Here is a 230,686-nt window from a genome sequence, read left to right on the forward strand (position 1 = left end):
GCTATCGACAAACCTGTTTGACTGACCAAATCGACAAGATCGTATCGCTCTAAATCTTTTATAAATTCTTCATAACCTAGGGTTTGTTTTTGAATAAACTCAGCGTCAAAAACCGTCCCTGGATGTAATTTTTCTTTTTGATGTAGCAAAATCAGAATCGCTTTCAATAGAGCGACATCTCCGTTGATTTTGACTTGCAGGAACAAATCGGTCAAATCCATTCCGCTTCCCAACCATTTGAGCGGGTTTTGGGGATCGATAAAGTTTTTTAAACCCACTTCAGGCAACGGATTGACACTAATTATCTTTCCACCATGCTGTTTGGTTTCGCCCAAAGCGGTCAACATTCGAGGATGATTGGTCCCTGGATTTTGCCCCATGACAATTACCAAATCGGTATGTTTAAAATCATCCAAAGTCACTGAACCTTTCCCGATTCCTAAAGTCTCCACTAGCGCAGAACCACTGGATTCGTGGCACATATTGGAACAGTCTGGCAAGTTATTAGTTCCGTATTGACGTACAAACAATTGGTACAAATAAGCCGCTTCGTTACTGGTACGACCCGAGGTATAAAAAATCGCTTCATCAGGCGAACTCAATCCATTCAAGGTTTTTCCAATCTTTTGAAAAGCTTCGTCCCATTCAATCGGCTCATAATGCGTAGCGCCTTCCCGTAAATACATGGGCTGGGTTACACGTCCTTTTTTACCCAATTCATAATCCGATAATAATCCTAATTCATGAATGCTATGAGTCGCGAAAAACAAAGGCGAGACACGGTTTTTGGTAGCTTCTTCGGCTATGGCTTTGGCACCGTTTTCACAATATTCAGCCAAAAAAGCACGTTTTTCATCAGGGTCAGGCCACGCACAACCAGGGCAATCATAACCGTCTTTTTGGTTTAGTTTTGCCAATAAACCGATACTTTTCATAATCCCAACCTCATCTTTCATATGCGTCAAAGCCGACTTGACTGCTTTGAATCCTACGGCAGAATGCGGAATATCCGTTTCTTTAATTCCAGTGAATTTTTCAGGTGGTTGTGCGATTGTTTTTTTAGTCATGATTATTTACTGTTTTTTTTAGTCTGTGCGATAAAAGTTAGCCACGAATTCACGAATTATTTCGTTTAATGCTAAATTTCAATTCGTGAATTCGTGGCAGAACACAATTAAACTAACCTTAAATGCTTTAATTATTTGAATAAATCGTCGCTTTGTTATCTCTCGAAAAACCTATCAGACAAATTCCAAATTCCTTGGCATAATCTACCGCCAAGGATGAGCAAGCCGAAACCGCTACAATGGTGCTGATTTTAGCAAAAAAAGCTTTGGTGATAATCTCATAGGAAACCCTCCCGCTCACTAGCATAAAAGCCGCTGATTTGAGTTGATTCGTTTGTATCAATTTCCCGATACATTTATCCACCGCATTATGACGCCCTATGTCTTCTTTCAAAGTCAAAAACGCATAGTTTTCATCAAAAATAACGGCTGCATGTGACCCACCAGTCAAACTAAAAACTTGTTGATGTTCGCTCATTACAGCAAACATTTCAGGTAATTTATCCAGATTGATTTGAGGGTGATTTTTTAATTTGGTTTTAGGAATTTCGAAATCGTCCAATTGTTGCTTGCCACATATTCCACAAGAAGAAACAGATAATAAGGAGCGCTTATTCATATAGCCATTACCCAACAGGTTTTCAGGAATGGTCACTTCAATTTTAGTAAAGGCATTTGGAGTATCGGATACCACTTCCATTTTAGGATTCACTTCCGAACGATAAATATCTTCGGCATGAAGCAAACCTCGTATCAGTTCGAAATCATTTCCCGGTGTACGCATCACCACTGTAAACGAACTTTGGTTGATACTAATTTCCAAAGGAGCTTCGACTACCAAAAAATCATTGATTTTTTCAGTAGCACAATCCCCCTTTTTGATTCCTTCGTAAAGAAGTGTCTGCATTTCATTCCTTTCCATATAGTAAAAGTAGAAAAAAAGAAAACCAATGCATTTAACTATCTGATTAAATCAATAACTGATTATATCAATTTTAATCTTATGAAGCTAAAATCGCTAAACATTCATCAACCAACGCTTACCATTCCATAAAACAGAAGGATCAATCAAGACAATGCAAAAAACGCCTGAAACAATCAAGAACTTAAGTAAATTGTGCAATAGTAAGTAATGTTCTTTAGAGTTTGATTTCCACAAATAACTCAAAAAGAAGATTAAACCTATCAAGGCCACATAGAAATAAATATCCATATACCCCACATCATAAACATCAATAAGGATATAAACCGGAAATATGGTCAAGATTGTCAAAACTGTTATGATTTGCTTAGAAACATTTTCTCCAAAACGAACAGGAATTGTTTGATATTCACTAACCAAATCTCCTTTGATATTTTCTAAATCCTTAATCATTTCGCGAATTAAGATGAGTAACGATAAAAAAGCAGCATGAGCAAAAATGACTGCAAAATGAGATCTATTATTAATAATCTCCTCAAATGTCAAACTGTAATAATAATGTAATGTAATCGCAAAAAACGGAATTACCGCCATTAAAGTGGCTGTTAAATTCCCAATCACAGTATACTTTTTAATCTTATGTGAATAAAACCAAATCAGGAATATATAAGCCGAAAAAAACAAAAAGACTTTAAAAGAAACCAACAGTGCCAATAATGCAGCGATAAAATTCAATACAAAATAGACTTTCAACTTGGTCGATTGACTCACTAATCGATCCAACATCGATTTATTAGGACGATTGATTAAATCCTTTTGGCTGTCATAAAAATTATTGATGATATAACCCGAAGCTATCGTAATCGCCGAAGCAAAAACTAATAAAAACAAATCGACATCTAACAAAACAGACAAGGCTCCTTTATCTGGTGCTAAAATAAAAACAGCTGAAAGATATTGTGCCAAAATTATAATCGGAATATTATATCCTCTAATTACAGAGAATAAACTCACAATTTTCTTTAATAATAGCCTTTGTTTTCTATTTAGCATTGTAAAAAAAGGAAAACGTTTATACTCTAAAGAATACAAACGTTATTTTGAAATTTATAGTTGAAAAACGAAATTAAAACTGATAGACTACTTCTAGTTTGTAATCTTTCAAAGAAGCTTTGGCTCTTTCTAAATCCTCAGTAAATCCAAGAATGTAACCTCCACCACCTGAACCACACAATTTTAAATAATAATCATTGGTATCAATTCCTTGTTGCCAAAGTGCGTGAAACTGTTCTGGAATCATTGGTTTAAAATGATTCAAAACTACTTTAGAAAGTTTTTTAGTATTGGTAAACAACGATTTTATATCACCTCCTAAAAAGTCATCTACACAAGCATCGGTATATTTTACAAATTGGTTTTTAAGCATGGCTCTAAACCCTTTATCTTTTAAGTTTTCCATGAAGATATTAACCATAGGTGCTGTTTCACCCACAATTCCTGAGTCTAACAAAAAGACAGCGCCTTTACCATCAAAACTTTGATTTGGGATTCCAGTCGCTTCAATATTATCTTGTGAGTTAATCAAAATAGGAATACTCAAATAACTATTTAATGGATCTAAACCTGAACTTTTCCCATGGAAAAAACTTTCCATTTGAGAAAAAATAGTTTTTAGTTGTAATAATTTTTCACGAGTTAAATTCTCTAAAACCGTGATTTTATCTTGCGCATATTTATCATAAATAGCCGCTACCAAAGCACCACTACTCCCTACGCCATACCCCTGTGGAATACTTGAATCAAAATACATCCCTGTAGCCACATCGCTTTTTAAGGCTTCTAAATTAAAAGTAACTAAATCTGGTTGTTCAAGATGTAGTTTTTCAAGGTAGTCTGCAAATCGTTTCAAACTTTCATTCGATGCGATTGCTTCAGCAGAAGGATTTTCATTTCTTTTCAAAGCTCCGTTATAAAAATTATACGGAATCGAAAGCCCTTTAGAGTCACGAATAATTCCGTATTCTCCAAAGAGTAATATTTTTGAGTAAAATAAAGGTCCTTTCATATAATTTTAAATTAGCAATTTGGGGTTGTTAATTATTTTATTTTGTTAATCTTATTTGGGTCTTGTCTGGTGTCGAAAAGAGATAAAATAACAATATGTTTATCGTTAAATTTGTAAAACAAAATTGATTGTTTGCTTATTACACATTTTCTAATCCTTCTAGACTTATTAGATACTGGAAACATTTCAGGATCGTCAGCAATCAAATTAATAATGTCGTTTAACTTATTTGAAAATTTTGTTTTTACTTTATGATTCCATTTTAAAACTAAAAATTCAAATAAATTTTCGATTTCATAAAAAGCTAATGGAGTAATTACCACTTCCCTTTTCATCTTTACAAATGTGGCTTAATAAATTTATCAAAAGAAACATACTCTCCTCTTTCATATTGCGCCTCTGATTCATTAATTATATGTTGCTGTTCCTCCGTCAATTCATCCCAGAAATCTTTCTTTTCTTTTTTAAAAATGGATTTGATAGACGCAATAATTGACTCGTCATTGGTTTCTGCCAATAATTTCATCAATTCTTTTTTTTCTAATTCAATATTCATAATCTTATCCTTAAAGCATAAAGATACAAAAATTACAATAGCATTGCACCAATTCCAATTTGGTCACAAATGTACTGACCATTTTGACAATAGCCAACTAATTCGTCCTGAATAAATTGCAATACTTTTTCTTTAACGTTTTTTGGATAGAGCACATGTACATTTGCTCCTGCATCTAATGTAAAACAAACCGGAATCTGCGTCTCCGAACGGAATTTCCAGATGGCATTGATAATTTGCAAGGTATTCGGCTTCATCAAAATGAAATAAGGCATCGAAGTCATCATCATAGCATGTAAAGTCAGCGCTTCGCTTTCTACTACTTTAATAAATTCGTCTAAATTTCCGTTTTCAAAAATCAGTTTTAACTTATCTAAATTTTCATGTGCCTGCGCAAAACGCTGTTCTGCAAAAGGATGACCATGCATTAAATCATGTCCTAACGTACTTGACACTTGTTTTTCGCCTTTGTCAACTAACAGGATTGTATCTTGAAAATCCTTGAAATTATCGTGAATTGCGTATGGATACTCAACACCATACAAATCAGTACTTCCTGTAATATTGGCTTGATGCCCCCAAACTACTACTTCTCCTTTTACACTTCGGCAAGCGCTACCTGAACCCAATCGCGCTAAAAAAGACGCTTTTTGATAAAAATAATCCTCGGTCATTTCAGGACGTAAGGCTTTTTCCAAACTCATCAAATTCATCGCCAAAGCTGCCATTCCTGATGCCGAAGATGCTATCCCTGAACTATGCGGAAAGGTGTTTTGTGTATCAATCGTAAAATGATATTCTTTCAAAAAAGGCAAATAGACTTCTATTCGCTCAAAAAACTTTTGAATTTTAGGTTTAAAATCTTCTTTTGGTTTTCCTTCAAAAAGTAAATCGAAAGAAAAACTTTCTTCTGTCACATTGAGCGGAGTCGAACTGTCTTTTTTATCGAAAGACAATTTGGTAATGGTCTTACAATTGTTCAACGTAAAACTTACCGAAGGATTCGCTGGAATTTGCTTTTCTTTTTTTCCCCAATATTTCACAAGGGCAATATTACTAGGTGCTGTCCACTGGAACTCACCATTTTTGACAGAATTTGTGTATTTTGAAGGAATAAAATCAGTATCTAAAAACATGAAAATCAATTTTTAGGCAAAGATACTTTTTTTGACGTATCTCTATAATTCAAGGATTGATTTATTACCAGAATAAAATTGATTAAATTTGGCCTGCCCATTAACAAATAACTCATGAATAAAATCTCTAAAATACTTTGTATAGTTGTCACTTGTTTAGCAGTTGGCTATTTTTCTGGAATTGTAACTCAATCTGCAATTACAACTTGGTACCCTACATTGGTCAAACCAAGTTTTAATCCACCCAATTGGATTTTTGCTCCTGTCTGGAGTATGTTATACATTATGATGGGAATTGCGGCAGGATTGGTTTGGGATCGAATGGATTTTGAGCCAGAAATAGTCAAAAAAGCTTTAATTGCCTTTGCTATTCAATTGGCTTTAAATGCCTTGTGGTCTTATTTATTTTTCGGACTTCACAATCCATTATTGGCTGGAATTGAAATCATCGTACTCTGGTTATTCATCTATGAAACTTATGTACAATTTTCCAAAATCAACAAATTATCAGGCTACTTATTCCTTCCTTATCTGGCTTGGGTGAGTTTTGCAATGGTTCTGAATTGGAATATTTGGTGGCTTAACAGATAGTCATCAGTGATCAGATTTTTAGTGAACAGACTCAAAAATAGTGCTCAGTCAATAAATATGACAGTAGCATAACGCCCAGACTGATTACTAAAAAAAACGGAACACGGAACACTAATATTAAATTGCATTGGCCACAATAAACCCAGCCGTCCAAGCATTTTGGAAATTAAAACCTCCTGTAATCGCATCGATATTTACAATTTCACCAGCAAAATAAAGATTCTCATGTAGCTTGCTTTCCATGGTTTTGAAGTTGATTTCTTTTAAATCTATTCCTCCCGCGGTTACAAACTCTTCTTTAAAAGTACTTTTCCCATTCACCTGAAAAGTTCCTTTTGTCAATTGGCTTGCTAAGGCTTGCAATTGAACCTTAGACAAATCAGCCCACTTGGTTTCTGCCTGAATTCCTGATGCCAAAACCAAACTTTCCCACAAACGATTCGTTAGGTCAAATGGCGATTTTTTAGACACCATTTTCTTAGCTTGGTCTTGTTTTAGTTTTTTCAATTGCTGTTCGGCCTCCTCGATATCGGTATCATTTAACCAATTGACATAAATAATAAACTGATAGTTTTTATCGTGTAAAATACGTGCTCCCCAAGCGGATAATTTCAAAATAGCAGGACCACTCATTCCCCAATGGGTAATTAACAAAGGCCCTGTTGAAGTTAACTTAGTATCCTTTACCATGACTGTTGCTTGAGTAGCAACACCTGGCAATTCTTTGATTCGGCTGTCTTTGATATTAAAAGTAAACAAAGACGGCACTGGATTCACGATGGCGTGTCCGTAGGTTTGTAGCATTTCCCAAATTTTAGGATTGCTTCCTGTAGCTAAGATTAATTTTGGGGCAATATAATTTTCATTTTGAGTATCTACTTTCCAAAAATTTTCTTTTTTGTAAATAGATTGTACACTTTGCCCTGTAAGCACGGTTATGCCTAGTTTTTGTGTAGCATCCATAAAACAATCAATGATAGTTTGAGAAGAATCGGTAACAGGGAACATACGACCGTCATCCTCAATTTTGAGTTCTACGCCGTGTTTTTCAAACCATTCGATAGTATCGCCTGAGCAAAACTGATGAAAAGGTCCTCGCAATTCTTTTTCGCCACGAGGATAAAACTTCACTAATTCATTAGGTTCAAAACATGCATGCGTCACATTACAACGTCCACCGCCAGAAACACGAACTTTAGATAGAACTTCCTTACCACGTTCAAGAATTGCAATTTTGGTTTTTGGGTTTTTCTCTGCAATATTGATTGCGGTAAAAAAACCTGCTGCACCACCACCGACTATTATAATGTCAAAATTTTGATTCATATCTATTACTACAAACACCAATTACAACCGATCAGGAAAATCAGAAATAATTCCATTTACTTTAAATGATTTTATTCTTTTAATATCTTCTATTTCATTAACTGTCCAAGGATAAACCTCAAATCCAGCTTCTTGAATCTCTTTCGTTTTTTCAGCAGTCAATAAGTGGAAATAAGGATGTATAGAAACCGCCTGAATCGCGTTTGCAAATGCTAAAGCCAAATCAATATCTGTTTCGGTCAACACTCCTATTCGAATATCCGAATTGAGATTTTTTACTTCTTGCAAGGCACACCAATCAAAACTAGAAACAATAAACTGTTTGTAGTGCCATTTTTTTTCTTCGACAAATTTTTCAATTAAATCCACAACTTTATCCGCAGATTCAAAACTTTTCAACTCAATATTAACCTCACATCTTTGATTAATTCTATTTAAGACTTGTGTCAAAGTCGGAATCTGATACTTTTTTGCAATACGCAATCGCTTTAATTGTGGCAAAGTATAATCCCGCACAAAACCCGAACCGTTGGTAAGTCGATCCAAGGTTTCATCATGAAAAACAATAATTTCTTGGTCTGCACTTAAATGTACATCAAGTTCAATGCGGTCCACATGCAAATCAATTGCCTTTTGAAAACTAATCAAAGTATTTTCGGGCTCGTGACCTTTAGCTCCTCGATGGCCTATTTTTAACATGCTACTGATTTTAAGGCAAAGGTAAGGAAAGAAAACACAGAATTACTATTTCACAGAGATACGCGAATACAAGACCGAGATTCACTGAGCATTTTTTTTTCAGCACAACTCCAGTATCAAAAACGACTTTCCTCCAACAGTTATAGCTGTTTTTACATCTATTGTTTCATTAGTAAAAACACAAGTTCCATTAGAGTAAAATTCTAGATTTTCTGTAAAACGCTTAGTAAACATGGTTCTTTGCTCTGGATTGTTATTAATGACTACCATCACTGACTCTTTTTCATTATATCTAAAATACACATAGATATTGTCCTCAGGTATGTAATGTGTGGTTTTTCCAAAATGAATTACCGACTTGGTTTTACGCCATTGGAACAGTTTAGAAGTAAAATTAAAATAAGCTTTTTGTCCTTCTGTCCTTCCTTCATCATGAAAGGCATTGATAGGATCATTTAACCAACCTCCTGGGAAATCCTGACGAATATCAGCATCGCCTTTATACTGATCGCCTGCCATTCCTATTTCAGAACCATAATACAACTGCGGTATGCCACGAACGGTTGCCAAAACAACCATTGCCAACTTATATTTTTGCAAATCGTTGTTGTAACAATAATTCAATCTTTTGGAATCATGATTTTCTGCAAAAATCATGAGATTATTAGCATTGGGATACAAAAAATCAAAAGTCAACGAATCATACACCCTTGTCATTCCTCTATCCCAACTTCCATCATCTTCATTGAACACCATTTGTAAAGTATCGCATAACGAAAAATCCATCACTGATGGTAAATTAGAATTGTAATTATGAATCTGCCCTGTTTTGCTGTCTTTTTGCCAATAGGCCAAAATTCCGTGATTGCGTTGCGTAATTTCGCCTACCATATTAAAGTTAGGATATTCATTCATAATAGCTTTAGTCCATTTTGCCATTTGCAGGGGTTCCGCATAATTAAAAGTATCCACTCTTAATCCATCAAGATCAGCGTACTCAACCCACCAAATTGCATTTTGAGTCAGATATTTCAACATCATAGGATTCGTACTATTCAAATCAGGCATCGTAGGGACAAACCAACCTTCAATACACTGTTTCCTATCTACTTTAGCCGCATTGACATCTAATACCGTTGTGCGTTTGTGATTGGTTTCTGTGTAGGTTTCAAAAGTATTAATCCAATCTTTGGAGGGAGGATCTTGCACCATCCAGTGGTGGAGTCCCCAATGATTGGTTACATAATCATGAATTAATTTCATACCTCGTAGATGCAATTCGGCAGATAAGCGCACATAATCTTCATTTGTCCCAAAACGAGGATCTATTTTATACACATCTGACTGTGCGTAGGAATGATAGGAATATTCAACTTCGTTATCTTCACACAAGGGAGTACTCCACAATGCTGTTGCTCCAATGGATTTAATATAATCTAGATTTTTAGTGATCCCGTTGATGTCACCACCATGACGACCTCCAGGCAACGCCCGATTGTATTTCTCATTAGTGGTTGCATCATTATTGTTATCTCCATTTCCGTTAGCAAAACGGTCTGGCATCAGTAAATAAATAACATCCGAAGAATCAAAGCCTTTTCGATCAGCTGAATTCTCACGGCGTTGCTTGATATAGTATTTTTGAGTAAAAACTGCTTTTGTATTGCGTTTAAAAATAAATACAAGTTCCTTGGCATAATCCCATTTTACATTGATTGTAACAAATAAGTAATTAGGGCTTTCTGTTTTAGTAACTTTAGTTATAATTCCAAATTCAGAAGTAGAAACAAAATACTTCGATATGTCTTTGCCATAAAAGAGTATTTGTAATTCTTTGTTATGCATACTGGCATACCAAAACGGCGGTTCAATTCTTAGTAGTGGTAATTGTATTTTAGAATTCATTGTTTTTAACTGCCGTTCATTAGGGTATTAATTTCAAAAATACGACTTTATAAAAGACGAATTGATTTTAAAAATTGATTTTAGAATATTTAACTGGCCAACAGCAATTGTTTCTTATAATCACTGGGAGATACTCCTTCGGATTTTTTAAAGAATTTACTAAACGCCTGAATATCTTCATAGCCTATTTCATAAGCGATTTCTTTGATACTTTTATCAGAATAGCGTAAAAGTCGACGAGCCTCTAACATAATTCTTTCTTGAATAATTTGTAAAGGAGGCTTTTCATTATACTTCTTAAAATAATTTGACAATGTTTTTGGACTTTTATTGAGTAATTCCGCATATTCAGCAACCTGATGCTTGGTCTTAAAATGACATTCAACTAAGTAGTTATAGTCTCTTATTATATCCAATTGATTTTTATCAAAATTTATTAATTCAGTTTGCTCCTTAAAAATTCTAGTGCATAAGATTAGCAAACGTTTCAACATCATTTGCAACATTTCATTTTGTAAATCATCCTTTGATTCCATCTCGATAGCAAACATTTTCCAAAGAATATCAAATTTTTCAATTTCGTTCTGAGGAATCATAATCTTTGGAAATTGAGAGGCTCCAAAAAACAAAATACCTTTACAACCTACTTCAATATCGTGATTTGAAATACAATAAAAAGCGCGATTAAACCTTACCATTCGAGCTTTGACTACCTTAATCACATTCACTTTATGGTATTCTGTCAAAAAAACAATAGTATGTTTAGGAAATAAATAATCCGTTCCATCTACATTTATCTCTAATACCTCTTGACACCAAATCACACTTAAACTTTCACTGATTTTTTCTTTCAGTAAATCACAATTGGTTTTATCAATCTCTGCTAATCGTACAAATTCGTTAAGTTCACCCGTGTAAAGCATTTTTTTTAGTTATATATTAAAATACAATGTAGCTAATTTTATCTAATAGTCGCACCTCATTAGAAATCCTTACAAAATTATTGACATTAACCGCTTTTAAGTATCTTTGAAACCAATCGAAATTTTAGCAATACCACCATGAACTGGGAACAACTTTTATCACTGAGACGCCAAGGAGACAAAGGCAAACGACTACGCATAGAACAAGACGACACCCGATTGGGATTTGAAGTCGATTATGATCGTATCATTTTCTCGGCAGCCTTCCGTAGTTTACAAGATAAAACACAGGTGATTCCGCTTTCGAAAACTGATTTTGTACACACACGTTTGACACATAGTTTGGAGGTTTCGGTTGTGGGACGTTCTCTTGGAAGATTAGTAGGCAAAAAAGTCATTGAAAAACATCCCTATCTTAAGGACGTACATGGTTTTCACATGAATGATTTTGGAGCCATCGTAGCTGCGGCATCCTTAGCACATGATATTGGGAATCCTCCTTTTGGCCATTCTGGTGAAAAAGCCATCGGAGAATATTTTTCTATTGGCAAAGGGCAACAATACAAAGCACAATTGACAGCAAAACAATGGCAAGATTTAATTGACTTTGAAGGAAATGCTAACGGATTTTCAGTACTCACTGGCAGCCGTCCTGGAATTGAAGGCGGACTGCGTATTTCCTATGCAACCCTTGGTGCTTTTACCAAATATCCCAAAGAAAGTTTACCTAAAAAACCAACAAAAAATATAGCCGACAAAAAATACGGTTTCTTTCAAACAGATAAAGATTTTTTCAAAGAAGTAGCAACCGATTTGGGTATGATTCCCAACAAATCAGCTGACGATTTGGGATTTGAGAGACACCCACTCGCCTATTTAGTCGAAGCCGCTGATGATATTTGCTATACCATAATTGACTTTGAAGACGGAATCAATCTTGGATTGGTTTCTGAAGATTTTGCTTTAGAATACCTTATCAAATTAGTCAAAGACAGCATTGACAGTGCTAAATATAAAACACTAGAAACCAAAGAAGACCGCATCAGTTATTTGCGCGCCTTGGCTATTGGGAGCCTGATAAATGACGCTGTAAAAGTTTTTATCGACAACGAACAAGCTATTCTTGCAGGAAAATTTCCTTTTGCCTTAATGGATAAAAGCAAGTACAAAGCTCAAATGACAGACATCATCAATTTGAGTATTGATAAAATTTACCAAAGCCGTGAAGTCATTGAAAAAGAAATTGTAGGCTATCAAATTATACAAACGTTATTGGACAAATTCATTACCGCTTTCAACAATCATTTCAACGGAACAGCGTCAAATTATGACAATTTACTCTTGAAATTACTACCTGAAAAACACCATCTTGACAAAGACAATCTCTATGAGCGTCTGTTGCATATTTGCCATTATATTTCGTTGCTTACAGATGGAAATGCTTTGGAATTATTTAATACTATTAATGGTAAAAAAGGTGTTTAATATTTTTTTTAGGAGCGCTACACTGGTTTCCAATTCACAAGTTGTCCCGCACTTCGCAGTATCTTTTTATTTGTCTTACTCCAACAAGTTCCGTATGACAAATAAAAAGGATACTTTGCTACGGTCGGGGCTAATCAATACTGTTTTTAGGTTTTAATGAATTCCCCCTAAAAAGTATACGTCATCCCAACACCCAAAACTTGTTTCAATTGCGCCTTTGGCCCTACAGTCACTTGCGTTCCAGCAACATCTTCTTTGGCCTTAATATCATCATCATAAATGACATGTAAACCAATATTCGTTCGTACATATTGATTCACAACCAAGGCAATGACCAAATCATAATCGATATCTACATTCCCGTATTTATTAATATAATCAGAATACAAACTCAATCGATTCTCAAAATTAATATTCTTAGCTATCTTTTTTTTGTAAAAAGCTGTAATTAAAGTACCTAATTCCGATTTTATTTTTGAGCTATGTTCTATTACATTTCCCTCAGTATCATAAATCGCTTTAGGCACACCAAAAGCTCCTTTATCGGCCAATCTTTGATTCCCAACATAAGTAACCTTGGAGGTAAATGGTGAAAAATAAAATAATTTATTTTTTTTCTCCGATGCGTATTCAGCACCAACACCTAAAAAAGAATAAGCAGGGGCAAAAGGGCCTGAAACAGAAACTTCTGTATTAGGGTATTTATATCCATTGGTAAATTGTGTATTGAAATTGAATTTCGCACTATGGTACCAATTTGATTTTTCATTATCACGATAACCAAAAGTGGAACTAAATTGAAACGCATCTTCTGTTTTTCGCACTTCGGCACCATCCTGTTTGTTCAATCCGTAGCGCATGATAAGCTCATTTGCCCACCGAATATTATCGGTTGTATAATTTCTATTAAACTGTGTACGCAACAAACCTGAAATAGAATTAGTTCCTCCCGCATTCCAATTCACAAATAAAATTTCAGAAATTGAAAAGTCAATTTTATTTTTATTGTCCCAATGTGAAACACTATCAGAAGGTTGTGGTTCAGGTATCAACGTAGTGATAATTTTCTGCGAGTAGGCCGAAGTACTTATAATTAAACAGAGAAGAACAAAATGGAATAGTTTCATTATGAGTTTATATTTTTTTTTATTTATTTGCTATTTAGCTATTTCTAAAAAAATCTTGGTCAAACTACTAACGTCAATTTTACACAATTGTTGCAATTCTTCCACCGTTCCTTGTTCTACAAACTGATCCGGAATTCCTAAATTCTGCACAGTAACAACATAATGATGCCGCGAACCAAAGTCCAAAATAGCCGCCCCAAACCCACCAATTATTGTGCCATCTTCAATAGTTATAATTTTTTTATAGGTTTTAAAAATTTCGTGTAAGTTTTTTTCGTCCAAAGGTTTTACAAAAGGAAAATCATAATGTGCTATGGCGGTAGAATTCTCTATTCTATCAATTGCTATACTAACATTTTTCCCAATAGCACCATTGGACAATACAGCCACCTTTGTACCTTTTTTTAAGCATTTTGATTGGCCAATTTTTATGGGTGCATAGTGACAAAAATGGTCCGATTGCCAATTAACCGTCACCCCACGTCCTCGAGGATACCGAATGGCAATTGGAAAATCAATTCCTAATTGCACCGTATATAAAATATTTTGCAAATCAATCTCATTCAATGGAGAATGGATTACCATATTAGGAATACAACGCAAATAAGCTATATCAAATACTCCATGATGCGTAGACCCATCTTCACCCACTAATCCAGCTCTATCTAAACAAAATATAACGGGCAAGTTTTGCAAAGCCACATCGTGAATCAATTGATCGTAAGCCCTTTGTAAAAAAGTAGAATAGATATTACAATAAACAATCATGCCTTGTGTCGCCATTCCTGCTGCCAAAGTCACGGCATGCTGTTCCGCAATTCCTACGTCAAAAGCACGTTCGGGTAAAGCCTCCATCATGAATTTTAGCGAACTACCCGAAGGCATTGCAGGTGTGATTCCAATTATTTTTTTATTTTTTTGTGCCAAATCCAAAAGGGTCAACCCAAAAACATCTTGGTATTTTGGTGGTAAATCATCCTCTGATTTTAAATAGATTTCGCCTGATTTAGCATCAAATTTACCAGGCGCATGGTATTTCACTTGATCTTCTTCGGCTTGCTTGAGTCCTTTTCCTTTGGTGGTGATAATATGAAGAAACTTAGGCCCTTTAATTTTTTGTAATCGTTTTAATTCTTTGACAACAGCAAAAATATCATTGCCATCAATAGGTCCTGAATAATCAAAATTCAAGGATTTGATAATATTATTTTGACGGTGGTTTTTTCCTGTTTTTACAGCGGTCAAATATTCTTTTAATGCCCCTACACTCGGATCAATCCCAATGGCGTTGTCATTTAGTATCACCAATAAATTAGCATCTGTAACACCAGCATGATTCAATCCTTCAAAAGCCATTCCTGAAGCAATAGAAGCATCACCAATCACTGCAATGTGTTGTTTATCGACTTCACCTTTCAAATTGGAAGCAATTGCCATACCCAAAGCCGCCGAAATTGAAGTAGAGGAATGACCTACGCCAAAAGCATCATAGACACTCTCACTTCTTTTTGGGAATCCTGAAATTCCTCCTAATTGTCTGTTGGTGTGAAAAATATCTTTTCGTTCGGTAAGGATTTTGTGTCCGTAAGCTTGATGACCTACATCCCAAATTAACAAATCTTCGGGCGTATTGAATACATAATGCAAAGCCACGGTCAACTCGACCACACCCAAACTAGCACCCAAATGCCCTTCCTTAACCGCCACAATCCCAATGATGAAATCACGCAGTTCTTGCGCTAATTGCGGGAGTTGCGATTCGTCGAGTAAGCGCAAATCTTTTGGAGAGGAAATATGTTCGAGTAAGTTGGTTTTCATTAGGATTTCAAAAACGCAAATTTACGGTTTTAAATCTAATTTCTGATTTGAACTTTTTTATTAATAACTACCATGAAGATTCGCTAAGCAGACACCGTATCACAAAAAATGTATCGCACATCTTCATGTGTTTCTTTTCAACTTCATGTCCTATAGAAAAACACTATCACAATAGCATTAGCAAAAGCTTTAATCAATTATAATCGCCCTTAACAAAAACAAATACGAAATCCGTATTTTTGCTCCATGATAAATCCATTCACCGACGAATATTTTATGAAGAAGGCTTTGAATGAAGCCGAAATCGCTTTTGAAAAAGGTGAAATCCCCGTGGGTGCACTAGTCGTTATCAACGACCGAATTATAGCCCGTTCCCACAACCTAACCGAATTACTCAATGACGTAACCGCTCATGCCGAAATGCAAGCCATTACAGCGGCAGCGAATTTCCTTGGTGGCAAATATTTAAAAGATTGCACACTTTATGTCACCTTAGAACCTTGCCAAATGTGCGCGGGTGCTTTGTATTGGAGTCAGGTTTCGAAAATTGTTTTTGGTGCTAGTGATACGCATCGCGGTTTTGAAAAAATGGGCGGAAGACTACATCCCAAAACTTCCGTAGTTCGAGGCATTCTTGCCGATGAAGCTGCCGACTTGATGAAACGCTTCTTTACCGAAAGACGAAAATAGTAGGACGCGGATAAAACAGATTCGCTATCACGAAAACACAGATCTAAAACGGATTTTCTCTACCTCTCTTCTTTCATTTTTTTCCCTGTTTGAACAAAAAATTATCATATACGGGATTTCATGGAAGAATAGTCCCTAAGCATCCAAATTATGGAAAGGCAGGACTAGTAACTGACCCCAAATTTTAAAAAAACATCCCCTTTTTACTAAAAAAACAGTTCGAAAGGAAAAAAAGGTAACTCTTGAGGAAGTCCTGACTAACTATGAGCTGTTGTTTTGGCGCAACTTTGTACCATCAAATTATAACAACAGTAATCATGAAAACAATTAACAGACTTATAGAAACTTTTAGAGCATTAACTGGACCAACAAAAAAAACGCCACCGTTAATCGCTATTTCACAAGAGTGTTTCTGTGCTAATCTAGCAATTCAAGATTACTACTGTGATGAAATCAACTTATTTATTTAATAACAATTTAAAATTTTAAAATCATGTCAAAATTTTCAGTACCAACAAGAGAAGAAGTATCTGCAAACAATCAAGCTATATTTGATAACCTACAAAAAGGTTTAGGTTTTGTACCTAATTTATATGCTTACTATGCTAAAAACCAAACAGCACTTGGTGATTATTTAGCATTGCAAAACAGAAAAAGTACATTAAAAGCTAAAGAAAGAGAAGTTGTAAACTTGATCACGAGCCAAATAAATGGTTGTGAGTATTGCCAATCAGCACACACGGTTCTTGGAAAAATGAATGGTTTTACAGACGAACAAGTTCTTGAACTAAGAAGAGGTTCGGCAGCATTTGACACTAAACTGGATGCTTTGGTAAAATTCACTGCATCGGTTGTTGAAAACAAAGGAAAAGCAACCGACGCCATAAAAACAGCTTTTTTTGAAGCTGGATATACCGAAGAAAACATGATCGATGTCGTGATTGTAGTGGGTGACAAAGTGATAAGCAACTACATTCATAATCTTGCTGGTTTTGCCATTGATTTTCCGTTAGCTCCAAAGCTTTAATTTATTTTCCCAATTTTAAAACCTAATAAGATGATACAACATTTAGATAAAACCAATTTTGAACAAACAATTGCTGACAACCAAGTCGTACTAGTAGACTTTTTTGCTGATTGGTGTGGCCCTTGTAAAGCATTACATCCTGCACTTGAAGAGTTAGCAAATGATTTTGATGGCAAAGCGGTAATTTCAAAAATTAACGTAGATCAAAATCCAGAACTAGCAGCTCAATTCAAAGTAAGAAGCATTCCGGCTTTATTTTACTTTAAAAACGGTGAGATTGTAGGAACTCAAAATGGAGTACACAGTAAATCCGTAATCTCTAGTCACTTAAACAACATCTTAAAAAATTAATATCATGGGAAAGAAAATAAATATCAAAAATTTGCCATCAGGCTACCAATCTTTCATTACAAACGGGAGACATTCTGTAACAGGAGACGAACCTTTGACTAGCAAAGGAACGGATTTAGGTTTTTCGCCAGAGGATTTTATCCTTTCTAGTTTAGCGATGTGTAAGGTGGCCACTGTACGCTATATTGCTCGCAAAAACAACTGGCCTATCGAAGATGTAGATGGCGAATTTGAACTCAACGTAAAACGTGGCGTGGACGGAAAGCTATCAACTACCGTTACTGGAAAAATTAAAATTGAAGGTAACCTTACCGAGGAACAAAAAACCGAATTACTCAGACAAGCAGACGCCTGTTATGTACATCGCATGATTGAAGGCGAATGGAATATTGAACAGGTTCAAGAGTTAACAGAAGAAGAACTGACAGTATAAAATAATTTAAACAACAATAATCCTTAATTTAAAACAAATGAAAAATTTAAAATCAATTCTTGCTGTAGCGTTTATCGCTTTATTTTCAAACGGTATATTTGCACAAGTAGAGGCTGTAGACAAATCAGGTTTAGCCATTGGTGGTTACGACGTCGTATCTTATTTTAAAGACCACAAAGCCACGAAAGGAAATGCAGCTAATGCTGAGAAAATTGGAAAAACAACCTATTATTTTGCTTCTAAAGCCAATGCAAAAGCATTCAAAGCAAATCCTCAAAAATATGCACCACAATGTAACGGATACTGCGCTTGGGGTGTAGCTGAAAAAGATTCGAAATTCTCTATCAATCCTGAAACTTTCAAAATTGTCGATAACAAATTATACTTATTCTTTAACGGTGATTTCAACGGACAACAAGTAAACACTTTAGATATTTGGAACAAAGACGAAGCTAAATACCTTAAAGCTATTGATAAAAAATGGGCAACTATTAAATAAAAACACCTTTTTTATTTTTTCCGAAAATTCATATCCCTAAACAATTGTACGTTGTTTTAGTTATGGATTTTCGGTTTGTTATTTTATAGAATTTTCTAAAAATGCAAAGCCGTACTATTCTTGATTTCCCCCATTACAAAAATGGTTTGGGTATTCCCAATATTCTCAATAGTTGATAATTTATTCATGACAAAATCTTGATAACTCGCAACGTCTTCGACTAGAATTTTCAGCATAAAATCATAATCTCCTGCTATATTATAGCATTCGATAATTTCAGGCAAGGCAACAATATCTTTTACAAAATTAGCTCCTACATTTCGAGCATGTTCTTTTAGCCGCACATTACAAAAAACCGTCATCCCTAGTTTCAGTTTCTTTTTATCTAACAAAGCCACATATTTCATAATATATCCTTCGCGTTCGAGTCTTTTGATGCGTTCATAAACAGGAGTTGTAGTCAAGAATAATTCGGCAGCTAGCTCTTTTATGTTGATATTCGAGTCGGCTTGTAGTCGTTTTAGGATTTGAATGTCGGTAGCATCTAGATTTTCCATAGGATAATTTACGGCAAAAGTTAGTTTATGAGAGAGGTTTTAGTTTTAAAAACTTCAAAAATACACTTTTACAGTTTAATTTACTTAATAAACCTCATTAATTCAGTATTAATTACCAAGACAATACATTTGTAAAGTAAAAAATACTAAGATATGAAAACAAATAATTTAGGCTATCCCAGAATTGGAAACCAAAGAGAATTAAAAAAAGCAAACGAATTGTATTGGTCAGGAAAAATTCCTGCTGATGAACTTTTGAAAGTAGGTAAAAACATTCGTGAAGCCAACTGGAAATTACAATCAGAAACAGGAATTGATTACATTCCTTCCAATGATTTTTCGTTTTACGACCAAGTTTTGGATTTGAGTTTAACTGTGGGTGCCATTCCAAAACGCTACCATGAATTTGCCGAAACCAACACTTTCTTAGACCTGTATTTTGCCATGGCTCGTGGCGCACAAAAAAACAATCAAGACGTAGTTGCGATGGAAATGACCAAATGGTTTGACACCAACTACCACTATATTGTTCCTGAATTCACCAAAGACCAAGAATTTTATTTGTTTTCGGAAAAAATTATTGAAGAGTTTAAAGAAGCCAAAGCCATCGGAATTGTTACCAAACCCGTATTGATTGGTCCCGTTTCTTATTTGCTTTTAGGAAAAGAAAAAGAAGCGGGTTTCCACAGAATTGACTTACTAGAGAAACTTCTTCCTGTTTACTTCGAAATCCTAACCAAATTAGAAAATGAAGGTGCGACTTTCATTCAATTTGACGAACCCTTTTTAGCCCTAAACCTTACCGACAAAGAACGCCAAGCATTGGTTTACACCTACAACCAAATCCATGCGCAATTCCCTAATATCAAAATCAATCTAGCGAATTATTTTGATTGTTTTGGCGAAAATTTGGCGACAGCCTTATCCTTGCCCATTGATACTTTTCATTTGGATTTAGTGCGTTGTCCATTGCAATTGGACGATATTTTAGATTCGAAATTATTAGCGCCTACTGCTAAACTTTCGTTAGGAGTGATTGACGGTAGAAACATTTGGAAAAATGATTTCAAAAAATCCTTAGCCTTGATTCAAAAAGCGATTGATGCTTTAGGAACCGACCGCGTTTTGATAGCCCCTTCTTGTTCATTGATTCATTCTCCTTGCGATTTGGATTTGGAAACCAATAAAGAAAATCTAAGTGCAGAAGTAAAACAATGGTTGGCTTTCGCCAAACAAAAAATTGAAGAGGTCGTGGTACTTCGCAATTTGGCTTCAGGCGAAATCACAGAGCATGACCAAGCACAATTTGAAGCCAATTCTTTGGCGAATACCAAACGAAAAACAGCGACCATCATTCACAATGAAGCGGTTAAAAACAGAGTAGCTTCTATTGAAGAAAATGACTCTAAAAGAAACAGCATCTTTGCTATTCGAAGAGAAAAACAAGCCAAAGCTTTGCAATTGCCGTTGTTCCCAACGACAACTATTGGTTCGTTCCCACAAACGCCAGAAGTGCGTAGCTGGAGAGCCAAATTCAAAAAAGGAGATTTAACTGAAAAAGAATACGATGCTTTATTAAAAAAGGAAACCGAAGAAACGATTCGTTTTCAAGAAAAATCAGGAATTGATGTTTTAGTTCACGGTGAATTTGAACGCAATGATATGGTGGAATATTTTGGTGAACAACTGGACGGATTTGCGTTTACCAAAAACGGTTGGGTACAAAGTTATGGTAGCCGTTGTGTGAAACCACCCGTTATTTATGGTGATGTTTCTCGTCCTGCTCCAATGACAGTTAAATGGGCTGAATATGCACAATCATTGACTCCTAAATGGGTCAAAGGAATGCTAACGGGACCTGTTACCATCCTACAATGGTCGTTTGTACGTGATGACCAACCAAGGTCGGAAACTTGTACGCAAATCGCTTTGGCCATTCGAGATGAAGTAGTGGATTTAGAAGCTGCTGGCATCAAAATTATTCAGATTGACGAACCTGCTATCCGTGAAGGATTGCCTTTACGTAAAGAAGAATGGACAAAGTATCTAGACTGGGCAATCAAAGCTTTTAGAATCTCTGCTAGTGGTGTTGCTGACGACACCCAAATCCACACGCATATGTGCTATAGTGAGTTTAACGACATCATTCAAAACATTGCCGATATGGATGCCGATGTGATTACGATTGAATGTTCGCGTTCGCAAATGGAATTACTAGATGCTTTTGCTGATTTTAACTATCCTAACGAAATTGGACCAGGCGTTTATGACATTCACTCGCCACGTGTGCCTTCTCATGAAGAAATGGTTCATTTGCTAGAAAAAGCGGCAGCGGTGATTCCAGCCAACCAACTTTGGGTAAATCCAGATTGCGGTTTAAAAACACGTCATTGGGATGAAACTAAAAAAGCCTTAATCGAAATGGTAAACGCTGCTAAAAAAATGCGTTTGGCTGTGGAGAAATTGGAGACGGTGTAAAAAAGGAAAAACACAGATTTCACAGATTATCACAGATGTTTTCTGTTACTAATTAGAATCTGAACCAATCCTATTACTACTCTTACATAAAATCTGCCTCATCTGCAAAAATCTGCATGAAAAATAAGCACGCAGATTTTGCAGATTTTTGCAGATAATATAAGCTCTACATAAAAATAACATCCATCTGTTGATTGAAAGGAAAAACGAGATTAACTCCAAAAAAAAACAGCTACCCAAAATTGGATAGCTGTTTTCTATATACTCTACTCTTTATTCTATTTTATAAAAATATTTAAGAACCACACATTTCACAATCTTCTGGTCCGCCTGCTTGGGCTTGTAGAATCATCTTTTTGTATTCATTAATATCAATAGAGTCCGTTTTCACTTCTTCGGCAACGGGTTGTTGTTTTTTATCGTTGTTTAAGGTAAACTTGATAGCGTCAACTGCTGCTTTTGTTCTCAAATAATACATTCCTGTTTTCAATCCTGATTGCCAAGCGTAGAAATGCATCGAAGTCAATTTAGAGTAATTAGCATTTTGCATGAACAAGTTCAATGATTGTGATTGATCTACAAAATACCCACGTTGACGCGACATATCAATAATATCTTTCATTGACATTTCCCAAACTGTTTTATACAAATCTTTCAAATCTTGCGGAATCACATCGATATTTTGAACAGAACCATTATGACGCATGATTTCTTGTTTCAAACTTTCGTTCCACAATCCACGTTCCACTAAATCGTGCAATAAGTGTTTGTTTACAACGATAAATTCTCCTGAAAGTACTCTACGAGTATAAATATTAGAAGTATATGGTTCGAATGCTTCATTGTTTCCTAAAATTTGAGAAGTAGAAGCGGTAGGCATAGGCGCTACTAACAATGAGTTACGAACTCCGTGTTGCAATACTTCTTTTCTTAACCCTGCCCAATCCCAACGACCTGATAATTCTTCGTCTTGAATTCCCCATAAATTATGCTGGAACTCTCCTTGAGACATCGGTGAACCTTGGTAAGTTGAATAAGGACCTTCTTCTTTAGCCATTTCCATCGAAGCTGTAACGGCTGCGAAATATAGTGTTTCGAAAATTTCTTGATTTAATTTTTTAGCTTCGTCTGACGTAAACGGCATGCGCAACATAATGAAAGCATCAGCCAAACCTTGCACTCCAAGACCAATAGGACGGTGACGTAAATTAGAATTCTCTGCCTCTACAACTGGATAGTAGTTTCTATCGATTACTTTATTTAAGTTTCTTGTTACACGTTTGGTTACGTTAAACAACGCTTGGTGATCAAATTCCCCGTTTTCAACAAACATTGGTAACGAAAGTGAAGCTAAGTTACATACCGCCACCTCATCAGCAGAAGTATATTCCATAATCTCTGTACATAGGTTAGACGAACGAATCGTTCCTAAGTTCTTTTGGTTTGATTTACGGTTAACAGCATCTTTGTACAACATATATGGCGTTCCAGTTTCGATTTGCGATTCTAGAATTTTCTCCCATAATTCGTGTGCTTTAATGGTTTTTCTACCTTTACCAGCTTGCTCGTAACTTGTATATAAAGCCTCAAACTCTTCTCCATAAACATCATACAATCCTGGACATTCGTTAGGACACATTAAAGTCCAGTTTCCGTTTTCTTGTACACGCTTCATGAATAAATCCGAAGTCCACATCGCGAAGAATAAATCTCTAGCACGCATTTCTTCTTTTCCTGTATTCTTTTTCAAGTCCAAGAAGTCAAAGATATCGGCATGCCAAGTTTCAATATAAACAGCAAAACTTCCTTTACGTTTTCCTCCACCTTGATCTACATAACGAGCCGTGTCGTTAAACACACGCAACATCGGAACAATTCCGTTCGAAGTTCCGTTCGTTCCACGAATATAAGAACCCGTAGCACGTACATTGTGAATAGAAAGTCCTACACCACCAGCAGATTGCGAGATTTTGGCCGTGTTTTTCAACGTATCATAAATACCATCAATACTATCTTCTTTCATTGCTAGAAGGAAGCAAGAAGACATTTGAGGTTTTGGTGTTCCAGAGTTAAACAATGTAGGCGTTGCATGGGTAAAGAACTTTTTAGACATCAAGTCATAAGTCTCTAAAACCGACTCTAAATCATCTAAGTGAATCCCCACAGACACACGCATCAACATATGTTGCGGACGCTCTACGATTTTACCATTGATTTTCAATAAATACGAACGCTCTAGTGTTTTAAAACCAAAGTAATCGTAGTTAAAATCTCTATTATATATAATATGCGAATTTAAGAATTCTGCATTTTCTTGTATTACTCTATGTACTTCTTCAGATAATAAAGGCGCTTTTTGACCATTTCTTGGATTTACATAATGATACATTTCGTCCATCGTTTCTGAGAACGATTTGTTTGTATTTGAATGTAAATTTGAAATAGCAATACGAGCTGCCAGTTGTGCATAATCAGGATGCGCGATAGTCATTGACGCCGCTGTTTCTGCCGCTAAATTATCCAATTCTGATGTCGAAACTCCATCGTAAAGCCCTTCAATAACACGCATTGCCACTTTCACAGCATCCACTAAATCATTCAAACCATAGCATAGTTTTTTAATCCTATCTGTGATTTTGTCAAACATTACTGGTTCTTTCCTACCATCTCTTTTAATTACATACATAAGCTCGATTGTTTTTAAAAAACAGAAAATCCCTTTTCTATTTTTCGGGTATTTGTTAATTGGTTTTTGGGAAACTAATCCCGGGTATTACTTGTGATTTTACACCGCGAAGGCGCAAAGGCACAATGTGTTTTATATTTGTTCTACTACTAATCACTTGAAAACGTCAAAGCTTCTCTTCTTTGCGCCCTAGCGTCTTAGCGGTAAATCAATTAAAAATCAGCGTCGAAACTAATTTTTTGACCATCTTCATCGGTGTTCATCACACCTGATTTTTGATATTCAGCTACTTTCTTTTCAAAGAAATTTGTTTTTCCTTGCAACGAAATCATATCCATAAAATCAAATGGATTTGAAGTGTTGTATTCTCTATCACAACCTAATTCCACCAAAAGTCTGTCAGCAACAAACTCTAAATATTGCGTCATCAAAGTAGCATTCATACCAATCAAACTTACTGGCAATGACTCTGTAATAAACTCTCTTTCGATATTTAAAGCATCAACAATGATAGTTCTGATTCTTTCTTTAGACACTTTATTTACTAAATGGTTGTTGTGTAAATGCACCGCAAAATCGCAGTGAACTCCCTCGTCACGAGAAATCAATTCGTTAGAGAAAGTTAAACCTGGCATCAAACCACGTTTTTTCAACCAATAGATAGAACAAAATGCTCCTGAGAAGAAAATCCCTTCTACTGCTGCAAAAGCAATTAAACGTTCTGCGAATGAATCGGACTCAATCCATTTTAAAGCCCAATCCGCTTTTTTCTTAATCGCTGGAAAAACTTCTAAAGCGTTGAACAACTCATCTTTCTCAGCCTCATCTTTAACATAGGTATCAATCAACAATGAATAGGTTTCACTATGAATGTTTTCCATCATAATTTGGAAACCATAAAAGAATTTTGCCTCAGCATATTGTACCTCATTCACAAAATTTTCCGCTAAATTTTCATTTACAATTCCGTCAGAAGCTGCAAAAAAAGCTAAAATATGTTTAATAAAATACCTCTCATCATCACTCAACTTATTATTCCAGTCATTTAAATCTTGTGACAAATCGATTTCTTCAGCTGTCCAAAAACTAGCCTCCATTGACTTATAAAACTCCCAAATATCATGGTGTTTGATAGGAAAAATTACGAAACGATTTTTATTCTCTTGTAAAATAGGTTCTACTTGCGACATTACTATTGTGTGTTTTTTATTAAATTTTTAACTAAAATAAAAGATTTCTGTGAACTACAAAGATTGAAAAATAATGCGATTATAAAAAGCCAAACTTATCCACAAAACGCCCTAGTTTTTAACAAAGAACAAAATAAGCAACGCTTTTCATACAATTTGCAACTTTCTATTTATCAACTAATTAAAAATAGACAAACGAAGAATTTGACTTTAAAACATACTGTTTTATAAGCTACAAACAAAGGTTTTTACGGTTTTTTTGAGCCTTGTTTTTTCCATTCCTGAGCCACTAAATCTAGCTCAGCATACCAGTCTTCTCCAAATCTACGCACTAAGGCTTCTTTGACAAACTTATACACTGGAACCTCCAGCTCCTTACCTAACGAACAGGCGTCATCACAGATATCCCATTTGTCATAATTCACAGCTGCAAACTCGGTAAAATCCTTAATCCGGATCGGGTACAAATGGCAGGACACTGGTTTTTTCCAATCTACTAATCCTTGATTGTAGGCTTGCTCTATTCCGCACAAAGCTGTTTTACCATCAAAAATCACATAGGCACAATCTTTATTATCGATTAACGGTGTTTCTAAATCCCCATCGGTTCCTTTTGTCCATGTACCTTGCGCCTCAATAGCTGCAATCCCTTCTTTGCGAAGAAATGGTTTTACCTTAGGATAAATGGTCTCCAAAATTTTAGTTTCCTCCTCGCTTAAGGGCGCTCCTGCATCTCCATCAACACAACAGGCTCCTTTGCAGGCAGACAAATTACAAACAAATTCTTTTTCTAAAATATCTTCAGAAACAATGGTTTTTCCTAATTGAAACATGGACTCTACTAACTGTATTTATAAAGTGCAAAGGTAATCAAACAAATACAAATCGGAAGTGGAAATCGGTGCTATTAACATATTGCAAAGAGAAAACAACATTTTATAAGTCATGGATGACAGCCATTGCGACTTTTTCGAAGTTCCGCTTCACACTGTCTTTAAACACCAATCAAAGATACGAACCCTCATTGTTTTTCAATTATAGCAAGAACTAAAACCATGTCTATTCTACCTAGCTTTACAGTTAAGATTTTATTTTTAAAATAGTATTCTGATCCTTTTGTACTGAAATCATCTCAGATAACAAAAATCGTTAGCATAAAATAGCATCAGACTAATCCAGTAAATTTTTAAAAATTTCTTCTTGGCTATAGCTGTTAAATTATCTACTGCTTATGTTAAAGGTTTATCCATTTAAACATTTTTTTTATAATTTTACCCCCTAAAATCGTATGTAAAGGCATTTACAAGCTACAATACAAAACGGAATACCCTAACAAAAACAAGCCTTTACCTAAAACAAAAAATATTTTTATGAAAATCTTTATCAACATATTAGTGTTTTTAGCTGTTGCACTAATAATCTTCAACATCTCAATGTTAGATTTTAAAGATCCTTTTCAAGGTGATAGCGCTGTGGCGTTTATCGGAATTGCAGCTTCCTTTTGTGCCGTTTTGATTCTTTTGATTTTTAAAATGTCAAAAAAAATTGAAGAGAAAACGAACGACAAATAACAATGAAATATAACGTTTTAATTATTGGCGGTGGTGTATCCGGCATTTCTTGCGCACTTGTATTAGGCTCTGCTCAACACAAAACTTTTGCAAAGGACAAAACAATTGGCATTATCACTCACCAAAAAGCCTCTGCGCTTCAAGATGCCATTTTCAATAATGCATACGGAATCGCGCCTGGGACTTTAGGAACTGAATTACTTAGCAGCTCCACCACTCATTTATCGGAAATATATCCGCATATTATTCAAATCCCTAACGAAAAAGTGCTTAAAATAGCAGGTGAATACCCTAACTTAACCATTACCACCAACAAAGGCAGTTACAAAACTGAAATAGTAGTAATTGGAATTGGCTCAGCAAACACTTTTGCGATTGACGGCCTAATGGACTATGTAGAACCTCACCAAAAGGCACTCCCAATAAAAAACCGAATTCAATTACACAATACGGATCATAAAGTAACGGAAGGCATTTATGTTATAGGAACATTAGCGGGTTGGAGAAGCCAACTTACTATAGCGGCTGGAAGCGGAGCTGCTGTAGCAACTGACATACTCACTTTGTGGAACAAAGGAGAGCAAACACATTCACATGATAGTATTCGAGAAAAATAAAAAAGCTTATTTATTTCAATACTTTTTGAATCATCCTATCCTCTTTTAAAAGCAATTCATAATACTTATCATCGCCGTATAGTTGCCTTGCAAACTCAGCATTTAAAAACCGTTTTACAACATCTTTATTTTTTACAAGGTTAAGTGCAATTCTATTTTTGTACACATAACGCTGAAATGCATTGTAATACTTGTCTTCTTTCTTCATTTTTAACCTAAAGGCATCTAAAGAGATTTGCTTAAATTCTGCCCGATGCAAGTCTAATTGTTCGAAAACAAAATTCCCGACCATTCCTGATCGCATCAAGTAATTGACATTAGGGTCTTCAATCTCAATGGGCACAAATACATCTGGCACAATACCTCCACCTCCATAAACAATTCGCCCTTTAGGTGTTTTAAATTTTAAACTATCGGCAATTTTAATACTGTCTTTGGCATACAATTCTCCAGACAAAAATCGAGCTTCGGATTCATTAAAATAAGACTCGTTCCCTTTTTTATATGATTTTTGAATAGAACGACCTGTAGGCGTGTAATACCTTGCCACAGTCAATCTTACAGCGGAACCGTCTTCAAAATTCATTTCGCGCTGTACCAATCCTTTTCCAAAAGAGCGTCTTCCCGCTACAATTCCACGGTCATTATCCTGAATAGCTCCTGCCAAAATCTCACTAGCCGAAGCGCTATTTTCATTAATTAAAACAACCACTTTACCGTTTTCAAAAATACCATTATCGGTAGCGAAGGTCTTCTGAATTACCCCTTTCTTATTTTTTGTAAAAACAATAAGCTGGTCTTTTTTTAGAAAATCATCTGCTACAGCAATGGCTTCTTCCATATAGCCCCCACCATTATTTCTGAGATCAAGGATTACACTATTCACACCTAAGCTTTTCAATTTTAGCAGACTAGCCTTGAATTCGCGATAAGTTGTTTCAGAAAAACGATTGATTTTAATATAGCCTGTTTTAGCTTCTAGCAACATCCCAACATCAACACTTTTTAACGGAATCACATCTCTTTTCAAGTTAATAGAAAACTTTTTTTGCTGTGATTTTCGGTAAACTATTAATTGAACCGCTGAACCACGAGTTCCTTTTAAGATTGAAAACAAACTATCTGAAGATAAATTGCGACCAAAAAGTTTGGTCTTATTAGCATAGAGAATACGGTCCCCTGCTTTAATTCCAGCTTTAGCTGAAGGCCCGTTTTCTATAGGTCGAATCACTGCCAAGGTATCTCTATACATATAAAAACTAACCCCTATCCCTACAAAATCTCCTCTCATGGTTTCTTCTACACGAACTTGCTCATTGGGCGGCACATAGACCGAATGAGGGTCTAACTGTTCCATGATTCTATCCACGGTTAGATTTACTATCGAATCGGTATTAACGTCATCAACATAGTCATTTTCGATAAAATCTATTAATTTATTAAGTTTGCTTTTGGAAGTGCTTTTGGCTAAAAAATGATTTTCACCAGTAGATTGAATCCATTCTCCTAGCAGCACGCCTAAAGCCAAAGCCAAAGTAGCTCCTAAAATTAAAGGAAGATATTTCGAACTGAATTTCATTTATTCTTCTAAATCGACAATTTGGTCAACGATGACACCCGCTTTCTTTAAAAATTGAATTCCAGAGTCATCGCGGTAACCGTTTTGATACACCACTCTTTTTATTCCGGACTGATGAATTAATTTACTACACTCCTTACAAGGGGAAAGTGTAATATACAAGGTAGCTCCTTCACAAGATTGGGTAGAACGAGCTACTTTTAAAATAGCATTTGCTTCAGCATGTAAAACATCCCAACGCGTTAAACCGGTTTCGTCTTCGCAACAATTATCAAAACCTGAAGGCGTACCGTTGTATCCGTCTGAGATTATCATTCTATCTTTGACAATAATAGCACCTACTTTTTTGCGTTTGCAATAGGACAAAAGCCCCCATTCCGTTGCAATTCTCAAATAAGCTTTATCATATTTATTTAGTTTATGTTTTTCCATTTTTATCTAATCCAAATTTTACTTTCCAATATCATTGGTAAAACTACCCCAATTATAAATGCTGACATGACCAATGTCCAATCTCTCTTAGAAAACCGAAAGAATGTTTGCACAATATAAGACAAAATCAAGGTCACAATTACCACTACCAATTGACCCGCTTCAATCCCTAATGAAAATTCCAAAAGAGGCAACAACCGAGTGGACTCATTCCCCAACACTGACTTAAAATAACTTGAAAATCCCAATCCATGTATAATTCCAAAAAACAACGTTATAAAAGCAATCAAGTTGACACTTTCTTTTTTGTTGGTTTTCCCAGCTGTAAAAAGATTAAAAAGCGCCGTTATTAGTATTGTTATTGGAATCAACATTTCCACCACGCTCACTTTGATAGCGACAATCTCAAATACTACTAATAACAATGACATTGTATGTCCTAATGTAAATAGTGTTACCAATAACAATATACGCTTCCAATCTTTAAAACTAAAAGGAACTGACAAAGCAATCAAGAACAAAACATGATCATAAGAATAAATATCTAAGATATGTTTTAAGCCTAATTGAAAATATATTAAAAATTGCGACATAGGTTTTGTTTATTAACTCGGTATGGGACTGTAAACATACAATTTATTTTGAAAATCGACGATTGTCATAAAAAAATGACTCAACCGAGGCAGATGGAGTGCATACATATTAAACGTTTGCTATTATTACTTATTATATACTCTTATCAATTCACAAACCCCTATATTTAAAAGGTCTAAAAAGAAATCCAACATACGATCAAACTCCAAACAATAACGGCTTTATCCCGAATTTCAGTATCTAAATTAAACTTTTAAGCATCGATAGGTATTTCTATATTAAAATTTTAACAATTAGAATTTAAAAAAATAAAAATTGAATTATCTTTGCCCAATATAAAAACAATAATTATGTCATTTTCAGATTTATTTGATAGCGAATTCAAACAAAGAAATAAAGGTCACTTTTCTGCAATTGTTCGTGTTGCTCTAGCCGACGGTACTGTAGCGCCTGAGGAAAAAAACTTTTTGGACAAATTAGCTACGAAACTTGAAATTTCAGCTTCTGAATACGAAGAAATTTTAGAAAACCCAGCAATTTACCCAATAAACCCACCTTACTTATACACTCAAAGACTAGAGCGTTTGTATGATTTAGTAAGAATGGTTCGTGTTGATCATCAATTAGGAGACAAGCAAGAGCTTGTTTTAAAGAAAATTGCAGTTGGTTTAGGATTCACTCCAAGCAACGTAAACTATATTGTTGCCAAAGCACTTTCTTTGGTTGACAAAAATGTAGATTTTGACACTTTTGCTTATGAAATGCAAAACATGTATAAATAATACAATATCTCTATATACTAAAAAAAGCTCTTGAAATTCAAGAGCTTTTTTAGTATTAGTTGCCTAGCATACCTATTCTTTACTCGCTTTTAGCATAAATTCTTCTGCTTTTTCAACCATGTTATAACTTCCACAGAAGAAAGGCACTCTTTCATGCAATTCCTTCGGTTTGATTTCCATGATACGACCAAAACCATCAGAAGCTTTACCACCCGCTTGCTCTGCAATAAAAGCCATTGGATTGCATTCATACAACAAACGTAATTTACCATTTGGTGCTTTAGAACTTGTTGGATAAATATAAATCCCTCCTTTTATCATGTTTCTATGAATATCTGAAACCAAACTTCCAATATAACGTGAAGTATAAGGGCGGTCTCCTTCTTCCGATTGGCAGTATTTAATATAGTCTTTTACTCCTTGCGGAAACTGTATATAATTCCCTTCATTGATAGAATAGATGTTTCCGTCTTTTGAAAATTGCATATTAGGATGCGATAGATAAAATGTTCCAATTGCAGGATTCAGTGTAAAACCGTTTACACCATGACCTGTTGTGTATACCAACATAGTTGATGTACCATAAATCACATAACCTGCTGCTACTTGACAAGTTCCTGGTTGCAAGAAATCATCTATAGTAACAGGAGTTCCAATTGGAGTAATCCTTCTGTAAACTGAAAATACAGTTCCTACTGAAACATTTACATCAATATTTGACGAGCCATCAAGTGGATCCATCAATACAATGTACTTATTAGCATGCTTGTTGTCATTACCTCTTACCGTTATAAAATCATCATTTTCCTCTGATGCGATTCCGCATACAATCTCACGATTGATTAAGGTTTGAATGAAAATTTCATTGGCGTAGACGTCTAATTTTTGTTGGTCCTCACCCTGAATGTTTTGTTCCCCAGCAGCTCCGGTAATATCAACTAAACCTGCTTTGTTCACTTTATAACTCACCACTTTGGCAGCCAAGCGAATGGAATTGATAATTCGGGATAATTCTCCAGATGAATATTGAAAAGCATTTTGGTTCTCAATAATAAATTCTCCGAGTGTTCTGTTGCGTTCTTCCATTTAAGAAATCGTTGTAGTTAGTTTGAAGTCACAAATATCGCTTTTTTTGTGAAAAGGAAAATAATAAATCAAACCTAATTTGTTAGTATTGTATATTTGCTGAAATAATAATTTAACAGATTGTTATAAAAATACAAAACCAATCCAAAATGATCATTAGAAAAGGAACTCCTCAAGACATGAATGCTGTTCTAGAATTGATTCAAGAACTCGCTCATTTTGAAAAAGAGCCTGAGGCAGTAGAAATTACAGCCGAGGATTTAATTCAAGATGGCTTTGGAGAGCATCCTTTATTTGGTGTTTTTGTTGCCGAAAACAACAATACAATCGTTGGAATGGCTTTGTATTATTTCAAATATTCTACATGGAAGGGGAAAAGTATCCACCTAGAAGATTTGATCGTAACAGCATCAGAAAGAGGAAATGGAATAGGTCAAAAGCTTTTGGAACAAATGGTGCTTTTAGCCCAACAAGAACAAGTGAAACGCCTAGAATGGAACGTTTTAGACTGGAACACAGCCGCCATTGACTTTTATGTACAATCAGGAGCTGAAATTCTAAAAGAATGGCAACTGGTTAGACTAGATGAATCGAGAATTATTAATTTTGCCAAAAAAAAAATTAAATTAAAATAAAAAAACCAATTAAGAACATGAGAGTATTTAAGTTTGGTGGCGCCTCTGTAAAAGACGCTGAAGGAATCAAGAATGTTTACGATGTTTTACAAAAAGTAGGTTATGAAGATGTGTTGCTTGTAGTTTCAGCTATGGGAAAAACTACGAATGCATTAGAGTTAGTTATCAAAGATTATTTTGATAAATCACCTTCATTACAATCATCTGTTCAAGAAGTAAAAAAATACCACAACCAAATCCTTTTGGATTTGTTTGAAGACGAAAACCATGAAGTCTTCCAAGCCGTAAATGCTCAGTTTACTGACTTAGAATACTTTTTGTCTCACAACAAATCTCCTAACTACAACTTTGTTTACGATCAGGTAGTAAGTTTTGGAGAATTGATTTCTACAACGGTCTTAAGTCACTATATGTCTTTCATGGGAATTCAAACCCAATGGATTGATGTTAGAAACTTTGTAAAAACAGATGCTAACTACCGAGATGCCGAAGTAGACTGGGAATTGACACAAAAGAACATTGCCAATAATGTAAAAAGAAAAACCTTAAACATTACCCAAGGTTTCTTAGGTTCTGACGAAAATGGATTTACAACTACCTTAGGCCGTGAAGGGTCAGATTATACTGCTGCTATTTTTGCATATTGCTTGAATGCAGAAAGTGTAACCATCTGGAAAGATGTACCTGGAGTCATGAATGCTGATCCAAGATATTTTGAAAATGCAAGTTTGCTAAACCAAATATCCTATAGAGAAGCAATTGAATTAGCATTTTACGGAGCAACTGTAATTCACCCAAAAACATTACAACCGCTACAAAAAAAGGAAATTCCTTTGTATGTAAAATCTTTTATCAATCCGTTGTTAAAAGGAACTGTTGTTACTAAAGGCGCTGCATTAGAACCTTATTTACCATGTTTTATTGTAAAAAGAGATCAAACTTTGATTTCGCTTTCATCAATTGATTTCTCTTTCATCATGGAAGAGCATATCAGTGAAATCTTTGCTTTATTCCATGAATATAAAATTAAGGTCAACTTAATTCAGAACTCTGCGATTAGTTTCTCTGTTTGTGTGGAAGATAAATTCGGGAATTTCCAAGATGTAAATGCTTTACTATCAAAGAGATTCAAGGTAGATTATAACGAGCATGTGACTTTATACACCATCAGACACTTTAACGACCAAGCAGCAGAAATGGTAGAAAAAGATAAAATTGTGATCTTGAAACAAGTGAGTACAGAGACGATGCAAATTATCACTAGCGAAAAACAATAATTTTTACGTCATACCCAAAATTAATTGGGGAACAAATAAAAAGGGGCTACTATCTTTACGATTTTAGCCCCTTTCTATTTACTTTAATTCTGCAGAATACACTACTTTTGAACTATTGACGTTATACACGCTATGTGGAGAAAGATTCTTTTTTTTACCCTATTGATTTCATTTTCTTGGACTTACGCACAAGAGAATCAATCTTTGTATAAAACTAAGAAAGTCCTCGTTACTAAAGACACAATAGTCATCGAAACCATTAGCATCAATTCTTCCTATTTCCGATTGACAAATAACAAAAGTCAATTAATTGATAGTTCTCAATATTTGGTTGATTTTGAAAGAGGAATTCTCCTTCTTAAGGAAGATTTTTTGGATTCTAAACAGGACTCCATCAGCATTCAGTATTTAAACTACCCTGATTTTTTAACCAAAAAATATCAAATTTATGATCCAAGCAGTGTGGTAGAAAATGACATCTCTAACCAACCCCTGTACAAAATAGGCAGCAAATCCAATAATAAAAACGCTCCTTTTGACGGATTAAACACCTCCGGAAGCATTACTAGAGGCGTAACCATAGGCAGCAATCAAAATGCGGTTTTAAATTCCAATTTAGACCTTCAAATCACAGGAAAGATATCTGACAGAGTAAGCCTTAGAGCCTCATTACAAGACAGCAACATTCCTATACAAAATGGAGGCTACTCCCAAAAACTAGATCAGTTTGACAACATATTCATGGAGCTATTTAGCGACAAATGGAACATTCGGGCGGGAGACATTTTCCTAGAAAACCATCAATCGCAATTTCTTACTTTCAATAAAAAGGTACAAGGATTGGCCGCTCATTTTGACTTTGGAACAGATGAGAATAAAACCAATGTTTTTGCATCTGCTGCTTTGGTTCGAGGACAATATGCCAAAAGCAATTTTAATGGTATCGAAGGCAATCAAGGACCTTATAAATTGAAAGGACAAAGTGGAGAATTGTATGTGCTAGTCATTTCGGGATCAGAGCGTGTGTATGTCAACGGTCGCCAACTAAAAAGAGGTGAAAACAATGATTACACTATTGACTATAATGCTGGAGAAATTACATTCACGCCTCTATTTACGATTACTTCTGAAATGAGAATCGCCATAGAATACCAATATACAGATCGAAACTACACAAGATTTGTTACTTACGCAGGTGCTTCACACGAAAATAAAAAATGGAGTCTTGCTGGTTATTTGTATTCTGAAAATGATGTAAAAAACCAACCGGTTCAACAAAGTCTTTCTAAGGAACAAGTCCAGATTTTAGCAACTGCTGGTGATGACCCTTTATTAATGACAGCTCCCTCTGCCTATTCTGATACTTATTCTGAAAACAAAATTTTGTACGCTCTAAGAACCGCTAATAATATTACTTACTATGAATACTCAAACAATCCTGATGAAGAACTCTTCAATGTTCGTTTCAGTTTAGTTGGAAACAATAATGGAAATTATATTTTACAAAACAGTTCCGGTATCTCCAAAATCTACAGCTTTGTAGCACCTATTAATAATATCCCACAAGGAAATTACGAACCAGTCATTCAACTTGTCCCTCCTACCAAAGTACAGGTAGCAACTTTTTTAGGCAAATACAATCCATCTGAGAAGACAGCCATTGATTTTGAAATAGGAATGAGCAACAATGATAAAAATCTATTCTCTACTCTTGATGACACCAACAACCAAGGTTTGAGTGGAAAAATCAATACCAAACAACGTTTGTATTCTAACAAATGGAATATTGATGCCTTTGGAAAATACCAATTCATCCAAAAAGAGTTTAGCTCTGTAGAACGAGTTTATACCATCGAGTTTGATAGAGATTGGAATATTGAAACCGCTTTGTTTGGAGACCAGAGTCTTTTAACCTCTGGAATGAATTTTACTTTGAATCCCAAAAACAATAGTGAGAACAACGCCACTTTTACCTATCAATTTGAAAAGCTAGATTTTTCAGGGAACTTTTCTGGAAACAGACATCTTTTGAATGGTATGCTACAAATGAAAAATTGGACTTTTAACACCTATGGAAGTTATCTTAACAGTGATGCCACTGCAAATAAATCAACTTTTATCCGAAATCAATCACAGCTGCGTTATCATTTTGGTAAAAACTGGGCAGGCGTGAGTAACCGTCTAGAAGACAATCAATCCAAAAACAAAGTCACCAATGCATTTGCCACTTTAAGCCAACGATTTAATGAATACGGTTTTTTAATAGGGCGAGGTGACAGCACCAAGGTTTTTGTTGAACTAGGCCTTCTAAAAAGAAGTAATGACAGTATTCAAAATGCTATTTTACAAAGAGTCAACCATTCCAATTCATACTTTTTGAAATCAAAATTAATTCAAACCAACACCAGTGATTTGACCGTTTATGCAAATTACAGAGTACTCAACTACGATAACTCAACCAAAAGAAAAGAATCTACCTTAAACTCCAGAGTCGTTTTTAACGACCGCTTTTTTAATCAATTGATTCAAACGACCTCAGCGTATGAAACTAACTCAGGCTCACTACCACAACAAGAATACACTTTCTTAGAAGTAGAAGCCGGACAAGGTATTTATATGTGGAATGATTATAACAATAACGGCATTCAAGAACTACAAGAATTTGAAATCGCTCCTTTCCTAGACCAAGCAAAATACATTCAGGTCTTTTTGCCCAATTTGGTTTATGTAAAAACGCATCAAACAAAGTTTTCACAATCCTTAATTTTCAATCCAATGCAATGGCAAAACAAAACAGGGTTTCAAAAATTAGCCTCTTATTTTTACAACCAAACCAATTTTCTAATCAATAGAAAAACAAAAAATAACGGCGATAATTTCGAACTAAATCCATTTAACAATTCGACTGAAAATGTTTTAGGATTGACGTCCAGTTTCAGAAATAGTTTGTTTTACAATCGTGGCAAACAAGACCATTCTGTAACCTATACCTATCTAGACAACAAAGCTAAAAACCTGCTCTCGAACGGAACCCAAGAGACCACTAACAGTTCCCATCAATTGCAATACAATCACCTGTACCGCAAGAGTTGGCTCTTTGGGCTGTTCACTAAAACAATCGCCACAACTGTAAATTCAGAAAATTATCCCCTTAAGAATTATATCGTTCAGGGCTATCAACTGGCGCCTAAAATCAGTTATATCTTTTCCAAAAACACCAGTTGGGAACTTTTTTATGAGTTGCAAAACAAAAAAAATCAAATTGGAGAATTAGAAACCCTAGTACAAAATAGGTTTGGAACCGCAATTTCCTATTCAGGTGCAAAAAACATTACTTTAAACGGTGAAGTTTCTTTTTATCAAAACAATTACGACGGCAACGAATTTTCTTCTGTAGGTTTCCAAATGTTGGAAGGCTTACAAACAGGTCAAAATATTGTTTGGAAATTACTATTGCAAAAAAACATCACCCAATTTCTAGACATCAACTTCAATTACTTGGGCAGGAAAAGTGAGACTAGTAAAACCATCCACACGGGCAATATACAATTGAGGGCTTATTTTTAATATTCTAAATAAAAATGGAGCGTCACTTGTAGTAACACTCCATTTTACCCACAATCAATAAAAACTTAACTTATTTCATTGAAACAATTACAAATTCACTACGTCTATTAGCTTGATGCTCTTCTTCGGTACATTCTACACCGTCAGCACATCTATTTACTAATTGAGATTCGCCATACCCTTTAGCTGTCAAACGAGATTTATCAATTCCGTTTTGAATTAACCAATTTTTGGTTGACTCGGCTCGATTTTCAGATAATTTCTTGTTATAAGCATCAGTTTGACGACTATCTGTATGCGATCTGATATCAATTTTTATTGTTGGATTTTGCATCATAACATCTAAAATCTTGGACAATTCCAAAGCAGCATCCGTACGAATATCAGACTTATTCAAATCAAAATAAATAATTTTAATTCCAAAGGCTTTGGCCAAATCATCACCGACTGTTACTTTCTTAAGTGTTTTTTCAATTGAAATAGGCACCACTGTTTTTCCTGTATTGTCAGCAGTTGAAACTGTGATTTCATCTGTATTGTATTCGGTCTTTTCCGTTTTAATATAATATTTAGTATCACAATCTACTTCGCCAAAATCAAATTTACCCTCCTGATTACTAGAAACTGTTTTTAATACTTTGAAGCTGCTATCGTGTAAACTTACCTTTGCACCTGCAACAACTTCCTTAGTTTCAAGATCAGTAACCGTACCATTCATAGACTGTTCGCATGGGTACTCAATAGGTTTCAATTCTTTAATTTTATAAATATCATCACCTCCAGCTCCTCCGTCTCTATTGGAAGTTACATAACCCATTTTTGTCTTAAAATCAATTACCAATCCAAAATCATCTTTGGAACTATTCAACGGTTCTCCAACATTCAATACCTCTTTAAAACTACCATCTTGCTTTGCTTTGACTACAAAAACATCTAATCCACCTAAACCTGGATGACCATCAGAGGCAAAATACAATTCGTTTTTTTCAGTTACGAAGGGAAATGTTTCCCTTCCTTCAGTATTGATACTGTTTCCTAAGTTTTCAGGAGTCCCAAAGCTTCCATCTTCATTAATTGCAACTTTGAAAATATCAGACTGCCCTAAAGTACCTGGCATATCAGAAGCAAAGTACAGGGTCTTTTCATCATTACTCAATGCTGGATGTGCTGCGCTGTAATTATCACTATTAAAAGGTAATGCTGTAATATTCTTCCATTTATCTCCGTCTAATTCTGCTTTGTAAATTTTTAATAGAGTGGTCTCTTTTTCATCTTTACCTCTCTTTCCATCAACATAATTATTTCGGGTAAAATAAACGGTTTTACCATCTTTTGTAAATACAGGAGTTGATTCGTGAAACTTACTATTTAATTTCCTAGAAAGTTGTTTTGCTAACCCAAGAGAACCATCTGCGTTGACACTTGATTCATACAAATTAGTAAAACCTTCCCCTGTCCAAGGGTCCATACGCTTTACAAAACCACTAGTATCTCTAGCTGTTGCAAAAACAATTTTATCGTTATAATAGGCTGTTCCGTAGTCAGAATATTGCGAATTAACACCTGCATCAGCGATTTCGTATCTACCAGAATTTTTCTTAATTACAGCTAAATAATCTTTTTGGCTTAGGGCTAATTTCGCTCTATTATCATTCCCGTTTTCTTTATTAAATCTCACCATCATTTCATCAGCCTTAGCATATTCTTTAATTGATTTTAAAGATTGTGCAAAACGGTAATAACATTCAGGAGTTACTACTGGATTGGTAGCAAAAAACTCTTTATAGTACTTAGCTGCATTTTCTAAATCTCCATTAAAATAATAAGCATTGGCTAATTTTAAAAGCATGTCTTGAGATTTATAACCTTTTTCATACATGCGCTCGTATGTTTTTATAGCATCAATATAGGCATATCGATTATAATCTTTATCAGCTTTATCATCTTTGTTTTGTGCTGAAAGTTGCAATACTAAGCAACTGAACAATATGATTAAAATATAATTCTTTTTCATAAGCTTTTTCTTTAGAAGAATCTAGGAGTTATTACTTTCTTTTGAATTTTAAACAATTCAAATCTTAAAAATATTTCGTGAGATCCCGAATTATAATTGGCCAATTTAGTAGTTTCAAAATCATAGCTATACCCAATAAACAAACCGTTACTCACTTGAAAACCTGCCATAGCAGTCGCAGCAGCATCCCATCGCCATGCCAATCCTAGGGTCACTTTTTCTTGCAACAAAACATTCGCAGAAACATCCACTTGTAAGGGTGCTCCAGAAACCATTTTGGTTAAAAAAGCAGGTTTTAATTTCAAATTCGGATTCAAATCAAATACATACCCTCCAATTAAATAATAATGCAAACGTTCTACAATAGCATCTGAAATATTGTCATCAAAATGTTTCACACTAAAGAAATTAGGAACCGAAAGACCCACATACATTTTATCTGAATGAAGGTAAACTCCTGCTCCAACATTTGGAGAAAAAACATTATCTATATTGTTTTGAAACTTTGGATCATTTAAATTATACCGATCCAATTTTGTATAATCCACGTTTAACAAATCGGCCGTTGCTTTAATCCCAAATGATAAATCAAAAGTCTCTGAAGTAGGAATCGTATAGGACACATCAGCTGAAATACTGCTCTGGTCTGAGGCTCCAATTTTATCATTAACAAATGACAATCCAACTCCAACTCTTGAATTTTGAATAGGTGAATGAATTGAGACCGCATTAGTAACTGGAGCTCCGTCTAAACCTACCCACTGTGTTCTGTGTAAACCAAAAATACTTGTAACACCTCGACTTCCAGCATATGCAGGGTTAATGGTTAACGTGTTGTACATATAATGTGTGTACTGCGAATCTTGTTGCGCAAAACCAGACACCATTACTAACAACAGAAGAATTATTATTGAATTTGCTTTCATACTATTTTTTTTAAATTATTCTAATAGAATCTTTTTTTAAATCAACTCCTTTTTTACTCATTGATTAACTGTAGGTAGCCTGATTTATTAAATCCATTATTATTCTTATCTACATATTTAATAGCGTAAAAATAGGTTCCACTTGGCAATCCATTTGACTGACCTATCGTCACCCTTCCATCTGATTTTCCACGGAATGCTTTTGTGTCATTATCATAACCCTTGACTTCAAAAACTTTAACACCCCATCTGTCAAATATTTGAACTTTGTTATCTGGATAACAGTCTATACCTTCAATTCTGAAATAATCATTTAATCCATCTCCATCTGGTGAAACTGCATTAAATACTTTAAGGTCACATCCCACAACACCTATAACTGTTGGGTCATCTTCAAATGGACTTGTATCATCGGACAAGTCTTGAACAATTACTCCCAAGGGACTTGTACCAAATACTTTTGATTGGTTCATGGAAAATCCTTTAATAATATCATTTTGAGTAATATAATACACACTTGTGAACGAAGTATTATCAGTTGCTCCAACAGGAAGGTCTATAACTCCTTCACCAATACCGTGGTCTAATACTGTATCTTCAACCCATACATTAGTAAGCGGTACATTTCCTAAATTCATGACCGTATATGTATATCTAATTGTTTCACCTATTTGAGCCTGACCATCACCGTTAGTGTCTTCAAACACACCTGTCATCATTAAAGCAATTCTTGGTGATTGAGGTATTGCTGTTATTGTACAAGTTGGACAACTAATATCTATTGGGAAAGCACTATTAATAGTTGGATCTATAGAAGTATTCGTAATTGGATCACCATTTGGTGCTTTCGCATCAACATGAGCCAAATTATATACAAAGCCTTTATTAATATCTTCTTGAGTAATAAAGTACTCTGCTTTAAATGTCGTACTATTTGAAATACCAACTCCTAAAGATGGAATCATTGTTCCTTGAACGGCAGCTTTAGCATCAGTTACCATCACATCATTAACTATTGTATTTCCAGTATTTTTCACTTCAAAAACATACAGTACTTTATCTCCAATACTTGCTTTACCATCGGCGTTTGTATCTTCATAAACCCCGTCTTTAGTTAACACAATAGAAGGTGATTGCACTAATTTTGTAATTGTAGGATCGTCAGTAGAAACTGTAGTCCCCGAAATATCACTTACATCATTCCCTTCAGAATTTTTTCCAACTGCTAAAGCTGAATTTACCACTTCACCAGCATTAATATCTAATTGTTTAATTGGATAGGTTCCTGTAACAGAATTATTAGTCTGACCAGGGGCAAGAATAGCTATTTCGTTAATTGGAAGAATCAAGCCAGTTAAAGGATCTGTTATTTTGATATCTTTAATAGTTGTATTTCCAGTATTAGTAACCGAAAAAGTATACACAATATTTTGTCCTACCGCTATATTAGCTGGAGCTATTACTGTCTTGACTAATGCAATACTTGAATTTTGTGGCAAAGTCGTTTCTGTACTATCATCATTATCAACCGCCGTTCCCGAAATATCTTGAACATCATTACCCTGTGGGTCTTTTCCTTTGGCAATTGCTGTATTAGTTACTTTTCCTGAATCGATATCCTCTTGAGTAATTGTGTATTCCTGAGTTGCTACACCTACACCTAATGGAGCTAGATTACTTGGTACAATAGCTAAAGAAGCTGTTCCCAATTTAGCATCATTAACAACGATATTACTAACGGTTACATTTCCTGTATTGGTAACGGTGAAAGTATACGTAATTTTATCACCTACTTTTGCTTTAGTAGCATCACCATTGAAAACTCCTGTTTTAACAAAAGCTATAGCTCCTGATTGTGGTATATTAGTTATGGTACTATCATCATTATCAACCGCTGTTCCTGAAGTATCTTGAACATCATTACCCTGTGGATCTTGTCCTTTGGCAATTGCCGTATTGGTTACTTCTCCTGAATCGATATCCTCTTGAGTAATTGTGTATTCTTGAGTTGCTATACCTACACCTAATGGAGCTAAAGTACTTGGTACAATAGCTAAAGAAGCGGTTCCCAATTTAGCATCATTAACAATGATATTACTAACGGTTACATTTCCTGTATTGGTAACGGTGAAAGTATACGTAATTTTATCACCTACTTTTGCTTTAGTAGGGTCTCCATTGTAAACTGCCGTTTTAACAAAGGCTAAACTACCCACAGTTGGCAAATTAGTTTCTGTACTATTATCATTGTCAACTGCTGTCCCAGAAATATCTTGAACATCATTACCCTGTGGATCTTGTCCTAAAGCAATAGCTGTATTGGTTACTTTTCGAGCATCAATATCTGCTTGAGTAATGGTGTAATCTTGAGTTACTACACCCACTCCTAATGGACTCAAACTGTTTGGAACCAATGGTAAATTCGTTACTCCTAATTTTGCATCATTAATAACAATATTGTTAACTGTTAAGTTTCCTGTATTTGTTACCGTGAAAGTATAGGTGATTTTATCTCCCGCTTTTGCTTTTGTAGGATCTCCATTGTAAACTGCTGTTTTTACAAAAACTATTTTCCCCGCTGTAGGCAAATCCGTTACTGTGCTATCATCATTATTGATGGCAGTTCCTGAAGTATCTTGAACATTATTTCCGTCTGGATCTTGTCCTAATGCAATAGCTGTATTGGTTACTTTTCCAGCATCAATATCTGCCTGAGTAATGGTATAATCTTGAGTTGCAATACCCACTTCTAATGGGCTCAAACTGTTTGGAACCAATGGTAAATTTGTTACTCCTAATTTGGTGTCATTAATAAGAAGATTATTTACTGTTACGTTGCCTGTATTGGTTACAGTAAAGGTATAGGTAATTTTATCTCCCGCTTTTGCTTTAGTAGGATCTCCATTGTAAACTCCCGTTTTAACAAAAACTATTTTTCCATCAGTTGGCAAATCGGTAACTGTACTAACATCGTTGTTAACCGTTGTTCCCGAAATATCTTGTACATCATTTCCACTAGGATCTTGACCTTTGGCAATAGCTGAATTGGTTACTTTTCCTGAATCGATATCCCCTTGAGTAACTGTGTATTCCTGAGTTGCTACACCTACACCTAATGGAGTTAGAGTACTTGGAACCAAAGGCAAATTAACAACTCCTAATTTAGGATCATTAATCACTATATTATTTACTGTTAGATTTCCAATATTTGTCACCGTAAAAGTATAGGTGATTTTATCACCCACTTTTGCTTTTGTAGGATCTCCATTGTAAACTGCCGTTTTAACAAAGGCTAAACCACCTACTGTTGGCAAATTAGTTACGGTACTATCATCATTATCAATTGCTGTTCCAGAAGTATCTTGAACATCATTACCCTGTGGGTCTTGTCCTAAAGCAATAGCTGTATTGGTTACTTGTCCTGTATCAATATCTACCTGAGTAATGGTGTAATCTTGAGTTACTACACCCACTCCTAATGGACTCAAACTGTTTGGAACCAATGGTAAATTCGTTACTCCTAATTTCGCATCATTAATAACAATATTGTTTACTGTTAGATTTCCAGTATTTGTCACTGTAAAGGTATAGGTGATTTTATCTCCCGCTTTTGCTTTTGTAGGATCTCCATTGTAAACTGCCGTTTTAACAAAGGCTAAACCACCTACTGTTGGCAAATTAGTTTCCGTACTATTATCATTATCAATTGCTGTCCCGGAAATATCTTGAACATCATTACCCTGTGGATCTTGTCCTAATGCAATAGCTGTATTGGTTACTTTTCCAGCATCAATATCTGCTTGAGTAATGGTGTAATCTTGAGTTACTACACCCACTCCTAATGGACTCAAACTGTTTGGAACCAATGGTAAATTCGTTACTCCTAATTTCGCATCATTAATAACAATATTGTTTACTGTTAGATTTCCAGTATTTGTTACCGTGAAAGTATAGGTGATTTTATCTCCCGCTTTTGCTTTTGTAGGATCTCCATTGTAAACTGCCGTTTTAACAAAGGCTAAACCACCTACTGTTGGCAAATTAGTTTCCGTACTATTATCATTATCAATTGCTGTCCCGGAAATATCTTGAACATCATTACCCTGTGGGTCTTGTCCTAAAGCAATAGCTGTATTGGTTACTTGTCCTGTATCAATATCTGCCTGAGTAATGGTGTAATCTTGAGTTACTACACCCACTCTTAATGGACTCAAACTGCTTGGAACCAATGGTAAATTCGTTACTCCTAATTTCGCATCATTAATAACAATATTGTTAACAGTTAAATTTCCAGTATTTGTTACCGTGAAAGTATAGGTGATTTTATCTCCCGCTTTTGCTTTTGTAGGATCTCCATTGTAAACTGCCGTTTTAACAAAGGCTAAACCACCTACTGTTGGCAAATTAGTTTCCGTACTATTATCATTATCAATTGCTGTCCCGGAAATATCTTGAACATCATTACCACTTGGATCTTGCCCTAATGCAATAGCTGTATTGGTTACTTTTCCAGCATCAATATCTGCTTGAGTAATGGTGTAATCTTGAGTTACTACACCCACTCCTAATGGACTCAAACTGTTTGGAACCAATGGTAAATTCGTTACTCCTAATTTCGCATCATTAATAACAATATTGTTAACGGTTAAGTTTCCAGTATTTGTTACCCTGAAAGTATAGGTGATTTTATCTCCCGCTTTTGCTTTTGTAGGATCTCCATTGTAAACTGCCGTTTTAACAAAGGCTAAACCACCTACTGTTGGCAAATTAGTTTCCGTACTATTATCATTATCAATTGCTGTCCCGGAAATATCTTGAACATCATTACCCTGTGGGTCTTGTCCTAAAGCAATAGCTGTATTGGTTACTTGTCCTGTATCAATATCTGCCTGAGTAATGGTGTAATCTTGAGTTACTACACCCACTCTTAATGGACTCAAACTGCTTGGAACCAATGGTAAATTCGTTACTCCTAATTTCGCATCATTAATAACAATATTGTTAACAGTTAAATTTCCAGTATTTGTTACCGTGAAAGTATAGGTGATTTTATCTCCCGCTTTTGCTTTTGTAGGATCTCCATTGTAAACTGCCGTTTTAACAAAGGCTAAACCACCTACTGTTGGCAAATTAGTTTCCGTACTATTATCATTATCAATTGCTGTCCCGGAAATATCTTGAACATCATTACCACTTGGATCTTGCCCTAATGCAATAGCTGTATTGGTTACTTTTCCAGCATCAATATCTGCTTGAGTAATGGTGTAATCTTGAGTTACTACACCCACTCCTAATGGACTCAAACTGTTTGGAACCAATGGTAAATTCGTTACTCCTAATTTCGCATCATTAATAACAATATTGTTAACGGTTAAGTTTCCAGTATTTGTTACCCTGAAAGTATAGGTGATTTTATCTCCCGCTTTTGCTTTTGTAGGATCTCCATTGTAAACTGCCGTTTTAACAAAGGCTAAACTACCTACTGTTGGCAAATTAGTTATGGTGCTATCATCATTAGCAATAGTAGTTCCTGAAATATCTTGTACATTATTACCATCAGGATCTTTTCCTAATGCAATAGCCGAATTAGTTACTTGTCCTGTATCAATATCTGCCTGAGTAATGGTATAATCTTGAGTAGCAACACCAACTCCTAGAGGGTTCAAACTAGTTGGAACTAATGGTAAATCAGTAATTCCTAGTTTAGTATCATTGATTAGAAGATTGTCCACCGTTACATTTCCTGTATTGGTTACAGTAAAAGTGTACGTAATCTTATCTCCTACCTTAGCTTTTGTCGGATCTCCATTATACACTCCTGTTTTTACAAAAACAATTTTTCCCGCTGTAGGCAAATCAGTAACGGTACTATCGTCGGTATTAATTGAAGTACCTGAAATATCTTGAACCTCATTTCCTTTTGGATCTAGACCTTTGGCAATAGCACTATTGGTTACTTTTCCTGAGTCGATATCTCCTTGAGTAACAACATAATTTTGTATAACTACTCCAACTCCATTTGGAGCCAAAGTACTAGGCACTATCGCTAAATCAGTCACTCCTAATTTGGTATCATTAACCACAACATTATCAATGGTAACGTTTCCTGTATTTGTCACTGTAAAGGTATAGGTAATGATATCTCCCGCAACTGCTTTTGTAGGATCACCATTGTAAATACCCGACTTTACAAATCCTAATTTAGGTGTTTGATCTAATGGAGTTGCAGTACAAGTAGCACATGTTGGGTTTACGGGACAAGGTGCACAAGGTGTAGGATCAGTAGAGGTTGCAGTAACCGTTGTTCCAAAAGGAGTATCTCCTGTTACTGTAGCCAAATTATAAACTACACCAGCATCCACATCTGCCTGAGTAATTGTATAAGTTCCTGTATAAGCTGTTGTATTATTCTCACCAGCTGTCAATGTAGGTATTGGACTTCCTATAACTGTGGCATTATCGTCTGTTAGAGTCACATTTGTTAAAGTCTCAAATCCAGTATTTTTTATATCAAAAGTATAATTAATTTGATCCCCTGGATTTACAATACCATCTAAATTAGTATCTACATAATTACCATCTTTAGCTACTGTGATTGCGGATGAATTACATTGTAAACTACCACTGCCTCCATCATCACTATTAGAGGTGTTTACAAATGCTCCGTATACATTAATGGTATTTATTACACTCGCAATAGAGCTTACTGTCAGTTTTATTTCATCAAAAGGTAAACTAGCACTTAACCCAACATTATAACCCCCTGGGCCAGAACCCAAAATAGTACCGCCAAGCAATCCTAAATCTATTAAACTTCCTCCCGATTTAGCTTCTTGCAAAACGCCGTTATTATAGGTAGAAATAGTTAGAGACTGGAATAAATTTAATTGCAACAGGGTGTTATTATCAAAAATCTTAAACCCAGCAAATGTGCCTTTTGGATAAGTAAACAATTGATCCTTTACCGATACTGAACCAGAAGCTAAAACTCCTGCCGTCAAACTTATTTGAGCAAAATCTGTGGTGCTTGCCGTCAAAAGATTATCCGTATCATTTACAGCACAAGCTACACAAGCTACTCCATCAACTCCTGTGTTGTCACCATTTACAACTACTGGAAAAGCAGGATTAGTCCAATCATATGTTTTATTACATTCTACAACTGGATCACACAATTTTTGAAATACGGCATTAAAGACCTTAACAGTTCCTAAATTTACTGATGCCAAATTTTCAAATGTAATTTGAACTTCATCAAAAGCTAATGTGGATGTAAAACCAATTGTTTGTTTACTTGTGCCTACTAACAAATCCGTTCCAACAGAAACCAAAGCACCATTCCCTGATTTTGTTTCTTGCTGAACACCATTAAGATAAGTAGTTATTCGAATAGCATCAAAAGCATTTACATTTAACAAAGAAGGATTCTCAATGCTATAACCTGCAAATGTACCCGCAGGATAATCAGTAATTTGATCCTTTACTGATAAGCTACCACTGGTTCCAACACCAACTGATAAATTGACTGCTGCAAAATTTGCTGGATCCGTATCTATTAAATTATCTTGATTTGTGATACTACACAAAACACAAGCTATTCCATCAATTCCAGTATTTTCACCATTTACATATACAGGATATGTTGGTGTAGCTAAAGCGGTTTTTGTATTACAAACTAAATCAGGACCCGCACAAAATTTTTGAAAAACAGCACCATAAACTCTAGTAGTTCCTAAATTAAGACCTAAGGTTTGATTAACCGTTAATTTCACTTCATCAAATGATTTGGTAGTTACAAAACCCAACTTGTAACGACCCGTTGAATTTATGACAGAACCATTAACTAACAAATTACTTCCTGAAAACTGTTCTTGATAAATTCCATTTCGATAAGTAGATACAACCACATTCCCAATCGCAGACAAACTCACCAAATTCGTGTTTTCTATCTCAAAACCAGCATAAGTTCCTACTGGATAATCCGTAATTTGATCCTTGATCGCTATACTTCCAGAAGCTAATACTCCAACTGTTAAATTAATAGTTGCATAATCTGTTGTACTCGAACTAATCGCATTTTCTGTATTTGCTATACTTCCTACTGAAACTCCTGAAAGACCCGTATTCGCCTGATCAATTATTACAGGATAGCTTGGCAAACTCATTGCTGTACTGGTATTACAATCCAAAGGTATTCCAGCACAGTACTCTCTTATCACTGCATGAAAAATATTGGTTGTAGTGGCAACCCCAACAATAGATTGGATTTCAATGCTAATTTTATTAAAAGGTAAAGTTGTATTACCTCCTAATATATAATTGCCACCATCTAAAAGAGACAATAAGCCAGAACTTGTAAAAGTATTTGCTAATGTGTTCCCGTTATAGGTTTTAACAGTTATACCACCAAGTAAATCTAATAACTTTGAACTTTGAACTTTAAATCCAGCAAAACTACCCGCTTGATAAACTGTGTTATTATCTGTTACTGTAAATGTTTGTGTATTAAATGCACTGAGGAGACCTACTTGAGCTGTGGCAAAGTTTGACGTGTTATTATCAACTAGATTTTCGGGATTGGTAGTAGAACAACCTATACAGATAAGTGCTGAATTACTAGCAGTAGCTGTTAAATCATCAAAATTAGGGCCTGTGAGAGGAATAGGGATTTCAGAATTACATTGTCCATACGAATTAAAAGACAATAAAAGAATACTTAAAAATGTCAACAACTTACTAATTCTACTTCTTAGCCTAATTGTTTCAACACAATTTTTAATCGATAAAACAGGGTAATTTTTTCTCATAATCCAAATCTTTAATTTCAATCTTCAACCAATGTATCAGTGTTCCCATTCCTTTTAAATACTTAATAGTACCATCAACTTTAGAACATTAAACAAAAATAATTTATCAATCAGCTTTATACCGTTTAAAACTATAAACAAAAACCTACATTGTATTGAAAATAAACTGATGTATTGATAGAAAATAGTCAACCTACAAATGGACATATTCTTACAAATTAATCAGGATTATCTTTGGTATATTTGATAAAATATGAAACTAGTTTAGAATTGTTGTTTTATCAATCAATCTAATAACCTATATTTCTAATCTTATATCATTAATTTTGAAAAACAAAACAAAAACATCCTTCTCTCAAAAACTTAAAACCACCAATCCTAGAGCACTCGTTATTACAATAATGGTATCTTGTTCCATGTTAACACTGATTAACTTCTACACCATTAAGTCTTTATCTGCAACAAGAGCCTATATTAATGGTGAATCACATTATTCCAAGGGGCATAATAAAGCTGCACGAAATTTGATTACGTATTTATTTACATCAAATGAAATCTATTGGTCAAAATTCAAAAAAAACCTAAGGATTCCTCAAGGTGATGAATCGGCAAGAATTGCACTTCAAAAAAATCTAGACATAGAAATTGCTAAAGCTGGTTTTAGAGTAGGACAAAATGACGAAGATGATTTGGATGATATGATTTGGTTATTCAAAAACTTTCAATCCGTACCTTTTTTCAAAAAAGCAGTAAATGAATGGGAAAAAGGCGATCAATTGAATCGTGAACTAGATAGAATCGGTGAAGACGTCTATCAATTAAAGAAAGGAAAACTTTTAGACAATAAGAGTAAACTTGAAATTCTTGACCATATTAACGTATTAAATACGAAAATAACAATCAACCAAGATGCTTTTTCAAAATCATTTGGTGATGGTACACGTAGTCTAAAAAAATATCTTTTTATCATCAATGTTCTATTTATATTGATAATTGTAAGTACCCTCGCCTTTTACTACAATCGTATGATTGCAAACCTCGTGTATTCTAAAGAACAATTAAGTAAACAAAAACAAAAATTGGAATATACAATTAATGACTTAGAAAAAACGAAAGAGAGTCTGTCCAGAGAAATTATTCAACATAAAAAAATCATTGGAACAATTAGCCATGATATTAGAAGCCCCCTTAAGTACATACAGCTAATATCCAAACACTTAAGCACAAACACCAAGAAAGAAGAAAACGCAACCAGTCATAAATATGCTACTTCTATTTATAAATCGTCCTCACAATTATATGATTTTACTAAAACATTAATTCAATATTCAAAAATTTACATCGAAGAAAGAGATTACGATCAAAAACCTTATTCAATACATCATATAATTGAAAATAAAAAAACTTTATTTGAGGAAATTGCAAAAAGCAATGGCACCAAGATTGTCAATCTGACAAATAAAAACTTAACTTCATCAGTAAATATTAGAATAATTTCAATAATACTTCATAACTTAATTGATAATGCTGTAAAATATACCAATAAAGGAACGATAGAAATTGGAGCTAAATTAGACCAACAAAAAATCATATATTGGGTTAAAGATACAGGTATTGGAATGAATCAGGACATTATAGATTATTATACAAATTTGTTCGAAAAGCGAGATCCAGAAAAATTAATCTTAAGCACATACGGTATAGGATTACATCTAGTTCTCGAATTATTAATCATACTTAAAGGTAATATTTCCTTCTCAAGCAAAGAGAATGAAGGTACTACCGTAACCATAGAATTAAATCATATATGAAAAAGATGTTAATCAAAACTTAAAGAGATGCAAAAAGAAGTACTAATTGTAGATGACCATTTAGTAGTCAGAACAGGAGTTTCGATAATTTTAGAGGAAAGATTTAATAGTTTAAACATTTTTACTTCTGAAAATTACGAAAACACAATAAAACTACTCAAAGAAAGAAAAATAGATCTCATTATTTTAGACATCAATATTCCAGGCGGAAAAAACACAGGAATGATTAAAGAAATAAGAGATATCCAACCAGATGTTAAAATTTTAATTTTTTCTGTTTATGATGAAGATTCACATGCCTGTCCTTATATCATTGCAGGTGCTAATGGATATTTAAATAAATTGAGTGATAAAAAGAAAATTACTAATGCTGTAGATTTGGTTTTAAAAACGGGGAATTATATAACTTCTAAAAACTTAGGTGACTTAATAAAATCAACTATTAACAAAGAGAGCACAAATCCATTAGATAAATTATCAAAAAGAGAAAAAGAAATAAGTGAACTACTTGTAAAAGGAGATGGAAATATTGAGATAGCAAACAAACTAAACATTCAACTCACCACTGTAAGCACTCACAAAAACAAAATTTTCAACAAACTTAGTATAAAAAATATTGTTGAACTTATCAATCTCTTTAACAAACCTGTTGGCCTAAATAAATAATTTTCGTTTTTCAAAACACTAAAAATCAAAAAAACATCTTCTAAATACCACTGTTTTTTTGATTCAAATAAAACAAACTTGTAAACTTCGTTTTTAATAAAAACCAATTATTAGAAATCTCTTTTATAAAAAGTCCTCGTCTGGATTTTAAAATTTACTATCAATTATCTCAAATTGATTCTTCACTAAATCAAATATTGAGGTTTTAACTTAAATAAAAAGCCTACTGAGTCGGATACCAATTCATACAATTAGTATCTTTCCAAAAAGTTTATTAAAAATGGAAACTAGAGTTTCTAGACAAACAATCTTAATCACAGTTTTGAACTGGGGTCTCGGTCATGCAACACGCTGCATCCCAATTATCAACCAACTCCAAGAACACCATTTCACTCCTATCATTGCCTCGGACGGTGCTGCATTAGCATTACTGAAAAAAGAATTCCCAGAACTAAGGCATCTAGAATTACCATCCTATAAAATACAATACCCTAAAAAGAGTCGATTCTTTAAATGGAAACTTATTCAAAATACGCCCCAAATGGTAAAGGCAATATTTGAAGAAAACAAAATCGTAAACAAATGGATAGATCAATTTCAAATTAATGGCCTAATATCCGATAACCGACTGGGTTGCTATTCCTCTAAAGTTCCTTCTGTGTATATCACACATCAAATTAATGTTCTAACAGGAAATACGACTTGGATAAGCACTAAACTTCATCATTTTTTTATCCAAAAATATTTAGAATGTTGGATTCCAGATCAGGCTGTAGAACCAAGTCTAGCTGGAATTTTAAGTCATAATAAAAGTAACAATCTAAACCTAAAACACCTAGGACTTTTAAGTCGATTCACAAAAAAAGAATCTCCTATAAAGTACCAACTTTTGATTATTTTGTCTGGACCTGAGCCACAACGCAGTATTTTAGAAACTAAATTAATTACTGAAATTGGAAAATTTAATGGCAATATCTTATTTGTAAAGGGAATAATTGAAAAGGACCAAAATATAACGCAAATAGGAAAGACTACCTATTATAACTTCATGACTACATCGGAACTTGAACTGGCAATTAATAGTAGCGAACTCATCCTTTGTCGTTCAGGGTATACTTCGATTATGGACTTGGCAAAATTGGAAAAAAAAGCCTTCTTCATCCCAACTCCTGGACAATTTGAGCAAGAATATTTAGCGCAACATTTAGAAATAAATAAAATTGCCCCCTTCACCACACAAGATGGGTTTTCCATCGAAGCCCTAAACTTGGTAAGCTCATATCAAGGATTCACCAAAATGGAAACTACAGTTGACTGGAAAAAGCTATTTCATATTTTTAACAAAAAAACCGATAATTAATGCCTCTTCAGATTAATTTATCGGTTTCACTAGATAGTCGTTGTAAGAGCAACTATTTCTTATCAGAGTACTTTTCGTGTTTAATCATTTTAGCATTAATCATAAAATAAATAGATTCTGCCACGTTTGAATTATGATCTGCCACACGCTCCATATGTTTCAAAGCAATGATTAAGTTTGTTCCTGAAACTACCGTTTTAGAGTTGCTTTTCATCTCACCAATAATGTTTTCGATAGCAGTAATACTTTTACTTTTAATGCTATTATTTAAAGCAAAAATCACATCCACTTTTGAACCATCTAAATCTTTAAAACACTTATTGGTTTCTGAGGTAATTAATTCAATTTCCTTGGTAATATCTGCGATATGAAATTTTGAAATTAACTCGTGTTTCTCTTTGATACTTTTAGACAATTTCATGATACTCATGGATAAATCGCCAATTCTTTCGATCTCATTACTAATTTGCATAGCCGACATGATAAACCTCAAATCAGAAGCCACAGGTTGTTGCAATGCAAAAACAGTTTGACAAATATCATCAATCTTTACATCTAGTTTGTCAATTTTATTCTCTGTTTTTTTCACCTCTTTCACCTCTGCAAAAGGTTCTGAAAGGATCGATTTAACTGCTTCAGAAATTTGACTTTCAGCCAAACTTCCAATTTTTATTATAATACTTCTAAGTTTCCCTAGTTCTGTTTCTAAATATGATGCCATTGTTTTTTGTTTAAGAGTTTAAATGTTTAGGATTTAAAGTTCAATTGACGAACATTTAAAATTAAATAAAAATAAACCTATTATCCAAATCTTCCTGTTATATAATCTTCTGTTTGTTTCTTTGCTGGTTTGGTAAAAATCGTCTTGGTTTTATCATATTCGATCAATTCACCCATATAGAAAAAAGCGGTATTATCACTAATACGACCAGCTTGTTGCATATTATGTGTTACAATTACAATGGTATATTTTTGCTTTAACTCATAAATAAGCTCCTCTACTTTTGAAGTAGAAATAGGATCTAATGCTGAAGTAGGCTCATCCATCAATAAAATAGAAGGTTGAATAGCCAAAGCTCTAGCGATACACAAACGTTGTTGTTGTCCTCCCGAAAGTTCAAAAGCCGATTTATGTAATTTATCTTTTACTTCCTCCCAAAGCGCCACTTGTTCGATTGAAGTAATCACGCGTTCATCGATTATTTTTTTATCGGTGATACCGTTTACTCTCAAACCGTAAGCCACATTTTCATAAATTGACTTCGGAAAAGGATTTGGTTTTTGAAAAACCATCCCAACATTTTTTCTTAAATCATCAACATTGGTTTGTTTATCATAAATATCATTTCCGTCAATAGTAATAGTACCCGTCATTTGAGTATTATCTATCAAGTCATTCATACGATTCAATAAACGCAAATAAGTTGATTTTCCACAACCTGAAGGACCAATTAAAGCTGTTACCGTGTTTTCTTTCATTGACAATGAAATATCATGTAAAGCTTGAGATTCTCCGTAATAAAAATTTACGTTCTGTGATACTATTTTATGCATGTTATGTTTTATTAGGTTTTAAGTTATATAGCTACAAAGTGAAGCCCAAGTAGCCTTTTGAGAAATAAAACCAGTGTTAATTCATTTTTACTTTTTTACCAAAATATTTACGAAGCTTATTAGCTAGTAAATTAGAAATTAAAACGATGAAAATTAAAATTAATGCCGTTCCGTATGCCATTGCTCTGGACGCTTCAATATTTGTACCACTTGTTGAAATCACATATAAATGATAAGGCAAGGCCATGGGCTTGGTCAAAAATAGACGTTGGTAATTTAGGTAAAAAATAGGCCGCAACAGTAAATAAAATAGGCGCTGTTTCACCAGACACACGACCAATGGACAAAATCAAACCTGTAATAATATTTGGAAATGCAATGGGAAAGACCACATTGCGAGTCGTTTGCCATTTACTGGCTCCTAATCCTAAACTAGCCTGTCTAAAAGTATCATCAACTGCTTTTAATGACTCCTCAGTAGTTCTAATCACTACAGGCAACACTAACAATCCAAGTGTCAATCCCCCAGCTAAAATTGAGTCACCAAAACCTAATTTATTCACAAACAAAGACATTCCAAAAAGACCAAAAACAATCGATGGAACCCCAGCAAGATTGTTCGTCATTTGTTTAATAATCTTTTTTACCCAACCTTCTTTTACATATTCATTCATATATAAGGCTGCCAATACACCTACTGGAAAAGCAAATAGCATACTCACCAAAACCAAACATAATGTTCCAACAATAGCCGGAAAAACACCTCCGCTAGTCATCCCATCTTTAGGCATCTCTGTGATAAACTCCCAGCTGATTACTCCTATTCCTTTTACAACTATAAAAGCTAAAATCACAAATAAAAGCGCTACAATACTGTAACTAACCGCACTAAATATCCCAAAAGCAATATTCTGATTTCTTCTTTTTTTCTTAACTAATTTATTTTCAGTGCTCATATTAGTGTTTTTTATGTGATTTTCTATTAGTCACCACTTCAACTAACATATTAATCCCAAATGTAATGATAAACAAAATACAACCTAAGGCAAACAATGCTTCGTAATGCAAACCTCCATTTGGTGCTTCTCCTAATTCGGCAGCGATGGTTGCGGGAATCGTTCTTACAGGTGCTAAAAAGGAATTTGGAATTACAGCCGCATTTCCCGTCACCATTAAAACTGCCATGGTTTCCCCAATGGCTCTACCAATACCTAGAATCGCTCCAGCCGTTATTCCTGATGCAGAATATGGAATCACCACTTTATAAATCGTTTGCCAATGGCTAGCCCCTAAGGCTAAACTCGCTTCTTTCATTGCTCGAGGAGTGTTACGCATAGCATCCTCTGAGATGGTAATAATTGTAGGCAATGCCATAATTGCTAATACCACACTTCCCGCTAAAGCAGTCTCTCCAACTGGCAAGCCAAAGGTACTTTGAATCAACGGTACTATAATTACCAACCCGAAGAAACCATAAACTACAGAAGGAATCCCCGCTAATAATTCTATTAAAGGTTTTAATAAATTACGTGTTTTTTTCTTGGCGATTTCACTTAAATAAATTGCTGCCGCTAAACCAATGGGTAAGGCAATAAGAATTGCCCCAAAACTAACCCAAAGTGTACCATATATTAATGGTTTTACTCCCATTTGAGCGATAGGCTGTGCTGTTGGAAACCATTCTTCCCCAGATAAAAATTTAGAAACCGTAATTTTGTCAATATCTAATTCTCTACCTGCAAAATTATCGGCTTTGTATTTTTCTAAGAAAAAAGCAATTACACCTGGATTTTTGGAAATGAGTTCATTTATCTTTTGAGGAAAATATTCAAAATTTTCACCTAATTCTTCCTCAGTGTAATAATCTGTAATATCTGAAGTTCTAAACAGAACAATAGGTAAATCTGGTCCTCCTAATTCATTCCAATTTTTGATCTTTTGATCAAAAACATCTTTTACTTGAGCAGGTGAAAGTTTTTTTACTGGATTAGAGGCTGCTACTGCTAATAAAAACCCATCATCTATAGGCTTTCTATTGAACACTCCCGCCCCTTCAATAAATAAAAAAAAGACAATCAAAATCACTGTAATACTGGTAGTTACACTACTTAGCATCAAAATAGATTCAATTACCTTCTCTTTGATCTGTTTTAAATTTGTTTTCAAATCAGTACTTTTAATTTTTGGACAAAATTACGCTAGACATCAGCCTCTAATGTTTGTAGATCATTAACCTTATGTTAACTTAATGTTAAGTATCTTACTTTTGTAAAGTAAATAGTGCAGATATAAAAAAGGCTGCCTAAAATAGACAGCCTTTACCTTTTATAGTAAACCTCTGGATTTTAGTTCAATGGAACGTATCCAATTTCAGAAACACTTTTTTGTCCTTCCGCTGATAAAGCATAATCAACAATTGGTTTCACCTTAGCTTCATTTGTTTTGTTGTACATATAAAACAAAGGTCTTGATATTGGGTACGTTTTATCTTTTGCACTTGCTACAGATGGAGCAATAAAGTTTTTACCTTGGTCATAAGAAACAGCTATTTGTTTCACCTCTTTAGTTTCATACGCTAATCCAACGTATCCTATAGCTCCTTTAGTTTGTCCTACCGCTTGAACAATAGCTCCTGTTGCAGGTAAACTTAAGATATCTGTTGCATAGTTTTTCTTGTCCATTACTTCTTCTTTAAAAAACTCATAAGTTCCTGAAGAAGACTCTCTTGAATAAGCAACAATTTTTTCGTCAGCACCACCTACTTCTTTCCAGTTTTTAATTTCTCCAATATAGATTTTCTCTAATTGCTCACGAGTCAATTGCGAAACTTTATTTGCTGGATTAACAATTACTGCCAATGCATCAAAAGCAATAATTACTTTTTCAATTTCTACTTTAGTCTCAGAAAACTTCAATTTTTCTTCTGTTTTCAAATCTCTTGAAGCCATTGCAATATCAGTAGTTCCGTCTATCAAAGCAGTCAATCCAACACCTGAACCACCACCTACAACAGTAATACTTACATTAGAATCTTTTTTCATTAATTCCTCAGCTTCTTTTTGAGCTAATGGCAATACAGTATCACTACCTTTGATTGTTACCGAAACTGTGGCATCAGCATTACCCTCTGCATTGTTCTCAGTCTTTGCTTTACCACAACTTAACATACCAATCAATGGTAATATTAAAAATAATTTAAATTTATTCATTTTTTAATTTTTTGTTTATTTTAAGGCAAAAATATATCGCCAATATTAATTCTATGTTAAGCCAATATTATTCAATCTTTATACTTTACTACTGAAAAATCAGTTGAATATTACAAACCAATCTCTATTTGAAAACGAGCATACCAATTATTAGTGGCACTAGATCCAAATTTATCTATATTATCATAAGTCAATTCAGTCTGTACTTTCATTTTATGTCCGAACAAATATTTGGACACCCCTATTGTATATTCATCTACATTAGGACTTTTAGTCCTAATATCATCATGTACTTTCTGTGTTGAAAAACGTCCAATAATTTGATAGTCAGACGGAAAAATATAACTCAATTGCGCATCATATCCATGACCTACAAATACGGCCTGTGTTTTAGTAATATCTGAAGCATCAACAGTAATAGGATCATGAGTAGCTCTTGACATATAGGCACCAGTTGCTGACCAACCATTATATTTCAAAATAGCATCTATAAATACTGATTTTAATGTTCTAGACTCATAAAGAAGATTTCCTAATTCTCCTTGCGACCTTGTACTATTATTATTTTGACAAAAAGCTCCTGAAAGCATTAGTTTTGGGCGTTTCTCTCTCATTAAATCGCCTTCAAATTCACTTCCGTTTTTAGTAAAAGCTCCTAATGGGAACAACTCTACTTTACCTGTTAAAGCCACACCATCATCGGATGTTTTAATCCAGTTTCGCCCTTCTCCTTTAGATACAGATCCTTTTAATCCATAATAAAAGTTGTCCTTTTTTGTTTTAGCATATTCGACAAATATCCCTAAGTCACGATCAATATTAAACTTAGAATTATTAATACTTCGATCTGTCAGTTCTAAGGACCCTGAAGAAACTACACGTTGGTGATTACCTGCTAATTTAGTTTGACCAAAACCAAATGTTAAGTCATTATTTGGCTTATAAAAAAACACCCCATCCAAAATCACGTTTCCGCTATTTCCTACTATTACAGTTCCAATATCTCTAGCTGAGAAACCTAGCTCAACTTTGTAACCAAACTTTGGACTAACAACAAATCCATCAAGTTTCAAACGCATTCTTCTAATTTCACCTTCTACTACTCCCGACTTACCCTCTGCTTGTCCATACCCTATTCTACTCTGAACTCTAAAACCAATATTCATTTGAAATAAACTATCTATAGCCGTGAAGCCTAATTTCTTTCCTGAAGTATAATAACCTGCCAAAGCAGAATTTGTAGTTGTTTTTTTTACGTCTTGTGCCATTATAATCATCGAAAACAATAGCGAAATACTCAATATAATTTTTCTCATTTTAACAATTAGTTATCATTGTGTTATTGCGATGCAAAACTAATGTTAATAAAAATGACTGATATTAAATTAATGTTACGATAAGGGAAACAAAAGGTAACCTAGCGATTAATAAGCCTGAAACAAACCATTTAACATATTGTTTTTCAGGCTTTTACAAGACCACAGACAAAAGAACGCAAAACTCAAAAACAGCACCAAAATTATTAATTTTATAGGTTTTTTTCTCTACAAATAAAACGAAACTATCACAATACATAGCTAAGAGCATTAGCATCATCACCCACACAAAGTAGCTACAAAACACAAAAAAACCTCTTATGTTTTTACACTTAAGAGGTTCTAAATTACAAATACCAATTTCTATCTAGAAATTAATTTGAAGTTGTAGACGTAACAAATTTCCTTGTTGAACATTAATTGGTTTTACCGCATCCTCATATCTTCTGCTTGAGATGGTATAATCCGCAACTATTTCAAGATTTTTGAATGGCTGCCACTCTAATCCAATCTCCAAATCATTTACAGAATAACTTCTAGCATCCAATTCATGTTTCTTACCTCCACGATACATTTGATACTTAACAAATGGCAACACCACTTGTTGATCTACTTTTATATTATAAAAAGCCTGCATATACCCACCATGCAATTTTTTTTGCTCAATGGTATTATTGGCTGGATTATACTCAGGACCTGTACCTATATTGTATTCCGCTTGTAAACCAAAAGGCTTTGGATACAAAACGAAACTGGCAGCAGCACGTTGGTCCAGATATTCACCATTAGGCTTTACAATCACATTTTTAGATGTACTAATGCTTTGAACAACATACTTCCCAGTATACCCCTGAATACCTGCTTCCAAAACTTGCCCGTTCTTAAACTCAAATGGATAAGACACACGACCTACAATATGTTGATTATTATTTGCCTCTACCCTATTAGCCGTCTGCCCATTATAAATACCAAGTCCTACAACTCCATAATCACCTGAACCTTTCAAACCATCTCTAATTAAGTTTGAAAACAACTCTCTCTTTTCTTTTGGAGCCCAATAAAACATCACACCCAAATCACGCTCATTTGCAACGGCACTATTTAAAGCGTCATTACGATCAAGCGTTAATCTGTTTTGACTCGATTGCATATTTTCAAATCCATAAGGAACCTTACTTTGACCTATTCTGAATCTAAATTCTTTTTTTGCATCCAAAGAGATATCTGCATAAGCATCTCTAATTTGTAAAAAGTTATTACTTGTAGTTGAAGCTGAAGAGGCAAAATCAGGCTGAATATAAATGTAAACACGATCATGAACATTTCCAGAAAAAACCAAACGACCACGTCTTACAAAGAAACTATTATTTCCTCCCCAAGATTTATCACATTGCTCACAACCTAAATCAGAATTTGTTTCTAATAATTTGTTATATCTCACCTGCATATACCCTCTTAAACTAATAGTCTCAAACCATTTTTTTGAAGAAACAGCAGAAGTTTTTGGCGTTTCAGTAACCGATTGGGACTGAGCTGTGATTGCCATAAACAGTAACATCACAAGTGAAAAAATAATTTTTTTCATAACGATTAAATTTTTGTTAATTTTTCGGCAAATCTATAACAAGAGAAGGTTACCAATGTTAAGGAATCTTTAACAAAATGCAAATAAAAAAACCTAAGAAAAAACCCCTAAATACCACTCAATAAGTCACAAAAAAAGGAACCGCTTTGCGATTCCTTCATTTCATTATCCCGATGTATAATTCAACTCAATTTCTTCTTTACCACTGGTCTTTCAAGAGTAAATGAAAACTCCGAGCCCACTCCTACTTCACTCTCTACATAAATTTTTTCTTTATGAGCCTCTACTATATGTTTTACAATGGCCAGACCTAAACCTGAACCCCCTTCTTCTCTAGACCCACTTTTATTAACACGATAAAAACGCTCAAAGAGCCTAGGCAGATGTTGTTTTGCTATCCCACCACCATTGTCACTGATACGTACCAAGACTTTTTTCTTAGTCAAATTCACAACAGAAACCTCTGTGGTTCCATTTTCCTTTCCATACTTAATAGAATTTACAATTAAATTCTCTATCACTTGTTGAATTCTATCACGATCACCTCTCACATAATTAGGCAAGGCAGTACTATTATCAAAAGCCAAAGTGATATTTTTTTTCTCTGCTTTCATCTCTAACAAATCAAAAACATTTTGAATCAATTCATAAATATCAAATTCAGAATATTCTAAATTCAAATCACCAGCTTCTAATTTGGTTATCATATCCAAATCCTCAACAATATATATCAACCGCTCCACTCCTTTTTCAGCACGTTTCAAATATTTCTTTCGGATTACCTTATCCTCCATCGCCCCATCTAATAAAGTTGAAATATATCCTTGAACCGTAAACAAAGGTGTTTTCAGCTCATGAGAAACATTTCCCAAAAAATCTCTTCGATATTCTTCACGAACCTGTAGTAATTCGATTTCCAATTTTTTATCAGTAGCGAATTTTTTGACCTCTCTCGTCAAAGTTTCCATATCAGTTGTAATAGGCTGATTAATTAATGTGCTGGATTCCAACAAAGAAACATCATCATAGATTTTCTTGACACGTCTGTATATAAAACGCTCTACCCTATATTGGATAACCAAAAAGGAAAAAACAAAGAGGATTACACTAAAAATAACTCCAAACCAAAGCAACCGATTATCGAATGAAGAAAACATCAAGGCAACTAACAAAACTACAAAACCGGTTGAAAACAGACTGATATAAAAGGATGATTTTATAGCAAATTTGTATGTTTTCTTAAAATTGATCTTCATTTATAAACGAATTAAATTTAAAAATGGGCCTAAAGCCCATTCTATACTAACCTGTAAAGTTAAAAAAATAAGATGATTATTTAATTACACTTCAAACTTATAGCCCACACCTTTTATGGTCTTAAACAATTCCTCTCCAATTTTTTCACGTAATTTTCGAATATGAACATCAATAGTTCTTCCGCCTACTACGACTTCATTACCCCAAACTTTATCGAGAATTTCATCACGTTTAAAAACTTTTCCGGGTTTTGAAGCTAATAAATAAAACAATTCGAATTCTTTTCTTGGCAAAGCTATTTCTTGCCCTTCCATGACAATTTTATATTCTTCACGGTTGATTTCGATACCACCTACATTTAAAGTCTCACTGTCTTGGTCAGATTCTACCAATCGTCTCAACAATGCTTTTACTTTACTTACTAATAATTTTGGTTTGATAGGCTTTGTAATATAATCATCTGCCCCTACATCAAATCCAGCTACTTGAGAGTAATCTTCACTTCTTGCTGTTAAGAAAGTGATAATCACATTACTTAACTCAGGAATTTTTCTAATGTTTTCACAAGCCTCCATCCCATCCATTTCTGGCATCATCACATCCATGATAATCAAATCTGGAATTTCTTTTTTAGCTTTAGAAATCGCCTCTTTACCATTAGATGCAGTGAAAATTTGATAACCTTCTTGCGATAGGTTGTAGCCTACAATTTCTAGAATATCCGGCTCGTCATCTACAAGTAAAATCTTTGTGTTCTTGTTTTTCATAAAAATAGCAAAATTAGGTTTCAATCATTAGTAATACTGTTGTTTTTAAACTAATGATTACAATTGCGATTGTAAATATAACAATAAAATAATCGTGAAAAAGTAGGGTTTACACTAATTTAATATGGTAACATTTTAATAATATTCAGTAAACAGATTCATAACAACTGATTAACTTGGACTTTACAGTTGCGCCTTTACTTTGCAAAAAATTTTAGAAGACTATGAAACTTAAATTATTGATTTTTACACTTTTCATCTGTACACTTACATTTGCACAAACAAAAGGTACTATTACTGGAGTGTTAACAGACAAAGAATTAAACAATGAAACTTTACCGTTTGCTAACGTAATTTTAAAAGGAACAAAGGCAAATACAACAACCGATATAGACGGGAAATACACCCTTAGTGCATTACCTGGGACTTATGTTATCCAATTTAGCTTTGTAGGATACGAGCCTATTGAAGTGCCTGTAACAGTAGAAAGCGGAAAAACGGTAACAATCAGCAAAGCACTCGCTCCAGGAGGATACATGCTTAAAGATGTAATTATAACAGCACCCCCTGTTAGTAGAGAAAAAGAAACTGCTTTATTATTAGATCAAAAAAATGCCGTTGAAATTAAACAATCAATTGGAGCGCAAGAATTATCTCGAAAAGGTGTTGGGGATGTAGCAGCTGCAGTTGCGAAAACATCGGGTGTATCAAAACAAGAAGGAAGTAACAACGTGTATGTTAGAGGACTTGGTGACCGATATAATTCTACTTCGATGAATGGATTACCAATTCCATCAAACGATCCACAAAAAAAGAACATTGCCCTTGATCTTTTTTCAACCGACATTGTTGAGTACATTTCAATAGACAAAGTTTATGGTTCAAGAATGTACGGTGATTTTGCAGGAGGAAATGTAGATATTGCATCTAAAGATTATCGTGGAGAAGGAATGTTTGAAATTGCATTTGGATCAACAATAAATACCAATGCAGTACAAAAAAATAATTTTTTAATGCAACAAGGCCCAAGTAAATCAGGCTTTATATCTTATGGAGTTCCAAAAAACCCTTTAACAGGATACAATTTTGAAAACAGTTTAAATCCTGAAAAACAAACTCCTTTTGGAGGAAACTTTAACCTAAAAGCAGGAAAAAGTTTCAACATTGGAGAAGAAGGAAAACTAAGTTTTTTTGCTACGGCTAGTTTTAACAATGGTTACGAATTTAGAGAAGGACTAACTCAAAGTATAAATGCTCAGGGAGCATCGTTAAAATCTTTCGAACAAGAAAAATTCTCTTACAACACCAACACTACAGGGATGTTTAATTCCAATTATCGTTTTAATAACGACCATAAAATTGGATACAACTTTTTGTTTGTGAATTCATCTGAACAAACAAGAGACACTTATTTTGGTAGTGATCGTGATTTTGATAATGCTGACGCTAGCCTTCAAGTTCAAAGAGGAACCTTTACTCAAAATTCAGTAATTATCAATCAGCTTTTAGGAAACGACAAAATAACTGATAATATCAATCTGGATTGGGGGCTTTCATATAATACCGTAAAAGGTGATATGCCAGACAGAACTCAAAATAAAATGTTCTACAATCCTACAACTAACAATTACACAATTGCTCAAAGAACAACTACTGACAACCAAAGGTACTTCCAAAACCTTACAGAAGACGAAATAGCAGCTAATATTGCTCTTACTTACAAATTAGGAGATAATAAAGATGGGGACTCAAGAGGAAAGATAGTTGCAGGTTACAATGGTAGATTCAAAAAACGTGAGTTTGAAGCCATTCAATTTAATTTCAACATAAGTCAAACTGGACAAAACACAAGTGTAAATCCAAACAATTTAGATGATTTTTTTAATCAACAAAATTACAATAATGGTTTATTCTCGATTGCCGCTTTTGCAGGAATGACTCCTCAAACTTATGGTGGAAATCAAGATATACACGCAGGATTTGGTAATATAGAATACAAATTATCCGAAAAACTAAGCTCTATGTTAGGTTTAAGAGTTGAAAAAATCAATCAAACAGTGAACTGGAGAACACAACTTGATGCAAGCGGAGGAAAAAACACATTTGAAAGAAACGAATTTTTACCAAGCCTTGTGTTGAAATACGAATTGAACGAAAAACAAAATCTTCGTATAGCATCCAGTAAAACCTATACACTACCACAATTTAAAGAACGTGCTTTATTTATTTATGAAGACGTAATGCAATCTGAAATTGGTAATCCATTTTTGTATCCTTCTCAAAATTACAACTTTGATTTAAAATGGGAAATATTCCCTAAAAGTGATGAACTATTCTCTGTAACTGCTTTTGGAAAATACATCATAGACCCAATTAACCAAATTGTTGTTGCTTCTTCTTCAAATGATATTTCTTTTGTTAATATTGGAGATAGTGGTTATGCTTACGGTGTTGAGTTAGAGACTAGAAAGAATATTTTTGAAATAGAAGGAGAATTTACTAACAAACTTTCTTTAGGTGTAAATGCTTCCTTAATGAAAACATATCAAGATATTGATGCTGAAAAAGTTAGAAAAGAAACAGATGGCAGACTAAATATTAATACAACGGATGACAACTCTGGTTTCACAGGAGCTTCTGATTTAATTTTGAATGCTGATTTATCATATACTAAAAACTTTAAAAAGGACTCAGGAATCATGGCAACACTAGCTTACAACCATTATTCCGACAAACTTTTCGCTATTGGAAACGAACAAAAAGGGAATTTAGTAGACAAAGCTATGGGGTCGCTAGACCTTGTTTTTAAAACAAAACTTAACAAAAGTTTTGGGATTAACTTTGGAGCAAAAAATCTTTTGAATCCAGAATTTAAAAGAGTTCAAGAAAATGCTGGCGGAGATGTTTTGGTTTTCGACTATAAAAAAGGACTCTCTTTTGGATTAGGAATGAGTTACCAGTTCTAAAAAGAACCAAAATCACAAAGTTATAATTCCTTAACATTTAGATAAAAATCATATAACAAACACATCACGACAACTTAACATCCAATCAATTATAAGTTCTAATATTTGCATAAAATAAAACAAAAAAATAAAAAACGTAATGAAAAAAACAATTTCAACAATTTTAGGTTTAGCAGCTTTATCGCTTGTAACACTTACTACTTCTTGTACAAACGATGACAACAATAACAACGAATCAAAATCAGATTTTGTTGTAGTTAGAGAAAATCTACAAGGAGAAATCAACAGTGGAGAGGTTATCTTAGAATCTGGAACTTACAAACTAACAGGAAAATTGATTGTTAAAAACACTGCAACACTTACAATCAAACCTGGAGTAATTATCGAAGCTACTGCATTAGGAGCGAATCAATTTGAAGCTGTAAGATATATTGCAGTAGCCCAAGGAGGAAAAATTGATATTAAAGGAACAGCTACAAACCCAGTTATCATGACGGCTGAAGTAAAAAAACCAGCTGCTTGGGGAGGTTTAGTTATTTGTGGAAAAGCACCTATCAACAAAGGAAATACAGCTACTGCTGAAGTTTCTGAGTTAGCATACGGTGGAGCTGAAACCAATGACAACTCTGGATCAATCAAATATTTAAGAATTGAATATTCTGGTTACTCATACAACTCTGACAAAGAATTCAACGGAGTTTCACTATTTGGTGTTGGAAAAGGTACAATTATAGATTATGTTCAAGTTTATGAAGGTTCTGATGACGGATTTGAGTGGTTTGGTGGTACTGTTGATGCAAAACACTTAGTAGTTTCTAACAAAGATGCAACATCAGTTGGGGATGATTTATTTGACTGGACTGAAGGTTGGAATGGAAATGGTGAAAACTGGTACGGAATTAGAACAAACGCTGGTAACAGAGGTATCGAAGCAGACAACAACTCTAACAATCACCTAGCTTCTCCAATCTCTTTCCCTACTATCAAAAACATGACACTAATTGGAGCTGGAACAAATGATACAAGTTCAGAATCTCAAGCTTTCAAATTAAGAGTTGGTACAAAAGGTAAATTTGATAATGTTGTTTTAAAAGGCTGGAAAACTGGTTTTGATGTACAACATGACGAAAGCGTTGGATATGTTGGAACTGATTTATTAGCAACGAATGTAAAATTTGAAGAGGTAACAACTAAATCAAAAGGAACAAGCACAGCTGGAATATCAGTGGGTATTACTAACGTTTTCACAGAATCTTCTACTGCTACTGGCGCAGGAAATGGTTCAGGAGTTCCAACTTGGACTCAAGGATGGACAAAAGGTTTGTAATAAAAAACTAAAACTTAAAAAAATGCCTTTCAATCAATTTGAAAGGCATTTTTTTGCTTATTAATTATTTTATTTATACTTTTACTTATTGTAAACAGATGCGATGGCAAAAAACTACTTTTATATTATTCTCTTATTGGCGTTTCTTGGTTCCTTTAGCGTAAAAGCTCAGGATTCAAAGCAATTGCCAAAAACTCAAGAAAGCTCCACTATTGAGGGCTTAAACTTGTACCCAAACCCCGTGAATAGTGGTAAAGTATCTATTTCAACTAAAAATGACTCTAATAAAGAAATCATCATTTTTGATTTACTTGGAAAAAAAATACTCCAAACTCAACTTAGCGGAAGAGAGCTAAATGTTTCCAATTTATCACCTGGAGTTTACATTATCAAAATAACAGAGGATAATGCATCCGCTACAAGAAAACTAATCGTACGATAAAAATTACCAATAAAATATTAAAAAAAGCTCCAATACAATTTTGGAGCTTTTTTATTTAAGTTTACTACTTTTGTCAAAAAAAATTGATCTCAACTTCTGATATATTCACCATTTCCAATCAAAAGCAATTTGAAAAAATCGCCTTAAAGACTTTTCGTTATCAATACGAAAACAATAAAGCATATCAAGAGTTTTGTAATCACCTAAAAACGGAGGTGCAAAAAGTAAAATCTTTAGAACAAATTCCATTTTTGCCTATTCAGTTTTTCAAAAGTCACGAAGTGGTAAGCAATATTAACCCTATTGAAACTACTTTCACTAGTAGCGGAACCACTGGAATGATAACCAGTAAGCATCTTGTTACTGATGTATCCATTTACGAAGAAAGTTACCAAAAAGCATTTTCAGAATTTTACGGAAATATCGAAGACTATGTTATACTAGCATTACTACCTTCTTACTTAGAACGCGAAGGCTCGTCATTAATACACATGGTTGATGATTTGATTCAGCGCAGCAATCGTCCTGAAAGCGGTTTTTACCTGCACAACCACGAAGAATTAATCAAAAACCTAATAGCACTTGACGAATCAGGACAAAATGTAATTTTGATTGGAGTAACCTATGCCCTACTCGATTTAATCGAAAAACACCAATTCAAACTTCAAAACACCATCATCATGGAAACTGGAGGCATGAAAGGCAAACGCAAAGAAATGATTCGTGAAGAATTACACCAAACCCTATGCACTGGCTTTGGAGTTTCAGCCATTCATTCAGAATATGGCATGACCGAATTACTCTCACAAGCCTATTCTCTTGGAAATGGCATCTTTGAATGTCCAGCATGGATGCAAATCCTAGTTCGTGATACCGAAGACGCCCTTACCTATGTTAACAACGGAAAAACAGGAGGTATCAACGTAATCGACTTAGCCAACATCAATTCCTGCTCTTTTATCGCCACCCAAGATTTAGGCAAAAAAAATCCCAACAACTCTTTCGAGGTATTGGGACGTTTTGACAATTCAGATATTCGTGGTTGTAATTTGATGGTACTTTAAAGAAGGTAATTGGTTAACACCCCTCTTTATGAAGCATAAATCTCGCTCCCAAGCGGTTAATCAATTAACCCTTTAACCGATTAATCAAATTACACTACTCTTACTACGAAATAATTTTTCTTACCACTTTGCAACAATACAAATTGGTCGTTTATTAAATCATTGTTAGAAAGCACCAAATCTTCTTTTACTTTTTCTCTATTCACTGAGATTGAATTGGCTGTCAAGGCTCTTCTTGCCTCTCCGTTTGATTTGAAAAATCCTGTTTTATCATTCAAAACAGTAATAATTTCTATTCCGTTTTCAAGATCGCTTTTAGCAATTTCTGCTTGCGGCACACCGTCAAAAACTTCTAAAAAAGTAGCTGCGTCCAATTGTTTCAAATCCTCGGCATTTGAATTTCCAAAAAGAATCCCAGAGGCTTTGATAGCATTCTCTAAATCGGCTGCAGAATGTACCATTACGGTGATTTCCTCAGCCAAACGTTTTTGCAACAAACGCAAATGTGGTGCTTCTCTATGTTTTACCGTTAAATCTTCAATTTCTTCTTTTGATAAAAAAGTAAAAATCTTGATGTATTTTTCAGCATCAATGTCAGAGGTGTTCAGCCAATATTGGTAAAATTTATATGGTGATGTTCTTGCCGCGTCTAGCCAGATATTTCCACCTTCAGATTTACCAAATTTAGTTCCATCGGCTTTTGTGATTAATGGACAAGTTAAAGCGTAAGCTTTTCCGCTCGCTATTCTTCGTACCAATTCGGTTCCCGTGGTAATATTTCCCCATTGGTCACTTCCTCCCATTTGCAAAGTACAAGCTTTGTCTCTGTACAAATGTAAAAAATCATATCCTTGGACTAATTGATAAGTAAACTCCGTAAAAGACATGCCTTCTGCTGCTTCAGATGACAAACGTTTCTTTACAGAATCTTTTGCCATCATATAGTTTACGGTAATATGTTTACCCACATCACGAATGAATTCCAAGAATGAAAAATTCTTCATCCAGTCATAATTATTCACCAGTTCAGCTGCATTAGCCGCATCTGAAGTAAAATCTAAAAAGCGTGACAACTGCCCTTTTATCGCCTCTTGATTGTGACGCAAAGTAGCTTCATCCAACAAATTTCTTTCATTCGATTTCCCCGATGGATCACCAATCATTCCTGTTGCCCCACCTACTAAAGCTAGTGGTTTGTGTCCTGCCAATTGAAAATGCTTCAACAACATTACTCCAACCAAATGCCCTATATGTAATGAATCTGCAGTTGGGTCAATCCCCACATATGCCACCCGCATTTGCTCCATCAAATGTTCCTCAGTGCCTGGCATAACGTCGTGGAGCATTCCTCTCCAAGTTACTTCTTCAATAAAATTTTTCATCTTTTTTCTTCAATTTGTGCAAATATAACAATTCAATAATCAAAAATCAATTTCAAAAAGCAAATGACATAATTGAATGTTAGCCCCAAAGAAAATAACAATTTCAAAAAGAAACCAGGATTCAAAAGGAAACGAATATTAATCAAAAAATAATAACTAGATTAAAAATTAATTTCACAGCTTTATCATTAATTTTTTTGAAATTGAAATTTGACATGATTTTTACCATTTGCCTTTTGATTTCCTTACATTTGTAAATATGATTTTAGTAACGGGAGGAACAGGCTTAGTGGGCGCACATTTATTACTTCATTTAACAGAAAATGAGGACAGCGTCCGTGCCATTTACCGAAACGCTAAAAGTATCGAAAAAACCAAGTCCCTATTTACCTCAAACCAAAAAAGTGCTCTTTTCAAAAAAATTGAATGGATTCAGGGAGATGTAACGGAGATTCCATCCCTTGAAAACGCATTTGTTGGCATTAAATATGTTTATCATTGTGCCGGCTTCATTTCATTCGACCCCAAGGACGAACATCTTTTGCGTAAAATTAATATCGAAGGAACAGCAAACATTGTTAACTTTTGTATAGTAAACAACGTTAAAAAATTATGCCACGTTAGCTCTGTTGCCGCTTTAGGAGACTTAGCTGATCACGAAACCATCGTAACCGAAGAAACAGAGTGGAACCCAGAGAAACATCATTCTGATTATGCTATTTCAAAATATGGAGCCGAAATGGAAATTTGGCGTGGCCAACAAGAAGGACTCAACACTATAATCATCAACCCAAGTATCATCCTTGGCCCAGGTTTCAACAACCAAGGAAGCGGATTGTTATTCACAAAAGTATCCAAAGGAATCCCTTTTTACACCAAAGGAATTACAGGATATATCGCAGTAGATGATGTTGTGAAAACCGCTATCCAGCTTTTAAACAGTGACATCTGCAACCAACGTTACATTTTGAATACAGCCAATTACAGCTATCAAGAAATCATAAACATGATGTGTGATGCTTTGAAGGTCAAAAAACCTACCAAAGCTATTCAGCCATGGCTTTTAGAAATAGCATGGAGATTGGATGGAGTATTATCATTCTTTTCAATTAAAAAAAGGACACTAACCAAAGACATTGCCAAAGCCGCTTGCAGAAAAACTTTGTTTTCCAATCAAAAAATAAAAGCGGATTTACAAATCCGCTTTTTAGAAATTCCACAATATATAACAAGGCTTGCAACTTTTAAAAATTAGTCCAATACCCCTTCAGCATCTTCCTTAGCTCCTTTTTCTAATCTTTCTTGCAATGTTTCTTTCTTAGCCAAAGAGTCTTTTTTAGCTACGCCAGGCTTTTTTTTCAACGCCTTTAGCTTTTTATTTTCATCCATTTTCACCAAAGAATCATACAACTTTGAATTCTCTTCGACTTTTAAGGCTATGGCATCATACATTTTTTTATACCCTTTATAGTCAGCCGCATAATAACTATTACTTTGAACAAATTGAGCACTGTCTATCTTGTATTTTTTATAAACATACTCCAAGTCGCCTTTTTCATATTGCTCCAGAGTACCTGGATATTGATACTTAATTACATTCAACAGCGCCAAATCATACATTATATTAATCATATCCGATTTCTCAATAAGACGGTCTGGTTTTTCTAAAGGCTCTTTTTTACAACCTATAGACAAAAACAAAATAATTATGATGGCAATATGTCTCATTGTATTAATAATTTCTATCAAATAACAAACGTTTTCCTGCTTTGATATTTTTCACTTTAAAAGCGGTGTAAACCAATTGTCCATTGACAAAAGTATGTGTAATTCTTGACTTAAAAGTAAATCCTTCAAATGGAGACCAACCACATTTTGCTAAAATATTCTCTTTTTTAACACTCCATGGCAATCCTGCATTTACGATTACCAAATCAGCATAATAACCTTCTTTGACAAATCCACGCTTCTCGATTTGAAAAAGCTTAGCTGGATTGTGACACATTTTTTCTACAATCTTTTCGATACTGATTTTTCCTTGATGATAAGCTTCAAACATAGCTACCACAGCGTGTTGTACTAAAGGCCCACCAGAAGGCGCCTTCAAGTAGGGCTGTTTTTTCTCTTCTAATGTATGCGGAGCATGATCAGTTGCAATTACATCAATTCGGTCATCAAGCAAAGCCTTCCATAATGCATCTCTATCAGCAGCGGTTTTAACAGCTGGATTCCACTTAATCATATTGCCTTTAGTAGCATAATCATCATTTGTAAACCATAAATGGTGAATACAAACCTCAGCAGTAATCTTTTTTTCTTCCAATGGAATTTTATTGGTAAATAAATCCATTTCTTTAGCCGTAGAAAGGTGAAAAATATGCAAACGCGCACCTGTTTTCTTAGCCAATTCAATTGCTTTTGAAGAAGAAATATAACATGCTTCTTCAGAACGAATCAGATGGTGTGCTGTTACTGGAACATCATCACCGTATTCTGCAATATATTTTGCTGTATTTTCTTTAATCGTCGTTTCGTCTTCACAGTGAACTGCAATCAACAAAGGTGTGCTAGAAAATATTTTTTCTAAAGTAGCCTCGTTATCTACCAACATATTTCCAGTTGAAGAGCCTAGGAAAATTTTAATTCCCGCAACATTCTTAGGATTTGTTTTTAGAACTTCTTCCAAGTTGTCATTCGTTGCTCCCATCATGAAAGAATAGTTGGCATACGACTTTTGAGCAGCAACTTGATATTTCTCTTCCAGAATTTCTTGAGTCACTGCATTAGGCACAGTATTGGGTTGTTCTATAAAAGAAGTAATCCCACCCGCAATTGCCGCCTTAGATTCTGATTCAATATCACCTTTATGCGTCAAACCAGGCTCTCTAAAATGCACTTGATCGTCAATAGCTCCAGGCATCAAATAATTCCCTTCAGCGTCAATAATTTTGTATTCAGATGATTTGGCACTGATGCTTTCTGAAATCTCAACAATTAAGTCATTTTCAATTAAAACATCGCCTTCAAAAATCACCCCTTCATTTACAATTTTGGCATTCTTAATTAAAATCTTATTCATTGTGTTTATGCTTATAGTGTATTAAATATTTTTTTCATTCGTAAAGATATCACCCCAAAAACAGCTTCAACAATAATCGAATTACTCATTTTAGACTGACCTTTAGTTCTATCGGTGAAAATGATTGGCACTTCAGTGATTTGAAACTTTCGACAATAAGTTCGATACTTCATTTCAATTTGAAAAGCGTAACCAACAAACTTAATTTTATCTAGTTTTATTGATTCTAGCACTTGTCTTTTGTAACACACAAAGCCTGCAGTTGCATCATGTATTTGCATTCCAGTAATCATACGAACATAGACAGATGCGAAATAAGACATCAAAACTCTGTTCAGCGGCCAATTCACCACATTTACACCTGTTACATAACGAGAACCAATTGCTAAGTCTGCGTCTCCGAAATGACAAGCGTTGTAAAGTTTCTCCAAATCATGTGGGTTATGCGAAAAATCGGCGTCCATCTCAAATATAAAATCATATTTTCTATCAATGGCCCATTTAAAACCATGGACATAAGCGGTTCCTAAACCTGCTTTCTTGGCTCTTTTTTCTAAAAACAAACGCCCTTCATATTCAGACTGCAATAAAACGACTTTATCAGCAGTATGATCAGGTGAATTATCATCAATAATGAGAACGTGAAAACTTTTGTGCTGTGACAACACAGAACGAATAATACTTTCAACATTTTCGATTTCGTTATAGGTAGGAATTATAACAATGCTATCACTCATTTTTCAAATAATTTCACCGCAAAAGTAAACTTTTTAAAGCATTTGTATGATAATAAATTTATAATAAAAAGTTTGAACCAAAAAATTACTAATTTTGCTACACTATGACAGAGCACCTACTTCACCCTAGAATAATTGAAAACAAGGATTGGGCAACAATTTTATTTGTATTGTCATTTATAATAATAGCCCTAACCAAGTCAACTAACGAAAATCGATTTGCAGATTTTATCAATCTCATTTTCTCTGACAAATATTCTAAGGTATACCGAGACGCTAGTCACCTTAAGAGTGGCTTTACCTTATCATTATTTACAGTTCAAGCCATTTCATTTTCATTTTTAATTCAGCTAACCTTAAACATTTTTGGCCTAGCCTCTAAGTCGGATTACATTCTATATATCCAAATTTTCACATTCGTCACTTTCTTTATATTATCCAAATATCTGATCGAAAAAATAATCGCAACCGCATTCAATATCGAAGAATTCGTAGAACAATTTAACCTTCAAAAAGTTACATATCGAACATATATTGGATTATTGATCTTACCATTTAACATTATTCTGTTTTATCAAGAAGGTATTTCTACTATAATCCCACAAACAATTATAGCAATAATACTGATTGCCAATGCATTAACATACTTGATGTCAATAAAAAATTATCAAAATTTAATATTCAGTAAGTTGTTTTATTTTATTTTATATCTTTGCACTCTCGAAATAGCACCCTATTTTTTTATGTATTATTTGTACACAAAAGGTAGCGCTTAGAAAATGTTAAAATATGAAAGTGAAAACTATTTTGGTGTCACAACCTGAGCCTAAAGTTGAGAATTCTCCTTACTTTGAATTGCAACAAAAGCATAAAATAAAAATTGATTTCAGACCTTTTATCCACATAGAAGGAGTAAGTGCAAAAGAGATTCGACTACAAAAAATCGATCTTAACAATTATACTGCAATTATTTTAACAAGCCGAAATGCAGTTGATCATTTTTTCAGAGTAGCTGAAGAAATGCGTTTTAAAGTCCCTGAAACCTTAAAATATTTCTGCCAATCGGAAGCCGTAGCTTTCTATTTGCAAAAATATGTCGTTTACAGAAAACGTAAAATTTATGTTGGAGCCAAAGATTTTGCAGATTTATCTCCACTGATCAAAAAATATAAAGACGAAAAATTCTTATTACCCGCTTCTGATCAATTGAATGCTGATGCGCCTACTACTTTAAACAATTTGAAAGTAGACTGGACTCAAGCTACTTTTTACAGAACAGTCATGAGCGACCTTTCAGATCTTGCAGATGTTTATTATGATGTTTTGGCTTTTTTCAGCCCTACTGGAATCAAATCATTATTTAAAAACTTCCCTGATTTCAAACAAAACAATACTAGAATTGCAGTTTTTGGAAGCACAACCCAAAAAGAAGCTTTGGACAATGGATTAAGAGTTGACATTCTTGCCCCAACGCCAAACACACCTTCAATGACAATGGCTTTAGAAAAATACATTGTTGAAGCAAACAAAGTAAAATAACTACTTGCCCCTTAAAAAGCCACTATTTGAATCGAAAGTTTAAATAGTGGCTTTTTAATGAATAATTAATTCGGTGCACGAAAAAAATTCCTACCCCACAATATAAGGCTTCAGATGTTGATATTTGAAACCCTTATGATTTCAGATTCACTAACGCATACAAGACAGTTTTGTCCATATAATACCCTGTATTAGTTTCTGCAATATCTAACAAACAATAAGCCTTTACCTTCTCTTGCCAGGAGGTTTATTTGACAGGCTTAACTTTTGTTAAAATTTCATTGAATAACAAAACAAAAGATTTGCCTCACTCAATCCCCTTCCCAATAAATGCTGTTTGTAACTATATTAAATTTCTTTTCTTCAAGTAGTTAATTGCATGATCAAAGTTTTCAAATATTTGATCCGCTTCATTTAATCTTTTTTGAAGATCAGCATTGGCTTGAATGGCAAAGCATTTCAAGTTTGCTGATTTTGCAGACAGAATACCATTCTTTGTATCTTCAAAAACTAATATATTTTCTTGACTAAAACCACAATTGACAATAGCTGTTAAATAGGGCTCTGGATCTGGTTTGCTTTTTTCAACATCACTACTTGTTATTGAAAACTTAAAATATCCCTTAATATTTGCTCTATCTAAAATACAATCGACTTCAGTTCTTGGACTACCCGTAACTAAAAACATTGGCATATTTTCTTTCCGAAAGTATTCCAGAACCTCTAAGGCATTTGGCATAAAATTGATTGTCTCTGTTTTTAATAGATTTTTAGTGTTTTCATCTTTTAAATCAGCTAAATCTTTGACAGAAATAGGTAATCCGTATTCCTCTATAATCGTTTCGGCATTTAAAATGGAAGGAACACCAGCAAGATGATTTAAATAATAATCGTATTCTAATTTAACATTAAAAGTACTTAGCGATTTATTCCAGCAATTAAAATGGAATTTATCCGTGTCAACTAATGTACCATCAAAATCAAATATAATCGCTTTTATTTTTTTCATTTAAAACAGTAATTTAGTCTTTAAGCTTAAAGAAGCCTTCAGAGGTAGAAGTTTAAAAAAAACGCTGTAAAAGCATGTTTTACAGCGTTTTAAAATTAGCAAGTATAACTATATTTGTTTTAGCGGATTAGCGCTCAATATTTAGGATTTGAATCAGTATTATTCTTTAAGAAGTCTTCTTGAATAGGAATTTCCATTTTCATCAATCATTTTCACAATATACAATCCCGAAGACAAATCACTAATATCGTATTCATTAGGACTTAGTTGGGTTAAACTTTCAGTGATTTTTTCACCTATAATGTTGTATAAAGATACATGAGCAATACTTACATCATTTTTCAATTCTAACTTAAAACTAGATTGCGCAGGGTTGGGGTATAATGAGATTCCATTCTCTAATTCAAAACTATTAGTGCCTAAAGAAGGATTAGAATTTAAAATCTTAACTTCATCTATATAAAGAAATGAATCTGTGTTATTAAGTATTCTCCCCCCTGGTACATTAACACCTATATCTGCATGAAATATAAGACTATAAAGGGTCGTTTTACTAAAATTAGTAGCTGTTTGCGAATCTACTATTGGTATAATTATTTGTTCCCATCCACTAGCACCTGAGTGAAGCGTACTAGGCCTAACAACATTAGTACCGTTATTTGTATCAGAAGTGGCATCAAATCTACAACCAATATCAGTTTTGGGGCCATAAACCATCACACTTAGGAATTTAGTATCGGAAGTTGAAATGGCTAAATCTGGATTTACATCAATTCTAACTAACTCATACCAATTTGTAGATGTTCTCCCAATTTTAAGACAATTCGCAGATGTATTTAACCCTGATTGATCTGGATTTGCTACCACAGCCACCGAAGCTCCAAAGACTCCCGCAGGAGTTGTCGAACCAGTTTCAAAGTCATTAACTATAGTTTGTCCGTAAATAAATGTTGAACAATAAATTAAAAAAGATAATGTTAAAGTAATTTTTTGTTTCATAATAGTAAAGTTGAATTGTTAATTAATAGTTATGTAAATTTATCAGGATTCACTGTCGTAAAAATGGACTATGATTCTGAATATATAGACATTACTATTCTACTGCACTACTATTTCATTTTCCACACTCTAATATAATCTACTTTTGATTCTGTAAATGACCCTATAGCTCTTGAAGTAAAATCTGCGACACCTCCAAAACTAGCTCCTGTAGATAACCACAAAAATTCCTCAACTTGAGGCACCCAGATACCTTCATAACGTGTCATGAATTTACCATCGTAATAAATTTCAAGTTTATCTTCATTCCACAATAAACCATATGTATGGTAACCATTGTGTATGCCTGGGGTATCATACCTTTTGGTATTCGCTTTTTTTGCGGCTCCATAACCATCTATATGAACCACACTTTTAGTAAAATCACCAATCCACGCCGATTCAAAAACATCTATTTCAGCCCCATCAGCCCCAGTTCCATTTACATTACCCATATTGTCACCTTGAAGCCAAAGTGCTGTATGTGTACCAAACATAGTTTCGGCAATTTCAATCCTAGCTTCAATGTATCCGTATTTGAATTCAAATAAATTATTGCTATAAATGGATCCACAATGTAATGTATTAGCATTAACCTTAATGCTCTTGAGTACTAAATTTCCATTTTTATAACTAACGTTCTCTGGTTTCCAAAACCATTGAGAAATTCCTATTTCAGCTCTAGGTGCCCGACTTTGTTGAGAATTATTTTTCTCCCATTTACTAGCATCAAAGTAATCAAAGTCATCTTTAAATATTAACTGCCAATTACTCGTATTTACAGTGTTTAACAATGGCTTTACGCCAACTGAAGGGTTGCTGCCCGAATTTATTACCTCATCATCTGGTGAACTTCTATTATTTTCACTACAAGAGCCAAAAATAAAAGCTACCAATAGATACGTGATGAATAACATTTTGTTTACAAAAGAATTTTTCATTTTTATCTTGATTTAGGAATTAATAGGCGAGTCAACCCTAACTGAATTAGATTTTGACGATATTTTTTTGTTCTGTCAAGCTTTAATTTTGGAAAAACGACCAATAAAAATCATGTTTCTTACACTAGGCTGATGAAGAATTTTAATTTAAAACGTCATTGGAAGAGCGGAACAAAACGAGCAGCTTTTATCATTGTATTGCACAAAAGACTTCCAATGACGTTTCAATAATTATATTTAACAGGTATTTAGGAGATGATAATCAATTGAAACAGCATTAATTTTCCTTGTAAATATCTTTAGCTGAAAAATTCCCTTGTTTTTTATCTGCTTTTATTTTTTTTAAATCCTCTATTGAAATTGTTTTTGTAGGATTAAATGAAGTACCACTCATATACTGCAACAAACTATATCGCAATTGTCTTGCTACAGGTCTATCATCTAATTTTGAAGTCAAATCCATAGAAGAAAAAATTAGTTTCCCATTCCCAACTTTTGCTTCAAAAACGGTTGCTAAATGATGATTGGTCACAAAATTGTCAATAACACGAACGATTGGAGTAACATCTAATGAATCAGTGATGACCGATTTTGATTGAATACACAAATCCCACCATTGCCAATCAGTATGTGTATCAGTTGGAAAATCATGTAAAGCTGGATGTTTTTCATCCACTAACAATCCCATGGTAGCGGGTTGATTAGGAAAATGTACTGGACTCCAAAATACAGGTACAAATCGACCATCAATTCCTTTTAGAGTTTTATAATCAGGATTCAACAACACTTTTTTGCCTTGATTGAGAGCCACTGAAGCCTCTTCAATTGATGAGGTAACAACCACATCATTAGCAGTTGTAGCAACAACATTAGGATACACCCAAATAGACCAATTGTTTTTATATTTTGTTCCTTTTAGACTGACTGTCAATGTTAATCTTTTTGCAGTAGTTGTTGCTATCGGATACTCAATAGTACCTATATTTATATTATTTCCAATCGTCAAACTAACACCGTCCACATTCCCTTTTTTTACAACTGTACCTGCATCATCAGTTAGTATCCAATCAATAGTTTGATTTTTTTTCTCTTCAAAAAAGTTAGCCACTTCTATTGAAGCTGTAAATTTTTCTCCAGATTTATAAACCGCTTTTTCAAAACGAACAAGAGGTACAAGCTCGCTATTGAATTGTCTAAACTCTTCCGCTGAAATGATTCCTTTTGATTCCCAAAATGCGTTTAATAAACCAACTAATGCGGTTCCTTGTCCAGGAAAATCTTGAAGTTGTAACAACTGAAAACCATCAAAACTCGGTGTTTTCAAAGCGCGTTCTATTTCCTCTTTATATAATAACGCTGCTAGTTTTCCCGAATTATACGTAAAATCTTTAGCTGAACCAATCAAGCCTTTCTTTTCTAATTCTCTCTTCACGGCAATAAAATTAAGAGGTTCTAAAACACCCTTGTATTTTGAAATTTCACTCATATCAGGGTAAACAGAATATTGTCCTATTTCATGTGATACCAAAGGGATTTTTACATGCTCACTTGTTGCTGTGTAATCAGCATTGAAATGAGGCGATTTATCATTAAAAATACCTTGTCCTCTAACCCAACCTTTGTCTGTCCATTGTGTAATAAAGAACTCATCCTGAGGTTCAGGACGTGTTCCCATAGGTTTTTGAAATGAAAAAGAAGTAGTCGCATACATATGTCGGTTGTCTTGTTTTTTTAAATCTTCAACCATGGTATTTAATACTGCTGCATCGCCTTCTAATTCATTTCCCATTGTCATAAAAAGGAAAGAGGGGTGATTTCCATAATCACGAATTATTTTATTAGCTTCTGCTTTTAAATACTGCGTTGTTTTATCCTCTTGACCAACTTTCAAACTCCACTGAGGCAGTTCTACTTGACAATAAATTCCGGCTTCATCTGCTGCTTCAAATGCTGCTTTTGGAGGACACCAAGAATGAAAACGCAAATGATTCAAACCATAAGCTTTTGCTTGAGAAATTAACTTTGCCCACTCTTTTTTCTCCATTGGCGGATGTCCCGTTAATGGAAAAATCACACATTCTAAATTACCTCGAAGAAAAATTCGTTTTCCGTTTAATGTCAAATCTCCATTTTTATTACTGACTTCCTTATAGCCAAATCGAGCTTTAGAACTTCCTGTATTTGAAACAATTTCGACATCATAAAGAGCAGGATTAAACTCATCCCAAAACGCAAGGTTTTTTGGCCTATCAATTTCAACACTAATTGAGTTGTTGTTTTCTATTAAGGCTTGTATTTTTTCATTAAATATAACTTCACCTTTTATGTCTCTAATGATACAATTCACTTTGTTATCACTAAATTTAGATTGACTAAAAGTAATTTTTAACTTATTATCCTTTACATTAGGATAAACCTGTATATTGTTAGGCGTATTTTTATCTGAAACATTTATAGATAAATCACCTAGAATACCATTCCATTTTATTTGAGTATGATTCGTATAAGCATGTGCCATATCTTGATTTACAGGATCTGGGTATTTTGTTCCAGCTACATTTATCAATGGGAATTGGTTCGAGTTATCAATACAAACAGTCAATAGATGCTTTCCTGGAGTTAAATGCGTTGTTAAATCATACACATGATTCCCAATTAGACTATTAGCTTTACCTACAAGTTTACCATCAATATATACAGCAGACTCCCAAATAATTCTTTCTAGATTCAATTTCACAACATTCCCTTTCCATGAGGTTGGAATATCAATCTCTCTCTGATACCATGCTTTCCCTATATATTGATGCTTTCTAGCCAAGTTAGACATCACATAATTATTGATAGCTGGCTCTAAATTGTTTGGCTTTCCAATACCTGCATCATCCAAAGTTCCCGGTAAATTTATTTTAGTCCCCATAAACTTTTTAGCAGCCCAATTACTGCTCTCTCCCGTATTTGTAGAATCTAATTTGACCTGCCACTTTCCAGACAAATCTATTTGATCTATATTAATAGTTGAACAGGCACTTGTTAAGACCAGTACAAAGAATACAACTGCAGGTTGAAAAAATTTCATCATTTTTATGTTAGTTTAATACTGTTGATTTTATATTTCTTTTCTAATTTTTTGACTTTCCAAAAAATCATCACACGCACTCTTAATGTGATAATTAAGATTTGGTGTTTCTAACAATTTGGAAACAGTAGTCTCAAATGGTGTCCTATCTTTAAAATAAAGTGCGTAATTTATACTCATTAAAGACAGAGTCCAGTCTTCATTTTTGCAAAATTTGTTTAATATCTTTGCAGCATTTTTTTTATTAAACTTTTCATATAAAATAGCTGCGACAGTTATAGATACTGGGGGATAATCATCATGAAGCGCTTTATTCAAATCTTTTTTATAGGCTTGTAAAAGTGCTTTATCTTGTGACATTAAACCTATACTTGCCCAATAGCGAACGATTTTATCTTGATGTTGAAGGTATTTAATTTGAGTTTTTACAAATTCTTCTCCTTTTTTACCTGAAAGGGTTGCTACTTTATATATTTCGTCAAAACTATAATTGGTTTCATCCATACGATATTCGTAGGGTGTTTGTGTTTTTGAAATTTTCACTATTTCATATTCTGGCATGAACAAGATGTCTTTGGCTTTTATAAGCTCACTATCCATATAGTGCCTCATGTTTTCTAAAACAGATTTGTATTTTGGGTTCTCCGCTAAGTTCTTGGTTTCCCAAACATCATTTTCTATATCATACAACACCTCTAAAGGACGTTCATTAAAAATACGCGATTGCAATGCGTTAAGTTTATTATGTTTTAAGTCGTTACGCATATGCTTTGTGATATCAGCAATTTCTAGATAATTAATGTATCGTACTTCTGGAATGAATGGCATAAAATTCCTAGAATACACATATTTCCCGTCGGTTACACTTCTTACCAAATCTAATCCATTATCTACCCTATCAGTAGAAAGCAAACGATATTTCTTTTTGTTTCCCCTCGATTGACCTAAAAACGGTGTGCCTTTCATATAATCTGGTACTTTCCCACCCAATAAATTTATGATGGTTGGTCCCAAATCTTCAAAAGTTATTAACTCATCAGACACACTAGCGGTTCCCCAAGGAGAAAGGTGCTTCCATTTTTCTGGAAACCAAATTATAAAAGGAACGCGATATCCTAAACTAATCCCATTAGTCTTAGCTCTAGGAATACCTTCCCCGTGATCTGCATAAAAGAAAATAATGGTATTGTCTCGTAACTTATCCTCTTCAAGCTTTGTTAGTAATTTACCAATTTTATTATCAGTAAGTTTTATCGAATTATAGACTCTCGCAAATTGTTTTCGCATTTCGGGAGTGTCATTATAAAAAGGTGGCATTTCAAAAGCGTCATCTGCTATTCTGTCTTCTTTTGGAAGCTGATTCCAAACATATTTTTCATACTGCTCAAAAGTCCAAGACATAGTTCTTGATTGATGAGAATCATCAAAATTAAATACTGAAAAAAATGGTTGTTTTTCCCCTCGTCCGTCCCAACTCGCTTTTTTAGAACACTCATCCCAAGCTTCTTTTATAAAATCTTTTTCGTTAGCAATATTATAGTCTGTTTTGGGATTATTAGAAGTATAATAACCTAGTTTTTTTAAATAATAGGGAAAACCTTTTATATAATTAGGTATTGGATATTGACTTCTTTGATGGCCAGTACCCATTGTGTAAGTTTTTGCCCCAGTAATAATAGTAGACCTACTTGCTGCACATACCGTTCCAGTTGAAAAAGCATTGGTAAAACGTATACCTTCTTTTGCGAGTTTATCAATAATAGGTGTGCTGGCTTTTTTATTACCGTAACAACCTATAAATTGTGGCGAAGTATCTTCAATTGTTATCCATAGAATGTTAGGTCTGTCTTGTGCAGAAACTAAATTTAATGAAAACAAAATGTAAAATAAACAGATATAACGCTTCATAAAATTGTACTTTATTTTTTTAAAATTTTAATCATTTCCTTTTCCATTTTTGCAACTATCTCAGGGAATTCTTTATAAACATTCAGGCTTTCAGATGGGTCATTATCTAAATTGAATAATTGCACTTCTTTTCTAAACCCAGGATCAACAAATTTATCGCTGATCCATTTGGGAACTTGTTGGTCTTTTGGTTGTACATACTTCCAATTACCCATTCTTAATCCAAATGTATAAGACTCTTCCAGTAAAAAATCACGTCCTTTTTCTGTTTTACCTAACCATGTATTAATAAGATTTTTACTGTCGGGAGCCGCTCCTTTTACTGGTTTTTGATTTACTAAATCGGCTAATGAAGCATACAAATCAATTTGTGAAATTAACGCTGAACTTGTTCCTGGCTTTACCTTTTTTGGCCAATGCACTATAGTAGGCATGCGTGTACCTGCTTCATAAACGGAATATTTAGTCCCTCTATATGGTCCACCAGGCTTATGAGTCCCCAATAACTCTGTAGCATAATCTAAATAACCATCGTCTAATATAGGGCCGTTATCACTCGTAAATACGATTAAAGTATTATGGAGAAGATTTACTTTCTTTAATTGTTCTGTAATTTGACCTACACACCAGTCCATTTGTGCAATGACATCTCCTCGAGGTCCCATCGTACTACTTTCAACAAATTTTACATTAGCAACCCTTGGTTGATGTATATCATGTAGTGAAAAATATAAAAAGAATTTATCTTCTTTATTTTCTTCAATAAACGCATTTGCTTTTTTGGTAAGTACAAAAGGGAAATCCTCATCTACCCATAAAGCTTTTTTACCACCATCCATAAAACCTATACGGCTAATTCCATTGATAATAGCTCCTTGATGATAGGGGTCTGTATGCATTTTTAATAACTCAGGATGTTCTCTACCTATTGGGTAGCCATCAATTCTTGTCCCGTAACTAACCGTAATGGGATCCGATAAATCCAAGCCAACCACTTCTTGATTTTCTAAAAAAATACAAGGCGTTCTATCTCCTGTTGCTGGAATTAAAAAACTATAATCAAACCCCACTTCTTTAGGTCCAGGACTCACTCTTTTGTTCCAATCAATTTTTCCTCTGCCAAGTCCTAAATGCCATTTTCCTACAACGCCCGTTGTATAACCCGCTTTTTGTAACAAAGCAGGAAGTGTTTCTTTGTTGGTATCAATGATTAAAGGGGCATCACCTTCTAATATAGCTGCATTATTTTTAAAGGCATATTCACCTGTTAAAAGCGAATAACGTGATGGCGTACAAGTTGAGGCACTACTATGAGCATCGGTAAAATTCAAACCATTCTTCGCTAAATAGTCAACATTTGGAGTTTTAACTCCAATCGCCCCATTGACACCTATATCTCCATAACCTAAATCATCGACATAAATGATAATTATATTGGGATCGCCTTTTTGAGCAATCCCAATATAATGAGCCGTAAGTGTTAGTACTAACAACAGAAATTTTGCTATTTTATTTATCATTATCATCTGTTTTTAAGCTTTCTATCAAATTAATCCAAACAGCTTATTGTTCTTTGTTTAACTATTAATTAAACTTTCTTCAAAATTAGCATGGATATGTGCCGGTAAATGAAAACACATACTTGTAACCGTATTGAAAGTTCTAACAGCTTCCTCTTGTTTCCCCAATCCAAGTTGTCCCAATCCTATCAAATAATTACAATGTATTTGATTGATTACGTTCAAATCTTCTTCCCAAATTAATAAATCTGGAAGCGAAATCGCAAAATAATCAAGCTTCACCTCATCATTCATGTGCGATTGACCGTAGTTCAAAAGGTTTTCAAAACGCGTATTTGCTTCTTCGGTTCTACCTAATTTTTGCAATGCTAATCCTTGATAAAATATCTTATCGGGTTGTTGATCATTGTAAAAAATAGCTGGGCTTGGATCGCTAAGACCTTCAGATGCTTTTTCAAAATAACCCTTTGCTATTTCTTCATTTCCTAAACCTTGATAAGCACAACCCAACCAATAATGGATGTCATTTTCTTGAGTACCATATAATTTACCTTCGCCTAAATTATGAGGGTAAACTTGTGCTTGCTCTAAGTAGTCAATGGCCTTTTGATAGTTTCCTTCACCAATATATTTTTTAGCTAATTCTACCTGAATAGTTAAATATTGGAAAGGTACTTTGCCTTCACCACCTTCCCAAGGGTGAAATTGACGTTGTTCTAATAACGATTTAGCTTTTTCAAAATCACCTTTTATGTTATACAATGCAATACGCTCCAGGTATAAATCATCTCTTTGAATCGTTAGGTCGATGTTTTTTTCTAAAAGTGTCAGACGTTCATCAGCAGAAACATTTATTTTTTTGTACAACTGGTCTAGTTCCATTAACAAACGTGCATCAGTTGCATCCAGTTCAAAAGCTTTTTCTAAATGCTTTCTTGCCAAGTCTTTTTGATTGGTTTTATTATAATACAGTAAAGCCAAATTACGATGTACAATTGCAAAAGAATCATCTAGTGCAACAGACATTTCCATACACTCTTGTGCTTCCTTGTATTGTTTTGAGGCGTACCAAAAGTTTCCTAAATAGTAGAACGCTTTGGCATCTGTTGGATTGGCTTTGCAAGCTGCTTGCAGTGCTAATACTTCTTCAATTTTATTTGGAAAACAATACGTATCTGGCATTTGAGATGCTTTTTTGTAGCACTCCAGAGCTTGTGCTGCCTCTCCTTTTTGGTCAAAATACCAACCCATAAAATAATTTACCATTGGATATACCTGAGATTTTCCGTCAGTATGCACTTTTAATATTGAAATTGCTTCCTCATATTGTCCAGCCATAGCATAATCTAAAGAAAATTCGATATAATTATGAGCGTAATCTCTAATTAATTCTTTGAAGGAATCTAAATCTTCTTGTTTATTAGATATTATAAAACGCTCATATAGAACACCAAAATTAAATTTATCAATAGCCAAAGATTCCTCAATAAGTTTATTAGCTTCTTCTAATTTTCCAAGTTTTCTAAGGATAATCACTTTTAAATGTCTTCCTTTATGATTATGCCAGTTTTTAATTAAGGCACGGTCTATCAAATCTAAGGCTTTTGTTAAATCACCTCTTAGACAATCAATTTGTGCTAAGTTAAAATAACCTGCGTCTTGCCATTGTGCATTCCAACAAGCTTTAAAAATACTAGCATAAGCTTCGTCTTTTTTACCTAAAAAACTCAATGCTAATCCTTTATTAAAATAAGGCTCGCCATCATAAGGGTTAGGATTATGTCTGGTAAGTGTGTCAATAGCTTTATCAAAATATTCCACTGCTGTTTCCAGTTGTGCTTTTCTTAAGTTTAACAATCCCATAGCATTATTGCATCTTACATCACCAGGTGCTCTACGCAATCCTTCTTCATAATAATCAATAGGACTAAAAGTAGCGTGCCTGTATTGTTCTAAGTGCAAACCTTGTAAATACAACGCCTCAACAGAATCAATAGTCTTTGGTTCTTTGGCTGCTTTTGCAGCTTCCGGAATTTCAGCATCTGCTTTTGTATCAGGTGCCCATGCAACCAATACATTTCCTGATTTATCCGTAACAGATACTTTTAAATCTTCAAATTCAGAGCCATTTAATTCAACCGATTTTTCAAAGCCGTGTTCTGGTGATAAATTGACAACTTCTTCCAATAGCACACCATTTTTGCCTTTCAAAGAAACAATAGCGCTATTATATTCGGATGTAACATACACTTTTACCAAAGCTTTGCCGTCAATAATTTCTAAATTTACTAAAGCTTCCTTAGTTGCATTTTTCACCACGCCTACATTATAGTATGGCATGAAATATTGTTTAAAGCTTTTTTCTTCATAAGGATGCATCCAAGAAAAATCAGGTTGATTATCTGTATAAACACCACACATCAGCTCAATGTATGGCCCGTCTTCATCCGTTAAGTTTCTATCCCAAGCTTGTCCAAAATCTCCATTCCCCCAAGTCCATTGTTTTTTTCCAGGCGATACATTATGATCGGCAATATGAAGCAAACCTCCTTTAGAATCATTTTCATATCCACCAACAAAATCATATTCTGACGTAATAGCCATATAACTCGTAGGTACTGGAATATTTTTATAATTCGAAATATCCGTTCCTGGCGAGTAATCCACTTTATAGTACTCTCCCTTAGCTATTGGAAACTCAGATACATCACGTTTCCCATGATCGAAAACGGCATGTACATCGGGAGGAAACACTGATTGGTAATGATCGTTTACGGCTACCGCAGGATTTGCCCACCAAAGAAAAGTTTGTGGATGTGGTGTTCTATTATACAATTGTGCTTTAATTTCTAAATAAGCTTTATCTGGATATAATGTAAATCCAGCCATTCCTTTGGTACGGAACATACGCTCTACTTCACTCACCCAAACAGTTACGCTACCATCTTCGTTTTCTTCAATAGTGAAATCTGTTGGATCATAGGTGCTTGGTCTGTGATGTTGTGGCCAGTTAAATTCAATTCCACCTGAAATCCAAGGTCCTGTCAAACCTACCAAAGCTGGTTTTATAACTTGATTATAGTAAACAAAATGACGTTCTCTGATTTTGTCGTAAGCCATTTGGATTCTGCCTCCTAATGCTGGTAAAACCATAATTTTGATATAATCATTTTCGATAAAAATTGCATCCCATTCTTTATCTACTTTGGTATCACTCATGGTTTCAATTACAGGATGTGGATAAACAGCTCCACAACTTGCTTGATAAACACGTTTATCTAAAAAAACAGGATACTTTTCAGGTTTCCCAACTTCATAAGTAGGAATAATTACTTTCTCTTTCCAAGCTTTTACAGTCTTCATATTCATATTTTTAAATCTGTTTTCAACAACAGATAATTATTTTTCACTTACTATTTTTGTTTTCTTAAGAGCGCTCTTTATTAGATTATAATTTATAAATCAATATTTGAAATATTCATAAATTGAATTGGCAACAAATTGATGTCCTTTTTGATTAATGTGATTATTCTGTGCCATAAAGGCTGGTAGTGGTTGTGTTTTAGCTAAAGATTTGAAATACGAATAACTATCCACTAATCCCAGATTATATTTTTTAGCTAAAGATCTAATTTGCTGACTATGCTTTTCTAACGGAGCATCATCAGAGGTTATATCTTCTTTTAAATCGGGTGTTGGTGTCAGTAAAATGACTTTTGTACCGTATTCTAAAGCCTCTTGGATCATTTGTTCCCAAGCAATCAAAGCACGTTCTAAGCCGATACTTCGATCATTAAGCGCATAATCTATAAAAAGTACATCTGGTTTATAAATTAACACCTCTTTTTTGAATCGTTTAGCACCTTGCTCCGACTGTTCCCCGCCAATTGAAGTTGTTATTATATTAACCACAGAATAAGGATAATTGTCATTTAATAACTTCAATGTCAAAAAAGGGTAGGCATTCAAACGGTCTGTTACTCCATTAGTTAAATAACCAGTAGGTACTGAATGACCATGAAAAACTAAATTCTTAGTACTGTTTTTGGGCCATTTTACTTTTAACTCTTGTTTTAAAGAATCTAGATAGCTTTCAGGATTAGCAATTTGTTGGGCACTAGCATAACTAAAACCAATCAATAACAACAAATAACTAAACATTCTTATTTTTAATAAATTGAATACCATATTACTTTGTATTTATGTCAATTAACTCCCTCTCGATTTCTTCTAAGCTTTTACCTTTAGTTTCTGGTAATTTTCTTTTTATGAAAAGATAACCTAAGACACAGATGAAGCTGTACACCCAAAATGTCCCAGAAGCTCCTAATAAATCATTTAAAATTGGGAATGTAAAGGTGAGTATAAAAGAAGCAATCCATAATGAAAATGTAGCTATAGACATCGCTACACCACGCAATCTATTAGGAAATATTTCAGATAAAACAACCCAAGTGATGGGAGCCAATGACATGGCATAGATGCTAATTGCAATGATAACTAGGAGTAGGACAGGCCAACCTGTAAATTCAAAATAATACGCTCCTCCTAAAATCGAATATACAAGAGCCAATCCCATTGAACCAAATAGCATTAACTTTCTTCGCCCCCAACTATCAACCGTACGCATGGCAACAAAAGTGAATATTAGATTAACACTTCCTGTAATCACGATATTAAATAACATATCACCTACATTATACCCAGCAGCTGTAAATATTTCTTCGGCATAATTAAAAATGATGTTAATTCCGCACCATTGTTGAAAAATGGCTAATACAATTCCAATAAAAAGTATGGGTTTAACTTTTGGACTTTTGAAATCTGAGTAACTAATTTTTTGATTAACATTTTCATTAAGTGTCAATTTGATGTTCTTCAATTCAGTTTCTGCATAAGCTTTTCCTCCAATTTTAGACAAAACTTTATAAGCCGCTTCATCATTATTAATTTTCATCAAAAACCTTGGACTCTTAGGCACAACAAACATCAAGAAGAAAAAGGCCAAAGCAGGCACTAATTCAGCCCAAAACATCCATCTCCACCCCATTTGTCCGTTCCAAGAGCTCAACATCATCTCAGCCGTGCTGGAAGCAGGAATAGCTTCTGCTATATAATAGTTTGCTATTTGAGCTGCTAAAATTCCAATAACAATGGTAAGCTGATTGATGGCAACAAACTGACCTCTATATTTAGCGGGAGCAATTTCGGCAATATACATTGGTGATAATGTTGATGCTAACCCAATTCCTAAACCACCAATTAATCTATAAATAATAAAGGGCGTGAAAGTGTCAACATAGCCAGTTCCAAAAGCCGAAAGAGAAAAGAATACGGCAGCTAAAATCAAAGGGTTTTTTCTACCAAAACGGTCCGATACAAAACCGGAAATCACAGCTCCAAAAATACAACCTACTAGAGCACTACTCATTGCCCATCCTTGTAAAGCAGGAAGGCTACTGATTCCAAAGAAAAGTTCATAGAATGGCTTAGCTCCTCCTATAACAACCCAATCGTATCCGAATAAAAATCCTCCCATAGCAGAAACCAGTGCTAAAAAGAGTAGGTAAGTGAAATTAAATTTAGTAGTATCCATATGGTTTTTAGGTTAGTGTATTTATTTGAAAAAATATTAATCTTTGGTTGTTTTACTATCCCACCAATTAGCATTGGGTTGGAAATCTTTACTTAAAAAATCTTTGCGTTGTTTCTCTAAATCAGAACGCATTTTTGTTTTCCTGTTTTCATATTGTTTTTTTGATAAAGCATCATCATATTTAGAATTCTGGACAGGGATTTTTGCTTTTGTTTCAGTTAAAAAATCATCTAACTCTTTTCTAAGTTGTGTAGCAACAGTCACATTACTTTTGGAAACTTCATTTTTTTCGCCCATATCTTTATGCAAATTATAAAGCTCGTCGTGTCCATCCTCCCAATAATGAATTAATTTCCACTCCCCTCTTCTAATAATACTTACAGGTTCGCCACCTTGATTTCCATAATGTGGATAATGCCAAAACAAAGCTCTTTCATTTACCGATTTTCCTTTTAATAAAGGTGCTAAACTTATACCATCAATTTTCTGTGTTGGTTTGATTTTTACCCCTGTTAGGTCTAATAATGTTGGATAAAAATCCACCCCTGATACAGGATATTCAATCTTTTTGGGACCATTTTTTAACTGAGGTACTTTCATTAGATATGGTTCTCTAATTCCGCCTTCCCATTGATATCCCTTACCACCTCTTAAAGGTAAGTTTGAAGTTGAAAAAGCATCACCACTGGCAACACCACCATTGTCAGAAGTAAATACAATGATGGTATTTTCATCTAAATGAAGTTCTTTTAATTTATCCAAAACCAAACCTACCGCATCATCCATACTTTCTACTAGCCCAGCATAAACAGGATTATCTTGTACCACTCTAATAGGTAAAACACGTTCCATTTCAAAACCTGAATTAGGGATGCCTTGCGCTTCGGCTTTATTTCTATACTTATTCCATTTTTGCTCGGTTGTTTCAATTGGACCGTGAACTGCATAAAATGATAAATAGGCAAAAAATGGCTTGTCTTTATTTTCTGTTATGAAATCAACTGTTTCTTGAGCTAATCTCATTGTTAAGTTTTCACCTTCATATTTATATTTTAATTTCGGATTATCCCAAGGTGCATAATAGCCTCCTTTAGGACTGCCTACTTCCCATCCTCCAATGTTAATATCAAAACCATTATTTTCAGGTGTAGAAGGTTCATCACCTAAATGCCATTTACCAGCAAAAAAAGTCTTGTAACCACCCGCTTTCATTGCTTCAGCGATAGTAATGTCTTCAGTTGGAATTGTGTGAACATATTCTGAGGGCAGAATTTTAGTATTGTTTCTTTTAGCCCATTTTTCCCCAGTCTCTGCGCCAATCCAGTCTGTAATACCATGATTTACTGTAAACTGACCTGTTAATATACTTGCTCTAGATGGACTACACACCTGGCATGCGGCATAGCCTTGAGTAAATTCTACGCCTTCATTTGCTATACGGTCTATATTAGGAGTTTCATAATATTTACTACCTGCATAACTTAAGTCATTCACTCCTAAATCATCAGCCAAAATAAAAATGACATTTGGCTTTTTACTTTTTTCAGTTTTAACTATTGCTTCTTTGTTTTTACAACCATTTATAAAAACAGTTGTAAAACAAAGACAACAAACTAAACTAACCACTCTATTTATTCTCATTTTATATTTTATTTTATTATACGTCCTATTAATGTGCTAATCGACCTTGCTTCAATGCTGATATTATTTTTACTTATACTAGTTGCTTCTAGATTCTTGTCTTTTGAAGTAACAAATAGTTTATCTAATGTAACACCTGGAATTTCTAGCTCTTTATTTTCATCACTATAATTAATGGCTACTATTGAAACTTCTGAAGTTTTAGTATTCAGATAGGCTGAAAGCATCAGATCCTTATATTGGCTTTTGAGTTCTTTATTACTACTAGACTTTATGTCTATACGAACCATATTAGGTTGTACAAATCTTGAAAAATTCCCCAAAGCCCATAACAATTTTGAATCGTGAAAATTTCCATCTTTCTTAAGCGATTCTTTGTTATACATATCGTTCTCGATTCCAGTATCTAAATAAATCAAACCATCTTTAAAATCAGCATCAGATATTGCCGTCCACCATTGCCAGGAACTTGCATTTGCCAGTGTTAAATCTGCGTGAATTACCCTAGCGACATACAGAGCAGTATCCATTCCTAAATCTCTTTTACCACCTCCGCCGATATCATCTGATTTCTCTAGAATACAAAATTCACTTTGCCAATATTCTAACTTAGGATGTTTTGCTAATTTATCATTTAGCTTTTGCCTAATAGCGATTAAACTGTCTACAGGCCAAGTAGTAAAATAACTATGCCCGGAAATTTTATTTTCTACATTTTTAAAAGACTTTTTTTGACTAAAAAAATAATCAATTTGATTCCCTCGTTCCGGTTTGTTGAAATTTGAATACAACCAACGCAAATCAGCTGCCTCGGCTAAAACTATTTTTGTATCAAGATTATTTTTTTCAATATGAGTATCCAACAATTGTGTGAGTTTTAGAATATTGTCATTGGTTGCAGGCGTACCTTCTTGTGTTTTTGTTTCCCAATCCCACTGTGGTTCATTTATAGGACTCAAATAGTCAAAAGACAATCCTTTAGATTTAAAATGCTTTAAAAACGCGACCATAAATGCAGCATAATCATCAAAATGTTCATCTTTTAGATTGATTTCTCCATCTTTATTCCCTACACCAAAGCCTTTACCGTTTTTTGACCATTGAACAGGAGCTGCAATTGAGAATGCTAAAAACTTTTCTACTCCATAGGATTTTGCTTTGTTTAAGAACCATTGTTGGCCTTGTTGTTTATTCCAATCATAATTACCAGTAGCATCTATAAAAGAATCTGCACGCCTCCATTCATTTTTAATCTCTGAACTATCTCCTTGTTCTGCAGTGCCAGCTCCAATATAAAAACGCCATAATGAAAGACCAATACCTTGAGGGTTTCCGTTTTTGTCAAGTTCTTTGCTAAATAATAATTCGGCTATCTTCTCTTTTTTACTATCTGGCCAATTTTTACCCACAAATTGGCATCGCCACGCATCTGAAGCACCAAAACCATCTATTGTTTGAAAAACCTTATTCCTGTTTATTTCAACTTTTAATTGTTGTGCATATACATTTGCACCTATTAATAGAGACATAATAAGAATACTGAAAACATAAACGATATTGGTATTGGATTTTTTCATTTTTGTTGTGCTCAGATAAGCTATAATTAGCTTGCTGTTATTATACAAATTTAGAGTTATGATGTCTTTTAAAAATAGACATAAAAATCATAAATATGGACAATAATACTTTTCGGGTATTTACTTGGCTTTTAATACTATTTTATAGATTTGATATTTACCTTCTTTATTTACATTAAAAACAACCTCATTATTCTTGTTTAATTTAGCCGTCACCTCTTCTGTAATGTAGGAAGCTGCTTTATTCGTTTCATTGTAATCTGCTGGCACATATCTTTCAATCTTTTCAATTGAACCGATAGTGAAGTTTGCTACTTTAACAGCTGTTAGAGCCGCAGTTTCCTTTCCTCCTGTAACAAAAACCACCATTGTCTGTGCATCATTCAAAGCCGCTGCAATATGAAATTTATTTGAAATCGTTTTCAGTGCGAATCCTTTGTAGGATTTTGATAATTCTCCCATAATTTGCCCAACTGGAAACACAGTTGAAAAATTCCAATTAGTCAACCCTAAACCTGGAATAGAGGTATTAACTGGAGGCCAATATGCCGCTGCATTAGCATTAGATCTAGCATAAATCTGAATCATATCTGGAATAATATTAGCTGCTTCCATATATAATGCACGATCATTATAATCTCTAGAAGGCATCCACTCAGACAAATAGATAAATTTTTTATTTGGATTAAAATTAGTAGCACAGGCTTTTATCCTTGACTCTAACTCGGACATATTGTGCGTATCAGTCTGATAACCCGCATAAGTGTGAAGTGCAACACCATCAATAACGTCATAAGCCGTAGTAAACTGTTGCTTCATTGTGGTAAATTCTTCAGGTTTAGTATAATCGCCATTTACCAATAACTTAAACTTATGGTTGGGATATTTTATATTTAGATGTGCTGCCAATGCCATGGCTATATTTGTATATTTAGTTAACTTTTCAGCTCTACTAACACCTCCAGCCCATTGCAACCACCACTCATTTCCAATTTCAATTATTCCTGATTGTTCTAAACCAGCTTTTGTAATTGCTTTTTCAGCTTTTACTTTTAAAGTTTCCACAGCAGTATTAAACTGTGCAGATCCTACAGCCTTATCCATTGCTAAAGTGGTAGGAATCACAATCGAATAACTGTTAATATTAGATTTGAGTGTTTCAATAGATGCTCCTGCCACAGATGGTGCAGAATTCCAAGTTGGAGTAGTATTAGTATCCCAATCATAGTACTCAGACTCCCATCCCCCTGGATACCTTACTACCGTATAATTGATACTTTTTAACATATTCGCAAAACCTGTAAAAGTTGAATTAGGAATTTGTTTCCAATCATTATTAACCCCAAAAATTTCAGGATTAATGGCTATTTTATCTGAAGCATCTACAGTTAAAACTACATCTGCAGTTGGTCCATTATCATTATTATCGAGATCATTATATTTAGGATCGTTAGGATCAGTCGGATCATTGTTAGTACATGACACAATTGAAAGTCCTATAATCATTAAAAAAACAATTTTTATTTTATTGATTTTCATTTTATAAATATTTTATTATTAAACAAACTATATGTAATAATTTTAAAAGCTTTAATCAATAGTTAAATGAAGGATTAGCGCAATGTAATCTTTAGGATTTTGTCCAGATTGCAATAATCAAATTCAACAAATCCAAGCTCTTTCTTAATTAGTTTCATAACTAAAAAACTAAAGACTATTAATGGAATTAATAGTCTTTAATTCATTATCCTTACCTAAAAGACATACTAATAGCCTGGATTTTGTACAATATTACCTCTAGATAACTGAATTTCTTTTGGAGGTATTGGCCACAAAAGATGCTTACTAACGTCAAAAAAGATTCCTTTTTCTTGAGACTCATTTAAATTAGTTGTTTCATAAGGATCTGTACTAATTTGGGTATTATATTTCACAAAAGATCCATTTGGCCCCATAATCAAAGCCATTCTAGGAATACCATCAATTTTTTGTCTTCTTAAGTCATAAAATCTTTGGTGTTCAAGTGCCAACTCTAATCTTCTTTCTTTCCAGATTGCATCTCTCAATGCTATACCTGTTAGCGACATATCGGTTGGTAATTGCACTCTGTCTCGAACTTTTTTCAATGATAATTTTGCCGATGTAGGGTCGTTATTAAAATAGGCTGCTTCAGCATGAATTAACAGTACATCTGCTAATCTTAAATGAATATATGGCAAAGCAATTTGTCCTCTTGCATAAGGCACTGGTCTCTTGGCCACAGGGACATAGTATTTTCTATTGGTACGTCCTGATTTATTCTCAGATGGCAAAGCGTTAAATGATGTCACATCAGGATCTCCATACACAGGGTCTCCATGCTTAATGATAGTTGAACGCAAACGGATATTGTCACCTTCACTTAAAAATACATTTTCCAAATCACTAGTTGGACTACCCCAACCCCAACCTTGATCACCACGGCTTCCATTGGTAATTGGCAATTGTGCTCCAATTTCTTGAAAAACAGGGTTATTAATGTAGTCAATTTCGAAAATAGATTCTACTCCATGATGATTATCAACACTATAAATATTTGCAAAATCGGGTTCTAATTGATATTCTCCAGATACAATTACATCGTTAGCATTAGTTTGAGCTAAAGCCCATTTTTCCTCGGTCAAATATACTTTTGCTAGTAATGATTGCGCTGCTCCTTTAGTAGCTCTACCTAAATCTTTTGCCGGGTATTCACTTCTTAACGGTAAATTATTTATGGCTATTTGTAAATCTTCTTCTATCAATTTGTAAACATCGGCAACGGAAGAACGTGTTTTATCATTTATCGCAGGTTCTAATAACTCTGTGTATGTTGTTACGATAGGAACACCGCCAAAATTACGCACCAAGTCAAAGTAAAAGAATGCTCTTAGAAAATGAGCTTCACCCAACATTCTCCTTTTAATGCTCTCTTCTATTTCTATGGCTGGAATTCTATCTATTGAAATATTTGCTCTAGTAATTCCTATATAGTGATTTTCCCAAAACGAATTAAAATATTGTGATCCTGGAAAAACATTATAGGCAGATATCCCCGTAATATCTGGTCGTGGTTGCGCAGTGTTTCCAGACCAGTTATCATCAGTAGCCATATCATTAATTTGTCGTTGAAAATTGGCCTGCCACCAACTTTCACCATTTACTTTCTTATAAATTCCATTTATAAAAGCTTCCGCATTTTGGGGAGTAGAAAAATAATCATCTAACTGTTGTCTCCCCTTTAAGGGTTGATCTAAAAAATCTTCATTATTACAGCTTACAGCCAGAAAAGCTGTGCAAATAATACATAATAAAACAATCTTTTTCATAATTTTTATAGTGTTAAATTAAGTCCTAATAAATATGTTTTTGTTACCGGATTTCTAGCATAGTCTATTCCAAAATCATTGATAACATTTCCTCCTGCAGCTACTTCAGGGTCAAATCCAGAATATTTCGTTAGCGTAAACAAGTTTTGACCCGAAACATATAATCTACATTTTTGAAATCCTTTAATATTAAAATTATAACCCAATTGTACATTACGCAATCTCAAATAAGAACCATCTTCAATAAATAAATCCGAAGGTCTTTGATAGTTTCCGTTACGATCCAATTGTGTTAATCTTGGATATTTAGCTCCCGTGTTCTCAGGTGTCCAAACTTTATTCAAGGCTCCCTCAGCAACATTCACGTCCTGTACACCAGAATACAAAAATGTGGAAGGGTAGTTAAAAACATCGTTCCCAAAAGTTCCATACCATTGCATTGAAAAATCTATGTTTTTATACTGAAGATTTGCTGTAAGTCCTCCATAAAAATCGGCAAATGGATTTCCAATTACTTGTAAGTCATCATCATTTAATAGACCATCTTTATTTTTATCAACAAACCTTAAATCACCTACTTTTGCATTAGGTTGAATGGCAGTACCATCATTAGAGGTATGGGAATTTAATTCTGTTTGATTTTGAAAAATCCCATCAGTTTTAAATCCGTAAAACAATCCAACTGTCTGACCTAATTCACTTATTTTGATAAATCTACCTCCTAAGTCTGGACGGTTTTGTCCAAATATTTGTTCATTACCTGGAGCAAGGGCAACTGCCTTACTTTTGTTTGTAGAAATGTTAAAATTCAACCCTAAAGTAAAATCCCCCATTTTTTTGTTATAACCCAATTGTGCATCGAATCCTTCAGATTCAAAACTTCCTACGTTTTGTGCAACCAAACCTGGTATTCCTGTATAATTTGGCAACTCAACATTAAACAATAAGTCTTTGGATGTCTTTTTATAATATTCAAAAGAAAAATCTAATGCGCTATCAAAAAGACTAGTTTCAATACCTATGTTTTTATCACTTACGGTTTCCCATTTAAGATTGGTGTTTCCAAATTGAGACAAGAAGCTACTAACAACTCGCTCTCCATTAAAAACATAACTATCTGATCCTACAGAGAAAAACTGACCAGTTCTGCTAATGTTTTGATTCCCAACTTCACCTACTCCTACTTTTAAACGTAAGTTATTTATAACAGAACTTTTGAAGAATTTCTCAGAATCAATATCCCAAGCAAATGAAGCACTTGAGAACACACCTGTTCTATTGTTTTTAGGGAATCTTGAAGATTGATCTACCCTTACTGAACCTGTAAAATAATATTTGTTATCATAGCTGTATATCGTTCTGAAAATTCCTGACAATATATTGTCCTGAGCTTCGTTTCCATTTACCGTTATTCCCTCACCTAAAGCAGCATCAAGATATCTCAAATCTGGATTTTCATTATCTGGAACACCATCCCTAGAGGCATTTAAATAGTTGTAATTTTGGGCATCATATAATATACCACCTAAAAAGTTCATAAAATGTTTTTCCTTAATGGTCTTTTTGAAATTAATGGTGTTATTCAATACATAATCAAAATTTCTATTCGTATTTCTAGCTATGTTATTGATTTCATTTTGCTGATTTGGAGTAGTAAAATATTGTGGTGTAAAAACATCAGTTTGTGCATTTGTCACATTAAGCCCTAATTGACTACTAAAAGTTAATTCAGGTGTGATTTTATAATCCAATTGTGTATTTGAGAAAAATCCAAAAAAGAAAGTTTCGTTAAATTGGCGTGCAATATTACCTACAGGGTTAGGTACATTATTTTTACTTGGCGCATATATACTATAACTATTTCGTCCAATTCTTTCACTTTGAGGAAGGTACACTTCAGTCAATGGATCGATACGTAATAAGTTATACAAAGCCCCAGGCGTATTTTCATAACGTTCAATTCTAGGACTTAAGTCTTGTTTTAATTTCACTTTATCAGATATTTTAAAATCAACATTGAAACGTCCAGTTACTTTTTGGTACCAGCCTTTATCATAATTGGATTGTTGATCAAAAAAACTAACACTTGCAGCGTAATTGATTTTTTCTGACCCACCTGATGCTCTAACATTAGCATTAGTTATTGGCGCATAATTTTCTATTACTTCATTCCACCAGTCAGTATCTGTATTAAAATTAGCCGGATCATATAAAGGTTGTGCGCCATCATTAGTTCTTCTTAAATTCACAACTTTAATATATTCGTCAGCACCAGCCATATTAATTTTTTGCATATGCTGCATTCCATAAGAAAGATCAACATTTACAATTGACTTTCCTTCTTTCCCTCTTTTAGTGCTAATTAACACCACTCCATTTGACGCTCTAGAACCATAAATAGCGGAGGCCGAAGCATCTTTTAAAATTTGAAAATTTTCAATATCAGCCGGATTTAAAAAGTTAAGCGAAGTCCCGTCAGGCAACATAACTCCATCTAATACAATAAGTGGCTGACTCCCATTATTTGTTGTTATACCTCTAACTAATATCTGAGGTGAAGCACCTGGACTACCACCAGAAGAAAGTACCTGAACACCGGCTGCTTTACCTTGTAAAGCTTCCGCTGGATTACTCGCTGTTGTCTTAGCGATATCCTCTCCTTTTACTGTAACTATTGAACTCGTAATTTCATCTCTTCGTACCGAGCCATACCCAATGACAACTACTTCTTCTAATTGCGCACTATCTTCAATTAATCTAACTGGAATCATTTGTCTTCCATTGACAACAACTTCTTGTGTCTTAAAACCAATATAGCTAAATACCAAAGTAGCTTTGTTACCCACTTTAATCAAATAGTTTCCATCTAAATCAGAGGCAGCACTGTTTGTTGTATTCTTTTCTAAAATATTTACCCCGGGAATAGGTTGTCCATTTTCGTCTTTTATAGTCCCTTTTACTGTATGTTGGGCTACTGCTGAAAAACCTACCAGTAGAAATCCCATTATAATTAAAATTGCACGTTTCATATAATTTCTTTTGATTGTTTATTTTATCGTCTTATTGCTGATAATCTATTTAAGTGGCTGTCAAAAATGATAGTATAATTTTTACCATAGGCCTCTGTCGGGAAAACAAATGATGACCCCCCACCTGGAATTGCTATTGAAGGATCAGTTGCATCCATTCTCCAAAAAGGAGCCCAAGCACTAGTATTTGCGTTTATAATAAATTGATTTAAAGAAGTTGAATTAGGTTCGTCATCAATCTTGACATCAATAGTCCATAAATAGGAATTGTTAGCATCTTTAACAAATGGTTTCCCTGAATTAAAATGAAAACACTGCAAACCTCCTGTAACATTTGATACACAGGTAGAGGTATTCCCTACAAACACACCGGTTCCAAGAATGTAAATTTGATTATAAGGTGTGTCAGTTGGTGTATATGGCGTAACGGTATAGGTTTGATTTTTTAAATCCATTTTAACTTCGTAATAGCCTCTTTGAGGTAGTGTAATTGGATTGACACTTATATCGGTTCCCACCATAAGTTTTCCTGGAGTAACAGGATCTGCACCAAAAGAATAGGGACCGAAAGAACTTTTCTGAGGTACAAATCGCACCTTTGAATTTGCTTTAGACGAATAATATTTAGCTGTAAACACATACCCTTTTTCACCTGCTTGGGTACTGGCTATTGTATTATAAGGAACTCCAAACATATCCGAAGTTAACAAATCCTCATTGTCTACATCTGTAATATACATCACATCAAATAACAATTCATTTAAAACATTTACTGTAATAACCTTAGTTGTTGTATTGCCTGATGAATCCTTAACTGTTATTACAAAAGAATATTTATTCGGAGCATCAATATCTAATGCTTTAGTATAAGTGTATGTTGTTCCTGAAATAGGAATAGTTTCATTTAAAACGGAGCTTTCAATTTTAAACTCTGCTAATTTTGTATCTGTAACTGTAACTTCCAACTCAACCTCTTTTCCGCTACCTATTAATACAGTGACACCGTCTATTGGTTTTGCAACATTTATAACTGGTGAAATAATGTCTTGATCTAAAGTAACTTTAACTTCTTTGGTTAATGTAACCCCACCTGCATTAGTAATAGTAATAAGAATGGTATGAGTACTATTTACCTCTGCGGTTGCAGGTACTTTAAACTTGTAATTCAAATCATATGTTTTAGGAAGAGAATCAAAAGCGATTGTTTTATCTAAAAACCATGACTCATACTTCATATTTATAGATTTAATACCAGCAGGATCTGATACAGTACCTGTAAAAGTAAATGTGCGATCTGGAAGTGAAGAAACTTCTTGAACTAAAGATTGAAATTCTGGAATAGAATCCACTTTTGATGCATTATCATCACTACAGCCTATTACAATAGTAACAATGCTAAAAATGAGCAATAAAATTGTTTTGGTTGTTTTCATTTTAAAAATTTTATTAGTTAGTTGGTTAATGAATTGTTTGAAAAAAATAGTGCAAATACAGCTGTCATTACAAAAAGATCAAAAAAGATAGATTATTTCACTAAATAAAGTTATTCTTGATTTCTTCTTAAAAACTGACAAAAAAAACCATATCAATAAAAAAAAATTCTAAATTTTACATTATAAAAAAAATAACATATCATTTAATACAAATATACAATTGACTTTAAGATCTAAAAATAGACGCAAAAACTGAAAATATGGATAATACTATTTAAAAACTAAATCATAAAATAATTTTCCGACACAAAACCATATTACAATATCTTTTATTTAAAATATTGTTAATTAAAACGTTTAAGGCTCTCAAAGGATCTTTTGTTTTTTAACTATTAAAAAAGCATCGACTTAATATCGAAATATATGAGTTGTGATTTAAGCAATCTTAAACAGATATTGCATTTTGACTTTGTCCATGAATTATACAGATAATAAAATGACACATCTGAAAAATATTGCTTATTTATTGTTTTTGCTTTCCGCAACCTTAAATAGCACCATCTAATCATAGACGATTCCACACGGAATAACCAATAACACCTAAACACCAAAAACAACATTAAATACGTTATTTTAATAAAATAACCATATATTTACTAAATTATAACTGTAAATCCTCATTGATAAGCCTAAAATATATAGATTTTCAACTTAATACAAATAGACATTAAATCTTAAATAATGGACAATAACACTCTAAAAGAAGGTTTTCTAGGTCAAAAAATGATTGCCCTTCCTAGAACAGTAATCAGTATTGTGAAAACAAATCCAATAACACAAAAGTTCTATGTAAGTGATTTAGGATACTATCCTATGGCAAATCATCATCATCGAATTAGAAAAAATGGAGCAAATCAATATATTTTTATTTATTGTGTCAAAGGAAAAGGTGAAATTTACATCAATAACAGTAAAATTATAATTACACCTAATCAATTTTTTATAATTCCAAAAAATATCAAACATGAGTACAAGGCCGATGAAAATGACCCATGGAGTATTTATTGGTTTCATTTCAAAGGCACGCTTGCTCCAGAACTTTATGACAGATACGCATCAACACACTCAAACATTTACAAAAACGTCCCCTTTTCAATTGATAAAATTGAGCTTTTTGAAAAAATATTTAACCTATTCAATAGTAATTATTCTGAAAACTACATCGAATATGCTAATCTTTTAAGTTTAAATTTTATTAGTTCGTTTATTTATCATGATTTTGAAACCAATCTAGAAACACAACAAACCGACACGTTAATTGACTTAATTAAAGATTTTCTTCTTAATAATTTAAATCAGAATTTCACATTAGATGAGATTGCTGAAAAATTCAACTATTCTAAATCCTATTTACACACAAAATTTAAAGTCAAAACCGGCTATCCCTTAATTGTTTTTTTTAATCTAAAAAAAATTCAGAAAGCTTGTGAATATTTAAATTACACGGATTTAAGCATAAAAGAAATAAGCTATAAAGTTGGCTTTGACGATCCTTTGTATTTTTCAAGAATTTTTAAAAATTTTATGGGGAAATCACCACGGAACTACAAGCAAAGTTTAAAATAATAAATACCCTATTGTTGACTTAAGTCTAGATTTCACTAAATCCAGATGGCTATTTATCTCAATAACTCTGTCTGAATTACCTTTGATTCTGCATGTTTCAGCTGAACATCTGGCCTCCTCAACATATTGTCCCTTACTTATATCATAGGGAATTCTACATGGAGAAACCCTAAATAAGATCTATTTTTAAGGTCTCGATTGTGAACCTTGAATTTTAAAAAAGAATGGATAGTTTGAAGTTTTACAAAAATAACCTAAAAACATACGTTTTTAGAGGTTTTGTCTTATTTCGCATACTTTTTAGCAGAGAGAAAGGGATTTGCATCTCTCTGTATAACCCAGTATTTACAATGCTTTACAGATTCTTCAATCAAAATGCACTATTAATTTTGGTTCAACTTGCAAGTTGAATTGAACACTACTAAAAAAAGATTGTTTAGCAATAGTCCCTAATATTACTTATTCAAATTTTAACTAGATTACTATAATTTTCTTAACCAATACAAGGTTTGACATGTTCATGTATCAAACCATTATAATCACAGAACTCCTCCATGCTTACAAGACTGTTTTTATCCTTAATTACAGTCCTGTTTTAGTTTCTGCAATAATCTAGTACTTTGATAATAACTTTTTCCTGTTATGCGCTGTACGTCTTTGGGGTAAATACACAACCTTTCACATTCTATTTTCATACTCTATCTTAGACTTTGATAACTCACTTGTATATTTGTAATACAGTCGAACTTTCTATCCAAATTTAGGATTAGCAGAATACAATTATTAGTCACTTTTAGTCTTTTCTTAAATCATCATAAACTTTCTAATCTCTGTATCACTTATCTTAGGATTAGCTCCTTCCTGACTTGCCACTAAAGCACCTACTGCACAAGCATAATTCAATGCTTTTTGAGGTGATTTACCTTTTAGTAATTTCATTGTTAATGAGGCTAAAAAAGAATCTCCAGCACCTACGGTATCAACTACTTTTATAAAGTAACCGCTATTATAAAAGAACTTCCCATCATAATACAGTACAGCACCAAATTCTCCTTTGGTTACACAAATGTGCTTAGCTTTTGTTTTCTTAGCAATAAACTTAATGTTTTGTTCGAAAGAATTATATGGAGAATCCAATTCACGACTTATTTCTCTTAATTCTTCATCATTCAGTTTTATGAAATCAGCTTTAGACATTAGCTCAATAAGTACCTCAGTAGTATAATAAGGCGCGCGAAGATTAGCATCCAACACTTTATATTTTGCAACATCTAATAAAGCCATCAAAGTTGTTCTAGATACTTCGTCTCTACAAATCAAACTGCCAAAAACAAATGCATCTGCATTTGAAACCAATTCTTTCATTTCGCTGGTCAGTTGAATTTTATCCCATGCAGAAGGATACATAATATCGTAAGAGGCATTCCCTTTTTCATTAATCATGACATTAACCACACCTGTTTTGTAATCGGCTCCTTCTTGTATAAAATAAGTATCGCTTTTCTGGTCTCCAATAAATTCTTTGATATCGGAACCATTTTCATCTAATCCTACCCGACTTATCATCGTGGTTTGAATTCCAAATGAATTCAACCTAAGCGCAACATTCAAAGGTGCTCCTCCTATCTTTTTGTGAGTGGGAAAAACATCCCATAAAACCTCTCCAAAACAAACCGCTTTTAATTCTTTTTTGTTTTTCATAATCTTTAAATTAAGAACATTATAAATATTCTATAAACAATTCAAATCACAATCAATTACTTAATCAATAATGATCTCTTTTAATTTCTGCAATAATTAGTTTTTATAAAAAGTTAAAGGCAAGCCTAAACTTGCCCTTAACATCAATCAAACTTTAATCAAACATCAATAACCAAATTGAATCATAAATATCCTGGATTTTGTTTGTATAACCCAGCTGTAAAATTAATTTCTCTCTGAGGTATTGGATAATATTCATCTCTACCTGCTGTAAACTTAGCATTAGAAAGGAAATCTCTTTTTGTTTTCTCTTTAGTAAGATACGCATTTAAAACTGGTTCAGCAATACCCCATCTTACAAGGTCAAAGAAACGAGGACCTTCCATACCAAACTCTAATCTTCTTTCAAACATCAAGGCTTTCATCGCATATTCTTTTGATGGAAAAGCAACATCGTATGTAGAAATTTTATAAACATTAGATGCTCCAGCTGCTAATGGCATAGCAGCACTAGCCGCTGCTCTTGCTCTAATACGATTGATAATAGGTCTTGCCTCTTCTTGACGATTTAACTGGATTAAGGCTTCTGCTTTGAATAACAATACGTCAGCATATCTAATAAAATCAACATTTTTTGAAGTCCCAATAAATGGTCCGTTTTTCACATAACAAGCGCAATCTGGTGATTGTTGCTCTTTCATGTTTCCAAAATACCCGTAAACACCTGGATCTCTGGCCCAACTAAATTTGTAAATCATATCTCCAGCGTCTTTCAATGTGTTTTTGTACTTAAAAGGTCTTCCTGGAATCCCTACAGTATGGTCAATTCTTGGATCAAGAGTTACACCCGAAGCTAGTGGAGCATTACCATTACTATCCACACTATTATAGATATCAGAATTATTAAAAGTATCAAACATTGGCAATCCAGCAGCATCTGTTTTAAAGGCATTCACCATATTTTGGCTTGCTAAGTGAAAACCACAACATCCATAAAGAGGTGTTCCGTGAGGAGAGTTTAATCCCGTTACATAACTTACTCTTCCTACATTCGTTCCATCATTGATAGAAAACTGCACTGCCCAGATAGACTCTTGTCCATTATCATTACCGTCTAAAAAGTTTTTACCAAAATCCGTTTCTAAGTCACCTATAACAGCATCAGCATAATCTATTACTTCTTGCAATCTCGATTGATTGATATTAATTACTTTATGCTTCTCATCTTGCTCATATGCCTGATACAATCTTAATTTTGCTAAATAAGCCGCTGCTGCATTTTTATCAGCTCTACCAACCTGCTCTTGAGCTTGCTCTAAATTATTGAATGCAAAAAGGAAATCCTCAGCAATTTTATCCCATAATTGATCACTTGTCAAATCATTAGATGTTTTTAAAATTTGCTCTTTCGTTAAATCCTCAGTAATGAAAGGAACTTTATTAAATAGTAATTTTAACATAAAATGAGAATGTGCTCTTAAAAAACGCAATTCTGCTTGTCTTGTTTTCTTCTTTGGAAATTCAGCTTCAGACAATCCGTTTACAACTGACAAGGCAAAGTTAGCTCTTGAAATCGCTTTATAGTGATTGGTCCAAGTTCTTGGCAACATCCAATCGCCAAAATCTGCAATAGTAGTATTGTATTGTTCGTAACGATCAATTACATCAACATCGCCACGTCCTCCACCGCCTTTGTAAGCGTCATCAGAACGCACACTTCCGTAAACCCATTGGTTGGTAATTGGCCCAACCATTTCGTCATTTCCAATTGCTGCATAGGCAGCAGTTACAAGTGCTTCAGCATTTTCAGCTGTTGCAACACTTTCAGAAGTCAAGACTCCTGTTGGTTCATAATCTAAAAAATCGGAGCTACATGCTGCCAAGAATAAAATTGACAAGCAGCTTAAAACTATTTTATTATATTTCTTCATGATAATTGCTTAAAAATTAATGTTTAGACCTAATGAAAATGTAGTTGGTACAGGAATTCTATTCACATCCGTACGCTCAGGGTCCTGACCTATATATCCTTTTGGTGTGAACCAAAATAAGTTTTCACCTTGTGCATAGATTCTACAGTTTGTGATAAACCCTGTTTTTTCTACTAATTTTTCAGAAAGTGTATATCCCAATTGCATGTTTCTAACTTTGAAATAAGAGTTGTTTCTGAAAAAATAATCAGACACTTGGTTGTCATTGTTAGCCAATGAAAGTGCTGGCACATCTGTATTCGTATTTGTTGGTGTCCATGCATTTAAAGTCCCAGGACCTGCATTTTCTCTACCTTGAACAAAGTTGTTCCAATAGATATAAGGATCTTGTCCGATACGTCCTGTTACACCAGAACCAAAAACAGAAAAATCAAAATCTTTATACGCTAAACTAATATTAATACCGTATTCTAGTTTTGGCAATGTACTTCCGATAAAAGTTCTATCATCAGAGTTAATGACACCATTCCCATCAAGATCAACATATTTAATTCCACCTAATCTAGCAGCAACTTGAGTAGCATGCGAATCTATCTCCGCTTGACTTTGGAACAATCCAGCAGTTTTATATCCAAAAACTTCAAATTGAGAATGTCCTACGATTGAATTAGCAGCAGTTCCTGGATAAGCAGCTCTTACCTCTTCTGGTAATTCTGTAATTTTATTTTTGGTTGCACCAAAGTTAGTCGTTACATTAAAAGTCAAACCGTTATCCAAAGTTTCCCCATAACCTACACTAAGTTCCCATCCTCTGTTTGCAGTCGAAGCACCATTTACAGAACGTTGTTGACCTTCACCAACAGCAGATGCTACCGGTGGTACGATTAAGATACCCTCTGTTTTTCTAGAAAAGTAATCAAAGGATCCTGACAATTTATTACCAAAGAAACCAAAATCTAAACCAACATTGTATTCCTTTGTGGTTTCCCACTTAAGACCTGGATTTACACCTTGTGTAGATACAAAACCAGAAGGTAAATTTCCTGTATTAGTACCATTCAAATCGTATGCAGTACCTACATTATAGTAAATATTGAAAAAATCTGGAGCATAAACATTTTGATTAGGACCATATCTCGTCTCGAACAAACCAAAACGAGCATTGTCTCCAATATTTTGATTTCCTACTTCACCATAACCAGCACGTAATTTAAGATTTGAAACAGCCGTAATGTCTTTAAAAAACTCTTCATTATTAATTCTCCAACCTCCAGATACTGATGGGAAAATTCCAAATCTATTATCACTACCAAATCTTGATGAACCATCTCTACGAATTGTAGCTGAAAGCAAATAGCGATCAGAAAAAGCATAATTAAATTTACCAAACTGAGATACTAATCTACTACCAGTTGTTATTCCATTATTGGTTCTAGCTCCAGTGGCTGCAGCCAATGTAAAATAAGATTCAGTTTCTACTGCAAATCCTTCAGCACGTGCAAATAAAGAGTGAAAATCTATTTTAACAGATTCTATTCCTACCATAACTCCAAACTTATGATCAGAAAGTTTTAAATCATAATTCAAAGTATTCGAAATCGTTAAACTTGAATATTTATTAGTATCTAATGCCAAACTGTTTACATTTCTAGTAATAAATCCATTATTTACCCTTGGCTCAATATCTTTACGTTTAAAGTCATTGTAATCAATACCAATACTGTTTCTAAAAGTCAATCCTGTAAGGATATCAATTTCAGTATAAATATTTCCATATAGGGCCATTTTTCTTGTATTATCCCATCTGTTTAAATACTGCATTAACAATGGATTATTTCTATCAGAATAACCTGAGCCCAGTGGACCTGCATATTCTCCTGTCTTAGTAAAAACTGGAATAGTCGGGGCTAAAGATATAGCCAAACCAGGTATAGCTGCGCTTCCAACATCAGTAGCAGCACTTGTTTCGTCAGACTGAGTAAATTGAGAATTAATTCCAAATTTTACTTTGTCATTGAATAATTTAAAATTAGCATTCAATCGTGCAGTATACCTGTCGTAGTTTGTATACTTCAACATTCCAGTGTTATCCAAATAACCAAGATTTAAAACTGCATTTGCTTTGTCCGAACCACCAGAAATTGACAAGTCATTATTAAAAACAAACCCTGTCTTATAAACTTCATTTTGCCAGTTAGTATCACCTACCGGCACATTAGTGTCCCCACCTACGAAAGGTTTTACGGTTACACTATTCAAAACAGGATTATTGAAGTCATTATTCCAATCAAAATTATAGATTTCTCCATATCCTCCTGCTGGATCTGCACCGTCATTTACCGATGCTTGCCATAACACTCTACCTCTATCTACAGCATTAAGCATATCATATCTTTGCTTTTTTTCTGATTGTACTGAGATATTACTACTATAAGAGACCGAAATAACATCTCCTTTTCCTTTGTTTTTAGTCGTTACAATAATAACTCCATTTGCTGCTCTAGAACCGTAAATAGAAGAAGCCGATGCATCCTTCAATACCTGTACTGATTCAATTGCACTAGGGTTAATACTTGCAAAAACTTCAGGTCTTACCGTAGGAACTCCATCAATAACATACAACGGATCTGTATTTCCTAAGGTACTTACCCCTCTAATTAATATTTTACTACTGGCGCCACTTGGGTCTCCTGATTTTTCAACTGCCAAACCTGCAACCCTTCCTTGTAAAGCCTGCATTGCGTTACCAGAACTCATACTTTGTCCTTCAATTGGTTTCATTTCGACAACAGTAATCGCACCAGTCAAATCGGCTTTTTTCTCTCTAGAATATCCCGTTACAACCACATCTTCTAACATCATTGAGGTTTCTTTCAATACAATATTAATGGTCGTTTGTCCATTAATTTTAACGATTTGTGTTTCGTATCCAGTATAGCTAAATTGCAAACTAGCATTTTTATCTACTTTGCCTATTGCATATTGTCCGTCCATATCAGTTGTCGTTCCAATATTTGTACCTACCACCATTACAGAGGCACTTGGTAAAGTCATGCCATCACTAGAGGATTTCACAACCCCCTTTACAGTGATATTTTGAGCTGTTAATGAGAAAAAGGATCCCATTAAGATTAAGTAAAGAATAATTTTGTTTTTCATAATCGAGATAGTTTAGTTAAAATTTAATTGGTTAATTATTAATTTATCAACAACAAATTCAGTTTTGGCTTTTGAAACTGAAAATGTTTCCATTGGTTTTTCAGGAAAAAATGTTTCCGTCATTACTGTTTTTCCATTATTGTAAAATATTTCTATTGAAGTTTTATCTACTATAACACGCACATCAATTGAATTAAAATCTTCAGTAATTGGAGCTTTTGAAATTACGTTGGCAAACAAATCAGAAAAACCAAGATTTCCTGACTTAGTCCTATCAATAAAAAAGTATTTATCCTTTTTATTAATCCCAAACTTTATGGTATTCTTCGAATCATTTGAAAGTGAGAAAGTATACGTATCATCCTTTAAATTTTTCAACGTAAATCGAATATCCATACTTGCTAAATTCACTAAGGATTTATCGATGATTATAGTCTCTTTATCAATTTTTAGTGCTTCTTTTTTAATGGTTTTAGCAACATAATTTTGCAGTTCTTTTACCGGTCTTGAACTGACACTATAATGTCCTTTATCTTTTACCAGTACTAATTCTCTCGCGATAGTCATACTGCTTCTCCAAGTTTCTGTAGGGACTTTTTGAGCGTAATTCCAGTTTGACATCCAACCGATAAATAATTTTCTTCCATCAACCTCTGATATATTTGAAAAGGTCACACCAGCATAATTATCTCTTCCGTAGTCAATCCAAACTCCTTTATCCCCTTTAATATCTTCAGTAAAAGATTCGTCTAGTTTAAATTTCTTTCCGTCAAAATCTCCAACGAAATATTGCGTAGCCGAACCACCATTTGGTCCACCTGGATTGATACTCAAAAGAAGTACCCATTTATACTCATCGGTACCTTCAACCGGCATTGGAAAAAAATCTGGACATTCCCAAACGCCACCATGAGCACCAATATCAGACCCGAAATCAGACTGAAGCGTCCATTCTTTTAGATTTTTTGAAGTATAAAACATAGTTCTATCTCCTGCAGCTAACACCATCAACCATTGTTTATGAATGGCATCCCAAGTCATTTTTGGATCTCTAAAATCTTTGATGTTTGGATTTTCAATAACTGGATTAGCTTCATATTTGGTCCAAGTCATTCCTTCATCTAATGAGTAAGCAATCGCTTGTGATTGATATTTGGTTTCACCCGCTTTTTCTTTATCCATATCGTGATAGGTAAACATTGCAATAATTGGAGGGTTTTTCAAACTTCCAAAACCTGAGGTGTTATTAATATCTACAACTGCACTTCCTGAGAAAATATATCCTTTCTCATCGGGATAAATTGCAATAGGTTTTTCTGTCCAACTAATCATATCTGTACTAATGGCGTGCCCCCAGTGCATTGGCCCCCATACATTATCATCTGGATAATATTGAAAAAACAAATGATAATAGCCATTGTAATAAAACATCCCATTGGGGTCATTCATCCACCCTTTTGCTGGAGTAAAATGAAAATTAGGGCGATACAATTCTGCTTCCGTATAGTCTCCTTTATCTTGGGTTGATGAATCTTTACAACCAAATAAAAGGCTGACTGTTAATACGCAAAACAGCAATCTGAGCGGCTCTTTTTTTAATACATTTTTCATATGCTTACTCTTTAGTTAATTTTTTACTTAATTCCTCTAGTGAAATTCCTTTTGTCTCTGGCATCATAAATGCCACAAACAATAATTGAAAGACCATCATCACTGCAAAGAACAAAAACACGACTCCTGCTCCAACGGTTGAAAATAAATACGGAATTAATGATGGTATAATCGCGGCCAAAACCCAGTGTGTGGTACTCCCGAAGGATTGTCCAGACGCTCTAAGATGATTGGGGAAAATTTCTGAAATAAATACCCAAATTACAGCTCCTTGACCAATAGCGTGGGCAGCGATAAAGAGGAATAAAAACATTGGTACTGCCATTCCTTCCCAATGAAAGAAGAAAGCCATAGCAACTAGTGTAAGTGAAATTATATACCCAACCGAACCAATGTACATCAAAACTTTACGGCCCAATTTATCAATCAAGAAAACCCCTAGTAATGTAAAAATTAGATTCACCACACCAATACCGATACTACTTAACAAAGCGGTACTTTCACCCAAACCTGCTTCTTGAAAGATTCTACTCGAATAATATAAAAAAGCATTAATACCTGATAATTGATTGAAAAACGCCATTAAAAAAGCCAATATCAATGGAGTCCTGTATTTCTTCAAAAAGATATTGTCATTTGCAAGTGCAGCATTGTCATTATCTTCCTCAATTTCTTTTTTCATTTTCTCATAATCTGCTTCTTGTCCCATCATCACCAAGACTTTTCTAGCTTCCTCATTTTTGAATTTGGATAATAACCATCTTGGACTTTTTGGAATAAACAAAACAAGCAACACATATATAATAGAAGGAAAAGCTTCGACACCCATCATCCATCTCCAAGCATTTTCACCAACATCTTTTAAAAGATAGTTCGACAGAAAGGCAACTAAAATTCCAAATACAATATTGAATTGATAAAAAGCAACCAACTTCCCTCTGTCTTTAGCGGGTGCTATTTCAGAAATATAATTTGGTGCCGCAATTGTAGAAGCTCCTACTCCAAGACCTCCTATAAATCTAAAAACTGCAAACACTATTGGATCATTTGCTAAGGCTGAACCTATTGCTGAAACCATGAACAAAATACCAATCCATAGTAAGGTTTTCTTTCTACCTAATACATTAGTAGGAATCCCGCCAAATATGGCACCTAATACTGTCCCCCACAATGCCATTCCCATTACTACTGTTCCGTGAAATGCATCAGAAGAGTTCCATATTTCTTGTAGCTTTTTATCAGCGCCAGAAATCACTACTGTATCGAAACCAAAAAGGAATCCTGCTAATGAAGCTATCAACGCCCAAACGAATATTTTTTCCATTATGTGTTTTTATTTTATTGAATTGCTAAGTTATGTGTAAAAAAAAGCGCCTTATTTTACAGATGTTACAAATCACTTCAACAACGTTAATAAAAACATAAAATGGCACGCAACCCCCTTAAAACCAAGAGGGTTTGTAAAATTAACCACTTATACTATTTCGTTGTAGATACACTTATGTTACATGAATTACAATCATGTTACACTCCTATTTGCCATTTTTTGGAGTTAAAAGAACAACGGCACATTTCTTAGAGCATTTTGAAGTTATTTTGGCAAAAAATAAAAATTGAATCGAAAAAATTAACAATTTCTAAGCCTGACATTAAAGCATAAAAACAAAAAAACCATCCTGTAGAGATGGTTTCATTTGTATTATTATATGATATAAAGGAATTACTTCATAAAGTAAACCATACTTGCTTCTAAGTTTTCGATGATTATGTAAAAAAGCATAATTAAGACAATACCCTAACTGCTATTTAACTTTTAAATTCTTTAGGAGAGACACCAAATTTGTTTTTGAAGATAGTAGAGAAATAATTTGGCGACGAATAGCCAACAGCATAAGCAATCTCCGAAATATTCATATTAGAACTTACTATCAAGTCTTTTGCCTTATCTAATCGAATATTATTGATATGATCACTCACGCTAATCCCTAAAATCGCTTTGACCTTGCGATACAGTTGCACCCTTGAAATACTTAAATCATTGGCTAAATCCTCAACGGTATAAACCGAGTTATCAAGATTGGATTCTATCAATCCATTAAGTTTTCTTAGAAAATCTTGTTCAGGAGAACCAAAGTTCTTTTCTTCATTATTGACAATTTTGTCGATATTATTCGAATAATAAAAACGCAACTTTTCACGATTAAACAACAGCCCCTTGATAGACTGAACCAGCACTTTCAAACTAAAAGGCTTGGTCAAAAAGATATCCGCACCACTTTCTAAGGCACTTAAATAAGCTTCTTGATTATCTGTTGCAGTTAAAATAATTACAGGAATGTGAGAAGTCCTCAAATCTTTCTTTATTAATTGACAAATTTCAAAACCATTTTTCCCAGGTAAATTCAAATCACAAATTACAATATCAGGAATGATGTCGATTACTTTTTCAATAGCGTCAGTACCATCAGAGCTATGAATCATATATTCAACTGAAAGTTTTTGACTCATGAAATCAAGTAATTCTAGATTGTCTTCGATATACAAAATGGAATATTTATCATCAGCGTTAGTTGGCTCACTCAATTGAAAGACTTCGGCTTCTAAATAATCCATTTCATTGACATGTTCAAAAACAGGTACGTCAATTATATTCTTAGCCTCCAGATGCTCTTTCCCTAACGGTAAGCTGATAACAAACTCCGTTCCGTGCTTAGAATGCACTTCAATACTTCCTTTATGTAAATCAATAAAGTTTTTGGACAAATGAAGTCCAATTCCAGAACTGTTTCGATAATTATTAGAACCTTGGAAAAAAGCTATAAAAACATTCTTTAATTCATGCTCCGGAATCCCAATTCCAGAATCTTTGAAAATCAATTTAACCTCATTATTGGTTGTATCTTCTTTAATAGCTATTGAAATTTTACCATTCTCTGGAGTAAATTTTAAAGCATTTGACAGCAAATTGAAATATACTTTATCCATCAAATTACGGTCAATGTACACTTCAAGCTCTGGATTATTGGTTTCTAATGAAAAGTCTATTTTCTTTTTCATTATTTCCTTCTCAAAATCTTTAACTATTGCATTAGAAAAATCTAAAATATTGGTTTTGGATGCTTTTAACTCAAACTTTTTCTCTTCTGCTTTTCTATAGTCTAACAACTGATTAATGAGTCGCAATAATCTTTTAGAATTATTATACATTAAACTGATTTCCTTGTTGACTGCTATCCCCTTATCCTTATAATCATTTGCTAAAGACTCAACAGAACTTAAAATCAATGTCAGCGGCGTTTTAAATTCATGCGATAACCCCATAAAAAAACTTAAACGAGCTTCATTACTTTCTTTTAACTCTTGAGAATACTTCTTGATTTCGTTGCGCTGGTATTTTATTTTTCTATTGTTAATTTCTAATTCTCTTTTTTTACGGCTTATGGCTATTTTAGAATAAATACTATAAGCGGCCAAGCAAATTGCAAGTACACTTAAAAAGATTAAAATCTTAACCAAATTACTTTGGGTAGCATACTCTTGTTCACGATTTTTAATAATGGATTGTTGTTGTTCAATACTGGATTGCTGAATCGTTATCTTATCCAATTGATTGCTCATAATATCCGCGTTCAGCGAATCAATCAATATCGTATTCAACTTATTATTTTTTGGAACTATCTCCTTATTTATAATTTTCAGTGCTAACTTAATGGCTTCGCTTCCTCCAGTAGGATACAATATCGTCGAATTCAAAATACCGTCTTTGACCAATTGAATTCCTCCAAGAGGACCATTTAAACCATCGACACCAATAAATTTTATTTTATTTCTATGTTCTTTTCTTTTATTGACTATTTTCCATGCGTTGTATGCAATGACGTCATTAAAACAAAATACATAATCTATATTTTTCAAAGTATCTAATACTCTCTCAAAATCGGGCTTTGGATACCCATAATTATCTGAGCTAATAGTATGCACTTTAATTCGAGGATAGTCACGAACAAAATTGTTAAAACCTTCACTTCTTTCTATACCAGGAGAAGTGGTATAATCACCATTTATCTCTACAACAGTTCCAACACCTTTTGACAAAGACACAATTTGTTTTCCTGCCAACTGTCCCACCTCTCTATTATCAGCACCTAAATAAGTAGTATAATTAGAGGTATTTGCTTTTCTATCAATTAATATAACGGGAATCCCTAGATTAGTAGCTTTTTCAATAACAGGAACAATCGAGTCTCCTTCAAATGGAGAAACTATTATGACATCAACTTTTTTATCTATAAATTTTTGAATATCAAGAATCTGTTGTTTCGCATGTTGATGTGCATTATAAATGGTTAAATCTACATTTGGATGAAGTGCCGCTTCAACTTGCATCGAGTGATTCATTGACAAACGCCATAAATCATTCCCCACACTTTGAGAAAATCCTATAGTGATTTTATCTTCATCGTTAGATTTACAGGAGTACAAAAAAGCCCCCAAAAAAAGCAGTATTATATACCAATATTTTCTAGTCATCTAATAGTTTGGTTAGTTGTAAAAAAATGGATTAATCGAGCGATTTAAAAACTTAGCAGTTCAAAAACAGGAAAGGAAACACTCGTAAATCCATATGTTTATCTTGAAGTAGTCATACAAATATAGTTTTATTTATAATCAATACATAGTTTGCATTTAAAAAATAACTGTAAAATTTAATTCTAAAAAGAGCCTATATCAACTCATTACAAAAACAATCTTTACATAGCTAAAATACTTTTCGCCTGTATTAATCATTCTAGAAACTGAAGCAAAAAGTTCAGGATGTTGTTTTTTAAACATTTGAGGCGTTTCAAAAAAATGCTCTAATATGACTGCTAAAAATTCAAATGGATTACTATAGGCATACAATTGGAAGTAGCGTTTTGAATTCACATCAACAGTTTTACTTCGTCATTAAAATAATTTATTACCTCAACAAATTCATCCTGGGTAGTTATAATGTTTTCGATTGCCGTAGGCTTTTTCGACTTAAATTGCTAATAAACTGGCTGTTAGACTGTTAACAGATATGTTATCTATGAAATGATCATATCTACTCAGGTGAGTTTCAGCCATTACGTTACAGTCATTCCCAAAATGTTTGATTAAATAATTGGAAACTAAGTCATAGAAAACAAAAAAATATACATTTTCAGGAGGTTTATCTTACTTTACATAAGCTTTAGCAGAGAGGAAGGGATTTGCATCCCTCTGTATAACCCAGTATTTACAATGCTTTACAGATTCTTCAATCAAAGTGCACTATTAATTTTGGTTCAATTTGCAAGTTGCAATTGAATACTACTAAAATACGATTTTTTAGCAATAGTCCCTAATATTACTTATTCAAATTTCAACTGGGTTACTATAATTTTCTTAACCAATAGAAGGTTTAACATGTTCATATATCAAACCAGTATAATTAAAGAATTATTCTATACCATCCGCTGAATTTTGATAAAGATTCCTGGTAATAATCGTGAATATTTATTTTAGCCTATACGCAGTACTTCTACCACTGCCTACTTGTTCCAAAATATTTTTTTGGACAAGGTTTTGCAAATCACGCAGTGCTGTATCAGTTGATGTTTTGGTTATTTTTGCATATTTGGAAACATTTAAGTTTCCGAAGAAATCATCTAATAGCATTTCCAGTATTTTTCGTTGTCGCAAATTAAACTCTGTTTCCTTCTGATTTTCCCAAAATTGAGATCGAGCAATCGTTTTTGCAATAGTTTCATCCGTTTGATCCATAGCACGCATCAGGCAATCTAAAAACCATACGAGCCATGAAGTAATATCAAGCTTGCCTTTTTGAGTACTTTCCAATATATCATAATACTTATTGCGTTCGGCTTGTATCTGTGCCGACATAGAATAAAATCGTTGCGAGCTTTTATCAGCTCGAGCTAGCAACATATCAGTAATAGCACGTGCTATTCGACCATTACCGTCATCAAAAGGGTGTATGGTAACAAACCACAAATGAGCAATTCCCGCTTTGATTACTGGATCTAGATCTTGTTGCTGCTCTATCCATTTTAAGAACTCAGCCATTTCTCCTGGTACTTTTGAGGCAATGGGTGCTTCAAAATGTATTGTTTCTTTGCCTATAGGCCCAGAAGTTACCTGCATCACATCATCACGCCAAGCGGCGGTTTTTATCTTATACATACCGCTTCGTCCTGTAGGGAATAAGGCAGCATGCCAGTCAAACAATCTATCGGCAGTCAAGGGAACATCAAAACGTTGTGTTGCGTCAAGCATCATTTCTACGACTCCTTCTACATCCCGATCGGCTGTTATTGCTCCAGCAATTTCGATACCTAAACGTCTTGCGATTGAAGAACGTACTTGTTCTGGATTTAAGAGTTCCCCTTCTATCTCACTTGATTTAGTCACATCCATAGTCAATGCCTTAAGCATCGTTTCTTCCTGTATTTGGAATCCAAGTGTTTGCATTTGACCTAAAACTCGTCCTTGACGATGACGAACAGCGCCAAGTATTGCACTGATTGCATCAGCATCCCAAGTAAAAGTAGGCCAGTTTTTCTGTTCGTGTATGTACATAATCACCGCTTATTTGCGGTAAATATAAGACATAATCACTACAGCTCCAACTTCTTGCGGTGATTAATTACTCTAATCACCGCAATATTACGGTGATTAGAGTAATTAATCACCGCATAAACTATAATTTTAAAGGTAATAAACTTCACAAATAATGAACTAGTTTTACCATACAGAAAGTACTTCTAACTTACAATATAAGGCTCTACATGTTCGTATATCAAACCAGTATAATCGCAGAACTCCTCCACGCTTACAAGACTGTTTTTGTCCTTATTACAGTCCTGTTTTAGTTTCTGCAATAATCTAGCACTTTGACGATAACTTTTCCCTGTTATGCGCTGTACGTCTTTGGTGCAAATACACAACCTTTTACATTCTTTTTCATACTCTATCTTAGGCTTTGATACTGCTTTACTATACTTGAAATATTCACGACTATCATTGGTCCAATAAATTTATGAAATAAATCTTTTCGTTAAACAGAGGCATTACAAGCTCATTTATGTCATTAAAAGACATATGGTATAAGACTATAATTTTTGCCTTATAATTCTCTTAATCTTTGCTTTGAAATCAATTCAGAAATGTTGCAACAGGATGATGATTTAGAGGAATTATTAATCTAAAATTTAGGAACTATGGCAAGGCAAAAAGGCATAATTAAATTGAAAGGGACTATCGGAGATATTACTTTTTACAAAGCTAAAGGATTGCCCGTGATTTTTGCACATTCGCTCTTTTATTTTAAATCTTTAATTTCAAGTAAGACAAATAAATCAATAAAAAAGCATGCCCTTTGTAGAGCATGCTTCAAGTTAAACAACCAATTTAAATATTGTTCAAAACTATCAAAATTAAACAATTATTTATCTTTTAATTATTTTAAAACTATTTGTTTGATTCGTTTTAATATCTAATGATTTTACAATATAAGTTCCATCTATTATGTTACTCATGTCAATACTTTTTAATTCTGTATCTAATACTTTCTTTCCATTTAGATCATAAATACTGGTTTTCAAATCTCCTTCATATTGTATCTGCAATGTAGATTGTACAGGATTTGGATAGAAAGAAACTTTTAATGGCCCTGTAACAGAATCAATCGACAAAGTGGTTCCTGCTAGATATAACAAGGTGTTTTTAGTTAGTTTTTTAACATTGTCATTTCCACCACTAGCACCTACATACCAATCATAAGTACCCGCACCGTAAAAAATAACAGTCCCTTTACCAGCATTAAATCCTGTTGGATTAAATTTCAAGCCTTGAATTTCATTACCACCACAATTTTCAATCAAAATTTCGGCTTGTAAAAGATCTTCTAAAATGGTTTTTTTCTCAGATAAAGTTGCAGTAGGGTTATCATTAGCAATTCGTCCAAAATCCAAATTATATTGGATCACTCTATTTTTTTTCTCACTACCTGAAGCAAGAAACTCTATAAAAGGAAGTGACAAATTACAATTGTTTGACGAAGTTGTTATTCCAGAAATTAAAGGACTACTTACATCGGATCTCCACCAATTACCCCAGGCTTCAGCTGTGATGGCTGGATTAACACTTACATCACCAAAATCTTGGTTAGGCTTATATTCCCAAGGATTTGTGTAAGTTGAATTTATAACTCCGAAAGGTTCTAATCCAAAACCAGCATAATTACCCAAAAGCAATTTACCTCCAGACATATAATAATTCTTAATCGCTAGAATAAATGCCTCTTCTAATGGATCATCAGTTGCAGGGTCTCTTGCCCACGCAAATCCAGTCTCTTTTAACATACTGTGTTTGGTACCATCCCCTTCTGGTGCACTACGCGGAAAATCTTTTAACCGACCTGTATATGTTTCTGAGTCATATTGTATCCAAAGAACATCGTATACAGAAATATCGGCACCAGCCGCGACATCTTCAAAAGAAAAATAATTCACAGTTACATTAGGGGTGTTAACTCCAAAATCTTCCATGAACCAAATGGCAGCTGCTGTATCTCCTTCAGGTAAGAATTCAACACCAGAACCAGATAGGTCATCGTTATAGGTTCCTGCTTGTCCTATAAAAGCGATTTTTTTCTGTCCAAAACTCAAGCAGGACAACATTAGGAGTGATAAAAGCATTAATTTTTTAGTAATTTTCTTCATAATCATTGTAGTTTAGTTAAAATTTATAATTTCAATATCCATTTTTGAATTGTTTTATAACACTACCATCTTTTTCAAACCAGTGAAAAACTATGCTTTAGCGTAATTTATTTTCAATTCAATTGTGTTTTATAAATTTAAATTCAATAACAATTATGTAGTTTATACTATGTAACGATTTAATTTTTCACCCTACACATAACGCTCAACTATCTAAATAACAGTAATTTACGGTATTTATAATATGAAAAATATTGTGAAAAAGTATGATTTTGTTACCTTACCTTTAATTAAGTAACAGAACAGTCTAGTGAAATAGAGTATTCAAATCCTTGATTTTTTCAAACCCCCTTAGATCTTCAATTAGAATGTCTAAATGGACAACTATTCCTTTAGGAATTTTATACGATTCTGAATTACATTAATATTTAATAAAATCATTCAATGAATAACAAAGCGATACCTATTTATCGAAATCGAAGCCTTACAAAAAACAAACCTATAGCTCGTAAAAAGCTACTTTCTATGCCTATAAATTATAAAAAAACATGATATAGATTAATAATCTGTATTTTCTATATATTTGTGATTATCATTAGAATTCCTTAATGATAATTTTTATTTATAAATAACCACCACTACAAGGGTTAACTAGTAAATCGTTCCGTTTAGATTAAAATCTAAAAAATAATTTATTATTATCATTTCTAAAATTATTGAAAACTTATGTCAAGAATATATATAATCATAATCATAGTAACTTTTGGTTATTTCCTAAATTCATGTGATTCAATTAATAAAAATGAAGAATCGATATCTATTGGTTTTTCACAAATTATAAAAAATGATTTGTGGAGAAGTTCGATGGATCATGCAATGAAAGTTGAAGCATCACTGCATCCTGGTGTACAGTTGACGATATATAATGCTGATCGAAATGTAAAAAAACAGATCGAAGATATTGAAAAAATGATTGAGCAAAATATGGATGTAATAATAATTGCACCTTATGAGTCAGATTCAATTATTCCAGTAATTGAAAAAGCCAATCGGAAGGGAATCCCTGTAATTATTGTAGACAGAAAAGTAAATACCTTAAATTATACTGCATTTGTAGGTGCTGATAATGTCGAGGTAGGAAAGATTGCTGGCAAGCAAATAGCTTCATTGTCCCAAGGTCGGGCTACTGTTATTGAAATTAGAAGTGAATCTGTCACCTCTCCTGGCACCGAAAGAAGTTTGGGTTTTAAACAAATTATAGATCAATATCCTGACATACATCTAATAAGTATTGATGCAGATGATTTTAACTCAAGAGACAGTAAGTATGTAAAAATTTTAGATAGTTTACCCAATATCGATTATGTATTTGCTTTCAATGACCTTATAGCATATAATGCATGGAAAATTTCTAAAAAGAAAAATCCCAACAATAAAATAAAATTTATTGGAGTAGATGGTCTTAATGGTCCAAATGGAGGTTTGCAGTATGTTAAAGAAGGCGTTTTGACTAGTACAATATTGTACCCAACAGGTGGAGCTGAGGCAATTAAGTTAGCTTTAAGGATAAATAACAAAGAAATAGTTCCAAAAAACAACAAACTTAATACGACATTAATTGATACTCTAAATGCTGAAATCATGAGTAGTCAATTTGATAAAATATCATTACAGCAATCCGATATTGAAAACCAACAAAATTTTATTAAGGATCAATTAGAAAGATATAGTAGTCAAAGAAATCTTTTAAAGATTTCAATTACTTTGAGTATCCTGCTATTTCTGTTTGCAGTCCACAGTATCTATTCGCGCATCATAATAAGTAGAAAAAAGAAAGAACTTGAAAAAACAAATGAGAAGGTTATTAGCCAAAGAAATGAAATAGAAAAATTTGCGGAGGATTTAAAACAGAGTAACGAGATTCGACTAAATTTTTTTACGGGACTTTCACACGAGTTTAAAACGCCACTCACATTGATTATGAGTTATACCGAATCTTTAATTGAAGCAGATGCTATTAAAGGAACAAAACTTATAGATGAGGTTAAATTGATTCACAAAAACTCCTATCGATTATTGCGATTAATGAATCAATTGTTAGATTTTAGAAAAATGGAGGAACAAAAATTTGTTTTAAGAGCTTCAAATACTAAAATCTTTGATTTTACAAATGAAGTGATGACTAATTTTAAAAGTGAAGCTACACGCCGAAATATTGAATTTCAACTTAGTTGTAAAAACAAAAACCTAGAGTTGTTTATTGATCGAAGTTTGATGGATAAAGTATATTTCAATCTGCTTTCTAACGCCTTTAAATTCACCCCTGACAATGGTAAAATAAATATTTCAATTGTAGAAAGCCAAGATAATACCGTTAAAATAAGTTTTAAAGATTCTGGAATAGGCATACCTGAAAATGAATTATCTAAAGTTTTTAATCCATTTTTTAGAGCTTCTAATAATAACAAAAACAGTTCGGGTATTGGACTTCATTTGTCACAAGAATTTGTGCATTTGCATCATGGAAAAATAGAACTAAAATCAAAACACGGTAGTGAATTTGTAATCACTTTGTTAAAAGGAAACAGTCATTTGGAATCTTCAGAAATAATCAAAACCGAAGAGAATCAAGAATTAAGTTCGAATCTAATAATCGATAATCTAGATGTCGAATCTGATTTTCATCAAGTAAACTCCATTTCTGAATCAGAGAAACTTTCTGTTTTAATCATTGAAGACAATAATGATTTAGTTACTTTTTTGAGTTCAAAATTATCAAATGAGTATGTAGTGTATACCTCTGATGGAAGTGATGCTATCGAAAAAGCGACCGAAATCGTTCCAGATATGATTATTTGTGATATTAATTTGGTAGACAAAGACGGCTTTGAAATTAGTACTGCTTTGAAAAAGGATTTACGTTCTTCTCATATACCTATTGTAATTTTAACCGCACAAAGTACTAAAGAATCTGTTTTGAAAGGATTACAGATTGGCGTGGATCAATATATCACGAAACCTTTTAGTCTCTCTATTTTAAAACAATCTATTTCAAGCTTACTTTTCAACAGAGAAAAACTCCGTTACTACTATACCAATAACATTTATCGAATTGAACCCGAATCTGGTTTTGGAAATCAGGAACAATCTTTCATTACAAAAATGAATGATATTATCAAATTGAACGTGGAAAACCCTAAATTTTCGGTTGAAGATTTGGCTGACAAAATGAATGTGTCTAGAGTTCAATTGTATCGAAAAGTAAAAGCAATTATAGGGATTAATATCAGTGATCATATTAATAACGTAAAATTAGAGAAAGCAGCAGAGCTTTTAAAGACTAACGAGATGAATATTTCAGAGGTTGCTTATTCACTTGGATTCTCTTCTCCAAACTATTTCTCTACTGCTTTTAAGAATAAATTTGGCGTTTCACCTAAGAAATTCCAATCGTCTATATAACTCCATCTTTAATAGAAGCTATTTCAAGTAACAATTTCGAACTTTGAGTAACAATTTCAAATCTTCAAGGTATTCGTAATTAAAAATCTATGCCCTAAAGTCCTTGCAAATAAAGGGCTTACCCCTCATGTATCGAAAAACCAATAATTACTGAATTAAATTGTAACATCATTAAAAATAAGTTGTTTTTTTTACGAATAACTTGCCATAAGTTTTTAATACATGTACAATGAATAAAATATTAATTTGGTCTATTACTGCAGCTTTAGCAGGTTTCTTATTTGGTTTCGATACAGTAGTGATATCGGGGGCTGAAAAAAAGTTACAATTATTATGGGGTACTTCGGATATCTTCCATGGTATTGTTGTAATTGGAATGGCACTTTGGGGCACCGTAATTGGTGCTTTTTTTGGAGGGATCCCTACTAATAAGATAGGGCGTAAAAATACCTTAATAGGAATTGGTGTTTTATACACGATATCAGCAATTGGTTCAGGATTAGCGAACGACCCATGGACTTTTGCCTTTTTTAGATTTATAGGAGGCTTAGGGGTAGGAGCATCTACAATAGCAGCACCTGCTTACATTTCAGAAATAGCCCCAGCTAAGGATAGAGGTAAGCTAGTAGGCCTGTATCAATTTAATATTGTTTTTGGGATTTTAATTGCCTTTTTGTCAAACTACTTATTAAATAACATAGGAGAGAATGCTTGGCGTTGGATGATTGGAATAGAAGCCTTTCCTGCTGCTATTTACACTTTGATTGCATTTACAATTCCAAAAAGTCCCCGTTGGTTATTGACCAAATTCAGAAACAAGGAAGCAATAAAGGTACTTCAGAAAATCAGTCCAGATCAAGATCCAGAAAAACTCATGTTAGAGATAAAGGATGAAATGGAAAACACAGTGCCCAACGAAAATATTTTTTTAAAGAAATATAGATTCCCACTACTTCTGGCGTTTTGTATTGCTTTTTTCAATCAATTATCGGGTATTAATGCATTGTTATACTATGCTCCCAGAATTTTTGAAGAAGCAGGTCTTGGAGAGAGTACTGCTTTGTTAAGTAGTATTGGCATAGGAGTGACTAATATGCTTTTCACATTATTAGGTGTGATTTTAATAGATCGATTAGGTAGAAAGCAATTAATGTTAATTTGTTCTTTTGGTTATATTATCTCTTTAAGTTTGGTTTCTGCAGCCTTCTTTTTTAGTTGGGAAGGAAGCTTTATGCCTGTATTTCTTTTTATGTTCATTGCTGCCCATGCTATTGGACAAGGTACTGTAATATGGGTATTTATTTCAGAAATTTTTCCCAACCATTTACGAGGCTCAGGACAATCCTTTGGAAGCTCAGTCCATTGGGTACTAGCAGCAGTTGTACCTTCTTTAGTTCCTATTTTGTTTTCAACTATAGGTGCGGCTGTCGTGTTTCTATTTTTTGCAATTATGATGGTTTTTCAATTGCTGTTTGTACTATTCATGATGCCAGAAACAAAAGGAGTTTCACTAGAAGAATTGAGTAAAAAATTAACTAATAAAAATATAAATAAAAATGAAATTAAAGAAACACCTATCGCTGACATTTTGTAGTGTCTTATTCGTTTCAATAGTAGGCTGCAAGCCCTATTCGGCTACTGCTCAAATGGCTAGTACTACAACAGTAACAGAGGAACAAATGTATCGTCCTAATTTTCATTTTACTCCTCAAAAAAGTTGGATGAACGATCCTAACGGAATGTTTTTCGCAAACGGAATTTATCATTTGTTTTATCAGTATTATCCAGATGGGAATGTTTGGGGTCCGATGCATTGGGGACACGCCATTAGTAAAGACATGATCAAATGGGAAGAAAAACCAATTGCTATTTACCCAGACAAAGACAAATATATTTTCTCAGGAAGTGCTGTTGTTGATAGTAACAATACTTCAGGATTAAAAAAAGGTGCAATTGATCCAATTATTGCGATTTACACTCTGCACGATATGACTAAAGAGAAAGAAGGCAAATTAGATATTGAACAACAAGATTTAGCCTATTCTAATGACAACGGTTTTACATGGGAAAAATTCGAAGCAGGAAATCCAGTAATAAAAAACCCAGGAATTCGTGATTTCCGCGACCCAAAAGTGACATGGGATGATACCCATAAACAGTGGATAATGGTTTTGGCTGCGCAGGATAAAGCACAATTTTACAAATCTAAAAATCTAAAAAACTGGGAATATTTATCTGATTTTGGAAAAAATATCGGTGCTCATGGAGGTGTATGGGAATGTCCTGATTTTTTTCAGATGAAAGTTGAGGGTTCAAATGAAACAAAATGGGTTTTAATTCAAAGTTTGAATCCTGGTGGGGCCAATGGTGGTTCGGGAACGCAATATTTCATTGGTGATTTTGACGGAACTACTTTTACTTTGGACACTAATTTTTCTCAAAGAGTAGCGGAGAAAAAAGCTATTTGGTTGGATTACGGGAAAGATAATTATGCGGGAGTAACTTGGAGCAACATTCCGAAAGCTGATGGTCGAAAATTGTTTATTGGCTGGATGTCAAATTGGGATTATGGGCAGCAAGTACCTACATTGGGGTGGCGAGGAAGCAATACTATTGCTCGTGAAATTAAGTTAGTTAAAAATGGAGATAACTATAGTTTAAAAAGTAACCCCGTAAGAGAAATTAATAATTATATCACTAAAACCAGTAAAGTAAAACTATTAAAAGGATCTGGTACACTTTCTCTTGTCTCGGAAGGAAAAATTGATTTAGCTAAAGCGATTGTTAATTTTAAAATGACAAATTTAAAACAGGACAGCTACACTTTTACCCTGTCAAATAACATAGGAGAATCTTTGAGTTTCGGGATAAATAATACTGACGGTTACTTATTTGTGGATCGTTCAAAATCAGGTAAAATTGATTTTTCTGAAAAATTTGCTGCAACGATGACCAAAGCGATCTTAGATGGAAATCAAAAAGAAGCCTCTTTTAAAATCATTTTAGACAAAACATCCATAGAAATCTTTTATAACGATGGCGAAAAAGTAATCACAGAGATCTTTTTTCCAAACCAACCATTTACGGCTCTTTCTGTTTCTTCTAATAGCGAAATGGAACTGACTAATCTAGAAATTAACCAATTGAATATTAACTAAAACTAAAAATACGAATCTATGAAAAATAAAATTATTTATTTTCTATTCTTCTTTTTTCCAATGCTGATCATAACAGCTCAAGAAGCAGGAATTAAAGGAACGGTAATTTCATCCGAAGATGGAATGCCACTTCCAGGCGCTACGGTGCTTATTTCAGGAACCAATACCAGTACAATAACCGATTTTGATGGGAAGTTTTCTTTTCAAAAAATAAATTCAAACGCTACTATTATAGTGTCTTTTATAGGGTTTACATCTAAAACTATTTCGATAAAAAATCAAAAAACATTCGATATAATATTACAAGTAGATGATAATAAGCTGAATGAAGTAGTCGTTACTGGATACTCAAAACAAAAGAAAAGCGACATTACAGGAGCTGTTGCAGTAGTCGATATGAAGGATGTGATGAAACAACCAGAGCCGAATCCTATTAAAGCTTTACAAGGAAGAATTGCTGGGGTTAAAGTTTCTTCTGATGGTTCACCAAGCGGTGGAAATACAAAAGTGGTTATCCGTGGAGTGGGAACTTTAAACAATACAGATCCGCTTTACGTAATTGATGGGATGCCTACTAAATCTGGAATGCATGAACTAAATCCAAATGACATTGAAACCATTCAAGTTTTAAAGGATGCTTCATCAGCTAGTATTTATGGTTCTCGAGCATCTAACGGAGTTATAATAATCACTACTAAAAAAGGGAAAGCAGGTAAAATGAGAATTAATTTCAACGCCTATACTTCTTTTTCTGATTATACTAGAAAGCTCGATGTTTTGAATTCAGAGCAATATGGTAAAGCTTTATGGCAAGCAAATATTAACGATGGATTAAATCCAAATAATAACAACTTGCGTTATCAATTTGATTGGTCAGTGGTTAATAATAAACCACAATTAAATACTGTTCTAGTTCCAGAATATTTAGATCCTAATCAAACTTTAAAATCTTCTAATACGGATTGGTATAATGAAATCTCACAAACTGGAATCGCTAAATCGTATGATTTATCTGTTTCGAATGCATCTGAGAAAGGAAGTTATGTTTTTTCATTGGGGTATTACGGAAATGAGGGTGTTGTAAAAACAACAGACTTTGAAAGAATCTCTGCTAGGATCAATGGTTCCTATAAATATTTTGACGGAAAATTAGTCATTGGAGAAAACTTTACATTAAACAGAACTAACGAAGTTACAGATCCAGGTGTTTTAGACCCTGCTCTTCGTGCATTACCTATAATTCCAGTGCGTACTGTTGATGGAAAAGGTTGGGGAGGTCCTGTTGGCGGAATGAACGATAGACAAAACCCTGTTCGACTTTTGGAATATAATAAAGACAATAAATATGATTATTTACGTCTTTTTGGAAACATGTATGCTGATTTAGAACTGATTAAAAATTTACATATCAAGACAAGTTTTGGTATTGATTATGGTTTTTTCAAAAAGCGTAGTTTACAAAGAAGTTATCAATCGGGTTATTTACAAAATAATCAAACATCGGTTACTATAGATCAGTCTGTAAGTGATAAATGGACATGGACAAACACTGCGATTTACAGTTTGAAATTTGGAAAAAGCAATTTGAATTTGATGGCAGGAACAGAGATGTATAATGATAATTTTGACAATACTGCCTTACGTAAAAATGACTTTTTGATTGAAACACCTAATTATATGTATCCTGATGCAGGAACAGGAGAATCATTTACAGGCGGAACCTCAACATCATATTCATTACTGTCGTATTTTGGAAAAGCTGATTATGAATTTGATAATCGCTACTTGCTTTCGGCTACAATTCGTCGTGATGGTTCTTCTCGATTTGGAAAAAATAATCAATTTGGAACATTCCCTGCAGTTTCTGCAGGATGGAGAATTAGCAATGAAAATTTCATCAAAGACAAAGCGCCTGCTATCTCCGATTTAAAATTAAGAGCAGGATGGGGACAAACTGGAAATCAAGAAATCAGTAATACCGCTATTTATTCTCTTTATTTAGCAAGTTATGCAGGTGGAAATCCTACTTGGGCAACTTCTTTTGGTACTGCTTACGACATTGCAGGTAACGGAAACGGTTTACTACCATCAGGTTTCATTGCGACTCAATCAGCTAACGATGATTTAAAATGGGAGACTACAACTCAAACTAATATTGGTTTAGATTTTGGGTTTTTCAAACAAAAACTGAGTGGTTCTGTTGATTATTATACCAAAAAAACTAGTGACATTTTAGTTTTACCACCATATTTAGGAGTAATTGGTGAAGGAGGCAGTCGTTGGGTAAATGGTGCCTCGATGGAAAATGAAGGATGGGAAGCTTCTTTAGGATACCGCGATGAAACATCATTTGGTTTAAAATATGATATCTCAGCTAATGTTTCAGGTAATAAGAATAAAATTACACAATTGCCTGATGAGGTGAAAAACAATTATGGTGGTGATGGGTTAGAAGATAATATTTTGGGTCGCCCAATTAACTCCATGTACGGTTATGTTGCTGATGGATTGTTTAAAAATCAGGATGAATTAGATCTTTCGGCTGATCAAGATGGAAAAGGCCTTGGACGTATTCGTTATAAAGATTTAAATGGTGATGGTGTCATTACAGATAAAGATCGTACGTGGATAGGAAATCCAAACCCTGGTTTGCTTTATGGAATTAATTTAGGATTAGGATATAAAAATTTCGACTTCACCACATTCTGGGAAGGAGCAAGTAATGTTGATGTGATCAATAATACTAAATTCCAAACTGATTTTTGGAGTGTTGACGATGTGGGTTCAAACAAAGGAACACGTTTATTAAATGCTTGGTCTTTAGATAATCCAAACTCTACTATTCCTGCATTAACAACAATTGACAAGAATGCAGAATCTAGATTTTCAACCTATTTTGTAGAAAATGGAAACTATCTAAAGCTACGTGTTGTACAAGTTGGATATAGTCTCCCAAAGGATTTACTGAAGAGAATGAGCGTAGAAAGCTTTAGATTTTATATCACTGGACAAAATTTATTAATCATTGACGCTAAAGATTTTACAGGTGTAGATCCAGAAAATCCTGGATTTGGATATCCACAACCAACCACTTTTACAGTTGGTCTTAATCTTACATTTTAACAAAATAATTAAATCGAAAAAGATGAAAAAGATATTATATATAATAGGGATTTTAACGCTGGGGGTATTTACTTCCTGTACAGATTTTCTAGAAAATGAACCTCGAGGTGTATTGTCAGAAGCAGATATTGTCACCCCTGAATCGATAGAAGGTTTTATGAATGCCGCTTATGCTCAATTAGGGAATGACCATTATGATTCTCCTTATAGTTTGTGGCCTTTTGGAAATGTTCGTTCTGATGACGCATATAAGGGTGGTAGTGGGACTAACGATATTCAAAATTTTCACTTTTTTGAAGTGTCTAATAATATAAGAACTGATTTTGGTGAATTAGATTCATTTTGGTACATCACTTATGTAGGCGTTTCAAGAGCAAATAAGGCACTGAAAGCATTAGAACAAATTTCAGAAGCGGAGTATCCCCTGAAAAAAAGACGTATTGCGGAGATGCGTTTCTTAAGAGGACATTTTTACTTTATGCTTAAAATTATGTTCAGGAATGTTCCTTATATTACTGAAGATATTCCAGTTGCAGATTATAAAACTATCTCAAACAAAGCACTTTCAAATGAGGAACTTTGGAATAAAATAGCCGCAGATTTTCAGGCAGCCGCAGATGGCCTACCTGAAACGCAATCGCAAGTGGGGCGCGCTACTCAAAAAGCAGCTTATGCTTATTTAGCAAAAACACGCTTGTATCAAGCCTACACACAAGATGAAACCTACGCTGTTACAGGAATCAATCAACAGCATTTACAAGAAGTGATAACGGCTACAGATAAAGTAATCGGGAAAGCATCATTAGAGCCTGATTTTGCGAATAACTTTTTACCGGGCACTTATGAAAACGGACCAGAATCTATTTTCTCCATTCAATTTTCAGATAATGATGGTACTTTGTATGGAAGATTAAATTTTTCAGATGTTCTTTCTACTCCTCAAGGTTTAGGTTGTTGTGATTTTCACAAGCCAAGTCAAAATTTAGTCAATTCCTTTAAAACAGGGACTAATGGTCTGCCTCAATTTGATACTTATAACAATCAGGATTTTGACTATAAGAATATAGATGCTAACACAGTAGATCCTAGATTGTATCATACTGTAGCGATGCCAGGTTTGCCATACAAATATGACCCTGAATTTTTATATGTTGAAGCTTGGGTAAGAAACCCTGGAACCTATGGATACTATGCTTCTTTGAAAGAAAATGTGGCACCAAATTGCAGTTGTGTAGTCAATATTGACCCCTTTTATGGGAATTCAAAAAACAGAATTCAAATTCGTTATGCCGATGTAATATTAATGCGTGCTGAAGCTTTGATAGAACTAGGAAGAGAATCAGAAGCTTTACCATTAATCAATCAAATCAGAGAAAGAGCAGCACAAAGTACGGGTAGACTACCCTATGTGAGTAATTTTAAAATCAATACGTATGAGGATGGTGTCAATTGTAATTGGACAAAAGAATTTGCCCGAAAAGCTTTGAGATGGGAACGTCGTTTAGAATTAGCGATGGAAGGAAATCGCTTCTTTGATTTGGTTCGCTGGGGTGTTACTGACCAAGTGATGAATGACTTTTACACGAAAGAGAAAACAAAACGTTCGTATTATCAAGATGCCTTTTTTGATGCCAACAAGGAAGAATATTGTCCAATTCCGTTAACACAAATTAATTTCAGTCAAGGTTTGTACAAACAAAATCGCGAATATTAATCTATTTAAGCACATGAAAATGAGAAAATTTATATATAAAAACTGGACAAAATTATCATTGATACTAGCCTTGCTTTTCATCGTTTCTGCTTGCGAAGACAGCTTCGATAATGACGGTCTTAATCTCAATTCTCCCTCAAATGTAACTTCGTTTAAAATAAACGGAGTTGCTGGGGAAATTGATCAAAAAACAGGTGCAATTTCGGTAACCCTGCCTTACGGATCTGACATTACAACTGTTATGCCTGAAATTATTTTACAGGATGGAGCGACATCTAATTTAAATCTAAACACTCCTATTAACTTTACAAATGCGGTTAAATTCAGAGTAAAAAACGGTAATTTATACAAAGATTACACGGTATCTGCTACGATTTTGAGTCCTATCAAAAGTTTTAAAGTCAATACAATTGCAGCAACAATTAATGATGTTAATAAAACGATTAAATTGGTACTACCTGAAAATACAGACCTCACCGCTTTGCAGCCCGTAATAGAAGTAACGGAAGGCGTATCTATTTCACCAACATCTGGAACTACGATTGATTTTACTAACTCTGTAACTTATGTTATCACAGCTAATGGAAAAAGTGTGAATTATACCGCTACTATTAGTGTACCTGTTAGTGGTTTGGTTGTAGCCTTTTTAGGAACTGCTCCAACAAGAGCTGAAATCACCAATAAGGACGAAATCACTGCTTGTAATTGGCTGTTTGAAAATTTTGTAGGAGCAAAATACATTTCATTTGACAACATTTCTAATGGTGCAAATCTAAGTGATATCGATGTGATTTGGTGGCATTTTGATTCGGCTACAAATTTACCATCAGTTGCTTATAAACCAGCTGTCATTACTGCTCTAAAAAACTATAAAACGAATGGAGGAAACTTGCTTTTAACCACTTTCGCTTCGCAATATGTAGATGCATTAGGAATTGTACCGGCAGGAAAAGGACCAAATAATGTCTTTGGAGATTTCCTTCCAAATGGATTTGTGGATGGTAATTCATGGGGAATGTCATTTGTAGGACATGAGAATCATCCAATTTTTGAAGGATTGACTACTTATGAACCAGGTAAAGCTAACTTATTACAAAGTGGCACTTTTAGATTGAACCATACAGCATGGTGGTTTTTACCAGAATGGGGAGGTTATGTTAACGGCGAAGGCTGGAGAAACCAAACAGGAGGTACAAACTTAGCAAGCGAAGCTTGGGATAATGCCCTAAATGGAAGAGTTACCATTGCTGAGTTTCCAAATACAGGGACAAATAAAAATGTAATTGTAATCTCAATGGGAGCTTACGATTGGTATAATGAAGACAATAGTAATGGGGTACCGAGTCAAGCAAATCAGTTTATTAATAACATTAAGATTTTGACTCAAAACAGCATTAATTATTTAGCTAAAAAATAATCCAATTTAAACTCAATAAAATGAAATATAGAAATATAATAACGATAGCTTCGGTTTTCTTTTCGCTAGTATCGTGCAGTCAAGACGAAACTTATATTGGTGGCTCTATTACGGGAGGTGAGTCTGAAATAACCAATATTTATCCAGTGCCGCCAAGATTATGGATTGGAGGTGCCGACGAACCTTATTACAGTGCTGGTTATACTGGTGATATCATGCCCTTTTTTGACAATGGTAAATTTCACATTTACTTCCTTCATGATGCGCAAAACAAACCAGCAGGAAAAGGATTCCATGACATACATGAGTTTCAAAGTACTGATTTAGCCCATTTTACCTATGAAGGACAGATGATTCCTTATGGAAAAACTACAGAAGCTGATTTTGGTGTTGGAACTGGTTCAGTGGTCAAAGTTGGCAATCTGTACTACTTTTATTATACAGGTCACAATGGAATACCGGAATTTCTACAATCAAATGCCAGAGAAAGTGTTTTGTGTGCAACAAGTTCTGATTTAAAGAATTGGACAAAGAAATCTTCGTTTAAAATTACAGCACCTGCAGGATACTATAACTTTGATTTTAGAGACCCACATGTTTTTTTCAATGAGCAATTGAATAAATATTCGATGTTAGTAAGCACACAAACAGAACCAGGTAGAAAAGCAGTTATACTTCATTTTACAACTGCTGATCCTGCTTCAGGAAATTGGGAAGTTCAGGCGCCTATTTATACCACTACTCCACAGGAGAATTATTTGATGATGGAATGTGCTGATATTTTTAAAATGGGTAACTATTGGTATTTGTTTTTCTCTGAAAACTGGAGTGGGTCAAAAGGAACACATTATAAGATGGCGACTTCTATCAATGGGCCTTGGATGACACCACAAAATGATATGATTGATGGGGAATATTTTTATGCTGGAAAAACAGCATCTAACGGAAACAAAAGATATGTTTTTGGATGGGGTACTAGAAAAACGCCTGAAACTGACTTAGGAAATAAAGATTGGGCAGGAAATATGGTAATTCATGAGTTGACACAAAATCAAGATGGAACTTTAGGAACTCAAGCACCCCAAGCGGTCAAAGATTACTTTACTAAGAAAACTACTGTGGAGGTTGATGGAACTACTGGGAATACAACCGTAAACGCATCTACTTATTCTTTAAACAGTACGACTGATAAAGCCATAGTAACCTTTAAACCTATTGGAAAAAGAGCTAAAATAAAAGCAAAGCTTAGCCTTGGAAATACAGCAGGTTCAGCAGGATTTGTTTTCCACACGAACAATTCTGGTAGTTATGCTAAAATTGTATTCGATGCTGCAAAAAATGCAATTATAGGGTATAATTCTGCCTCACAAGAAACAACCCGAATCAAATTTCAATTTCAAACTAATACAAAATATGATGTTGAGTTAATTACCGAAGGGAGTATGGTTGTTCTTTATATTAATGGGAAAGCGGCTTTAACCAATCGTATTTACGGAAGAGAAAAGTATAAATGGGGACTTATTTCAGAAGGACAAAATAGTACAGTAACTAATCTTCAGGTTACACAACCCGAATAACACTAATCTAAAAAAATAAAAATGAATAACGGAAAAAATCTTAAGGTTGTTGCCTATGGAGAGGTGCTGTGGGATATTTTTGGAAATGAAAAAAAGATTGGCGGAGCACCTTTAAATGTCGCTTTACGCATGAAGACTTTAGGTTGTGAAGTGGCCATGATTAGCTGTGTAGGGAAAGACGTAGATGGAGAATTAATAATCAACCAAATTGAAAGCCTAGGTCTTGAAACGGACGCAATTGTTAAATCCGAGAATTTCCCAACAGGATTAGTTAATGTCACTTTAAACGAACGTGGATCGGCTAGTTATGAAATTAAATATCCATCCGCTTGGGATAATATTATATTGAATGATCTAGCCAAGAATTTAGTATCAGAAGCTGACGTTTTAATCTATGGCAGTTTGGTTTGTAGAGATCAAGTATCCAAACAATCATTGGAGGAATTGCTGCAAATGAATGTTTATAAGGTTTTTGATGTTAATTTAAGAAAACCGCACTATTCGTATGAGGTACTAGAACAGTTAATGCATTCTGCCAATTTTATTAAGTTTAACGATGAGGAATTGTTAGAGATAGCTTCTGAGTTGAACTCACCTTTTGAAAGTCTTGAAAACAACATGATTTTTATTGCCGAAAGAACCAAAGCAACTGCTATGTGTGTTACCAAAGGCAAACACGGAGCAATGTTGCTTTGGGAAGGAGAAATTTATCAAAATGAAGGTTATCCTGTTGAAGTGGTTGACACCGTTGGAGCTGGTGACTCTTTCTTAGCTACTCTAATTTCGTCTTTATTAACAGGTAAAGCACCTCAAGAAGCAATTGATTACTCCTGTGCCATAGGCGCTTTAGTTGCTGCGGCTCCAGGAGCTAATCCTGAGATTGCACTTTCATCAATTGAGAATTTAATGTTAAAAATAAAAGTATAAATTACATTTCAAAAGTCTGCAACTATCGCAGGCTTTTGTTTTTTTATAGTACCATCTCGTTTATGGATTATTTCCAAATCTAAACAATACCGTTCCTAAATTGATACGCTTTGAACGGACTAGTATTTAATTTCTTAAAGGGTATCAGGATGATTTTGTATGTGACCTATTCTTAAAAAGTAACCGTTTTTAAAATAGGACAAGAGCATATTATTTCTTCTTAAAATAGTCATTTATTCAAAATGACCGCTTATGTAATTATTTAACCAATTAACCAAAACCATTATATATTATGAAAATTACTAATTTATTCCAAAAAGCAGTCTGTTTAGGATCCTTTCTTTTTTTACTGAATGGATGTACCTCTGAAGCAGTAAAAGAATCTTCTACAACGGCACAAAATGCTTCATTTTCAAAAAAAGCAGTACCTATTTCAAAAACAGCTTCAGCACTGTCCTGCGAGGCTCAAACAGAACAAACGGATTATAGTATTTATAGAATGGTATCAGACGGCACGCGTATTGGAGATGTTATGCCTTATTATGATACCACTAGCAATTCCTTTTATGTTTATTATTTGAAAGACATCTGGAATGATGCAATCAATAAAAGACATCCCTGGTATGGATTTAAAACCACTGACTTCTACTCTTATTCTGAACTTTCTGCTGGAGAAATTTTAAGTTGTAACACCAACAGTTGTGCACAAGATTTTGCTTTGGGCACAGGTAATATTATTAAGAACGGAAACACCTATTATGCTTTCTATACAGGGCATAATCCCAATTACCCTTCTTCTTGTGTGACTAAAAAAGAAGGGATAATGTTAGCGACTTCAACCAGTCTTAATACTAATTTCACGCACAACACCACATTTACAACAATATATCCGCCAACGGGGCAGGGTTTTGATGAAAATGATAATTTCAGAGATCCTTATGTTTTATGGGATGCTACTTCGTCTAAATATATTATGCTTGTCTCTGCACGAAAGAATGTGAGTGGTACTTGGAAAGGAGTCATTGTAAAATATACCTCGACTAACTTACTCAATTGGAATTATCAAGGGGTAGTTTATGATGGCGGTTCACAGAATTTCTTTATGATGGAAACTGCTGAAATTTTTAAAATAGGAAGTACTTATTATCTTATTTTTTCCGATATCGACAGTAAGTATTTATATTATAGAAAAAGCAGTTCAATAAATGGCCCCTGGACGATGCCTGTAGGGTCGGATAGATTTGACGGAAAAGGATTTTATGCCGCAAAAACTGCTACAAACGGAACTGACAGGTATATTTTTGCATGGACTAATATTTTAACTGGTAATAATGACTCTGGCACTTGGGGATGGGGAGGTAACCTTGCAGTGCATAAGTTGTATCAAAAAAGTAATGGTGATTTAGCAGTAGCTATACCGCATACTTTAAAAAATAAAATGGAAACTACTAATTATACCCCAGTTGAGAATAGTCGATGGGGAAATATAAGTCCGCTTTCTGGAGGCTTATCCTATCAATTGAGTAGTACGGCAAATTTTGATGTAGCAAACATCATTTATGACCCCATTGATCTAGCACAGTATAAAATAAGTGCTAGTGTATCTTATAGCAGTTGTAGTAAAGATTTCGGTTTTATGATTGGCACTTGCGATGGATATGAAAATTTTTATAGCTTGAGATTCGTACCTTCTCAAAATAGATTTAGCCTTGATAAAACAGTACGTTCGCTGCTTACTAGCAGTACAGTAGCCTATAATGATGTTCCCTATGTTTTTAGCCCTAATACAACATATGATATTCAGATTATAATAGAAAATTCCATGCTTACTGTATATATTAATAATGAAGTAGCTCTTACAAGTCGAGTGTATAAGGCTTCAAATACCAATTGGGGTATATTTACAGATAATAGTACCGCTTCTTTTCACAATATTAAGGTGACTAAGCCGTAAATTATGTGCTATTTTGTAAATTGTTTTTAAAATTCACTCGCTATTAAAACTGAAGAGGCTGTCCGAAAAGGATAGCCTCTTTTACTTTATAAAAAGTTTTTTCTTATTTAAAAACCAGAAAATGCTTATTTTGCTTGATGCTTCCAAAAACAGGTTCGGGTTCAATACATCTTTTAGCAAAAATTTCTTTTCCTTTTTCACTTTCTGAATTTTCTCTAGCCTGGGCTTTTAGTTTTTGAAGATTATGACTGATTTCTATTTTTCGGTTACCTTTTGTATTATTAAATCAATCTCGCAATGATTGATTGGTCATTTTATCAATTGACATATATTTCAAACACGCATGTTGACAGCACTCTCTTATTTTTTCTTTTTTATCTATTTCAGATCCATTTATTTGACGAGCTGTAGAATTATCAATGACGTTAAATTCCCACACCAAAATTAATTGGATGAAACAAATTATTACCTAAACCAAAAGGGACTAAACCTAAATGCTGTAATCTACCAATAATAATAGCTGAATGTGTTTGGAATTTTTTAGCGTATCTAATAACATCAGCTTCGGTTAGGTTGTGATTACTTGTAATTTCTTTCTCCTGTTCTTTACTCAAAAGCAAATCAGCGGAAAAAGCATCTGCTTCCTTTTCATAAATTTGATTTTCTCCATCATATTCGATGTTCTCAATAGAAATATATTTTTTGCCATGAAGCAAAATATGCCCAATCTCATGAAAAAAAGTAAACCAAAATATATCATTTCTTTTATAACGTCCGCTTAATTGTATCAAAGGAACATCATTTAACCATCTTGTAGAGCCATGAATTGGTGCTTTAGGTAAACAAGGTGTATGTACAACTTTAACACCTGCATAACTGCATAAATCTTGTATTTGGGTAAAAAAGTCCACAGGTTGTGAAACCATTATTGCTTTTAACTTTGGCAAAATTTCGGTTAATTTCTTTTTATTAAATTCTGGGATGTTCAAAGCATCGGCTTGAATTTCCCCCTGCCTTAACCATGCTGCTATTGCTCCAGCATTTTCATTTTCTTTAAGTGAAATTCTAAAATTCACTAATAGTTTTTGATTATGATAAAAATCATAATATCCTTTAGTATTAGAAACTTCGAAATACTCAAATAAATTTATAACCTTTTCTTCTTTTTTAAGAGTTGTTTTGACCCAACCTAATGAAGCCATTTTAGCATAAGGAAACGTTTTAGACCATTCAATACCTTCTTCTATTGTTTTTTGGTATTCAACTCTCGCTAAATATTCATCGTAAGCTCTTTGTCTATTAATCCAAAAATGGGATGGAATTTTTAATACTTGTTCAAATAAAATCCCCATTTCGGGAGTGATACCACTTTTTCCATTCAAAACATCTGAAATTGTTTTTTCAGGTTTTCCAGTTCTTACTGCAAATTCTTTTGCTCCCATTTCTTTTTCAGCTAAAATTTCAGCTAAAGTAGTACCGGGATGTGAAACTGTTTGAGGGTAATATTGGGTAATTGTTGCCATCTTGTTTTTTGTTAGTGATAATCTTCAATTTCAATTATTTCAACTCCTTTTATCTCTATCCAGAGATATTGACCGTCTCCATTGGTAGGAATTGGGTCTTCGTGAGGTTCAAAAATTAATCTATAAGGATGGACTAAATTGCAAGCCCATTGTCCTTTTCTGTTCCCAACTAATTCATGGTAATTGCCGGGTAAATGTCTAACATCTTCTAAGGTTTGTGCTGCTGCTAAATCATCAAGACGCTGTTTGTATAAATCAGCTTCTCGTTTGCCAAGTTTCTTTTCTGCTAATCTGTCATCATTAGCATACTTCCTTAATTTGTTATCATCAAAGGTAATTTTCATGCAAATATATTTATTTTAATTAACAGATAGTGTTAATTAAAATTATTTTTTTGTTAATACTGATGTCTTTGTGATAGAATATTTTGCTTAAATTTTTTATTATTCCAATAAAATCAAAGTAGTATTTTTACCCAGAACACTAGCAATATTATATGGTATATTTCTAAAAATAGCATGATATCTTCATCTCATTTTAATAATTTCTTTTTCATTGTTTATTTGAAAAATTTCAAATTCATAATTATGAGTAGTTCTAATTCCATTCAATAAATCAGTTATTGCGACTTTATTTTCTACAGAAATATTAAAACCAAGTATAATATTTTTAATCTCAATTTGTGGAAATTCATCAAAGTAACTAAGACTGTCATTATTTATATCAATTTCTTTTTCCGCATAAGGATGTCTTCCCTTTAGAAATAATTTATTGAAATATTTCACCTCTTGATTTGAGTTAATATCTTGGTAAATAGTTTCAGCAGGGAAAAAAATGTCTTTTTTGAATAACAATCTTATTTCGTTTTCTCCTTCATATCTTTTCGCTTTATGAAACGATTGCAATTCTAAAAGCAACTCTGGAAAGTTATTAGGAAACATTACATTGTCCTTATTATTTATATAATTCTCAGCTAATTTTTTTAATTCAGTTAATGGTTTTAATCCATCAATCCCATATTGCATCTTTCCTAAAATAAAAAAACGTGGATTTTTTTTCGTTAATTCAAACTCAATAATTACCCCTTTGCCTTTATCACCATATACTTCCCACATTAACTCATTGGTTTTAGTGCTTTCACTAGACTGACAAGCGGAAAGACAAAACACATTTTTTCTTAATTGATCCATATTGGCTTGTTCATATTGAAATATTGAATTTTCCTTAAAAACTGAAGCCCCGTAATGCAATTCACTTGTATCAATTAAATTACCAAATTCTGACATCCTTAAATAGCCCGAATCTAAAATAGCCTTCAATGCAAACAATGAAGTATGATGAATAAATTTACCATCCCCTTTGTATTCATAATCCGTTTCCTTAAACAATTCACAAGATGATAATTTTCCTTCAAAATAGTTGGTGGGAGCACCATTTATGAAGCTTTCTTTTAATTTTGCATTTGGCAAAACAGGATGAATTACTGTGCTAATAAAATCATCTACCCTCACAAAGTCTTTGGATATTTGTTTATCTATTGCCATCTAAATCTCAATTTTATCAATCTCCTTCATAATTCGATCTGTTTCAAATAAAGCCACAATCATTTTTTGATAGTGCAAAATATCCTCATAACTTAATATATTCTGTAAACCTTGAATGATTCATCCAGAGAGGTTTTAGAAATGCATTATGGGATCATCCGGTTTGAAACAAGATATTTATTTTGGTAATGTATTGTTGAATTGTCATTTGGTAACACTTTATTTTTAAGACTCTAAAAATAAGTAATTTCATCTAGTTTAGATGAAATTGTTATTAACAATAGAATACCTATTTTCTTTTATCTATCGTTTTTGTATCAAATGTTGTCAAATTGAACATTTACTCATTCTCTTTATTTGAATTTTGGAAAACGTGAATGTTTAACCTCTTACCGTTTGTCGGTAGTCTCAGAAGAAAATGTAATAAGATTAAACATTTGTCTTTTAATAGTTTTATAACATAAAATTTAGGGAAATCTGCCTAATCTGCGTGAAAAAAATAATAAAATCCTAATGCGTATTTTGGGTTTACTCGATTGATTTTCATTCGAAACTACATATAAGTAAATTAATTTTTTATAGTTACCCTAAACAATATTTAGTTTTATATCACGCTATCTTAAAAGCTTTTTCCATCAATTCCTGTTCACTTCTCGGAATCCTTAATTTAGCAGCTAATTCTTTCCATTGTCTCACTACACCAGTCACTTGGTGGATTATATCATCCATTTGAATGTTGTTTAATCTGAAATATTCCCCTACACTTTTAGCCAGTTCAAAATCGAGAGCGTTGTTGTCCATATCGATGTTTAAGGCCAAGCCTTCTTTGTCAATTGATGGATTGAGATCATAGGCAGGTGATAGAATCCAACCGTCTTTGGCGAGTACGAATCCGTGATTGCGAAGGTGGTCGTCGGTATTGGAAATTGCAATATTAAAAATAATCCTACGCCAAAGTTGGTGTAAATTGGCTTCTACATTTACACCATAGTTGCTGATAAACTCGGCTAAATCGAGATATGATGCTGGGTTGTCACGAATAGTGTCTTCGTTGTTTCCGGTCATGGTCATGGCTGAAGCAAAATGAATGCGTTCACCGTTTTCGCGGTCAAAGCGTTTAGTGAAAAAGGTATTGTAATTGCCTATAATCTTTTGAATTCGGCTTTCGGCCATGGTGATGCCAGATTGTAAGGCTAGTTGATAGGCTAGAAATTCCCACGCTGCTTTATCGATTGTATCCGTTTTGGATGGAAATTTGGCAATCCAAAGACTTTTGTCAGTGTCTAAAATATTGGCTTTGGGTCTTGCTCCCCCTAATGAAGAACCAGGAGCCATCAGTATTGTAAGCCATTTTTTCACTTCATCATTATCGTCGTCATTTTCAAAACTATTAGCTGCGTTTTGCAATTCACGAATTGAAGACCAAGGAGGCGTTGGAGTTGTTTGGTTATTATCTAGAAAATCTCCATTCGGGTCGGTTTTGAAGCGTAAGGCACCCATACGGCTTTCATCGTACACGCCTAAAAGGAAATCGATATCATAGAGCGTTGGTGCTTTTTCATCTTTTTCTTTGGCGATTTGTGCAGCTCTGCGTTTCATTAGTGTTCGCCCCCAAGTATCGGGCATACTATCGAGAAAAATACCAAAGTTTTCTTTTTGGTTTGGGTATTGTGGACCAGTATACAACTGGATATCGGGATCTAAAAGGAATTTATCTGATGTTTTTAGCCAATCTTTGTCGTACTCAAAACTAAAGGCCTTTTTGCCTTTGGCCTGATGAGCCGAGAGCGTTCCAATCATTTTAGGTTCTAACAATCCCTGCCAGTGTGCGTAGACGAATATGTCGGTTTTATTTTGAGCCATTAAATTAGTTGTTTAAAGTCTTCTAGGCTTAGACAAACTCAGCCTGACAAGAGTTTTTACTTTAAAAGTTCTAAATCTTGGAGTTTCCTACCCAGTTCATCATCGGCAGCGAGTTTGAGAAAATCATCCTGAAGTCCTAAAACACGAAGTACATTAAAATAGGCTCCCATAGCTACACCAGCATTACCCGTTTCAATCAGGTATAGAGTAGAACGTGCAATATCGGCACGTTCGGCAACTTGTACAGCTGTGAGTTTTCTCCTTTTACGAGCCAATTTGATGTTTTCACCCATCTGTTCTAAAATCTTATTGTACTTCGGGAAAATAGTTTGTTTCTTGGTACTCATAATAAAATGTTTGATATTCTAAACAAAAATAGCTTATTTGATTGAAATAACAAACGTTTTTTGCTTTTAACAAACATTTTGAAAATTTTGTTTTCATCGTTTGTCCTTTGCATTTGAATCGAAAGCTATGAGATTAAACATCTGCCTCAATCGCGAACGAACCCTATTGCCGTAGGATTTTTCGATTTCGGAAGCAAAATAGTTAACCGCAATATTGTTTTAGTAGTAGTTATTCGTACCGACTAATTTAAATTCTCCAAAACAATCATAATCATTTCTGAAGTGTTTGAATATATTGTTCAAAAATTAAGTTATAGAAAACAAAAAACCTCGAAAACACTATAGTTTTCGAGGTTTTGATACCTTTTGAATTTTAAATCAGCAGAGAGAAAGGGATTTGTACTCTGTTAGGAATGCCTTTATTTACAAGGGATTTTGTCTGAAAAAATTCTAGGGTCTCGATTTTGAATCTCAAAAAATCATGCTTTATTGTGACAAATTTTACAGTACTAAAATACAAAATTCTCATTAAATACTAGTTCAAAAAACGGATAAGTTAAGGCTATTTTTAGTCAATTATTAAAGGCATAACCTGTTCATGAATTAAGCTTGTGTATGTGCAAAACTCAACAATACTTACAAATTCATTTTCTTGCTTATTAAGGTCTTTTCTAATCTTTTGAAGCAATCTTATACTTTGCCGATAACTCTTTCCTGTAATTCGTTGTATGTCCTTTGGGTAGATGCATAATCTTTTTGCTGTGGCTCTCATACTTTATCTATGGCTTTGATTGGGCTATACTATACTTGAAATACCCTTTTGGGTTTATATAGATTAAATTTAGTAAATAATTCTTTTCGTACAAAGGGAGTCATCTAAGTTGTATTCTGCCATTTGTGTCACAAAGTGACACATGGGATAGAACAACCTTTTTTTTGTGCTTAATTCTCCTAAAATTTGCTTTGAAATCAATTCAGAAATGTTGCAACAGGATGATGATTTAGACTAATTATTAATCTAAATATTAGGAATTATGGCAAGGCAAAAAGGCATAATTAAATTGAAAGGTACTATCGGTGATATTACTTTTTACAAAACGAAAGACGGTCATTTGGCCAGAGAAAAGGGCGGTGTGGATGGCGACAGAATCAAAAACGATCCTGCGTTTCAAAGAACGCGTGAAAACGGTTCGGAGTTTGGAAGAGCTGGGAAAGCAGGTAAGGTTTTGCGAACTGCTTTACGTGTCTTGCTTTTGAATTCGGCTGATGGTCGTATGGTGAGTCGTTTGACGCAATCTATGGTCAAAGTCATCCAAGCGGATGAAACCAACGAACGTGGATTACGAAACGTTATTGATGGTGAGGCAGAATTATTGGCTGGATTCGAATTCAATATTCGTGGAAAATTAGGAACTAGTTTGTATGCTCCTTATACTGGAGCTATCGACAGAGTAACAGGTGAAGTGTCTGTAGATATTCCTCCATTTATTCCCTCGAATATGATTGCTGCTCCTGGAGGAACTACTCACTTTAAAATCATTTCGGCTGGTGTTGAAGTAGATTTTGAAAATGAAACCTTTGTTGAGGAACATTCAGAATCGGCTATTTTACCATGGAGTGCAGTCCCTACAGCGGTGATTAGCCAAGTAAACACAGTAACTCCTAACAGCACTAAACCATTGTTTTTGGCTTTAGGCCTTGAGTTTTATCAAGAAGTAAACGGTAGCATGTATTCGTTGAAAAATGGAGCGTACAACCCGCTATCGCTTATTAAAGTTGATGGAGGCGTTTAAGGGACTTCGACTCCCGAAGTTTCGGGACAGTCTGACAAAAAAGGTTAAAAAATGATTTTGTTTTTAACTAGAACTTATTTCCCTGATGGAACTAATGGGAAACTCGAATGTGAGGGTAAATTAATTTGTAATACGATTGAATTGCCTTGGAAGAATAATGAAAAGCGAGTTTCCTGTATTCCAGAAGGGAAGTATTTTATTAGAAAGCGTTACAGTCAAAAATTCAAATGGCATTTGGAAGTTGTTGCTGTACAAAATAGAAGCTATATTTTGTTCCATCCCGCCAATAATGCTTTGAGAGAATTAAATGGATGTATCGCTCCGGTCACAAAACTATCTGGTCCAGGTTTAGGATTGATGTCGAGAAAGGCATTTATTGCCCTAAAAGCGATTGTTTATAAAGCCTTAGACCATAGTGAGCGTGTAGAATTGATTGTTGAATCTGTAAATACAGTATTATGAATGTAGTAGAAAGAGCAAAAGCTCCCACACCAAAGTTTTTTAAAGTTTTGCGAAGTATTGGATTAGCCTTATTGGCCATCAGCGGAACTATAGTTGCCGCTCCTGTAGCTTTGCCCGCAGTAATTGTGAGTACCGCAGGATATTTGGTCGTTGCTGGAGGTATCATCTCTGCAATAAGCCAAATAACGGTTGACGAAGCTGCTTTGGATGATGAAGTGATCTTGAAACGTTTGCAAAAAGAGAACGAAAATCTAGCTCGCGATGGAAACGAATAACCAACTCCCAGTAGGAACTGCAACAGGCACTTTTTTGAGTATTGTACCCAATATTTTATCTGAAGATATTTTAAAAACCATTATTTTAGCAGTCATAGGAGCCACCGTCAGTTTTATCGTGTCGCTCCTTTTAAAAAGGATGATAAAATCCAAAAAATAGTTTCGGTTTTGATTGGTAACCTTTTCCGAAGCAATGCAAAAGCCTGGACGAAAGTCCAGGCTTTTTTGTTTTTTACCTCAACTGGTTTTGAAGTAAAGCCCATTTTAAATTTTCAATTTGTTCGATTGTTTTTGAATAATGATGTTGCAGCTCTTCTAGTTTTTGTATGCGATTCACAAAATCTAGATGTTTTTGATGTTGCCGAAAAGCTTTCAGGACCTCATCACGGAAATAGTTTTTAAAAGTTCCTATCCGAATAAAAGGAATAACGGAACCGATTTGATACTGGTGCCAATAATTAGCTTTCCATAAAGCGTAAGCGATCCAGTATAAATTCTCAGATTCTTCTTTTGTTTTTACAGTTACTAAAAAGCAATTCGGGCAACTTTCTTTTAATGGTTTACCTGCATTTTTGCCTTTGCTTAAAATAAAGAAATGCGGCTGTGTAACCATTCTTTGGGGTTGGTGTGTCAGTACGTTGTGAGAAGTCATAATTCTGGATTTAAAATTATGATTCTGCTTCGCTACGCTTCGCAACATATCTTTTGAAAAGAAAAAAAGAAAAAAAAAGAAAGTCGTCCTTTCGGTGAAGGTTTCAAATGAAGTCAAGTTTTTTTGAAAAAATACTACCTAAGTGGTTTTGTAGAGGTGGTACATACTTTGAAGTCGGATGGTGAATCGGAGAAGTGAAGGTGGAGATTTTTTCAAAAACCCGTAGGGCTTGAACTTTACTATTTGAAACCGTAGCAGACCTTTACTTTCTTTTTATTTATTTTTTTGGAGCAGATTGTTTCTTATGTGGATGGTCCTTCGCAAACTCAGGATGACAAAAGTTCCTATGGAAATCGGCAATCAAACACCCCCAAGCACCGCAAGGAGCAAAAAAAGTGGTGCCCCTTTTTCAGGGGCAAGGAACTTTTTTTTGCGGATGAGGAGCGCAGTGGCGGGGTTGCGGCAATCGAACAGCCACCATAGACGCGGGAGGTGAGCGCAGGTACGGAGCGAAACGTAGCGGCTATGAGCGTGTAACGGCGGGGAAACAATAAAAGACTCCCGCCTTTTTTTGGCGGGTAACCTTGATTCAGGGCATAGCGACCATCAAGTACTAAAGTTGAAAAGAAATCATAATCGACCTTTTACATTAAACATACTTATATGTAGATTGTGGAGCAAGCCAACCCCGATGGCTGGGCGAAGGAGCAACCGCCAAAAAGCTGGAGGGCTATAACTGTAATATGGCTGGAATGTAGTGAAGCGCCCTTCGACTACGCTCAGGTTGACAAATGGTTTTAAAAATGAAATCCAATATTTCACATTAAAAATAAAAGTTGTGGCAGCGGAACGAAATGAAGCGGTATTACAGTTATGGTAGCCCGACCGAACGCAGGAAGTGACCGTGTGAAGATGAGGAACAAGCAGTGCAATAAAACAGCTGCTTATTTGCAAGCTGCTGTTTTATTGTGACTGCGCCGTGTCTGTGGAACGGAGGGCAATTCGAAAAGTTCAGGATTATGGGTAGTTAAATTGAAATAAGTAATTCCACAAAATAGTGTAGCCCGACTGGAACAGCCGAACGGAACAAAGGGAACGACCGTAGAGAGACCGCTTGATTGCTTTGGCTGTTTGAATAAAGCTTCCGACTGCCGTTAAATTAAAAATATAAAAAAAAATTTTGTGAACGGTTACCTTTTATTTTTTTCTATATAAATAAGAAAAACAAATATTATGGAACATACAAACAACAAAAGCGAACAGGCAGTTGAAACTGCAAATGACAATCTTCAAACACAAATGGATAATTTATCCAATCAAAAAGTGGAACGGGTCAGAAGCTTTAGAGAGTATGCTTTTGAAAAAGCAGGATTAAACCGTGGTGATCATCTTTACTTGAAAGCTAATCTACAATGGATTAAAGATGGACATTTAGTTGACGAAACTTATAATGAAAAAGAAGAGCATCTTTTAAAGCAACAAGTTCAAAACAAAATCATTGCAAAAGACGAAGAAAAGGAAAAAATGGAAGGTGATAAAAGAACAGCTATTGAAGTTTCAAAACCTTCTATCGAGAAAAAAATTAAGGATTTGAATGATGAAATTCAACAAACTAAAATTGACTTAGCTGAGAATAAAGTGGAAACTGGTTACCAACCTGAAAAGCACTTCATGTATGCTGGTTTAACGGTTTTGTTGTCTTTTTATTTAATGTTTTTCTATGCTTCAGCAATTTACGCTTCCTTTTTTAGAAATGCTGGTACTTTACTTAGAACAGCTGGAGATGACATTACTTTGTATATGGATAGTATTTTTGATGTGAACGGGATTTTTACAGCATCATCATCATTAATAATCGTTTATTTAGGAGCCTTCTTGTTTTTTGCAATCGGACTCATACCTCATAGTATAGAAGGAAAACATAAAAAATTAAATATTGTACTTGTTGTTATTGCTGCTTTTATAACGGATTGTTTTATGGCCTATAAGATCGATTTAGGAATTCATGACTTAAAAGTAATGGCAGGAATTGCAGATGAGGATTGGAATTTTTATTCAAGCATTAACTTTTACATGGTACTTCTTTTTGGATTTTGTGCCTACTTGGTTTGGGGATATATGTTTGAAATGATGCTCAAAGAAAAAAATAAAAAAACAGGAGATGCAAAAGCAGCTATAATCATCAAAGGGCTGAAAGAAGAAATTAAGAGCTTGAAAAACGAACTTCAAATTTTGGAAACCAAGATTATTGAATTAGAAACACAAATTAAAAGCATTCTTTCCCAGTTGGAACAATTGAAAAAAGACTTAGAGGGTCGAATGCTTAATCCTGATGTTTTGTCACAAAACTTGACTAGTTTTTATATGGGATGGCGTCAATACTTGAATGGTACCGATCTCAACTTAGAGAAAGTAAAATGTGAGGAGACTTTCAATGATTTTATTAAAAGTCAATTTAATCAAGCACCTAATCTTAACTAATTTAATAAGTACGAAAATGAAAAATATATTTTATACCCTTAGCCTCGTTTTTATAATTTCTTTAGTATTTACTTCTTGTAGAAAAGAGGAATCAAAAAAAGATATTAAACCATCCAATTACATTGTGGTTTTGGATTTAAGTGACCGCATTCTTGTGCCGGAGCAATTGGATAAAGACTTTTATTTGATTGAACAATATTTTAAAATTTTTGAAAAAAATGCAAGACGAAATTTGGTTCTCAGTTCCAAAGACCGTTTTTCCGTTAGAATTATTCCGCAAAATAACAGCCCTTTAAATATAAATCATTACGAAGATTTACTACGAATATATCTTGATGAAACCCAAGTAAAGGATAAAAATAAATCGTTATTAGAATTATCACAGTCATTATCTAAGGTGTTGAATGGCTTAAAGAAAGATGCTTATTATGGAAAAGTTTCTAGTAATTATTTTGGAGTTGATATTTGGGCTTATTTACACGATAATGGGAAGGGATTGAGTAAGCCTGGTTTTGAAAATAAAATACTAGTTCTTACAGATGGTTATTTTGATTTTGAAAGCCAAACACACGTAATCAAGAACAAGAATCAATATACGAGTACTCGTTTTCTGAATGAATTGACCACATCGGACTGGAAACAAATTGCAGAGTCAAAACAGTATGGGTTATTGCCGATACAATTAGATAAAAACACCCAATGGGTTGTAGCTGGAATTTCCGGGAAGAAAGCCAATGATATTTTACAAACAGAAAAAATCACTTATTTCTGGAAAAAGTGGTTAACTCAATCAGGGGTCACATCTTCTCGATTTATTTTGAATGGTTCTAAAACAGCTATGAGCTCAAATTTGATAGCACAAATGTAAAAACTTGTTTGTTCCTCAAGTTTTTTTAAGCCACCCTAGATTATTGGGTTGTATTTTTTCATCTAATTTAATCCTTTTCAACATGAAGTTTTTAATAACACTATTATTAGTTATATGTGCTTCTTTTTCTTCAAAAATTAAGGCACAACAAAAGACGAAAACTCAAGAAATTCTAGCGAAATTTAAAATTTCAGATGGTACAAATAATGGAGTAGATATTACACCAACTTTATTAGAACAAGATGCCTACATCGTTATTTATAAAAACATAGATTCTAAAAGTCTATATATGGCTAATTTTTGGAACAAAAATAATACCCAAAGTTACGGTACTATCTATGCTATGGAAAAAGAACATATTGAAGCTAGTGACGAAAATTATGAAGCTGATTTATTTCACTTTCAATGGAGTTATTCAAACACTTATGACACTAAAAATGGAACTGCAAAAGTAGAATTATTAAAAGTGTATAAACCTCAAGGGGTATATTTCAAAATGACCATTATACCTGAAGATTTAGACGTGTTAGTTTATAGAGGATTTATGGAAGGTAGTTTGGATTTAACAATTTATGAAAGAAAAAATTAAAACCGAAGGTTACCTTTTTACTATTCCCGTATTAATAGGTATAAACAAATAATTTAATAACAATTTAAAATTTACTTATTATGAAAAAATCATTATTTATCATCGCGTTTTTATTTACTACTGCATTGTCTTTTGCTCAAGTTTCTGTTAGAGGGTATTACAGAAGTAATGGTACCTATGTTCAGCCTCATCAAAGAACGTATTCAAATTATACTAGAAACGATAATTATAGTACTGTTGGGAATGTAAATCCTTACACAGGTCAAGCTGGAACCCATCCAAGAGACGGATATTCTTCAACAAGTTCTACCTATAGTTACTCTACGCCAAGTTATAGTTCTAGTAATACTGTTTACACAGGATCGCGAGGTGGTCAATATTATATTAATAGTAATGGTAATAAAACCTACATAAGTAATTAATTCTATATTAAATAGAGCATCAATCCCTTGAAACAGTAAAGGGATTGATGTTTGGATTAATATCTATTGTAATCATTCTTTTATGAAACAAAATTAATTTCTAAAAAAATAATCCTTATTTTGTAACGTTTTTAATACGACTTACAAAATAGATAAAAATGTCAAAGAGTACTACATCAAAGTTTGGACATTTGAAGGATCAGGAACTTGTAGTTCTCATTCAACAAAACCAAGATTATTTAGGAGAAGTTTACAAAAGATGCAAGCAATATAGTGTTTCGTTTATGCGAAAAATGACTAATGGAGCTATAAATGATTATGAGTTAGACGATGTTTTTCATGATGCTATTTTAGTATTATATGAAAAAATTATAGCCGGAAATTTTGAGCTAACCGCTTCTTTACAAACTTATATAAATTCTGTTTGTCGTTTTCAATTGTTGAATAAACTTGGGAAAGAAAAAGGGTATTCTGATTATGATGAACATATAGGTAAAGACGAGGATGAAGAAAATCCAATGAGTTATAAATCGACCATCACGGATACTTTGGATGAAATAGGAGACCCAAAAGAATCACAGTTTACAGCAATAGAAAATGCTTTAGAAAAAATGAAAGCAGCTGGAGGTCATTGTTATGAACTACTGACATTGTTCTGGTATCATAAAAAATCAATGAATGAGTTAACTGAGCATTTTGGCTACAGCAATGCTGATAATACTAAAAACCAAAAATCAAGATGCCAAAAACGACTAGAAAAAATGGCTTTTAACGAATTGAACAACTAGAAATGGATACAGTTATTGCTATAGTACAAAATATAATGCTACCTAAACTGGAGAAAGACTTAAGTTTTTCTGTAGAGAAAGTTGATGTTGCTTTTTGGGAAAAATTCACTACTAATTTATTGCATTTTGAAGTAGATGCAAAACCGCTGTATGTCCATATTTACAGTTTAGAATTAGCCAATGCCGAAAAAATAATAGACAAGCTCCCTAATGTATATGCTCAATTCTTAAAAGAACTAGCCGAAAGTTATGTTTTAGGAGAAGTTACGTCAGCAGCAGACTATTTGCTAAAATCTAAAAATTCAACATTTGCAAAAGAAATTGACTTTCTTAAAACAATGCAACAAGCTATCAAAAGCGTGGAACGCAAACACATTAAAGCTGATTTGCCTACGAGTTATGAACGCTTAACTTTTGAACTATCTGAAAATGACTTGTCTAATGTGACCAAGAAAAAAGGGCGTGAGGACCTAAAAGAAAAGATGAAACTTTGGGATAGGGAGTTGGAGGAAGAGGTAGCTAATGCACAAATGTTTAAATCTACTATTGAAAATAGAAATTCAAAGAGATCTAAAGTTATTTCATTGTCATGGATAAAGTATGCTGCTGCCGCATGTGTAATTATTGCAGCCGGGATATTTTATTTTAAAAAGACCAACACAGTTGCTATTCCTGCTGAAAATAAAATTGTCATAGAAGAAAAGGTAAAAGATAAAGTTGAACCACAATTGCCTACTACAACTAATGAAATGATTGTTTTAACTCCGATTGAAACAATTACAAGAAAAGTGAGTGTGCTACGACCTGAATCCCTAGGTTATACATCTGAAAAAAAGACACAAGTAATTGTTCATTTTAATGATGCTACAAAACGAATTAAGTCATTAGAAAAACTTTTAGCAGAAAATAAGGCTGCAAATAGGTTAGATTCTGAGATCTTGACTAATCATATAAAAGAAATGAACTCTTTAAAATCACAACAGAATACATATTCATTTGATGGCAATTCATTGACTTTGTATGAGGTAAAAACCGCCACAGATTATGAAGTACTTCAAACAGAAGAACAAGACTATTACCTTAAAAAAGGAGCAGACTATTTTCATTTAAAAAAATCAAACGGTTTCCAACCTTTGAAAAAAGTATTAGATGTATCAATAATTGAAATCTTAGAAAAAATAAGTTTTGAGAATGAATAAAACTCAATATTACCATTTACCCCAAAAGAAAAATATTGCTTTTATTTTGTTGTTAATAATTTGCAGTACTTCAAGTGTTGCAGCCCAACATCATAATGCAGAAAATCAAATTAAAGCAGTTTTCAATCAACTAGTCACAGCTTATGGGAATGCTAAAGCAACACCTGAATTGGAATTTATGAAAATGACTCCTAAACCTACGACTCCTGCATTTTATAAGGATAAAAGCATCAAGATAGATTTAGGATTGTATCGTCTTTGCCAAACTTTTGGAAAAGATAGTCTTAATGCATTGTCAGTTGTTATAAGTCACGAATTAGCGCACTATTATTATGATCATAGTTTTTGCACTGATTTTGCATTTGCTATTAGGAATAAAAGTCAAGAATTTGCAAACTCGATAAAATTGGTCAACAAAAACCAAAAAATCATCTATGAAACTCAAGCCGACGACAAAGGGATGTTTTATGCTGCAATTGCAGGATTTTCACCATTTGAAGTACAGCCCAAAATACTAGATGCTATTTATCAATTTTACCAGCTGAATGATATAACCGAAGGTTATCCCACCAAAGCGGAGAGGAAAACAATAGCTCAAAATGCCTTAGCAAAATCACAAAGATTGTTTCAAGTTTTTCAAGAAGCTTTGAAAGCCAAAGAAATCAAACAGTATGATATGGCATTGACTTTATTCGAACAAGTGAACAGGGATTTCCCATCAAGGGAAAACTACAACAATATTGGAGTTATAAAAACTTTAAAAGCATTGGAATTAAAAGTTTTGACTAAAGAAGAATACGATTTTCCAAAACGTTTTTTATATCCGTTGGAAATTGATAATACGAGCCGATTAGAAAAAAGTAGTACTCGTGGCAATGAAGGAAATCAAGAACAGATGAATTCTTTATTAAAGAGTGCTCAAAAGGATTTTGAAAAAGCTATAAGTTTAGATGCCAATTATACGCTGGCCTATATCAATCTAGCTTGTGTTTTTGATTTACTGGATAACCCCGAAGCGGCCATAGGAAAAATAAAAGAACTTCCTTTAGACAAACAAAAAACAGTTGATGCGCAAAGAATTGTAGCTATTGCTTATTATCATCTTGATATCGAAACCAAGGCAGAGGTGATTTGGAAGGAGTTGAAAATTTAAATGCAGAGCGGAATATTTAAAATTTCTACTATGTTATAATGTTAATGAGCAAGTGTTGTAAATTGCTAATTAACAGTTTTTTAAGAAGTGAACCTGAAAGTTAAGCAATTTTTATTATCTCTTTTTAAGCCCTAATTTTGTAAGCTAAATAAAACAAAAAACATGAAAAAAGTATATGCAGAATTAGATAACAAAGGGAGTTATATCACCGAAAACTGGAGTAAAACCCAATATGAAGAAACTTTAACAATAAGTAAAGACCATTTTTTAATTCCTTTAGATTACATAGACCAGAATATCTCCAAAAGGACTAGATTAAAACTCTTAGTTTTTCAAAATGAAGAAGTTTTTAATCGTTTCTTAAGCTGGTTTTCAGTACATTATATTTGTAAAATAAAGACCTACAAAAGGTTTCATTTTTATAGTCAACACAATTTTATACTTAATACATATATAGTACTGCTAACTCCAAAAACTGAATACAATTATTTTATGAGTGAAAACAAAAATTTAATAACTGAAAAATTTAATATGGTTTCTAGATTTCTGAAAGGAGAATTATAAAATAGTAGAAAATAAATGGCAGAAAACATAGCTAAAATGGAAAAGAAAAGAGAAAAATTTAAAACCAATGATTTTGTAATATATCTTGGAATTTCATCATTTACAGAAAATTTGAAAGAGCCTAAGTTCGCAAAAATTATAAGTTATCCAAATAATGACGAATTGTATTTTTGTCTAGAAATGGTAGAAGATAAAAAAACGATTTCAGCAATTATAAATGATATTAGAGTAATTGAAACAGAAGAAAATATTCTTCTAAAAAGCAACCTATTTACAAAAGAAGAGGTAAAAGGTTTTAACGTTGTTAAATATTATTACAATTCGACTTTTAGTATTTATTACACTCCTATTTATGGATTCTATACTACTAAAAATTTGAAAAAAGTAGATGTAAATAATTTAGTTACTCCAAAAGAGTTTAATGAATCAAATAAAAGTTTATACAACATCAATGATGTAATTGAAGCTATGGAAAAAAGTGGTGAATATTCTACTAGAGAAGTTTTTAAAATATTATATCTATGAGTATAATAAAATGTTTTTTTTACCTTATTCTATTGTTTTTTTGTACAAGTAATTGTTATTCCCAAAATGAGATTGATAGTATAACTTATTATTATCAAAAGGGTGATATTGATAAATCAATAAAAATTGCAGAAGAATTAAAGGACAATTATAGAATAAAAACAGATACCATAAACTTTAATTATGCTTATTTATTGAATAGTTTAGGAACTTTATATATGTCAAACATGAAATATAAAGTTGCTGAAAATTATTATTTGCAATCAATCAATTTATTAGAAAATTATAAAGAAAAAGACAGCTTAATATTCGCAAGTTTTTATAATAATTTAGCATTATTATATAGAAATACAGAACAATACTTAAATGCTGGGCCTTTGTTTCAAACTGTAAAAGACATAATGGAACAACATTTAAGTCAAGAAGATACAGATTACATTTATTCATTACTAAATTTAGGATTTATTGCAAAAAAACTAAACGATAACGAAAAGGCTAAACTGTTATATATTAAAGGTCTTGATTTACAGCAGAAAGTTTTTGGAATCACTCATTATGAAGTAGCCAATACTTTAAATAATTTAGGGGAAATTTATTATAAGGAAGCTAAGTATGCACAAGCAGAAGAGTATTTTGCTAAATCGAGAGAAATTTACAAAAAATCATTAGGAGAAAATGATTTGGCCTATCTGAATGTTTCTTCGAACTTTGTCGATTGTTTAATTGAAAGAGGCGATTATTCTCAAGCTAAATCCATTTTAAATGACATCTTAGAAAAATACAAAAATTATTATAATGAAAGTAATCTTGAAACTATCTTGTCTATATACAGATTAGGCTTAGTATATAAAAACTTAGGAGACAATGTTTATGCTGAAAAACTTTACAAAGAGGCTTTAGCAAAAATCAGTAAAGAATTTAATAATAATTATTATTCTATTGTAATTAATGAACTAGCCAATCTATATAATTTTCAAGGTAAAAATAAAGAAGCTGAAACTTTATACTTAGAAAACATTAAACTATCTAAAGAAACTTTTGGAGAGTTCAGTAGAGACTACGCAACTTCAATAAGTAATTTAGCTTCATTCTACCATAATATATTAAATTTTGAAAAAGCCGAAAAATTATATATTCAAGCTTTAGAATTAAATAAATCTATTATAGGAAAAGACCATCCTAATTGTCAGATTATTTTACAAAATCTTTCGGGTTTATATTTAGATATTGGTTTGTATGACAAGGCAGAAATGAATGCTATAATTTCAAAAGAATTATTTGAAAAAATATACTCAAAAGATCATCCTCAATATTCTGGAGTGTTAAACAATTTAGCAAATATACTCGCTAGAAAAGGGAAACAAGTTGAGGCCGAGAAATTATATCTACAATCGGAAAAAATTATATTAAGTAAATTCGAAATTAATCATCCTTATTATATTTCATTTCTTAAAAATCTAGCAGCTCTTAATTTTGATCAAAAAAAATATAATAAGGCAAAAGAATACTATTCTAAGATTGTTGAAATCAGTAAAAGTGATTATTCTTCGATTAAAATGTTGGCTATAATTGATGATTTATTAGGGGAATTCAATTCAGTATCAGTAAAATACAATGAGTTGTTTGTAGATTTTAAAACTAAAGTAAATTATTCATCTTCCTATTTGTCAACTGTTGAGTTTAATACTTTTATAAAAAAATATTTTTTTGATAGATTTTTCCCACTGTCCTTTCTTCATCGCCATGTCCAACAGTTTGATAATATCAACATAGGTTGTTATGAAAATGAGCTGTTAGTCAAAAACCTGTCTTTGCGAAATCAACAACGTATTGCCAAAAGTATTCAAAAAAGTGACGATACGGTTTTACAGAACAAATACAATGAATTTCTACAGTTTAAGCGACAACTTGTAAAACTAAACGAACTGCCGCTTAATCAAAGACCAGCACATTATGAACAATTAGTCACAGAGACAGAATCCTTAGAAAAGGAATTGGTACGGAGTTCGTCAACATTCGCCGAAGCTAAAAATAGCTTAACTACAAATTGGAAGCAAGTTCAGGAAAAATTAAAATCGAATGAATTGGCTATTGATTTTGTATCGTTCCACTATTACAACAAAAAATGGACAGATAGTATTATATATACCGCTTTTGTAGTTGGAAAAGACTTTAAAATACCTAAATACATTTCATTGTTTGAACAAAAACAATTATCGTTTTTGCTAGAGCGAAATAAAGATATCCAAGACAGCACACGAATTGATAAGCAGTACACGGAAAAAGCTATTAGTGACTTATTTTTAAAACCTTTGGAGAAAGAATTAAAAGGCATGCGAACGGTTTATTTATCGCCATCTGGGCTAGGGAATCAAATTAATTTTTCGGCATTGCCTATTAATAAAAATAGCAGTTTGGGGCATGATTATCAGATTCATGTTTTGGGCTCTACAGCTGAAATCACAAATTATAAAACAACATTTTTAGACATTAAAAAAGACACAGAATTACTGCTTTATGGCAATATAGATTATAACAAAAGTGCCGAACTAAACAGTCGTAAAACGGATAGTTTACCGCTAAATATTGATGATTTTGCCGCATTTACGAGGTCAAGTACAGGAACTGAAAAACACGGTTATTTAAAAGGAAGTAAAACCGAAATAGACAAAATACATACACTTGCTACACAAAATAATTTTGCTTCAAGAGTTGTAGAAGATAGAGTGGCAACAGAAGAAAGCATTAAATTATTAGATGGTAGAACCACACCATTTGTATTGCATATTGCGACACACGGATTCTTCTTTCCAGACCCTAAAAAAGAGCTTCCAGATAACAGGTCGCAGTTCTTGGATGACAGCAATACAATGAATCGCAACATGCATTATAAAATCTCTGATGACCCTATGATGCGTGCTGGATTGCTGTTTGCGGGGGCTAATAAATATTGGGGGAAACCTACTGAGAAAACCATAACTGATGATGGAATTTTGACTGCTAGTGAAATAGCTAATTTGGATTTAAGTGCTTGTCAATTGGTTGTACTTAGTGCTTGTGAAACAGGTTTGGGTGAAATCAATGGAGCCGAAGGCGTTTTTGGATTACAAAGAGCTTTTAAAATGGCAGGTGTTAAAAATATTATTATGAGTTTATGGAAAGTTCCAGATGTACAAACCGCTGAACTTTTTGCTGTTTTCTATAAGGAATGTTTTGCGGGTAAAAGCATTCATGAAGCTTTTCAGATAGCTCAAGCTAAAATGAAAGATAAATATTCGCCTTATTATTGGGCTGGATTTGTCCTTTTAGAATAATTTTTTCAAAACAAGGGTTACCTTTTTGATGTTTTAGAATTAATAGTAAATAGTAATTCTAAAAAACAATAATTATGAAAAGTAGAAACAATGATTCTGGAGATATATTAGTATTAACATTGAAAATGTTTGGATTGGCTTTTGTCCTCTTTTTATTAAAATGGGCTGCGATAATAGGCGTCTCAATAGGAATGATCGTTGGACTTTATTATACAATAAAAGAATATTTTACGGAATAAATACTTATATCATTTTGCTTAGGATAATTTTAATGGAAATCTAACAACTGGTTTAGTTTCCTTTCTGGACATAAGTAGAGTCTTAGTTATTACATTTTATACTACATCTTACATACGTATGTCTAAACCCAAAACATATATACTTCTCTGTCTAGTTACGCTGACGAGTGTACTATTAATTCTCTATCCTTATCGAAAAAGGATAAAACAAAAAATTAAGGCATTAATAGGATATACATATCAGGGCGGCACAGGAAGTTGCCCTGATTGTCCTCTACTTTTTACTGACAATGTTGCAACACACGAGAAGGCTCTTAAAAATGAAGGCATTCTACCGCAAGAAACTTTTAAGGGCATAGAACGACTCTTAAGCGAAGGAAAATTGGTTAAATTGAAATCGAACGAACTGTATGTTGTTAGAAAAGCAAAATTTTCGAGACCATATCTACTACCTAAGGGAAAAGACTTTATAAATGCATTAGCAGTAAAATACGCAAATCAGTGCAAAGCTGAAAAAATTCAGTACATTCCTTTTACGATTAGTAGTGTAACTCGGTCTCTTGAGTCTGTAGAAGGTTTAAAGAAAGGGAATGGCAATGCTATAAAAAACAGCGCCCACCTCAAAGGGAAGACTTTCGATATTAGCTATCGGGCATTCAATAAAAATAAAAAGCAGACTAAAGCATTTATAAAAGTCCTATCAATATTAAGAAAAGAAAATAGTTGTTTTGTGAAATATGAGCAGAATGGTTGTTTGCATATAACGGTTATTTAATTGACACTATCCCAAAAAGTGTGTAAGTTGAAAAGTTAAGGCTTCGTTTATAATACTGAAGCCATAACTTTTTAAGCATTTAATAGATTCATATCATTTTCATCTAAATACCCATTGCACACACCAAACTCAACTAATTGATGGTTTTTATACTCAAAAAAGAAGGCAATTTGCTTGAGGTAAACTACTTTATCCATAGGTTTTTCAGCTCCTAAGTGGCGATAGTTCCATTTGTAAACTTTGACTTTTTTCCCAATGTTGCAAAACAAACATTTAGAATCAAAGTTTTCGATTCTCACTATAGTTGTATCTTGTTGAGGCTTGATCCAACTATTCATAATGTGGATGATTAACTGTAGGACCTCTTTGTATTCTTCAACCTCAATTAAGTCATACTTAGTAAAAAGTTTTAAAAACAGATCTGTTTCCATTGTTTTACAGGCTATTTCGAGATCTTTTATAAAACCTTTCGTTGTTTCTATCGTAAAGTACTCTTTGTCTAAAGTAATTGTTGTTTTGCTCATATATTTTAGGTTTTTATTATTAATACCAAATAGGTAAAAAGGTAACCCAAAATTTTGTTCTTATGCCATTTCTTTTACTTTTACTCTAGTTTTAGAAAACATTACGTGACAATTCAAGATTAAGAAGTGTAACGTACATCTAGTCCAATAAGATAATTTCTTATCACTCCTCCTGTATTCCCATAAATACTTTTAACTAGTGCACTAAGCTTATTTATTCTGCTTTTTCGTCAGTTTTCACTATTGTTATATACGCTTGATTAGGATGATTTACCATGTCCGGAATGGTATAATTTAATTTTTTATCGTCCAATAAAGGTTTTAAAAATTCTCTAAGAATATACTTTTCAGATTTACTAAGTATCTGCGCTATAGCTTTACTTTTCATTGGTTTGTAAGCACAAAGTTCTAAAATAACATGAATTGTTTTCTCCTTGTCATTTGTTCTCTTTCCTAATGTTTCTACTAATTGTATAAGATAATCTGGAATAGCTATTTCTGCTGGAGGTGGTGCACTAAGCTCAGAAGGTGGTGCACTAAGCTCGGAAGGTGGTGCACTAAGCTCAGTAGGTGGTGTACTAAAAATTTCCTCCTCGTTAGAAATATATGACTTAAGAAGTTCAGAAGCGGTATAATAGGTAAATTTACTTTTACCCTTCTGCACTAACAAATCTAATTCCCGTAATTTTCTTAAATCGGAATTAGCAATAACTAAATCAGATCCATTTATTTGACGAGCTGTAGAATTATCTATGGCATTTACTTCACGAACAAAAATCAAAATTCGTTTTTGATTATCGTTTAATTCAAGATCAGTAAAAGTATTAAGCCAGTGAATGTCATCCTCATTTAACAAATGATGCAATAAAAGTCTAACTGTAAAAGTATTACTTGCTCTACTACTTTCAAATGTAGGAGGCATCATGGCCACTTTTTCCATTAAATTTCTCATGGTACGAATACCACTTCCCTTGGTTTCAGCTAAGTTGGTTTCGTGAAAAATCGCCGAAATAAAAGGATTCCTATTTACTGAACCAGGTTCTCCTAATTGATCTTCTGTTTTTAATGAAAAGCCAGGGTTTATGATTTCAATTCTATTAGGGTATCTAATAATTTGAATAGGACTATTTTCACGATACGAACGGTGGATTAAAGCATTGACTACGGCTTCACGTAACACACGCATAGGCAATCCTATATTTTTAGCCTGTATATTACTGTCATTTAACACAAACCCCTTGGGTAAATCATCGGAGATTGTAGAAATAATTCGTTGGACCAATTCTAAAAGCGAGCCTCTCATGTCAAGAGTTGATTCAAAACGCTTATCGGCATCTTCAATCCATTTGTTGGTAATAACACGAATATAATCGACCCTTACCATAGGCAATAATCTACGGAGCGCCATTCTGGAACCAAAACACAATAAACCGGTATAAGTCACCTGATAGGTTCCGTTATTTTTTCGAATTGCATTTAGTGCTTTCAATAAATCGGTATCGTCATAGGTAAGTTCTTCAGCAGAAGGGTTGACATTACCTCTGAAGCGTCTATATAGTGAAATTGATTCCTCGGATAAGTCGTCCAAATCGGCATCTTTAATAATAGATTTGTCTAGGGTCTCATTTCCTTGGTAAAAAATCACTAAATCATCTTCGGTACATTTATGATCGGCAGCGCCTATACGGCGGTAAGCACCTTGTGGTAAACCTTTATTTTTCAGAAATAGTGGTTTTTGCTCGACACTTAGTTCGGGAACAAAAACGACGATAGCATATTTATCCTCAGCTGTTTTTTCAACAGTAATTTGGGGACGGACAGGGATATTAAAATTCTCAGCACACTGATTTGCTAAATCAGTTTGTATCTGATCTAACTTTGCTTGGGGGATTCCTGAAACAATATAGCCAGGAAACAAACTCGTCACCTCATCTTCTTTTTCAACTCCCAACAACAAATAACCGCCACCAAGACCAGGTTCGTTACTAAAAGCGCAAACGGTTTCCAATAATGATTTTCCAATTTCAGAAGCTCGTTTGGCTTCTAAATCGGTACATTCATCTGACAAGTTTAATCGCTCTACTAATTCTTTTAAGTTTTCCATTTGTTATACGGCTAAATTCTTTTAGTGAATTTTAGATTTTCCACTAACAAAAATACTTTATATATTATTAATCTTATTTCGGGTTGTGTCTGGAAATTTTTCAGGATATCTTATTCATAAACCATTCACTATCTACTCCATTCTTTGTAAGTTCCGTTTTTAATAATTTCTCTTCCATTTCGGCATTTCTCAAGAGCTGTTTGTACATCATCATAATTGTCGAATAGTCCCCGTAATGCAAGTATGGTTTTAATTTTTTCGGACAGTTCATCTCCTGACTGTACATCTCTATTGTTAATTCTTTCAATAATTTGTTGGTATTCCCTTTCATAGTCGCTTCTAATTCTTTCCTCAACAGCGAATTTTGTGAATTCTCCAGTTGCTTCTTCATCTGAGAAAAATTTTTTTCTAAGTCTTTCAAATTCTTCTTGTTCAAGTCTTTCAAGTTCTGCAAATTTTTGTTCAAGTTCACTTTCTTCTCGCTCAAGTTGAAGTCTTTCTCCCTCAAAATTTTCCTCAAATCTTGATTCTGACTGGATAGATTCCTGTATGTATCTCTCTTCTCTTTTAATGCTTTCGAGTTCGTCGACAATTCTTGTTTCTTCTGATTCAAATTTTCTTCTAATGTCCTCTTCAGTTCTTCCGTAACCTGGTCTAGACTTAATTTCCCTGTTAATAACAGCTTGCTCTTGGCTAATTGACTCATTTTTTGCAAGATATCTTCCTTCCAAATTAGCGTATCTCTGTTCAATTGTAGTTTGTTCTCGGTTATACTCTTCGTATAGCTTTCTTTGAGCATCGTAAAATGAATGTTCAAATCCGCTTTCCTCTCTTTCAAGGATATCGAGCGATTCTTTATATCTTGACTCAACTGATTCTCGATGTTGGACTCGAAGCTGTTCCAATCGCTCTCGATTTCGTTCTGCATTTCCCTTAACTCTTGATAGATCTGATTCAAGTTTTCGTTCAATGTTTCTGTAGTATTGCGATTCCACACATTTTCTAATTCCTCGTATAAGATTCCTAATTTGGTTCTCTCGGCAGGTGAAAGATTCTCTGAAAAATCCCATTTCGATTGTATCAATCGGTAATATTCCTTTTGCAGTTCTACTGGAAAGCTGTAAGTAGTTGGTGTTTTGTTCGACATAATTAAATACCCATTTTGTATTTTTAGTGACTAGAAAATTATTTGCAATATTTTCCGGAGAATCTTTTGGTATCGTTATTTGAATTAAATCAATTCCCAGTCTTTTAATTTTTGCTTTTTTATCATCATCCAACTTATGAGAGACCACAATTTCGATAAGTAAAATTGGTTTTCCATGAACATCAAAGAATGTTACATCTGGTCGTATCAACAAGTTTCTATTATCAATTTCAGGATTCTTGCCCCAATGTACCTTAGCTTCATCATCTTCATAAAATGTAAGTTCAGCTCTAACGGAGTGTGCTTCTATAAATTTGGTTTCTTCAAGTAATATTGCTTGGGAACCATCAGGAGCATACTTATAGAGATTAGGTACTTTGATTCTTTTTGTCCGTTGTAGAATATCTATTGCCAGTCTGTGACGGTAATCCTGATTACTAAACGTACATTTTCTATTAAATTCTACCCCTTTAGCTATGTGGCGGAAATAGGATTTGTGGTGAATGTTTTTAGTTCTTCGTACTGCTTCCATTTCCTCACCACAACCCATACACCAATAGCCTTTACGACCACTTTCGGCTTCAAGGATAAAGATATGTTCTCCTTTTACGTTTTTGGCGTATTCGTTTTGTTCTTTTGAGGTAGTATGTTTATTTTGATTACTCATTCTGCAAAAACATTTTTAGGAATAAACCAATGTTTAACAATATCGCTATTAGCGCTATTTGGTAAGGGATTTGCGTTGTTCACTTTAAAAAGAGCTGGTATCTGTACGGAACTACCAAAAACTAGAGCGTGCTGAGTAGGTATTGATGGTAATCTATACAATATATTTGATGAAATATGAGGTGTCATCTGCCTTATGTGGTTCAAATCATCTGGATTTTGAATTCTATGAATAATAAAATTACTACACTGAGACAATACAGTTTTCGATAGTTCACTTGGCCTCTGAGATGATACCATTAGAAATAAACCGTATTTTCTGCCTTCCTTGGCAACTCTTTCAAAAATTTTATTTGCTTCTCCAAAATTAGAGCTTTTGTGTTCTGAAATATAGCGATGAGCTTCTTCTAAAACCAAATTAATTGGAAACGAATTTCTTTCAGGTATATTTTTTAATCTTTCAAAAATCATTCTTGTAATAACACATGATATAACTTCAACGACTTCATCTTCGACAGAATTTAAGTCGATTAAAGTTACTTGTGTTTTCTTTTTATTTCCCTCAACACCTAATAAATCATCTAAAAACAAATCTTTATTGAAGTCTACATTGTTTTGAGATAGAAAGTTAAATTCTTCTCTATCTTTCAAACTTTTATATCTAGTGATTAATGATGAGCAATAGTCTCTAATCTGTTTATTTCCATGAAATTCCTCGTATAATATCGCCTCGTCGATATTATCTCCAAACTTAGAAAATTCAAATAAATCGTTACTGTATTTAGGTGCGTTAAATGTATCAAAGTTTATATACTTCTTGACGCTTGTCTTAAACTTAGCTTCATTCTCAGCTGTCATGTTTCCATACATAGCATTATAGCCGGCTACATCAATATCTGTAAATTTAGCTTTATCGATCAATGAGATTATTCGTTGTCTCTTTGAAACTGCCGATTCCCAATTTTCATAAACATACAAAATATTACTAGCATAAATGTGATTTCTAGTCATATCGTCCATATTTTGAGAGAAACCTAAAGCACTTCTTAGAATAGGTAATTGAGTACGTTCAGAAGCTTGCAAAAGCAGAGCCCATTCATCAATGTTTAAGAACCAATGTGGTAGTTTAAAATCACCGTACTCAATATTTTTTGTTATTTTTTTTTTGTATTCAAATGATTCATGATTCTTCTTTTCATTAATTGAAAAATATTTGACATCTATATCTTCATTTTTTAATTGGCTAAATGCTTTGTGATATTCTCCATTAACATCAAAAAAGATAAAAGATGCGCCCACTGCACTATAATTATCTTTATTAAAAAGGGTTTGAATCATAGAGGAAATAGTACATGACTTTCCACTTCCAGTATTACCTAAAATTGCAGAATGTGCTCCAAAAAAATCGTTGATATTTACTTTTACTTTATAATCAGGAAATATTGTTGAAGTCCCAATTTCAAGAAGTTTTAATGCTGTTGAATTATCAGTATCTTCGATAGGAGATATATCATCGTTATATTCAAAAATTATATCTAATTCTTCCTTTTTTATATAAAGAACATCTGTGTAAAGCGTTGGAAATATAGATACACCATATTTAAATTTTCTTTTCTCAATCGTCCCAATAGGATTGATATCTAAATACTTAACTGAATTAGATTTATTTAGAATCTGTTCCTTTTCTCCTTGCCATTTTATATCAGAATCTCGCTCTCTAACACCGAAAATTTCAGCCACAATATAGAAGTCTTGGTAGGGTAATATGACGTAACCATTGATTTGGGCGTATTGGTAAATATCTTCAAATCCATTAATGGCAAAATTTATGGATTGATTTAACAATTCAACAGTGAATTTATCTGAGTTGATACTAGTTAATTTACCTATTACTCTTTGTTTGTCATCTTTAATCATTTCCTTCTACTTTAGCTCTAATAATCTGTTCAATAAGGTTTTTATTAGCTTCTTCAATTTTATCTTGAGTAAAATCTGGAAATAAAGTGTTTGCAATAGTTTCAAAAAAATGTAATTCTTTTTCTTCTTCGTTCTTTATTTCACCTCCTATTAAATTATCAAATTCCAAATTAGAACCAATTATCCAAATTCTTGGGTCATTTAAGTTCTTTAGTTTTTCGATATTTTTTCTAGTAATCTCATATTGACCATTACTATAAAAACCCAAATCAGAAAAGATAACTAATCTGAAGGAAGGAATAGTAAGAGCTTGATATATAATATTATTGATATGCTCATCGCCAAAACTAAAGCCCAACGTTACTAGTGTACTTTGCTTTTGAGTTATCCTCTTTTGAAACTCTCTGAATAAATCAGCATAAGGAGAACCCAAGCTCGCATTTTGCTTCAAGGGTGATGGATATATCATGTAATTAGCTTCTTCTTTTAATTTTTCAAAATTTACATTCTGTAATTCCTGAATACTGAAAAGTTTGTTATTACTCTCTCTCTCAACCCAATTTACAGAACCATGAATTTTGAATAAGTAAATAAAACTATCTATCACACTCCATTTTAAAGAGCTAATATCCATCTGTTCTGCAAGTGCATAATTGAAAATTGAAGGATTGAAAAATCGTTCTATAAAACCCGAAAATCCGTTTGTATAAGAAATACCTAAGTTGTCCATAGCTCTTTCAGAAAACAAGTCGTAGTTTGTTGTAAAAACATTCGGTTTTTGTAAATTACTATCTCTAAGTGATAGTTTTCTATAAAACTGTCTATATGTTTCAATAATGTTATCGTCATTACCTTTATTTTTTTCATTTAGGCATTCAAATAAAATGTACTGCTTAGTTTTTAAAATAATCTCATTTAAGTCTTTTAAATCTTGAGCAAATGAGTCTTCATTTGCTTCCTTCAATTTCTCTAGATAAAAACTGTAACTATAAAGTGTGCCTAAAAAAGTTTCTAAATTTGTTCTAAATGGCTCATTCTTATAATTAATTTTAAATCGCTCTAAAATTTTAATATGTTTATCTTCAAAAACTTTGTCTTTTAGTAATTCGCTTAAATTTTCTGAAGGTTCAAAAAGATTATCTGCTAATTGTTTCATAGTTGGAATACCATTTGGACCTAACGAGCAACCTGAGCCAATTAAAAATGATAAGTTTCGAGTATCTAAAATTTTAGACAAATCCTTTTTAATAAATTCAATTGTCTTTTCATAATCCGTAACATTAGAAAGTACGTTTTGACTTCCCTTATAAAAAAAGTGTTTCATATAATGTTGTGAGTATATTGTTTTAAACCTCAATTTTATCAATCTCCTTCATAATTCGATCTGTTTCAAATAAAGCCACAATCATTTTTTGATAGTGCAAAATATCCTCATAACTCAACTCTCTTTCTTTACGGTCTTTGAGCCATTTTTGAGCAGGTTGATAGCCTCCAATGTAGAAATTCCATGCTGTTTCAGGGACATTATCGAAATATTGGGTGTTGTTGATGTAAACTCTTCCCATAGGTTCAAAAGTATCGTTATGCGTTATGGTGTCGTTTTCTACAACATAATTTCGTTGTTCGTACTTAGGTTTGGTAACTATATTGTTGCCATCTTCGGGATATTGTGTGATGTAGTTTTCTACTACTGCGCTTTCTAGTAAATGAATTTCTCGCAATTCTCCTCCTAGTTTTACCAGTTGCCAAAAGGTTTCTACATCAGTTGGATAAGGAACACGAGGAAAATCTATTTTTAAAAACTCCTTATATTTCTCTCTATAAGTTGGCGAATGCAAAACCGCATAGATATAATCTAACAAATCTATCGGGGCAAAACTTTGTTTGAACTCAGCGCGTACCTCATCGCTATTAGCAAAACAAACATTATTCTCGGTTTCTTTTTCGTTCACAAATGACAATCCTAAACCTGATGCGATTGCTTTTACAATTTCAGGATTAAGGTTGGGGGTTCTTTCGTTGGTTTCTAATAGGTTTTGTTGAGTGTTGCTTTCGGGGTAGAGGTATAGCGGAAAAATAGAATAGTTACCTTTTGGGAGGCTACCCTTTTCTATAATCTGATTTGTAACTAAACAAACGTATTCCATTAATTCACCATTTATTCTTAATGTCACTAAACCTAAATTATCTCTGTCTACTAAATGACACATTGTACTTGTTCTTGGTCTTCCAATAAAACCACTACTTTTTCCAGTATATATTGTATGCCTGATATCAAATGGGCGGTAAAGAATTTTTGAATAAAAAATCTTATTTGTTTTTAAATCTTCGACCGCATTTTTAAAACTCCAACCACTAGAGTCTGATTTATTTGGGTATATTTTTTTTAAATCTGAAATAGGCATATTTTTAAAATTTGAAACTACTTTTTCCAATGAACTTTTGTCAAAATGTATTGAAAGTTCATCACATTTTGTTTGAATACCTGTATTATGATTTAGAAATAAATCATCAACTTTGAATCCCTTTTCATACTCTTCTTGTAAGGCAAAATCTTTAGGGACAAAAAAGTAATATGGTTCTTCAAAGTTTAATTTCTTCCAATCTAATTTCGATAAATTGTTTTCAAGTTGATTGTATTTAAAATCTCTTTTACCATATAAATCATAATGAAAAACTTCACCCAATTCATTTTTTTTCTTATTTCCAGTTTTGATGAAAATATTAATAGAAACACCTTGCATTATATCAAATACATTTTGGTCAACCGAGCCATCAGGACATAGTTCTTTTTTTTTAGAATTTCCATGTAAATCGAGTATATAAATCTTATCGAAACTTTCTAATAAGTGTTTTCGCATTTGACGATGGGTAATGCCATCAATAAAACTATTGTTAGAAATATACGCTAAAACACCGCTTCCGTTTTTATCTATAAAATGTTGTCCAAATCTGGTAAACTTTATATAATCATCATCAAGATTGATTTTTCTCTCGTTTAAATCTTTTTTATAGTCCGCAATTAAATTTTGAATCCATTCGCTTTTATTGGAGCTACTCACGCTATACGGAGGATTCCCAATAACTACCATTACGGGAGCATCTCGCTTAATAGCATTGGCTTGGTCGGCTTCGTCAGAAAGCCACGAACTAAATAAGGTTTGGGTGTCAGGGTGAGCTTCTTCTAAGGAATTGGTCAAGAAAATCCGAAATCGTTGGTCGTCGCTAGGTTTGTATCCTGTTTCAGTAAGCAGCATATCCATTTTAAGGTGTGCCATTGCATAAGACGCCATTAGCAACTCAAATCCATTCAATCGAGGGATCAAATCATTGGTTACATATTTGCTCCAAATGCCTTGCTGTCCTTTAAATTTTTGGTGTATGTGTCTGACTACCTCAGCCAAAAAAGTTCCGGTTCCTGTGGCTGGGTCTAAAATTTGCACTTTGTGCACCTCAACCTCTGTTTCTACTTCTTTAATCTTGGCGTTTTTGCCTAAGGTTTGGGTAACGGCTTTTTTCTTGATTTTAATTTTGGAGGTATCGGCTAAACCTTGGGGTAAATCGAATTCGGTTTTCAAAATATCATCAACAGCACGAACTATAAAATTGACCACAGGTTGTGGCGTGTACCAAACCCCACGGGCTTTGCGAAGTGCGGGATTGTATTCGCCCAAAAAGGTTTCGTAAAAATGCACTACGGGGTCTTCCTGCTTGGTGCTTTTACCAAAGTTTTTCATAATCTTCGATACATCAGTCGCAAGAAAAATGCTTACTAACTCATCTACTATCCATACCAAACGATCATCCAAATCATAGCCTGCAATGTCATGGAATAGTTTTCGCAAAAAAGGGTTTGATTTTGGGATTAACTCTGCGGCTTCCATTCGGGAGAATGTAGGCAAGGTAGGGTCATGATAACGAGCTGCAAACATTCCGTAGGCTATAGTTTGTGCATAAATATCCGAAAATGCTTTGTTATCAATATCGTGAATCAGCATTTGCTGGAACGATAGCATTTGAGATTTTAACTGGGTGCGTTTATTTTCGACGTCATCATGATTCAATGATTTTTCGATAACATCAGCCATCAATCGTGCTTTCCCTGCCATCATTTGTGCCAACTTTGTTGGTGATTTGATAGTTTGTGAAATAACTTGAACAAAATTCTGTATCAGGTTTGTGAAGGCTGTAAAATTTTCTTCTACAGGGATAATACTTCCATTTTCTATCTTGGCAATGGCAATTTTCGTGATAAGTTCGCCTTCTTTGTAAAAATGAAAATCCATATAATCGGTAAAAATCAGATTAGACAAACCTGATTTATAACGGTCAAATTGTTCTTTTAAAGTTTTACTGGCCAAATCTACCCCTATGTCTTTGGCTTCAATATATCCCAACGGAATGTCTTTGCGAGTCAGTACATAGTCAGGCGCACCACATTCCACTCGGGCAGGTTCATTGGTTACCAAAACATCAGGTAATATCCCCATGATGAGGTTTTGTAAGTCTCCACGATACGAATGTTCACGAGCATTTCCTGTTTGAAACAAGATATTTATTTTGGTAATGTATTGTTGAATTGTCATTTGGTAACACTTTATTTTTAAGACTCTAAAAATAAGTAATTTCATCTAGTTTAGATGAAATTGTTATTAACAATAGAATACCTATTTTCTTTTATCTATCGTTTTTGTATCAAATGTTGTCAAATTGAACATTTACTCATTCTCTTTATTTGAATTTTGGAAAACGTGAATGTTTAACCTCTTACCGTTTGTCGGTAGTCTCAGAAGAAAATGTAATAAGATTAAACATTTGCCTCAACCTAGACCGTACCCGATTGCCGTATGCTTTTTCAATTTCGGTTGCTGACATATTTGTAGTAATGTGGGTTATCGCCTTGTTTTCAATAAAATGTTCGTAACGTGTGATTAGGATTTCAGCCATGACATTACAGTCGTTCCCGAAATGTTTGATTTGTTGTTCGGCTCCTAAATCATCAAAACAATAACCAGGGAGTTTGTTTTGGTTCACGGATTTCAGCGTGTAAATATTCAAAGCTTCGTAGCCTTGTTTGGCAAACTCAAAAGACACTTCGCGACAGGTTTTGATCTTGTAATCGTTTTTGGGGTGGACAAATGGTTTGATTAAATGCATTAATGACGTTTTTCCGCAGCCTATTGGCCCCGAAAGCAAGATTCCTTTATTGAGGTCGATTCCGAGCTTAATTGCGCTTTTATGGTCTTGAATTGCGTAAATAAGCAATTTGTAGATGGTTGGAATATCTTCTTGTTGAATTTTGAAATTAGGGTGATAGGTTTGTTTGCCTTGGCTTTGCAGAAACTGAAAGCATTTTCTAGGATCGTAGATTTTGGTGTTGTTTTCGATATGGAAGGTTTGGTAGATGTTCATGGTGGAGTTATTAGTTATTAATTGTGTCTCTGGACTCCGCTCGAGATGACAGTTCTGATTAAAGAGGTTCTGCGTAGTTTTTGTTGTTGGTTACGTTGAGGTTTTTGGGATTGAGTTGGGTTGTGGATTTATTGTTATTGAATTTGTCCAGGTTTAAAATCCAATTTCGGGCGGCGGCTTGCCAATCTTTCATTGGGGTCTTCCCTCCAACCAACCAACCAACCATTACTTTGAAAATGATTGAAAAATTTTTCGGCCTCCATCATTTGGACTTTTTTTTCTTTGAAAAACTCTTGAACATTTTCAATTTTGGGTGGTACTTTTTTTTCTTCCCTGTTTACAATGTTTATAATGTTTGTATTGTTTATATAAGGTACATGTTTAGTACTTGTTTGGTGCTTGTTTACAGCTTGTTCATTAAGCTGTTCAATAGGTTGTTCAATGACTTGTTCATTTTTTTGCTGGCTTTTCAACCTCTTAATTTCCTTTTTTGGGATTGGTTTGGTGTAGAAATCTAGATTGATTACTTCTAAGATTGATCCTTTGAAAGGGTTGAATGAAGGTGAATATTTGACATATCCCTTTTCATGGAGTTCTTTAATGCATTTATGGTAAGTTGCGGAAGATGCAATTTTGCTGATTCGCATTAATTCGTCTCTAGAAATACCAATTGGATTCTGGAAACGGTTTTGATTCCACATCTGAAAAATGGACATATAAAGACTGATATGCGTTGGATTTAAATCATGGTCGATAGATACTTTTTCAAAGAATCCTGTGAGGTGTTTGATGTAGTTCATTTTAAAAGTTGCTAAGGTTCTTAGTGGTTGAGATAATTGCTTATTTATCCAGCATTTTAGAAATATCATCGTACTTATAATAAATGATGCCACCAATTCGATTGTACTGAAGTGTTCCGTTGATGCGAAGATTTTGTAAAGTACCTGGAGAGATTTTTAGAAGCTTTCTAACTTCAGATGATTTTAACCATTGGGCTGGTTTTTCATGAGTTGTGGATGATTGGATTTCTTTAAGCAGTGCATTTCCGAAAATCAGCAGGTCTTTTTTGGTTACTACTTGATGGGTTAACAATTCGTAATTGTCTACTTCTGGGAATAATTTTTTCGCGTTTAAATTCATGATTTGTTTTGTTATGATTACAAAAACAAATTAATTTCATTTGGATGAATAAAATCCACCAGTTGTCCCCAATTGGGGTATGATTTTTATGCAAAATCACGCCAAAGGCTAGGATTTACGGGAGAAAAAAATTTAGAAGTCCTAAAAGGATGCTTTGAGACTTACTTTTTGAAGCTCAAAAATGGATGTAAATGGGTGTGATTTTAATGAATTGAAAGAAATCCCCAAGTTGTCCCCAATTGGGGTTTTTGAAAAAAGAAGAAAAAATGTGGTATTTGGTATTTTGAGGCTACGGACTGATTTGTTAGAAACTATCTTCGATGATTTTATTTCGAAAAATATCTACTAATCTTTGAAGGAATATTGAAGAAGGTGCTTTGCGCTTTTTAATCTCCGAATAGGTGCGGTACAGGCTGTCTTTGATGTCCATATTAAACAAAGCTCCCATTGTTGAGGCAATTTCTTTTATACTAATATTTCCATTATTAAGCACTTTTGCAAAATAAAGAGCATAGATAAGTTCAATAAATTCGGTTTTGGTTCCAGTCCATTGTAAATTAGATTGCGCTTTAATCGCCTTTTGACTGGCTTTCTTCTTTAACTTGATTTTCGTTTTAATTTTTCTAATTCTATTTTCGATATAGCAAATTAATAAGTCATGTGCTAAAATAGATGCAATCTTATTGTCATAACAAGTTGAAATCTTACTATCAAAACCTATTTGAGAATTATCTGTATCCAGAATACTTTTCTTTGTTTTTCGAGTAAAATACTGACTATCCCAATCATTTGCATCTGATCGATAGTAACTGTAAAACTTAGATTCTACATTGAGACTCTTTGCTGCTTTCTTAAGTTCTTCTTCAAAGAATTTTAGACTCAATTTATTGCCTGAAGGCATGTTTGTATGGATTCGCAATAATTCCTTCTGAAAAATTAATTTAGAAACAATACAGGGTTTGATTTCTTTGAAGAATTCAATTTCTTCTTCTTCGTTTTCGAAATCATGCGTTTTTAACCATTCGTGGAGTTCGTCAATTTTAGTTTCAGCCCAGAAGATGAATTCTTTAGAAAATTTGATTTTGTCCTTCTTTTGGTTCCTTAACGGAACACTCATCTCTAAGAATTCATCTCTAATGGCATGTTGAAATGAAATCATTTAATTATTATTTTTAGTTGATAATAGCTACAAATATAAATTATATTTCCAGTCTATTTCCTACTAAAATATAACAAAACAAACTAAATCGTAATAAATTTAACTAAATGGAATTCTTCTTTTTCTCCTCAGTCCTAGCTCCAAACTTTGTTCTCAAAACCATCATATCTTGACTTATTTTTTTGTCCAAAATCTTAGCATAGTGTTGAGTGGTTTTCAAATTGGTATGTCCTAACATTTTGCTTACTGTTTCTAATGGAACACCATTAGACAGTGTAACGGTTGTTGCAAAAGTATGTCTGGCTATGTGAAAAGTAAGTTCTTTATTGATACCACAAACTGTAGCGATTTCTTTCAAATAGGAGTTCATTTTTTGATTGCTTAAAATAGGCAACAATCGATTTTGATTTAAACTTATGGGATGGTTCTGGTATTTATTGATAATTTCTTGCGCCATGGGCAAAAGTGGAATTTTGGAGGTAGTTTCTGTTTTCTGTCTGTTCTTGAAAATCCATTTATCACCATCAATTCCAATCGAAATGTTTTCTTTTGTCAATTGCTGTACATCTACATAGGCTAAGCCCGTAAAGCAACTAAAAATGAAGATATCACGAACTAAATCCAATCGTTCGATTTCAAATTCTTTATTGATGATTTCTTCTATCTCTTTTTCCGAAAGAAATTCACGAACGACTTCTTTTACCTTTGATTTATAATTTATAAATGGATCTTTAGTAAGCCATCCATTGGCCAAACACTGGTTAACAATCTTGTGGAAGTTCTTGATGTATTTTACTGCTGTGTTATTGGCACATTTACGCACGCTTCTCAAATAAAACTCATATTCTGTTATAAAGGCATGATCTATCTTTTCGATACTGATATCGGAAATATTGTATTTCCACAAAAGAAAATCTTTAGTGTGTTTTAATGAGGTCATGTACCGTTCGTATGTTCCAGGTGCATACTCTAAGCCTATTAACTCTTTCATTTTTCGATTGTGCTCCTCGAAGATTGGAATTAGCATGCGTGCTCTTTTCTTTACACCAAAAAGACTGTTCTTGATGTTTTCAAAATTGATTTCCTCTTCTCGATTGTACAAATCTTTTTCAGCATCTATGACTTTTGATTTTAATAAATCAAGATGACTATTTATTGCTCTTGCTTCTGCAGAAGCACCTTTAATTTTAGCGCCTTCTATAGACCATTTGAGTGGATCTATGTACTTACCCGAACTAAGTTCAATACGCTTACCATTGATAGTGATTCTTTGAAAAATAGGCACTAAGCCTTTTGAATTGACTTTGGCTCTTTTAAGGAAAAAGAGAATTGAAATTTTTGCATCCATTTGTGGTAACCTTTAATGATTATTTAAATTACGTTAAATATCAAAGTAGAACAAGATGTTCATCTATCGAACAGCCTAATTTTACTGGGGTTTACAAATAAATAGGAGCACAATTTATTTTATAAAATAGGTACTCCGATTTGTACCCCTAGGTATACATACTAAATGAATTGTTTTGGAATAAAAAGAAATAAAAAACCCCTAAAAACATACGTTTTTAGGGGTTTTAATGTAATTTGAATGTTAATCAGCAGAGAGGAAGGGATTCGAACCCTCGATACAGTTGCCCATATACTAGCTTTCCAGGCTAGCTCTTTCAACCACTCAGACACCTCTCTATTTTGGTTTGCAAATAACTCAAAAAAAAATGACTTAGAAAAGTAAAAACGGCATTAAATCATCTCACCGCGCAAAGAAGTTTCAAAAAAGGTTTTGAAATCCTTTGGAGCGGTATTTTTACCCAATAAATACATTAGTTTGGTAATAGCAGCTTCAGTGGTGATATCCTTTCCCGAAATAACTCCAGCCAATTTCAACTCTCTACTGGTTTCGTATTGCCCCATATTTACACTACCACTGGAGCACTGCGTTACATTTACGACATAGACACCCTTTTCGACAGCAGTTTGAATGATCTTAAGAAACCATTTCTCCGTTGTAGCATTTCCGGCTCCGTAGGTTTCTAGCACGACAGCTTTCAAGCTTGGAATAGAAAAAACAGATCTTAATACCGTTTCTGAAATCCCTGGAAACAATTTTAATATTAGCACATTTGTATCCAATAAATACTGCACTTTCAAATCATTACCTATCTCTGAAACTGGCCAAAGCAATTGCTTATTCCATTTTAAATGCACACCTGATTCTACTAAACAAGGATAATTAGGCGAATTAAAAGCTTGAAAATGCTCTGCATTTACTTTGGTGGTGCGATTGCCACGGTAGAGTTTGTATTCAAAATACAGGCATACTTCCTGTATTACCGCTTTTCCTTTTTCACGTAAGGAAGCAGTTTGAATAGCTGTAATTAAATTTTCTTTGGCATCTGTTCGCAAATCGCCTACAGGCAATTGAGAACCTGTAAGGATAACAGGTTTGGTTAAATTTTCGAGCATAAAACTCAAAGCCGAAGCAGTATACGACATGGTATCAGAACCATGAAGAACCACAAAACCATCAAATTTGGTATAATTATCCTCAATGATTGCGGCTAATTCTCCCCAAATTTTAGGATTCATATTTGAAGAATCGATAGGTTTTTCAAAAGAAACCGAATCTACCTCGCAATCCAATTGTTGCAATTCGGGTACTTGTTGCAATAGCTGACTAAAATCAAAAGCTTTCAAAGCTCCTGTTTCAAAATCTTTACTCATACCAATGGTTCCACCGGTATAAATCAAGAGTATTTTAGCTTTGGACTGCATTGTTATACTTTAAACTGTTCACAACAGGATTTGCGTACATATTCAAAAAACCTTGTAAAGCTACAGGATTTGCAGCATCAATACGTTTTTCCATTCTGCGCTCAAAAACACTCTTTTGATCTTCAGTGTAATATTCTGCAAAAGTGTTGCTATTGTTGATGATATCGTAAGCGATATAATTTGTAGGCCATAATTTATAATTAGGCAAGATTGAATCATCAATCGCTTGAGCAATCGCTTGGATTTGTTTGTTGGCATTATCGTTTTCAGCGGCGATAATATCTATGGCATCGTTCAATACATCACCAATATGAATATGAATGTGTTTCTTAGGCCCTAACGCTCCACTCAAAATCGTCATAAAATCCTCATTCTCTTGCTTCACATACACCTCATTATTAGCTTCTGCCAATAATTGTGGCATTTTCAAAGCATCAGTAGGGTCGTATTCATACGAAATAGAGACAGGAACGATTTTGATTTTCTTGAAATAGTCCATCAAGTTAGCCTCATCAGAACCCATGGCAAGCATTTTCAAAATACCAGGGTTTGTGGCATCATTTCCATCTTTGGTCCTTCCTTCGCGTTGAGCAATCCAAACTGAACGACTTTCATGTGTCAGCAGGTGACCGATGTATTCCGATAAGGTTTTAGAACTTTGCAACATTTCACGAGGACTCAAACCTCTTTGAACTAAAAAATTACGGTTTAACTTAGCCAAATCCATCAAGAATGGTTGTTTCACCAAGTTATCTCCAATAGCTGAGGCCGTCATCACCAATCCATGTTCGAATAAAGAAGCATTCAACAAAGTAGTGTCTAATAAAATATCACGGTGATTGGAAATAAACAGATAGGATTCCCCTTTTTCCAATTTCTCGAAACCCGAAGTCGAAAGACCTTCAGAGCTTTTTTCCAATACTTTTTGTACTGATTGATAGATGAAATTACATTGGAAGTCTCGAATAGAATGCGTTTTTGAAAGCTGTTCTCTCCACACTTCATCGGCAACATCAGGAAAAGAAAAATTCATTAAGGATTTCATCATCGGGTGATGAAGTAATTTTTTGAATACTTCATTTACCTCAGAGTCATAAAAAGGACGAATCGCGTCAAATTTTTGCATTATAGTTTTTTTAGTCAAAGCAAAAGAACAAAAAAAAAGTCAAACTAGATAAATTTCTACTTTAAATCCCAAAAATTGCTTTCGAATTTTCAGTAGTTTTTTCAGCAATTTCTGCTACTGAAACCCTATATATTTCCGCTAATTTGCTGGCTACATTTAGGATATAACTGCTTTCATTTCGCTTTCCCCTATAAGGAACAGGAGCGAGATAAGGCGAATCTGTCTCAAGGACAATATGTTGTAAATCAATCTGCTGTAAGAACTGATCTATTTTTCCATTTTTAAAAGTAACCACTCCTCCAATTCCCAATTTCATATTAAATGAAATTGCACGAACTGCTTGCTCATAAGTCCCCGTAAAGCAGTGAAATATCCCAAACAAATCATCCGATTTTTCTTCTTCCAAAATTTCAAAAATTTCATCAAAAGCTTCACGACAATGAATTACAATCGGTAACTGGTACTCCTTGGCTAATTGGATTTGAGTTCTAAAAGCGTCTTGCTGTTCTTTCAAATGCGTTTTATCCCAATACAAATCGATTCCAATTTCCCCAATAGCGTAAAATTTTCTCTTGGTTAATTCTTCTTTCACATGTTGTAGTTCGGCTTCATAGTCCTCTTTCACATGCGTAGGATGCAATCCCATCATCAAAAAAACGTTTTCAGGGTAGGCTTTTTCTAAATCATACATAGATGCCGTATAACTAGAATCAATCGCAGGAATAAAAAAACGAGAAACTCCAGCATCTATGGCACGCTGTATCATCTCGTTTCTATCTTCTTTGAATTCTTCTGAATAAAGATGCGTATGTGTATCGGTAATTATTGTTTTTGTATCCAATGGCAAAGTTTAAGGATACAAAATTGCAAACTTTTTAAAAAACTAAACATAAAAGACACCAAAATTTTATATTATTTTTAAAATACAAAAGACACAAAAGAGCTATTTTGATAAACTCTTTTGTGTCTTTGATTTTTTTGTGCCTTTGGTGTTAAATTTTCTAATCCAACTTATCTAACAAATCCGCTACTTGGTCGTAATTTTCATAATCGGCTGGTATTGTTTTCAATATTGCCTCACAAGCTTTATAGTCTTTTTGTTTTAATTTTAGTAAGGCTAAATTCCAACTGGCTTTGTTTTTATAAACAGAAGTCCCCGATTGAATCTCTTTAAAAACTGTTTCAGCTTCTTTCAAACGATTCATCTCCATCAAGGAAATCCCGTAGTAGAGTTCGATTTCAGGACTTGCATTTTCTTTTACAATAATCTCAAATTGCGGCAAAGCCTCTTCAAAATCTTTATTATTAAAAGCTTCCTGCGCCAATTTCATATTGACACTTAACTCCCCTCTTTCTATAAAATAGGCATTTTCATATTCATTGTAATCCTCAAATACGGGTTTAGAATTTTGCAGTAAAAACCAAGCACCCAATAAAATCGTCACCGAAGCCGCCACTGAATAATACCAAGGCTTCAATGTTCTGAGTTTTGATTTTTTCTTCTTGGTGGTTTTAGACGCCATTTGAACCAAATTCTCCTGAAATGCTTTTCGTTCACTTTCAATTCCAAATTTTTGTTCCAATTGAAAATTTACCTCTTTATAATTCTCAAAGGCGATGGCCAAATCACCATCAGCTTTCAATTCATCTTCAAAAGCTTTTTTCTCAACAGCCGTAAGCTCCCCTTGCAGATATTGATCGAATAACAGATAACGTTCCTCATTCATGGCGTAATTATTTTAAATTTTGATACTGACTTGATTCTTGAATCCACTGGGTCAATTGCCCTGTACACAAAGATTTTTTCTTGCGTACATAACCATAGTTCACACCGAGCTTTTGAGCTACTTCTTCCATAGATTTGAGCACAAAGCTCAATTTCAGCACTTCTTGGCATTTTTCGCCTAGTCTTTGAAACATAGTATCAAAAAGCTGTTGTTTCTCCTCAAAAACTTCCGTTTGAGCCACCATTGCATTAGCGTCTTCATTTATAGATGCAAAATCATCGGCAATTGTTACCCCTTTATTCGAAGCTTTTTTCAATTCATTGAGCCATCTTCTTTTGCACAATAAAAAAAAGTAAGCATCAAAGGGACAAGTCAAAAGCAGTTTTTTGGCTTTAGCCTGATCAAATAATACAATCAATACTTCCTGAATCACATCTTGTGCTTGATCCTCATCACCAGAATTATTCTTGATGTAGTGAATCACTTTTGGGACAAACTGTTTATAGATGGACTGGATAATCGCCGAATTATTCGACGCCAATCCTTCAATATACATTTGATCAGGATGTGCAGTTAATGTGGTCATAGAAAATATTTTAACTGCTAATGTAAAAAAAGAATCTCAAATAAATATGGATTAAAGGGGTAACAATTATAAAACGATGTTGATATACCTATACAAATCAACAACTAGTTCTTATAAATAATGTGACCATGAAAAAGTATCTAAAAAAAATCAAACGCTTTTTTACTTATACACTTTGGAAGATTATAACAAGATAAAAAAAGCGATTAAGGGGTAACAATTACAAACTTCAGTGGATATAGAGTTGTAAAACGTTCCTAGAAACAAAAAAAATAAAAAACTCAAATTAAAGGGTAACAATATCAAACCTTAATTGATATATCTAAAAATGACAAATTATTATTAAATCAAAAAAATAGAAATTATGAAATCAAATCTTAAAAACATCGGACTTTTATTCTTAGCTGCAGTATCATTCATTAGCTGTGACGACAACGACCAACCTATTACTCCAGCATCTGCAGCTGAATTCGCAGCAGTAAGAGAAGCAGCCTTAGAAGCTCAAACACAAAAATTTACAGCCACAGCAGGCGCAGGTGTCATCACACTGACCTCAGCCAAAGGAGTAACAATCCAAATAAACGGCAACTGTTTAACCAAAAATGGAAGCCCTGTAACGGGAGCTATTGACATTGAATTTGTGGAACTTTTTGACAAAGGAACCATGTTAGTTACTAACAAACCTACTATGGGAATCATGCCAAACGGCGATCGAAACTTATTAATTTCTGGAGGTGAATTTTTTATCAATGCCACTCAAGGCGGTGTAAATCTTGTTGCCAACTGTAATATTAATTTGAATGTACCTGCCGCTTTGACCAATGGCGTAGATAATGCCATGGTTTTATGGAATGGAATCATTGACAACGAGGGAAATCTAGCATGGGAAAACGCCCGAGATGCTGCAGGAACCAACGGAAAAGGCGGTGTTGAAGCTGGACAAAACAGCTATTATGTATCTTTTGGGAACTTTGGATGGACTAATGTGGATAAATTCTATAGCGACCCAAGACCTAAAACTACTATCCTAGTAGGAGCCCCAACAGGTTATGACAACACTAATAGTGCAATCTACTTATCCTATGATGGTGAAGGTCAAAATGCATTGGCAAAACTAGACACTTATACTAATGCAGGATTATTTAGTGAGCATTATGGTCAAATTCCAGTAGGTCTAGCTTGTCACATTATTTTTGCAACCGAAGATAACGGACAATGGAGATACGCAATCAAAGCAGTAGCCATTCAAGCCAATGATGTGTTCTACTTCACAATGGGAGAAACCACTGTAGGAACCGAAGCGCAGTTAGTAGCAGCCATCAATGCTATTCAATAAGACCATACAATAGTTTTTTACAAAAGCGGTGAGCTCTCACCGCTTTTTGCTATTTTTATAATCCCTAACCAAACCTTCCAATAATGAAAATATTGTTCCGACTCTTTTTTCTATTCTCTGTAGTCTCTTATTCTCAATCCAAAGTAAAAGACACTGTTACTCGTAGAGCTATAATCGGTTATATCCAAACTGGAAATCAAGTCAATTTCAAACCTGAACTACCTCCTTTGATTCCCATTGCTGGTGCACCCAAACCTAGTTTTTCGTATCTATGGGAAATGGGAGATGGTACTTATAGCAAAGAAGCTGAGCCCAAACATGTGTACAAAAACAAAGGAACCTACCATGCACGACTTGCCGTAACGAACAATTACGATAACGGAAAGCCACCCACTACCCGACCTAAAAAAGTAGTTGTAAATAACATCAGTTCTCCTGCAAATACTGCTATTGCTTCTATTGCCGACCCAAGTGGTTTTACCCTTCAAAAAAATTGCGACCCCATTCCAGAAGAAGAAATGGTTGTCATCTTAAGCTATCAAAATCAAGAAAATTATGTATCTAATGGAAAACTCTACCTTTTTTATAATGAAACCCAATTCAAACACAACAACTTCGAGTTGGTCGATTTTCGTACCCATGCAGGAGAAAGAGAGGTAAAAGAAAATGCATTTGCAGTAGCGAATGAAAACAATGACACCAATCGCTTTTCAGTCTCAACTGAAAACTACAAACCCATAACAAAATACGCAAACACGACAAACGAGCTGGATTTGGAAACCACTTTGGCTTTAGCCAAAAAAGAATACCGCCAAGTGAACATCTTGGAAATGGACGAAATGAACCCTAATGAGGTTCGTAACATCTTTTACACCTTTAAAACTACGCCCGAAATGCTCAAAGACACCAGTGCCACGGTCACTATGCGAGGCGTTTTTGTCCCTAATCGAAGCTATAAAAACCACAAAGTAAAAAATCTAGAAATGGAAATCGTGACTTCCCACGACCCTAATAAAATGGGGTCTAATGGTAGTTTCATAAATTACCGCTTGGTCCGTTTTAAAAGGGTAAACTTCAAAACCCGTTTTCAAAATAACGGCGAAGGTCCCGCCAGAATGATTCGACTCGAAACAGATATCCCTGATATGTTTGACAAAAAAACATTTCAAATCGAGGATATGTATCCTAAATGTCCCATTTGCCCCAAAGACGAAGTCCCCACCACCAGTTGTTTGGACACCATCATCAAGCAAAAACAAATTTTCTTTACTTTCAAAAACATCTACCTTCCTGGTAGCAATCAAAAAAATGTACATGAAAAAGACAGCACCAAAGGTTTTGTAAAATATTCGATGAAATTCAATAAAGATTTTCACAAAGTAAACACCCGCAGTAGAACGGCTATCATTTTTGACAAAAACGAACCTATTCTGACCAACTATGCCACCACCCGATTCCAGCCAGGAATTTCGATTGGGGCAAAGGCAGGCTACAATTACTACCCCAGTCTAAACAATTCTACCAGTTATTTTGCTGGAGCAACCATTTCTCCTTTCAAATCGTATCGTTTTTATTGGCAGGCAGAGTTGGCCAACAGCCTCCACAATTACCAATCTGGCAGCAGTACATCTAACGAAATTATTCAAAATGCTAATGGCGTTCGTCAACTGCAACGTACCACTACCACCACAGAAACCACTAGCCTAAACAATGAAATCCCAGTGCTCATTCGTTACAATATTAATAACTTCATTGGTATTGGAACTGGAGTTCAAGCTAATATCAACGCCTCCGAAAAGCAAGAACAAAACACGAAAACAGAACTGTACGAAACCGACAAACCTTCTTTCCCCATTAGTTCGACAGAGCAATCTATGTCGTCAAAACAAAATTTTAGCAATTTTAAAACCGGATTACTTTTTGACCTTACCATCGGCGCCGCTCGCATTGGCCCAAGCTTAGGCGCGCGATATGTGATCAATTTCAAAGAAAATTTCAATTATTTCCAGTTTTATGGGATTTGGAAGTTTTAGTTTTTTTAATACAAAAGGTACAAAAGTAACAAGATAGAATTATGAATATCACTAAAGAATATATAAAGGATTTGACCTATAAAATAAATGGTGCCGCAATAGAAGTACACAAAGAACTAGGCCCTGGATTATTAGAAAGTGTTTATCATAAATGTGTGAAGTCAGAATTAAAATATAGAGGAATTGCCTTCCAATCAGAATTAAAAGTTCCTATCAATTTTAAAGGATACGAATTAGAAACTGAATACAGATGTGATTTATTAATTGAAAACTGCATCGTAGTAGAGCTTAAAGCCCAGGACATTCTCCCTCCAATTCATCAAGCCCAAATATTAACTTACATGAAGTTACTAAAAAAACCAAAAGGGATACTTTATAATTTTCATTCTACCAACTTATATCACGAAGGACAAAAAACTTTTGTAAATGAATATTTTAGTGCATTAGACGATTAATTTACTTTTAGAAACACAATCTTTTGTAACTTTAAAAACATCCTAAAGCTTTTGTGCGTTTTGTGTATAAATGAAACATTTGTATGGTTTTTTTTCAAACACAAAAGACTCAAAAGGAAAAACAAAAGACACAAAATAAAAATGATCCGTCTCGGTAAAAAAACATAAAGATTTAAGTTCATAGCTTTTGCGACTTTTGCAGTTCAAAAACTATTTTATTGTGACTTTTGTGTTAAAAATATAAAGTAGTGATTTATTAAAATATGAAAAAGACACATCTTTTACTAATTCTTTTTTCAACGCTGGTGGCGCTCGGCCAACCATCAATACGCCTCGTAGATTCCATATACAGTGCTATTGACAACTTTGCCTCACAGCCTACTGAAAACGGACTTAAAAAACTAACTCAAATCGATCGTGATTTTTGGCACACCAAAAAAGCAAAATCCCAAGACGAACTTCTGGCAATAGTCATCTTAAATTGCAACAAAGGCTATTATGAAATGCAAATGGGACAAAATCAGAATGCCATTTCTAGCTACGAAAAAGCTTGGAATACCTATCAAAAAAACAAACTGAATCAATACGATATTATAGAATATGCTTTAAAACCCTTAGGGAATTTATACACCATGCAAGGCGACTATGACAATGCCGAAAACACCATCAAACAATACTATTATCTCGCCTCTAAAGCTAAAAAAACGTCTGAATCTACGAGACAAAAACTAGCCGCCATTCTCAATTTATCAAACGTTTATCAAGCTGCGGGTAAACCTGATTTAGCTATCGAATTGTTACAAAAAACCATTCAGACCGAGAAGTTATCCCGAGTACAAAAAGGGATTATCATCAACAATTTAGGCAACAATTATATGCTGGCTTACCGACAATCTACTCCAACTGAAACCGCTTTTAAAAAAATTGAATCTACTTATTTGTATGCCATTCAGCTGTTACAAAAGGACAAAAACCAATCCAAAACACTCGCCAATTGCTACCGTAATCTAGCCTCTCTTTACACCCAAAAACGTCATTTTGAAAAAGCCAATGAGTATTTTTCCAATGCCAAAAAACTTTTTTTTACCACCCTCAATCATGATCCTCGACAAATTGCTAAATTATATTACGAAGAAGCTGTCCTGCTTTTCGAACAACAAAAAATGACAGAAGCTTCTGCGTTGCTGAGTTCGGTATTCAAAACCTTAATTCCAAATTATTCAAACAAAACCAACATTCTCCCAGAAGCCAAATCACTTTATTCAGAAACTGTTTTATTAGATGCTTTAGATTTACAAGCGGCTATTTTCAGTATTGAAAATGCTCCTAAAAAAGCCTTAGAAGCTTACACACTCTCATTCTATATCGAAGATTTGTTTGCCAATTTACTCGTTTACGAAAACTCAAAAATTATTAACCAAACTCGAGTTCGATTGCGTACAGAAAAATGCATTGCAATCTATGCTTCTTTGTACCAAAAAGAAAAAAACCAAACCTATATTAATCAAGCTTTTCAACTGGCAGAAAAAACAAAATCTACTGTTTTAAAAAACTACCTTCAAAAAAACAAAACAGCTTCCCGAGAAGAAAAATTGCATTTGGACCAATTGCAAAACTGGACGATCGAAATTACGAAAGAACAACAAAAAGGAAACAAAGCTGATATTTCAAAAATTAACCATGCCATAGTAAAACAAAATGAGTTGGTCATTTCGTTGAAAAAAATTCAATCTCCTATTAGCCAAACTGAAAATCAAGAAATCGATTTACAACTCGTATTTGACAAACTGCAAAAAGAAAAAACATTCCTTGTCAATTACTTTTCAGGTAATGACAAAACCTATGCTTTTACATTTCAAGACAACAACCTTAAATTACATTCTTTTACTAACGAAACTGCACAAAAGGAAATCCGTGCTTTTTTAAATTATTTCAAAGATGCTGATGCTATTTTAAAAAAACCAAAAGATTACAATCATCAAGGAAAGATAGTTTTTGACCTCCTGAAATTACCTCAACCAACCAAAGGCAAAAACCTCATCATCATTCCAGATGGCCTACTCAATTTCATGCCTTTTGAAGCTCTAATCACTCAGAAATCCAATACGACAAATTTTGCTCAAATGCATTATCTAGTTAACGATTACGCTATTTTTTACAACAGTTCAGTCACATTTTATTTGAACGAGGTTGAAATCGAAAAACCTAAAAAAAATGTGTTGGGAATTTTTCCTGTTTTCGAAAAAACCGATTTTGCTTTGGATTTTTCGAAAAACGAAATGGCTTCCATAAAAAACAAATTTGATGGACGTTTTTTTGAAAATAACAAAGCAACCTTTGATCATTTTAAGACCAATGCCAGCAGTTACGCTATTTTGCATTTATCAACACATGCCTCCGCTGGTGATCTTGAAACACCCGCTAGCATTAAATTTTTCGATCAAGAAATTTTATATTCGGAGTTGTACCAATTGAAGATAAATCCTGATTTGGTCGTACTGAGTGCTTGCGAAACCGGCATTGGCAAACTCTATAAATCAGAAGGCGCCATGAGTATAGCGCGAGGATTTCAATTTGCAGGAGCTCGAAACTTATTGTTCTCCTTGTGGAAAGTCAATGATTTTACGACTTCAATTTTTATGGATTATTTTTACCAACATTGCAAAAGAGGTGATTCTTATCGTGAAGCCAATCGCAATGCTAAATTGGATTTCCTGTCTGACAAAACCATTTCAAACGAAAAAAAATCGCCCTATTATTGGAGTGCATTTGTGTATTACGGAAGCGCTATTGCAGGCGAAGAATCTTTCAATTATACTTTGTACATTTTAGGATTTGTAACGGTAATTGGTTTATTTTTGGCTTTCATTCGGTTTAGAAAATGGAAAAATTACAAGAAATCCTAAAAAAGGAAAAATATAAAAAAATTAAATTTAAGATTACCAAAACACAACACCTACTAATTAAGGTCAAAATCAATGGTATTAAAGGAAACTTCATTTTAGACACAGGAGCCTCTAATAGTTGTATTGGTTTTGAGAGTATTGAATTGTTTCAGGTGGACGCACAAGATTCCAAAACCAAAGCTTCGGGAGCTGGAGCTACAGGGATGCTGACACAAATTGCCAGTCATAATAAATTACAATTGGGAATGTGGAAAAAAAACAAATGCGACTTAGTCATTTTTGATTTATCACATGTCAACGAAGCCTTAACGCATTACAAAGTAAAACCCGTTCACGGAATTATAGGTGCTGATATACTATTAAAAGGAAAAGCAATTATTGATTATTACAATCATTACTTATATTTACAATAAATATCCTCTTAACTCCTTCAAATTATGAAACGTACCAATAAAATACTCGCAGTGGTTTCCGCACTATTATTGTTTTCTTGTTCTGAAGATCAATACACAGATGCTGTGGAAAGCTCAATTATAGATACCGAAAATACGGCAAAACCATCCAGAACGGTAACTTCTAAATTTTGGGATTTTAATAATTTGGACGAATGGGAAGATGCTTCACAAAACATGAATGGATTAATCAACTATTTCACTGAAAATGGGAATCTAAATATCTATACTCGCCCTAATACTTGGGATCGACCTAAGGTCAAATCCATCGCAACTTACACCACTGGAGTTTATACTTGGCGTGTTTATGTACCCGAAATGGGTGTGGGTGACAAAGCCAGTATTGGTGCTTTTTTGTACAATGACGACACCCATGAATTGGACTTTGAAATAGGTTATGGAGCCACGGCCGAACGAAACGCTGTCAATGCTGCTTCTGATGAATTATTAGCTTATATGACCTCTCAAGCGAATCCTTTTCAATCTAAGGTGGTGAAAGTTAAAAGAGCACAATGGTATACTTTATCTATAGAACTAACTTTAAATTCCAAAAACAAATACATCGCCAAATGGAAAATTGGAGGCAATACGGTAAGTAGCTTACAACTGAACTACGGCACTAAGGAAAAATTCAAAATCTTTTGCAGTGTCGAAAACCTGAATTTTATAGGAGATCATATCCCTACTACACAGAACTATGCCTTGTTTGATTTTGTGGAGTATCGCGGGAATTAAATCACCTTCTCGATTCAAAGAATTTTTTCAAATTTTCACATCCAGAAAGTTCAGAACTATATTTAGGGAATGATTTATTGACTCTTTGAGAAAAACTAAAAGTATGTTTTTCCGCATAATCCATCATTCTTAAACAAAGTGCTTTAAATTTAGGAGTTTTGGCATTTTGAAAAGCTAATCGATAATAAGTTACCGCTTTGATTTTATTTCTAAATTCAATTTCATCAATATAGGATTCGTTTATATACTCATCCCAATAAGAACTTGAATTAAAATATCTTCTCATTAACCAGGAGTTTCCATAATCAGACATGTTATAATAGCAATTCCCTAATAGAAAATAGTAATAATCTCGGTCTTTCGTTTTAAGATTGTTAGCTAGATTTTTGTACTTAATGAGTTGTTTTGTAATTGAAAGTTTTGTTACAATAAATTTTTCCTTGTGTTTGATAAAATTTTTAGTGTATTTAAAGTCATAAAATGGATTTTGATCAAATCCTTCATAATAGCTATTCTTTCCTCTTTCCCAAGGGTTGTAGTTTTCATCCCAATATTTATCGCCAAGTGATTTGAAAGTAATGTAAGCTTTGGTAAGTTGATTTTCTCTAATGTATTTTGTTCCTAATAAATCAGTCAAAGTTTCCCTGTCTTTTAGTATTGATTGATAGATGTTTTTTTGAAACTCAGACAAATCTCCTCTTTTAATTCTATTAATAATAATTTGTAATTCATTGGCAGGATATACAAAATCCAAGTAATCAAAATAGTTGTGTAAAACTTCGAGATTTCCTGAAGTTTTAATTCTGTTAGCACGCCATTCTACATCATCATAATCAAATTGTTGAGGATAAATGCGCTCCGATAATGAAATTAGTGCGATGCCATCAGTTATATTTCCTTTGAACTCTAATTCTCTTCCTAATGCAAAAATAAAGCGTTGGTCATTTTTATATTTTAAGATAATTGGTTCTAATTCAGGTTTAATAATTGCATGATTTGATTCTTGGTTTGCTGTTATACATAGTGCTTTTATTTTTTCGATTTCCTCAATAACTTTTTCATTAGCATATTTTTTTTCAAACGAATCTATGTTATTTATGCAAGCATCGTATTGACGACTTATAAATTGTAAATTGATTTCACAAGCTTGCCATAAAATAGGATTTTTTGTTTTATTGTAATCTATTGAAGAAATAAACGCTAAAACTTCTTTCGCATACTGTCTATCGTTTTCTGAGCGGTTTCGTAATGTTTCAGTAGTAGTTTTTTCTGTTTCGTTCCAAAAATATGATTCTGTTGAAGGTGAATAATTTGTGTAAAATGGAGTATATACCCAATCTTCAATTTTGTTAACCTCTCTTAAAAGTAAAAAATCAAGTAAACTTGATTTTGGATTGTGTGCGAAAATTAATTTTAAATAATTAAGGTTTTTATCTGCTTTTTGTACAGAGGCGTAAGCGTAAATATTTGAAATTTCTAATGGATTAGTAGTATGCTTTAGAGCTTCGTCAACATTGAAGTTTTCATGGAAATAATAGTAGCTTGCCTTAGTTTTTTCTGGGCAGTTTGACATTAAATTAGCTACAGATACCATAGCTTTTCCGTCCCAATTTGTGAATGTGTAAAAAAATAAGCTCCAGTTATATAGGTAATCTTTTCGAGTGTCAACAAAATGAGTTTCAAAAATCTCTTTGATTAGTTCTTTTTTGCCAGAATAATAAGCTAATCGAATGGCTAAAAAAGCATATTTACGCTTGAAATAAGAATTTTTCTCTAGAGAGATTATTTTAGTTAATTTTTCTAATAAAGAAAGTCTTTCGTTTATGTAGTTATTTTCATTTCTTTCCCAATAATCTTCGTTGATAAAATTGTTTATGGCCTCACAATTTTTTGCCATTTTTAAGTAAGTAATGGCTTTTTTTTCATTTTTTTTATATAGATATTTGATGAATTCATTATTTGAATTTGGGTTGATATCTGATAAATTTAGATTATTATTAAATTCTTCGATAGCACTAATTTTTACTCTTTTCTTTGTAAAATGAAACCAATCTATAATATTTGCCTCAATATAAATTCTTTCTTGAGTACTATTATTCTCAATCGCAAATCCCCATAGATTAGCATTATAATTAAAGGATTGATAAATAGAGGAATTAAAATATTCTGGTTTTAGGAGGCAATACCGTACATCTTCACCATAAGGTGAATATCCACAGGCAATTACCTCAATATAACTATTTAGAAAAAGAATTATAAAAACTAGATATGCTCTCATAGTCGTATTTTTTGAATGTACTTTGATCTAAATGAAATAATGAAACGGTAATTTTTTCATCTAATTCAATATTGTTTTTAATGATAGTAATTGCTTCTAGAATTTTATCTTTTGAAACTTCTTCACATTTTAATTGATCTCCTTTTCTAAAGTAGGTGTCATAATTATAAGTAGTGTCTTTTGTAATTTCAAACCACAAAGGCTTTATCTCTTTTGCAAATGTTTTAAATTCTGAAGAACTAATATTTAATAATCCTGAAAATCGATTGTTTTGATACCATTGTGTCCAATAATATACTGGTAGTGCTATATCAAGATGTAAAGGGTATTTCTTTTTTACATTCAAATAGGATTTTAATTCCTCAATATCTAAAATGGAATTTTTTTCTTTATTTGAAAGTGGTTTAATCAGATTATAACACATTAATGTTACTTTGTCTACGGGAGGAATTCCCATTACATCGGGATATTTATAGGGATATAATCTTAGTGTACAGCTAATTTCTTTCTTTGAGAGTTCTTTTATTTTTTTTAGCAAATAAAAATATTTGTTCTTTGTTGATTTTGTCCAATCACAGTCTATTTGTATTTCGGAGTAATTATAAAAAGGGTTACCATTGTTTTTTTGATATTTTTCGATTAAAAAAGTGATGTTGTCGGCTAACTTATCTAATGTTTTTTCTGAATTAAATTGAAAAATTTCATTTCTTATAAAAACTACAGGAATGATATTTATTGAATCTAATTTTTCAAATGTGTATGTACTTGGACTGTTTTTTTCATAAGGATAATTTCCTTTTACATCATTATAGTCAACCTCAAACATCTTAAAATATATTTTTTTTATTTTATGATTATTAAGCTCGTTAATAGATGTTTCGTCAAAATAAGACTCTCCCTTCCAGTGATAAAAGGCTTTTTCAATATTTATTGATTTGTTATCTTTTTTTGAACAACTTAAATAAAATAAAATTACAAAGACTAATAAGATATTCTTTTTCATAATAGGAATGTTATAGTGTAAATTTATGTCTTTTTATCAGATATATGGTACAAAAAAATCCCGATTTTTTCAATCGGGATTTTGTAGGCTAACACTTCGATAAGCTAAGTGTGACAGTATTAAAGTTCCAATGCTTTTTTAGGATTGTTATCCATCAATAATTCGATTGGGTTTTCTAAAGCTTCTTTTACAGCAACTAAGAAACCAACTGACTCACGACCGTCGATGATTCTGTGGTCATAAGAAAGTGCTACATACATCATTGGGTGAATTTCAACCTTACCGTTTACAGCAATCGGACGCTCAATAATGTTGTGCATTCCTAAGATTCCTGACTGAGGAGGGTTGATAATTGGAGTAGATAACATTGATCCAAATACACCACCGTTAGTGATTGTAAATGTACCACCTGTCATATCATCTACAGTGATTTGTCCGTCACGTGCTTTGATAGCTAATCTTTTGATTTCAGCTTCTACACCACGGAAAGTTAAATTCTCAGCGTTACGCACTACAGGAACCATCAAACCTTTTGGTCCTGAAACCGCGATAGAAATATCACAGAAATCAAAAGCAATTTTGTGATCACCATCCATCATAGAGTTTACATCTGGATACAATTGTAAGGCTCTTGTAACTGCTTTAGTAAAGAAAGACATGAATCCAAGACCAACACCACCGTGTTTTGCTTTGAATGCATCTTTGTATTCATTACGAATATTGTTAATAGGCGTCATGTTTACTTCATTAAAAGTAGTCAACATCGCTGTTTCGTTTTTAGCCGAAACCAAACGCTCTGCTACTTTACGACGTAACATAGATAATTTTGTACGCTCTACACCACGGCTACCACCTGTTGGAGTTCCCATAGAAGGAACTGCATTCACAGCGTCTTCTTTAGTGATTCTTCCTGCTTTTCCAGTTCCTGTTACCGCTGCTGGAGCTATATTTTTTTCGTCTAATATTTTTTTAGCTGCTGGTGAAGGAGTTCCTGCTGCATAAGATGGCGCTGCTGCTGGGGCAGGTGCCGCCGCTGGAGCTGGAGCTGCTTTTGGTGCTTCAGCTGCTGGAGTCGCTGCTGGCGCTGCCGCAGAACCATTTGGTTTCGCTGCTGCAGTGTCGATATGACAAACTACTGCTCCTACTGCTACTGCATCACCTTCTTCGGCTTTTAGGGTGATAACACCACTTGCTTCTGCAGGTAATTCTAATGTCGCTTTGTCTGAATCAACTTCAGCAATCGCTTGATCTTTTTCAACATAGTCACCATCCTGTACTAACCAAGTGGCGATTTCAACTTCTTTAATAGATTCCCCTGGTGATGGAACTTTCATTTCTAAAATCATGTCCTTATATTTTAAATTATGAATTTTATTTTTTAATCGTTATTATTTGCAATTGGCTCTAGCCCTGATGGAAGCGGCATCCTTTTTCTTTTTTTTCTTTAAAAAAGAAAAAGATATAGCGGACAGCAGGAAATAGCTCCAAATTTTTATCTAAATAAATTTTTATCAAATACCATACGGATAGCATCTGCATGACGGCGTTTTGCTCTTGTATAACTTCCCGCTGCTGGTGCAGAGTATGCTTTCAACGAAGCCAATCTCCATTTTACTAAATCAAAGTTAGCCAACATATATGTATAAGCTCCCATGTTTTTAGGCTCTTCTTGCGCCCAAACATAATCATCTGCATTTGGATACTGTGCAATGATTGCTTTTAATTGCTCTACTGGTAATGGGAATAATTGCTCAATACGAACTACTGCTACATCTTTGCGACCGTTATTTTCTCTTTCAGCAGTAATATCGTAGTAGAATTTACCTGTACAGAAAACCAATGTTTTTACGTCTTTTTTGTTTACAGTTGTATCGTCAATAGTTTCTTGGAATTCTCCATTTGCTATTTCGTCTACAGTTGATACGCATCTTGGATCACGCAACAAACTTTTTGGAGAGAATACTACTAATGGTTTACGGAATTTCGTTTTCATTTGTCTTCTCAACAAGTGGAAGAAGTTGGCTGGTGTCGTACAATCCGCTACGTACATATTGTGACGTGCACATAACTGTAAGTAACGCTCCATACGTGCCGAAGAGTGCTCAGCACCTTGTCCTTCGTATCCGTGTGGCAATAACATCACCAATCCGTTTTGATTGTTCCATTTATCTTCTCCACAAGAGATGTATTGGTCAATCATAATTTGAGCTCCATTAGAGAAATCACCAAACTGTGCTTCCCAAATGGTCAATGCATTTGGATTTGCCAAAGCATAACCATAATCAAATCCTAATACTCCATACTCAGATAAGAAAGAGTTGAAGATATAGAAGTTTCCTTTTTTGTTTTCAATATTGTTTAGCAATACTACTTCTTCCTCTGAATCTTCTACTTTAACGACTGCATGACGGTGTGAGAATGTACCACGCTCAACATCTTGTCCTGAGATACGAATATCATATCCTTCTGTCAATAAAGTACCGTAAGCTAAGGTCTCAGCAGTACCCCAATCAACCGCATTGTTATCATAAACTGTTCGTCTATCGTTAACAATTTTGGTGATTTTATTAATGAATTTTTTATCAGCTGGCAAGTTAGATACTGTTTTGATAATAGAATCCAAAGTTGATTTTTCAACCTTAGTATCTACTTTCTTCAACATTACATCATCTGAAACTTGCTCAAAACCTTTCCACTCATTTTGCATAAATGGAGTAATCACAGTCAAATCTTTTTTTCGAGAAGCCTCTAAATTATGATCTAAATCATCTTTGTATTCTTTCTCTAAAGTTTTAACCAATCCAGCATCAATAATGCCTTCTGATAATAATTTTTCAGCATATAATTCTCTTGGATTTCTATGCTTAGCAATAATTTTATATAATAATGGCTGTGTAAAACGAGGTTCATCACCTTCATTATGACCGTATTTTCTATATCCTAATAAATCAATAAATACGTCACGACCAAACTCCATTCTAAAGTCTAATGCAAACTGCATGGCATGAACTACTGATTCAGCATCATCTGCATTTACGTGCAATACTGGAGACAAAGTTACTTTAGCGACATCAGTACAATAGGTAGAAGAACGCGCGTCTAAATAGTTCGTTGTAAAACCAACTTGGTTATTGATTACAATATGGATTGTTCCACCTGTTTTATAACCATCTAACTGTGCCATTTGGATGATTTCATAAAGAATCCCCTGACCTGCAATCGCAGCATCACCGTGAACGGCAATAGGTAATACTTTAGAAAAATCGTCAGCAAAATATTTATCTTGTTTTGCTCTTGTGATTCCTTCAATAACAGCTCCTACCGTTTCTAAGTGAGAAGGGTTTGGTGCTAAATTGATATTGATTTTTTTACCTGTACTGGTGATTTTATCAGCCGTAAGTCCTAAGTGGTATTTTACGTCACCATCAAAATATTCTTGATCGTAATCTTTACCGTCAAATTCTCCAAAAATATCCTGAGTAGATTTTCCGAAGATATTAGCTAGAACATTCAAACGACCACGGTGCGCCATACCCATAACAAACTGCTCCACTCCTTTTTCAGCTGCTCTTTCAATTAAAGCATCCAAAGCTGGAATAATTGTTTCCCCTCCTTCAAGAGAGAAACGTTTTTGACCTACATATTTAGTATGCAAAAAGTTTTCAAATGAAACCGCTTGATTTAATTTATTTAAAATCGCTTTTTTCTGGTCTGCAGAAAAAGTGGGTTGATTTTCATTAATACTTAATTTATTCTGAATCCACTCTACAATTTCAGGTTTACGAATGTACATGTACTCTACCCCGATATGCTGACAATACACTTTAGTCAAGTGGTCGATAATTTGAGATAAAGAAGAAGGTTGTAAACCTAATAATTTTGCAGCATCAAATACAGTACTCAAGTCAGACGAAGCAAGTCCGAAATTCTCCAAATCTAAATTAGGAGCAAAAGTTCTGCGCTCTCTTACAGGATTTGTTTTGGTAAACAAGTGCCCTCTTGAGCGGTAGCCTTCGATTAGCTTAACCACTTTAAACTCTTTTTGAAGTTGTTCTGAAAGCTTGCTATTATCAACAGGAGCAGCTGCTACTGAGGATACTGAAGCGGAAGAATTACTATATTGAACTGGATTTTCCTCATTATACGTTTCCATTCCAAAGTCGAAACCTTGAAAAAAACTTCTCCAGCTAGGCTCTACGCTATCTGGATTCTCTAAATATTGATCGTATAATTGAGCAAAAAATTCGGTATGTGCTGCGTTTAAAAATGAAAACCTATCCATAATATGAGTGAATGTACTTTTTGTTAAATAGTTTGGCAAAAATACAATAATCCATTATATCTGAATCTATTTTTTAAGTACTTTTACGTGAAGATTTGTTAAAAAAAAATACAAAACCATGAAAAATAATCACCGTTCACGCTTTTCAAACCGTTATTTAATTTTAACGATACTTTTTGTTAGTTTTTCGTTGACTGCCCAATTCCAAAACAGAAATACAAATAATTCAAATAATTTTTGGGATAACGTCCAGTTTGGAGGTGGTTTAGGTCTGAGTATTGGGTCTGGATATACAGATATTTCTGTTGCTCCTTCTGCCATTTATAATGTTAATCAATATTTTTCAATCGGATTAGGCGCTCAATATACCTACGCTAAACAGAGAAACTTTTATACTTCCAATCTTTACGGCGGTAGCTTAATTACTTTATTCAATCCACTGCCTGAAATTCAACTTTCTGCTGAGCTAGAACAACTACGTGTCAATGTAAGTGGTATTTCACCTAATAATTTCACTGATAATTTCTGGAACACAGGCTTGTTTCTTGGAGCAGGATACCGAAGTGGCAACGCAACAATTGGCGTTCGATACAATGTTTTATTCAAAGAAAACAATCGCGCTTACAGTGATGCCTTCATGCCTTTTGTCCGATTTTATTTTTAGAAATACATCTAACGCTCCAATTACCCCTATCAGTCTAAACTTAGCGAATACTTCGCAATCCCCTATTTAAAATGGATAAACCGTTAGTTGATAAAAACTATTTATTAGAAAAATTTCCTGGAAAAGGCGGCTGGACTAATGCAGCAATACCTGAAATTTTACAAAACAAAAACAATCCCTTCGGCTGGGTCACTGTCAAAGGAAGTATTGATTCATTCAAAATACACCATTTCAAACTTATGCCAATGGTAAGGACCCGAATATTACAACTGCCAGACGATACCTTATTTAGTTATTTTTCAAGAATTAAAAAGACTATTCACTAGCTACACAAACCAACAGCCTATTGCAATCAAACAACTAACGATATTTATTTCTGAACCATACTTTTTGCCATTCTCTTTTTAAGATTAAAAAGGCAACTTGCTCAGCCAAAACAACCAAATCAGAACCATCTAAAGCTTTGATTTGCTCTTCTGGCACGTCAATGATATAAAGAAGGTTTAAATATTCAGCAAATTTATACTGAATCATGCGGTAGATTTTTTCGTGTAACTGAATCTTAAGTTCTTCAGGAGAAACACTTTTAGGAAAATCAATTCCTTCATTGGCCAAGTTAAAATCTTTATTAATTTGTTCAATCAAATTAAGATACAAAGATTCTTGCGCTGCTTCTTGAAGCAATAATTCAGTCGATTTTGGAGCGATGAAGTTCATTTACTTTAATTTATTATTATCCCAAACTTTGACGATTTTAGCCAGCAACACATCTCCACCTGCGTAGAAAAAAACAGCACCCATCGGAGGATTAGAAGTTGGAATGTATCCAAAAACATTAGGCACCCAAGCCCAACATTGAAAGTACGTCCCCACCAGTTCTATATAAATCACACATAGTGCTATGAAGCAATACAAATTTTGCCATTTTTTTCGTTTTAATAACCAAAAAAAAAGAACCCCAAAAACTAACGAAAAATAATCTTTTAGAAATATTCCCACTCCTAAAAACAAAACTGCAAAAAATACCAGAAAATATTTCCTCAAATGCAGTTCTTTTTCAAAAGACCAAACAGTATGTGCATACACATATCCAGAAGCATATACAATAGCATGTCCAAAAGGCACATACAAAGGAATCATAGGAGTGCGATACTCATACATTCCAAGTAATTTACAAAAAATAAGTTCTCCAATATAGGAAAGCCCGACCATTACCAACATCAGTTTTCGAAGCGGTACATTTGAAACCAAATAAAAACCAGCAAAATATAATAGTGCTAAGACATTGGTAATCTGCCTGCCGTCAAAATACTGATGCGCAAAGGAAACCGAATCAATTCCTAAAGCCAAAATCGTAAAAAAAGGAAATAAACAAGCATAAACCAATTGCATTTTTGCACTGGCATACCTTTCTTCTCTAAAAAAAGCCGTTACGATACTGCTCATTACCATTAATTAAAAATATTTTTTCTTACGCTTTCCTCTTCATTAAATTTTCTCCAAAAGCTTTTAAAATTTCCTTTTTAGTCACTTCTACTTCCATTTTATCCAAGGTAGCAAAAGCCTTCAAGGTATACTCTTCAATAGCTTCTTGAGTCAAAACATCAGCACCAGAACGAACAAAAATAGCTTTTACTTGCTCTATTTTTTCTGTATTATCCTCTAATTGTTGACCAAATAAAGAATACAATTGGATTTGATCTTCAGCGCTTGCATTAGCCATCGCTTTGAGGAACAAATACGTTTTTTTATTCTCAATGATGTCTCCTCCTACTTGCTTTCCAAAGGTTTCTGGATTCCCAAAAGCATCTAAATAATCATCCTGTAATTGAAAAGCCAAACCTAAATTAAGTCCGAATTCGTAAATCAAATTGGCGTTTTCAGACGAAGTTTCAGCAATAATAGCCCCCATTTTCATAGCTGCAGCAACTAAAACAGCAGTTTTGTACTCAATCATTTTTAGATATTGCGGTATGGTAACATCAGTACGTGTTTCAAAATCCACATCCCATTGTTGTCCTTCACAAACTTCTAATGCCGTTTTGCTGAACAACTTAGCCAAATCTCTAAATATGATTGGTTCGTATTGTTCAAAATATTGATACGCCAAAATTAACATCGCATCACCAGAGAGAATTCCAGTGTTAATATCCCATTTTTCATGTACCGTTACATTCCCACGACGCAAAGGTGCATCATCCATAATATCATCATGAACCAACGAAAAATTATGAAAAACCTCAACTGCCATAGCTGCTGGAAGTGCTTTTTGATAATTTGCATTAAAAACCTCAGCTGCCATCAAAGTCAATATAGGTCGCATTCTTTTTCCTCCTAAACCTACTATATATTGTATGGGTTCGTAAAGGTTTTTGGGTTCTTTATCTATAGTTTGATTTTTTAAATAGTTGACAAAAAACTCTTGGTATTGTACAATAGAATGCATAAAAAATAATTTTCGGCTAATTTACAGTATTCACACTGGATTACAAACCCCTGTATCCAATCAAATGTTAAAAAAACATAAATACCATGGAAACTATTTTGGTGTTAAAAGTTTCCTTCCTACATTTGCAGCATTAATTATATTAGAAATCATGAGAATGGCAACAAATTGGATTTTAGATTCAGAACAATCAGATGTGTTAATAAAAATCAAACATTCGATTATTGCTTATATAGCGGGAACTAGCCATAAATTCAAAGGTAATGTGGAAATCAAAGACGATAACATTGAAAATGCCTCTATTGAATTTTCATTAGACGTTAACAACAAAGATTCAAAAATAGAACCTATAGACTCCCCACTAAACATCAATGATTTTATAGAAACTGAAGCATACCCTATCATCAATTTCAAATCGACTTCCTTCCAGAAAGTAAACAAAAACATCAACTTCTTAAAAGGAAATTTGACCGTAAAAAACATTACAAAAGTAATTGAATTAGACACCGAATTTTTAGGGTACAACTTTTATAACGGAGTCCGAAAAGCTTCTTTTGAAGTAAAAGGCACCATCAATAGAAACGATTTTGACTTAAAAACCAATTCCATTTTTCAAAAAGACGGCATCATGCTTGGGCAAGACTTACGCATTGAAGCCAATCTAGAATTTACAGCATAAAAGAAATAGAAATGACCATGAAGGAGAAAATAATCAAAAAAGCGAGTGAGCTTTTCCTAAAACTAGGTTTTAAAAGCATTACCATGGACGATATCGCCTGTGAAATGTGCATCTCAAAAAAAACAATTTACAAATACTTTTGCAACAAAGAAGCGTTAATTAAAGAAAGTACGACTCATGTTCACAAGGAAGTTCACCTAATAATCGAATCGATTACCAGTGCAAATAACAATGCGATTGCAGAAAACTTTGAAATTCGAAAAATGTTTAGTGATATGTTTCAATCCAGTGACACCTCTCCTATTTATCAATTAAAAAAACATTATCCAGAAATTTACAATGAAGTTTTAGCCGTTGAAATAAATGAATGCAGCAAATGTTTTAGACAAAATATTGAAAAAGGAATAGCATCAGGATTGTATCGAGCAGATTTAGACATTGATGCTTATGTGCAATTTTACTACACCCTAATATTCAGCATCAACGAAAACACGAGTTCAGAGAAAGAAGCACAAAGACTAGAACTCAAAGCCTTAGAATACCACACTCGAGCCATGGCAACCTCAAAAGGAATTATAGAACTTGAAAAACAATTAGAAAACCATACTTTATGATAAAGAAACACTTATTACTAACGGCTATTTTTTTAATAGCATCCTTAACAAAGGCACAGGAAACAACAAAATCCTATTCCTACAGTTTAGAGCAAGCCATTGTTCACGCTCTTGAGCATAATTATTCTGTCATTAATTCTGGACGTGATATTGAAGCGGCAAAACAAAAAAAATGGGAAACTACAGCAGCGGGATTACCACAAATTAATGGTACAGTTGATTACCAAAATAATTTTTCGTTCCAGCAACAAGGAGTTTCTGGAGGAGGTCCATTTGGAGGTGACCCAGGCTCTATTTCGACTTTTGCTTTTGGAACTAAACACAATATGAATGCCACAGCAACTTTAAGTCAATTGTTATTTGATGGTACTTATATTGTTGCTTTACAAGCATCCAAAACCTATTTGAAGTATTATGAAAATGCGAAAAGAAAAACAGATATTGAAGTCAAAGAAATGGTTATCAATGCCTATGGAAATGTACTCCTAGCACAAGAAAGCATTGCCATCTTAACCAAAAATAAAACGACATTAGAAAAAACATTAGCCGATACTAAAGAAACTTTCAAATATGGCTTAATAGAAGAGGAAAATGTGGAACAACTCCAAATCACTTTAGCTTCGGTCAACAGTAATTTGAACAACACCAAGCGACTGTTAGAGATTTCCAATAACATGCTAAAAATAACTTTAGGTATCGACATTAACGACCAACTTATTGTTACTGACAAATTAGAAAACTTGACGCGCTCTAGCCTAGGTACGGCACTAACATTGAATGAGTTCAACAGCAATGACAATATTGATTTCCAAATTGCCACTAATTTTCAAAAACAAAGAGAGTTAGAATACAAATTAGAAAGAAGCAGAGCTTTGCCTACTCTTGCAGCCAATGTAAATTTTGGTTACAACTCTTTTGCAAATGAGTTTACCTTTTTCTCAACAAACCAAAAGTGGTTGAATTATTCTAATCTTGGAGTTCGCTTATCCGTACCCATCTTTAGCAGTTTTTCCTACCGTGCCAAAACGCAACAAGCTAAAATTGCCTTTGAACAAGCTACCACTCAATTAAATGAAGCAGATCAAAAATTGAAATTGCAATATGCCAATGCCAAAAGTGAGTTTGATTTTAGTGTCGAAGAATTAGCAACTGCCAAAAACAATTTAGCTCTAGCAGAAAGAATCGAGAAAAAACAGCAAATTAAATTCAAAGAAGGTTTGTCTTCTAGTTTTGATTTCAGTGAAGCACAAAGACAATTATACAGCACACAACAACAATACTTGCAATCCATGATTAATATTATCAACAAAAAAGCAAGTTTAGAAAAATTAAACAACAAATAACAATCAGCAATAAAGTCAGATATACCATGAAAAAAACTATTCTATTAACCGTATTTTCAATCGTTTTACTCTCTTGTGGAGGCGACAAAAAAAACTCTACCGAAGCGATAATTGAATCTGGAAATCTAGAACAATTGCGATTAAAACGCTCTGAAATCGTAAAATCAGCGGATGAATTATCTAAAGAATTGAAAAAAATTGATGATGCTATTGGGTTAATCGATGAAAATCACAAAGAAACATTGATTACGACCCTTACTGCAAAAGACACTGTTTTCAAACATTACCTAGAACTACAAGCCGAAGTTCAAACCAAAGAAAACCTAATAGTGAATGCACAGTTAGGTGGTATTTTAGAGCAACTTTCTGTCAAAGAAGGGCAAAGAGTTTCTAAAGGGCAAACATTAGGAAGAATAGACGACGGAGGATTGACACAACAACTTTCTCAGTTAGAAATACAAGCAACTTTGGCTAAAACGACATTCGAAAGACAAAAAAATCTATGGGATCAAAAAATTGGTTCTGAGATTCAGTTTTTGCAAGCTAAATCTACTTATGAAGCACAAACCAAAGCGGTGCAACAACTACGAAAACAAATTGCTAAAACCATCATTCAAGCTCCATTCTCGGGTGTAATTGACGAAATCATTTCAGAAAAAGGATCAGTGGTTGCACCTGGCACACCTATTTTAAGAATTATCAATCTTGGCAATATGTACCTTGAGGCTGATGTTCCTGAAAAACACCTAAACACCATCAAACGTGGAACAGAGGTAATCGTAAATTTCCCAATGCTAAATGAAACAATTAAAACAAACATTTCATTGGTAAATAACAACATAAACCCAGCCAACCGTTCTTTCAAAGTACAGGTGCAAGTACCTAATAAATCAGGTTTAATCAAACCGAATTTATCTTCTAAATTAAACATTAACGATTACTCAAATAAAAATGTAGTTATCGTTCCACTAAGCATCATATCAGAAAATGCCGAAGGCGAACAATACCTTTACATAGCAGAGAAAAGCGGCGACAAAAACCAAACTAGAGCGAAAAAAGTGATTATTCAAACAGGAAAATCACAAGGAGATTATATCGAGATTTTAGAAGGAATTAGCGACGGTGATTTGATTATCAAAGAAGGAGCAAGAAGCGTAAAAGACGGACAGATTGTGTCTATAATAAAATAACAACAATATGAACACACCCATCAAGCATAAAGAATTCAAATTCTCTTCTTTGGCCGTTGACAACAAAATGACGATTTATGTCATCATGGCATTGTTCTTCATTTTAGGTATTTCTGCCTATTATTCGATGCCAAGAGAGGATTTCCCAGAGATTAAAGAAACTAAAATCTATATCAGTACGGTCTATCCAGGAAATACTGCCGAAGATATTGAGCGATTGATTATCGACCCTCTAGAAGAAGATATCAAAAACGTTAGTAACGTTGTTAAAGTAACTTCAACTTCACAGGAAGATTACGGAATCATCACCGTTGAATTTGATGAGAAAATCGCCGTTGAAGATGCCAAACAAAAAGTAAAAGACAAGGTTGACGCCAAAAAATCAAATGAAGATTGGCCTACTTTTAATGGTGTAAAAGTCGAGCCTAATGTATTTGACTTAAACTTATCGGAAGAAATCCCCATCTTAAACATCAATCTTTCTGGAGATTATCCAGTAGAGAAATTAAAGGAATTTGGTGAGTATCTAAAGGATGAAATTGAAGGCCTTTCTGAAATTAAGCAAGTCGATATTCGTGGTGCGCAAGAAAAAGAAATCGAGATTGCCGTTGATATATTCAAAATGGCGGCTTCAAAAGTAAGTTTTGACGATGTCATCAATGCGGTTCGCAATGGAAACGTAACCATGTCGGCTGGAAACATTATTTCGAGTGGTCAAAGAAGAACCATCAGTATTAAAGGAGAAATCGACAAACCAACCGATTTAGAAAACTTTGTGGTTAAAAACGAAAAAGGTCCTGTTTACCTTAAAGATGTTGCTGAAATCAGCTTTAAAAATGTAGACAAAACCACTTATGCTAGAGAATTTGGTAAAAGTGTGGTGATGCTTGATGTCAAAAAACGTGCTGGAAAAAACATGATTGAGGCAGCCGAAAAAATCAAAACAATCATTGCAGATTCTCAAGAAAACTATTTGCCAAGAGATTTAAATGTAACGTTATCCAATGATTCTTCATCTAAAACCTTAAACCAAGTTGATGACTTGGTAAATAATATCATTTTCGGTATTATCTTGGTTGTAGGCGTATTGATGTTTTTCCTAGGTTTCAGGAATGCACTTTTCGTAGGTTTTGCTATCCCCATGTCCATGTTTTTATCTTTTATGATTTTGAACGCCTTGGGTTATACTATGAATACGATGATTCTATTTGGTCTAATCATGGGACTGGGTATGCTTGTTGACAACGGAATTGTAGTTGTTGAAAATGTGTACCGACTCATGGAAGATGAAGGCATGAATCGTGTCGAAGCAGCCAAAGTAGGTATCGGTGAAATCGCACTGCCTATTATTGTTTCTACACTTACAACGGTAGCTGCCTTTGTGCCTCTTGGATTATGGCCTGGAGTTATGGGACAGTTTATGATTTATTTCCCAATAACCTTATCCGTTGTTCTTGGTTCCTCTTTATTTGTGGCCATCTTTTTCAACTCAGTTTTGGTATCTCAGTTTATGGATATCAAAGACAAAGTTTTGAGCCTAAAACAATTAATTCGCTTGAGCATTATACTTGGAGGTTTTGGAATATTAATACTCATTTTTGGAGGTGCTGTACGCGGATTAGGTTCATTAATGATTTTTACAGCAGCCATGTTTTGGTTGTACAAATATGTCATCAAAGATTTTACCTTAAAATTCCAACAAAAAACCTTAACAAAACTGGAAAATGGTTATGAAGGATGGTTGAAATTCTTTTTATCAGGTAAGAAACCATACATTGTAACTGTCGTGATGTTTTTCTTGTTCTTTGCTGTACTCATGACCTATTTTGGATGGAGTGTTGGAAGTGGTCGTACGAAAGTGGAATTTTTCCCAGACAACAAACCAAACCAAATCATTGTTTATATCGAATATCCACAGGGTACTGATATCGAAAAAACAAACAAACTGACTAAAGAAATTGAGAAAAGGGTCTATGCTGTTTTGGATTCTAAGGAATATATCAACGAAGCAGACAGTACCAACTACTTAGTAGAATCAGCAGTTTCACAAGTGGGTGAAGGTGCTGGAAATCCTCAAACAGATGGTGGTTCTACAGCTGAAATGCCTCATAAAGGAAAAATCACGGTTTCAATGCGTGAGTATAAATTCCGAGATGGAAGAGATTCTGAGCAAATGCGCCAAAAAGTACAAGAAGCACTCAAAGACATTTACCCTGGTGTTTCCATTTCTGTTGAAAAAGATGCTGCGGGTCCACCTGCGGGTTACCCGATAAACATTGAAATCAAAGGAAACGATTATACCGAGTTGATTGTAACCGCCGAAAAGATGAAAGAATTCTTAAACGGTAGAAACATTCCAGGAATTGACGAATTGAAGGTAGATGTCAACAAGGGAAAACCTGCCATGAAAGTAACTGTAGACCGTCAAAAAGCTGGTGAAATGGGTATTTCAGCTGGACAAGTAGGAAACCAATTGAGACGTTCTGTTTTTGGAGAAAAAGCAGGAGTTTATAAGGTAGATGGCGAAGATTACGACATCAATGTTCGTTTCAATGATGAGAACCGCTACAATCAAAGTACGCTTTTCAATCAAAACATCACCTTTAGAGATATGGCTTCAGGCCAAATAAAAGAAATTCCGCTATCAACGGTGGCTTCTCAAAAAAACAGCTCTTCATTTAGCGCTATTAAACACAGAGACCTTAATCGAGTAGTTGTTTTATATTCTGCTCTATCTCCTGGATTTACGGATGCAGGGGCGGTAGTAAGTCAAATTCAAGCAGAAATGGCTGATTTTGACGCGCCAAAAACTGTGAAATTTGATTTCACTGGACAAATTGAAGAACAAAACAAACAAATGGCCTTCCTAATGGGAGCTCTGGTTACTGGACTGGGACTCATCATGTTAATTTTAGTATTCCAATTTAACTCTATATCCAAACCTGCTATTATCATGGTAGCTGTATTTTTAAGTTTTATTGGAGTGTTCTTAGGTTTAATGGTAACAGGATGGCCTTTTGTCATCATGATGACCATGATGGGAATTATCTCACTAGCGGGTATTGTGGTAAATAACGGAGTAGTACTCCTCGATTATACTGAATTATTATTAAGTCGCAAAAAAGAGGAATTGAATGTTCCTCAGGACACGATTTTACCTAAAGAGTATATTTTCGAAGCTATTGTCACAGGAGGAAAAGCCAGGTTAAGGCCAGTATTATTGACTGCCATCACCACCGTTTTAGGCTTGATTCCGTTAGCTATAGGTTTTAATATTGATTTCTTCTCCCTGTTTAGTCAATTTGACCCAAAAATCTACATCGGGGGTGACAATGTTATTTTCTGGGGACCACTAGCTTGGACCGTTATTTTTGGATTGGTATTCGCTACCTTCCTTACTCTAATTGTAGTCCCTGTTTTGTATTACTTAGTTAATCTATTCAAACTTTGGAAAAACGGTAAAAAGAAAAAATAATTAAATCATAAAACACCAAAAAGGGCTGTCTAAATTAAGACAGCCCTTTTTTTACTTATAAAACCTTTATTATCCCAAATTCCACTTTTTTAATACAAAGTATTTCTCATTTAAAACAATCCGTGAGTGTCAGTTTTTATTAAATATCCAGCCTCGTCACGAAGTTTAATAGAAAATCTGGAATTATTTGAATAGGTGTTTTTTAAAATTAATCCCTTCTACTTCCGCCTAAATAAATCGACAGATAATACAATAAAGTAGCAATTGAACCAAGCGCCGCTACCACATAGGTACGAGCTGCCCATTTTAATGAATCTTCAGCTCCAGCGTATTCAGCTTGATTCAACATGTTTTTGTTTTTAAGCCAGGCCAAAGCACGGTTACTAGCGTCATACTCTACTGGTAATGTCACAATGGAAAAAATAGTCGTTACCGAAAACAAAATAATCCCAAACAACAACAATCCAGGAAAAGTGTTCAATAACAAAATCCCCCCAAGCAATACCCATTGCATATAAGTAGAAGCTACATTTACAAAAGGAACCAACTTAGAACGCATAGTCAACCATTCATACCCTACAGCATGTTGCACCGCATGACCACATTCATGAGCTGCGACTGCAGCTGCTGCCGCATTGCGCTGGTTGTACACTGCTTCACTCAAATTTACCGTTTTATCAGCAGGATTGTAATGATCCGTCAGCTGACCTGGTGTCGAAATAACACGTACATCGTAAATCCCATTATCAGCCAGCATTTTTTGAGCAATTTCCGCTCCACTCATATTATTTCGTAAATGCAATTTAGAATAATGTTCAAATTTACTCTTCAATCTTGAACTTACTAACCAGCTGAACAGCATAATTAGACCCGCAAGTATTAAATATCCACTTCCCATATTTTTTATCTTTTAAGTTTAAAATTTGATTATTAAGAATCAAATTCTGAACCAATTTACAAAAATGACAATTTGACATTGGTTAAATATTTATTAAATAACAATACTAAAATCAAAAAAACCAAATTCCAACAACTGTTGAAATTTGGCTTTTTTTAAAATTATTTTTCAGTACAGATGCAATGCATCTCTACCCTACTAAATTTATAATTTTACCTGGAACAATAATCACCTTATTTGGTGTTTTACCGTCAAGTTGTTTTTGAGTTCTTTCGTCTTTCATTACGATTTCCTCAATTTGTTCTTTAGTCAAATCCAAAGGCAATTTGATGGTGAAACGCATTTTTCCGTTAAACGAAACAGGGTATTCTTTTTCAGATTCTATCAAATGTTTTTCTTCGAATTTTGGAAAAGCCACCGTAGCAATCGAACCTTCATGCCCTAAAGCACTCCATAATTCTTCAGCGATATGTGGCGCATATGACGAAATCACAATCGCCAATGGCTCTAAAATTGCACGAGAATGACAACCTTGCGTTGACAATTCATTCACGCAAATCATAAACTGCGAAACTGAGGTATTGAAAGAGAAACTCTCGATATCCTCAGACACTTTTTTAATGGTTTTGTGTAATGATTTCAAGTTGTCTTTGGTTGGTGCGTCATTGGTAACAATCAAACCATTTTCATCAAAATACAAACGCCATAATTTCTTCAAGAAACCAAAAACTCCCGAAATACCAGCCGTATTCCAAGGCTTTGCTTGCTCCAATGGCCCTAAGAACATTTCGTACAAACGCAAGGTATCTGCTCCGTATTCATCACAAATATTATCTGGAGTTACTACATTGTATTTCGATTTCGACATTTTTTCGACTTCACGACCTACAATGTATTTGCCGTTTTCATCACAAATGAATTCAGCGTTAGCGTACTCTTCTCTGAATTTTTTGAATTTCTCAATATCTAATTCGTCAGAAGCATTTACAAAGGAAACATCGGTATGAATTGGCTGAACTGCTTGTCCTTCAATTTTATTTTTAGAAACAAAAGTATTTGTCCCTTCCAGTCTATACACAAAAGCACTCGTCCCCAAAATCATTCCCTGATTGATCAGTTTCTTGAATGGCTCTTCGGTTGGAGCAAAACCTTTGTCTTTTAAGAATTTGTTCCAAAAACGAGAATACAGTAAGTGACCTGTAGCATGTTCGCTTCCACCAATGTATAAATCTACCGATTCCCAGTATTTCAAGGCCTCTTGACTCGCAAATTCGGTTTCGTTTTTAGCATCCATATAACGCATCCAGTACCAAGAACTTCCTGCCCAACCTGGCATGGTGTTTAACTCTAAAGGGAAAATGGTCACATTGTCTATCAACTGATTACTAACCACTGTACACTGAACACTATCCCAAGCCCAAACGGCAGCATTTCCTAAGGGTGGCAAACCATCTTCTGTTGGCAAATATTTCTCCACTTCAGGCAAGATAATAGGTAAATGTTGCGCATCAATCATCTGTGGCAAACCATCCACATAATACACTGGGAAAGGTTCACCCCAATAACGTTGGCGCGAGAAAACCGCATCACGCAAACGGTAATTTACTTTACCATGCCCTTGACCTAGTTTTTCTAATTCTTCAATAACTTTTTGTGTTCCTTTTTTATAACCTAATCCATTTAAGAAATCAGAATTTACTAATTCAAAACCTTCTTTCCCTCCAAAAGCTGCTTCCGAAATGTCTTTATCGAAAATATTTTTGATAGGAATATTAAAATGATTTGCAAAAGCATAATCTCTCTCATCACCACAAGGCACTGCCATTACAGCCCCAGTTCCGTAACCCGCCAAAACATAATCCCCAATCCAAACTGGAATCGGCTCTTTGGTGAATGGATGTTCCGCATACGCACCTGTAAACACACCCGAGATGGTTTTTACATCGGCCATACGCTCACGCTCCGAACGTTTGGCTGTTTTTTCGATATAGGCTTCCACAGCTGCTTTTTGTTCTGGAGTTGTGATCTTGGCTACCAATTCGTGTTCTGGTGCCAAAGTCATAAACGTCACTCCAAAAATAGTATCAGGACGAGTGGTGAATACCGAAATATTTTCTTGATGTCCATTCACTTTAAAAGAAACCATCGCCCCAACCGATTTTCCAATCCAGTTGCGTTGACTTTCTTTAATACTTTCTGTCCAATCAATTTCATTCAAACCTTGTAACAAACGCTCTGCATAAGCCGAAATACGCATGCTCCATTGCGTCATTTTTTTTCGAACCACCGGATAGCCACCACGTTCTGAAACGCCGTTGATGATTTCGTCATTAGCCAAAACCGTTCCTAATCCAGGACACCAGTTTACTTCGGTTTCTGCTAGGTAGGTCATTCGGTATTGCAATAGTATTTTTTCTTGTTGCGCTTTCGCGAAAGCGTTCCATTCTGCAGCTGAAAAACCTTCAATATTATCATCACAAACAGCATTCACATTTCCATTACCTTCTTTTTCAAAAATCGAAATCAAGGTCGAAATATCTTCTGCTTTGTCTGAACTTTTATTATACCAAGAGTTGAACAACTGGATAAAAATCCACTGTGTATGTTTATAATAATCAGGATTTGATGTGCGTACTTCACGATCCCAATCAAATGAAAATCCTATTTTGTCTAATTGTTTACGATAACCTGCAATTTGGTTTCCTTCTTTATCAAAACCACCGTCAATATTTACACGAGTGGTATCTTCTGGACGTTGTCCGGTTTGAATCGCATATTGTTCCGCTGGCAATCCAAAACTATCGTAGCCCATTGGGTGCAACACATTAAAACCTTGATGACGTTTGAATCTCGAATACACATCCGAAGCAATATACCCTAACGGATGCCCCACATGCAAACCTGCTCCTGAAGGATAAGGAAACATATCTAATACGTAATGTTTAGGTTTGTCAGAGGTGTTGGAAGCTGCAAAAGTTTTATTGTCTGCCCAGTATTTTTGCCATTTGGCTTCAATTTCATTCGGATTGTATTTCATCACAGTAAGGTTCTAAGGTCTAAAGACACTAAGTTTCAAAGTTTCGCTTAAATTATAAAGGCGCAAATTTACGTTTATTGTACGAAAGTCAAAACTTTGAACGTTATTAACTTCAAATAAAGAAATACTTTATTATTTTTACGGCATAATTAAAAAACACTATGAGTTCTTCATTTGAAAAGTTTCAAAAACGCAGATTAATTTCATCCTATTTCTCTGTAGTACTGAGTATATTCTTGGTCTTGTTCCTATTGGGCACCTTAGGTCTTTTCATCATTAATTCGAAAAAATTAGCTGATGATTTCAAAGAAAAAATTGCCATGACTGTCTTTTTCAAAAACGAAGCTACCGATGCTGAGTTGAAAACATTTGGAACAGAACTAAAAAAAGCGGCCTATGCTAAATCATCCGTTTTTGTAACCAAGGAGCAAGCTGCCAAGCAACATACTGATATTATCGGCGAAGATTTTCTAACATTTCTAGGCGAAAACCCTTTGCAAAACTCCTACGACATACACCTAAAAGCCAAGTACGTTGAGCGAGACAGTATAGCAAAAATTGAGACTCAGTTACGTCAAAACGAACTTATATCCGACATTGTATATGACAAACAATTAGTAAATTTAGTAAATGACAATATCAAAAAAGTAAGCATGTGGATTTTGATTATCAGCTGCTTCCTGACTTTTATTGCCGTACTATTAATCAATAGCTCGTTGCGTTTGTCGATTTATTCCAATAGATTCATCATCAAAACCATGCAAATGGTAGGAGCAACCAAATCATTTATTCGCAAACCTTTTGTGATGCGAAGTGTAAGACTAGGCATGATTGGCGCTACACTGGCCATCATCGCATTAATCGCTTTACTTTTGTATGTTGAAACAAATTTTCCAGACCTACAAATCCTTGAAAACAAAATTTTAATCGGTAGTGTTTTTCTAGCAGTTTTCGGAATAGGTGTTTTAATCACTTGGATAAGTACTCATTTTGCTACACAAAGATTCTTAAATTTAAGAACAGACGATTTATACTAATTAAGGAATTAGGATTTCTGGATTAAGGAATTAAACAATGCAGACTTGCTAATTATTTTGAATTACACTAAAATAAAAATGGAAAATAACAAACCCGAATTCTTATTCGATAAAGTAAATTATAAAATTCTTTTAATTGGATTAGCTGTAATTGCCCTAGGCTTCATACTAATGTCTGGTGGTGGTAGTGACGACCCAAATGTATTTAACGAAGATATTTTTAATTTTAGAAGAATCCGATTAGCACCAACAACCGTTTTAATTGGTTTTGGAATCACAATATATTCTATTCTTAAATCCAATAAGTAAGCAATGCACTTTTGCACTTGGAATTCTTAAAATCGCAACAACACCATAATGAACACAATACAAGCCATTGTCCTTGCAATTATTGAAGGAATTACTGAATTTCTACCTGTTTCTTCTACTGGACATATGATTATCGCCTCCTCCTTTTATGGGATAGCTCAAGATGATTTTACAAAGCTTTTTACGATTGTCATACAATTAGGAGCTATTCTTTCTGTAATCATTTTGTATTTCAAGCGCTTTTTTCAATCATTTGACTTTTATTTTAAATTACTGGTCGCTTTCATTCCAGCAGTAGTGTTAGGACTATTGTTAAGCGATGCTATCGACAAACTATTAGAAAATCCTGTTACCGTTGCCGTCTCATTATTGATTGGAGGAATTATTTTACTAAAAGTAGACGATTGGTTCAACACTTCTGATAATACAGAAGTCACTTATCTAAAAGCTTTTAAAATTGGATTATTTCAATGTTTAGCGATGGTTCCTGGGGTTTCTCGTTCAGGAGCAAGTATTGTTGGTGGAATGTCACAAAACTTATCGCGAACTTCAGCAGCCGAGTTTTCTTTTTTTCTTGCTGTCCCTACCATGTTTGGCGCTACCGTAAAAAAATGTTATGATTATTACAAAGATGGATTCGTTTTATCTGAAGACCAAATAAACTTATTAATCATCGGAAATGTTATTGCCTTTATAGTAGCTTTATTAGCCATCAAAAGCTTTATTGATTTCTTAAGCCGAAAAGGATTTAAGATTTTTGGATACTACCGTATCATTGTTGGAATTACTTTACTGATTATTCATTTTTTCATCCATCCCTTGACCATTATCTAATGACAGCCGAAGACTACTTAAACGGACAAATCATCCTGATTGACAAACCTTTGAAGTGGAGTTCTTTTCAGGCTGTAAATAAGTTGAAGTACACCCTCATCAACAAAGTTGGGCTTCCTAAAAAATTCAAAATAGGTCACGCAGGAACACTAGACCCTTTAGCTACGGGACTTTTAATTATTTGTACTGGGAAATTCACCAAAAGAATAACTGAAATCCAAGGTCAAGCCAAGGAATACACAGGTACTTTTTATATTGGGGCAACCACCCCTTCTTACGATCTAGAAACAGAGATTGACCAAGAATTCCCAACTGCACACATTAATGAGGAACTAATACATGAGACTACAAAACAGTTTTTAGGGGAAATAGACCAAAAACCTCCTATTTTTTCGGCTATAAAAAAAGATGGTGTTCGTTTATACGAACACGCAAGAGCGGGAGAAACAATAGAAATTGCCTCCCGAAAAACTACAATTCACGAGTTTGAAATTACACGAATTGCATTACCTGAAATTGATTTTAGAGTAGTATGTAGCAAAGGCACTTATATTCGTTCACTTGCTTATGATTTTGGCAAAGCAATGCACTCTGGCTCTCATTTAACTACTTTAAGAAGAACCAAAATAGGTGAGTATGATGTTGCAAATGCTATAGATGTAACTTTATTTGAACAGCATATCATAGATACTATGTAGACGTGCAAAAACACATTATAAATTTAGTAAATTTAAAATGTGCTTCTAAGATCTACGTTAAATTTCCATTTTCTACTAACCAATGGTCTTAACCAAAGTTTAATAATGGGAAATATTTTCATTTCCAAATAGAAAACGAGAAAATAAATCATACAGTTTTTCGAAAAATTTTTTCATGATGTTAGCTTTAAAATCGTTAGACAATTAATTAACACTCATAAAAAAAGTAAATCAGAAAACAATAGATCTGGTTGGCAGTCACTAAGATACAAAAATATTTTAATTAAAAATAAAAAAATAAAAAAGACTCAAAAACCACTTCATAAAAACCTTCCGTGAAATGGGAGCACATATCAAAATACTCCAACTCAAAAAAAATAAAAAAAAACAATTGAATATTGTATTTTTATAAAAACAACCGTTAACGAATGAGTATAGAGAAAAAGACAACTGGTCTTGTGCTTTCTGGAGGTGGCGCTAAAGGAATTGCGCATGCTGGAGCACTTAAATTTTTAATTGAACAAAACATTATCCCTGATAAAATTGCAGGTACTAGTGCAGGCTCAATTGTCGCGGCATTATACGCCATTGGGAAAACTCCAGAAGAAATTTTAGAATTTTTTCAATCCATCTATATTTTCCACTGGAGACATCTTACTTTCAAAAAAGCAGGACTTATTGACTCTGAATCCTTTCGAGACAACTTTTATTCTATATTTCAGGACGCAACATTAGGTGACTTAAACATCCCTGTACAAGTTACCGCTACCAATATGGTTCGTGGTCGTCTTAAAATTTTTGACACCAAAACAAGAATTGTGGATGCTCTCATCGCTTCTTCTGCTTTTCCCGGTATTATATCTCCTTATGAAATCAATGGAGAAACCTATAGTGATGGCGGAATTCTAAATCATTTCCCATCGGATGTACTGTACGGTCAATGTGAAAAAATAATAGGCATTTACGTCAGTCCTATTCAAAAAATAAAAGCGACAGATTTGAATTCGATTAGAGCCGTAACTACAAGAGCTTTTGACATCTTTTCAGCTAATTCAGATACTCAAAAATTTACTGTTTGCGACTGGGTAATCAAACCTGAAGAACTGAGCATTTACAGCACCTTTGAAACTAATAAAGCCAAAATGAAAAACATATTTGACATTGGTTATGAAGCAGCCAAAGATTCATTTGAAGAACTCAATTTGTAAAATTATTTGTTATACAAATTGAATCTTAAACCAACTATTAATTGAAGCATTTTCGAATTATCATAAAAAGAAACAAATTCAGGATTAGTATGGACATCATATTTTGTAGCAACATAACCTACGCCAACAAAAGCAGAGATTGTTCTATCAAATGAATAATTACCTTTACATCCAATCCTAAAGTCCATTCCTGATTGCTCACCAAAACTTCGATTCCTATCTTTAAATTTTAGATTTACGGAGCCTAAACCAACATAAGGCTCTAAGAAAAGTTCTTTTGAGAACTTTATGTCATAAGCAAGAATACCGTAAACAGAATGATAACGACTATTTTGATAATTTCCTGCTTTGGAAATATCAGTAACGAGGTAATTCAAATAATCATATCCCAAACCCAATTTAATTTTTTGGAATTGAGCTAGCATCAAATTAACCGCAAAACCCACATCAGGATTATTAGCTTTTGATAAGTAATTATCTCCAAAATGAATAGGCGCTACTGCATGGATATTAATCTCTGGTTCAACTCCTACTTTAGAACTTGTTTGCCCAACTACTATATTGAAGCATACTAAAACAAAAACAACACTGTATTTCATCATTTAATAATTTATTGTGTAAGTCACCGCTTCACTATTAATAGGGATTGAAATAGTATAGGACATGGAAGATGGACTAGTTGAAAAATCAGAAACTGTATATTTAAGACTAACCGTTTGATTTTTAATTACATTATAATATGTATTGAAATATCCTAGATTATCTGGATTAAGGTTTAAATCAACATCGAATTCAGGTACCTTCCCCTCGATTTCAATGCTTGTAATCCCTTTCTTTGTAGTGGTATTATTTAAAATCAATCGCAAGCTAGTAATTGATTCCTTCCTAAATAAGGTGATTGCGTTTAAGTCTAACTTATAGTTATTGAAATTTTTAATTTTAGAACTGATATGTTTGTCCTGAAAAACATTATCGTCCTCATTAATAACGGTCATAATATTGTAATCTCCTTTTGGCGCAGGAAATATCAAAGTAAAATACCCCATTGAATCTGAAAATCCATAAGATATTTTATCACTGGGCATGAATGTACCTCCACCATATATTAAAACTCCAATATTTTTATTTTGAATAGGGCTACCGTTTTCATCCAAAATTTTCCCCGTTACAACCAATTTTGTTTCACCGTCATATTGAATTTCACAAGAGCATAATAAAATGCAAAACGCTAATACTATTTGTTTCATAATAAATAAAAATATCTTGCTCAAAATTACTGCTATTTTGTAAGAATAATAAGTTTTAAATATTAATTTTAAATCAATAAAAAGAAAAAACGTTCAAATTACTAGTGGTTTTACCTTATTTAATTAAAAGAAAAAATTAAATCAAAACTTACTATAAAAAACAGCCTCCCTATTTCAAAAAAAAAGAATATGACTATATTTGCACCAAACAACTCAACAAACTCATGAAATATAAAAGAATTCTTCTGAAATTAAGTGGCGAAGCTTTAATGGGAGATAAACAATACGGAATTGACCCCGTAAGATTAGCTGAATATGCTGAAGAAATCCAAAAAATCCACAACAAAGGAGTAGAAATTGCAATCGTAATTGGAGGAGGAAATATCTTTAGAGGAGTTGCTGGCGCTAGTGCCGGTATGGACAGAGTACAAGGCGACTACATGGGAATGCTTGCCACCATCATCAACGGAATGGCATTGCAAGGTGCGCTTGAGGACAAAGGAATGTTGACTAGATTGCAAACAGCTTTGAAAATTGAAGCTATTGCAGAGCCTTATATCAAAAGAAGAGCGGTGCGTCATCTTGAAAAAGGTAGAATCGTAATTTTTGGTGCTGGAACAGGAAACCCTTATTTTACAACGGATACAGCAGCAGTTTTGAGAGGAGTAGAAATCAATGCCGATGTCATCTTAAAAGGAACACGCGTAGACGGAGTATATGATTCTGATCCAGAGAAAAACGCTTCAGCGGTTAAGTTTGACACCATCTCTTTTGAAGATGTATTGAAAAAAGGATTAAATGTAATGGATACTACTGCCTTTACATTAAGCCAAGAAAATAAATTACCTATCGTTATTTTTGATATGAACAAAATAGGCAACCTAGAGAAAATTTGTAACGGAGATAATATAGGAACTGTAGTAAACATCTAGTTTCCAATATTCCGTTTTAAGTTTTCAGCAATATTGAAAGCCTAAAACGAAAACTAATTCTAAAACATAAAATTCAAAAAGATGACTGAAGAAATCGATTTTATATTGGACAGTGCTAAAGAATCTATGGAAGGTTCGATTGCACATTTAGAAAAATCATTTGTTAACATTCGTGCTGGAAAAGCTTCTCCAGCGATGTTAGGAAGTGTATTTGTTGATTATTACGGATCATCAACGCCACTATCGCAAGTAGCTAAAGTGAGTACACCTGACGCTAGAACGATTACGTTACAGCCTTTTGAAAAAAACATGTTGCAAACGATTGAAAAAGCGATCATGATTGCTAATCTAGGTTTCAACCCAATGAATAATGGTGATTTAATCATCATCAGTGTCCCTCCATTGACAGAGGACAGAAGACGCGACTTAGCCAAACAAGCTAAATCAGAAGCGGAAGACGCTAAAATTGGAATTAGAAATTCTCGTAAAGATGCCAATACGGAAATTAAAAAATTAGAAAAAGAAGGCACTTCTGAAGACATTTGTAAAAGTGCAGAAGAGGAAGTACAAAACTTAACCAATAGTTATATCAAAAAAATCGACGAACTTTTGGCTGTTAAAGAAGCTGAAATTATGAAAGTTTAATTGTCGTCAACTATAACATTAAATCCGTTTGCTCTGTAAACGGATTTTTTTATTCCTATTTTTGCCATAACAAAATAGCAATTCACTCGTTTGACAAGAAACTGACTCCATGAAATATTTTTGGTTATTTCTTTTATTTATAGCTTTCACTACTCAAGCGCAATTTCATATTAGCGGCATTGTAGCTGACGCTGAAACAAACAAACCACTTCCTTTTGCCTCTATTACTTTAAACAAAGACCATAAAACGATTACTGATGTAGATGGAAAATTCTCATTAGAAATTCAAGCAAGCCAAACGACTCTTGAAACTTATTATGTGGGTTATTCAAAAGCAAAAATTCTCATCTCTAGCAAGGTTAACTTTTACCCCATTTACCTTTCACCTAGTAAAAATACATTTGACAACAAAAACCTACGCAATAAACTTACAGCATCAACCATTATTCAGAAAGCAATAGCGTCCAAAAACGACAACAATCCAAAAGAAAAACTCTCCAGTTTTGAATTTAAAGCCTACAACAAACTATCTGTAAGCGCTCCTCCAGATTCTCTATCAGGAAAAATAGACTCGGTTTATATTCAAAAAAAGGGGCAGTTAATCTTTCGTAAAATGGACTCCACAAATTACAAATTCAAAGAAACCATAGACAAACATGACTTGTTCCTAACTGAAAAGGTTTCTCATTTTCAATTTAAAGACCATGTTTTAAAAGAAACCATCTTGGGGACTAAAATGGCTGGGCTAAAACAGCCTATTTACGAAATTATTGGATTCAACCTTCAATCATTTTCCGTTTATGACGATAAATACGAGTTGTTTGAAACCAAGTACAATAGCCCCTTATCACATAATGCACCTAGTCAATACCTTTACAAACTACTCGACAGTATCACCATATCAGGCAGAACGGCTTATATAATACATTTTAAAAATAAGAAAAAAAGCAAACAGTCAGGCTTAGAAGGTTTACTCTACATAGATCAAAAAAACTATGCCGTTACAAAAGCGGTAATGCGCATCAAAGGGGTACTTGACATTAGCGGAACGCACGAATTCTCCTATATTCCAGAACAGGAAATATGGTTCCCTACTTCTAAAAAATTTAAAATCGTCAAAGGAAAAAATGATGATGATATTAAAATACTTGGAGGCACGATACAATTTGATGGAGACATTGAAGAAAATTTTTCGAGAAGAAAAAAACAACCTTCGGATTATGTCTATTTGGTTTCACAAACCAATAATTTCAACTTGCAATACAACCAACCCTTTACCGTTAAAAAATCATTTGTAAGCATTGAAATTAAAGATAATGCCTTAAATAAACCCACTGAATTTTGGGACAAAAACCGCAATGAACCACTGAACAATAGAGAGCAAAAAACCTATTCAGCCTTAGATAGTTTGTCTCTGAAGAAAAAATGGGAAAGTAAGATTCGTTTTGGTCGAAAAGTCATTAATGGTTATTTACCATTGCCTTTTTTTGATATGGATTTACGAAAATTATTTCGCTTCAATAATTACGAAGGATTTCGTTTAGGTTTTGGAGGAGTCACCAACGAACGATTTTCTAAAGTTTTCAAAATTGATGGTTATACTGCTTATGGAACGAAAGACGGCACTTTCAAATATCATTTGGGCAGTGCTGTGCGCATTGGAAAATTTTCTAATTCGTGGATTGGCGCTTCCTACACTGATGATGTAAAAGAAATTGCAAGCACAACATTTTCAATCGATAAAATTCCGTTTAAACTATACGACCCAAGACCCATCAACATCAGTACTTTTTACAACTATGTGAGTTGGAGAACCTATCTAGAAACTGCTATTATCCCTAAAACTGAAAGTATCTGGGAGCTTTCACATACTGAAATATTACCAAAATTTGATTATGCTTACAACCTCAACAGCACACTATACACGTATTACCAAATGACTACCGCCAAGCTTTCCTTACAATGGAATCCTTTTAGCGACTACATGCAGACCCCAAATGGCAAAATCGAGATTGAAAAGCGTTTCCCTAAATTCACATTTCAGTTCACACAATCATTACCCAAAGTACTTGAAAATGACTTTACGTTTACCAAGTTAGACTTCAAAACAGAATATGAAAAAAAATACCTAAACGGACAGAAGACAAACTTACTCCTGCAAGCTGGATATGCTTTAGGAAACATCCCATTGACCCATTTGTACAATACTTCACCAAATAATATCACCAAAGAAACCATCACGCAACGCATTACTTTTGCAGGGAAAAATAGTTTTGAAACGATGTATTTTAATGAGTTTTTCTCTAGCGAATTTGCATTCTTCCAACTCAAACACAGCTTCAACAGAGTAAAATTATTCTCTAAAATAAAACCTTCATTTGTAGTTGTTTCAAGGATGGCATGGGGAAATTTAGACAAGCCGGAACAACATGTGGGCCTAAATTACAAAACTTTAAACGAAGGGTTTTTCGAATCTGGGGTTGAATTAAATCAAATTTTAAACGGACTCGGTTTATCTGCTTTTTACCGCTATGGCCCAAATCAATTACCAAAATTTGAAGACAACATAGCTATCAAACTGAGTTTTGTATTGAATTTAGGGCTTTAGTGACTCGAAACAAATTTGAGACCTACGATAGAAATGATAAGGGTCGTTATAAAAAATAACCTCCAAAAAGTTGCTGGTTCTTTGAATACAAAAACCCCAACCAATACCGTACCTACCGCACCAATTCCTGTCCAAACTGCATAAGCAGTCCCTATAGGCAATACCTGAGTAGCTTTATACAGCAAGAACATACTGATGGTCAATGAGACTAAAAAACCTAACATCCAATAAGTAGACTCTACTCCAGAAGTTTCTTTGGCTTTGCCCAAACAAGAGGCAAAAGCGACTTCAAATAATCCTCCAATAATTAAAAAAATCCAGCTCATTTTTAAGGTTTAATAATTAAAACAGAAGGCACTTCAACTAGCCAATCATTATTAGAGTCTAGTATTGCTTTCCAACTTTCTAAGCTTATCAGCATCAAATCTTGCTGATGCAACAAGCTCACTTTCATTTCCTTTTCACTTATTACAGACATGTTGCTAGGGTATTTATTCAATAGCGAAACTATCGCACTTTGAATTACAAAATTATTTTTAACATGTCCTTTCATGTCTAAAATAGTAATTTTAGAATTGTTATTATAAATCAGCTTTTGAACAAAATCTATCAAAACAGCATCATCTGATTTTAAGATAGGCACAAAAACCTGATTGACATCTTGTAATTCTTTATCAATCAAAACCCCTAAAGGTTTTTTAGTTTTAGCCACAATCTGTCGGGTTCTTTCATCAAAAGGAGAGTTTTCAAACAAACCTTCTTTACCTTTAAACTTATCAATCAAACGATCGGGATTGATAATCCGAGTGGTAAACCCAATCACTTTTCCTAATAAAGTACCCTCAAAAATGGACTTTCCTAAACCCACCAAAAGCAAATCATAATCGCCATGATTGGCCACTTCTGCAATTTCAGTTTCGATATCACTAGTTACTCTAAAGATGGAAGCTAGTTTTACTCCCAACTGATCTGATTCATCCAAAATAGGCTCAAAACTTTCTCTTTCAATTTCCTCCATATTAAAAGAATGGAGTTCATCACTTTGAGATAAATGCATAGCCGTAATGATGGAAGAGTTTTTTTGCTTTTTGGTCAAACTATTGGCTAATCGCAACAGTGATTTTCCTTTTTCATTATTTCCAAAAGAAATTAGAATTCGATATTTATCGTCATCAACTGTTTCATCAAACTCCGCATCTCTTTTATTTTTAAAAATATAATCCAATAAATCTAATGCTGGACCTGTCATAAAGGTGGTAACCAAGGCCATAATAACCATCATGGTAAAAACTTCGGGGGTTAAAACACCCAACTCTAAACCTATATTTAGTACAATCAGCTCCATTAATCCTCTTGTATTCATCAAGGCACCAATGGTTAAACTATCATGCCAATTTTGCCCCACAAATTTGGCAGCAAGCGCACTTCCTATAAATTTCCCAATAACGGCAACTGCAATAATAGCTCCTGTAACTTTCCATAAATAACTATCATTGATTAATCCTACTTGGGTATTCAAACCCGTAAAAACAAAAAACAACGGCAGTAGTAAAATAACTGAAACATCTTCTACTTTCTCAATGAATATCATTCGGAATTTAGAAATATCAGGCATAATGGCCCCCATCATAAAGGCTCCAAAAAGCGCATGAATTCCGATAACTTCTGTAGCATAAGAAGACAAAATTAAAATCAAAAAGAAAATTGCCATCACTGGTTTTCCGATATTTTCTTTTTCTGCATACAAATCTCCAATGCGTTTCAAGAATGGCTTCACCATAAAAATCATGGCTAAAACATATACAAAAGCCAAGGAAATCACATACAAAGAGCCTACAAAATCACCAGCTTTAACAATGGCAATCACCACCGCTAATAAGCACCAGGCCGTGATATCGTCAGCCGCAGCACATGTAATCACGATAGCCCCTAATCGTGTTTTATGAATGCCTCTTTCTTGCACAATTCTCGCCAATACTGGAAATGCAGTAATGCTCATAGCGATACCCATAAACAAACTAAAGGAAAGAAACTCTACTCCCACAGGAGCAAATTTATTGTAAACAAAATAAGAAAGCCCAATTCCTAAAGCAAATGGAATGACAATACTGGCGTGACTTATTACAATGGCTTCACTGGCTTTATTTTTTAAAACTTTCACATCTAATTCCATCCCGATAACAAACATGAATAGAATTAATCCTATTTGACTTAAAAATTTCAAATTCCCTAATGATTCAACAGGAAACAAGGACGCTGAGAATTCTGGAAAATACATTCCCACCAAAGAAGGCCCTAAGACAATTCCAGCGATAATTTCACCAATAACCGTAGGTTGCCCAATTTTTTTAAACACCCAACCAAAAAAACGAGCTGTTAAAATAATCATTACGATTTGAGCTAGTAATATTGCCAAAGGGTCCTTAAAATTATGCAGCATAGAATCTACAAAATCATTCCATGAGTTATTATTGGATTCTATAATCGTTACAGATTTTTTCAATTCCAGTAATTTCCCTTGGTTGATTATCCAATAAATTAAGCTGGTAAACCCTCCCGTAACTCCTAAATAAAACAGTGTATTTTTATATTTTTTCAAAATCATCGTTTTCTAATAATCGCTTTTTAAACCAACACAAAGATGGTAAATTCTATAATATCTTTTACATCCTTCAAATTAACTTTTATAGCGACCAAAAAGCCCTTTTAAAACCATAAAATTGATTTAAAATTTACAAATAAATTACGCTTTCACTATGGTTTTCACTACCTTTGCCCCCATTTTAAAATACTTATGAAAAAAATATTCAAAGTAGGATTTTGGGAGTTTATCGCCCGAATTGTACTTAAAAACAGACTTGCTATTCTTGGACTTATTCTCCTAATAACGGTTTCACTTGCTTTACAATGGAAAAATATTCAGTTTTCATTTACAGAAGCCAATTTACTTCCAGACAACAATAACATCAACACGGAATACAATGCCTTTTTAGAGAAATTTGGCGAAGAAGGAAACTTAATTGTAGTAGGTGTTAAAGACGATGCTTTTTTTACTCCAAAAGCATTTGCTGCTTGGAACAAATTAATGAGCGAAATTAAAACGCAAAAGGAAATTGAGCTTGTGGTTTCTATCAATGATTTGAAACAACTTAAAAAAAATGATTCGCTCCAAACTTTTGAAATGGTTCCATTTGTGGACGCAACCAAAACGACTTCACAAGATTATTTGAATTCTGTTAAAAAAGATTTATTTGAAAACATGCCTTTTTACGAAGGACTTTTGTTCAACAAGCAAAATGGGAGTTTGCGTTCTGCAATTTACATGGACAAGAAAATTGTGAATACTGCACTTCGTAAAGAATACATTGTTAATGATTTTATTCCTAAAATAGAAGCTTTCGAGAAAGAAACCGGAATTGATCTACGCGTTTCTGGAATGCCTTATATTCGAACGTTAAACGCTTTGAGCATTCTCAATGAAATCAGCTTATTTATAGGCGTTTCACTTTTGATTACCTCTTTAATATTCTTCTTCTTTTTCCGTTCCTTCCGAGCTACTTTAATTGCACTTTTGATTGTAATTGTAGGTGTAATGTGGACTTTTGGTCTTTTAGGATTGTTTAACTACCACATTACAGTCCTTACAGCATTGGTACCAACTCTTGTGATTGTAATTGGGATTCCAAACTGTATTTTCTTAACCAACAAATACCAGCAAGAATATGTGGCACACCGTAACAAAGCCAAAGCTTTACAGCGTGTGATTACCAAAGTGGGAACCGCTACATTAATGACTAATTTGACTACTGCTGCTGGTTTCGCTACTTTTATCATTACCAATAGTCAACTACTAAGAGAATTTGGTATTATATCCTCTTTGAGTATTATGGCACTGTTTTTTTTGTGCTTAATCACGATACCAATATACTATAGTTACCAACCAGTTCCTAAAAGCAAACACCTAGAACACCTCAACCGTAATTACACTAAGGTTTTCATGCAATGGATAGAAAAAATGGTCAAATACAACCGCCGTTATGTGTATGCCGTAGCGATTGTTTTATTTATCATCAGTACTTTTGGTGCTTTAAAAATCCAAACTTCGGGCAGTTTAATTGAAGATATGCCTCAAAACACTCCTTTTTTCAAAGATATTTTATTCTTCGAAAATGAGTTTAATGGAGTAATGCCCCTTGAAATCACCATTGACACCAAAAGAAAGAAAGGAGTTATGAAATCATCCACCTTGAGAAAAATGGATGAATTACAAGAGACTATTGACTCAATTCCAGAATTATCGAAACCTATTTCTATTTTAAATCTGGTTAAATACTCCAAGCAAGCCTATTATAACGGGAATCCCGATTATTACGAATTGCCTAGTTCTCAAGACCAAAGTTTTATTTTGAGCTATGCTAAAAATGCAACCAAAGACACCAAAGAAAACATCATGAAAAGTTATGTGGATAGCACGGGGCAAACAGCACGTATTACCACTTTCATGAAAGATATTGGCACAGGAAACATGGCCAAAATTGAGGAGAAATTATTAGAGAAAACAAATAAGATTTTCCCAAAAGACCGCTATGATGTTGTGATGACGGGAAAAGCATTAGTGTTTGAAAAAGGAACTAAATATCTCCTAGACAATTTAGTAACTTCTTTACTTTTTGCCGTTTTCTTGATTTGTGTTTTAATGATTTTTATGTTCCGTTCCTTCAAAATGGTAGTGGTTTCCGTAATACCAAACCTATTACCACTAATGATTACCGCTGGACTAATGGGGTATTTTGGAATTCCTCTAAAACCTTCAACAATCTTGGTTTTTAGTATTGCATTTGGGCTATCGGTAGATGATACGATTCACTTTTTAGCACAATATCGACAAGAACTTACCAACCACAACTGGAAAATAAAAAAATCGGTAATCGCCACAATTAAAGAAGCGGGCGTTAGTATGTTCTATACCTCTGTAGTTTTGTTTGCAGGATTCTCTGTTTTTCTTTTATCTGATTTTGGAGGCACCGTAGCGCTAGGGGGATTAATAGCGATGACTTTACTTTTTGGAATGTTATCAAACTTAATGTTATTGCCTTGCTTGGTCTTAACACTCAATAAAACACTTGCAAACGAACAAGAATTTAAAGAACCTACCATTGATGTGCTAAATAACATAGAAAAAGAACCTGAATTAGAATTAGTTGAAAAATGATAATTTAAGTTAACTTCCACTCAAAAGAATTGTCTACATCCCAAAACAAGTACAGAATTCAATACAACTTTATTAATTTAAAGCAGCTTTTTTTATTAGAAACAAAAAGAAACCAAGAATAATCATTAAATAAAGAATACTAAACAGTGAAATAGCTACTTCTTTAGAAAAACATTATTTTTATCGCAATATGCAAGTGCGTTTTTAGTGCTGCATTTTTTAAAATACCATAATTAAAATCAACGAAATATGACTCAGAAAACTACTGAAGCAGAGAGACTAGCTGTTGATGACACCTACAGAAACTGGAAAAAATGGGGTCCCTATCTAGCCGAAAGACAATGGGGAACCGTGCGTGAAGATTATAGCCAAGATGGTAATGCCTGGGAATTTATCAATCATGATAAAGCCAGAAGCAATGCTTATCGCTGGGGAGAAGAGGGTATTGGAGGGTTTTGCGATTCTCGTGAAATTCTGTGCTTGGCTCCTGCATTTTGGAACGGCAAAGACCCTATTCTAAAAGAAAGATTGTATGGATTAACCAACAATCAAGGAAATCATGGTGAAGATGTCAAGGAACTTTATTTCCATCAAGTTTCATCACCTACGCACTCTTATTGCAAATACTTATACAAATACCCGCAAAAGAAATTTCCTTATACTGAACTAATCAAGAAGAATCAGAGAAGTAGAGAGGAACCAGAATTTGAATTGCTAGACACCGATTGCTTTAAGAAAAAGGCTTATTTTGATTGCTTTATCGAATATGCTAAAGCGGATGTCAGCGATATTTTGATGAAAGTAACCATTGTAAACAGAGGTCCTAAAACTGCTAAAATTCATGTGCTTCCTCATCTGTGGTTTAGAAATTTCTGGAAACACAACGATCGTCATACCCGACCAACTATAAAATCTCTCGATGACAATTGCGTTCAATCTCGAAGTACTCGTAACGGAAGATATTATTTACATCATGAAAAAGGAGAGCAATTATTTTGCGAAAATGAAACCAACAACCAACGCATTTACCACTCCCCTAACGAGGTGCCTTATGTAAAAGATGGCATAAACAACCATGTGGTAAATGGCGAAGCCACTGTAAATCCTGAAAAAGATGGTTCTAAATTTGCAGTTTGGCACAAACTAAAACTTAAGGCAGGCGAAGAAAAAAGTATCAGAATCCGCTTGAGTAAAAAAATGATGGAAGATCCTTGGACTGATTTCGACGCAATTTTCGAAAGCAGAATAAAGGAATGTGAAGAATTTTATGATTCCATTATTAAAAAAGAAATTCCCGAAACACACCAAGCTATTGCTAAAAGTGCCTTTTCAGGATTATTATGGACTAAACAGTTCTATTATTATGATGTTTACAAATGGTTGTTTGGAGGTCCATCAGAAGCTGAGCCTTATAGACCTGCTAGTCGTAATTTTAGCTGGCAACATCTGAACAACAGACACATTATTTCCATGCCAGACAAATGGGAATATCCATGGTATGCAGCTTGGGATTTAGCCTTTCATATGGCATCATTTGTAGAAATAGATCCTGATTTTGCAAAAGAACAATTACTATTAGTACTTCAAGAAAGCTATATGCATCCTAATGGGCAAATTCCAGCCTATGAGTGGAATTTTAGCGATGTAAACCCACCGGTTCATTCCTGGGCAGTATGGAATGTCTATGAAAAAGACAAAACACGAACTGGTGAAGGCGATACTCGATTTTTGGAGCGCGCATTCCAAAAACTATTGATTAACTTCACTTGGTGGGTAAATCAAAAGGATAAAAGCGGAACCGACCTTTTTGAAGGTGGTTTTTTAGGCCTCGACAACATTGGTGTTTTTGACCGCAACCATATGCCCGAAGGCATCACAAGAATGCAACAAGCCGATGCCACAAGTTGGATGGCCATGTTTACATTGAACATGCTTAGAATGTCATTGGAACTAGCGAAAACCAATAAAAACTATGAAGAATCGGCTGCCAAATTTTTCAGGCACTTTTTAAATATTGCTTGGGCCATGCACCATATCGGTAAAAAAGACATATCGTTATGGGACGACGAAGACAATTTTTACTATGATGTTGTCGAAATGTCTACAGGAAAAACTGATCGTTTAAAAGTACGTTCATTAATAGGTATCATCCCTTTATTTGCGGTTGAAATCATGAATAAAGATCTTTTTGAAGAACTAAAAAAATTCAAAATCAGAGCTGCCGAAATCGTTCGAACCAGACCTGACCTGGCTTCACTAATTTCTAATATTGAAGAAGCAAATGAGGACGGAAACTACCTGTTTTCTATTATGCGTGGTTTTAGACTTGAACATTTACTAATTCGTATGCTAGATGAGGATGAATTTTTATCCGACTACGGAATTCGTTCCTTGTCTAAATACCATGAAAAGCATCCTTTTGTTTTTCAACATCATGGGCATCACCAAATCCAATACGAACCTGGTGAAAGCCGTTCCAATATGTTTGGAGGAAACTCTAACTGGCGTGGTCCTATCTGGATGCCTTTGAACTATATGATTATTCAATCTTTGCGCAAGTACTATGCTTTTTATGGCCCTAATTACGTCTATGAATTCCCTACTGGTTCAGGCGTGAAAATGAATTTAAAGCAAATTGCAAACGAACTAAGCAAGAGGTTAATCAAGCTTTTTGAAGCCAATTCAGAGGGGAAATTTCAATACCATTCTGACGATCCAAATAAGCTATTTACAAATGATGAACATTTTAAAAACCAACATTTGTTTTATGAGTTTTTTGATGGAGACACTGGTAAAGGATTAGGAGCCTCTCACCAAACAGGTTGGACTGCCTTGATTGCAAATTTGATACTAGAATTAGACGAAGATTAAAAAAAACATCTTTCAAACAATAGAACTTCCTGTCCTCAAAACGGGAAGTTTTTTCGATTAAAGAAGGAACCTTTTACGGATGTTTTTTCGAATTAATCTAATTGTGAATTACCAAACATGCTAACAAAAGATTTATATTTGTAATAAAAAAAAGTCCTTGTTTAAAACAAACAACAGCCGTAAAATGAGACATACAAAAGTTAAAGACTTGCTTAACAGCTCCACAATACTTCAGGAAGTAAACGCAAAAGGCTGGGTAAGAACTTTTAGAAACAACCAGTTTATTGCTTTGAATGATGGCTCTACCATCAACAACATTCAATGTGTAGTGGATTTCGAAAATACACCTGACGAAATATTGAAAAGAATTACTACTGGAGCGGCTATTTCAGTAACAGGAACATTGACCGAAAGCAAAGGAGCGGGGCAAAAATTTGAGATTCAAGTTTCCAAATTGGAAATCCTGGGTGATTCAGATCCTGATAAATTCCCCATGCAACCGAAGAAACACTCTTTGGAATTTTTAAGAGAAAATGCACATCTTAGAGTAAGAACCAATGCTTTTGGTGCCATAATGAGAGTCCGTTCTGTATTGTCATTTGCAGTACATAGCTATTTTCAAGAAAAAGGCTTTGTATATGTAAATACCCCAATTATAACAGGTGCTGATGCCGAAGGTGCTGGTGAAATGTTCAAAGTAACCGCTTTGCCCTTGGATAATTTGCCAAAAACCGAAGTAGGCAACATTGACTTCAAAAAAGACTTCTTTGGAAAACATACTAATCTAACCGTTTCAGGACAATTAGAAGGGGAAACTTTTGCAATGGCATTGGGTCAGATTTACACTTTTGGCCCCACCTTTAGAGCTGAAAACTCCAACACCTCTCGTCACTTAGCAGAGTTCTGGATGATCGAACCCGAAGTGGCATTCAATGATCTGAACGACAACATGGATTTGGCTGAGGATTTTATTCAGTACGTCATCAAATACGCAATGGAGAAATGTGCTGAGGATTTAAAGTTCTTAGAAAGTCGTTTGTTAGAAGAAGAAAAATCAAAGCCACAAGCGGAGCGTAGCGAAATGACTTTGTTAGAAAAATTAAATTTTGTTTTAGAAAATAATTTCAAACGCGTATCTTACACTGAGGCGATTGACATTTTAAGAGATTGCACACCCAATAAAAAGAAAAAATTCAATTTTATCATCAACGAATGGGGTGCTGATTTACAATCAGAGCACGAACGTTACTTGGTGGAAAAGCATTTTAAATGCCCCGTAATCTTGTTTGATTACCCCGCCAACATCAAAGCATTTTACATGCGTTTGAATGACAATACCGAACCAGGCAAAGAAACCGTTCGCGCAATGGACATCCTTTTCCCAGGAATTGGAGAAATTGTAGGGGGTTCCCAAAGAGAAGAACGTTTTGATGTTTTGGTCGAAAAAATAAAAGCCTTAGGAATCGAAGAAGAAGAACTATGGTGGTATTTAGACACCCGAAGATTTGGAAGTGCAGTCCACTCTGGTTTCGGACTTGGATTTGAAAGATTGGTGTTATTTGTAACAGGAATGACCAATATTAGAGATGTTATTCCGTTCCCAAGGACGCCAGGGAGTGCGGAATTTTAAATAGGTTAATCGGTTAATTGCTTAACTGTTTAATCGTAACTATCACGAATAAGTGATGAATAAAATACTGATTTCTAAAATTAATTTTTTCTTAAAATGATGAGTTGATATATTATCGTTAACTACGCTTAACCGATTAATCAACTAAACAGTTAAACAATAAAAATGCTAAAGCAATTCTTAAATTTAAAATTATCCCAAAAATTATCTCCACAGCAAATTCAGTTGATGAAGTTAATTCAATTGCCTACGCAAGCTTTTGAACAGCGATTGTTAGAAGAAATGAATGAAAATCCAGCCCTAGAATCTGGAAGCGAAGAAGACAATTACGACAACGACGAGTTTGAAAACGATGATTACGATGACTACGATGATTCAGACAGAATTGAAGCTGATGACATCAATATTGACGAGTATCTGAGTGATGACGATACTCCTGATTACAAAACCCAAGCTAACAATTACAGTGACGACGATGATGACCGCGAATCACCCATTGTAGCTTCTATCAGTTTTCATCAAGATCTAATCAATCAACTCAATACGTTTATCCTTGAAGATGACGAGCGGCAAATAGCTGAATTCTTAGTAGGAAGTATTGATGACATGGGTTATATCCGCAGAAGCATTTCGGACTTGGTTGATGATATGGCATTTACACAAGGAATCTACACTGATGAGGAAATGGTTGAAAAAATGCTTCATGTGATTCATGAACTAGAGCCCTCTGGTGTAGGCGCTCGTGATTTACAAGAATGTTTGTTATTGCAGCTAAAACACCGCACTCCCACTGAATACGTAGATTTAGCCATTGATATTATAGAAAACCAGTTTGATGCTTTTACCAAAAAACATTACGACAAACTGATTCAAAAATACAGTGTTTCAAAAGAACAACTTAAAAAAGCCATTCACGAGATCGAACGTTTGAACCCCAAACCAGGAGGCTCCTTTACAGGAAACAATAAAGTAACAGAAAATGTAGTTCCCGATTTTGCCATTCGTATTGTGGACGGCGAACTCGAACTGACACTCAACGGTCGAAATGCCCCATCTTTACACGTCTCTAAGGATTATCAAGACATGTTGCGTACTTACAAAGATTCTCGCGATAAATCAAACGATCAAAAAGACGCTGTACAATTTATCAAACAAAAATTGGATTCCGCCAAATGGTTTATAGACGCTATCAGACAACGTCAAGAAACATTATATGTCACTATGAATGCCATTATGCACTATCAAGAGGAATACTTTTTAGAAGGTGATGAGACTAAATTGAAACCAATGATCTTAAAAGACATTGCAGATTTAGTAGGCTTAGACATTTCAACTATTTCTCGTGTAGCCAATAGTAAATACGTAGAAACACCTTATGGAACGAAGTTGATAAAAGAATTTTTCTCCGAAGCCATGAAAAACGATCAAGGTGAAGATGTTTCTACGCTTGAAATCAAAAAGATACTGCAGAATATCATCGAAGCAGAAAACAAGAAAAAACCCTATCCCGACGATCAATTAGCCGAATTACTCAAAGAAAAAGGCTATCCAATTGCTCGAAGGACTATTGCCAAATACAGGGAACAATTAGACATACCTGTAGCAAGAATGAGGAAGAAGATTTAAAACCCTTTGGGTTTTAAATTTATAAACCATTAAGAAATTAAGAAAAATTAAGAATGAACTTAATGAAACTTAATTTCTTAATGGTTTTATTTTTATCAGAGCTAAATCTCTTTGGTTTCACGCATCGCTTGATAATAAGCAGCACGACTCAATGGCTCGTATTCCTCAGTTTCGCCTAGCATTACCAATTTGTCATTATCATTTTTTCGAAAACTATAATGCGCTAAATTTCCTGTTCGGGTACATACAGCATGAACTTTAGTCACATATTCAGCAGTAGCCATTAAAGCAGGCATGGGACCAAAAGGATTGCCTTTGAAATCCATATCTAATCCCGCTACAATCACACGAATCCCTTGGTTGGCCAAATCGTTACAAACTGTGACAATTTCGTCATCAAAAAACTGTGCTTCATCAATTCCAATTACATCACAACCTTGTGCCAAAATCGCAATATTTGCCGCTGCAGGAACAGGTGTAGAACGGAATTCATTCGCATCATGTGAAACCACCATTTCCTCATGATAGCGGGTATCTATCGACGGCTTGAAGATTTCCACTTTTTGTTTAGCAAACTGGGCTCTTTTGAGACGGCGGATTAATTCTTCTGTTTTACCCGAAAACATGGAACCACTTATCACTTCAA

General features: G+C 33.9%; 172 protein-coding genes, 1 tRNA gene and 2 pseudogenes (2 of these 175 cut by a window edge). 75 read left to right on the plus strand and 100 right to left on the minus strand.

Annotation, left to right across the window (positions count from 1 at the left end):
• The 7 genes from ACNH59_RS03670 to ACNH59_RS03700 all read right to left on the minus strand — a co-directional run.
• A protein-coding gene (locus ACNH59_RS03670) for an FdhF/YdeP family oxidoreductase (RefSeq protein ID WP_418264080.1) crosses the window boundary here: on the minus strand, positions 1 to 1,067 show its 5' portion. 1,228 nt of this gene lie to the left of the window's left edge; only the first 1,067 of its 2,295 coding nucleotides appear in the window; the start codon lies at positions 1,065 to 1,067; the stop codon falls past the left edge of the window.
• A gap of 127 nt (positions 1,068 to 1,194) precedes the next feature.
• Positions 1,195 to 1,974: a formate dehydrogenase accessory sulfurtransferase FdhD gene (fdhD, locus tag ACNH59_RS03675; RefSeq protein ID WP_418264081.1), complete on the minus strand. Its 780-nt coding sequence runs from the start codon at positions 1,972 to 1,974 to the stop codon at positions 1,195 to 1,197.
• A 111-nt stretch (positions 1,975 to 2,085) separates the two neighbouring features.
• A complete protein-coding gene (locus tag ACNH59_RS03680; protein WP_418264082.1) occupies positions 2,086 to 3,042 on the minus strand; it encodes a geranylgeranylglycerol-phosphate geranylgeranyltransferase in 957 nt (318 codons plus the stop codon).
• A gap of 73 nt (positions 3,043 to 3,115) precedes the next feature.
• On the minus strand, positions 3,116 to 4,054 hold the full coding sequence (locus ACNH59_RS03685) for a mevalonate kinase (RefSeq protein ID WP_418264083.1): 939 nt from the start codon (positions 4,052 to 4,054) through the stop codon (positions 3,116 to 3,118).
• A 32-nt stretch (positions 4,055 to 4,086) separates the two neighbouring features.
• Positions 4,087 to 4,389: a type II toxin-antitoxin system RelE/ParE family toxin gene (locus ACNH59_RS03690; RefSeq protein WP_418264084.1), complete on the minus strand. Its 303-nt coding sequence runs from the start codon at positions 4,387 to 4,389 to the stop codon at positions 4,087 to 4,089.
• A 2-nt stretch (positions 4,390 to 4,391) separates the two neighbouring features.
• Positions 4,392 to 4,610 (minus strand): hypothetical protein, encoded by a 219-nt coding sequence (locus tag ACNH59_RS03695; protein WP_418264085.1) that lies wholly within the window; start codon positions 4,608 to 4,610, stop codon positions 4,392 to 4,394.
• Between the two features lie 32 nt (positions 4,611 to 4,642).
• The gene (locus tag ACNH59_RS03700) at positions 4,643 to 5,746 is read right to left on the minus strand and encodes a diphosphomevalonate/mevalonate 3,5-bisphosphate decarboxylase family protein (RefSeq protein WP_418264086.1); all 1,104 of its coding nucleotides are present in this window, start codon (positions 5,744 to 5,746) and stop codon (positions 4,643 to 4,645) included.
• A gap of 114 nt (positions 5,747 to 5,860) precedes the next feature.
• On the opposite strand from ACNH59_RS03700, the gene ACNH59_RS03705 reads away from it, so the two are divergent.
• Entirely contained in the window at positions 5,861 to 6,337 is a 477-nt protein-coding gene (locus ACNH59_RS03705; RefSeq protein WP_418264087.1) for a TspO/MBR family protein, read from the plus strand.
• A 117-nt stretch (positions 6,338 to 6,454) separates the two neighbouring features.
• Here ACNH59_RS03705 and ACNH59_RS03710 read toward each other — a convergent pair whose 3' ends face one another.
• The 4 genes from ACNH59_RS03710 to ACNH59_RS03725 form a co-directional block, all read right to left on the minus strand.
• A complete protein-coding gene (locus ACNH59_RS03710) occupies positions 6,455 to 7,663 on the minus strand; it encodes an NAD(P)/FAD-dependent oxidoreductase (RefSeq protein ID WP_418264088.1) in 1,209 nt (402 codons plus the stop codon).
• A gap of 21 nt (positions 7,664 to 7,684) precedes the next feature.
• Positions 7,685 to 8,362, minus strand: a complete 678-nt coding sequence (locus tag ACNH59_RS03715) for a glycerophosphodiester phosphodiesterase (protein ID WP_418264089.1) — start codon at positions 8,360 to 8,362, stop codon at positions 7,685 to 7,687.
• A gap of 99 nt (positions 8,363 to 8,461) precedes the next feature.
• Positions 8,462 to 10,267, minus strand: coding sequence for a glycoside hydrolase family 13 protein (locus ACNH59_RS03720; protein ID WP_418264090.1), 1,806 nt, complete (start codon positions 10,265 to 10,267; stop codon positions 8,462 to 8,464).
• Positions 10,268 to 10,356: 89 nt separating this feature from the next.
• On the minus strand, positions 10,357 to 11,190 hold the full coding sequence (locus tag ACNH59_RS03725) for a helix-turn-helix domain-containing protein (protein WP_418264091.1): 834 nt from the start codon (positions 11,188 to 11,190) through the stop codon (positions 10,357 to 10,359).
• Positions 11,191 to 11,328: 138 nt separating this feature from the next.
• Between ACNH59_RS03725 and ACNH59_RS03730 the strand changes: the two genes are divergently transcribed.
• Positions 11,329 to 12,675 carry a deoxyguanosinetriphosphate triphosphohydrolase gene (locus tag ACNH59_RS03730; protein ID WP_418264092.1) on the plus strand — a complete coding sequence of 449 codons (1,347 nt, stop codon included), beginning with the start codon at positions 11,329 to 11,331 and terminating at the stop codon, positions 12,673 to 12,675.
• A gap of 167 nt (positions 12,676 to 12,842) precedes the next feature.
• Here ACNH59_RS03730 and ACNH59_RS03735 read toward each other — a convergent pair whose 3' ends face one another.
• Together ACNH59_RS03735 and ACNH59_RS03740 are read right to left on the minus strand one after the other, a co-directional pair.
• Positions 12,843 to 13,802 carry a DUF3078 domain-containing protein gene (locus ACNH59_RS03735; RefSeq protein WP_418264093.1) on the minus strand — a complete coding sequence of 320 codons (960 nt, stop codon included), beginning with the start codon at positions 13,800 to 13,802 and terminating at the stop codon, positions 12,843 to 12,845.
• A gap of 30 nt (positions 13,803 to 13,832) precedes the next feature.
• Positions 13,833 to 15,620: a 1-deoxy-D-xylulose-5-phosphate synthase gene (locus tag ACNH59_RS03740; protein WP_418264094.1), complete on the minus strand. Its 1,788-nt coding sequence runs from the start codon at positions 15,618 to 15,620 to the stop codon at positions 13,833 to 13,835.
• Positions 15,621 to 15,866: 246 nt separating this feature from the next.
• Here ACNH59_RS03740 and ACNH59_RS03745 point away from each other — a divergent pair, with 246 nt between their 5' ends.
• From ACNH59_RS03745 to ACNH59_RS03770, 6 genes are all read left to right on the plus strand, one after another.
• Entirely contained in the window at positions 15,867 to 16,310 is a 444-nt protein-coding gene (locus ACNH59_RS03745; RefSeq protein ID WP_418264095.1) for a nucleoside deaminase, read from the plus strand.
• A gap of 263 nt (positions 16,311 to 16,573) precedes the next feature.
• Positions 16,574 to 16,780: a hypothetical protein gene (locus ACNH59_RS03750; RefSeq protein WP_418264096.1), complete on the plus strand. Its 207-nt coding sequence runs from the start codon at positions 16,574 to 16,576 to the stop codon at positions 16,778 to 16,780.
• Between the two features lie 23 nt (positions 16,781 to 16,803).
• Entirely contained in the window at positions 16,804 to 17,337 is a 534-nt protein-coding gene (locus ACNH59_RS03755; protein WP_418264097.1) for a carboxymuconolactone decarboxylase family protein, read from the plus strand.
• A gap of 30 nt (positions 17,338 to 17,367) precedes the next feature.
• Positions 17,368 to 17,688: a thioredoxin gene (gene trxA / locus ACNH59_RS03760; RefSeq protein WP_418264098.1), complete on the plus strand. Its 321-nt coding sequence runs from the start codon at positions 17,368 to 17,370 to the stop codon at positions 17,686 to 17,688.
• 4 nt (positions 17,689 to 17,692) lie between these two features.
• The gene (locus tag ACNH59_RS03765) at positions 17,693 to 18,121 is read left to right on the plus strand and encodes an OsmC family protein (protein WP_418264099.1); all 429 of its coding nucleotides are present in this window, start codon (positions 17,693 to 17,695) and stop codon (positions 18,119 to 18,121) included.
• 37 nt (positions 18,122 to 18,158) lie between these two features.
• Complete coding sequence (locus ACNH59_RS03770; RefSeq protein WP_320890389.1) at positions 18,159 to 18,620, plus strand: YHS domain-containing (seleno)protein; 462 nt, start codon at positions 18,159 to 18,161, stop codon at positions 18,618 to 18,620.
• A 95-nt stretch (positions 18,621 to 18,715) separates the two neighbouring features.
• Here ACNH59_RS03770 and ACNH59_RS03775 read toward each other — a convergent pair whose 3' ends face one another.
• The gene (locus ACNH59_RS03775) at positions 18,716 to 19,177 is read right to left on the minus strand and encodes an Lrp/AsnC family transcriptional regulator (RefSeq protein WP_220762983.1); all 462 of its coding nucleotides are present in this window, start codon (positions 19,175 to 19,177) and stop codon (positions 18,716 to 18,718) included.
• A 153-nt stretch (positions 19,178 to 19,330) separates the two neighbouring features.
• Between ACNH59_RS03775 and metE the strand changes: the two genes are divergently transcribed.
• Complete coding sequence (gene metE / locus ACNH59_RS03780) at positions 19,331 to 21,655, plus strand: 5-methyltetrahydropteroyltriglutamate--homocysteine S-methyltransferase (protein WP_418264100.1); 2,325 nt, start codon at positions 19,331 to 19,333, stop codon at positions 21,653 to 21,655.
• A 295-nt stretch (positions 21,656 to 21,950) separates the two neighbouring features.
• On the opposite strand, the gene ACNH59_RS03785 is transcribed toward metE, so the two are convergent.
• The 3 genes from ACNH59_RS03785 to ACNH59_RS03795 form a co-directional block, all read right to left on the minus strand.
• The gene (locus ACNH59_RS03785; RefSeq protein WP_418264101.1) at positions 21,951 to 24,341 is read right to left on the minus strand and encodes a ribonucleoside-diphosphate reductase subunit alpha; all 2,391 of its coding nucleotides are present in this window, start codon (positions 24,339 to 24,341) and stop codon (positions 21,951 to 21,953) included.
• Positions 24,342 to 24,553: 212 nt separating this feature from the next.
• The gene (locus tag ACNH59_RS03790) at positions 24,554 to 25,531 is read right to left on the minus strand and encodes a ribonucleotide-diphosphate reductase subunit beta (RefSeq protein ID WP_418264102.1); all 978 of its coding nucleotides are present in this window, start codon (positions 25,529 to 25,531) and stop codon (positions 24,554 to 24,556) included.
• 248 nt (positions 25,532 to 25,779) lie between these two features.
• A complete protein-coding gene (locus ACNH59_RS03795; protein WP_418264103.1) occupies positions 25,780 to 26,364 on the minus strand; it encodes a DUF3109 family protein in 585 nt (194 codons plus the stop codon).
• Between the two features lie 537 nt (positions 26,365 to 26,901).
• On the opposite strand from ACNH59_RS03795, the gene ACNH59_RS03800 reads away from it, so the two are divergent.
• Together ACNH59_RS03800 and ACNH59_RS03805 are read left to right on the plus strand one after the other, a co-directional pair.
• Positions 26,902 to 27,102 (plus strand): hypothetical protein, encoded by a 201-nt coding sequence (locus ACNH59_RS03800; protein WP_418264104.1) that lies wholly within the window; start codon positions 26,902 to 26,904, stop codon positions 27,100 to 27,102.
• Positions 27,103 to 27,104: 2 nt separating this feature from the next.
• The gene (locus ACNH59_RS03805; protein ID WP_418264105.1) at positions 27,105 to 27,719 is read left to right on the plus strand and encodes an FAD-dependent oxidoreductase; all 615 of its coding nucleotides are present in this window, start codon (positions 27,105 to 27,107) and stop codon (positions 27,717 to 27,719) included.
• A gap of 10 nt (positions 27,720 to 27,729) precedes the next feature.
• Here the strand turns inward: ACNH59_RS03805 and ACNH59_RS03810 are convergent, their stop codons facing one another.
• The 3 genes from ACNH59_RS03810 to ACNH59_RS03820 are packed head-to-tail and all read right to left on the minus strand — an operon-like array spanning position 27,730 to position 30,323.
• Complete coding sequence (locus ACNH59_RS03810; RefSeq protein WP_418264106.1) at positions 27,730 to 29,298, minus strand: S41 family peptidase; 1,569 nt, start codon at positions 29,296 to 29,298, stop codon at positions 27,730 to 27,732.
• Positions 29,299 to 29,730, minus strand: a complete 432-nt coding sequence (locus tag ACNH59_RS03815) for a deoxycytidylate deaminase (RefSeq protein WP_418264107.1) — start codon at positions 29,728 to 29,730, stop codon at positions 29,299 to 29,301.
• A 2-nt stretch (positions 29,731 to 29,732) separates the two neighbouring features.
• Positions 29,733 to 30,323: a HupE/UreJ family protein gene (locus tag ACNH59_RS03820; protein ID WP_418264108.1), complete on the minus strand. Its 591-nt coding sequence runs from the start codon at positions 30,321 to 30,323 to the stop codon at positions 29,733 to 29,735.
• A gap of 351 nt (positions 30,324 to 30,674) precedes the next feature.
• Here ACNH59_RS03820 and ACNH59_RS03825 point away from each other — a divergent pair, with 351 nt between their 5' ends.
• The gene (locus tag ACNH59_RS03825) at positions 30,675 to 31,106 is read left to right on the plus strand and encodes a TerB family tellurite resistance protein (protein ID WP_418264109.1); all 432 of its coding nucleotides are present in this window, start codon (positions 30,675 to 30,677) and stop codon (positions 31,104 to 31,106) included.
• A 72-nt stretch (positions 31,107 to 31,178) separates the two neighbouring features.
• Here ACNH59_RS03825 and fbp read toward each other — a convergent pair whose 3' ends face one another.
• On the minus strand, positions 31,179 to 32,192 hold the full coding sequence (gene fbp / locus ACNH59_RS03830) for a class 1 fructose-bisphosphatase (protein ID WP_418264110.1): 1,014 nt from the start codon (positions 32,190 to 32,192) through the stop codon (positions 31,179 to 31,181).
• A 149-nt stretch (positions 32,193 to 32,341) separates the two neighbouring features.
• Here fbp and ACNH59_RS03835 point away from each other — a divergent pair, with 149 nt between their 5' ends.
• From ACNH59_RS03835 to ACNH59_RS03845, 3 genes are all read left to right on the plus strand, one after another.
• Positions 32,342 to 32,827, plus strand: coding sequence for an N-acetyltransferase family protein (locus tag ACNH59_RS03835; RefSeq protein ID WP_418264111.1), 486 nt, complete (start codon positions 32,342 to 32,344; stop codon positions 32,825 to 32,827).
• Between the two features lie 17 nt (positions 32,828 to 32,844).
• Entirely contained in the window at positions 32,845 to 34,104 is a 1,260-nt protein-coding gene (locus ACNH59_RS03840) for an aspartate kinase (RefSeq protein ID WP_418264112.1), read from the plus strand.
• A 132-nt stretch (positions 34,105 to 34,236) separates the two neighbouring features.
• Positions 34,237 to 37,671 carry a hypothetical protein gene (locus tag ACNH59_RS03845; protein WP_418264113.1) on the plus strand — a complete coding sequence of 1,145 codons (3,435 nt, stop codon included), beginning with the start codon at positions 34,237 to 34,239 and terminating at the stop codon, positions 37,669 to 37,671.
• A 70-nt stretch (positions 37,672 to 37,741) separates the two neighbouring features.
• Here ACNH59_RS03845 and ACNH59_RS03850 read toward each other — a convergent pair whose 3' ends face one another.
• The 3 genes from ACNH59_RS03850 to ACNH59_RS03860 are packed head-to-tail and all read right to left on the minus strand — an operon-like array spanning position 37,742 to position 49,418.
• Positions 37,742 to 39,685, minus strand: coding sequence for an OmpA family protein (locus ACNH59_RS03850; protein ID WP_418264114.1), 1,944 nt, complete (start codon positions 39,683 to 39,685; stop codon positions 37,742 to 37,744).
• An 11-nt stretch (positions 39,686 to 39,696) separates the two neighbouring features.
• The gene (locus ACNH59_RS03855) at positions 39,697 to 40,611 is read right to left on the minus strand and encodes a type IX secretion system membrane protein PorP/SprF (RefSeq protein ID WP_418264115.1); all 915 of its coding nucleotides are present in this window, start codon (positions 40,609 to 40,611) and stop codon (positions 39,697 to 39,699) included.
• Between the two features lie 53 nt (positions 40,612 to 40,664).
• Positions 40,665 to 49,418 (minus strand): DUF7507 domain-containing protein, encoded by an 8,754-nt coding sequence (locus tag ACNH59_RS03860; RefSeq protein WP_418264116.1) that lies wholly within the window; start codon positions 49,416 to 49,418, stop codon positions 40,665 to 40,667.
• A 326-nt stretch (positions 49,419 to 49,744) separates the two neighbouring features.
• Here ACNH59_RS03860 and ACNH59_RS03865 point away from each other — a divergent pair, with 326 nt between their 5' ends.
• From ACNH59_RS03865 to ACNH59_RS03875, 3 genes are all read left to right on the plus strand, one after another.
• A complete protein-coding gene (locus tag ACNH59_RS03865; RefSeq protein ID WP_418264117.1) occupies positions 49,745 to 51,229 on the plus strand; it encodes a sensor histidine kinase in 1,485 nt (494 codons plus the stop codon).
• 27 nt (positions 51,230 to 51,256) lie between these two features.
• Positions 51,257 to 51,895 carry a response regulator gene (locus ACNH59_RS03870; RefSeq protein WP_418264118.1) on the plus strand — a complete coding sequence of 213 codons (639 nt, stop codon included), beginning with the start codon at positions 51,257 to 51,259 and terminating at the stop codon, positions 51,893 to 51,895.
• A gap of 280 nt (positions 51,896 to 52,175) precedes the next feature.
• Positions 52,176 to 53,255: a glycosyltransferase gene (locus tag ACNH59_RS03875; RefSeq protein ID WP_418264119.1), complete on the plus strand. Its 1,080-nt coding sequence runs from the start codon at positions 52,176 to 52,178 to the stop codon at positions 53,253 to 53,255.
• A 52-nt stretch (positions 53,256 to 53,307) separates the two neighbouring features.
• On the opposite strand, the gene phoU is transcribed toward ACNH59_RS03875, so the two are convergent.
• The 9 genes from phoU to ACNH59_RS03920 form a co-directional block, all read right to left on the minus strand.
• A complete protein-coding gene (gene phoU / locus ACNH59_RS03880; protein WP_418264120.1) occupies positions 53,308 to 53,976 on the minus strand; it encodes a phosphate signaling complex protein PhoU in 669 nt (222 codons plus the stop codon).
• An 80-nt stretch (positions 53,977 to 54,056) separates the two neighbouring features.
• Positions 54,057 to 54,809: a phosphate ABC transporter ATP-binding protein PstB gene (pstB, locus tag ACNH59_RS03885; RefSeq protein WP_418264121.1), complete on the minus strand. Its 753-nt coding sequence runs from the start codon at positions 54,807 to 54,809 to the stop codon at positions 54,057 to 54,059.
• A gap of 194 nt (positions 54,810 to 55,003) precedes the next feature.
• A complete protein-coding gene (pstA, locus tag ACNH59_RS03890; protein ID WP_418264122.1) occupies positions 55,004 to 55,765 on the minus strand; it encodes a phosphate ABC transporter permease PstA in 762 nt (253 codons plus the stop codon).
• 1 nt (position 55,766) lies between these two features.
• Entirely contained in the window at positions 55,767 to 56,975 is a 1,209-nt protein-coding gene (gene pstC / locus ACNH59_RS03895) for a phosphate ABC transporter permease subunit PstC (protein ID WP_418264123.1), read from the minus strand.
• Between the two features lie 179 nt (positions 56,976 to 57,154).
• Positions 57,155 to 58,018, minus strand: coding sequence for a phosphate ABC transporter substrate-binding protein (locus ACNH59_RS03900; RefSeq protein ID WP_418264124.1), 864 nt, complete (start codon positions 58,016 to 58,018; stop codon positions 57,155 to 57,157).
• Between the two features lie 110 nt (positions 58,019 to 58,128).
• Complete coding sequence (locus tag ACNH59_RS03905) at positions 58,129 to 59,334, minus strand: porin (protein ID WP_418264125.1); 1,206 nt, start codon at positions 59,332 to 59,334, stop codon at positions 58,129 to 58,131.
• 367 nt (positions 59,335 to 59,701) lie between these two features.
• Positions 59,702 to 60,919: a porin gene (locus tag ACNH59_RS03910; protein ID WP_418264126.1), complete on the minus strand. Its 1,218-nt coding sequence runs from the start codon at positions 60,917 to 60,919 to the stop codon at positions 59,702 to 59,704.
• A gap of 182 nt (positions 60,920 to 61,101) precedes the next feature.
• The gene (locus tag ACNH59_RS03915; RefSeq protein ID WP_418264127.1) at positions 61,102 to 62,175 is read right to left on the minus strand and encodes a sensor histidine kinase; all 1,074 of its coding nucleotides are present in this window, start codon (positions 62,173 to 62,175) and stop codon (positions 61,102 to 61,104) included.
• Between the two features lie 84 nt (positions 62,176 to 62,259).
• Positions 62,260 to 62,943 (minus strand): response regulator transcription factor, encoded by a 684-nt coding sequence (locus tag ACNH59_RS03920; protein ID WP_418264128.1) that lies wholly within the window; start codon positions 62,941 to 62,943, stop codon positions 62,260 to 62,262.
• A gap of 224 nt (positions 62,944 to 63,167) precedes the next feature.
• On the opposite strand from ACNH59_RS03920, the gene ACNH59_RS03925 reads away from it, so the two are divergent.
• The 4 genes from ACNH59_RS03925 to ACNH59_RS03940 all read left to right on the plus strand — a co-directional run bounded on the left by ACNH59_RS03925 (position 63,168) and on the right by ACNH59_RS03940 (position 68,742).
• Entirely contained in the window at positions 63,168 to 65,909 is a 2,742-nt protein-coding gene (locus ACNH59_RS03925) for a TonB-dependent receptor domain-containing protein (protein WP_418264129.1), read from the plus strand.
• 139 nt (positions 65,910 to 66,048) lie between these two features.
• The gene (locus ACNH59_RS03930; protein WP_418264130.1) at positions 66,049 to 67,236 is read left to right on the plus strand and encodes a hypothetical protein; all 1,188 of its coding nucleotides are present in this window, start codon (positions 66,049 to 66,051) and stop codon (positions 67,234 to 67,236) included.
• A 103-nt stretch (positions 67,237 to 67,339) separates the two neighbouring features.
• On the plus strand, positions 67,340 to 67,678 hold the full coding sequence (locus tag ACNH59_RS03935) for a T9SS type A sorting domain-containing protein (protein ID WP_418264131.1): 339 nt from the start codon (positions 67,340 to 67,342) through the stop codon (positions 67,676 to 67,678).
• Positions 67,679 to 67,761: 83 nt separating this feature from the next.
• Entirely contained in the window at positions 67,762 to 68,742 is a 981-nt protein-coding gene (locus tag ACNH59_RS03940) for an acyl transferase (RefSeq protein ID WP_418264132.1), read from the plus strand.
• An 89-nt stretch (positions 68,743 to 68,831) separates the two neighbouring features.
• Here the strand turns inward: ACNH59_RS03940 and tyrS are convergent, their stop codons facing one another.
• A complete protein-coding gene (gene tyrS, locus ACNH59_RS03945; protein WP_418264133.1) occupies positions 68,832 to 70,124 on the minus strand; it encodes a tyrosine--tRNA ligase in 1,293 nt (430 codons plus the stop codon).
• Positions 70,125 to 70,383: 259 nt separating this feature from the next.
• Here tyrS and ACNH59_RS03950 point away from each other — a divergent pair, with 259 nt between their 5' ends.
• On the plus strand, positions 70,384 to 71,379 hold the full coding sequence (locus ACNH59_RS03950) for an NAD-dependent epimerase/dehydratase family protein (RefSeq protein ID WP_418264134.1): 996 nt from the start codon (positions 70,384 to 70,386) through the stop codon (positions 71,377 to 71,379).
• On the opposite strand, the gene ACNH59_RS03955 is transcribed toward ACNH59_RS03950, so the two are convergent.
• From ACNH59_RS03955 to ACNH59_RS03965, 3 genes are read right to left on the minus strand one after another with little or no spacing between them, the layout of a single operon-like run.
• The gene (locus tag ACNH59_RS03955; protein WP_418264135.1) at positions 71,376 to 71,852 is read right to left on the minus strand and encodes a DUF4296 domain-containing protein; all 477 of its coding nucleotides are present in this window, start codon (positions 71,850 to 71,852) and stop codon (positions 71,376 to 71,378) included. The two genes, ACNH59_RS03950 and ACNH59_RS03955, sit on opposite strands and share 4 nt — an antisense overlap.
• A 4-nt stretch (positions 71,853 to 71,856) precedes the next feature.
• Positions 71,857 to 73,203 (minus strand): dihydroorotase, encoded by a 1,347-nt coding sequence (locus ACNH59_RS03960; protein ID WP_418264136.1) that lies wholly within the window; start codon positions 73,201 to 73,203, stop codon positions 71,857 to 71,859.
• A gap of 11 nt (positions 73,204 to 73,214) precedes the next feature.
• The gene (locus ACNH59_RS03965) at positions 73,215 to 73,940 is read right to left on the minus strand and encodes a polyprenol monophosphomannose synthase (RefSeq protein ID WP_418264137.1); all 726 of its coding nucleotides are present in this window, start codon (positions 73,938 to 73,940) and stop codon (positions 73,215 to 73,217) included.
• 104 nt (positions 73,941 to 74,044) lie between these two features.
• On the opposite strand from ACNH59_RS03965, the gene ACNH59_RS03970 reads away from it, so the two are divergent.
• Together ACNH59_RS03970 and ACNH59_RS03975 are read left to right on the plus strand one after the other, a co-directional pair.
• On the plus strand, positions 74,045 to 74,716 hold the full coding sequence (locus ACNH59_RS03970; protein WP_418264138.1) for a DUF4271 domain-containing protein: 672 nt from the start codon (positions 74,045 to 74,047) through the stop codon (positions 74,714 to 74,716).
• A gap of 13 nt (positions 74,717 to 74,729) precedes the next feature.
• A complete protein-coding gene (locus tag ACNH59_RS03975; protein WP_418264139.1) occupies positions 74,730 to 75,479 on the plus strand; it encodes a uroporphyrinogen-III synthase in 750 nt (249 codons plus the stop codon).
• Positions 75,480 to 75,822: 343 nt separating this feature from the next.
• On the opposite strand, the gene ACNH59_RS03980 is transcribed toward ACNH59_RS03975, so the two are convergent.
• The 15 genes from ACNH59_RS03980 to ACNH59_RS04050 all read right to left on the minus strand — a co-directional run bounded on the left by ACNH59_RS03980 (position 75,823) and on the right by ACNH59_RS04050 (position 101,594).
• Positions 75,823 to 76,488, minus strand: a complete 666-nt coding sequence (locus ACNH59_RS03980) for an HAD family hydrolase (RefSeq protein WP_418264140.1) — start codon at positions 76,486 to 76,488, stop codon at positions 75,823 to 75,825.
• Positions 76,489 to 76,647: 159 nt separating this feature from the next.
• Entirely contained in the window at positions 76,648 to 77,487 is an 840-nt protein-coding gene (locus ACNH59_RS03985; RefSeq protein WP_418264141.1) for a T9SS type A sorting domain-containing protein, read from the minus strand.
• A gap of 110 nt (positions 77,488 to 77,597) precedes the next feature.
• Positions 77,598 to 78,467 carry a family 16 glycosylhydrolase gene (locus tag ACNH59_RS03990; RefSeq protein WP_418264142.1) on the minus strand — a complete coding sequence of 290 codons (870 nt, stop codon included), beginning with the start codon at positions 78,465 to 78,467 and terminating at the stop codon, positions 77,598 to 77,600.
• A 277-nt stretch (positions 78,468 to 78,744) separates the two neighbouring features.
• Positions 78,745 to 81,546: a sugar-binding domain-containing protein gene (locus ACNH59_RS03995; protein ID WP_418264143.1), complete on the minus strand. Its 2,802-nt coding sequence runs from the start codon at positions 81,544 to 81,546 to the stop codon at positions 78,745 to 78,747.
• Between the two features lie 27 nt (positions 81,547 to 81,573).
• On the minus strand, positions 81,574 to 83,451 hold the full coding sequence (locus tag ACNH59_RS04000) for a sulfatase (protein WP_418264144.1): 1,878 nt from the start codon (positions 83,449 to 83,451) through the stop codon (positions 81,574 to 81,576).
• A gap of 11 nt (positions 83,452 to 83,462) precedes the next feature.
• The gene (locus tag ACNH59_RS04005; protein ID WP_418264145.1) at positions 83,463 to 84,971 is read right to left on the minus strand and encodes a sulfatase-like hydrolase/transferase; all 1,509 of its coding nucleotides are present in this window, start codon (positions 84,969 to 84,971) and stop codon (positions 83,463 to 83,465) included.
• 57 nt (positions 84,972 to 85,028) lie between these two features.
• A complete protein-coding gene (locus ACNH59_RS04010) occupies positions 85,029 to 88,334 on the minus strand; it encodes a DUF5107 domain-containing protein (protein ID WP_418264146.1) in 3,306 nt (1,101 codons plus the stop codon).
• A 99-nt stretch (positions 88,335 to 88,433) separates the two neighbouring features.
• On the minus strand, positions 88,434 to 89,159 hold the full coding sequence (locus ACNH59_RS04015; RefSeq protein WP_418264147.1) for an SGNH/GDSL hydrolase family protein: 726 nt from the start codon (positions 89,157 to 89,159) through the stop codon (positions 88,434 to 88,436).
• Position 89,160: 1 nt separating this feature from the next.
• Positions 89,161 to 90,567 carry a sugar porter family MFS transporter gene (locus ACNH59_RS04020; protein ID WP_418264148.1) on the minus strand — a complete coding sequence of 469 codons (1,407 nt, stop codon included), beginning with the start codon at positions 90,565 to 90,567 and terminating at the stop codon, positions 89,161 to 89,163.
• Between the two features lie 36 nt (positions 90,568 to 90,603).
• Positions 90,604 to 92,208, minus strand: a complete 1,605-nt coding sequence (locus ACNH59_RS04025) for a sulfatase (RefSeq protein WP_188220139.1) — start codon at positions 92,206 to 92,208, stop codon at positions 90,604 to 90,606.
• 8 nt (positions 92,209 to 92,216) lie between these two features.
• Complete coding sequence (locus tag ACNH59_RS04030; protein ID WP_418264149.1) at positions 92,217 to 93,785, minus strand: glycoside hydrolase; 1,569 nt, start codon at positions 93,783 to 93,785, stop codon at positions 92,217 to 92,219.
• Positions 93,786 to 93,905: 120 nt separating this feature from the next.
• Positions 93,906 to 95,324, minus strand: a complete 1,419-nt coding sequence (locus ACNH59_RS04035) for a hypothetical protein (RefSeq protein WP_418264150.1) — start codon at positions 95,322 to 95,324, stop codon at positions 93,906 to 93,908.
• Between the two features lie 227 nt (positions 95,325 to 95,551).
• On the minus strand, positions 95,552 to 97,132 hold the full coding sequence (locus tag ACNH59_RS04040; RefSeq protein WP_220763399.1) for a RagB/SusD family nutrient uptake outer membrane protein: 1,581 nt from the start codon (positions 97,130 to 97,132) through the stop codon (positions 95,552 to 95,554).
• Positions 97,133 to 97,137: 5 nt separating this feature from the next.
• Positions 97,138 to 100,161: a SusC/RagA family TonB-linked outer membrane protein gene (locus ACNH59_RS04045; RefSeq protein ID WP_418264151.1), complete on the minus strand. Its 3,024-nt coding sequence runs from the start codon at positions 100,159 to 100,161 to the stop codon at positions 97,138 to 97,140.
• Between the two features lie 23 nt (positions 100,162 to 100,184).
• Complete coding sequence (locus tag ACNH59_RS04050; RefSeq protein WP_418264152.1) at positions 100,185 to 101,594, minus strand: hypothetical protein; 1,410 nt, start codon at positions 101,592 to 101,594, stop codon at positions 100,185 to 100,187.
• 741 nt (positions 101,595 to 102,335) lie between these two features.
• Here ACNH59_RS04050 and ACNH59_RS04055 point away from each other — a divergent pair.
• Positions 102,336 to 103,220: an AraC family transcriptional regulator gene (locus ACNH59_RS04055; protein ID WP_220763402.1), complete on the plus strand. Its 885-nt coding sequence runs from the start codon at positions 102,336 to 102,338 to the stop codon at positions 103,218 to 103,220.
• An 804-nt stretch (positions 103,221 to 104,024) separates the two neighbouring features.
• On the opposite strand, the gene ACNH59_RS04060 is transcribed toward ACNH59_RS04055, so the two are convergent.
• From ACNH59_RS04060 to ACNH59_RS04100, 9 genes are all read right to left on the minus strand, one after another.
• Positions 104,025 to 104,921: a carbohydrate kinase family protein gene (locus ACNH59_RS04060; protein WP_418264153.1), complete on the minus strand. Its 897-nt coding sequence runs from the start codon at positions 104,919 to 104,921 to the stop codon at positions 104,025 to 104,027.
• Positions 104,922 to 105,103: 182 nt separating this feature from the next.
• Entirely contained in the window at positions 105,104 to 106,852 is a 1,749-nt protein-coding gene (locus tag ACNH59_RS04065) for a RagB/SusD family nutrient uptake outer membrane protein (RefSeq protein ID WP_418264154.1), read from the minus strand.
• A 9-nt stretch (positions 106,853 to 106,861) separates the two neighbouring features.
• Entirely contained in the window at positions 106,862 to 110,011 is a 3,150-nt protein-coding gene (locus ACNH59_RS04070; protein ID WP_418264155.1) for a SusC/RagA family TonB-linked outer membrane protein, read from the minus strand.
• Between the two features lie 12 nt (positions 110,012 to 110,023).
• A complete protein-coding gene (locus ACNH59_RS04075; protein ID WP_418264156.1) occupies positions 110,024 to 111,622 on the minus strand; it encodes a glycoside hydrolase family 32 protein in 1,599 nt (532 codons plus the stop codon).
• A gap of 4 nt (positions 111,623 to 111,626) precedes the next feature.
• Positions 111,627 to 112,946, minus strand: coding sequence for a sugar porter family MFS transporter (locus ACNH59_RS04080; protein WP_418264157.1), 1,320 nt, complete (start codon positions 112,944 to 112,946; stop codon positions 111,627 to 111,629).
• Positions 112,947 to 113,428: 482 nt separating this feature from the next.
• On the minus strand, positions 113,429 to 116,152 hold the full coding sequence (locus tag ACNH59_RS04085; protein WP_418264158.1) for a substrate-binding domain-containing protein: 2,724 nt from the start codon (positions 116,150 to 116,152) through the stop codon (positions 113,429 to 113,431).
• Positions 116,153 to 116,350: 198 nt separating this feature from the next.
• Positions 116,351 to 116,548: a zinc-dependent peptidase gene (locus ACNH59_RS04090; protein WP_418264159.1), complete on the minus strand. Its 198-nt coding sequence runs from the start codon at positions 116,546 to 116,548 to the stop codon at positions 116,351 to 116,353.
• A gap of 594 nt (positions 116,549 to 117,142) precedes the next feature.
• Positions 117,143 to 118,225 carry a Fic family protein gene (locus ACNH59_RS04095; protein ID WP_418264160.1) on the minus strand — a complete coding sequence of 361 codons (1,083 nt, stop codon included), beginning with the start codon at positions 118,223 to 118,225 and terminating at the stop codon, positions 117,143 to 117,145.
• Between the two features lie 869 nt (positions 118,226 to 119,094).
• Positions 119,095 to 120,369 carry a DUF4960 domain-containing protein gene (locus ACNH59_RS04100; protein ID WP_418264161.1) on the minus strand — a complete coding sequence of 425 codons (1,275 nt, stop codon included), beginning with the start codon at positions 120,367 to 120,369 and terminating at the stop codon, positions 119,095 to 119,097.
• 726 nt (positions 120,370 to 121,095) lie between these two features.
• On the opposite strand from ACNH59_RS04100, the gene ACNH59_RS04105 reads away from it, so the two are divergent.
• The 9 genes from ACNH59_RS04105 (at position 121,096) to ACNH59_RS04145 (ending at position 137,701) form a co-directional block, all read left to right on the plus strand.
• Complete coding sequence (locus ACNH59_RS04105; protein WP_418264162.1) at positions 121,096 to 123,831, plus strand: substrate-binding domain-containing protein; 2,736 nt, start codon at positions 121,096 to 121,098, stop codon at positions 123,829 to 123,831.
• A 229-nt stretch (positions 123,832 to 124,060) separates the two neighbouring features.
• Positions 124,061 to 125,425, plus strand: coding sequence for a sugar porter family MFS transporter (locus ACNH59_RS04110; protein WP_418264163.1), 1,365 nt, complete (start codon positions 124,061 to 124,063; stop codon positions 125,423 to 125,425).
• The gene (locus tag ACNH59_RS04115; RefSeq protein WP_418264164.1) at positions 125,388 to 126,989 is read left to right on the plus strand and encodes a glycoside hydrolase family 32 protein; all 1,602 of its coding nucleotides are present in this window, start codon (positions 125,388 to 125,390) and stop codon (positions 126,987 to 126,989) included. Before ACNH59_RS04110 ends, ACNH59_RS04115 begins: the two co-directional genes overlap by 38 nt.
• 18 nt (positions 126,990 to 127,007) lie before the next feature.
• The gene (locus tag ACNH59_RS04120; protein WP_418264165.1) at positions 127,008 to 130,112 is read left to right on the plus strand and encodes a SusC/RagA family TonB-linked outer membrane protein; all 3,105 of its coding nucleotides are present in this window, start codon (positions 127,008 to 127,010) and stop codon (positions 130,110 to 130,112) included.
• Positions 130,113 to 130,134: 22 nt separating this feature from the next.
• Positions 130,135 to 131,826, plus strand: coding sequence for a RagB/SusD family nutrient uptake outer membrane protein (locus ACNH59_RS04125; RefSeq protein WP_418264166.1), 1,692 nt, complete (start codon positions 130,135 to 130,137; stop codon positions 131,824 to 131,826).
• Positions 131,827 to 131,845: 19 nt separating this feature from the next.
• Entirely contained in the window at positions 131,846 to 133,243 is a 1,398-nt protein-coding gene (locus tag ACNH59_RS04130) for a DUF4960 domain-containing protein (protein ID WP_418264167.1), read from the plus strand.
• 20 nt (positions 133,244 to 133,263) lie between these two features.
• Positions 133,264 to 134,820 carry a family 43 glycosylhydrolase gene (locus ACNH59_RS04135; protein WP_418264168.1) on the plus strand — a complete coding sequence of 519 codons (1,557 nt, stop codon included), beginning with the start codon at positions 133,264 to 133,266 and terminating at the stop codon, positions 134,818 to 134,820.
• A 21-nt stretch (positions 134,821 to 134,841) separates the two neighbouring features.
• Entirely contained in the window at positions 134,842 to 135,747 is a 906-nt protein-coding gene (locus ACNH59_RS04140) for a carbohydrate kinase family protein (protein ID WP_418264169.1), read from the plus strand.
• A gap of 292 nt (positions 135,748 to 136,039) precedes the next feature.
• Positions 136,040 to 137,701 (plus strand): GH32 C-terminal domain-containing protein, encoded by a 1,662-nt coding sequence (locus tag ACNH59_RS04145; protein ID WP_418264170.1) that lies wholly within the window; start codon positions 136,040 to 136,042, stop codon positions 137,699 to 137,701.
• A gap of 103 nt (positions 137,702 to 137,804) precedes the next feature.
• Here ACNH59_RS04145 and ACNH59_RS04150 read toward each other — a convergent pair.
• The 7 genes and pseudogenes from ACNH59_RS04150 to ACNH59_RS04180 all read right to left on the minus strand — a co-directional run.
• Positions 137,805 to 137,969, minus strand: a pseudogene (locus ACNH59_RS04150) (transposase); the annotation flags it as partial.
• Positions 137,970 to 138,126: 157 nt separating this feature from the next.
• The gene (locus ACNH59_RS04155) at positions 138,127 to 139,224 is read right to left on the minus strand and encodes an ImmA/IrrE family metallo-endopeptidase (protein ID WP_418264171.1); all 1,098 of its coding nucleotides are present in this window, start codon (positions 139,222 to 139,224) and stop codon (positions 138,127 to 138,129) included.
• 11 nt (positions 139,225 to 139,235) lie between these two features.
• A complete protein-coding gene (locus tag ACNH59_RS04160; protein WP_418264172.1) occupies positions 139,236 to 139,568 on the minus strand; it encodes a type II toxin-antitoxin system RelE/ParE family toxin in 333 nt (110 codons plus the stop codon).
• Positions 139,569 to 139,751: 183 nt separating this feature from the next.
• Entirely contained in the window at positions 139,752 to 140,768 is a 1,017-nt protein-coding gene (locus tag ACNH59_RS04165) for a DUF2971 domain-containing protein (RefSeq protein ID WP_418264173.1), read from the minus strand.
• Between the two features lie 609 nt (positions 140,769 to 141,377).
• Entirely contained in the window at positions 141,378 to 142,631 is a 1,254-nt protein-coding gene (locus ACNH59_RS04170; protein WP_418264174.1) for a type II toxin-antitoxin system HipA family toxin, read from the minus strand.
• A gap of 56 nt (positions 142,632 to 142,687) precedes the next feature.
• On the minus strand, positions 142,688 to 142,978 hold the full coding sequence (locus tag ACNH59_RS04175; protein ID WP_418264175.1) for a helix-turn-helix domain-containing protein: 291 nt from the start codon (positions 142,976 to 142,978) through the stop codon (positions 142,688 to 142,690).
• Between the two features lie 93 nt (positions 142,979 to 143,071).
• Positions 143,072 to 143,182, minus strand: a pseudogene (locus tag ACNH59_RS04180) (ATPase); the annotation flags it as partial.
• An 830-nt stretch (positions 143,183 to 144,012) separates the two neighbouring features.
• Here ACNH59_RS04180 and ACNH59_RS04185 point away from each other — a divergent pair.
• The 3 genes from ACNH59_RS04185 to ACNH59_RS04195 are packed head-to-tail and all read left to right on the plus strand — an operon-like array spanning position 144,013 to position 145,508.
• Entirely contained in the window at positions 144,013 to 144,771 is a 759-nt protein-coding gene (locus ACNH59_RS04185; protein WP_418264176.1) for a hypothetical protein, read from the plus strand.
• A gap of 51 nt (positions 144,772 to 144,822) precedes the next feature.
• Positions 144,823 to 145,233 carry a DUF5675 family protein gene (locus ACNH59_RS04190; RefSeq protein ID WP_418264177.1) on the plus strand — a complete coding sequence of 137 codons (411 nt, stop codon included), beginning with the start codon at positions 144,823 to 144,825 and terminating at the stop codon, positions 145,231 to 145,233.
• Positions 145,230 to 145,508, plus strand: coding sequence for a hypothetical protein (locus ACNH59_RS04195; protein WP_418264178.1), 279 nt, complete (start codon positions 145,230 to 145,232; stop codon positions 145,506 to 145,508). Before ACNH59_RS04190 ends, ACNH59_RS04195 begins: the two co-directional genes overlap by 4 nt.
• Positions 145,509 to 145,740: 232 nt before the next feature.
• On the opposite strand, the gene ACNH59_RS04200 is transcribed toward ACNH59_RS04195, so the two are convergent.
• On the minus strand, positions 145,741 to 146,160 hold the full coding sequence (locus ACNH59_RS04200; RefSeq protein ID WP_418264179.1) for a DUF6943 family protein: 420 nt from the start codon (positions 146,158 to 146,160) through the stop codon (positions 145,741 to 145,743).
• A gap of 1,233 nt (positions 146,161 to 147,393) precedes the next feature.
• Here ACNH59_RS04200 and ACNH59_RS04205 point away from each other — a divergent pair.
• The 12 genes from ACNH59_RS04205 to ACNH59_RS04260 all read left to right on the plus strand — a co-directional run bounded on the left by ACNH59_RS04205 (position 147,394) and on the right by ACNH59_RS04260 (position 159,077).
• Entirely contained in the window at positions 147,394 to 148,641 is a 1,248-nt protein-coding gene (locus tag ACNH59_RS04205) for a coiled-coil domain-containing protein (RefSeq protein WP_418264180.1), read from the plus strand.
• A 16-nt stretch (positions 148,642 to 148,657) separates the two neighbouring features.
• Positions 148,658 to 149,509, plus strand: coding sequence for a hypothetical protein (locus ACNH59_RS04210; protein WP_418264181.1), 852 nt, complete (start codon positions 148,658 to 148,660; stop codon positions 149,507 to 149,509).
• Between the two features lie 82 nt (positions 149,510 to 149,591).
• Positions 149,592 to 150,098 carry a hypothetical protein gene (locus tag ACNH59_RS04215; protein ID WP_418264182.1) on the plus strand — a complete coding sequence of 169 codons (507 nt, stop codon included), beginning with the start codon at positions 149,592 to 149,594 and terminating at the stop codon, positions 150,096 to 150,098.
• Positions 150,099 to 150,178: 80 nt separating this feature from the next.
• A complete protein-coding gene (locus ACNH59_RS04220; RefSeq protein ID WP_418264183.1) occupies positions 150,179 to 150,520 on the plus strand; it encodes a hypothetical protein in 342 nt (113 codons plus the stop codon).
• Between the two features lie 158 nt (positions 150,521 to 150,678).
• A complete protein-coding gene (locus ACNH59_RS04225) occupies positions 150,679 to 151,308 on the plus strand; it encodes an RNA polymerase sigma factor (RefSeq protein ID WP_418264184.1) in 630 nt (209 codons plus the stop codon).
• Positions 151,309 to 151,310: 2 nt separating this feature from the next.
• The gene (locus tag ACNH59_RS04230; protein ID WP_418264185.1) at positions 151,311 to 152,507 is read left to right on the plus strand and encodes a hypothetical protein; all 1,197 of its coding nucleotides are present in this window, start codon (positions 151,311 to 151,313) and stop codon (positions 152,505 to 152,507) included.
• Positions 152,500 to 153,660, plus strand: a complete 1,161-nt coding sequence (locus tag ACNH59_RS04235; protein WP_418264186.1) for a M48 family metalloprotease — start codon at positions 152,500 to 152,502, stop codon at positions 153,658 to 153,660. Before ACNH59_RS04230 ends, ACNH59_RS04235 begins: the two co-directional genes overlap by 8 nt.
• Before the next feature lie 162 nt (positions 153,661 to 153,822).
• A complete protein-coding gene (locus ACNH59_RS04240) occupies positions 153,823 to 154,224 on the plus strand; it encodes a hypothetical protein (protein WP_418264187.1) in 402 nt (133 codons plus the stop codon).
• 15 nt (positions 154,225 to 154,239) lie between these two features.
• Entirely contained in the window at positions 154,240 to 154,749 is a 510-nt protein-coding gene (locus ACNH59_RS04245) for a hypothetical protein (RefSeq protein ID WP_418264188.1), read from the plus strand.
• Positions 154,746 to 158,063: a CHAT domain-containing protein gene (locus ACNH59_RS04250; RefSeq protein ID WP_418264189.1), complete on the plus strand. Its 3,318-nt coding sequence runs from the start codon at positions 154,746 to 154,748 to the stop codon at positions 158,061 to 158,063. Before ACNH59_RS04245 ends, ACNH59_RS04250 begins: the two co-directional genes overlap by 4 nt.
• 74 nt (positions 158,064 to 158,137) lie before the next feature.
• Positions 158,138 to 158,302, plus strand: coding sequence for a hypothetical protein (locus tag ACNH59_RS04255; RefSeq protein ID WP_418264190.1), 165 nt, complete (start codon positions 158,138 to 158,140; stop codon positions 158,300 to 158,302).
• A 118-nt stretch (positions 158,303 to 158,420) separates the two neighbouring features.
• Positions 158,421 to 159,077, plus strand: a complete 657-nt coding sequence (locus tag ACNH59_RS04260) for a DUF5715 family protein (RefSeq protein WP_418264191.1) — start codon at positions 158,421 to 158,423, stop codon at positions 159,075 to 159,077.
• A 71-nt stretch (positions 159,078 to 159,148) separates the two neighbouring features.
• On the opposite strand, the gene ACNH59_RS04265 is transcribed toward ACNH59_RS04260, so the two are convergent.
• From ACNH59_RS04265 to ACNH59_RS04345, 17 genes are all read right to left on the minus strand, one after another.
• Positions 159,149 to 159,601: a hypothetical protein gene (locus tag ACNH59_RS04265; RefSeq protein WP_418264192.1), complete on the minus strand. Its 453-nt coding sequence runs from the start codon at positions 159,599 to 159,601 to the stop codon at positions 159,149 to 159,151.
• 214 nt (positions 159,602 to 159,815) lie between these two features.
• Entirely contained in the window at positions 159,816 to 161,705 is a 1,890-nt protein-coding gene (locus ACNH59_RS04270; protein ID WP_418264193.1) for an ATP-binding protein, read from the minus strand.
• Positions 161,706 to 161,833: 128 nt separating this feature from the next.
• Positions 161,834 to 163,519: a hypothetical protein gene (locus ACNH59_RS04275; protein ID WP_418264194.1), complete on the minus strand. Its 1,686-nt coding sequence runs from the start codon at positions 163,517 to 163,519 to the stop codon at positions 161,834 to 161,836.
• Positions 163,516 to 165,435 (minus strand): ATP-binding protein, encoded by a 1,920-nt coding sequence (locus ACNH59_RS04280; RefSeq protein WP_418264195.1) that lies wholly within the window; start codon positions 165,433 to 165,435, stop codon positions 163,516 to 163,518. Before ACNH59_RS04280 ends, ACNH59_RS04275 begins: the two co-directional genes overlap by 4 nt.
• Positions 165,428 to 166,759: an SIR2 family protein gene (locus ACNH59_RS04285; protein WP_418264196.1), complete on the minus strand. Its 1,332-nt coding sequence runs from the start codon at positions 166,757 to 166,759 to the stop codon at positions 165,428 to 165,430. Before ACNH59_RS04285 ends, ACNH59_RS04280 begins: the two co-directional genes overlap by 8 nt.
• 22 nt (positions 166,760 to 166,781) lie before the next feature.
• Entirely contained in the window at positions 166,782 to 170,021 is a 3,240-nt protein-coding gene (locus ACNH59_RS04290; protein ID WP_418264197.1) for a type ISP restriction/modification enzyme, read from the minus strand.
• 181 nt (positions 170,022 to 170,202) lie between these two features.
• Positions 170,203 to 170,847, minus strand: coding sequence for an ATPase (locus ACNH59_RS04295; protein WP_418264198.1), 645 nt, complete (start codon positions 170,845 to 170,847; stop codon positions 170,203 to 170,205).
• A 134-nt stretch (positions 170,848 to 170,981) separates the two neighbouring features.
• The gene (locus tag ACNH59_RS04300; protein WP_418264199.1) at positions 170,982 to 171,647 is read right to left on the minus strand and encodes a transcriptional regulator; all 666 of its coding nucleotides are present in this window, start codon (positions 171,645 to 171,647) and stop codon (positions 170,982 to 170,984) included.
• 40 nt (positions 171,648 to 171,687) lie between these two features.
• Positions 171,688 to 171,987, minus strand: coding sequence for a helix-turn-helix domain-containing protein (locus ACNH59_RS04305; protein ID WP_418264200.1), 300 nt, complete (start codon positions 171,985 to 171,987; stop codon positions 171,688 to 171,690).
• Positions 171,988 to 172,291: 304 nt separating this feature from the next.
• Positions 172,292 to 173,146 carry an RteC domain-containing protein gene (locus ACNH59_RS04310; RefSeq protein WP_418264201.1) on the minus strand — a complete coding sequence of 285 codons (855 nt, stop codon included), beginning with the start codon at positions 173,144 to 173,146 and terminating at the stop codon, positions 172,292 to 172,294.
• A 103-nt stretch (positions 173,147 to 173,249) separates the two neighbouring features.
• The gene (locus ACNH59_RS04315; protein WP_418264202.1) at positions 173,250 to 174,494 is read right to left on the minus strand and encodes a site-specific integrase; all 1,245 of its coding nucleotides are present in this window, start codon (positions 174,492 to 174,494) and stop codon (positions 173,250 to 173,252) included.
• 251 nt (positions 174,495 to 174,745) lie between these two features.
• Positions 174,746 to 174,832, minus strand: a tRNA-Ser gene (locus ACNH59_RS04320).
• 54 nt (positions 174,833 to 174,886) lie between these two features.
• Positions 174,887 to 175,918 carry an asparaginase gene (locus tag ACNH59_RS04325; RefSeq protein ID WP_418264203.1) on the minus strand — a complete coding sequence of 344 codons (1,032 nt, stop codon included), beginning with the start codon at positions 175,916 to 175,918 and terminating at the stop codon, positions 174,887 to 174,889.
• On the minus strand, positions 175,902 to 177,044 hold the full coding sequence (locus tag ACNH59_RS04330; protein ID WP_418264204.1) for a 1-acyl-sn-glycerol-3-phosphate acyltransferase: 1,143 nt from the start codon (positions 177,042 to 177,044) through the stop codon (positions 175,902 to 175,904). The genes ACNH59_RS04325 and ACNH59_RS04330 overlap by 17 nt, the downstream gene beginning before the upstream one ends.
• Before the next feature lie 61 nt (positions 177,045 to 177,105).
• Positions 177,106 to 177,885, minus strand: a complete 780-nt coding sequence (locus ACNH59_RS04335; protein ID WP_418264205.1) for a TatD family hydrolase — start codon at positions 177,883 to 177,885, stop codon at positions 177,106 to 177,108.
• A gap of 160 nt (positions 177,886 to 178,045) precedes the next feature.
• Positions 178,046 to 178,771: a tetratricopeptide repeat protein gene (locus ACNH59_RS04340; protein WP_418264206.1), complete on the minus strand. Its 726-nt coding sequence runs from the start codon at positions 178,769 to 178,771 to the stop codon at positions 178,046 to 178,048.
• Between the two features lie 7 nt (positions 178,772 to 178,778).
• On the minus strand, positions 178,779 to 179,357 hold the full coding sequence (locus tag ACNH59_RS04345; protein WP_418264207.1) for an RNA polymerase sigma factor: 579 nt from the start codon (positions 179,355 to 179,357) through the stop codon (positions 178,779 to 178,781).
• A 364-nt stretch (positions 179,358 to 179,721) separates the two neighbouring features.
• Here ACNH59_RS04345 and ACNH59_RS04350 point away from each other — a divergent pair, with 364 nt between their 5' ends.
• The 6 genes from ACNH59_RS04350 (at position 179,722) to ACNH59_RS04375 (ending at position 187,274) form a co-directional block, all read left to right on the plus strand.
• Positions 179,722 to 180,693, plus strand: a complete 972-nt coding sequence (locus tag ACNH59_RS04350; protein ID WP_418264208.1) for a hypothetical protein — start codon at positions 179,722 to 179,724, stop codon at positions 180,691 to 180,693.
• 83 nt (positions 180,694 to 180,776) lie between these two features.
• Positions 180,777 to 182,726 carry a DUF7619 domain-containing protein gene (locus ACNH59_RS04355; RefSeq protein WP_418264209.1) on the plus strand — a complete coding sequence of 650 codons (1,950 nt, stop codon included), beginning with the start codon at positions 180,777 to 180,779 and terminating at the stop codon, positions 182,724 to 182,726.
• Positions 182,727 to 182,767: 41 nt separating this feature from the next.
• Positions 182,768 to 183,181: a GxxExxY protein gene (locus ACNH59_RS04360; protein ID WP_418264210.1), complete on the plus strand. Its 414-nt coding sequence runs from the start codon at positions 182,768 to 182,770 to the stop codon at positions 183,179 to 183,181.
• A gap of 263 nt (positions 183,182 to 183,444) precedes the next feature.
• A complete protein-coding gene (locus tag ACNH59_RS04365; RefSeq protein ID WP_418264211.1) occupies positions 183,445 to 186,087 on the plus strand; it encodes a CHAT domain-containing protein in 2,643 nt (880 codons plus the stop codon).
• Complete coding sequence (locus ACNH59_RS04370) at positions 186,063 to 186,500, plus strand: retropepsin-like aspartic protease (protein WP_418264212.1); 438 nt, start codon at positions 186,063 to 186,065, stop codon at positions 186,498 to 186,500. Before ACNH59_RS04365 ends, ACNH59_RS04370 begins: the two co-directional genes overlap by 25 nt.
• Before the next feature lie 24 nt (positions 186,501 to 186,524).
• On the plus strand, positions 186,525 to 187,274 hold the full coding sequence (locus ACNH59_RS04375; protein WP_418264213.1) for a hypothetical protein: 750 nt from the start codon (positions 186,525 to 186,527) through the stop codon (positions 187,272 to 187,274).
• 1 nt (position 187,275) lies between these two features.
• On the opposite strand, the gene ACNH59_RS04380 is transcribed toward ACNH59_RS04375, so the two are convergent.
• From ACNH59_RS04380 to ACNH59_RS04395, 4 genes are all read right to left on the minus strand, one after another.
• The gene (locus ACNH59_RS04380; RefSeq protein ID WP_418264214.1) at positions 187,276 to 189,552 is read right to left on the minus strand and encodes a hypothetical protein; all 2,277 of its coding nucleotides are present in this window, start codon (positions 189,550 to 189,552) and stop codon (positions 187,276 to 187,278) included.
• Positions 189,512 to 190,555 (minus strand): hypothetical protein, encoded by a 1,044-nt coding sequence (locus ACNH59_RS04385; protein ID WP_418264215.1) that lies wholly within the window; start codon positions 190,553 to 190,555, stop codon positions 189,512 to 189,514. The genes ACNH59_RS04380 and ACNH59_RS04385 overlap by 41 nt, the downstream gene beginning before the upstream one ends.
• Before the next feature lie 119 nt (positions 190,556 to 190,674).
• Complete coding sequence (gene odhB, locus ACNH59_RS04390; protein WP_418264216.1) at positions 190,675 to 191,901, minus strand: 2-oxoglutarate dehydrogenase complex dihydrolipoyllysine-residue succinyltransferase; 1,227 nt, start codon at positions 191,899 to 191,901, stop codon at positions 190,675 to 190,677.
• Positions 191,902 to 192,047: 146 nt separating this feature from the next.
• Positions 192,048 to 194,837: a 2-oxoglutarate dehydrogenase E1 component gene (locus ACNH59_RS04395; RefSeq protein ID WP_418264217.1), complete on the minus strand. Its 2,790-nt coding sequence runs from the start codon at positions 194,835 to 194,837 to the stop codon at positions 192,048 to 192,050.
• Positions 194,838 to 194,955: 118 nt separating this feature from the next.
• Between ACNH59_RS04395 and ACNH59_RS04400 the strand changes: the two genes are divergently transcribed.
• A complete protein-coding gene (locus ACNH59_RS04400) occupies positions 194,956 to 195,501 on the plus strand; it encodes a hypothetical protein (protein ID WP_418264218.1) in 546 nt (181 codons plus the stop codon).
• Between the two features lie 71 nt (positions 195,502 to 195,572).
• Entirely contained in the window at positions 195,573 to 195,827 is a 255-nt protein-coding gene (locus ACNH59_RS04405; protein ID WP_418264219.1) for a DUF1905 domain-containing protein, read from the plus strand.
• A 34-nt stretch (positions 195,828 to 195,861) separates the two neighbouring features.
• Here ACNH59_RS04405 and ACNH59_RS04410 read toward each other — a convergent pair whose 3' ends face one another.
• The 3 genes from ACNH59_RS04410 to ACNH59_RS04420 are packed head-to-tail and all read right to left on the minus strand — an operon-like array spanning position 195,862 to position 197,947.
• On the minus strand, positions 195,862 to 196,218 hold the full coding sequence (locus tag ACNH59_RS04410) for a hypothetical protein (RefSeq protein ID WP_418264220.1): 357 nt from the start codon (positions 196,216 to 196,218) through the stop codon (positions 195,862 to 195,864).
• On the minus strand, positions 196,219 to 196,947 hold the full coding sequence (locus ACNH59_RS04415) for a hypothetical protein (RefSeq protein ID WP_418264221.1): 729 nt from the start codon (positions 196,945 to 196,947) through the stop codon (positions 196,219 to 196,221). It lies immediately after the preceding gene.
• Between the two features lie 25 nt (positions 196,948 to 196,972).
• A complete protein-coding gene (locus tag ACNH59_RS04420) occupies positions 196,973 to 197,947 on the minus strand; it encodes a polyprenyl synthetase family protein (RefSeq protein ID WP_418264222.1) in 975 nt (324 codons plus the stop codon).
• A 64-nt stretch (positions 197,948 to 198,011) separates the two neighbouring features.
• On the opposite strand from ACNH59_RS04420, the gene ACNH59_RS04425 reads away from it, so the two are divergent.
• Genes ACNH59_RS04425 through ACNH59_RS04445 form a run of 5 tightly spaced genes read left to right on the plus strand, consistent with a single transcriptional unit; the run spans position 198,012 to position 205,248 of the window.
• Positions 198,012 to 198,626: a YceI family protein gene (locus ACNH59_RS04425; RefSeq protein ID WP_418264223.1), complete on the plus strand. Its 615-nt coding sequence runs from the start codon at positions 198,012 to 198,014 to the stop codon at positions 198,624 to 198,626.
• A gap of 17 nt (positions 198,627 to 198,643) precedes the next feature.
• A complete protein-coding gene (locus tag ACNH59_RS04430; protein WP_418264224.1) occupies positions 198,644 to 199,240 on the plus strand; it encodes a TetR/AcrR family transcriptional regulator in 597 nt (198 codons plus the stop codon).
• Positions 199,237 to 200,583: a TolC family protein gene (locus ACNH59_RS04435; protein ID WP_418264225.1), complete on the plus strand. Its 1,347-nt coding sequence runs from the start codon at positions 199,237 to 199,239 to the stop codon at positions 200,581 to 200,583. The genes ACNH59_RS04430 and ACNH59_RS04435 overlap by 4 nt, the downstream gene beginning before the upstream one ends.
• 26 nt (positions 200,584 to 200,609) lie before the next feature.
• Entirely contained in the window at positions 200,610 to 201,773 is a 1,164-nt protein-coding gene (locus ACNH59_RS04440) for an efflux RND transporter periplasmic adaptor subunit (protein WP_418264226.1), read from the plus strand.
• A gap of 7 nt (positions 201,774 to 201,780) precedes the next feature.
• Entirely contained in the window at positions 201,781 to 205,248 is a 3,468-nt protein-coding gene (locus ACNH59_RS04445) for an efflux RND transporter permease subunit (RefSeq protein WP_418264227.1), read from the plus strand.
• A gap of 208 nt (positions 205,249 to 205,456) precedes the next feature.
• Here ACNH59_RS04445 and ACNH59_RS04450 read toward each other — a convergent pair whose 3' ends face one another.
• Positions 205,457 to 206,146 carry a zinc metallopeptidase gene (locus ACNH59_RS04450; protein WP_418264228.1) on the minus strand — a complete coding sequence of 230 codons (690 nt, stop codon included), beginning with the start codon at positions 206,144 to 206,146 and terminating at the stop codon, positions 205,457 to 205,459.
• A 190-nt stretch (positions 206,147 to 206,336) separates the two neighbouring features.
• Positions 206,337 to 209,183, minus strand: coding sequence for a leucine--tRNA ligase (gene leuS / locus ACNH59_RS04455; RefSeq protein WP_418264229.1), 2,847 nt, complete (start codon positions 209,181 to 209,183; stop codon positions 206,337 to 206,339).
• 161 nt (positions 209,184 to 209,344) lie between these two features.
• On the opposite strand from leuS, the gene ACNH59_RS04460 reads away from it, so the two are divergent.
• The 5 genes from ACNH59_RS04460 (at position 209,345) to ACNH59_RS04480 (ending at position 213,269) form a co-directional block, all read left to right on the plus strand.
• Positions 209,345 to 210,220 carry a cell division protein FtsX gene (locus tag ACNH59_RS04460; RefSeq protein ID WP_418264230.1) on the plus strand — a complete coding sequence of 292 codons (876 nt, stop codon included), beginning with the start codon at positions 209,345 to 209,347 and terminating at the stop codon, positions 210,218 to 210,220.
• A gap of 78 nt (positions 210,221 to 210,298) precedes the next feature.
• On the plus strand, positions 210,299 to 210,529 hold the full coding sequence (locus tag ACNH59_RS04465) for a DUF3098 domain-containing protein (protein ID WP_418264231.1): 231 nt from the start codon (positions 210,299 to 210,301) through the stop codon (positions 210,527 to 210,529).
• 48 nt (positions 210,530 to 210,577) lie between these two features.
• The gene (locus ACNH59_RS04470) at positions 210,578 to 211,363 is read left to right on the plus strand and encodes an undecaprenyl-diphosphate phosphatase (RefSeq protein WP_418264232.1); all 786 of its coding nucleotides are present in this window, start codon (positions 210,578 to 210,580) and stop codon (positions 211,361 to 211,363) included.
• Complete coding sequence (gene truB, locus ACNH59_RS04475) at positions 211,363 to 212,061, plus strand: tRNA pseudouridine(55) synthase TruB (protein WP_418264233.1); 699 nt, start codon at positions 211,363 to 211,365, stop codon at positions 212,059 to 212,061. Before ACNH59_RS04470 ends, truB begins: the two co-directional genes overlap by 1 nt.
• A gap of 428 nt (positions 212,062 to 212,489) precedes the next feature.
• The gene (locus tag ACNH59_RS04480; protein WP_418264234.1) at positions 212,490 to 213,269 is read left to right on the plus strand and encodes a patatin-like phospholipase family protein; all 780 of its coding nucleotides are present in this window, start codon (positions 212,490 to 212,492) and stop codon (positions 213,267 to 213,269) included.
• Between the two features lie 2 nt (positions 213,270 to 213,271).
• Here the strand turns inward: ACNH59_RS04480 and ACNH59_RS04485 are convergent, their stop codons facing one another.
• Positions 213,272 to 213,871: a hypothetical protein gene (locus tag ACNH59_RS04485; RefSeq protein ID WP_418264235.1), complete on the minus strand. Its 600-nt coding sequence runs from the start codon at positions 213,869 to 213,871 to the stop codon at positions 213,272 to 213,274.
• Positions 213,872 to 214,516, minus strand: coding sequence for a hypothetical protein (locus ACNH59_RS04490; protein ID WP_418264236.1), 645 nt, complete (start codon positions 214,514 to 214,516; stop codon positions 213,872 to 213,874).
• A 224-nt stretch (positions 214,517 to 214,740) separates the two neighbouring features.
• On the opposite strand from ACNH59_RS04490, the gene pyrH reads away from it, so the two are divergent.
• The 3 genes from pyrH to ACNH59_RS04505 all read left to right on the plus strand — a co-directional run bounded on the left by pyrH (position 214,741) and on the right by ACNH59_RS04505 (position 218,701).
• Positions 214,741 to 215,448 carry a UMP kinase gene (gene pyrH, locus ACNH59_RS04495; protein WP_418264237.1) on the plus strand — a complete coding sequence of 236 codons (708 nt, stop codon included), beginning with the start codon at positions 214,741 to 214,743 and terminating at the stop codon, positions 215,446 to 215,448.
• Positions 215,449 to 215,529: 81 nt separating this feature from the next.
• Positions 215,530 to 216,093, plus strand: coding sequence for a ribosome recycling factor (frr, locus tag ACNH59_RS04500; RefSeq protein WP_418264238.1), 564 nt, complete (start codon positions 215,530 to 215,532; stop codon positions 216,091 to 216,093).
• Between the two features lie 109 nt (positions 216,094 to 216,202).
• Positions 216,203 to 218,701, plus strand: coding sequence for a DUF5686 family protein (locus tag ACNH59_RS04505; protein ID WP_418264239.1), 2,499 nt, complete (start codon positions 216,203 to 216,205; stop codon positions 218,699 to 218,701).
• Here the strand turns inward: ACNH59_RS04505 and ACNH59_RS04510 are convergent.
• Together ACNH59_RS04510 and ACNH59_RS04515 are read right to left on the minus strand one after the other, a co-directional pair.
• On the minus strand, positions 218,698 to 219,027 hold the full coding sequence (locus tag ACNH59_RS04510; RefSeq protein ID WP_418264240.1) for a DMT family transporter: 330 nt from the start codon (positions 219,025 to 219,027) through the stop codon (positions 218,698 to 218,700). The genes ACNH59_RS04505 and ACNH59_RS04510 overlap by 4 nt on opposite strands.
• Before the next feature lie 2 nt (positions 219,028 to 219,029).
• A complete protein-coding gene (locus ACNH59_RS04515; RefSeq protein ID WP_418264241.1) occupies positions 219,030 to 221,300 on the minus strand; it encodes a cation:proton antiporter in 2,271 nt (756 codons plus the stop codon).
• A gap of 195 nt (positions 221,301 to 221,495) precedes the next feature.
• On the opposite strand from ACNH59_RS04515, the gene ACNH59_RS04520 reads away from it, so the two are divergent.
• From ACNH59_RS04520 to rpoN, 4 genes are all read left to right on the plus strand, one after another.
• Positions 221,496 to 223,913 (plus strand): efflux RND transporter permease subunit, encoded by a 2,418-nt coding sequence (locus ACNH59_RS04520; RefSeq protein ID WP_418264242.1) that lies wholly within the window; start codon positions 221,496 to 221,498, stop codon positions 223,911 to 223,913.
• Positions 223,914 to 224,162: 249 nt separating this feature from the next.
• Complete coding sequence (locus ACNH59_RS04525) at positions 224,163 to 226,784, plus strand: MGH1-like glycoside hydrolase domain-containing protein (RefSeq protein ID WP_418264243.1); 2,622 nt, start codon at positions 224,163 to 224,165, stop codon at positions 226,782 to 226,784.
• 184 nt (positions 226,785 to 226,968) lie between these two features.
• Positions 226,969 to 228,414 carry an asparagine--tRNA ligase gene (asnS, locus tag ACNH59_RS04530; RefSeq protein WP_418264244.1) on the plus strand — a complete coding sequence of 482 codons (1,446 nt, stop codon included), beginning with the start codon at positions 226,969 to 226,971 and terminating at the stop codon, positions 228,412 to 228,414.
• Between the two features lie 165 nt (positions 228,415 to 228,579).
• On the plus strand, positions 228,580 to 230,040 hold the full coding sequence (gene rpoN, locus ACNH59_RS04535; protein ID WP_418264245.1) for an RNA polymerase factor sigma-54: 1,461 nt from the start codon (positions 228,580 to 228,582) through the stop codon (positions 230,038 to 230,040).
• 101 nt (positions 230,041 to 230,141) lie between these two features.
• On the opposite strand, the gene ACNH59_RS04540 is transcribed toward rpoN, so the two are convergent.
• Positions 230,142 to 230,686, minus strand: partial view of a thymidine kinase gene (locus ACNH59_RS04540; protein WP_418264246.1) — the 3' portion only. It continues 46 nt past the right edge of the window; only the last 545 of its 591 coding nucleotides appear in the window; the start codon falls outside the window, past its right edge; its stop codon occupies positions 230,142 to 230,144.

Origin of the sequence: Flavobacterium faecale, assembly GCF_048320115.1 — a bacterium.
Lineage (GTDB): Bacteria > Bacteroidota > Bacteroidia > Flavobacteriales > Flavobacteriaceae > Flavobacterium > Flavobacterium faecale_A.

Bases quoted from the DNA above. Each gene is read 5' to 3' on its own strand.
- ACNH59_RS04095 (WP_418264160.1), bottom strand. From the start codon at position 118,225: ATGTACATACACGAACAGAAAAACTGGCCTACTTTTACTTGGGATGCT.
- trxA (WP_418264098.1), top strand. From the start codon at position 17,368: ATGATACAACATTTAGATAAAACCAATTTTGAACAAACAATTGCTGAC.
- ACNH59_RS03840 (WP_418264112.1), top strand. From the start codon at position 32,845: ATGAGAGTATTTAAGTTTGGTGGCGCCTCTGTAAAAGACGCTGAAGGA.
- ACNH59_RS04525 (WP_418264243.1), top strand. From the start codon at position 224,163: ATGACTCAGAAAACTACTGAAGCAGAGAGACTAGCTGTTGATGACACC.
- fdhD (WP_418264081.1), bottom strand. From the start codon at position 1,974: ATGCAGACACTTCTTTACGAAGGAATCAAAAAGGGGGATTGTGCTACT.
- ACNH59_RS04005 (WP_418264145.1), bottom strand. From the start codon at position 84,971: ATGATAAATAAAATAGCAAAATTTCTGTTGTTAGTACTAACACTTACG.
- ACNH59_RS03690 (WP_418264084.1), bottom strand. From the start codon at position 4,389: ATGAAAAGGGAAGTGGTAATTACTCCATTAGCTTTTTATGAAATCGAA.
- ACNH59_RS04470 (WP_418264232.1), top strand. From the start codon at position 210,578: ATGAACACAATACAAGCCATTGTCCTTGCAATTATTGAAGGAATTACT.
- ACNH59_RS03710 (WP_418264088.1), bottom strand. From the start codon at position 7,663: ATGAATCAAAATTTTGACATTATAATAGTCGGTGGTGGTGCAGCAGGT.
- ACNH59_RS04110 (WP_418264163.1), top strand. From the start codon at position 124,061: ATGAATAAAATATTAATTTGGTCTATTACTGCAGCTTTAGCAGGTTTC.
- metE (WP_418264100.1), top strand. From the start codon at position 19,331: ATGAAAACAAATAATTTAGGCTATCCCAGAATTGGAAACCAAAGAGAA.
- ACNH59_RS04230 (WP_418264185.1), top strand. From the start codon at position 151,311: ATGGATACAGTTATTGCTATAGTACAAAATATAATGCTACCTAAACTG.
- ACNH59_RS04155 (WP_418264171.1), bottom strand. From the start codon at position 139,224: ATGGCAACAATTACCCAATATTACCCTCAAACAGTTTCACATCCCGGT.
- odhB (WP_418264216.1), bottom strand. From the start codon at position 191,901: ATGATTTTAGAAATGAAAGTTCCATCACCAGGGGAATCTATTAAAGAA.
- ACNH59_RS04330 (WP_418264204.1), bottom strand. From the start codon at position 177,044: ATGCAAAAATTTGACGCGATTCGTCCTTTTTATGACTCTGAGGTAAAT.
- ACNH59_RS04490 (WP_418264236.1), bottom strand. From the start codon at position 214,516: ATGAAACAAATAGTATTAGCGTTTTGCATTTTATTATGCTCTTGTGAA.
- ACNH59_RS03795 (WP_418264103.1), bottom strand. From the start codon at position 26,364: ATGTTTCAATTAGGAAAAACCATTGTTTCTGAAGATATTTTAGAAAAA.
- ACNH59_RS04465 (WP_418264231.1), top strand. From the start codon at position 210,299: ATGGAAAATAACAAACCCGAATTCTTATTCGATAAAGTAAATTATAAA.
- ACNH59_RS04100 (WP_418264161.1), bottom strand. From the start codon at position 120,369: ATGAAGAAAATTACTAAAAAATTAATGCTTTTATCACTCCTAATGTTG.
- ACNH59_RS04280 (WP_418264195.1), bottom strand. From the start codon at position 165,435: ATGATTAAAGATGACAAACAAAGAGTAATAGGTAAATTAACTAGTATC.
- ACNH59_RS03935 (WP_418264131.1), top strand. From the start codon at position 67,340: ATGGCAAAAAACTACTTTTATATTATTCTCTTATTGGCGTTTCTTGGT.
- ACNH59_RS04210 (WP_418264181.1), top strand. From the start codon at position 148,658: ATGAAAAATATATTTTATACCCTTAGCCTCGTTTTTATAATTTCTTTA.
- ACNH59_RS04505 (WP_418264239.1), top strand. From the start codon at position 216,203: ATGAAATATTTTTGGTTATTTCTTTTATTTATAGCTTTCACTACTCAA.
- ACNH59_RS03975 (WP_418264139.1), top strand. From the start codon at position 74,730: ATGAAAGTGAAAACTATTTTGGTGTCACAACCTGAGCCTAAAGTTGAG.
- ACNH59_RS04145 (WP_418264170.1), top strand. From the start codon at position 136,040: ATGAAAATTACTAATTTATTCCAAAAAGCAGTCTGTTTAGGATCCTTT.
- ACNH59_RS03875 (WP_418264119.1), top strand. From the start codon at position 52,176: ATGGAAACTAGAGTTTCTAGACAAACAATCTTAATCACAGTTTTGAAC.
- ACNH59_RS03850 (WP_418264114.1), bottom strand. From the start codon at position 39,685: ATGAAAAAGAATTATATTTTAATCATATTGTTCAGTTGCTTAGTATTG.
- ACNH59_RS03700 (WP_418264086.1), bottom strand. From the start codon at position 5,746: ATGTTTTTAGATACTGATTTTATTCCTTCAAAATACACAAATTCTGTC.
- ACNH59_RS04105 (WP_418264162.1), top strand. From the start codon at position 121,096: ATGTCAAGAATATATATAATCATAATCATAGTAACTTTTGGTTATTTC.
- ACNH59_RS03785 (WP_418264101.1), bottom strand. From the start codon at position 24,341: ATGTATGTAATTAAAAGAGATGGTAGGAAAGAACCAGTAATGTTTGAC.
- ACNH59_RS03800 (WP_418264104.1), top strand. From the start codon at position 26,902: ATGAAAATCTTTATCAACATATTAGTGTTTTTAGCTGTTGCACTAATA.
- ACNH59_RS04040 (WP_220763399.1), bottom strand. From the start codon at position 97,132: ATGAAAAAGATTGTTTTATTATGTATTATTTGCACAGCTTTTCTGGCT.
- ACNH59_RS04015 (WP_418264147.1), bottom strand. From the start codon at position 89,159: ATGGTATTCAATTTATTAAAAATAAGAATGTTTAGTTATTTGTTGTTA.
- ACNH59_RS03745 (WP_418264095.1), top strand. From the start codon at position 15,867: ATGATAAATCCATTCACCGACGAATATTTTATGAAGAAGGCTTTGAAT.
- ACNH59_RS04115 (WP_418264164.1), top strand. From the start codon at position 125,388: ATGAAATTAAAGAAACACCTATCGCTGACATTTTGTAGTGTCTTATTC.
- ACNH59_RS03825 (WP_418264109.1), top strand. From the start codon at position 30,675: ATGTCATTTTCAGATTTATTTGATAGCGAATTCAAACAAAGAAATAAA.
- pstA (WP_418264122.1), bottom strand. From the start codon at position 55,765: ATGAGCACTGAAAATAAATTAGTTAAGAAAAAAAGAAGAAATCAGAAT.
- ACNH59_RS04190 (WP_418264177.1), top strand. From the start codon at position 144,823: ATGATTTTGTTTTTAACTAGAACTTATTTCCCTGATGGAACTAATGGG.
- ACNH59_RS04425 (WP_418264223.1), top strand. From the start codon at position 198,012: ATGTTAAAAAAACATAAATACCATGGAAACTATTTTGGTGTTAAAAGT.
- pyrH (WP_418264237.1), top strand. From the start codon at position 214,741: ATGAAATATAAAAGAATTCTTCTGAAATTAAGTGGCGAAGCTTTAATG.
- ACNH59_RS03900 (WP_418264124.1), bottom strand. From the start codon at position 58,018: ATGAATAAATTTAAATTATTTTTAATATTACCATTGATTGGTATGTTA.
- ACNH59_RS04025 (WP_188220139.1), bottom strand. From the start codon at position 92,208: ATGAGAATAAATAGAGTGGTTAGTTTAGTTTGTTGTCTTTGTTTTACA.
- ACNH59_RS04340 (WP_418264206.1), bottom strand. From the start codon at position 178,771: ATGAATGAGGAACGTTATCTGTTATTCGATCAATATCTGCAAGGGGAG.
- ACNH59_RS04250 (WP_418264189.1), top strand. From the start codon at position 154,746: ATGAGTATAATAAAATGTTTTTTTTACCTTATTCTATTGTTTTTTTGT.
- ACNH59_RS04300 (WP_418264199.1), bottom strand. From the start codon at position 171,647: ATGAACTACATCAAACACCTCACAGGATTCTTTGAAAAAGTATCTATC.
- ACNH59_RS03770 (WP_320890389.1), top strand. From the start codon at position 18,159: ATGAAAAATTTAAAATCAATTCTTGCTGTAGCGTTTATCGCTTTATTT.
- ACNH59_RS04070 (WP_418264155.1), bottom strand. From the start codon at position 110,011: ATGAAAAACAAAATTATTCTTTACTTAATCTTAATGGGATCCTTTTTC.
- ACNH59_RS04380 (WP_418264214.1), bottom strand. From the start codon at position 189,552: ATGAGAGCATATCTAGTTTTTATAATTCTTTTTCTAAATAGTTATATT.
- ACNH59_RS04245 (WP_418264188.1), top strand. From the start codon at position 154,240: ATGGCAGAAAACATAGCTAAAATGGAAAAGAAAAGAGAAAAATTTAAA.
- ACNH59_RS03960 (WP_418264136.1), bottom strand. From the start codon at position 73,203: ATGAATAAGATTTTAATTAAGAATGCCAAAATTGTAAATGAAGGGGTG.
- ACNH59_RS03985 (WP_418264141.1), bottom strand. From the start codon at position 77,487: ATGAAACAAAAAATTACTTTAACATTATCTTTTTTAATTTATTGTTCA.
- ACNH59_RS04240 (WP_418264187.1), top strand. From the start codon at position 153,823: ATGAAAAAAGTATATGCAGAATTAGATAACAAAGGGAGTTATATCACC.
- ACNH59_RS04405 (WP_418264219.1), top strand. From the start codon at position 195,573: ATGGATAAACCGTTAGTTGATAAAAACTATTTATTAGAAAAATTTCCT.
- ACNH59_RS04290 (WP_418264197.1), bottom strand. From the start codon at position 170,021: ATGACAATTCAACAATACATTACCAAAATAAATATCTTGTTTCAAACA.
- ACNH59_RS03930 (WP_418264130.1), top strand. From the start codon at position 66,049: ATGAAAAAAACAATTTCAACAATTTTAGGTTTAGCAGCTTTATCGCTT.
- rpoN (WP_418264245.1), top strand. From the start codon at position 228,580: ATGCTAAAGCAATTCTTAAATTTAAAATTATCCCAAAAATTATCTCCA.
- ACNH59_RS03735 (WP_418264093.1), bottom strand. From the start codon at position 13,802: ATGAAACTATTCCATTTTGTTCTTCTCTGTTTAATTATAAGTACTTCG.
- ACNH59_RS03915 (WP_418264127.1), bottom strand. From the start codon at position 62,175: ATGAAGATCAATTTTAAGAAAACATACAAATTTGCTATAAAATCATCC.
- ACNH59_RS04460 (WP_418264230.1), top strand. From the start codon at position 209,345: ATGAGTTCTTCATTTGAAAAGTTTCAAAAACGCAGATTAATTTCATCC.
- ACNH59_RS04275 (WP_418264194.1), bottom strand. From the start codon at position 163,519: ATGAGTAATCAAAATAAACATACTACCTCAAAAGAACAAAACGAATAC.
- ACNH59_RS04130 (WP_418264167.1), top strand. From the start codon at position 131,846: ATGAGAAAATTTATATATAAAAACTGGACAAAATTATCATTGATACTA.
- ACNH59_RS04435 (WP_418264225.1), top strand. From the start codon at position 199,237: ATGATAAAGAAACACTTATTACTAACGGCTATTTTTTTAATAGCATCC.
- ACNH59_RS04345 (WP_418264207.1), bottom strand. From the start codon at position 179,357: ATGACCACATTAACTGCACATCCTGATCAAATGTATATTGAAGGATTG.
- ACNH59_RS03905 (WP_418264125.1), bottom strand. From the start codon at position 59,334: ATGAGAAAAATTATATTGAGTATTTCGCTATTGTTTTCGATGATTATA.
- phoU (WP_418264120.1), bottom strand. From the start codon at position 53,976: ATGGCATCATATTTAGAAACAGAACTAGGGAAACTTAGAAGTATTATA.
- ACNH59_RS03980 (WP_418264140.1), bottom strand. From the start codon at position 76,488: ATGAAAAAAATAAAAGCGATTATATTTGATTTTGATGGTACATTAGTT.
- ACNH59_RS04120 (WP_418264165.1), top strand. From the start codon at position 127,008: ATGAAAAATAAAATTATTTATTTTCTATTCTTCTTTTTTCCAATGCTG.
- ACNH59_RS04270 (WP_418264193.1), bottom strand. From the start codon at position 161,705: ATGGAAAACTTAAAAGAATTAGTAGAGCGATTAAACTTGTCAGATGAA.
- tyrS (WP_418264133.1), bottom strand. From the start codon at position 70,124: ATGAAAAATTTTATTGAAGAAGTAACTTGGAGAGGAATGCTCCACGAC.
- ACNH59_RS04410 (WP_418264220.1), bottom strand. From the start codon at position 196,218: ATGAACTTCATCGCTCCAAAATCGACTGAATTATTGCTTCAAGAAGCA.
- ACNH59_RS03955 (WP_418264135.1), bottom strand. From the start codon at position 71,852: ATGAGACATATTGCCATCATAATTATTTTGTTTTTGTCTATAGGTTGT.
- ACNH59_RS03855 (WP_418264115.1), bottom strand. From the start codon at position 40,611: ATGAAAGCAAATTCAATAATAATTCTTCTGTTGTTAGTAATGGTGTCT.
- ACNH59_RS04035 (WP_418264150.1), bottom strand. From the start codon at position 95,324: ATGAAAATCAATAAAATAAAAATTGTTTTTTTAATGATTATAGGACTT.
- ACNH59_RS03715 (WP_418264089.1), bottom strand. From the start codon at position 8,362: ATGTTAAAAATAGGCCATCGAGGAGCTAAAGGTCACGAGCCCGAAAAT.
- ACNH59_RS03790 (WP_418264102.1), bottom strand. From the start codon at position 25,531: ATGTCGCAAGTAGAACCTATTTTACAAGAGAATAAAAATCGTTTCGTA.
- ACNH59_RS04185 (WP_418264176.1), top strand. From the start codon at position 144,013: ATGGCAAGGCAAAAAGGCATAATTAAATTGAAAGGTACTATCGGTGAT.
- ACNH59_RS03965 (WP_418264137.1), bottom strand. From the start codon at position 73,940: ATGAGTGATAGCATTGTTATAATTCCTACCTATAACGAAATCGAAAAT.
- ACNH59_RS04360 (WP_418264210.1), top strand. From the start codon at position 182,768: ATGAATATCACTAAAGAATATATAAAGGATTTGACCTATAAAATAAAT.
- ACNH59_RS04265 (WP_418264192.1), bottom strand. From the start codon at position 159,601: ATGAGCAAAACAACAATTACTTTAGACAAAGAGTACTTTACGATAGAA.
- ACNH59_RS03680 (WP_418264082.1), bottom strand. From the start codon at position 3,042: ATGCTAAATAGAAAACAAAGGCTATTATTAAAGAAAATTGTGAGTTTA.
- ACNH59_RS03860 (WP_418264116.1), bottom strand. From the start codon at position 49,418: ATGAGAAAAAATTACCCTGTTTTATCGATTAAAAATTGTGTTGAAACA.
- ACNH59_RS03725 (WP_418264091.1), bottom strand. From the start codon at position 11,190: ATGCTTTACACGGGTGAACTTAACGAATTTGTACGATTAGCAGAGATT.
- ACNH59_RS03810 (WP_418264106.1), bottom strand. From the start codon at position 29,298: ATGAAATTCAGTTCGAAATATCTTCCTTTAATTTTAGGAGCTACTTTG.
- ACNH59_RS03925 (WP_418264129.1), top strand. From the start codon at position 63,168: ATGAAACTTAAATTATTGATTTTTACACTTTTCATCTGTACACTTACA.
- ACNH59_RS04445 (WP_418264227.1), top strand. From the start codon at position 201,781: ATGAACACACCCATCAAGCATAAAGAATTCAAATTCTCTTCTTTGGCC.
- ACNH59_RS04350 (WP_418264208.1), top strand. From the start codon at position 179,722: ATGAAATCAAATCTTAAAAACATCGGACTTTTATTCTTAGCTGCAGTA.
- ACNH59_RS04085 (WP_418264158.1), bottom strand. From the start codon at position 116,152: ATGACTAGAAAATATTGGTATATAATACTGCTTTTTTTGGGGGCTTTT.
- ACNH59_RS03695 (WP_418264085.1), bottom strand. From the start codon at position 4,610: ATGAATATTGAATTAGAAAAAAAAGAATTGATGAAATTATTGGCAGAA.
- frr (WP_418264238.1), top strand. From the start codon at position 215,530: ATGACTGAAGAAATCGATTTTATATTGGACAGTGCTAAAGAATCTATG.
- ACNH59_RS03720 (WP_418264090.1), bottom strand. From the start codon at position 10,267: ATGAATTCTAAAATACAATTACCACTACTAAGAATTGAACCGCCGTTT.
- ACNH59_RS03755 (WP_418264097.1), top strand. From the start codon at position 16,804: ATGTCAAAATTTTCAGTACCAACAAGAGAAGAAGTATCTGCAAACAAT.
- ACNH59_RS03775 (WP_220762983.1), bottom strand. From the start codon at position 19,177: ATGGAAAATCTAGATGCTACCGACATTCAAATCCTAAAACGACTACAA.
- ACNH59_RS03990 (WP_418264142.1), bottom strand. From the start codon at position 78,467: ATGAAAAATTCTTTTGTAAACAAAATGTTATTCATCACGTATCTATTG.
- ACNH59_RS04200 (WP_418264179.1), bottom strand. From the start codon at position 146,160: ATGACTTCTCACAACGTACTGACACACCAACCCCAAAGAATGGTTACA.
- ACNH59_RS03995 (WP_418264143.1), bottom strand. From the start codon at position 81,546: ATGATGAAATTTTTTCAACCTGCAGTTGTATTCTTTGTACTGGTCTTA.
- fbp (WP_418264110.1), bottom strand. From the start codon at position 32,192: ATGGAAGAACGCAACAGAACACTCGGAGAATTTATTATTGAGAACCAA.
- ACNH59_RS04055 (WP_220763402.1), top strand. From the start codon at position 102,336: ATGGACAATAACACTCTAAAAGAAGGTTTTCTAGGTCAAAAAATGATT.
- ACNH59_RS04365 (WP_418264211.1), top strand. From the start codon at position 183,445: ATGAAAAAGACACATCTTTTACTAATTCTTTTTTCAACGCTGGTGGCG.
- ACNH59_RS04310 (WP_418264201.1), bottom strand. From the start codon at position 173,146: ATGATTTCATTTCAACATGCCATTAGAGATGAATTCTTAGAGATGAGT.
- ACNH59_RS04430 (WP_418264224.1), top strand. From the start codon at position 198,644: ATGAAGGAGAAAATAATCAAAAAAGCGAGTGAGCTTTTCCTAAAACTA.
- ACNH59_RS03820 (WP_418264108.1), bottom strand. From the start codon at position 30,323: ATGTCGCAATTTTTAATATATTTTCAATTAGGCTTAAAACATATCTTA.
- ACNH59_RS04510 (WP_418264240.1), bottom strand. From the start codon at position 219,027: ATGAGCTGGATTTTTTTAATTATTGGAGGATTATTTGAAGTCGCTTTT.
- ACNH59_RS04325 (WP_418264203.1), bottom strand. From the start codon at position 175,918: ATGCAGTCCAAAGCTAAAATACTCTTGATTTATACCGGTGGAACCATT.
- ACNH59_RS04080 (WP_418264157.1), bottom strand. From the start codon at position 112,946: ATGGAAAAAATATTCGTTTGGGCGTTGATAGCTTCATTAGCAGGATTC.
- ACNH59_RS04260 (WP_418264191.1), top strand. From the start codon at position 158,421: ATGTCTAAACCCAAAACATATATACTTCTCTGTCTAGTTACGCTGACG.
- ACNH59_RS04065 (WP_418264154.1), bottom strand. From the start codon at position 106,852: ATGAAGAAATATAATAAAATAGTTTTAAGCTGCTTGTCAATTTTATTC.
- ACNH59_RS04075 (WP_418264156.1), bottom strand. From the start codon at position 111,622: ATGAAAAATGTATTAAAAAAAGAGCCGCTCAGATTGCTGTTTTGCGTA.
- ACNH59_RS04235 (WP_418264186.1), top strand. From the start codon at position 152,500: ATGAATAAAACTCAATATTACCATTTACCCCAAAAGAAAAATATTGCT.
- truB (WP_418264233.1), top strand. From the start codon at position 211,363: ATGACAGCCGAAGACTACTTAAACGGACAAATCATCCTGATTGACAAA.
- ACNH59_RS03805 (WP_418264105.1), top strand. From the start codon at position 27,105: ATGAAATATAACGTTTTAATTATTGGCGGTGGTGTATCCGGCATTTCT.
- ACNH59_RS04050 (WP_418264152.1), bottom strand. From the start codon at position 101,594: ATGAAAACAACCAAAACAATTTTATTGCTCATTTTTAGCATTGTTACT.
- ACNH59_RS03835 (WP_418264111.1), top strand. From the start codon at position 32,342: ATGATCATTAGAAAAGGAACTCCTCAAGACATGAATGCTGTTCTAGAA.
- ACNH59_RS04315 (WP_418264202.1), bottom strand. From the start codon at position 174,494: ATGGATGCAAAAATTTCAATTCTCTTTTTCCTTAAAAGAGCCAAAGTC.
- ACNH59_RS04135 (WP_418264168.1), top strand. From the start codon at position 133,264: ATGAAATATAGAAATATAATAACGATAGCTTCGGTTTTCTTTTCGCTA.
- ACNH59_RS03910 (WP_418264126.1), bottom strand. From the start codon at position 60,919: ATGAAAAAAATTATTTTTTCACTTGTGATGTTACTGTTTATGGCAATC.
- ACNH59_RS04255 (WP_418264190.1), top strand. From the start codon at position 158,138: ATGAAAAGTAGAAACAATGATTCTGGAGATATATTAGTATTAACATTG.
- ACNH59_RS03845 (WP_418264113.1), top strand. From the start codon at position 34,237: ATGTGGAGAAAGATTCTTTTTTTTACCCTATTGATTTCATTTTCTTGG.
- ACNH59_RS03685 (WP_418264083.1), bottom strand. From the start codon at position 4,054: ATGAAAGGACCTTTATTTTACTCAAAAATATTACTCTTTGGAGAATAC.
- ACNH59_RS04170 (WP_418264174.1), bottom strand. From the start codon at position 142,631: ATGGCTCAAAATAAAACCGACATATTCGTCTACGCACACTGGCAGGGA.
- ACNH59_RS04285 (WP_418264196.1), bottom strand. From the start codon at position 166,759: ATGAAACACTTTTTTTATAAGGGAAGTCAAAACGTACTTTCTAATGTT.
- pstB (WP_418264121.1), bottom strand. From the start codon at position 54,809: ATGCATAAAATAGTATCACAGAACGTAAATTTTTATTACGGAGAATCT.
- ACNH59_RS04020 (WP_418264148.1), bottom strand. From the start codon at position 90,567: ATGGATACTACTAAATTTAATTTCACTTACCTACTCTTTTTAGCACTG.
- ACNH59_RS04160 (WP_418264172.1), bottom strand. From the start codon at position 139,568: ATGAAAATTACCTTTGATGATAACAAATTAAGGAAGTATGCTAATGAT.
- ACNH59_RS04375 (WP_418264213.1), top strand. From the start codon at position 186,525: ATGAAACGTACCAATAAAATACTCGCAGTGGTTTCCGCACTATTATTG.
- ACNH59_RS03765 (WP_418264099.1), top strand. From the start codon at position 17,693: ATGGGAAAGAAAATAAATATCAAAAATTTGCCATCAGGCTACCAATCT.
- ACNH59_RS04000 (WP_418264144.1), bottom strand. From the start codon at position 83,451: ATGAAGCGTTATATCTGTTTATTTTACATTTTGTTTTCATTAAATTTA.
- ACNH59_RS04045 (WP_418264151.1), bottom strand. From the start codon at position 100,161: ATGAAACGTGCAATTTTAATTATAATGGGATTTCTACTGGTAGGTTTT.
- ACNH59_RS04440 (WP_418264226.1), top strand. From the start codon at position 200,610: ATGAAAAAAACTATTCTATTAACCGTATTTTCAATCGTTTTACTCTCT.
- ACNH59_RS03750 (WP_418264096.1), top strand. From the start codon at position 16,574: ATGAGCTGTTGTTTTGGCGCAACTTTGTACCATCAAATTATAACAACA.
- ACNH59_RS04295 (WP_418264198.1), bottom strand. From the start codon at position 170,847: ATGAACATCTACCAAACCTTCCATATCGAAAACAACACCAAAATCTAC.
- ACNH59_RS03815 (WP_418264107.1), bottom strand. From the start codon at position 29,730: ATGGAAAAACATAAACTAAATAAATATGATAAAGCTTATTTGAGAATT.
- ACNH59_RS04520 (WP_418264242.1), top strand. From the start codon at position 221,496: ATGAAAAAAATATTCAAAGTAGGATTTTGGGAGTTTATCGCCCGAATT.
- ACNH59_RS04420 (WP_418264222.1), bottom strand. From the start codon at position 197,947: ATGCATTCTATTGTACAATACCAAGAGTTTTTTGTCAACTATTTAAAA.
- ACNH59_RS04030 (WP_418264149.1), bottom strand. From the start codon at position 93,785: ATGAAAAAATCCAATACCAATATCGTTTATGTTTTCAGTATTCTTATT.
- ACNH59_RS04355 (WP_418264209.1), top strand. From the start codon at position 180,777: ATGAAAATATTGTTCCGACTCTTTTTTCTATTCTCTGTAGTCTCTTAT.
- ACNH59_RS04125 (WP_418264166.1), top strand. From the start codon at position 130,135: ATGAAAAAGATATTATATATAATAGGGATTTTAACGCTGGGGGTATTT.
- ACNH59_RS04385 (WP_418264215.1), bottom strand. From the start codon at position 190,555: ATGAAAAAGAATATCTTATTAGTCTTTGTAATTTTATTTTATTTAAGT.
- ACNH59_RS04215 (WP_418264182.1), top strand. From the start codon at position 149,592: ATGAAGTTTTTAATAACACTATTATTAGTTATATGTGCTTCTTTTTCT.
- ACNH59_RS04305 (WP_418264200.1), bottom strand. From the start codon at position 171,987: ATGAATTTAAACGCGAAAAAATTATTCCCAGAAGTAGACAATTACGAA.
- ACNH59_RS03970 (WP_418264138.1), top strand. From the start codon at position 74,045: ATGACAGAGCACCTACTTCACCCTAGAATAATTGAAAACAAGGATTGG.
- ACNH59_RS03870 (WP_418264118.1), top strand. From the start codon at position 51,257: ATGCAAAAAGAAGTACTAATTGTAGATGACCATTTAGTAGTCAGAACA.
- ACNH59_RS04450 (WP_418264228.1), bottom strand. From the start codon at position 206,146: ATGGGAAGTGGATATTTAATACTTGCGGGTCTAATTATGCTGTTCAGC.
- ACNH59_RS04225 (WP_418264184.1), top strand. From the start codon at position 150,679: ATGTCAAAGAGTACTACATCAAAGTTTGGACATTTGAAGGATCAGGAA.
- leuS (WP_418264229.1), bottom strand. From the start codon at position 209,183: ATGAAATACAATCCGAATGAAATTGAAGCCAAATGGCAAAAATACTGG.
- ACNH59_RS03705 (WP_418264087.1), top strand. From the start codon at position 5,861: ATGAATAAAATCTCTAAAATACTTTGTATAGTTGTCACTTGTTTAGCA.
- ACNH59_RS04010 (WP_418264146.1), bottom strand. From the start codon at position 88,334: ATGAAGACTGTAAAAGCTTGGAAAGAGAAAGTAATTATTCCTACTTAT.
- ACNH59_RS04485 (WP_418264235.1), bottom strand. From the start codon at position 213,871: ATGATGAAATACAGTGTTGTTTTTGTTTTAGTATGCTTCAATATAGTA.
- ACNH59_RS04140 (WP_418264169.1), top strand. From the start codon at position 134,842: ATGAATAACGGAAAAAATCTTAAGGTTGTTGCCTATGGAGAGGTGCTG.
- asnS (WP_418264244.1), top strand. From the start codon at position 226,969: ATGAGACATACAAAAGTTAAAGACTTGCTTAACAGCTCCACAATACTT.
- ACNH59_RS04165 (WP_418264173.1), bottom strand. From the start codon at position 140,768: ATGGCAATAGATAAACAAATATCCAAAGACTTTGTGAGGGTAGATGAT.
- ACNH59_RS04415 (WP_418264221.1), bottom strand. From the start codon at position 196,947: ATGAGCAGTATCGTAACGGCTTTTTTTAGAGAAGAAAGGTATGCCAGT.
- ACNH59_RS04220 (WP_418264183.1), top strand. From the start codon at position 150,179: ATGAAAAAATCATTATTTATCATCGCGTTTTTATTTACTACTGCATTG.
- ACNH59_RS04480 (WP_418264234.1), top strand. From the start codon at position 212,490: ATGAGTATAGAGAAAAAGACAACTGGTCTTGTGCTTTCTGGAGGTGGC.
- ACNH59_RS03730 (WP_418264092.1), top strand. From the start codon at position 11,329: ATGAACTGGGAACAACTTTTATCACTGAGACGCCAAGGAGACAAAGGC.
- ACNH59_RS03920 (WP_418264128.1), bottom strand. From the start codon at position 62,943: ATGAAAAACAAGAACACAAAGATTTTACTTGTAGATGACGAGCCGGAT.
- ACNH59_RS04400 (WP_418264218.1), top strand. From the start codon at position 194,956: ATGAAAAATAATCACCGTTCACGCTTTTCAAACCGTTATTTAATTTTA.
- ACNH59_RS04205 (WP_418264180.1), top strand. From the start codon at position 147,394: ATGGAACATACAAACAACAAAAGCGAACAGGCAGTTGAAACTGCAAAT.
- ACNH59_RS04060 (WP_418264153.1), bottom strand. From the start codon at position 104,921: ATGAAAAACAAAAAAGAATTAAAAGCGGTTTGTTTTGGAGAGGTTTTA.
- ACNH59_RS04395 (WP_418264217.1), bottom strand. From the start codon at position 194,837: ATGGATAGGTTTTCATTTTTAAACGCAGCACATACCGAATTTTTTGCT.
- ACNH59_RS03950 (WP_418264134.1), top strand. From the start codon at position 70,384: ATGATTTTAGTAACGGGAGGAACAGGCTTAGTGGGCGCACATTTATTA.
- ACNH59_RS04175 (WP_418264175.1), bottom strand. From the start codon at position 142,978: ATGAGTACCAAGAAACAAACTATTTTCCCGAAGTACAATAAGATTTTA.
- ACNH59_RS04370 (WP_418264212.1), top strand. From the start codon at position 186,063: ATGGAAAAATTACAAGAAATCCTAAAAAAGGAAAAATATAAAAAAATT.
- ACNH59_RS04195 (WP_418264178.1), top strand. From the start codon at position 145,230: ATGAATGTAGTAGAAAGAGCAAAAGCTCCCACACCAAAGTTTTTTAAA.
- ACNH59_RS03740 (WP_418264094.1), bottom strand. From the start codon at position 15,620: ATGAAAACCAACTTACTCGAACATATTTCCTCTCCAAAAGATTTGCGC.